Source organism: Leptothrix discophora, assembly GCF_030705305.1.
Classification (GTDB): Bacteria; Pseudomonadota; Gammaproteobacteria; order Burkholderiales; family Burkholderiaceae_C; genus Sphaerotilus; species Sphaerotilus discophorus.
Genome location: NZ_JAUZEE010000003.1, coordinates 111,938 through 333,497, shown reverse-complemented (window position 1 = coordinate 333,497; position 221,560 = coordinate 111,938). Strand labels below are relative to the sequence as shown.

The window sequence follows — 221,560 nt, the reverse complement described above, 5'->3', positions numbered from 1 at the left end:
TGCCGCAACCGGGCCAGTGGTCCCTGGAGGTCCTGGCCCGGGCCGACGAGGCCGGCCGGCATGCCGCGCTGATCGAGGCCCTGCGGACCTGCAGCGCCGCCGCGCTGGCGCTGTCCAGCGAGATCAGCCAGCACCTGTTCTCGCACGTCGGCTCGGCCGACCGGGCGGTGTGGCAATGAACCGCCCCTTGTCCATCACCCCCCAGCCGGCGGTGGCCCGCACGCTGCGTGTCCACCACGAGACCCGCTACGACCACGACCTGCCGGTCGAGCTGGCCCACCACGTCGCCTACCTGCGCCCGCGTGACACCGATGTCCAGCGCGTGCGCGACTGGTCGCTGCACATCAGCCCCTGGCCCGACGGCGTCGATGCCCAGGCTGCCGCGCGGCTGGATCAGGAACTCGACGAGGCCGGCCAAGGCGTGCCGATGCAGGCCGACAGTGGCCTGGGCGAGGCGCTCGATCCGGCGCCGGGCGTGCAGCTCAGCGTCGATCCGTGGGGCAACTGGCGCGCGGTGTTCTCGCACGCGCGGGTGCATCGCCGGCTGGTCGTCGGCGCCCGCTTCATGGCCGACCTGTCGGCCCCGCCGGGGCTGCGCCCGCATGCCAGCCCGGCCTGGGAACGGGTCGCGCAACGCCTGCGCTACCAGCCTGGCCAGGCCTTCGACGAGGCGGTCGAGTTCATGCTGCCGTCCTGGTTCGCGCCGCGTGATCCGGCGCTGGCCCGGCTGGCTGGCGAGGTCTTCCTGCCGGGCACGCCCCTGCTGTCGGGCGCGCTGGCGCTGATGCACCTGGTCCATCGCCGCTTCGAGTACCGCCCGGCGGCGACCTCGGTGGCGACCCGCGCGACCGATGCGCTGGCCCAACGGCGCGGCGTCTGCCAGGACTTCGCCCACGTGATGATCGGTGCGATGCGCTCGATCGGCCTGGCCGCGCGCTACGTCAGCGGCTACCTGCTGACCCAGCCGCCGCCTGGCCAGCCCCGGCTGGTCGGCGCCGATGCCTCGCATGCCTGGGTGTCGGTCTGGTGCCCCGTGCATGGCTGGGTGGCACTGGACCCGACCAACGCGGTCACCGTCGGGCTGGACCACGTCACGCTGGCCTGGGGCCGTGACTACGGTGACGTCGCACCGCTGCGCGGCGTGATCCGCGGCGGCGGTGGCGCCGAGCCGCGGGTGTCGGTGACGGTGGAGCCGATCGAGGCCGCTGTGGTCGATCCCGATGCGGATGCCGATGACGACGACGACGGCGACGATGCGCCGCCGCCGGCCGGTCGCCTCAGCGCGTCGGCCTGACCGACTGCTGCACCTGCGAGGCACCGAACAGGATCTCGCGGGCGCGGTCGTCGGTGATCGGCTTGCGCTGGTCGGCCAGGACCTCGACCGCCCGCTGCACCGCCGGGCGCTTGCCGATCTCGTCGTACCAGCCCTTCAGGTGCGGGAAGTCGGACCAATCGATGCCCTGGTTCTTCCAGGACCGCAGCCAGGGCCAGATCGCCATGTCGGCGATCGAATACCCGGGCCCGCCGATGTAGGTCGACTTCGCCAGCCGCTTGTTCATCACGCCGTACAGGCGCTTCGCCTCGTTGGTGTAGCGCTCGATGGCGTAGGGCACCTTCTCGGGTGCGTAGATGCGGAAATGGTGCGCCTGCCCCAGCATCGGCCCGACGCCGCCCATCTGGAACATCAGCCACTGCAGCACCTCGTACTTGCCGGCCGTGCTGGCCGGCAGGAAGCGGCCGGTCTTGCCGGCGAGGTAGAGCAGGATGGCACCGGACTCGAACAGCGAGATCGCTTCGCCCTCGGGGCCGTCAGGGTCCGTGATCGCGGGGATCTTGTTGTTCGGGCTGATGGCGAGAAAATCCGCCGCGAACTGCTCGCCCTTGCCGATGTCCACCGCATGCACCCGGTAGGGCAGCCCGCACTCCTCCAGCATGATGTGCACCTTGTGACCGTTGGGCGTTGCCCACGAATACAGTTCAATCATGGTGTTCTCTGGTCGATAAGGAAGTGGGGAACCCACTTTATTCGATATCGCCATGTTCGAAGCCTTCTCACGCCTGCTGCGGGAATCCCGCCTGCGACCCTGGATCTCGCGCGACACGCGCCTGTTGCGCGACTGGGCGCGCGAGCGTGGCGCCCTCTACAAGGTGCCGCGCCAGGGCCATGGCTGCGTGATCGAGAACTGCAGCCGCCACTTCCCGGCCCGGCTCGAATGGGGCGACAGCCAGCGCGACTACATCCGTGGCGCCGAGTTGCGCCTGCGCCTGGAGCCCGGCCTGCCCGAATCCTTCGAGGTCCTGGTGATGACGCGCACTCTGGCCGAACGGCTGGAGCAGCAGGCCTTCAAGCAGCTCACGCGTGGCACCCAGACCGGCATCGACGCGACCATGCCCGAGGAGGCGCGCTGGCTGGCGATGTTCGAGCCGATCACGCTCGACGATGCCGAGTTTGGCCACCATTTCGTGCTGCTGGCCGCCTCCCGATCGGCCGCCCGTGCCTGGGTCGAGGGTGATCTGGCGGCGCGGCTGCTGCGGGCCCGCGACAAGTGGCTGGGTGCCGACACGGCCTTCGTGATGATGGCCCTGCGCGGCCGTCTGCTGCTGCGCTGCGAGGCCCGCAACCTCGACGAGTCGGTGCTCGACGGCCTGTGCCTGGTGGCCGAGAACGCCGCCAGCCATGCCCAGCAGGCGGCCCGCCGGGGCGGCCGGGTCGATCCGGCGACGCCCCGCCGCGGCGTGGTCGGCAACGCGCTGGGCGTGACCCACCTCCGCTCGCTGGACGAGCCGCTGCCGACCGGCGAGGTCACCGCGATGGTCCCGGACCCCGGTCCGCTGTCCAACCTGATGACGCCTACCGAACTGGGCGACGCCACCGGCATGGTCACCGGCGACACGCCCGGGCGCGAGCCGGACCGGCCGGGGCAGAAGACGCGGCGTTGACGGGTCGCCGATCAGCCGCCGAACGGCCGCCAATCGGTCGCCGACCGGCCGCCCCGCTCAGCGGTCCATGATGGCCGAGAGCTTCTCGCGCGACAGCACCACCAGCCGGGTCGGTTCGACCCGCAGCGCGCCCTCGCGCTCGAAGCCCTTGAGCTCCTGGTTGACGCGCTGGCGCGAGGCGCCGACCAGGTGCGCAAGGTCTTCCTGGGCCAGTTGCAGCCCGATGCGGATCTCGTCGCCCTCGACCTGGCCGTAGCTGCGCGCGAGCATCAGCACCTGTCGGGCCAGCCGGGCCGCCAGCGGGCGCGAGTTGATGTCCTCGAGGTTCGCGAACATCAGCCGCAGGCGTCGGCAGTTCAGCCGCAGCAGGGCCTCGTAGAGCTCGATGTGGCGCGACAGCAGGCCCTGGAACTCGGGCTTGCGCACCACCAGCAGCGTGGTCTCGCCATGCGTCACGGCATCGTGGGTGCGCGGCAGGCCGTCGAACAGCGCGATGTCGCCGAACCAGCTGCCCGGTTCGACATAGGTCAGGGTGATCTGCTTGCCGCCCAGCGAGACCATGCCGATGCGCACCGCGCCGCTGGCCACGCCCATCCACTCGTTGGGCTCGCCACCGCGGGTGGTGATCTGCATGCCGTCGCGGTAGCGGCGGATCGAGGCGTGGGCCAGGATGTCGTCGCGCAGCGGCGCGGACAGGCTGGCGAACCAGCGGCCCTCGTCGATCTGGCGGCGTTCTTCCGGGGTCAGGATCTGGCTGGTCATGGTGGAACTCCGGACCGCGCTCAGGTCAGCCGCTCGGCCAGCCGTGCCAGCGCGCGGTCCAGCGTCTCGTCGCGCTTGGCGAAGCAGAGCCGGGCGATCTGCTGGTTGAAGCCGTCCTGGTAGAAGGCGCTGAGCGGGATGGCGGCGACGCCGACCTCGGTGGTCAGCCAGCGGCAGAACGCGTTCTCGTCCAGCGCGGCGATCGGGCCGGGCAGGCCGCTGTAGTCGACGCTCTGGAAGTAGGTGCCCTCGCAGGGCAGCAGGCGCAGCGCGGTGCCGGCCAGGCCGGCGCGGAAGCGGTCGCGCTTGCGCTGGTAGAAGCCGGCCAGGTCGAGGTAGGGCCGCGGGTCGGCCATGTAGCGCGCCAGCGCGTGCTGCATCGGCGTGTTGACGGTGAAGACGTTGAACTGGTGGACCTTGCGGAACTCGGCCATCAGCGCGGCCGGCGCCGCCGCATAGGCGACCTTCCAGCCGGTCACGTGGTAGGTCTTGCCGAAGCTGGAGATCAGCACGCTGCGCGCGGCCAGCTCGGGGTGGCGCGCAACGCTCTGGTGCGCCACGCCGTCGTAGGCCATGTGCTCGTAGACCTCGTCGGCGATCAGCACGATCGGGGTGTCGCGCAGCAGCGCGGCGAGCTGGGCCATCTCGGCCTCGGTCCAGACCGTGCCGCTGGGGTTGTGCGGCGTGTTGACGATCAGGGCCCGGGTGCGCGGCGTGATCGCGGCGGCGATGCGCTCGAAGTCGGGCCGGAAGGTACCCGGCGTGAGCGGCACGCGCACGGTGCGTGCGCCGGCCATCTCGATGCTGGGTCCGTAGCTGTCGTAGGCCGGCTCCAGCACGATGACCTCGTCGCCCGGCTGCGTCAGGGCCAGCACGGCGGTCAGGATGGCCTGGGTCGCGCCGGCGGTGATGGTGATCTCGCTGCCCGGGTCGTAGGCGGTGCCGTAGAGCGTGGCGATCTTGGCGGCGACGGCCTCGCGCAGGGCCGGCAGGCCGGCCATCGGCGGGTACTGGTTGTGGCCGGCGTCGAGCGCGTCCTTGACCGCCTGCATCAGCGCCGGGTCGCCGTCGAAGTCGGGGAAGCCCTGGCCCAGGTTGACCGCGCCGGTCTCGCTGGCCAGCGCCGACATGACGGTGAAGATGGTGGTGCCGACGGCCGGCAGGCGGCTGGCGGGCTGGGCGAGGGCGGCGGGCAGGGCGAGGGTCATGGTCAGTCGTTGGGAAGGATCGATGCGGGGATCACATGGCGTCCGACGCGGCGTCGCCGCCGGTCGGGCCGTGCATCGCGCGCTCGATCAGCGCGCGGTTCAGGCGCTCGGACAGCAGCTCGGCGAAGGCGAAGACGAAATGGCGCAGGTAGGCGCCGCGCTTGAAGGCGATGCGCGCGACGTTGGCGCCGAACAGGTGGCCCAGCGGCATCGCGACCAGCTCGCCACCGGGGGCGCACATCGGGTCGTCGCGCACGGCCATCTCGGCGACGATGCCCACGCCCAGGCCGAGCCGGACGTAGGTCTTGATGACGTCCGAGTCGATCGCCTCGAGCGCGATCTGCGGCTTCAGGCCGCGCTGCTCGAAGGCCGCGTCGATGCGGCCACGGCCGGTGAAGGACGGGTGATAGGAGATCAGCGGGTGGCGCACCAGATGCTCCAGCCCGATGCGCTCAAGCTGGGTCAGCGGGTGGTCGGCCGGCATCACCGCGACGTGGCGCCATTCGTAGCAGGGCAGGGTGACGAGGTCGTCGTACTGCGTCAGGCGCTCGGTGGCCATGCCGATCTCGGCGGCGTCGTCCAGCACCATGCGCGCCACGTCGTCGGGCGTGCCCTGGTGCAGGCTGACGGCCACCTTGGGCCAGGCCGTGCGCAGCGCCGCGACCGGCGCGGGCAGCACGTAGCGGGCCTGCGTGTGGGTCGCCGCGATCGACAGCGTGCCGGCATCCTGGCGCGAGAAGTCCTCGCCGATGCGGCGCAGGTTGGCCAGCTCGCGCATGATGGCCTCGATCGATTGCAGCACCAGCTGGCCCGGCTCGGTCACCCGCTTCAGGCGCTTGCCGTGGCGCGCGAAGATGTCCACGCCGAGTTCTTCCTCCAGTTCGAGGATGGCCTTGGAGATGCCCGGCTGCGAGGTGTGCAACGCCTTGGCCGTTTCGGTCAGGTTGAGGTTGCGGCGCACCGCCTCCTGGACGAAACGGAACTGGTGCAGGTTCATGGCGCGGGCCTGTCCTGCGTGGCCAGTTCGAGCGCGGCCAGCGCGATCGCGCGGGTCACGACCTCGGTCTCGCCGATCGCCGGCGTGGTGCGCAGCGCCAGCCCGGGATGGGCCGCGCGCAGTTCCTCGATCAGCGCCGGCAGGTCACGCCGGACATGGCCGCCGGCGCCGAGGAACAGCGGCACCACGGTGATGTCGTCGCAGCCCTGCGCGCGCATCGTCGCGACCGCGTCCTTCAGGCCGGGCTGCATGAGTTCGAGGAAGGCCAGCGCGACGGCCTGTTGCGGCGCGGCCGCGCGCATCTGCGCGGCGATCGCCTCGAAGGGGCGGGCCCACGCGGGATCGCGGGCGCCGTGGGCAAACAGCAGGATGCCTTGCATCGTCGGGTCTCGAAGGAGCGGTGGGGCCGGCGGCCCGGAAGGCCGACGACCGGGGTTCATCGGTAGCGGACCAGCCAGCTGAAGGCGGCCATGGACAGCAGCAGGTAGATCGCGCTGGGTGCGCTGGCCGCGATCCACGGGGTCCAGTTGTTGAGCAGGCCCAGGTGGCCGCTGACGTTGTTGAGCAGCACGAAGCTGATGCCCAGCATGATGCCGCCGAAGACCATCAGGCCGATGCCGCCGCTGCGGCCATGCAGGTAGGCGAACGGCAGCGCCAGGCCCATCATCACCAGGCAGGCGAAGGGGTAGAGCGCCTTCTTCCAGAACTGGATCTCGTAGCGCTGCGCCGCCTGGTCATGGTCTTCCAGGTGGCTCATGTAGGTGTACAGCGCCATCGTCGTCATCGTGCGCAGCGGCAGCACGGCGGCGGCCACGACCGCGCGGGTCAGGCCGGAGTGCCAGATGAGCTCGTCGCGCACCTCGTCGTCGGCCAGCTTCGGCATGCGGTCGGCGGACCAGTGCGAGACCCGCACCTCGGACAAGGTCCAGTTGCCGTCCTCGTCGATGCGGGCCTCTTCGGCCTGGGTGCGCTGGCGCAGTTCGCCACGCGGTCCGAACTCGAAGATGCGGACCTGCTCGAGCGTGCCGTCGTCGCGGGCGGACAGGAAGTTGACGGTGTAGCGGTGCTCGCCGTCGGCGGTCATCGCGCTGTCCTTCAGCCAGGCACCGCCCTGGCCGACCGACAGCCGCCCCGACACGCTGGCCTGCAGCAGCGTCGCGCGTGTGTCGCACCAGGGCGCGACGAAGTCGCCGACCACGAAGGTCAGCGCCGCGAAGCACAGGCCCAGTCCGGCCAGGAGCTTGAGCGCCAGCCCGGGGCCGAGGCCGCCGGTGCGCAGGATGGTGAACTCCGACGAGTGCGCCAGTCGCGACAGCGCGTAGATCGCGCCGATCAGCACGGCGATCGGCGCCAGCTCGTAGACATGTCCCGGCACCTGCAGCAGGCAGCTCAGGCCCGCGTGCCACAGCGTGTAGCCATTGCGGCCGACCTGTTCGAGCTCGCCCATCAGGTCGATGAAGAAGAACAGGCCGAGGAAGGCCGCCATCACGAAGAGCGTGGCGCCGAGGATCTCGCGGTAGAGCAGGCGGCGGACGGTGCGCATGTCGGGACCTCCGTCTTCAGCGGCCACGCGTGGCGCGACCGCGCACGCGCCACCAGAACAGCGTCGCGGTGATCGTGGCCATGCCGCCATGCACCAGCAGCAGCGCGCCGGCCAGCGACAGCTTCCCGCTGCCGACCCAGGACTGGCTCAGGTTGACGACGTTGAAGTACACGATGAAGCCGAGCAGCGCCGACATCAGCGTCCAGGCGCTGCCGGTGCGCGCGCTGCCATTGGCCAGCGCGACCCCGAGGAAGACCAGGTTGACCCCGGCCAGCGCCATGCCGAAGCGCCAGGCCAGCTCGCCGAACGCACGCGGCTCGGCATCGCCGATCAGGTCGAGCGTGCTGCGGGCGGGCGGGCGCAGGCTGGCGTCCTGCTGGATCACGCGTTCCTCGATGCGGATGCTGTAGCTGTCGAAGCGGGAAATGGTGCGCGTGCTGCCCTGCAGGTCCAGGTCGGTGCGGGCACCGTCGCGCAGCACCAGCTCGCGCGCGCCGTCGCCGGTCAGCTCGATGCGACCGGCCAGTGCGCTGGTGACGGACTCGTGGTCCTTGCGCTGGTCGACGATGAAGATGTTGCGGCCGGTCGAGGCATCGGGCGACTGCTTGTCGATGAAGAAGACGCGCTGGCCGTTGCCGGAGATCTGGAACTGGCCCGGCGCCACGCGCGACAGGTCCGAGCGCTGCTCGTAGCGGGCGCGCAGTTCGAGGGCCTGGCGGTTCGCCCACGGCCAGGTCACCAGCAGCATCACCGCCACCATCGCCAGCACCGGCAGCGCGAAGCGCAGCACCGGTCGAAGGAAGCGCAACAGCGACACGCCGCTGGAGAACCAGACCGCCATCTCGCTGTCGCGGTAGAGCCGCGTCAGCGTCGAGACGATGGCCACGAACAGCGACAGGCAGAGGATGGTGGGCACGTGGCCCAGCCCGGTGTAGCCGAGCAGCAGCACGACGTCCTGCGGCGAGACCCGGCCGAGTGCGGCCTGGCCGAGCGTGCGGATCAGCATCATCGTCAGCACGATGGTCAGGATGACCGCGAGGGTGCCGCCGAAGCTGCGCGACAGCTCCTTGCGTAGGGTGGAATCGAATAACATCATTGCGTCTTGTGACTGCATGGAATTATGGACGTTCGAGCCCTGCCCCTCTCGCCCGAAGACTGGGCCGGACATGCCACCCCGGCGTGGCTGGTCGTCCTGCCTGCGGACCCCAAGACCTGGCGCGTGACCGGTGCCATCGCCGACCTCGCGCACGACGCCGTGCGCCACGGTGACCTCGAACTCAAGAACGCCAAGCTGCTCTACGTCCACCGGCCCGCCGGCCTCAAGGCGCAGCGGCTGGTGCTCGTGGTGGCCGATCTCGGCGCCAAGGCCTGGCGCGGCGCGGTGGCTGCGGGCCTCGCGGCGCTGAAGTCCAGCGGCGCGTCGGCCGTCGTGATCGGCTGGGCCGGGCCGGAAGCACTCGACGCCCAGCATGCCGAACTTGCGACGACGGCCTTCGCCGATGCGCTCTACACCTATCGCCACACCAAGCCCAGCGCACCGGCGGCGGCCGCGCTCGGTAAGCTCGCCCTCGCGCTGGACAAGACCGACAAGGCCCAGCTGGCCGAGGTCCGCGCGGGACTGGCCCGTGGCAAGGCCATCGCCGCGGGCGTGACGCTGGCGCGCGAGGTCGCCAACCGCCCTGGCAACCACTGCACGCCGACGCAGCTGGCCGCGCAGGCCCGCGCGCTGGCCGAGGAACACGGCCTGGGCATCGAGGTGCTCGACCGCAAGGCCATGGCACGGCTCGGCATGGGCGCGCTGCTGGCGGTGGCGCAGGGCTCCGACGAGCCGCCACAGTTCATCGTGCTGCGCTACGACGGTGCCGCCCGCAAGGCCGCGCCGATCGTGCTGGTCGGCAAGGGCATCACCTTCGACACCGGCGGCATCTCCATCAAGCCGGCGGCCGAGATGGACGAGATGAAGTTCGACATGGGCGGCGCCGCCAGCGTGCTCGGCACGATGCGTGCGGTGGCCGAGCTCAAGCCCAAGGTCAACCTGATCGGCGTCATCCCGACCTGCGAGAACATGCCCGACGGCCGCGCCGTCAAGCCGGGCGACGTGGTCACCAGCCTGTCGGGCCAGACCATCGAGATCCTCAACACCGACGCCGAAGGCCGCCTGATCCTGTGTGACGCGCTGACCTACGTCGAGCGCTTCAAGCCGGCCGCCGTGGTCGACATCGCGACGCTGACCGGCGCCTGCGTGATCGCGCTGGGCCATCAGCACAGCGGCCTGTTCAGTGCGGACGACGCGCTGGCCGAGAGCCTGCTCGGCGCGGGTCGTCGCAGCCTCGACAGCGCCTGGCGCATGCCGCTGGACGACGAGTACGCCGAAGGCCTCAAGAGCCACTTCGCCGACGTCGGCAACGTCGGCGGCCGGGCCGGCGGCGCGATCACGGCGGCGCTGTTCCTCAAGCGCTTCACCGCAGCCTACCGCTGGGCCCACCTGGACATCGCCGGCACGGCCTGGAAGAGCGGCGCGGCCAAGGGATCGACCGGTCGTCCGGTGCCGCTGCTGACCCACTTCGTGCTGGACCAGGCGGCGGGTTCGTCGCCGACCTCGGCCACCTGAGCGCCGGCCTGCACTTTCACCTCGCACCGCACCTTGACCTCATGGCCCTCGCAGCGGTTGCCTTCCACTTCAACGTGCCCGATCGGCGCGAGTACACCTGCCGTCTGCTGCGCAAGGCCTGGCGACAGGGCGCGCGGGTCGCGGTCACCGGTTCGTCCCACACGCTCGATGACCTCGACCGCTCGCTGTGGATCTTCGATGCGCTCGAGTTCGTGCCGCACTGGCGCGCTGCCAGCCCGGACCGTCTGCCCGCGCGCCTGCGCGAGCGCACGCCCATCGTGCTGCTGGATCAGCCCGGCCCGGAAGCCGGCCACGGCGTGCTGGTCAACCTGGGTCATGAGGTGCCCGAGCCGGCACCGCGCTTTGACCGTGTCATCGAGATCGTCGGCCTGGGCGACGAGGACCGTGCCCAGGCGCGTCTGCGCTGGCGCCACTACGCGCAGCTGGGCGTGACCATCGAGCGCCACGACGTGAAGTCGTCCTGACATGACCGCAGCCCTGCCGCCGCCGCCCAAACTGGTGCCCACGCTCACCGATGTGGTGGGCTTCTCGCTCGACGCCGAGACCGCGTCGGGCCAGGCGGTCGCCGTCGACGCGCCGGAGTCGTCGCCCCAGGCGCCACCGCGCAGCGCCGACGTGATGCAGCTGAGGCCGCTCCAGAATGCCGCGATGCCCGATGGCATCGATGAAAACGAGCTTGCGCAGCGCGTGCTCGCCGACGTCCAGCGCCAGATCGACCGCATGTTCGAGTACCGCATGCGCGAAAGCGTTGGCCCGGTCTTTGCGAGGTTGCTCGATGCCTTCCTGATCGAGACGCGCGAGGAACTCAACAAGACCTTGCACGACGTCGTGCGTCGCGCCGTCGCACAGGAACTGGCCCGTCACCGACCGCGCTGACACGCCATCCCGGCGGCGCGGCCGCAGCACCTCGATGGCCTTGTCATCTCAGTGTCTGCGCGTATTTCCCGGGCGCAACTGGTCCATTATCCTTACCGCTTCTATCAACGAGGGTTCACATGAATCGTTCCATTTTTGCTCTCTCCCTGGTCAGCGTTGCCATGCTCGCCGCCTGCGGCAAGAAGGAAGAAGCCGCTCCGGCAGCCGCCGCCGCTTCAGCAGCCCCGGCCGCCCCGGCCGCTGCCGTCGTCAAGATCGGCCACGTCGGCCCGACCAGTGGCGCGATCGCTCACCTCGGCAAGGACAACGAGAACGGCGCGCGCATGGCGATCGACGAACTCAATGCCAAGGGCGTGACGATTGGCGGCGCCAAGGTCACCTTCGAGCTGCTGGCCGAAGACGACGGCGCTGACCCGAAGCAAGGCACGGCAGCGGCCCAGAAGCTGGTCGACTCCAAGGTCGTCGGCGTGGTCGGCCACCTGAACTCGGGCACCTCGATCCCGGCCTCGAAGATCTACAGCGACGCCGGCATCCCGCAGGTCTCGCCCTCGGCCACCAACCCCAACTACACCCGTCAAGGCTTCAAGACCACCTTCCGCGTGGTCGCTGACGACGTGCACCTGGGTGGCACGCTCGGCAAGTACGCCATCGCCGAACTGAAGGGCAAGTCGATCGCCGTCATCGACGACCGCACGGCCTACGGGCAGGGCGTGGCCGACGGGTTCGAGAAGGGCGTTGCAGGCGCTGGCGGCAAGACCGTTGCCCGCGAGTTCACCAACGACAAGGCCACGGACTTCACCTCCATCCTGACCAAGATCAAGGCGTCCAAGCCGGACGTCGTCTTCTTCGGTGGCATGGACGCGGTGGCCGGTCCGATGATTCGCCAGATGAAGCAGCTGGGCATCAAGGCCAAGTTCATGGGCGGTGACGGCATCTGCACCGGCGAGCTGCCCAAGCTGTCCGGTGGCGCGATGGCCGACGGCCAGGTCGTGTGCGCGGAAGCCGGTGGCGTCGAAGGCGAGCAGAAGGTCGCTATGGACGACTTCAAGACCCGCTTCAAGGCCAAGTTCAACGCCGACGTGCAGATCTACGCCCCTTACGTCTACGACGCGACCAACGTGCTCGTGGCCGCGATGGTCAAGGCCGACTCGTCCGATCCGGCCAAGTACCTGCCGGTGCTGGCCCAGACGGCCGACTACAAGGGCGTGACCGGCGTCATCTCCTTCGACGAGAAGGGCGACATCAAGAACGGCGCGCTGACCCTGTACACCTACAAGGGCGGCGCCCGCGAACAGATCGCCGTCGTGCGCTGATCCAGCCCACCCGGTGTGACGCCGGCGCCGCAAGCCGCCGGCTCACCCGACCAGACGCCCGCCTCGCGCGGGCGTTTTCATGTTCTCTTCCGCTATACTTGCGGGCTTCGCGGAGAGGTGGATGAGCGGTTTAAGTCGCACGCCTGGAAAGCGTGTGTGGGTTAATCCCCACCGCGGGTTCGAATCCCGCCCTCTCCGCCAGCGATGACACGAAAAGCCCAAGTGATTGATCACTTGGGCATTTTTCATGGTCGGTCGCCCTGTTGTCCGAGCCGTGTGCGCCGGGCATGTGTGGTCGGTACCCGCCCCGAGTCATGTTTCATTAACTTGATGGATGTCAAAATTGACAAATGTCATTCATCACCTACCCCGTCGTCATCGACCTGCCCACCGACCAACATGGATGGGGCGTGGTCGTGCCCGATCTACCGGGCTGTTTTGCGGGGGGGGACTCGCTCGCCGAGGCCCTGGCTGCGGCGCGCAAGGCGGCGCGGCACTGGATCGAGACGGCGCGCGCCGATGGCCTGACGGTGCCGTCGCCCTCGTCGATCGAGGCGTTGCAGACGATGCCGGACTACCTCGGCTGGGTGGTGCGCACGATCGAGGTGGACACCTCGGCCTGAGCGGCGAACCGCTCGGCATTCGATCCGCCGGCGCGGGGTTCAGGACAGGCCGCGGTAGCGCCCCGGCTTGTGGTTCATCGCCAGCACCAGGTTGACCGCCACGGCGCCCAGCACCGACCAGGCGACCCGGGCGACATCGGTCGCGGCCAGCGCGCCTAGCACGATGCAGACGTCCACGCCCATCTGGAACTTGCCGGCGCGGACACCATGGCGCTCCTGCAGCCAGAGTGCCAGCACGCCGATGCCGCCGAGGCTGGCGCGGTGTCGGAACAGCACCAGCAGGGCGGTGCCCATCAGCACGCCGCCAGCGAGCGCCGCGTAGCCGGGTGCGACGCGGTCCAGTGCGATCCACTGCGGCGTGGCCTCGCTGAGCGCTGAGATCAGCGCGACCGCTGCCAGCGTGCGCAGCGCGAAGGCGCGGCCCAGGTGGCGCCAAGCCAGCCAGCCGAAGGGCAGGTTGATGATGAAGAACACCGCGCCGAGCGGCCAGCCGGTCCGGTAGTGCACCAGAAAGGCCAGGCCGGCCGTGCCGCCGGTGTAGAGGCCGACCTTCTGGAACAGGACCAGGCCCAGCGACATGAACAACGTGGCCGACAGCAGGGCCATGCCGTCTTCCAGCGGGCCGTGGCGCTGGTCCTCGTCGGCCAGTGCGGAGGGGTGGCTCATGCGTTGAGCCCCTGATCGCCCGCTTGCACCTCGACCCGCACCATCATCAGCCCGCGTAGGCTGTTGCAGACCGCGACGCACTCGGCCCGCAGCAGGTCGGCGCGCGTGATGTCGCGCTCGATCGGCGTGGGCGACAGCACGCAGCCGGGCTCGCCGGCCAGCACCGCCGCGCGCATCACGCCGGGCAGCAGCTGGCCGCGTGCCGGCGGGGTCAGCCACTGGCCGTTCAGGCGAATGAAGACGCTGCTGCGCGAGCCTTCGCTCAACCGACCGTCGGCGTCGAAGAACAGCAGGTCGAAGGCCCCGGCCAGCTCGGCCGTGTGCATGGCCGCGTCGTAGGCGCTGCGCCGTGAGGTCTTGTGGCCCAACAGCAGCGCTTCGGCGGGCGGGACCGGCTGATCGGTCAGCAGGACCCGCCGCGCGTTCGGCTTCAACGGCGCCAGCGCGCCGTGGCGAACGCTCAGGCTGCCGTCGGCCGACAGGTCGATGCGGACCCGATGCGGCGTGCGCGGCAGGGCCTGCAGCGTGGCGTGAAGCCGGGCGCGGACCGCCGTGTCGTCGAAGGTGTGGCCGAGTTGCGCGGCGCTGCGAGCCAGGCGCTCAAGGTGTGCGTCCAGCCGCAGCAGGCGACCGTCCTCGGCGCGCAGGGTCTCGAACAGCGTGAAGCCGGGGTCGTAGGCGGTCACGAAACGGGCCTTGAGCTGGACCTCCTCGGCCTCTGCGGTGGCGATGGAGTCCAGCACGATGCCCGCGCCGACGCCGAGCGTGGCCGGGCGGCGGCCGCCGTCGTCGGCCGACACCGGCGTGTCCAGCGTCAGCGTGCGGATGGCGACGTTCAGGCAGAAGGGACCGACCGCCAGGCCGCTGCCAGCCGGCGGCGCATCGACCCAGCCGATCGCGCCGCAGTAGAGGCCGCGCGGCTGCGGCTCGATGCGGGCGATCAGTTCCATCGTGTGGCGCTTGGGCGCACCGGTGATCGAGCCGCAGGGGAAGAGCGCGCGCAGCACGTCGGCCAGGCCGGTGGCGGGCGGCAGCTCGGCCTCGATGGTCGAGGTCATCTGCCAGACGGTGCGGTAGGGCTCGATCTCGAACAGCCGCGGCACCTTGACCGTGCCGGTGCGTGCGATGCGGCCGAGGTCGTTGCGCAGCAGGTCCACGATCATCAGGTTCTCGGCCCGGTTCTTCGGGTCGGACTGCAGCCGTTCGGGGCTCCAGGCATCGGCCAGCGGGTCGTCCTGCCGGGCGGCCGTGCCCTTCATCGGCTTGGTGGTCAGGATGCCGACAGGCCCGTGTTCATCGGCCTTCCCGCGCAGGTCATGGCGCACGAACAGCTCCGGCGAGCAGCTCAGCACCCAGCGGCCATCGGGCCGGTGGACCAGCGCGCCATAGGGCACCGGCTGGCGCTGGCGCAGGCGGCGGTAGAGCGCGCGCGGGTCGCCCCAGGCCTGGCCATGCAGGCGCACGGTGTGGTTGACCTGGTAGGTCTCGCCGGCGCGGATCCAGTCGTGGATGTGGCCGATCGCCGCGCTGTACGGCGCGCCGAAGGTGTGCTCGCCGTTCTCGCCCTGCCAGCGGCTGAAACCGGCCGGCAGGTCGGCCGCCTGTGTCGCCAGCCAGCGCGCGACGCCGTCGGCATCGAGCCGTTCGCAGCGATCGAACAGCAGCACGTTGAAGCTGCCGCCACGGGCCGGCGCCGCATGGGCCGAGTCGGCGAACTGCAGCCGCACGCCCCATTCGTAGTCGGCCAGCACGACCGCATGGGCGCCGGCGGCCAGTTCGCGCGCCAGCTCGGCGCAGACGGCGTCCAGCTCGGCCGGCTCGTGGCAGGCCAGCTCGCGGCGCAGCTGGGTGTACAGCCGGCTGGTCGGCGCGTCGGCCGTGGCATGGGCGTCGTCGAGCAGGACGAAGACGGGCAGGGCGACGACGGGCAAGGTCCTGGCGACGTCGGTGTTCATGCGATGCCCACCGCAATCGCGGCCTCGACCACCATCTGCACGCGCTGGCGGCCCTGGTATTCGTCGATGTTGAGGCGGTAGGCCAGCCGCACGCGGTTGGGCAGCGCGTCGGTGTGGCCGAACCAGATCGCGTCGCGCAGCGTGCCGGCGTGGCGAACGCTGAGCTTGAGGTGCTTCTCGCCGACCAGGCGCTGCTGGACCACGTCGACCTCGTCGGTGAACAGCGGCGCCTCGAAGGCCTGGCCCCAGACCTCGGCATCGAGCAGCCGCACCAGCGCCGGCTCGAAGGCGGCGGCATCCAGCGGGCCGTCGGTGGCCAGGCGGCGCTGCAGCGCGGCGGCGTCCAGCCATTCGGCGGCGACCTGCTGCAGCGCGGCCGCGAAGCGCTCGATGCCGTCGGCCGACAGCGTGCAGCCGGCGGCCATGGCATGGCCGCCGAACTTGCGCAGCAGCTCGGGCTCTCGCTTGGCGACCAGGTCCAGCGCATCGCGCAGGTGGAAGCCAGGGATGGAGCGGCCCGAGCCCTTGAGCAGCCCGTCGCCGCCGCGCGCGAAGACGAAGGTCGGGCGGTGCAGGCGTTCCTTGAGCCGGCCGGCGACGATGCCGACCACGCCCTCGTGGAAGTCCTCGTCGAACAGCACGAGCGCGGGCGGTGCCTCGCCGCGCGGCATCAGGCGTTCGAGCAGCCGTTCGGCCTGGTCCTTCATGCCCGACTCGACCTCGCGGCGCTCGCGGTTGATCGCGTCCAGCGCCTGCGCCAGCTCGGCCGCACGGCGCGGCTCATCGCACAGCAGGCAGGCGATGCCCAGGCTCATGTCGGCCAGCCGACCGGCCGCGTTCAGGCGCGGGCCGAGCGCGAAGCCGAAGTCTGCCGCGCTGGCCCGCGACGGGTCACGCCCGGCCGCCGCGAACAGCGCCGCGACGCCGGCCTGCATGCGCCCGGCGCGGATGCGCTTGAGGCCTTGCGCGACCAGCCGGCGGTTGTTCGCATCGAGCCGGACCACGTCGGCGACGGTGCCCAGCGCGACCAGGTCCAGCAGCGCGTCCAGGCGCGGCTGGCTGGCGGCGTCGAAGGCGCCGCGGTGGCGCAGCTCGGCGCGGGTCGCCAGCAGCACGTAGAACATCACGCCGACACCGGCGATGGCCTTGCTCGCGAAGCCGCAGCCGGGCTGGTTCGGGTTGACGATCACGTCGGCCTCGGGCAACACGACCCCGCCGCTGGCATCGCAGGCCGGCAGGTGGTGGTCGGTCACCAGCACGCGCAGGCCGCGCGAGCGTGCATGGGCCACGCCGGCCTGGCTGGCGATGCCGTTGTCGACGGTGATCAGCAGCTGCGGCCGGTCGGCCTCGGGGCGGTCCAGCGCCAGGTCGACGATGGTCGGCGTCAGGCCGTAGCCGTGCACCGCGCGGTCCGGGACGATCTGCTGCAGCGTGCCCGGTCGCGCGCCCAGCATGGCCAGGCCGCGCAGCGCGACCGCGCAGGCGGTGGCGCCGTCGCAGTCGTAGTCGGCCACGACGACCAGGCGCTGGCCGGCCTGCAGCGTGTCGGCCAGCAGCACGGCGGCCTCGCGCGCGCCGAGCAGCGCGTCGGGCGGCAGCAGGCGGGCCAGGCCGTCGTCCAGCTCGTCGGCGCTGCGGATGCCGCGGGCGGCGAACAGCCGCGCCAGCAGCGGGTGCACGCCAGCCTGTTCGAGCGCCCAGACGGCCCGCGGTGGCACGTCGCGGATGGCGATCTGCGGGTTGCTCATCACAGGTCCTTCAAGGTCTGGATGACCGCCAGCCCATCGGGCTTGGCGAGCCGTTCACGCAGCCCATGCCCCAGCCGCTGCCAGGCCCCGGCGCCGTCGAGCCGCCAGGTGCGCGCGCGGCGTTCGCCGCACAGGCTGACCGCGACGGGCTGGCCGTCCCGGGCCCGCGCCAGCAGCGCGGCCAGCGGGCCGGCGTCGAGCGCCTGCCAGGCGGCGACCCAGCCGGGCCAGTCGCCCGCCAGCAGGGTGGCGCGCAGGCGCTCGTCCAGCGTCACGCCGGGCAGGACGGCGCTGGCTTGCGCCGGGCCGCAGCCACTCAGCCAGAAGGAGTTGACGGTCCATTGCCGGGCCGCCTCGCGGGCCTCGTTGACCGGGTGTTCGTGCCACAGCATCTGGGCCTCGACCTGCAAGCGTCGGGCCCGACGGGCTTCGGGCGTCTTGCCCAGCCAGAGGTCCAGGCTGCGGCCGATGGCGCGGTCCGGCGAGGCCAGCGCCAGCGTCGCCAGGCTCGGGTGGCGCGCATACCAGCGCAGCGGCGCACCCCACAGCAGCTGCCAGCCCTCGGCCTCGAAGGACGGCCGCAGCCGCTCGAACAGCGTGCGTGACTCGGCCTCGGTCAAGGCCAGCTGGGCCGGGTCGATCAGGTTGACCGAGTCGCTGCCGACCTGCCAATGGACCGGCGTCACCAGGCCCCAGGGCAGCGGGTCACCGGGCACCACGTCCAGCCCGTCGGCGGCAGCGGCCTGCGCGGCCAGCGGCCACAGGCCGTCGCCGCCCTGCCAGCCGTGCAGGCGCGCGAGCAGGGTCTCGTGCGGTGCGCTGAGGGTGTATTCCTCGTCGCCGCGCTGGGCCTCGCCAAGGTGGCGGTCGGTGTCGTCGACCAGGCTCAGCCGGGCCAGCAGGCTTTGCAGCGTCGGCAGCCGCAGGGTGCCCAGGGCCGCCAGCGCGGCATCGGACAGGGCGCTCGCGTGGGGCAGGATCAGGTGAGGGGTCGGGTCGGCGTTCAAGGCGGGCAGGGGCGGCGGTCAGGGTTCGGGGAGCGGCGGGCGCTCGGGGATCGGGGCCGGGACAGGCAGGGTCCGGGCGGGCCGGATTATCGGCGTCGACCCGGTCGCGCCGTGCCCCTCGGGTAGCATCGCCGCCCCATGAACTGGCCCTATGAAATGCGCATCGGCTGGCGCTACACGCGCGCTGGCCGGGGCGGTCGCCGCAACGGCTTCATCTCCTTCATCTCGGGCGTGTCGATGCTGGGCATCGCGCTCGGCGTGGCCGCGCTGATCATCGTGCTGAGCGTGATGAACGGCTTCCAGAAGGAGGTCCGCGACCGCATGCTCAGCGTGGTCGCGCACGTCGAGGTCTACGGTGCCAGCGGCGCGGCGCTGGACGACTGGGCCGCGCTCGGCGAGCGTCTCAAGCAGAACCCGCAAGTCCAGGGCGTCGCGCCCTTCGTCGCCGCCCAGGCGCTCGTCGCGCGCGGCGAGGACATGCGCGGCGTGATGGTGCGCGGCATCGATCCCGCCTACGAGGCCGACGTGACGCCGCTGGGCGCGCAGCTCAAGGACGGCGTGCTCGCGCGACTCCAGGCCGGCGAATGGGGCGTCGTGCTGGGCAGCCAGCTGGCCCGCAGCCTGGGCGTGCAGGCGGGCGACTCGATCACGCTGGTGACCCCCAGCGGCCAGACCACGCCGGCCGGCGTCGTGCCGCGCCTCAAGCAGGTCCGCGTGGTCGGCGTGTTCAACGCCGGCCACTATGAATACGACAGCGGCCTGGCGTTGATGCACATCGACGACGCGGCCCGGCTGTTCCGCACCGGCGGCCCGCAGGGTGTGCAGCTGCGGCTGGCCGACCTGCACCAGGCCCGCGCGCTGGCCGCGCAGATCGGCACCGAGCTGGGCCTGGACTACATCGTCCGCGACTGGACCCACACCAACGCGACCTGGTTCGATGCGGTGCAGATCGAGAAACGCATGATGGGCATCATCCTGACGCTGATCGTCGCGGTGGCGGCCTTCAACCTCGTCTCGACGCTGGTGATGACGGTGACCGACAAGCGCGCCGACATCGCCATCCTGCGCACGCTGGGCGCGAGCCCGCGTTCGGTGATGGGGATCTTCATGGTGCAGGGTGCGACCTCGGGGGTGATCGGCACCTTCGGTGGCCTGGCACTGGGCCTGCTGGTGGCCTTCAACGTCGACGTGATCGTGCCGGCCATCGAGCACGCGCTGGGCGTGAGCTTCCTGCCCGGCAACATCTACCTGATCAGCCGCATGCCCAGCGACCCGCAGGGCGCGGACATCCTGCCCATCGTCGTGACCTCGCTGCTGCTGGCCTTCGTGGCCACGCTCTACCCGAGCTGGCGCGCCAGCCGCGTCAACCCGGCCGAGGCGCTGCGTTATGAATGACGTCGTCCACGAGACCCGCACGGAAGGCCCGGTGATCCGCGCCACCGGCCTGACCCGGCGCTACCACGAGGGCGGTGCCGACGGCCTGGACGTGACCGTGTTGCGCGGCATCGACCTGACCATCTCGCGCGGCGAGCTGGTGGCCATCGTCGGCGCGTCCGGCTCGGGCAAGAGCACGCTGCTGCACCTGATGGGCGGACTGGACGCGCCGACCAGCGGCAGCGTCGAGCTGCTGGGCCAGCGGCTGGACCGGCTGGATGCGGCCGAGCAGGGCCGCTGGCGCAACCGCCACCTCGGCTTCATCTACCAGTTCCACCACCTGCTGCCCGAGTTCAGCGCGATCGACAACGTCGCGATGCCGCTGCTGATCCGGCGCGCGCGCCCCGAAGCTGCGCGCGAGGCCGCCGCCCAGGTGCTGTCGGCCGTCGGCCTGGGCCCGCGCATGCAGCACCGGCCGGGCGAGCTGTCCGGCGGCGAACGCCAGCGTGTGGCCATCGCCCGCGCGCTGGTCACGCGCCCGGCCTGCGTGCTGGCCGACGAGCCCACAGGCAACCTCGACCGCGAGACCGCCGGCCATGTCTTCGACCTGATGCTGAACCTGGCCCGCAGCCAGGGCATCGCTTTCGTGCTCGTCACCCACGACCAGACCCTGGCCGCGCGCTGCGACCGCGTGCTGCGGCTGGACAAGGGCGCGATCGTCGCTTGATGCGCCGCGCGTCCGGCCTGCCGTGGACGCGCCTCACGCCGCGCAGCGCGCCGCCACCAGCGTTTCCAGGCACTGCTCGCGGATGCCGTAGAAGGCCTTGATCTCGGCGATCTGGGCGCGGATGCGGTCGGCGTGCGACGGGTCGATCCGTTCGCGCCGGACGGCCAGGATCATCTTGTTCTTGTTGGTGTGCTCCAGCGACACGAACTCGAAGACCTGGGTGTCGTAGCCGGCCGCGTCCAGCAGCAGCGCGCGCAGGCTGTCGGTGACCATCTCGGCTTCCAGGCCCAGGTGGACGCCGTGGCGCAGCAGCGCGCGCAGCGGGCCGGGCGGCTGGAGTTGGCCGCGCAGTTCCTTGTGGCAGCAGGGCGAGCACATGATGATCGACGCGCCGGCGCGCAGGCCCAGGTCGATGGCGTGGTCCGTGGCGATGTCGCAGGCGTGCAGCGCCACCATCACGTCGAGCTGCGGCGGGGTGTAGTGGCGCACGTCGCCGGCATCGAAGCGCAGGCCGTCGTGACCGTGGCGGCGCGCGCTGGCCTCGCACAGCGTCACCAGCTCCTGGCGCAGCTCGACGCCGGTGACCTCGGCGCGGCGGCCCTGGGCGGTCAGCCACTGGTGCATCGCGAAGGTCAGGTAGCCCTTGCCGCAGCCGAAGTCGATCACCCGCACCGGCTCGCCCGCCGCCACGCGCGCGGGCGTGGCCAGCGGCGAGCGGCCCAGCGCGTCCGCAAAGATCTCGGTGAACCGGTTGATCTGCTTCCACTTGCGCGCCATCGACGGCACCAGCCGGGCGTCGGCGCTGGCCAGGCCGAGGTCGAGCCAGGCCGGCTGGGCCAGGTCGAGCAGGCGGTGCTTGGTGCGGTTGTGGTCGTCGTCTGCGGCGGCCGCGGCCGCGTCCGGTGCCGCGTTTGGTGCCGCGTGTGGTGCCACGTCTGGTGCGGCATCGGACGCCGCATCGTTGGCCAGCTTGCGCTTGCCGACCTGCAGCCGGAACTTCCAGCCGCCGCCCTTGCGGCGTGCGCCGAACTGGATCTCGTGGCGGCGGGTGTCGAGGTGGGCATGCGCGAAGCCCGCGCCGTCCTGCGGGTCGAGCAGGCTGTCGATCAGCGCCAGGCCCTCGGCCGGCGCGAGGTTCTTGGTGATGTCGCGGGTCGCGTGTCGCCAGACGAGCTGCAGCGCCGGCTCGCCTCGCAGGCGCAGCGGGCGGACGATCAGGCGGTCCAGGTCGGACGGTTCGCCGTGGTGCTGGCTCAGGATCAGCCGCTGCAGCGGGTCGGCCGAGGCCTCGCCGTCCAGCGTGGCGGTGCGCAGCAGGCGCAGGAAACGGGCGCGGTCGTCCGGGGTCGGGGCGGTGGGCGACGCGGCGGGGATCAGGTTCGTGAACATGGCGCGATTGTCGGCGCAGCCCTTGTCCGGAACACGCCGGCCGCGCTATCTTGATGGGCTGCCCGGCCCGGCCAGAACGACAACAGGAGACCCGCCATGAATGCCCAACGCATCGAGCGCCTGCAGGCCATGCCCGTGTTCGGGGCGGTCAGCGCCCGTGCCCTCGACGACCTGCTGACGCCGCTGCGGGTGCGCCAGGTCCGTGCCGGTGGCGACTTCTTCCGCCAGGGCGATGACGCCTGCTCGATGTACGTGCTGGAGTCCGGCACGGTCGAGGTCCGCAAGCGCTGGCAGGGCCGTGACTACCGGCTGCGCACGCTGGGACCGGGCGACGTGTTCGGCGAGATGGCGCTGATGGACCCGTCGCCGCGCAACGCCTCGGTGCGGGCCGAGACCGACTGTTCGGCCATCGAGGTCTCGCCCGACGACCTGCTGCGGCTGTTCGAGCACGACCCCGAGCAGTTCGCGCTGATCCAGATGAACCTCGGCCGCGAGGTCTGCCGCCGCCTGCGGGCCACCGATGAGCTGCTGTTCCGCGCCACGGTGGGCGAGGGGCCGGCGACGGTCGACAGTGTCTTCCATGCGCTGTGAAGCGCAGGCTGGATCGGGCGTGGGGCCGCGCTGCCTGGCCGCGACAATCCGGCCGATGAACCTGCCCGATCCCCGGCACGCGCTGGCCGCCGCTGCCGTCTCGCTGTCCCTCCTGGCCGCTGGCCCGGCCGGGTCCGCGCCGCTGGCCACCTGCCACGTCACCTACGGCGGCGAGACCGTCGCGCATGCCGTGCCGGCGGTCGACGACCCGCATGCGGTGCCGGCGGTGGCGGTCGGCTCCTACTTCCTGATCCGCTTCGTGCTGCAGACCCGGCCGCGCGAGCTGGCGGCGTTCAAGGCCTATGTCTACGCCGACCGCAGCGACGCGCCGGTGCTGGTCCACCAGCTCGACGTGGCCTGGCCGCCGGCAGCGGTGCGCGCCGTGGCGGGTGGTACGGGGGGCGGCGCGGGGTGGGGCTTCACCGGCCTGAACCGCGTCTACGAGCCGACGCGCGATGGTGAGCTGCAGTACTGGTGCGGGAGGGAAGGCCGATGAACACGCGCATCCCGAGCGGCGTCCTGGCCCTGATCCTGGCCTGGGCGATGTCCTTCCCGGCGTTCGCGCAGTCCCCCGCGCCGGTCCGCTTGCTGTTCGTCGGCGACCTCATGCTCGACGACGGACCCGGCCGCACCATCGCCGCCGGCGGCGATCCGCTGGCGGCCTTCGATCCGTGGTTCGCCGCGGCGGACGCGCGCATCGGCAACCTCGAGCTGCCGGTGGCGACGACCGGCCAGCCGCTCGAGAACAAGATCTACACCTTCCGCGCCGACCCGGCCGCGATGCGGGTCCTGAAGGGCCGATTCGATGCGCTGGCGGTGTCGAACAACCATTCGGGCGACTACGGCCCCGCCGCCTTCCTGGAGACGCTCGAACACGTGCGGGCGGCCGGCATCACGCCCTTCGGTGGGGGTCGTGACCTGCACGAGGCGCACCGGCCGCTGTGGCTTGAACGCGGCGGCCTGCGCATCGCCGTGCTGGGCTACAACGAGTTCAAGCCGCGCCGCTTCGAGGCCGGCCCGAACTGGCCCGGCATCGCCTGGAGCGAGGACAGCCAGGTGGTGGCCGACATCCGGGCCGCCCGCCGTGCCGGCGCCGACCTGGTCATCCCCTTCATGCACTGGGGCTGGGAGCGCGAGCCGCAGCCCGATGAACGCCAGCGCGCGCTGGCCCGGCGGATGATCGATGCAGGCGCCGATGCCGTCGTCGGCGGCCATCCGCACGTCACCCAGGGCGCGGACATCTACCGCGGCAAGCCCATCGTCTGGAGCCTCGGCAACTTCGTGTTCGACGGCTTCGAGCTGCCGGCCGCCCGCGAGGGCTGGCTGCTCGAACTGCGGCTGGACCGGCGTGGCGTGCAGGCCTGGCACACCGTGCTGGCGCGCATGGACGAGGCCGGCACGCCGACGCCGGACCTGACGGTGGCGACGCCCTGCGGCCGGCGCGGCTGGCCCGGCGTGCGGCGCTGCATCGCCGGAAAACCACAGCGCTGACCGCGTGACAAGCCGCCGATCCCCCGCATCCGGGTGGGTCGCGGCCGGTGACATCGGTAAGGGCATGGAAGGAGTGTGTCGGACGTGGAAGATGCACGCTTTCTGACCCGGGACGGCCCGCAAGATCGGCGCCTCCGCAGACCTGGAAGCCGCCGATGCGTCCCGTCCCCTCCTGTTCACGTCCGACCGCGCGCCGCCTGGCGGCCGGTCTCGCGCTGGTCGGCGTCCTGCTGGGCAGCCTGACGGGCTGCGGCGGCGGATCGTCCGGCAGCACCGAGGCGCCGATCACGTCCGATGCCGAGGCCGTCCGGTTCCTGGACCAGGCGACCTTCGGCGCGACCGAGGCCGACATCGCCCATGTGCGCCGCATCGGCGCCGGGGCCTGGATCGACGAGCAGCTGGCGATGCCGGCCACCTCCGCCCGGGCCTTCTGGCAGGGCCTGCACGCGGCCAACCTGGCGCTGGACCCGACGGCGGTCAGCCGCAGCGAGGTCCAGTTCACCTTCTGGCGCAACGCCGTCACCGCGCCGGACCAGCTGCGCCAGCGGGTGGCCTGGGCCTTGTCGCAGATCTTTGTGGTCTCGGCGGCCGATTCCAACGTGGGCGAGCAGCCGCGCGGCGTCATGGCCTATCACGACCTGCTGGCCACGGCCGGCCTGGGGTCCTACCGCGAGCTGCTCAGGCAGGTCACGCTGAGCCCGGTGATGGGTGCCTACCTCTCGCACCTGCGCAACCAGAAGGACGATCCGGCGACCGGCCGGGTGCCCGACGAGAACTACGCCCGCGAGGTGATGCAGCTGTTCTCGATCGGCCTGGTCGAGCTCAACCCCGATGGCAGCCCGCGCCGCAACGGCAGCGCCGCGATCGAGACCTACGGCGCGGCCGACGTCAGCGGCCTGGCGCGCGTCTTCACCGGCTGGAGCCTGGCCTGTGGCGACCAGGCCAATGCCTGCTTCTTCGGCTGGAGCACGGCCAACGCGCCCGACCCGGACCGCTGGATCCAGCCGATGACGCCGTATGCACGGTTCCATTCGAGCGCGGAGAAGACCTTTCTCGGACTGAGCGTGGCCGACCAGGGCAGCAACCCCGATCCATCGGCCAGCCTGAACCGCGCGCTCGACCGGCTGGCCGGGCATCCCAACGTCGCGCCCTTCATCGGCCGCCAGCTGATCCAGCGGCTGGTGACCAGCCACCCCAGCCCCGCCTACGTGGCCCGCGTGTCGGGCGCCTTCCACGCCAGCGGCGGCCACCTCGGCGCGGTCGTGAAGGCCGTCCTGCTGGACCCGGAAGCGCGCCGCGCACCGGCCGCCGACGAGGTCGAACGCGGCCGCCTGCGCGAGCCGGTGCTGCGGTTGGCCCGGCTGCTGCGGACCTTCGGCGCACGCTCGGTCAGCGGCGCCTGGCGCATCGGCAACACGGACGATCCGGCGACCTCGCTGGGCCAGTCGCCCTGGCGCTCGCCGTCGGTCTTCAACTTCTACCGGCCGGGCTACGTGCCGCCCAACAGCCGCGCCGGCGCGCGCGGCCTGACCGTGCCGGAGATGCAGATCAGCCACGAGACCAGCGTCGCCGGCTATGCCAACCACCTGCGCAGCGTGCTGCAGAACAACGGCGTCGGTGACGTGCCGGCCGGCCAGACGCTGCGCGACGTGCAGCTCGGCCTGGAGACCGAGGTTGGCCGCGCCGAACAGCCGTCCGCCCTGGTCGGCTGGGTCGATACCCGGCTGTTCGGCGGCGCGATGCCGGCCGAGCTGCGCGAGGAGATCGTCGCGGCGGTGGCCAGCGTCAACGTCCCGGCCCTGACCGCCACCAACGCCGATGCACGCCAGAACGCGCTGCGCAACCGCCTGCGGCTGGCCATCTACCTGGCGATGGTCTCGCCCGAGTGGCTGGTGCAGGCCTGAGCCGGAGAACGACATGAACCGACACGACGATCCGCTGCGCGGCCTGGGCCCGCAAGCCCGCCGCACCTTCCTGCGACAGCTCGCCGCCCTGGGCGCGGGCGTGGCGCCCTCGGCGCTGCCGCTGGCGACGTTGCTGGCCGCCAGCTCGCAGGTCGCGGCCCAGACCGCCGGTGGCTACAAGGCGCTGGTGTGCGTCTTCCTGGCCGGGGGCAATGACAGCTTCAACACCGTGCTGGACACCCAGGCCGGCCCCTGGGCGGCCTACCAGCAGGTGCGCAACCAGGCGCCCGATAGCCTCGCGTTGATGCCGGTCGGCACGACCGCCGATAGGTCCGCGACGGCCAGCGTGCCGGCCCGCCTGGGCGGGGTGCGGCCGCTGGCGATCAGCGGGGCCAGCCTGGCGCTGCACCCCAGCCTCGTGAAGCTCGCGCAGATCCACGACACGCGGCGTCGGCTGGCCATCGTCGCCAACGTCGGACCGCTGGTGCGGCCGACCACCAAGGCGCAGTACGCCATGCCGACCCATGCGCGGCCGGCCAAGCTGTTCAGCCACAACGACCAGCAGAACTGGTGGCAGGCGCTGTCGCCCGAGGGCGCGCGCAGCGGCTGGGGCGGGCGCATCGCCGACGCCTTGATGGCCGGCAGCCCGCAGGCAACCTTCACGTCCGTGTCGATCAGCGGCGCGAGTGTCTGGCTGGCCGGTGAACAGGTCCGCCAGTACCAGCTCAGCAGCAATGGCGCGATCCGCATCGGTGGCAGCGGCAGCACGCTGTTCGGCTCGGCGGCGGCCCTGGGCACGATGAAGCGCGTCATGACCGGGACCCGCAGCGACGGCAGCCGGCGCGTGTCCGGCCTGCTGGCGCTGGACCATGCCGACGTGGTCGAGCGCTCGATCAACGCCGAGGCGACGCTCAGCGGCGCGCTGGCCCCGGCCGGCACGGCGCCCTGGGGCACGCCCGTCAGCGGCACCGCGACCTATGCGGCCGATGCCGACCCGCTGCTGCGCTGGACCCATCCACTGACCGGCGCGAGCGCGGCCAACGGCCTCGCGCGACAGCTTCAGATGGTCGCGCGCTGCGTGCAGGCCGCGCCGGCACTGGGCATCACGCGGCAGGTCTTCTTCGTCAACCTGGGCGGCTTCGACACCCACGACGGCCAGAACCGCCGACATGCCGAGTTGATGGCCCAGCTCGACCATGGCCTGGACTACTTCGACACCGTGCTGGCCGCGATGGGCCAGTCGGCCAACGTGACCACCTTCACCGCGTCCGACTTCGGTCGTGCCTGCACCAGCAACGGCGACGGCACCGACCACGGCTGGGGTGCGCACCATCTCGTCATGGGCGGGGCGGTGCGGGCCGGCCTGCATGGCCGCTGGCCGACGCTGGGGGTCAAGAACGTCGCCAACAACGACTTCGACAGCAGCCCCGACCAGCTGCGCAACGGCGCGCTCCTGCCGACCAGTTCGGTCGACCAGCTGGGCGCGACGCTGGCCACCTGGATGGGCGTCGGCGCGGGTGATCTTGCCGGCCTCTTCCCCAACCTCGGCAACTTCGACGCGACGGTGCGCAACCTCGGCTTCATGGCCTGAGCGGCCTGAATGGCCTGAATGGCCTGAATGGCGCCCAAGAAAAAAGGGCCTGCATCGCAGGCCCTTCGTGCCCATCGGCCTTCCCGGCCGACGGCGATGCCGTCGGGTTGGCTCAGGTCTTGGCGACCTTGCGCGACTCCAGCCGCTGCGCCAGCGCCTGCACCTGGCCCATCGCGACCAGGTGGGTGTGGATCAGCGCCATCATGCCGGTGCGGTGCAGGGCCAGCACCTCGGCGTCGGGCAGCTTGTTGAGCTTGTCCTCGTCGACCATGAAGAAGCCGGTCGCGTTGACCTTGTCGCCATCGGGCAGGTCGCCCTTGATCTCGGCGCCGCGCAGCAGTTCGAGCTCGACCAGGCGGGCACAGAACACCTCGGTGCGCTGCTGTTCCAGCTCGTAGCGATCGAGGAAACGCATGATCTGCTGCAGGTAGTCGGTGGGTTCGCCCTCGGCGGTGATCAGCAGCTCGCCTTCGCTGTCGTTGAGGCCCTCGCAGGCCTCGTCGATCACCAGCGACAGCTGGTCGCCGCCGGACGGGGTGCGCACGTAGGCGAACGGGTAGCGGCGCAGCGTGGCCGGCACGAAGCGGCCATTCCAGCTGCCATCGGCCGACACCAGCAGGTTCTCGCGCTCGCGCAGGCCCATCAGCGCCATCGGCACGATCTTGGGCCGGTCGTTCTCGTCCTTGCCGACGTGCACGAAGCCGATCGGCATCTCGCGCGCGGCCTCGCCGAACTCGACGCCGGTCAGCGGCACCGCGTTGGCCTCGCGGGCGAAGGCCCAGTCGGTGATCGGGCGCACGCGCTTGCCGGCGTGACGCTTGCGGTCGACCAGCGCGATGCGCTGGGTGGCTTGGGCGGCCACCGGCGCGGCAGCGGCGGCGGCGGCGCCGTTCAATGAGTCAGTCAATCGTTCTCTCCATCGTCGTGTCGTCGACTGGCCAGCACCTTGTCCACCCGCTTGCCATCAAGGTCGACCACCTCGAACCGCCACTCGTCCCATTCGACGACATCGGTGGTCTGAGGCAGGCGACCCAGCAGCAGCATGATCATGCCGGCCAGGGTGTTGTAGCGCCCGCGGTCCTCGTCGGGCAGCTGCTTGAGTCCGAGGCGGTCCTTCAGCTCGGGCACCGGGATCAGGCCATCGACCAGCCAGGAGCCGTCCTCGCGTTGGACCGCCCAGGCGTCTTCAGCCTGAGCCGGGGTGAATTCTCCGGTGATCGCCTCCAGCACGTCGCGCAAAGTAATCACGCCTTGCACGACGCCGTACTCGTCGACCACGAAAACCATCTGCACTTCAGAACCCCTGAAGTGTTCGAGCAGCTCCATGCCCGAGAGCGTCTCGGGCACGAACACCGCCGGCTGCAGCGCGTCCAGCAGCGCCAGCTCCGCGCTCTGCGCCAGTTGCATCAGCAGCTGCTGCGACTTGACGACGCCCAGCACGTCGTCCAGGCCCCCCCGGCACACGGGGTAGCGCGAGTGGCCGTGTTCGGTCAGCACCGCGAGGATGGCCTCGCGCGGCGAGCCAACGTCGAGCCAGGCGATGTCGCCACGCGGGATCATCATGCTGCCGATCTGGCGATCGTCGAGCCGGAAGACGTTGCGCACCATCTGGTGCTCGTGGGCCTCGATGACACCGGCGTCCAGGCCTTCCTCCAGGCTGGCGGCGATCTCTTCCTCGGTCACGCCGCGGCTGCCGGTCTCGCGCACGCCGATCAGCTTCAGGATGGTCTGCGTGCAGGTCGACAGCAGCCGCACGAAGGGCCGTGCGCCGATCGACAGCCAGTTCATCGGCTGGGCGGTCAGGCGGGCGACGGTCTCGGGGTAGAGCTGGCCGACACGCTTGGGCACCAGCTCGCCGAAGATGATGGTCAGGAAGGTGATGATGACCACCACCAGGGCGGTGGCGCCGACATCGGCCACGCCGTGCGGAACGGTCTCGAAGGTCGTCGTGAGCCACTCGGCCAGCGGCGCCGAGAATGCGGCGTCGCCGACGATGCCGTTCAAGACGCCGATCGAGGTGATGCCGATCTGCACGGTCGACAGGAACTGCGTCGGGTTGTCGTGCAGCGCCAGGGCGGCTGCGGCACCCTTGTCCCCACCTTCGACCAGCACCTGCAGTCGCGCCTTGCGGCTGGTGGACAGGGCCATCTCCGACATGGCGAAGACGCCGTTCAGGAGGATCAGGAAGACCAGGAGTGCGAGATCCATGACGGGCACGAAGCAGCATTCGCGCCAGAGTTTCGAGAGCGTGGGAGCGTAGCAGAATCACCCCATGATCCACCTCGTCGGCGACCTCCAGGGCTGCTGCGACGCCTTCGAACGGCTGCTCGCGGACATCGGCTTTTCACCCTCCCGCGACCAGCTCTACGTGCTGGGCGACCTGGTCAATCGCGGACCCGAATCGCTGCGCACGCTCGAACGCCTGGCGAGCTTCGGCGCATCGGCCGTCTGCCTGCTCGGCAACCACGACCTGAACCTGCTGGCGGTCGACCAGGGCGTGCGCCGCGTGCACCGCAGCGACACGCTCGACGACATCCTCAGCAGCCCGCGCCGGCGCCACTGGATCGACTGGCTGCGCCACCAGCGCCTGGCGGTGCAGGCGCATGGCTGGCTGATGGTCCATGCCGGCGTCGTGCCGCAGTGGGATGCGGCGCAGACGCTGGCGCTGGCTGCCGAGGTCGAGCAGCTGCTGCAAGGCCCGTCGCTGGCCGGCTTCCTGCCCGTCATGCACGGCAACGCGCCCGATCGCTGGAGCGCGTCGCTCGAAGGGCCCGAACGCTGGCGCACGATCATCAACACGCTGACGCGGCTGCGCTTCTGCCGCGCCGACGGCACGATGGACTTCAAGCTCAAGGAAGGCGCTGACACCGCGCCCCCGGGTTTGATGCCTTGGTTCGACGTGCCGGGGCGCCGCAGTGCCGGCACGCCGATCGCCTTCGGCCACTGGTCGACGCTGGGCGAACTGGACCGCCCGGACCTGCTGGCGCTGGACACCGGCTGCGTCTGGGGCGGCCGCCTGAGCGCCGCCCGCATCGACGGCGGCCGCCGTGAACTCGTCAGCGTCGGCTGCGCCCAGGCCCAGGCACCGCTCTGAGTGGCGCGGTGTCCGCCAAGGGCCATGCCACAATCCGCGCTCTCAGGAAGCTTGGCAGAGTGGTCGATTGCACCGGTCTTGAAAACCGGCAACCCGCAAGGGTTCCAGGGTTCGAATCCCTGAGCTTCCGCCAGCGGTCGTGGTCGCCGATGCGCCTGACGAATCAGACCGCAGTCACCGTGGACTGCCACTGCTGGTGCGCCGCGCGCATGAGCCGGAGTTCGGCCTCGGCCAGGTGCAGGTCGGCTTGCGCGGCGGCGATCGCGAGCTTCAGCACCTTGTCCTGCAGGTCCGGCGAGTCGATCTCGGACAGCACCGACGCCAGCGTCGCCTCGTCCACGCTGCACATCAGCGAGCCGCTGCCGTAGGCGCTGGCGAGCAGGTCCTCGCAGAGCGTGTGCACGACCTGGTCGAAGCTGCCGTGAGCCAGTCCGAGCAGAGGCTCGATCCGATGGGTTCGCAGCGCGTCGATCTCGGCGCGGCCGACGTGGCCGTCCGAGATCAGCATCAGCGCGACGATGCGGGCGGCGGCTTCAGGGCTGTTGCGGGGATAGCTGCGCATGACGGATCTCCTGTGGTCTCGACGTGGACTGGAGGGCGAACCGTCCTCCAGGCACCGGAATGTGCCGTCGTCACGACTTCGGAAGAAGCGCATTCAAGATGAGTTCGACGCTGGAAAAACCTGCTGGTCGATGGCGCGGGCGACCCCATGTGCCGCGCTCGTTGTTGGGGCGCGCGAACCATGCCGCGCGGACCGTTTTCGGGGTTGGGTGTGCCCAGGCGGACGCGACGGAAGCGGTTCCTCGTGGGATGCTCAATGCATCACCCGCCCGAGCGGCGGGGTGTCCGCCGGGCCGATGACGCCGATGTCCGGCGCGGCCTGGAGGTTCCACCGTGCCATGGCCTGCAGCTTGTCCAGCAACTCGACCCAGCCGCGCAGGATGGTGTCGTTGATGCGCACGCTGACCTGGTGGCCCGAGGCGGTCTTGAACTCGACCTCGACGTGGTCGAGCGACTGGTGGAGGGTGAAGCCCGTGACCAGCACGGTCTCCTCACCCAGCGGCAGGTGGTCGCCGGGCATGAAGGCCTGGCTGAAGTCGGACTGCTGCGCGCTGGCCTGCTGCCGAAACTCGTGCATCGCCTGCGCCACTTCCTGCGGATGTTGCCGCGCCAGCAGCTCGATGCCCAGGCTCTGCGCCCCCGACAGAAAGCCCGCGACGATGTGCCGCGTCAGCCAGAAGCGGAACTCCTGGCCGTCGCGGGTGCTGATGCGCAGGCGGATGCGGTCCTCGGCGGTGTTCCATTCGGCGCTGAACTGGTGGAGGGACATGGGGAGCGCGGGGTCAGGGGGGGCAGGGGGTCAGGGGGTCAGGGGGTATTGCGGGTGAAGCGGATGTGGCCGTCGCAACCGGTCCGATGCACCTGGGTCAGCGGCAAGTTGCCGGTGTCGTCCATCGACAGGGTTGCCGTGAAGGTGTCCAGTCGAACATCTGAACTGTTCGAGAAGGCCCAATCGATCTGTGCATGCAGCACCTTCGTCTCGGGGTCGAACGTCCCATGAAGGTGGTAGGCCAGGGGCGTGCCGCTGTAGTCCATGGCCTGGTCCGTGACATTCACCAGGCTGTCCGAGTCCGCGTCCAGATCGACGTGGTTGCTGATGTTGTAGCTCTGACCGACGCAGGCCAGCTGCAGAGTCCACGCCGCCCGCTCCGGCGGCAGCGTCGAGACACAGACCGGGGCGCTCGGCGGCGACACGTTGCCCGCCGCATCGAAGGCGGTGATGACGTAGCAGTGGCTCGTGGACGGCTGCAGCTTGCCGATGTCCAGCGCCGTGTCGGTCAAGGTGCGAAGGCTGCGGCCCTCGGTGGACACGACGTAGCCGGCCACGCCGCTGTCGTCCGTGCTGGCTTGCCAGCTCAGGTGGATGGCGGTGGTGGAAATCGCCGACGCATGGATGTCGGACGGCGTGCTCGGCGCCATCCTGTCGTTGGCCGGCGTTGTCGCACAGACCCGGTCGCCGGGGACGGAACGGTTGCCGCTCAGGTCGATCGCGACGATGCGGTAGCAGTGTTCGCGGCCCGGCTCCAGCCTTGTGTCCTGGTAGCTCTTGTGGCCCGTCGTCGCCAGATCGAGGTCATCGCGCAGCACCTGATAGCCGCGCATGCCACCTTCGTCGGTCGACGCTTCCCACTTCAGCGAGATCGACCGGAGGCCCGACGCGACCACTGTCGTCGAACCGGGCTTGGTCGGCGGCTGGGTGTCGTGGCAAGCCGCGCCCTGCACGTCCGTGAGGTTCTTGATGAGCTGGTCAATCAGCGTCAGCTCGAACTTCGATTCGTACCAGTTCAGCACCTTGAAGTTGCCGCCGACCTTGGCCGCGATGCCCAGGTCGGCCCGGAACTTCGTGCACAGACCGGCCGTGCTGTCGGTGTTGATCTCGCCGGTGGCCCGCACGTAGGGGCCGACCTGGATGAAGGGACCGATGACGTCATAGACCGCGACGCCCATGTAGACGCTGATGCCCAGTTCGCCTTCGAACTTCAGCGCACCGACCGGCGCGAAGTGGCCGTCCAGCGATGTGGTCGAGACGCCATCCCAGCCGCTGCCCTTGCGGTAGTGCGCGCCGTAGCTGCCTTGCAGCGAGTAGCCGCTGGTGAAGTTGACCTGGACGCCACCCTTCGCATGGGCCGTCACGTAGGCCCTGACCGTGGGCACGAACACCACGGGAACCGGTCCGACCTGCAGGTAGATCGGGGTCAGCGTGAAGATGCCCAGGTCCACAGGCCATTCCCCGGCGGTGTCCTCAGGGTCAGGTCCCCTGATGAACGTGACGTCCGGGCGAACGGTCGGATTGATGATGAGCTTGGCTTCCTTCAGGCCGCCGAGCATGCGGAAGTCGAGGGCGACTTCCGGGTTCCACTCGATGCTGATTTTTCCTGTCAGGCGGGACGTGTTCGCCGCGTTGAGCGGCACATCGAGGTTGAACTCGCTGGTCGCCCCCAGCGGCCGGGCCCGGTTAGCGAGCGTCACGCCCGGGCCCAGGCTCTGCACCCTCGCGATGCCCGATCCGCCTGAGCCGGTGGTGGCTGCGCCGCCGACCAGCGTGCCGTCCAGCACGATGTCGCTGAGGCTGGCCTGCAGCGTGTCGAGCAGGTAGTTGCCGCCGGGCAGCACGATCTTCTTGAGCACACGGCGGGCGAATCCGTTGCCCCGGCCCGAGACGATCACCGCGCCGACATCGACGCTCGCCAGCTGCGTGGCCGCAGCGGTGAAGGTGAGCACGAGACGGGTGTCGCTGACCAAGGCATCGAGCGTGGCATCGGACAGCACGACCACGTCGGCGTGGACCTGTGGCGCCGTGGTGCGCACGAAGAACGGCTGTGCGGTGCGGCCTGTCGTCACGGTGACGGTGCAGCGGTCGTCCACCGTGCTGTCGCAGCCGGTCCAGTGATCCAGCACCCAGTCGGCGGCGGCCTGTGCCTTCAGCGTGACCTGCGAGCCGGCCGCGACCGAGGCGCTGCATCGGCCATCGGTGCAGACCAGGCGGGCCGAATCGGCGCTCACCGTTCCTTCGCCGAAAGGGCTGACCTGCAGGATGACCTGGGGGACCTGCGGGCTGGGGATGTCCGGGCCGCCCGTCGCGGGTGGCGTGGCCGTCGGGCTGTCGCCGGAGCCACATCCCGCCAGGGCCAGGACGATGCCGATCAGAAGGGTGGGGATGATGCGCAAGACGCGGGCTCCTCGTGGTGCGGGCCATCGACGTGCGGCGACGTCGGCCGCCGCACGCCGGTCAGCGTCAGAACCGGTACTGCGCCCCGAACGTCGTCGTGCTGCCGTAGCCCAGCAGGCCCAGGCGGGCTTCGAGCTTGAGGCGCGGGATCACCTCGTACTGCACGCCGACGCCGCCGATCAGCTCGGTGGTCGATGCCGATACGCTGGCCGTGTAGCCTGCGTAGGACGCGGTCGCGTCGGCCTTCAGGCTGCCGATGCCGGCATAGGCCGACACGGAGAACTGCGGCGTGAATGGGTGGCTGGCCACGGCCACGCCTTCGAAGGACGTCGCCTTGCTGGTCACGCCGTAGCTCGACGTGCTGGCCGACGCATAGCGGCCCTCGACGTTCAGGTCGCCAGGAAGATTCAGCTTGAACAGGCTGTTGAGGCTGCCCAGCTTGAGGCCGCCACCGACATAGAGGCCACCGCTGTAGCCCTCGAAGCTGGCGTAGCCCGCCGTGACGTAGGGGTCGCTCACCTGCTGTGCATGGACATCGGTGCCGAACAGGGCGCAGGCGGCGGACACGACCGCCACCGTGGTGGCAAGGTGGGCGAGCTGGCGCGTGATGGGCGTGGTGCGTGTGAAGCGCGAGATGCGCGAGATGGATGCGGACTGTCGGGTCATGCGGGATTTCCTCCTGACGGTGTGACGGATGGGATCGAAATCAGGCACGCGCCTGCACGTGCCGGAACGCTGTCCGATGCGCAGTGCGTGACCGTGATCGCGCACAGCACGATGACGAAGACTTCAGCGACGAGCACGAGGAACTGTCGGGGTGGCATGGGTCGTGGTCATCGTTCGAGGGCTGTCGAGATCGCGCGGTGCGCTGCGGCGATTGGAGAGGTCCGGCCGGGCCCCGCTTTTTTCAGTTCTTACAGATCGGACAGGTGCGCGCCATAGCCCTCGCGCAGCAGCTTCTCGTGCAGGCCGGGCTCGCGGGCGATCACCTCGCGCAGCCGTCGCGCGATCGCGTCCTGGCGGTGGCGGGGCAGGTGGGCCCGGGCATGGCGCCAGTGGCACAGCCAGGCCAGCGCGAGCTGGCGGGCGTCGCCGGTGTGGGCGATGCGCGCGACGGTGGTGACGTAGTAGGCCTCGTCGCGCGGGTGCAGATCGTCGATCACGGGCACACAGGGCGCATGCGGCGCGCGGGCTTCGAGCGCGCGCAGCTCGGTCTCGTTGTCGAGCCAGAACTCGGCGAGGTAGATGTATTCCCAGGCGTTGTCGCTGCCCACGCCGAGCTTGTCCATGGTGGCCAGCAGCAGCTGGTACCAGCCGATCACCTGGGTGGCCGTCGACCAGCCGGCCGCGCGCACGGTCTGCAGGTGCAGGCCGAGGTTGGCAGCGTAGGCATGCAGGCCGGCGTGGTCGCGCTGGTGCAGCGCATGGGCGATGGCGCCCTCCAGGTGCCGCAGCGCCAGGCGGTGCCAGCGCGGGTCGGCATGGCCCTCGGCCTCGCTGCGACGCCGGCACAGCAGCGCGCGCAGGTTGTGCCATTGGGCGAGCAGGTGGCGGTCGGCCTGGCGCACCAACGGCGGGGCCATGCAGCTGTGCCAGAGCCGTGCATGGTTGCCGCCTGGGTCGGCGTCGTAGTCGGTGCGGGCCAGCAGGAAGTGCATGTGCGCGGTGGCCGCGTCGTCCTGCCGACCGGGCAGGCGCAGCGCGGCGCGCAGGCATGCTCGGGCATCGTCGAAGCGGCCCAGGCGCTTGAGCGACTGGCTCGCGCGCATCGCGACGAGGGCGCGGCCGTCGTCGTTCAGCGGCAGCGCCTCGCAACCGGCGAGCATGTCCAGCGCGTCCTGGTTCTGGCCCCAGAGCTGGAAGGCGTCGAAGGAGATCAGGCAGCGCAGCAGCGCGAGCAGCGCGTCGGGATCGGGGTCGTCGCCGGCGATCAGGCGTTGCATCAACGCGGCCTCGGGACCGTCCGCGCCGTCACCGGCCAGGGCGGCGTCGGGCCAGGCCGCGCTGGTGTCGACGACGCGCAAGGCGCAGGGCCGCCGCCAGCGCAGTCGCCACGGCCCGACCGAGGCCTGACGCGGCGGATGCTCCAGCACCACCGGCTCGCCCGGCAGGCTCGCCAGGAAGCCCTGCACATCGCCCAGCAGCCGCAGCACGGCCACGGCGGCCAAGGGCTGGCGCTGGCCGCGCAGCGCCAGCCCGGCCTGCAGCGCCGACAGGCTCACCGACTGATCCACCTCGGCCTGTTGCCAGAGCATGGCCAGCATCGCCGCAACCCAGCGGCGACGCCAGGCGATCACCTGGCCGTCCGGCAGCACCGCACGGTTGCGCACCGGGTCCAGCGTCAGCACGTCGCCCGGCGTGGCGGGTTCTGGCGGCATCACGACGACATCACCACCACGTCACCCCGACATCACCACGGCGACGCCAGCACCAGCCGCAGCTGGCGCGGCGTGCCCTGGTAGACCTCGTCGACGCTCGCAGCGTGGGCGACGTGGTCGAGGTCGAACAGGTTGCGGATGGCCAGTGACCAGCGCCAGCGCTCGACCCGGCCGGACAGCCCCGCGTCGGTGATGACCGAGCCGGGCAGGCGCACGGTGTTGGCGGCATCGACGTAGGCGCTCGAACGGGCCACCCCTTGCACCCAGGCTTGCAACGGCGTTGCCGGCTCGGCTTGCAGACGGCCGAGGTCGCCCTGCAGCCGCAGCGCGGCGCTGCGTCGCGAGGTGTTGCCCGGCCAGTCGCGTTGCGTCGGGCTGACCGGCGTCAGGGTGCGGGCGCGCAGCAGGCCGAGCTGGCCCTGCAGCTGCCATGCGCCGCCCTGCCATGCGCCGCCCTGCCAGTCGGTGACGGCCTCGAAGCCGTCGACCCGACGCGCGCCGTCGGCGATGAACGCAGTGCGGTCGGCCGGATCGGGACGTGGCAGGCCGGACAGGTCGATGCGGAACAGCGCCAGCCGCAGCCATGGCGTGCCGGGCCGCATCGGGTCGATGGCGCCCGGGTGCAGCGCCAGCGCCAGTTCATGCTGGAGGCTGCGCTGCGGCGGCAGGAAGTCGCCCGATCGTGTCAGGCCGGCATTGAGTTCCAGCCCCTGGGAGCGGCTCGCCGACCACAGCCAGCCCGGCTGCGGCTGCGTGGCCACCGCCCATTCCTGCACCGTGTCGCGTCCCCGGCTGGTGGTGGCGAGGCCGATGCCGGCACGGCTGTCGTGGCGGACCTCGCGCAGGCCGGCCTGGAGCATCACGGCGTTCGACCAGCCCACCGACTGCCGCAACCAGCGGCTGCGCTCGTGGTCGTCCTGGCGCTTCAGGCGCGGGCCGAGCGTCAGGCGGGCCGGGTCGACCTGGCTGAAGTCCGGCTGCTGCGGGTCGATCTGGTAGCCGCCGATGTTCTGCACGCCGCTGAAGCGGGTCAGGCGGTGCGCGGTCTCGGTGCCGATGCGGCTGTCGAGCTGCCAGGCATCGCCTGTGCGTGTCAGTCGGCCTTCCAGCCGGCCGGCGCGCTGCAGGTGGTCGTCGTGCAGGCGGGTGTAGTAGCCGTCGAGCAGGCCGTCGCTGCGCTGGGCCCAGGCGCCGATCAGGGTCTCGTCGCGCAGGACGCGGGCGCGGCCCAGGTCCAGCCGCAGGCCGGCCTGCCACATGCTGTCCTGCGAGGTGCTGTCGTGCGAGGTGCTGTCCTGCCCGTCGCGGCCGAGCCAGCGGTCGACCTGCCAGTGCAAGGCCTGCCGCGTCGTGCGGCGGTCCGATCGCTGGTCGGGCGAGGCGTAGAGCTGGCCGTAGCGCACCGCGCCGGTCTGCGACATGACCGTGCCGAACAGGTAGGGCTGGTGGTTGTGCTGGACCTCGCTGTCGACGCGCAGCATGCCCAGGCCGTCGGCATCGGGGTCGTGCCAGGCCAGGCTGGCCAGCAGGTTGTCGCGCGCCAGCACCTGCCGGCCCGGATCGCTGCGGCCGTCCTGCGCCGCGACGATCAGGCGGGCCCGCCAGGACTCGGTCAGCGGCTGGTTGAGGTCCAGCACGCCGCGTCGCCAGGCCGATGAACCGCCTTGCAGCGACACCGTCCGGCGCGCCAGCGGCCCAGGCGTCGGCGCGGCCAGCGTGACGCTGCCGCCGGGGCTGCCCAGGCCACTGTCGACGCCCGAAGGTCCGCCCTGCACGCGCACGGCGGCGAGGGTCGACGGGTCGCGCGTGAACAGCCGCGTGACCTCCGGCAGGCCGTCGTATTGCAAGCGTGTGACGATGAAGCCGCGCAGGTTGAACTGGGTCGACAGGCCACCGTCGCTGACCACCGGCTGCAAGCCGGGCGCGCCGCGCAGCAGATCGGCCAGCCGGTCGGCCGTGGGCGATTCGGCCGGATCCAGCACGGTCGTTGCGCGGGCCGCCGTCGCGGGCGAGGCCCAGCCGGGCGGATCGATCGCCGCAGACGCGGCGCGCGACGCCGGGATCTCGACCCTGGGCAGTGTGGCGGTCGGCGCGGCGGGCAGCTCGTCGGCCGCGCATGCGGCCATCGACGCCCCGCCGACCAGACCGACCGCCACCTGCCAACGGCGGCGGTGCGTGCCGGGCCCCATCAGCCCATCACCGACGGGACCGTGACCGGCTGCGACACCAGCACCTGGTAGGCCTGGTTGTTGAGGTCCTTGCCGTTGAAGACCTGCAGGTCGCCGTAGGCGGTGCCGGACAGCGTGCCCGCTGCCGACCAGCCGCTGCCCGTGCCCTCCAGCAGGCTCAGCACGTCGCCGCTGTTGCCCAGCACGAGGAACTGGAGACGGGGGGTGGTGCTGGCGTCCGCGTCGCCGGTCAGGGCGAGCCAGACGTGGTCCGGGCCGGTGTCGTCGTGCGGGTCGATGGTGCGCGGCGTCGCGGTGTCGGGCATGGGATCTCCGGTTTCGGTGGGGCGTGCTGCCGCACCGGAATCGAGGGTCTGCCTGGCTGGCGGCATTCAATCGTGCGGGTCGACAACGACAAGCGGCCCGAAGGCCGGCGCGAAGGCTAGTGCGACCGCTGCAGCGAAGGAATCACCTAAATTTGTCAAACAGGCCGTGGCCTCAAAGCCAGCCGGCCTTCTTGAAGCGCCGGTAGAGCAAGCCGCAAACCGTCACGATCAGGCCGATCGCGGCCGGGTAGCCGTACTGCCATTTCAGCTCGGGCATGTGCTCGAAGTTCATGCCCCACACGCCGACAAAGGCGGTGGCGACCGCGAAGATGCCGGCCCATGCGGCCAGGCGCTTGCTGACGTCGGTGTCCTCGATGGTGACCATCGACAGGTTGACCTGGATGGCCGTGCCGATCGTCTCGCGCAGCGCATCCAGCGTCGAGTTGATGCGGGTGAGGTGGTCGTAGACGTCGCGGAAGTAGTCCTCGCTGGGCACGCAGACGCCCGGCACGCGTCCGCCATGCAGCTTGGCGGTGGCGTCCATCAGCGGCGCGACGGCGTGGCGCACGACCGTGAGGCGGCGCTTGAGGGCATACAGCAGCTGGATGTTCTCGCGTGCGGCACCGCGCTCGAAGATCTGGTCCTCGATGTGTTCCAGCTCGCTCTCCAGCGCATCGACGATCGGGAAGTAGCGGTCGACCACCGCGTCCATCAGCGCGTACAGCACGAAGCCGGAACCCTGCTTGAGGTGCTGCGGTTCGCGTTCGCAACGGGCCCGCACGCCCAGGAAGCCCTGCGTGCTGCGGTTGCGCACCGAGACGATGAAGTCCTGTCCGACGAAGACGGCGACCTCGCCCAGGTGCAGCTCGTCGGTCGGGGACATCTCGACCAGGTGCATCACCGTGAACAGCGTGTCGTCGTATTCCTCGATCTTGGGCCGCTGGTGACCGTGGCGGGCGTCCTCGACGGCCAGGTCATGCAGCTTGAAGATGCGCTGCAGGTCGTGCAGTTCGTCGTCGCTGGCGTCGCGCAGGGCCACCCAGACGAAGGTGCCGGGTTGACCCAGGTGGCCGCCGATGCGGTCCAGCGGGATGTCGGCCAGCTTGTGGCCGTCGCGGTAGGCGACGCAGTTGATGAGCATGGTGCGGGCTGGGTCCGGGGATGTCCCGACGATCTTCCCACGGCCCGCGCAGCGGCCGGTTTCAGCGGATCGACAAGGCGCGCGCGGCCTCGGCCAGGCGCAGCCGCGTCTGCACGATGTCCGGGCCGGGATGGCGGTCGATGCGGCGGATGAAGGGGCAGGTCAGCACCGCGATCGCGTGGCCGTCCGGGCCCAGCACCGGCATCGACAGGTCGGTGATGCCGAAGGTCTGCTGGCTCTCGCCCTGCCAGCCGCCGTCGACGCGGACCTGCGCCAGCGCGGCGGCCAGGTCGGCCTCGGACATCGGCACCTCGCCTTCGAGTGCCTCGTGCGAGGCCAGCATCTCGGCCCGCCGCCGGTCGTCCTGGTAGGCCAGCAGCACGTGTCCCGAGCCGGTGTCGAGCAGGCTGACGCGCGCGCCCAGCCGCAGCGAGAAGCCGAGCTTGTGCGGGCTGCTGACCTGCGCCACGACGGTCAGGTTGCCGCGGTCGTAGACGCCCAGGTGGCAGCTCTGCTCGACCGCCTGTGCGAACGCTTCCATCACCGGCACCGCCCGCGCGGCCAGCCGGTTGACCGGCGGGTGGCGGTGCGCCAGCACGAACAGCTTCAGGCTCAGCGCATAGCGGTCGCCCTCGGACGAGCGGCTGACATAGTCGCGTGCCACCAGGCGTTCGAGCATGCGGTAGATCTCGCTCGGGCTGCGGCCCATCGCCTTGACGATCTCGCCGCGCGTCAGGCCGGTGGGCTGCTCGCTCAGCAGTTCGAGGATGTCCAGGCCCTTGTCCAGCGCCGGGGCGCGATAGCGGTCCTGCTCCCGGTCCCGGTCCGGATCCGTCCGGGCAGGGTCCGCGCTTCGGGTAAGTCCTGGGCTGGTTTCGGGGTTCATCGCATGGCGAACGAGTTCATTGATGGATATTCTGTTCGCAGATGAATTAACTTCGCCACGGTTTCCGGCTCCTGACTTACCCCGACATGACCGCTCCCGCCGCCCCAGCCCAGCCTGTCGATCCGGTCCGACCGCCGCGCGTCGATGCCCACCAGCATCTCTGGCGGCTGGCGCGTGGCGACTACCGCTGGCTGCGTGCCGACGTGCCGGCGCTGGCGCCGATCCACCGCGACTTCGAGCCCGATGACCTGCTGCCGCTGCTGCAGGCTCACGGCGTGAGCCAGACCGTGCTGGTCCAGGCAGCCGACAGCGAGGCCGAAACCGAATACATGCTGCAGCTTGCCACGCTGCACGGCTGGATCGGTGGCGTCGTCGGCTGGGTCGACCTGAGCCGGCGCGAGTCGGTCCCGGCCCTGCGGCGCTGGGCCGGCCATCCGAAGTTCAAGGGCGTGCGGCCGATGCTGCAGGACCTGCCCGAGGCCGACTGGATCGCGCGCCTGCCGCACCCGGAGGTCATGGCCTGCATCGCCGACCTCGGCCTGCGTGTCGACGCGCTGGTGCAGCCCTGGCACCTGAGCCACCTGCTGCGCTTCCTGGACCGTCACCCGGACCTGCCCGTGGTGATCGACCATGCCGCCAAGCCCCAGCTGGCCTCGCGCGACGAGGCCGGCGGCTGGCACGCCGACTGGGCGCAGCCCTGGCGTGCCGGCATGACCGAGCTGGCGTCCCGGCCGGGCCTGCACTGCAAGGTCTCCGGCCTGCTGACCGAGGCGGACGGCGCAGCCCGTGCCGGTGGTGCCGCAGGTCGCCAGGCGCTGCAACCGGTCTGGCACCTGCTGCGGTCGACCTTCGGCCCGCAACGGCTGATCTGGGGCAGCGACTGGCCGGTGCTCAACCTGGCGGCCGACTACGCCGCATGGATCGCGCTGAGCGACGAACTGATGCAGGACCTGTCGCCCGAGGAGCAGCGCGCCATCCGGCACGACAACGCGGTGGCCTTCTACGGGCTGACCCTCTAGCCGACTAAATCAAGGCATTCGATCATTTCCCGGACATGAGCACAGCCGCACCTTCCACGCCCGCCCTGCGCGGCACGCCGATCGTCCAGATCACCGACTTGTGCAAGGCGTTTTCCGGCGTCAAGGCGCTGGACCGTGGGCGGTTCGAACTGCTCGGCGGCGAGGTCCACGCGCTGATGGGCGAGAACGGCGCGGGCAAGTCCACGCTGATGAAGGTGCTGGCCGGCGTCTACCAGAAGGATTCCGGCGAGGTGAGGATCGACGGCCAGCCGGTCGAGATCGCCGACCCGCGTGCCGCGCAGGCGCTGGGCATCGGCATCGTCCATCAGGAACTCAACCTGATGAACCACCTGAGCGCGGCTCACAACATCTTCGTCGGGCGCGAGCCGATGAAGCTTTTCGGCCTGGTGCTGGACGAGGATGCGATCAACGCGCAGGCGGCGGCGATCTTCGCGCGCATGCACCTGCACCTGGATCCGCGCACCGTCGTCGGCGAGCTGACCGTGGCCAAGCACCAGATGGTGGAGATCGCCAAGGCGCTGAGCTTCGACTCGCGCGTGCTGATCATGGACGAGCCGACCGCGGCGCTGAACGATGCCGAGATCGCCGAGCTGTTCCGCATCATCCGCGGCCTGAAGGCGCAGGGCGTGGGCATCGTCTACATCTCGCACAAGATGGACGAGCTCAAGCAGATCTCCGACCGCGTCACCGTCATGCGCGACGGCCAGTACATCGGCACGGTGCCCACCGCCGGCACGCCGATGGAGACGATCATCTCGATGATGGTGGGCCGCACGCTCGACACCGCCCACCGGGTCGTGCCCGACACCTCGGCCAACGAGGTGCTGCTCGACGTGCGGGGCATCAGCCGCGGCCACGCGATCAGGAACGCCAGCTTCACGCTGCGCCGTGGCGAGATCCTCGGCCTGGCCGGCCTCATGGGCGCGGGCCGCACCGAGCTGGCGCGCGCGGTCTTCGGCGCCGACCCGATCGACGCTGGCGAGGTCCATGTGCGTGGCCGCAAGGTGCAGATCCGCTCGCCACAGGACGCGGTGGCGCACGGCATCGGCTACCTGTCCGAGGACCGCAAGCGCTACGGCCTGGCCACCGGCCTGGACGTCGAGACCAATGTCGTGCTGGCCACGCTGGACCGCTTCAGCAGCGGCGGCTTCTGGCTCGACCAGAACGCCATCCACGCCACCGCTCGCGACTACGTGCAGCGCCTGGCGATCAAGACGCCCTCGGTCGAGCAGCAGGTGCGCCTGCTCTCGGGCGGCAACCAGCAGAAGATCGTGATCGCCAAATGGCTGCTGCGCGACTGCGACATCCTGTTCTTCGACGAGCCGACACGCGGCATCGACGTGGGCGCCAAGAGCGAGATCTACAAGCTGCTCGACGCGCTGGCCGCGCAGGGCAAGGCGATCGTGATGATCAGCAGCGAGCTGCCCGAGGTGCTGCGCATGAGCCACCGCGTGCTGGTGATGTGCGAAGGCCGCATCACCGGTGAGCTCGCCGCGGCCGAGGCCACACAGGAATCGATCATGCACCTGGCCACGCTGCGGCCCTCGTCGGTGGACCCGGCGGACAGCGTCGACGACCTGGCCGGCCAGCCCGCCTGACCGACACGGTCCGAACGACGCGCCGCCTTCTTCCCCCCGCCTCACCTTTCGACCCGCCCGCCATGACCACTCAAGCACAGCCAACGCCACCGATCGACGCCACCGGTCCGCGCCGAGGCCTGTTCCATCCGGCTGCGCGCCAGAAGCTGCTGGCCTTCGCCAGCCTCGTCGCGCTGATCGCGGTGTTCTGCGTGCTCAAGCCCGACGCCTTCATGACGATGGACAACTTCATCGGCATCCTGCAGGCGACCAACGTGATCGGCGTGCTGGCGGTGGCCTGCACCTTCGTCATCATCACCTCCGGCATCGACCTGTCGGTGGGCGTGCTGATGACCTTCACCGCCGTCATGGCCGGCGTGTTCATGACCAACTGGGGCTGGCCGATGATCATCGGCGTGCCCGCCACCATCGTGATGGGCGCGCTGGTGGGCGCCACCTCGGGCCTGGTCATCACCAAGCTCAAGGTCACGCCCTTCATTGCCACGCTGGGCATGATGATGCTGCTCAAGGGCGCCTCGTTGCTGATCACCGAGGCCCGGCCGATCTACTTCAGCGACGTCGAGGGCTTCGACGCGATCTCGCTGGGTTCGGTGGTCGAGAAGGTGCTGCCCTTCCTGCCCATCCCCAACGGGGCGCTGATCTTCCTGAGCGTGTGCGTGGTCAGCGTCATCATCCTCAACAAGACCAAGCTCGGCCGCTACACCTTCGCGCTCGGCAGCAACGAGGAAGCGGTGCGCCTGTCGGGCGTCAACGCCGACCGCTGGAAGGTCATCGTCTACACGCTCAGCGGCGCGATCTGCAGCATCTCCGGCCTGCTGGTGGCCTCGCGGCTGAACTCGGCCCAGCCGGCGCTCGGACAGGGCTACGAGCTCGATGCCATCGCGGCGGTCGTGATCGGCGGCACCTCGCTGGCCGGCGGAACCGGCACCATCCTCGGCACGGTGATCGGCGCCTTCATCATGAGCGTGCTCATCAACGGGCTGCGCATCATGTCGGTGGCGCAGGAATGGCAGATGGTGCTGACCGGCCTGATCATCATCCTGGCCGTCTACACCGACAACCTGCGCAACAAGCGCAAGTGATCCGGCAGGCCGCACCGTGCCGGCGGATGTGCGCCGGACGGTGGCCTGCGACGTTGAAGTGAACGGGGTTCTACACGCGGCTCGCCCCTCCATCCAAGCAGCCCGACAACAGGAGACATCCATGATCTGCAAGCGCAAACTTCTGGCCCTGACCGCCGCGATGACCTTGGCCGGCTTCGGCTCGGCCGCCCAGGCCCAGGAGGTCTACATCCCCCTGATCTCCAAGGGCTTCCAGCACCAGTTCTGGCAGGCCGTGCGCGCCGGCGCCGAGCAGGCGGCCAAGGACTTCAAGGTGAAGATCACCTACGAAGGCCCCGAGACCGAGCAGATGGTCGACAAGCAGATGGACATGCTCTCGGCCGCCCTGGCCAAGAAGCCCGCTGCCATCGGCTTCGCCGCCACCGACTCCAAGGCCGCCATCCCGCTGATGAAGAAGGCCCGCGAGATGAAGATCCCCGTGGTCGCCTTCGACTCGGGCGTGGACAGCGACGTGCCGGTGACCACCGCCGCGACGGACTCCAAGGCCTCGGCCGCGCTGGCTGCCGACAAGGTCGCCGCGATGATCGGCAGCGACGGCGAAGTCGCCGTGATCGCGCATGACCAGGTCTCCAGCACCGGCAAGGACCGCCGCGACGGCTTCGTCAACCAGATCAAGGCCAAGTACCCGAAGATCAAGATCGTCGACATCCAGTACGGCGGCGACCAGCTCAAGGCCAACGACATCTTCAAGACCATGGTCAAGGCCCACCCGAAGGTCAAGGCCATCTTCGCGACCAACGAAGGTGCCGCCATCGGTGCCGGTACGGCCAAGAAGGAGATCAAGTCGGCCGTGATCCTGGTGGGCTACGACTCGGGCAAGGGCCAGAAGGACATGATCATGGACGGCACCATCGCCGGCTCGATCACCCAGAACCCCGTGGGCATCGGCTACAAGGTCGTCGAGTACGGCCTGAAGGCGGCCAAGGGCGAGAAGGTGCCGAACCGCATCGACACCGGCTTCTACTGGTACGACAAGTCCAACATCGCCGACCCGAAGATCGCGGCCGTCCTGTACGACTGATCGATCCTGACCCAGGTGGGGTCCTGTCCTGCACGTCGTGCCGCCGGCTGACCACCGCGCGGGTGCAGGGTCGGGGACCGGGTGGGGGGCGGCGGGCTGAAGGGGCCTGCCGCCCAGCCTCCTGCGGTGGGTCGCCGCAGCCTCAGCCTCAGCCTTAGCCTCATCTCCGACCGACATGGACCTCCACCTCGCCGGCAAGCCGGTCATCGTGACCGGCGGCGGTTCCGGCATCGGCGCCGCGATCTCGCGTGCGCTGGCCCAGGAAGGCGCCATTCCCGTCATCTTCGGGCGCGCCCCGCTGTCGCCCGATTTCTCGGCCGAGCTGCAGGCCCTGCAGCCGGCCTGCAGCTTCCACCGCGTCGAACTCACCGACGAGGCCGCCTGCACGCAGGCCGTGGCCGATGCGGTGGCCCGCCACGGCGGCATCGCCGGGCTGGTCAACAACGCCGGCGTCAACGACCACGTCGACCTGGCGGCTGGCCGCGAGCCCTTCATGCGCTCGATCGAGCGCAACCTGACCCACGTCTACCTGATGGCCCACCTCTGCCTGCCGCACCTGCGCGCGGCGCGCGGGTCCATCGTCAACATCGGCTCCAAGACCTCGCTGACCGGCCAGGGCGACACCAGCGGCTACACCGCCGCCAAGGGCGCCATGCTCGGCCTGACGCGCGAATGGGCCGTGGCCCTGCGCGGCGACGGCATCCGTGCCAACGCGGTGGTGGTCGCCGAGGTGCTCACGCCGATGTACGAACGCGAGCTGGCCAAGATGCCCGACCCCGAGGCGGTGCGGCGGGCCATCGAGCGCCGCATCCCGCTGGGCCAGCGCTTCACGACCGCGCAGGAGATCGCCGACACGGTGGTCTTCCTGCTGTCGGACCGCTCGTCGCACACCACCGGTCAGTGGGTGGTCGTCGACGGCGGCTACACCCACCTGGACCGTGCGCTGGACGGTCCGGCCCAGCGCACCTGATCGTCCGCGCGGGCCGCTCGCGCACCGCCACGGACGGCACCTTCGAACGCATTCCTGCAGGAGTTTCGACATGACTGGACGACTGGCCGGCAAGACCGCGCTGCTCACCGCCGCAGGCCAGGGCATCGGCCACGCCACCGCTCGGGCCTTTGCCCGCGAGGGTGCCCAGGTGATCGCCACCGACATCAATGCCGAGCTGCTCGAACGCCTGGCGGTCGACGGCGGCGGCGCCATCCGCACCCAGGTGCTGGACGTGCGCGATGCCGAGGCCATCACCGCGCTGGCCTCCCGGGTCGGCCCCATCGACGTGCTGTTCAACGCCGCCGGCTACGTGCATGCCGGCAGCATCCTCGATTGCGACGAGGCCGCCTTCGACTTCTCCATCGACCTCAACGTGCGGGCCATGTACCGGATGATGCGAGCCCATGTGCCGGGGATGCTGGCGCAGGGCAGGGGCTCGATCATCAACGTGGCCTCGGTCGCGTCGAGCATCAAGGGCGCGCCGGGCCGCTTCGTCTACGGCGCGACCAAGGCGGCGGTGATCGGGATGACCAAGTCCGTCGCGGCCGACTACGTGGCCCGCGGCGTGCGGTGCAACGCGATCTGCCCCGGCACCGTCGAGTCGCCGTCCTTGCGCGAGCGCATCCGGTCCCAGGCCGCGGCCAGCGGCAAGTCCGAAGCCGAGGTCGAGGCGATGTTCGTCTCGCGCCAGCCCATGGGCCGGCTTGGCAGCGCCGAGGAAATCGCGATGCTGGCGGTCTACCTGGCCAGCGACGAGGCCGCCTTCACCACCGGCACCGTGCACGTCATCGACGGCGGCTGGTCCAATTGACGTCCGACCCATCCCGATCCAAGAGAACCGCGCCATGAAGCTGTTGCGACTGGGCCCCAAGGGCCATGAGAAACCCGCCATCCTCGACGCCGCCGGACGGCCGCGTGACCTGTCCGGCCTGCTGCACGACATCAGCGCCCGCACGCTGACGCCCGAAGGCCAGGCCGCCCTGCGTGCCGTCGACGTCGAGCGCCTGCCGCTGCTGGCGGCGAACCAGCGCATCGGCCTGCCGTGGACCGGCTGCGGCAAGTTCCTGTGCGTTGGCCTGAACTACGCCGACCATGCGGCCGAGTCCGGTGCGCAGGTGCCGGCCGAGCCGGTGCTGTTCACCAAGCACACCTGCACGATGGTCGGTGCCAACGACCCGGTCGTGCTGCCGCAGGGTTCGGTCAAGACCGACTGGGAGGTCGAGCTTGGCGTGGTGATCGGCAAGACCGCCCGCTACGTCGGTCAGGACGAGGCGCTGGCGCACGTGGCCGGCTACTGCGTCGTCAACGACGTGTCCGAGCGTGAGTACCAGCTTGAACGCAGCGGCACCTGGGACAAGGGCAAGGGCTGCGACACCTTCGGTCCGGTCGGCCCCTGGCTGGTCACGGCCGACGAGATCGCCGACCCGCAGCAGCTCGACATGTGGCTGGACGTCAGCGGCGTGCGCCGCCAGACCGGCAACACCCGCACGATGGTCTTCGGCGTGGCTCATCTGGTGAGCTACATCAGCCGCTTCATGACGCTCTACCCGGGCGACCTGATCACCACCGGCACGCCGCCGGGCGTGGGCATGGGCATCAAGCCGACCGCCGTCTACCTGAAGCCCGGCGACCGCATGCGCCTGGGCATCGCCGGCCTGGGCGAGCAGCACCAGTCGGTGCATGCCTGGGACCCGGCGCTGATCGACGGCTGAGCAGGAGCGCGCACATGAGTCACGACCCGAGCCGGACCGATCCGGCCATCCGCATCCATCCCGCCGATGACGTCGCCATCGCGCGCCGCCAGCTGCTGTCCGGCACCCGGCTGGAGAGCCTGGGCGTGACCGTGGCGGGCCTGGTCCCGCCGGGCCACAAGATCGCGCTGCGCGACCTGCCCGAAGGCACGCCGGTGCGGCGCTACAACCAGGTCATCGGCCACACCAGCGCGGCCGTGGCGGCCGGCCAGCATGTGCACAGCCACAACCTGCGCTATGCCGAGTTCGCCCGCAGCCACGAGGTCGGCGTCGATGCGCGCCATCCGGCCGCACCGGCCGAGCCGGCCACCTTCGAGGGCATCGTGCGGGCCGACGGCCGTGTCGCGACGCGCAACTACATCGGCATCCTGACCTCGGTGAACTGCTCGGCCACCGCCGCACGGGCGATTGCCGACCACTTCCGCCGCGACATCCACCCGCAGGCGCTGGCACCCTATCCGAACGTCGACGGCGTGGTCGCGCTGACCCACGGCGCGGGCTGCGCCACCGCCAGCGAGGGCGAGCCGATCACGGTGCTGCGGCGCACGCTGGGCGGCTACGCGCGGCATGCCAACTTCGCGGCGGTGCTGATCGTCGGCCTGGGCTGCGAGACCAACCAGATCCAGGGCCTCGTGGCCCAGGAGGCCCTGGAGGAGGGCACCCGGCTGGTGACCTTCACGATCCAGGACAGCGGCGGCACCGCCAGGACGGTGGCGCGCGGCATCGAGGCGGTCCAGCGCCTGCTGGCGGACGCCAACCGGGTGCAGCGCCAGACCGTGTCGGCCCGTCACCTGGTGGTCGGCCTGCAATGCGGCGGCTCGGACGGCTACTCCGGCATCAGCGCCAACCCGGCGCTGGGCGCGGCGGTCGATCGGCTGGTCGCGCACGGCGGCAGCGCCATCCTGTCGGAGACGCCCGAGATCTACGGCGGCGAGCACCTGCTCTTGCGCCGCGCGGTCTCGCAGGGCGTGGCCGACAAGCTGCTGGCGCGCATCCGCTGGTGGGAGGACTACACCGCGCGCAACCACATGCAGATGGACAACAACCCCTCGTCGGGCAACAAGGCGGGCGGGCTGACCACCATCCTCGAGAAATCGCTCGGTGCCATCGCCAAGAGCGGCACGACCGCGCTGGTCGACGTGCTCGAGTACGCCGAGCCGGTGCCGGCCGGCACGCACGGCCTGCTCTACATGGACACGCCGGGCTACGACCCGGTCTCCGCGACCGGCCAGGTCGCCGGCGGGGCCAACCTCATCTGCTTCACCACCGGCCGCGGCTCGGCCTACGGCTGCGCGCCGTCGCCGTCGCTGAAGCTGTCGACCAACACGGCCCTCTGGCAGCGTCAACAGGAAGACATCGACCTGGACTGCGGCCCCATCGTGGACGGCCTGGCCAGCATCGACGAGATCGGCGAACAGATCTTCCGGCAGATGCTGCGCACGGCCTCCGGCGAACGCACCGCCAGCGAACGGCATGGCTACGGGCAGAACGAGTTCGTGCCGTGGCAGCTCGGTGCGGTGATGTGACGGCCCCCGAGGGCAGGGCGGTCGGCGGGGCTCCCTAGAATCCCGCCCGTCCCGACCCCACTCGGCGCCTGCCCGCGCCAGCCCCCACCATGCAACTCACGCCCTCGGCCTTCAAGGCCTATGACATCCGCGGCATCGTCGGCCAGGCCCTCGACGAGACCTTTGCCGAGCACCTCGGTCGCGCCTTCGGCAGCGAGGCGCTCGCGGCCGGCGAGAAGGCGGTCGCGGTCGGGCGTGACGGGCGCCTGTCGGGGCCGGGGCTGGCCGCCGCGCTGATGCGCGGGCTGGCGTCGACCGGGCTGGACGTGGTCGACCTGGGCGCGGTCACCACACCGATGCTGTACTACGTCGCCGCGACCCGTGGCGCGCAGGGCTGCCGCAGCGGCATCCAGGTCACGGGCAGCCACAACCCGAAGGACTGGAACGGCTTCAAGATGGTGCTGGCCGGCGTGGCCATCCACGGCGAGACCATCCAGGGCCTGCGCCGGCGCATGGAAACCGAGGACTACGTGCAGGCGCCGGGCGGGCGCATCGCGGCCATGGACATCGTGCCGGAGTACGGCCACCGCATCACCAGCGACTGCCGCCTGGCACGGCCGATGAAGGTCGTCGTCGATTCGGGCAACGGCATTCCCGGCGCCTCGGCTCCCGGCATCCTGCGTGCGCTGGGCTGCGAGGTCATCGACCTGTACAGCCGCGTCGACGGCCATTTCCCCAACCACCATCCGGACCCGTCCAAGCTCGAGAACCTGGCCGACCTGGTCAAGGTCGTGCACGCGACCGAGGCCGAGCTGGGCCTGGCCTTCGACGGCGACGGCGACCGGCTCGGGCTGGTCACGCGCGACGGCGAGATCATCTTCCCGGACCGCCAGATGCTGCTGTTCGCCCGCGACATCCTGGCCCGCCAGCCGGGGGCGACCATCATCTTCGACGTCAAGTGCTCGCAGCGCCTGCCCGCCGGCATCCTCGACGCCGGTGGCGTGCCGATGATGTGGAAGACCGGCCACTCGCTGGTCAAGGCCCGCCTGCGCGAGACCGGCGCGCCACTGGCCGGCGAGATGAGCGGCCACATCTTCTTCGGCGAGCGCTGGTACGGCTTCGACGACGCGACCTACACCGCCGCGCGGCTGCTGGAGATCCTGTCTCGCTTCGACGATCCGAGCGCCGTCCTCAAGGTCCTGCCGACCAGCTACAGCACGCCCGAACTGAACGTCGCGGTGCCGGCCGGAAACCAGCACGAGATCGTCGAGCGCCTGATCGCCCAGGCCGACTTCCCCGGCGCCACGATCGGCACCATCGACGGCCTGCGCGGCGACTACCCGGACGGCTTCGGCCTGATCCGCGCATCCAACACGACGCCGGTGCTGGTGCTGCGCTTCGAGGGCCACACCGAGGCGGCGCTGCACCGCATCGAGGCCGACTTCATGGCCGCGCTGCGCCGCGTCATGCCCGAGGCGCAGGTCCAGCAGGCGGCGCATTGAGCCCTTCGTCGCCGGGGACGGCACCCGCCGTGACGCCGCTGCGCGCCGCGCTGGCCCGCAATGCCTACGCCACGCTGCTGCGGCTGCTGACGCCGCTGCTGGTCGCCCGCCTGTGCTGGCGTGCGCGGCGCGAACCGGCCTACGGCCTGGCGGTCGGCGAGCGCTTGGGCCTGGGCGACCGGACGCCGCCTGGCGCGCTCTGGCTGCATGCCGTCTCGCTGGGCGAGACGCGCGCGGCCGAGCCGCTGATCCAGGCCCTGCGTGCGGCCCGGCCGGGCCTGCGCCTGCTGCTGACCAGCGGCACGGCGACCGGCCGCGAGACCGCCGCGACGCTGCTGTGCGACGGCGACGCGCAGCGCTGGCTGCCCTTCGACACGCCCGGCGCGGTGCGGCGTTTCCTGCGCCGTCACCGGCCGGCCGTCGGTGTGCTGATGGAGACCGAGGTCTGGCCCGGCCTTCAGCATGCGGCCGCCCGGGCCGGCGTGCCGATGGTGATCGCCAACGCGCGGCTGTCGGACAAGAGCCTGCGCAAGGCCCTGCGACTGGATGCGCTGATGCGCCCGGCGGTTGGCACCGTGGCGCTGGCCTTGGCGCAGACCGAGGCCGATGCGCAGCGCCTGCGCGCGGCCGGCGCACCACAGGTGCGGGTCAGCGGCAACCTGAAGTTCGACCTGCGCCCGGACCCGGCCCTGCTGGCCCGTGGCGAGCGGTGGCGGCAGACCTCGGCCGGCCGGCCGGTCGTGCTGGCCGCGAGCTGGCGCGAGGGCGAGGACGCGCCCCTGCTGTCGGCCTGGATCGCGGCGATGGCGCGCTGGCCGGGTCGGCCCGGACAGCGCCCGCGCCTCTTGCTGGTGCCGCGCCACCCGCAGCGCTTCGACGAGGTCGCGGCGCTGGTGGTGGCTCAGGGACTGAGCCTGTCACGCCGCAGCGGCTGGGCCGACGGGCCGGGCGGCGAGGCGGTCGATGCCGACGTCTGGCTGGGTGACTCGATGCGCGAGATGGCGGCCTACTACGCGCTGGCCGACGTCGCGCTGCTGGGCGGCAGCTACGCGCCGCTGGGTGGCCAGAACCTGATCGAGGCGGCCGCCTGCGGCTGTCCGGTCGTGATGGGGCCGCACACCTTCAACTTCGCCGACGCGGCGCAGTGGGCGCAAGCGCAGGGCGCGGCCGTGCGGGTGGACGATCTGCCCTCGGGCGTGCAGGCCGCGCTGGACCTGTGCGCCCAGGCCGATCGTCATGCCGCGATGGTGGCCGCTGCGCGGGCCTACGCGGGCGCCCACCAGGGCGCCGCACAGCGCATGGCCGAGGCGATCCTGGCGGTCATGGATGGACGCTGACGGACGCTGACGGACAGGCACCCGGCAGCGCCCGAGCGCCTCACTTCGCCAGCAGCCCGTTGACCGTGTCGAGGTCCTGCGGGGCCAGCACGCCGGCCGCCTGGCGCAGGCGCAGGCCGTTGACCAGCACGTCGTAGCGGGCCTTGGCCAGGTCGCGCTGGGTCGAGAACAGCTGGGTCTGCGCGTTCAGCACGTCGAGGTTGACGCGCACGCCGACGCGGTAGCCGGTCTGGGTCGCCTCCAGTGCCAGCTTGGACGAGGACTCGGCCGCCTCCAGCGCGCTCACCTGGGCCTGGCCGGACTGCACGCCGAAGTAGACCTGGCGGGTCGCCTGGGCGACCGCGCGGCGGGCGTTGTCGAGGTCGTTGCGCGACTTCTCCTCCAGCGCCACGGCTTCCCTGACCTGGTTCTGCAGCGCGCCGCCGGTGTACAGCGGCAGCTTGAAGGTCAGGCCGACCTTGGCGTTCTTGGCGAAGCCGGTGCCGCCGGCCGAGTTGGCCGCCGCGCCGGAGTTGTGGGCGACGCCGGCCGTGCCTTCCAGGTCCAGCGTGGGACGTTCGCCGGCGTCGGTGCGGCGGGTCTCCAGCTGCGCGATCTCGTAGGCGGTGCGGGCCTTGCGCACGCTGGGCGCCTCGCCGGCCTTGCTGACCCAGGACTCGACCTCGTCACCCGCCAGCGTGGGCAGGGCAACCGGCTGCAGCAGCGGTGCGGGCTCGATGCCGGTCTTGCCGACCAGCTGGTCCAGCGCGATCTTCTTGCTGCGCAGGTCGTTGTCGGCCGCGATCTCCTGGGCGGTGGCCAGGTCGAAGCGGGCCTGGGCCTCTCGCGTGTCGGTGATGGTCGCGGTGCCGACCTCGAAGTTGCGCCGGGCCGAGGCCAGCTGCTCGCTGATGGCCTTCTTGTTGGCCTGCGCCGTGGCCAGCGTGTCGCGTGCGCCGAGCACGTCGAAATAGGCCTGGGTGACGCGCACGATCAGATCCTGCTCGGCGGTGGACAGGTCTGCCTCGATGAGGTCGAGCGACTTGCGCGCCTTGTCCACCGAGGCCGAGTTGGCCTGGTTCCACAGCGGCTGGACCGCGCTGATGCCGACGTTGGCGGTGTTCAGGCCGCGCATGCCGCTGACCGGGGTGTCGGTCTGGGTGCGCGAGACGCCGCTGCTCAGGCCGACCGTGGGACGCAGCAGCGACTCGGCCTGTTCGGCCCGGGCCCGGCTGGCCTGTGCCTGCGACAGCGCGGCCAGGTAGGACGCGTCGTAGCCACGCGCGATGTCGTAGAGCTCGCGCAGGTTCTCGGCCTGGGCCGGTGCGGCGAGCAGCCCGAGTCCCAGGCCATGCACGGCCGCCAGGATCAGCAGGGACAGGGGCTTGCGACGGAACGTGACGGTCATCGGGGGTCCTCGGGTGGGCCTCAGGGGAGTGGCGGGAGCGCCCGCGCCGGCGCTTCAGTAGCGCGGCACGGATGGGTCGATCAGGTGGGACCAGGCGTCGATCCCGCCCATGATGTTGAACACATGGGGGTAGCCCTGCCGGTCCAGGAACAGGGCCACCTGAAGGCTGCGCATGCCGTGGTGGCAGAGCACCAGCACCGGCTCGTCGGCCGGCAGTTCGGACAGGCGCTCGGGGATCTGCTGCATCGGGATGGCCCGCAAGTCCAGGTCGGGCTCGCGGATGCTGGCGGTCTCGCACTCCCAGGGCTCGCGCACGTCCAGCAACACCGGACGTCGGCCCTCGGCGCGCCATTGCGCGAGCTGGGAGCCGATCTGGGCGACGGTCAGTTGCTGCATGGCGTGCGCGGCTGGCCCCGGATCAGAAGCTGAAGCGGGTCGGCTCGCCGAAGCCATCCAGGCGCGGCGCGACGACGTCGAAGAGCGTCTCGGTGCGCCAGGTGGCGTCACCGCTGCGCACGATGCGCAGCGCCCGCATCATCGGCAGCTGGCCGACGATGCCGACCAGGCGGCCACCGACCTTGAGCTGCTGCAGCAGCGACGGCGGCACGTCGGCCACCGAGCCCGACAGCAGGATCGCGTCCCAGGGGCCCTGCACGGCGGCGGCATCGCTGCCATCGGCCTGGCGCACCTCGACGTTCATGATCTTGGCGCTGCGCAGGTTCTCGCGCGCCATCGCGACCAGCTCGGGCCGGTTCTCCAGCGCGACGACCTGCTGGGCCTTGTGCGACAGCAGCGCGGCCATGAAGCCACTGCCGGCGCCGATCTCGAGCACCTTCTCGTGGCGGTGCGGGGCCAGTTCCTGCAGCAGGCGGGCCTCGACGCGCGGGGCCAGCATCGCCTGGCCGGCGGGCAGCGGGACCTCGAGGTCCATGAAGGCCACCGTGCGATGGGCGGCGGGCACGAAGTCCTCGCGCTTGACCACGGCCAGCAGCGACAGCACCGAGCTGTCCAGCACGTCCCACGGACGGATCTGCTGCTCGATCATGTTGAAGCGGGCTTGTTCGACGTTCATGGTGTTCTGGCCTTCCGGTGTCGCGCGATTCGAGGGTGGCGCGCGGGGGTTGCGAGTAAACCCGCGATTTTAGGAGGCGGCCGTTGGCACGGCAGCGACGTCCGGTTGCATCTGTCGCAGACCCCGCAACAGCAGCTCGAAATGGGCCTTGATGAAGGTCAGCGGCTCGCCGATCGAGGCGGCAGCCTCGCAGGCGCCCAGCGAATGCCGGTGCACGCACAGCATGATCATCGGCAGCAGCAGCGAATGCACCGCCGCAGCCACGTCGACCTCGCGGAACTCGCCCCGGCCGATGCCGCGCCGGATCACCTGTTCCATCACGCGATGGCCGGGCTCGACCACCTCGCGGTTGTAGAACTCGGCGATCTCCGGGAAGTTGCGCACCTCCGTGATGATGAGCTTGAAGACGCCCGAGGCGTCGCTGCCGATCACGCCGGCCCACCAGGGCGCGACCACCTCGGTCAGCAGCTCGGCGGTGCTGCCGGTGTGCGCGGCGACGGTCTCGATCGCCTCGGCGATGGGCGTCGACAGCCGGCTGCGGATGACCTCCTTGAGCAGCTCTTCCTTGCTGGCGTAGTACAGGTAGAGCGTGCCCTTGGAGACACCGGCGCGGCGCGCGACCTCGTCGATGCGGGTGGCGGCGTAGCCCTTCTCGACGAAGAGCGACAGCGCGGCGTCGAGCAGCTCGTCCGGACGCTCGGCCTTGCGGCGCTGGTGCGACGGGGCGCTGGCGTCGGTGGATTCGACGTGTTCGACGGGTTCGAGGAGGGGCTGGATCACGGTCAGGCGGTCGGGCGGTCAGGCAAGCGCGTCAGCCGGTCATCGTTCCGGGGTGGGAAAGGACGTTAATGACTGACTGGTCAGTAATATAGGCATCGGAACCGAAGCGGTCAAGCCGGCTGGCCCTGGCGCGTGAACGGGGACCGCTTCAGCGCACGCCGCGCCGGCGGGCCATCTCGTCGCCCATGGCCTGCAGCGCGGCGGCATCCAGGCCGGGGCGGGTCAGCGGATAGGCCTCGTCTTCCTCGACCGCGATGTGGACCCGGTAGAGCGCCGCGAAGCCGGCGACGTCGTGCAGGCCCTGGGCCGGCGCATGGCCTTCGGTCAGCGTGACCAGCAGCGGGCGCAGCGCGCGCCATTGCTGGTCCATGCGGCGGTGCTCGCCGCGCAGGCGCTCGGCCAGCGCGGCATGGCCATGGGCTTCGAGGCGGGGCAGCACGTGGCGTTCCTCGTCCTCGTGGTGGTGTGGCGCGGCCAGGTCGAAGTAGCGCAACAGGTCCGCAGCGGCGGAGCGGGCGTTGGTGTCGGCGCCGTGGCGCGTGACGTGCTCGCTCAGGCGTTCGAGCAGGCCGAGCATGCGTTCGACCCGTTCGTGGCAGCTCGTGAGCATCTCGTAGGGGCTGTCGTAGCCGGCGGCGGGGCTGGGGTGCAGGCTGGCGGGCACGGTGCTCATCGGCGTTCTCCTGGCGGTCGAGCGTCCCTGGCGCGAGAGTCGCCGGGCGCTGCGTGCGTGACGGGGTCCGGATCGGACGGTACGCCCGTTTTCAGCCGGCGGACCGCCGCTTCATCAACGGCCGGACCCCAGGCAGGGTGGACGACTGCGCGAGGGTCGTGGCGACCGCCGTGTGACCGATGACATCGCGCAGCCAGCCGGCCGGGTCGTGCCGTCGCGCGACGGTGTACATCGTCACCAGCAGCGCCAGCGCCGCGATGCCGCACAGCGCCCGGGCCATCCAGCCGCGTCCCCGCTTGAGCGCGACGGTGCCCAGCACGATGTAGGCGACCAGCAGCAGCAGCTTGGCGCCCAGCCAGTGCTGCGCCAGCGGGTTCAGGCCCAGGCCGGTCCAGAGCGTGGCGCCGGCCAGCAGCAGCAGGCTGTCGATGACCATGCTGGTGTGCCGCCAGGTGGCCGCCATGGGCCAGCGGGCGCCGGCCAGGGTGGCCAGCCAGCGCAGCGCGAACAGGCTGCCGCTGGTCATGACCAGGCCGATGTGGGCGTGCCGGAGGCCGGGATAGGCCACGCCGAAGAGGTCGTGCAGGTTGGCCATCGCGTTCACTCGATCGGGGTCAGCTTGGCCACGCTCAGGGCCAGCCACTTGGCGCCGTGGCGGCCGAAGTTGACCTGCGCGCGGGCGTCCGCGCCGGTGCCTTCGAGGGTCAGGATGACGCCTTCGCCGAACTTGTTGTGGAACACGCTCTGGCCCTGGCGCAGGCCGTGGCCGTTGTCCTTGGCGGCCGACTGGCGCATCGCGGCGGGCACCGGCGCAGCCCAGGACGGCGGTGGCGCCGGCGGCGGGCTCCAGCCCGGGTTGCGGCCGGCGCCGACCATCGACCCCAGGCCGCTGCCGCGCTGCCAGGCCTGCTGGTAGCTGGTCTCGAAGCCGGAGCCGAAGCCCTGGTTCTTCGGGCTGATCCACTTCAGCGCGGCCTCGGGCAGCTCGTCGAGGAAGCGGCTCTTGATGTGGTATCGCGTCTGGCCGTGCAGCATGCGGGTCTGGCTGAAGCTCAGGTAGAGCCGCTGGCGCGCCCGCGTGATCGCCACGTACATCAGCCGGCGTTCCTCCTCCAGCCCGTCGGCCCCGTGGGCGCTGACGCTGGTCAGCGAGTTCTCGTGCGGGAACAGGCCTTCTTCCAGGCCGGTGATGAAGACGGCGTCGAACTCCAGGCCCTTGGCCGCATGCACCGTCATCAGCTGGACGGCGTCCTGGCCGGCCTGGGCCTGGTTGTCGCCAGCCTCCAGCGCGGCATGGGTCAGGAAGGCGGCCAGCGGCGACAGGATCTCGCCGGTCTCGGCATCGGGCAGCAGGTCGACCCGGGCGATCGCCTCGGGCTCGCCCGGCTGCGGCGCGGCGATGGTGCCGGGCGCGGTCTCGTCGACCGGCAGCGCGATGACGTCCTTGCCGAAGCCTTCCTGGGTCACGAAGGCCTCGGCGGCGGTCACCAGTTCTTCCAGGTTCTCGATCCGGTCCTGGCCTTCCTTCTCGGTCCGGTAGAAGGTGACCAGCCCGCTGGCGTCGAGCATGCGCTCGATGATCTCGCGCAGCGTCGCGCCGCGGGTGCGCTCGCGCAGATCGTCGATCAGGCGCTGGAAGCCGGCCAGCTTGGTGCCGGCTGCGCCGCCGACCGCGCCGACGCTCTGGTAGAGGCTGCGGCCGCTGCTGCGCGCGGCGTCCTGCAGCTGCTCGACGCTGCGCGCGCCGATGCCTCGGGCCGGGAAGTTGACGACGCGCAGGAAGCTGGTGTCGTCGTTGGCGTTCTCGATCAGCCGCAGGTAGGCCAGCGCGTGCTTGATCTCGGCCCGCTCGAAGAAGCGCAGGCCGCCGTAGACGCGGTAGGGCACGCCGGCGTTGAACAGCGCCGACTCAATCACCCGCGACTGCGCGTTGCTGCGGTAGAGCACCGCGATCTCGCTGCGCGCGGTGCCGCCGCGGTGCAGCTGCTGGGCCTCGTCGAGCAGCCACTGCGCTTCCGCATAGTCGCTGGTGGCCTCGTAGACGCGGATCGGCTCGCCCGGTCCGGCCTCGGTGTGCAGGTTCTTGCCCAGGCGGCGGCTGTTGTGGGCGATCAGCGCGTTGGCCGAATCGAGGATGTTGCCGAAGCTGCGGTAGTTGCGCTCCAGCTTGATCAGGTGGCGCACGCGGTACTCGCGCTCGAAGTCGCTCATGTTGCCGACCTGCGCGCCGCGGAAGGCGTAGATGCTCTGGTCATCGTCACCCACCGCGAACAGCGCCGCGCTGTGGGCGCCGTCGGGCGGTCCGGCCAGCATCTTCAGCCACAGGTACTGCAGCCGGTTGGTGTCCTGGAACTCGTCGACCAGGATGTGGCGGAAGCGGCGCTGGTAGTGCTCGCGGATCTCCGGGTGGTCGCGCAGCAGCTCGTAGCTGCGCAGCATCAGCTCGGCGAAGTCGACCACGCCCTCGCGCTGGCACTGGTCCTCGTAGGCCTGGTAGATCTCGACCAGCGTGCGGGCCTGGCCGTCGTGCTGCGGCAGGTCGTGCGGTCGCTTGCCTTCTTCCTTCGCGCCGGCGATGGCCCAGGTCATCTGCTTGGGCACGAAGCGCTCCTCGTCCAGGTTGAGCGCCTTGATGACGCGCTTGACCGCCGACAGCGTGTCGCCGCTGTCGAGGATCTGGAAGGTCTGCGGCAGGTTGGCGATCTTCCAGTGGGCCCGCAGGAAGCGGTTGCACAGGCCGTGGAAGGTGCCGATCCACATGCCGCGCACGTTGTAGGGCAGCAGGGTCGACAGCCGCGTGACCATCTCCTTGGCCGCCTTGTTGGTGAAGGTCACCGCCATCAGCCCGCCCGGACCGACCTGGCCGGTCTGCAGCAGCCAGGCGATGCGGGTGGTCAGCACGCGGGTCTTGCCGGAGCCGGCGCCGGCCAGGATCAGCGCCGGTTCGGCGGGCAGCGTGACCGCCGCGAGCTGCTCCGGGTTGAGGTTGGCGAGCAGGCTCGGGGGGACGCTGGGGTAGGACGGCTGACCATTCATCCGGGCATTCTATTTTTGTGGCCATACTGCACTGCAGCATCGCGCCCATCCTGGGTGCAGGAAGGTGCCGATGAACGTGTTCCGCAGCCCTGTCCGCCTCAGCCTCGCCCTGCAGGGCGGGGGCGCCCACGGCGCCTACACCTGGGGCGTGCTGGACGCCCTGCTGGCCGAACGGCGCTGGGCGATCGACGCCGTCAGCGGCACCAGCGCCGGGGCGCTCAACGCGATCGTGCTGGCCGACGGGCTGACCCGCAGCGGCGGCGATCCGGATGCCGCGCGCGAGGCGCTGGCGGCCTTCTGGCTCGAGGTCGGCACCGCCTTGCCCTTCGAGTGGTTCGCCGGCGGCGATCCGGACCAGCCCGGCCTCGCGCCGGTCGCCCGCGTCGCGTTGCAGTGGACCCAGCTGCTGTCGCCCTACCAGCTCAACCCGCTGGGCCTGAACCCGCTGCGCGAGCTGCTGCTGCGCTGCGTCGACTTCGAGCGCCTGCGCGCGGCCAGCCCGGTGCGGCTGCACATCGCCGCGACCTCCGCCCGCACCGGCGCGCTGCGGCTGTTCCGCGAGCATGAGCTGACGGTCGACATGGCGATGGCCTCGGCCTGCCTGCCGACGCTGCACCACGCGGTCGAGATCGACGGCGAAGCCTGGTGGGACGGCGGCTACAGCGCCAACCCGGCGCTGGCCCCGCTGGTCGAGCCGGCTGGCGACGGTGCGCAGGCCGACGACCTGCTGATCGTCATGCTCAGCCCGCTGGCCTATGCCGCGCCGGGCGCACACCCGCCGACCAGCGTGGCCGAGATCCGCGTGCGCGCCGCCGAGATCGCCTTCAACGCGACCTTCCGCTGCGAGGCCGCCCAGATCGGCCTGGCCTGCGATGCCGCCCGGCGCGAGAACTGGTTCGCCGCGCGCCTGTCCGGCGTCCGCCAGCAGCGCCTGCGCCGGCTGCGCTGGCACCTGATCGACGCCCAGGACGCGCTGGGCCACCTCGCCAGCGAGACCAAGCTGCTGGCGCATCGGCCGTTTCTGGAAAAACTGCGCGACCTGGGGCAGGCGAGGGCGCAGGTGTGGCTAGAGGGAGACGCGCCCCGAGTCGGCAAAACATCCACGGTTCAGCTGGCTAGCCTGTTCGCCTGAATCGGGGATGGGGGACATCCGGTCGCGTGGGTATTCTGGATTTCGTGTCCTTCCGATCGAATGCCGTGCCCTGCGGCACGGAGACTGGGGGACGCCAGCGCCCGCTGTCCGGCGCGTCCGACCTGCCCATCCGCCATGACGTCCTCGACCCTTGCCGCCGCCGCCAAGGCAGCCCCGAACGCCGCGCCCGACATCACCGCCACGGTGATCCAGGCCGATCAGGCGCTGCTGCTCAAGGCCTGGCAGACCCTGCGCGCACCGGGCCAGCCGGTCGATCCGTCCGCCTTCGAGGGCCACCGCTGGTCGGCCATGGCTGGCCACTGGCTGCTGCTGCGGCGGGAGGGCCCCGGCGACCTGCGCGTGCGTCGCCAGGGCCTCGTCCACCTGGCCCAGACGGAGCAGGACCTGGCCGGCAAGCTGCTGTCGAGCTGGCAGGGCGCCGAAGCCCTGCTGGCCGCGGCGATCGAGGTGCTCGACAGCCGCAGGCCGCGATGCCGCATCGACTGGGGCCAGTCCGGTCAGCCGGTGCTGAGCTGGCGCGAGCTGCTGCTGCCGCTCAAGGATGCACAAGGCCGTGACTGGCTGCTGATCGACCGCCGCGTCCACGAGTGGCGCCACCAGCACGTCGACCACGTGCTGCAGGCCAGCCCGACCGCGATGCTGGGCCTGCGGGCCCTGCTGGACGAGCGCCAGGTCGTGCGCGACTGGCGCATCACGCTGGCCAACCCGGCGCTGGGGCGCCTGCTGGGCGTCGACACCTCCGAGCTGGTCGGCCGCACCGTGGCCGGTGCGCTGGTGCTGTGGCCGCAGCTGGACCTGGCCGCCGATTGCGTCGCCGCGATGCACGGCGGCAGCGCCCGCGAGCTGCAGCGCGTGCTCAACGACGACAAGGCGGCACCGCGGCCGATCGCGGTCCATGTCGCGCCGCTGTCCGATGGCGTCGTGCTGAGCCTGACCGACCCGTCGGCCCAGCGTCCGCGCAGCGCCGGCGAACACCGTCTGGGCGGCACCGACGTCGGCACCGGCCTGACCGACCGGCAGGGCTTCGACGAGCGCCTGCGTGCCGAGGCACTGTGCGCGCGGCGGGCCGGCGACAACCTCAGCCTGGTGCTGGCCGAGATCGACCATTTCCCGGCCTACATGCAGGCCAAGGGCAGCCGGGCCGGCGAGACAGCGGTGCGCCGCATCGCCCGCCTGCTGGCCGGTGCCTGCGAACGCGAGAACGACCTGGTCGCGCGCATCGGCATCCAGTCCTACGCCATGCTGCTGCCGGCCACCGACCTGCGCGGCGCCAGCGAGGTGCTGGGTCGCCTGCGCCGGGCCCTGCAGCGTGCGGCGGCGACGTCCGGCGACGAGGCCGGCGGCCTGACGCTGAGCCTGGGCCTGGCCGGCTTCCGGCGCGACTTCGACGAGGTCGATCTGGTGGAGCGCGCCGAACAGGCGCTGATCGAGGCCCGCCTGTCGGGCGGCGATCGCCTCGTGGTCGACGTCAGCTCGCAGCCGGGCGCCTCGCTCGATGGCGACGATGACCCGGCCGGTGACGGCGGCACGCCCTCGTCGCTGGCCGGCATGGAAACACGGGACATGCTGGAGTGGACCGACTCGGCGCTCAGTGACCTGGGCGCGCTGGGCAACGAGGTGATGTCTCGCTTCACCATGACCGCCATGCTCGACGACCATGCGCCGACCATTCCCGACGACCTGCGCAGCGTGCGCCACCCGGACCCGATGCCGGGCGCGCGACGTGACCTGCCGCTGGACCTGTCGATGGACCTGCCGCGCAGCGGTGGCTGGGCCGGCGCGTCGCGTCATGGCCCGCGCCACCGCTGAAGGATCGTCCCGCACCCTCGCCGGGGCCTTGCCCGCCAGGCTCGCCGAGCGTGGGGGCGATGCGTAAAATCAGACACCGGGCCCAAATTCTGAGCCCGGTTGTCCGTGCCCTCCACCGCCCACGCTGGCGGCCTTCGGAGGGCCCGGCCCGGTCCCAGGTCAAGCGCTCGCAGCCTTGTGACGGCACTGCGACAACGCCGTTGCGATACCACGCCGCGCCCGATGCGCGATGACGACGCTCATCGCGAGCCCGAGGGTTCGGCGTGACCTGACGAGAGCCTTCTGCGATGGAAATCTTCGACTACGACAACGTCCTGCTGCTGCCGCGCCAATGCCGCGTGGAAAGCCGCAGCGAGTGCGATCCCTCGATCGAGTTCGGCGGCCGCCGCTTCAAGCTGCCGGTGGTGCCGGCCAACATGAAGACCGTGCTGGACGAGCGCATCGCGCGCTGGCTGGCCGACAACGGCTACTTCTACGTGATGCACCGCTTCGACCTCGACGCCGTCGCCTTCGCCCGCGACATGCGCGAGGCCGGCCTGTTCGTCTCGATCAGCTCGGGCGTCAAGGAGGCCGACTACGCGGTGATCGACCAGCTGGCCACCACCGGCGTCGGCGCCGACTACATCACCATCGACATCGCCCATGGCCATGCCGAGAGCGTGCGCCGCATGATCGGCCACATCAAGACCCGCCTGCCCGACACCTTCGTGATCGCCGGCAACGTCGGCACGCCCGAGGCGGTGATCGACCTGGAGGCCTGGGGAGCCGACGCGACCAAGGTCGGCATCGGGCCGGGCAAGGTCTGCATCACACGCCTGAAGACCGGCTTCGGCACCGGCGGCTGGCAGCTCAGTGCGCTGAAGTGGTGTGCCCGCGTGGCGACCAGGCCCATCATTGCCGACGGCGGCATCCGCCACCACGGCGACATCGCAAAGAGCGTGCGCTTCGGCGCGGCGATGGTGATGGTCGGCTCGCTGTTCGCCGGCCACGAGGAATCGCCCGGCTCGACCGTCGAGGTCGACGGCAAGCTCTACAAGGAGTACTACGGCTCGGCCAGCGACTTCAACAAGGGCGAATACAAGCACGTCGAGGGCAAGCGCATCCTCGAACCGGTCAAGGGCAAGCTGTCCGACACGCTGCGCGAGATGCAGGAGGACCTGCAAAGCTCGATCAGCTACGCCGGCGGCAAGGTCCTCGGTGACCTGCGACGCGTCAACTACGTCATCCTCGGCGGCGAGAACGCCGGCGAGCACCTTTTAATGTGACAGGTCGACCCCACCGGCCGCCGCAGGGCCGCCCCAAGGCGGCCGGTACCCCCGCGGGGGGTGGTTCCGGTAACCCGGAACCGGGGGCCCAAAATTAATAGGCGTTGCGGTCGAAGAAGGCGAGGAAGGCGGTTCTCACGATGATCCGCAGGTCCAGCGCCAGGCTCCAGTTGCGCAGGTATTCGAGGTCCAGGCGGACCCGCTCGGCCATCTTGTCGGTGGTGTCGGTCTCGCCGCGGCTGCCGTTGACCTGGGCCCAGCCGGTGATGCCCGGGCGGACCTTGTGGCGGACCATGTAGGCCTTGATCAGCTCGCGGTACTGCTGGTTGTGGGCCAGTGCGTGCGGGCGCGGTCCGACGATGCTCATGCGGCCCTGGAGCACGTTGATGAACTGCGGCAGCTCATCCAGAGAGGTGCGGCGCAGGAAACGGCCGAAGGGCGTGACGCGCACGTCGTCGCGGGTGGCCTGGCGCACCACCGCGCCGTTGTCCATCGTCGTCATCGAGCGGAACTTGTAGACCACGATCTCGCGGCCGTCCAGGCCGTGGCGGCGCTGCCGGAAGATCACCGGCCCCGGCGAACTCAGCTTGATGCCCAGCGCGATGGCCAGCATCAGCGGCGCGATCAGCGCCAGGATCAGCGTCGACAGCACCATGTCGCTGCCGCGCTTGAGCAGTGCGTTGGTGCCGATGAAGGGACTCTCAAGCAGGCCCACCACCGGCATGCCGTCGATGTTGCGCACGCGGCCCTGGATGACCTGCACGCGCATCACATCCGGCACGAAGTAGACCGTGCAGGCGGCGTCCTGCAGGGCGCTGACGAGCTGGGTGATGCGCGGCTGCGCGCCCAGCGGCAGGGTGATGTAGGCGTCCCGCACGCCGTGGCGGGCGATCACCTCGCGGATCTCGGCCAGCGTGCCCTTGATGTCCGCAGCGCGGGCACCGGGAACGCGGTCGAGCTCGCGGTCCTCCACGAACCCGACGAAGTCGTAGCCCACCGAGGCACGTTGCCGCAGCACCTCGGCCATGCGCTGACCGACCTCGCCCGCGCCGATCACCAGGGCGGCGCGCCGCAGCTGCGGGTTGCGGGCCATGTGGCGCAGCAGCGCGTGGCCGCTCAAGGCCAGGCCGAAATGCATCAGCGGCGCGGCCACCAGCCACGCGACCAGCACCTCGGGCGTGTAGAACTTGACCGAGTCGGTCGCGAAGCCGACCAGCCCCAGCACGCTGCAGACCACCAGCCAGGACGACACGATGCCGCCGAGCGCCACCTTGGGCGAGGCATGGAAGCGGTTGGTTCCGGGGAAGGTCAGCACCAGCACGCCCAGGCTGAGCAGCTGCGTGGCCCGGTCGATCGGTTCGTCGGCCAGCGTGGTGATCAGCAGCAGCGCCAGCACCGACAGCAGCGGTTCGGCGATGCCGGCGACGAAGCTGGTGATCGACTGCGGCGGAATCGGCGCGAAGCCATAGGGGCTGCTCGCGACCGCAGCGGGCTGGCGCGCGGGCGTCGTCGACTTCGGCTTCTGCCACTGGGAGACCTGGGCATTGCCCGGTTCCCTGTGGGCGTCACCGGCCGGCGCGTCGACCGAGGGGGCGGGATCGGCGCGGTGGTCCAGGTGCGCGGCGTCGCGCAGGGGCAGCGTGGCGGAGGGAGAGGGATTGCCTTGGGGCATGTGCCGCATTCTGTCGGGGCAGGCCCGGGTTTCTGTCGAGTCCAGCCGAGTTTGCCGGGCGATCGGAGAAAACTGCACGAAGCCCGCCACCACACGCACGCCAACTTGAGGGGTGGTCAAGCGTGTTTTCGTGGCTCGCCGACGAATCCTGAACCAGTCCTTGACATCCGCGGCGATCCGCGGCGGTCAGGTCAGCCCGCGCGGGGCGGACTCAGAGCACCCGGCCGAACCAGGCCACGCTCAAGCCGCAGGCCAGCAGCACCAGCAGGCCGGCCGCACCGGCCACCAGGGCGGTGACCTCGGTCTCCTTGCGCTCGAACACCAGCCGGCTGCTGAGGGTGTCGTAGACCTTCTTCAGGTCGGTCGCGCTGCCGGCGTAGAAGTATTCGGCCTGGGTCAGGTTGGCGACGTTCTTGAGCGTGGCCTCGTCCAGCCGCACCCGCATGCTCCAGCCCTCGAAGCCGATGATCTCGCCGCTGGTGGTGCCGAAGCCGACGGTGTAGACCTTCACGCCGCGGTCGGCCGCCATCTTGGCCGCGTCCATCGGGTCCATGCCGGTGGTGCGCTGGCCGTCGGTCAGCAGGATGATCGCCGCCGAGCCGTAGCTGCCCGGCGCGACCGGCTTGAAATCGTCCTGCGCCTGCCGTTCACTGCCCAGCGCCTTGGGCATGCGGCGCTCGCCGGTGACGTCGGCCAGATCGATGCCGGCCTCCGGGAACAGCGTGGCCAGGCCCAGGACGATGCCACTGCCGATGGCGGTGCCGCGCTGCAGCTGGAAGCGGTCGATCGCGGCGATGACGTCCTCGCGGCTGTGCGTGGGCGCTTGCACGACGGCGGCGGTGCCGGCAAAGCTGACGATGCCCACCCGGACATGGCGCGGCAGCTCCTGGACGAAGGCCTTCGCGGCGTTCTGCGAAGCGACCAGTCGGTTGGGCTCGACATCGGTCGCGCGCATGCTGCCGGACACGTCCATCGCCAGCAGCAGGGTCTGGTCACGCAGCGGCAGCGTCATCACCGCCACCGGACGGGCCAGGCCGAGCAGCAGCAGCAGCAGCGCCAGGCCGATGAGGATCGGCGGCACATGGCGTCGCCAGGCACCGCCAGAGCCGACCGCCTGCCGGATCAGGCCCAGGCTGGCGACCCGCACGACCTGGCGCTTGCGCCGGTGCAGCAACCACCAGTAGGCCAGCGCGATGAGCGGCCAGAGCAGCAGCAGCCACAGCATGTCCTGCCACAGGAAGCTCAGAGGCAGTTGCTGCAGCAGGGATTCGACGGACGGGTTCATCGCGACCTCGGGGCGTCAGGGTTGGGTACGGCGCGTGCGGCACCGCCAGCGAGCGAGGAACCGGCGGCGCCCTGGCGCTGGCGGACGCGGCGCAGGTCGAGGAAGCGGCGCAGGGCGTCGAGCAGCGGCTCGGCCGTGTCCAGCTCCAGCGTGTCGACGCCGGCGGCGGCCAGGCCCTGCCGCAGCGCAGCCTCGCGCTCGGCAGCCAGCGCGGCGTGGCGTGCGCGCAGGGCCGGGTCGTCGGTGTCGATCAGCAGTTCCTCGCCGCTCTCCGCATCGCGCAGCAGCACCAGGCCCATCGCCGGCAAGGCGTGCTCGGACGGATCGCCCAGCCGCACCGCGACCACGTCGTGGCGCAGCGCGAGCCGGCCCAGCGGGGCCTGCCAGCCGGGCTGGCTGATGAAGTCGGAGACGACCACCACGGTGGTGCGGCGGCGCAGGCGGTGTTCGGCGGCACCGAGCAGGTCGGCCAGCCGGGTCGACTCGGCCGCATCGACCGAGGCAGCCGGGGCCGCCTTGCCACGCCGGAACCAGCCGGCGGCGCGCGGGGCCGGCGCGACGGCCGCGGCCGGTTCGACCGAACGGGCCATGCGGGCGATCAGTTGCAGCACCTGGGTTCGACCGCCGCGGGCGGGCAGTTCCTCGGCGCGCTGGTCGGCCTGGCGGTAGATCTGCGCGCCGACCCGGTGGCCGGCGCGGGTGTAGAGCCGGGCCAGCAGCGCGACCAGTTCGGTGGCGACCTGCTGCTTGGTGCGCACGCCGCCGTCTTCCCCCGCCACGCCCGTGCGCAGCACCGAGCCCCAGTCGACCGAGGCGCTGAGGTCGAGCAGGAAGACCGCTGTCATGTCGCGGTCCTCCTGGAACTGGCGCACGTGCGGGATGTCGACCCGCGCGGTGACGTTCCAGTCGATGTGGCGCACGTCGTCGTGCGGCTGGTATTCGCGCAGGTCGGCCAGGTCCAGGCCGGCCCCGCGCATGAGCGTGCGGCAGTCGCCCTGCAGCAGGCCGTCGAGCCGGCGCAGCACGGTCCATTCGAGCCGCCGCAGCAGCGCATCGGCGGGGCCCAGGGCAAAGGCCCGGGCGCCGCCGGCGGCGGGCAGGGCGGCCGCCTCGTCGGCGGCGGCAGGCGCCGCTTCGAGCCGTCGACGCGGCCAGACCAGGCCGATCAGCCGTTCGCGCAGCCGCTGCCGGACCGGGTGCCGGCCGCTCATGGTCAGGCGCCCTCGGCGTGGGCCAGCGGCTTGGCCGGCGCCGGCAGGTGGTCAAGCATGCGGTGGATCAGGCCGTCGGCCGTCAGCCCTTCGGCCAGCGCCTCGTAGCTCAGGACCAGGCGATGCCGCAGCACGTCGGGCACCAGGTCGATCAGGTCCTCGGGCAGCGCGTAGCGGCGACCGCGCAGCATCGCCATCGCGCGGGCGCCCTCGACCAGGCCGATGGTGGCGCGCGGGCTGGCACCGAAGGCCAGCAGCGGCGCCAGGCTGGGCAGGCCGCCGCGCACCGGATCGCGCCCCAGCGAGACCAGCTTGACGGCGTACTGCACCAGCGACGGGTCGACGTAGACCGCCCGGCAGGCCTTCTGCAGCGCCGCCAGCTGGCCGGTGTCGGCGACGGCCGCCACCGCGATCGACGCGCCGGTGACGCGCTGGACGATCACGAACTCCTCTTCCTCGCTCGGGTAGCCGACCAGCACCTTCATCATGAAGCGGTCGACCTGGGCCTCGGGCAGCGGGTAGGTGCCCTCGGTCTCGATCGGGTTCTGGGTGGCCATCACCAGGAAGGGCTCGGGCACCTTGTGGCTGACGCCGGCGATGGTGACCTGGCGCTCCTGCATCACCTCCAGCAGCGCGCTCTGCACCTTGGCCGGCGCGCGGTTGATCTCGTCGGCCAGCAGCAGGTTGGTGAAGACGGGGCCCAGCGCGGTGCTGAACTCGCCGCTCTTCTGGCTGTAGATGCGCGTGCCGACCAGGTCAGCTGGCACCAGGTCGGGCGTGAACTGGATGCGCTTGAACTGGCCGTGCACCGCCTGCGCCAGCGTCTTGACCGTCAGCGTCTTGGCCAGGCCGGGCACGCCCTCGACCAGCAGGTGGCCCTGCGCCAGCATGGCCACCATCACGCGTTCGAGGAAGTTGTCCTGGCCGACGACCACCTTCTTGACCTCGTAGAGGATGCCCTCCATCAGCCCGGCGGGATCGTCCGGCGGGGCGACGGGCAAGGCGACTGCGGGGTCCTGCGGGTGATCGGTCATGGGCGTCCTCGTGTCGGGGTGGAGGTCAGGCGGATCAGAACGGCGGGAAGCCGACCGCGCCGGCCGCGCTCTCGATCGGCACGGCAAAGCCGATGCCGATGAAGGTGCGCGCCGAGGTCGGGTTGAGGATGGCGGTGACGATGCCCACCACCTCGCCCTGGGCATTGACCAGCGGCCCGCCCGAGTTGCCGGGATTGGCCGCGGCGTCGAACTGGATCAGTCGCCGCAGCGTCTGCTGGCCTTCCGGCGCGCGGAACTCGCGGTCCAGCCCGGAGACCACGCCGGACGACACGCTCGGGCCGATGCCAAAGGGATAGCCGACCGCCACGACCGTGTCGCCCAGGCCGAGGTCGGACGTGCCGCGCAGCGTGGCTGGCTGGAGGTCATCGGGCAGCTTCAGCGCCTTGAGCACGGCCAGGTCCTGGTGTGGCTGGGTGCTGACGATGCGGGCCTCCGCCTCCATGCCGTTCCAGAAGGTCACGGTCACGCGACTCGCGCCCTCGATGACGTGGTAGTTGGTCAGGATCAGGCCGCTCTCGACGATCACCACGCCGGTGCCGATGCCCCGGCGCGGGTGGCTGTCTTCCTCGTGCTCGTCGTCCCCGGTGGGCTTGGCGGCCTTGCCGGCCGGACGGTTCTTGCCGGCCGCGCCAGCCTTCTGGCGCGGAGCGCCGGCCGCCTTGGAGGACGGCAGCGATTCGTCGCGCTCGTCGGCCTGCGCGACCACCCGCACGACCGACGGCAGGATCTTGTCGGCCGCCTTGCGCGTGGCGGCCGGCAGCGGCTGGGTGTCGAGCGTCTGCAGCACCGCCCGGTCGATGTCTTCCTGGGTGATGACTGGCGGCGCATGGTGCAACTGCCATTGCCAGGCGCCGAGCAGCGCCAGCGCGAGCAGGCCCCAGGCCGTCCAGATCGCCGCTGGCGTGACCAGCCAGGTGCGCAGCCGCTGGCGCCGGGTCGGGCCGGACGACGGCGCGGGCGGTGCCGAGGCCGTCCCGGCCGGCTGCGGCCCGGCCCCTTGCGCGTGGGCCTCCTGGGCGGCGACCGATCCGGCCGCGCGGCTGTACCTGGGTCTGCGAGTCATCGACGCCCCTGCGCCAGCCGCCCCGGCCAGCATGGCTGCAAGTTAGCACGGCCCGCTTGGGCTTGCCAGCCTGGGTCCAACGGGGGCTTCGGCGGCATGATGTCGCGATGCCTGTCCCTGTCTCCGTCCCTCTCTCCGTCCCTGTCTCCGTCCTTGGATCCGAACCCCAATCCGAACCCGAACCCGCTCCGGCCTGGATCGACACGCATTGCCACCTCGACGCCGACGAGTTCGCGCCCGACCGCGACGCGGTCCGCGCGCGAGCCCGCGCCGCCGGCCTGGCCTGCCTGGTCATCCCGGCCGTCGCGACCCGCCACCTGGACGCCGTGCGCGAGCTGGCCCATCGGCACGGCGACGTCTATGCGCTGGGCCTGCACCCGCTCTACGTGGCCGACGAGCCGGCCGACGCGCTCGACCGGCTGGCGGCGGCGCTGCAGGCCTCGGCCGACGACCCGCAGCTGGTGGCCGTCGGCGAGATCGGCATCGACGGCTTCGTGCCCGGCCTGGACCTGGCGCTGCAGGAGCGCTTCTACGCCGCCCAGCTCGACCTGGCCGAGGCGGCTGGCCTGCCGGTCATCCTGCATGTGCGCCGCTCGGCGGATCTGCTGCTCAAGCACCTGCGCCGCCGGCCCGGCCTGCGCGGCGGCATCGCCCATGCGTTCAACGGCAGCGAACAGCAGGCGCAGGCCTTCGTCGACCTCGGCTTCCGGCTCGGCTTCGGCGGTGCGCTGACCTTCGAGCGGGCCTTGCAGATCCGCCGCCTGGCCACGTCCCTGCCGGCCGGCTCGCTGGTGCTGGAGACCGACGCGCCCGACATCCCGCCGCACTGGCTCTACCGCACGGCGGCCGAGCGCGCGACCGGCGCGAGCTCGCGCAACGAGCCGGCCGAACTGCCGCGCATCGCCGCCGAACTGGCGGGCCTGCGTGGGTTGTCGACGGCGGAACTGGCGGCCCTGTCGACCGCCAACGCGCGCGCGGCCCTGCCGCGCCTGGCGGCCTGGCTGGATCGCGATGGTTGAGCCGCGAAGGTTGAGCCGCGATGGTTAAGCCGCGAACCTCGCCGCCCACCCGCCTGCTGGGCCTGCCGCCGGTGGTCGACGCCGACACCCGCGTGCTGGTGCTGGGCAGCTTCCCAGGCGCGGCCTCGCTGGCCGCGCAGCAGTACTACGCCCATCCACGCAACCAGTTCTGGCCCATCCTCGGCGCCGTCTGGGGCGTCGACATGAAGGCGCTGGCCTACCCGCAGCGGCTGGCGCTGGCGCGTTCGCGCGGGCTGGGCATCTGGGATGTCCATGCCGCCTGCCGCCGCGAGGGCAGCCTGGACAGCGCGATCGAGGCGGCCGAGCCCAACGACCTGATCGGCCTGGCGCGCGGGCTGCCGCGGCTGGTGGCGCTGCTCCACAACGGCACGGAATCGGCCCGCTCGATGAGGGTCACGCGCACGCTGGGCCTGCCGGTGCACCGCCTGCCGTCGACCAGCCCGGCACACGCGAGCTGGTCTTTCGAGCGCAAGCTCGCCGCCTGGGCCGAGGTGCTGGCCCTTTACGATCCGGCCTGAACCGGCCCCGGCGCACAGCCCGTGGCCTTGCCGCACAAGGACACCGTGACCTCTTCCACCCGACGAGCCGCCCGAGCGGCCAGCGCAGCCCCCGAGACGTTCGACGAGCTCGATGCCACCGAGCCCACCGATGCCGACCGCGAGGCGGCCTACCTCGACGTCAGCGCCTCGGCACGGGTCGGCCGACGCCCGAAGCGCGAGCACAAGCCGCCCGAGGCCTCGGTCTCCGAGTTCGACGGCGTGCGCTACCTGCACCTGGGCCACACGCCCTGGGTCCAGGGCGCCATGCGGGTGCGCAAGCCGCGCGTGATCGAGCTGGAATACGTGCGCCGCATGATGGCCTGGCTGCTGCTGCACGACACCGAACGCTGGGGCAGCGGCCCGTCCGAGCTGCATGCCGCCCAGCTGGGTCTGGGCGCGGCCACGCTGACCCGCTACTGCCACGCCGAACTGGCGCTGCGCACCACGGCGGTCGAGCTGAACCCGCAGGTCATCGCGGCCTGTCGCCAGTGGTTCCGCCTGCCGGCCAACGACGATCGCCTGACGGTGGTCTACGGCGACGCCGGCGACTGGGTCCGCGACGCCGCCCATGCCGGCACGGTCGACGCGCTCTGCGTCGACCTCTACGACCACCAGGCCGCCGCGCCGGTGCTGGACGACGTCGACTTCTACGCCGCCTGCCATGCCTGCCTGGCACCGGGCGGCGTGCTGAGCGTGAACCTGTTCGGCCGCAGCTCGAAGTTCGCCCGCAGCGCCCGCCGCATCGAGGCCGTCTTCGCCGAAGGCGGTGGCAGCGTGCGCGTGGTCGCCGCGACCGACGAGGGCAACACCGTCGTGCTGGCGCTCAAGGGTGCCGATTGGCCCGATGCGGCCGTGCTGGCCGAGCGCGCCCGCGTCATCGAGGCCCGCACCGGCCTGGATGCGCCGCTGTGGACCCGGCTGCTGCGGCGCGTGCCGGCCGAGCGCGTCGCGAAGCCGTCCGCGCCTTCGGCAGGCAAGGCCGCAGCCCTGCCCACCGCGGCCACCGCCGCAGCCGCAGCCGCAGCGGACAAGAACTGATCACCGATCCCACCGACAGGAACGCGACGATGCCCAACTCCCGAGATGGCGGTTCCGGTTCTGGTTCCGGCTCCAGCCCCGAGGCCCGTGCGGCGGGCCGTCGCGTGCACCTGGCCTCGTCGAGCGACCCGGCGCGTCCAGCCGCGACGACGGCCACGACGACGGCCGCGACGACGGCCGCGAAGGCAGCCACGACGGCAGCCACGACGGCCGCCACGAGCCTGGCCGGCCCTGGCGGTGCGCTGACCTGGCGCCAGCTGGTGGGCTGGTTGCTGGAAGACGGCGTGATCGGCAGCGCCGATGCCGCCACGCTGGTCCAGCGCCTGGCCGGTGGCAGCAGCCTGCACCCGCTGGTCCGACTGGCCGGCGCGGGCCTGCGCCATCCCCGCAGCGACGAGTCGCTGGACGTCGAGGCGCTGACCCGCTGGCTGGCTCAGCGCGTGAGCCTGCCCTACCTGCGCATCGACCCGCTCAAGGTCGACGTCGCCCGCGTTACCGAGGTCATGTCGGCCGGCTATGCCGAGAAGCGCCGCATCCTGCCGGTCCAGGTCGGGCCGCTGGAGGTGACGGTGGCCACCTGCGAGCCGCTGCAACTGGACTGGGTGCCCGAGATCGCCGCCCACACCCGCAAGACCGTGCGGCTGGTGCTGGCCAATCCCGGCGACATCACCCGCTACACCAGCGACTTCTACAGCGTCGCGCGCTCGGTGCGCAATGCGCAGAAGAGTGGCGAGGCCAGCGCCATCGCCAACTTCGAGCAGCTGGTCGACATGGGCGCGGCCAAGCAGCTCGATGCCAACGACCAGGGCGTCGTGCAACTGGTCGACTGGCTCTGGAACTACGCCTTCGAGCAGCGCGCCTCGGACATCCACGTCGAGCCGCGCCGCGAGCAGGGCGTGATCCGGCTGCGCATCGACGGCGTGCTGCACACCGTCTATCACCTGCCGCAGACCGTGATGGCGGCGGTGACCGCGCGCATCAAGCTGCTCGGCCGCATGGACGTGGTCGAGCGCCGCCGCGCCCAGGACGGCCGCATCAAGACCCGCAGCCCGCGCGGCGAGGAGATCGAGATGCGCCTGTCGACCCTGCCGACCGCCTTCGGCGAGAAGCTGGTCATGCGCATCTTCGACCCCGAGACGGCGGTGCAGCCGGTCGAGGCGCTGGGCTTCAGTGCGCAGGACGCCGTGCGCTGGCAGCAACTGATCGGCCAACCGCACGGGATCATCCTGGTGACCGGCCCGACCGGCAGCGGCAAGACGACCACGCTCTACGCCACGCTCAAGGGCCTGGCGACCGACGAGGTCAATGTCTGCACGGTCGAGGACCCGATCGAGATGATCGAGTCGTCCTTCAACCAGACCCAGGTCCAGCCGGCGCTGGACCTCGATTTCGCGGCCTGCGTGCGCACGCTGATGCGGCAGGACCCGGACATCATCATGGTCGGCGAGATCCGCGACCTCGAGACCGCCGAGATGGCCGTGCAGGCCGCCCTCACCGGTCACCTGGTCTTCAGCACCCTGCACACCAACGACGCGGCCAGCGCCATCACCCGGCTGCTGGACCTGGGCGTGCCGGCCTACCTGCTCAACGCCACCGTGATCGGCGTGCTGGCGCAGCGGCTGGTGCGCCAGCTCTGCATCGCCTGCCGGCAGAGCGACACCGCCGTCACGCCCGCGCTGCTGCAGGCCGCCATGCCGGGGCTGACGGTGGGCGAGGAGGGCGCGCCGTTCCGGCCGCAGAAGCCGGTCGGCTGCGAGGCCTGCCGCCAGACCGGCTTCCGCGGCCGGCGCGGCCTGTTCGAGCTGATGCTGCTGTCGCCCGCGCTGCGCGCGGTCGTCCAGGACCAGCCCGACCTGACCCGCATCCGCCGCCAGTCCCTGCGCGAAGGCCTGATGCCGCTGCGCCTGGCCGGCCTGCGACAGGTGGCCGCCGGCCACACCACGGTCGAGGAAGTCCTGCGGGCGACGCCGGGCTGGGAGATTTGAAGCCCCTCGGCCGGCGGGTACGCCGGCCGATCCCCCGGGGGGATCCGGGCCGGCTTGGGGCGGCCCGGCGCTCGGCCCGAGAAGGCGTTCGCCCGTCGGCAAGCGGGTACGCCGGTCGATTCCCTGACTTTTTGCCCTGTTCCGGACTGCGGCGGGGAACGGTCTGCTAAGTGGAATCCACACCGGACGTTGCGGGGGCGCTTCCTAGAATCGCGCCGCAACAGGATTCCACCATCTAGAGGAGACTCGTTCATGCAGATCAAGAGCCAGAAGGACTTCTGGTCGGGGTTGATGTTCATCGTCGTGGGCATTGCGTTTGCCTGGGGCTCGCTGAACTACAGCTTCGGCAGTTCGGCCCGCCCCGGCCCCTGGGCCTGGCGACCGCTGATCATCATGGTCGTGGCCCTGGTGCTGTTCGGCCTGGCGCTGCCGCGCCTGGGTCTCCTGATCACGCTGCCGCTGCTGGTCTTCATCGTCTCGCTCGCCGGTGACGAGTTCCACTGGAAGGACGCGCTGCTGAACGCGACCATCCTGACCGGCATGTCGTGGGTCATCTTCGTCAAGGGCCTGAGCCTGACCATCCCGGTCTGGCCGACGGTCTTCGCCGCTGCGGCTGGCGCCTGAACACCAAGGAACCAGCCACCATGGAACTGCTCAACAACCTGGCGCTCGGCTTCGGCGTCGCCTTCACCTGGATCAACCTCGCCTACGCCTTCGGCGGTGCCCTGCTTGGCACCCTGATCGGCGTGCTGCCGGGCCTGGGGCCGGTCGCGACGATCGCGATGCTGCTGCCGTCGATCTATTCGCTCGACGCGACGCCCGCGCTGATCATGCTCGCCGGCATCTACTACGGCGCGCAGTACGGTGGCTCCACCACCGCCATCCTGATCAACGTGCCGGGCGAGGCTTCCTCGGTCGTCACCGCGCTGGACGGCTACCAGATGGCGCGCAAGGGCCGCGCCGGTGCCGCGCTGGCGGCTGCCGGCCTGGGCTCCTTCTTCGCCGGCTGCGTCGGCACGGTCATCATCGCGGCCTTCGCGCCGCCGCTGACCGAGCTGGCCTTCAAGTTCGGCCCGGCCGAGTACTTCAGCCTGATGGTGCTGGGCCTGATCGGCGCGGTCGTGCTGGCCTCGGGCTCGCTGCTCAAGGCCATCTCGATGATCATCCTGGGCCTGTTGCTGGGACAGATCAACACCGACGTGATCTCCGGCGTGCCGCGCTTCAGCTTCGACATCCCCGAGCTGACCGACGGCATCGGCTTCGTGACGATCGCGATGGGCGTGTTCGGCTTCGGCGAGATCATCGCCAACCTCGGCCGGCCGGCCGAACACCGCGAGGTCTTCACCAAGCACGTCACCGGCCTGTGGCCGACCAAGCAGGATTTCAGGGACGCGGCACCCGCCGTGCTCCGTGGCACCGCGCTGGGTTCGGTGCTGGGCGTGCTGCCCGGTGGCGGTGCGCTGCTGGCCGCGTTCGCGGCCTACACGCTGGAGAAGAAGTCGAAGGGTCGTCCCGGCGAGGTGCCGTTCGGCCAGGGCAACATCCGCGGCGTGGCGGGCCCCGAATCGGCCAACAACGCCGGTGCCCAGACCAGCTTCATCCCGATGCTGACGCTGGGCATCCCGCCCAATGCCGTGATGGCGTTGATGGTCGGCGCGATGACCATCAAGGGCATCCAGCCCGGTCCGCAGGTGATGACCAGCAACCCCGAGCTGTTCTGGGGCCTGATCGCCTCGATGTGGGTCGGCAACGCGATGCTGGTGATCCTCAACCTGCCGCTGATCGGCATCTGGATCAAGCTGCTGACGGTGCCCTACCGCTTCCTGTTCCCGGCCATCGTGGTGTTCTGCTCGATCGGTCTCTACACGCTCAACAACAACAACTTCGACGTCTTCATGGGCGCCATGTTCGCGCTGGTCGGCTACGTCTTCTTCAAGCTGGGATGCGAGCCGGCGCCGTTGCTGCTGGGCTTCATCCTCGGTCCGATGATGGAAGAGAACCTGCGCCGCGCGCTGCTGCTGTCGCGTGGCGACTGGGGAACCTTCCTGACCCGGCCGCTGTCGTCGGGCCTGCTGATCGCCGCCGCGCTGATGATCGTGGTGGTGATGCTGCCGTCGATCCGCGCCAAGCGCGAGGAAGCATTCCAGGACGAGGAGTGACGCGCCGCCGGGCACCAGCCGGTCTCCCCGGTCCCGCGCTCGGCAGAATCGCAGCCTGACCTTGGAGGGCCTCACCGGCGGTGAGGCCCTTCTTCGCTTTCTGGAGCCTGGCCCGATGACCGAAACGACCGCCGCACCGAGCTGGCTGGACCGCATGCCGCCGACGCTGCAGGCCCTGCGCATCCCCGTCTTCCGCATGCTGTGGCTGGCCTGGCTGGCGGCCAACGTGACGATGTGGATGAACGACGTCGCCGCCGCCTGGCTGATGACCCAGCTGACCGACAGCGCGGTGATGGTGGCGATGGTCTCGGCCGCGTCGACGCTGCCGGTCTTCCTGCTCGGGCTGCCCAGCGGTGCGCTGGCCGACATCGTCGATCGCCGGCGCTGGTTCGCGGCGACCCAGCTGTGGGTCGCCTGCGTGGCGGTGCTGCTGGCGATCCTGAGCCTGGCCGATGCGCTCGATGCGCAGCTGCTGCTGGCGCTGACCTTCGCCAACGGCATCGGCCTGGCCATGCGCTGGCCGGTGTTCGCCGCGATCGTGCCGGAGATCGTCCCGCGCGATCGGCTCTCGCCGGCCCTGGCGCTGCAGGCGCTGGCGATGAACATCTCGCGCGTGGTCGGGCCGGTCTTCGCCGGTGCCTTGCTGGCGGCGGCGGGCAGCGCCGCGGTCTTCGTGCTGAATGCGCTGCTGTCGCTGGTGGCCTTCGTGCAGGTGCTGCGCTGGCGCAGCCCGCCGCGCATCAGCGCCTTGCCGGGCGAACGCTTCGTCGGCGCGATGCGGGTCGGCCTCCAGCACGTCCGGCAGAGCCCGCGCATGAAGGCGGTGCTGGTGCGCGTCTTCCTGTTCTTCCTCCAGAGCACCGCGCTGACCGCGCTGCTGCCGCTGGTGGCGCGCCAGCTCGGTGGTGGGGCCGGGGCCTTCACGCTGCTGGTGTCGTCGATGGGCGTGGGCGCGGTGGCTGCCGCGCTGACCGTGCCGCAGCTGCGCGAGCGGGTCAGCCGCGACACGATCGCCAGCGTCGGCACGGTGATCGTCGCCGGCGTCACGGTGGTGGTGGCCTGGGCGCCGGCGCTGTGGGTGGCCTCGCTGGCGCTGGTCGTCGCCGGCGTGGCCTGGATCAGCACCGCCAACACCATGACCATGTCGGCCCAGATGGCGCTGCCGAACTGGGTCCGCGCCCGCGGCATGTCGGTCTACCAGATGGCGCTGATGGGCGGCTCGGCGGCCGGTGCGGCGCTGTGGGGCCAGGTGGCCGGCCGCTTCGACATCCGCACCGCGCTGATGACGGCGGCGGCCGCCGGCCTGATCGGCCTGCTGGCGACCCGTCGGCTGCGCCTGGGCGGCGCGCATGACGAGGACCTCAGCCCTGCGCCGGCCCAGCCCGTGCCGGTACCGGCGATCGACTTCGAGCCCGAGCAGGGGCCGGTCATGGTGACGGTCGAGTACCTGGTCGATCCGGCCCGAGCCGAGGACTTCCATGCCGTCATGCAGCTGACGCGGCTGGCCCGCCTGCGCCAGGGCGCGCTGTCCTGGGGCCTGTTCCGCGACACCGCGCAGCCGGGCCGCTACATCGAATACTTCCTCGACGAGACCTGGACCGAGCACCTGCGCCGCATGGAGCGCTTCACGGCCGCCGACATCGGCCTGCGCGAGCGGCGTCTGGCCTTCCACGTCGGTCCGGCGCAGCCTCGGGTGGCGCGCTATCTGGCCGAGGACCTGGGTCGCGTGAAGCTGGCCGGCGACGAGACCCGAAGCTGATGCAGGGATGGAACGGCCGGCAAAGATAATCCGCGCCGAGGAGGGTTCCCATGCACACGATGCACCCGTGGCGCGAGGCGCTGCACAACGAGGTTCACGCCCGGCCGCAGGAGCGCCTGCATGCGCCACTTGCGCTGACCCACATCGGCTGGGTCGGCCAGGAGATCAGCCAGGCCAGGGAACACCTCAACGAGCTGCTGCGCCGCCGCCACCTGCCGCAGGTCGGCGCCGATGCCAGCCACCTCAGCGCCGAGCTGGGTCCGCTGCGGCTGCGCTGGGAGCGCCACACCGAGTTCCACACCGCCACCTTCATCAAGCCGCTGAGCGAGATGCCCGGCGGCTTCGACCGCATCGCGCTGGCCGACGTGCCACACGACTGGCTGCATGCGCTGCCTGGCCAGTGGTTGATCGGCATGCACGTGCTGGTGCTGCCGCGTGCCGGCCTGGTGATCAACGACGACGGCGTGCCCGCGCTGGTGCGGGCCAGCCTGGCCGACGACACCCTGGTGGCCAGCCGCGTGATGGACGGCCAGGCCGAGATCTACACCGACTTCCACCTGCATGCCGACGGCTTCGCACGCTGGCTGGTGGTGGTCGACGGCATGAACCCGCGCCGACTGGGCCGGGCGGTGCAGCGCGCCATCGAGATCGAGACCTACCGGATGATGGCCCTGCTGGGCCTGCCGGCCGCACGCGAGGTCGGTGCCACGCTGACCAGCGCCGAGCGTGAGCTGGCCGAGATCGCCGAGGCGATCCGCACGGCCGATCGCACCTCGGAGCCCGAACTGCTGCGCCGCCTGAGCGAGCAGGCCGCCAAGGTCGAGGGCCTGTACGCCCGCACCCATTCGCGCTTCGCGGCGACGACGGCCTACTGGGACCTGGTCCAGCGCCGCATCGCCGAGTTGCGCGAGCAGCGCCTGTCGGGCCTGCAGACGCTGGGCGAGTTCATGGACCGGCGCCTGCTGCCGGCGATGCAGACCTGCGCGGCGGCGGCGCGCCGGCTGCAGGCGCTGTCCGAGCGCATCTCGCGCGCCAGCAACCTGCTGCGCACCCGCGTCGAGGTCGAGCAGCAGCGCAGCAGCCAGGCGCTGCTGGACGCGATGAACCGGCGCCAGGAAGCGCAGCTGCTGCTGCAGAGCGCGGTCGAGGGCCTGTCGGTGGCGGCGATCACGTACTACGGTGCCGGGCTGGTCGGCTATCTCGCCAAAGGGGCCAAGGTTGCCGGCTTGCCGGTCTCGCCGGACGTGGCGAGCGCGGCGGCCGTGCCCGTCATCGCGCTGGCGGTGTGGTGGGGCGTGCGTCGCCTGCACCACAAGATCATGTCGTCGGTGCAGGTCCGTTGAGTTCCCTTGAGGCCGGCAGGCCACAGCGAACGTCGGTGCGCGCGTCCGGAGCGTCGAGAATGGCGGGTTTGAGTCCACGACACCTCGCCCGCGAAGCGTCCAACGCCCACGCATGACCGCTGAATCCGACCGATTGACCTCCCAGCCTGAGCGGCTCTATGCCGTCGTGCCCTGCGCCGGCGTGGGCAGCCGGGCCGGTGTCGAAGGCCCCAAGCAATACCACCCGGTAGCCGGCCGGCCCGTGGTCGCCCACACGCTGGCGGCGCTGGCGGCGGTCCGACGGCTGCACGGCGTGATGGTCGTGCTCTCGCCGGACGATGACCGCTTCGAGGCGGTTGCCCCGGCGCACCCGCCCGGCTGGGCGGTCCGCACCGGCGGCGCCAGCCGCGCCGACAGCGTGGCAGCGGGCATCCGGGCCCTGCGCGAACGCGGTGCGGCGCCGAGCGACTGGGTGCTGGTCCACGACGCCGCGCGTTGCCTGATCCAGCCGGCCTGGGTCGACGCGCTGATCGACGCCTGCCTGCTCGATCCGGTCGGCGGCCTGCTGGCGCTGCCGGTGGCCGACACGCTCAAGCAGTCCGACGGCGGGCGGGCGGTCTCCACCGTCGACCGACAGGGCAAGTGGGCCGCGCAGACGCCGCAGATGTTCCGGCTCGGCGTGCTGGCCGACGCGCTCGATCACGTCGGCTCGGCGGTGACCGACGAGGCCAGCGCGATCGAGGCGGTCGGCCTCTCGCCGCGGCTGGTGCCGGGTCATTTCTGCAACTTCAAGGTGACCTGGCCCGGCGACTTTGCGCTGGCCGACCAGCTGCTGCCCAGCCTGGCGGGCCAGCACGGCGACATGTCGCGCTGAGATCGGAACGACGTTCGCGGCGCACCGGGACGGTGCGTTTGCGGCGTGCACGTGAAGGGCGCATGCGCATCGGGTGATAAGCCACCTTCGACCCCCCCTGTTTGAGGGTGGCATCACCAAGGGATGGCCCTAAAGTCTGGCCCGTCGGCTGCCAGATTTGTCACGTCTGGCGGTCGGATCGCTCGATCGGGCCCACGATGGGGGATCGGTCCTTTCCCTGCTTCACGGTTGTTTCGTCTTGAGAGATCGGTCGATTTCACCCATTCGGACGATTCGATTTGACATTTTTTGCAGCGTGAGCCGAGAAAGTCGTGTTCAATCTCACGACCGGTGGCGAAAGGTGCCGTTCAGTGGCGCAAGAAATGGGAACCGTTGCCATTCTCTGTTCAGGCCCGTGTGTTCATAATGCGGCGCAGGTCGAGTGAACGCCCGGTCCAGGTGCAGCGTTGTTGTCTCACCTGCCGCTTCCTGCTTCTGCCGCCGCTCGGCGGAGGCGATCGACACGTCAAGGGGTATTCGTGAAGGTCTTGATCACCGGTGTGGCCGGCTTCATCGGCATGCATGTCGCCAGTGCCTTGCTGGCGCATGGCGACGAGGTGGTCGGCGTTGACGCACTGGACGATCCCTTCGACGTCGCCTTGACCTATGCGCGGCTGGCCCGCATCCAGGCCCACCCCCGCTTCCGCTTCTCGCGGCTCGACATCTCCGACCGCCCTGCGGTCGACAACTGTTTCCACGCTGGCGGCTTCGATGCGGTCGTGCACCTGGCAACTCAGCAGGGCGGTGCCGAGCGTGACGGTGGCGGCCCGGCCCGGGTCCATCTTGCGGGCTTCGTGAACGTGCTTGAAGGCTGCCGCCAGCACGGCGTGCCGCACCTGGTCTACGCCAGCACGTCCGACATCAACTGCGAGCGCCGTGCGCGCGGCTCGACGCGTGTCGGCCGCCAAGACGACCTGCGCCATGACAAGCGCGCGGGCGAGACCCTGGCGCGTTCGTACAGCCGACTGCACGGCGTGGCGACCACCGGCCTGCGTTTCTTCACCGTCTACGGCCCCTGGGGCCGCCCGGACATCGGCTACCAGGGCCTGACCCGCGGCCTGCTGACCGGCGAGCCGCTGCCTGTCTACCCTCGCGAGGGCGAGATCGGTCATGGCCTGACCTACGTCGACGACATCGTCGAAGGCATCGAGCGTGCACTGCACAAGCCCAGCCCACCCGAGGCCGGCCTCCTGCCTGGCGAAGCGCCTTCGCGCGTGCTCAACATCGGCAGCCACGATCCCGTGCGCCTGCTGGACTTCATTGCCGCGCTCGAACTGGCGCTCGGTCGCGCCAGCGACATGAAGGTGATGCCGGTCACCGGCACCGAAGGCGGCGAAGCACGTTCGTCGACGGAGGAGAGGGTCGTGCATGCCGGTGACTTCCTCGGCGAACAGCGCGTCACGATGCCGTTGGCAGAAGGCGTGCAGCGCTTCGTGCACTGGTATCTCGCCTACCACGGCATGGACCCGGCACGCAGCACCTCCGCGCTGCGCCGCGCCGCCGTCTTCGAGGACCCGCTGGCGGTGCAGTGGTTGCCGCCGCGACAGCAGACGATGTCGTTGTCCCGCAGGGTCGAGGCGCAGGGCCTGCGCGTCCTCTGAGCCAAGCGCCGGCCTGACCGGACGGCCTCATCGGCCCCTGGCGTCCTTGCGTCCCTGCCTTTGACCTTGGTCGACAATTCCGACCATGACGAATCTACCAATGATCCGAGTGGGCGAAGGCTGGGACACCCACGCCCTGGTGCCCGGCCGCGAACTGTGGCTTGGCGGTGTGCGCATCCCGCATGACCGCGGCCTGCTGGGCCATTCCGATGCCGATGCGCTGCTGCATGCCATCACCGATGCCGTGCTCGGCGCGGCCGGGCTGGGCGACATCGGCAAGCATTTCCCCGACACCGATCCGCGCCTGGCGGGCGCCGCTTCACACCGCCTGCTCGGCGAGGCCATGGCCGCCGTGCGGGCGGCCGGCTGGCAGGTCGTCAACGTCGACAGCACCGTGATCGCGCAGGCGCCGCGCATGGCGCCGCACATCGGCGCGATGCGCGAGAGGATCGCGCAGGCACTGGGCGTCGAGCCGCAGCGGGTCAACGTCAAGGCCAAGACGGCCGAGCGCATGGGACCGGTCGGGCGCGGTGAGTCGATCGAGGCCCGCGCGGTCTGCCTGCTGGCGCAGGCTTGACGCCGGCGTTCAGCCGCCGATGTAGCTCATCTCGACGCGCTTGCGCGGGGCCTGGCCCGGTTCGGTCGGCAGGCGGGCTCGCAGTTCGGAGTAGCGGTCGCGACGAACCTGCCACAGTGCGCCGACCGAGTCGGCGATCGCCGCATCGTCCAGCCCGGCCGGATCGCGCAGCAGGCTGCGCAGGTCATGGCCCTGGCCGGCGAACAGGCACAGGTAGAGCTGGCCTTCGGTCGACAGCCGCAGCCGGTTGCAGTCGCCGCAGAAGGCCTGGGTGACGCTGGAGATGAAGCCGACCTCGCCGTGGCCGTCGTCGTAGCCCCAGCGCTCGGCGGTCTCGCCGACCTGGGCCGGCGACAGCGCGTGCAGCGGGTAGATCGCCGCGATGCGGTCGCGCAGCTCGGCCGAGGGCACGACCTCGGCCATGCGCCAGCCGTTGGTCGCGCCGACGTCCATGAACTCGATGAAGCGCAGCACGACCCGGCCACCGTGGTGTTCACGGAAATGCCGCGCCATCGGCAGCGCCTCCTGGTCGTTGGTGCCACGCTTGACGACCATGTTGACCTTGATCGGCCCGAGCCCGGCGGCCTCGGCGGCGGCGATGCCCTCCAGCACGTCGGCGACGGGGAAGTCGACGTCGTTCATGCGCCGGAAGATGGTGTCGTCCATCGCGTCCAGGCTGACCGTCACGCGCTGCAGTCCGGCGTCGCGCAGGCTGCGGGCCTTGCGCGCCAGCAGCGAGCCGTTGGTGGTCAGGGTCAGGTCGACCGGGCGGCCCTCGGGCGTGCGCAGCGCGGCGAGCATCTCGACCAGGCGTTCAAGGTTCTTGCGCAGCAGCGGCTCGCCGCCGGTCAGGCGGATCTTCTGAACGCCGTGGGCAACCAGGATGCGCGCCACGCGGGCCATTTCCTCGAAGCTGAGCAGCTGGCCTTGCGGCAGGAAGCGGTAGTCCTTGTCGAACACTTCCTTGGGCATGCAGTAACTGCAGCGGAAGTTGCAGCGGTCGGTGACCGAGATGCGCAGGTCACGCAGGGGCCGGCCGAGGCCGTCCAGCCAGGCCCCGCCGACCTGGGCTGGTGCGGCGCTCGGACGTGCCATGCGCAAGCCCGTGGTGGGCGTGGCGGCGACGGGCGTGATGGCGATGATGTTGCGCTCGGACATGCACGGATTGTGGCCGGCGAGGGGCTGCACCCGGCAGTCGGGGCTACCCCGGAGCCGGCGGCTTGCCGACGCCCAGCGGCCGCCTGCCGCTGATCCTTATTGGAGCTTCTCGCCGGCGATCTCGGCGCGCAGCGTGCTTGGGCCGGTGGCGTCGCCGCCCGAGGCCAGTGCGGCAGCCGCTGCGGCGTTGTTCTGCGCGGCGGCCGGGGCACGTCGTGCGCCGTTGAAGCGCTTGGTCCAGTACGCCTCGCGCATGTCCTCGACCCGCACCTTGCTGCCGGTCCGCGGCGCGTGGATGAACTTGCCGTCGCCGACATAGATGCCCACATGTGAGAAAGCGCTGCGCATGGTGTTGAAGAACACCAGGTCGCCGGGCCGCAGCTCTTCCTTGCGGATGGGCAGCAGACCCGGGCTCTGGGCCTGGTCACGCGAGCGACGGGGCAGGATCAGGCCGAGGCTGTTCTCGAACACATGGCGGGTGAATCCGCTGCAGTCGAAGCCGTTCTCGGTCGTGCCGCCGCGCTTGTAGGGCACGCCGAGAAATTGCATCGCCGAGACGACCAGGTCGGTGGCCACGCCGCGCATCTGCTGCATCAGCTGGCCGCTGCCTTCGCTGTTGGTCAGCACGCCGGAGTCCTGCAGGAAGCGGGCGACCGAGTCGGCGCCGCTGGTGGCCATCTGGGCGATCGGACCGTTCAGCGCAGCGGCCGTCGAGGCGCTGGCGTTGCTGCCACCCGGCAGGTCGGACGGTGCCGACCACGCGCCCACGGCAGCACCGACCAGAAGGCCAGCCACCAGGATGCGTCGGATGTTGCGGAAGTGAAACACTGTGTCGGACGTGAAAAAGCCTAGCGGAGCATAGGTACCGCCTGGTTCACTGTCAACCTTTTGGGGGGTGGAACGGCTGAGGGTCTTGACGAATTTGATGTGCGCGTGTTAGCAACTTTTTCGTGTGTCCGTTGCGGTGGTCATTCCACGGGCGGGAGCAGGCAGCCGGGTGGGCTGGTGCTGGCCTGAAACGACGACGGCGGACCCGTTGGGGCCCGCCGTCGTGGCGGTCGTGGGGCCTGCCAGGTGGCAGGGCAGGGTGCGCGTCAGACCGCGAAGTCTTCCAGCTTGCGACCGGCGTCCAGCGCGGCGGTCAGCCATCTCGGCTTCAGTCCGCGGCCCGACCAGGTGTCGCCCGTCGATGGGTCGCGGAACTTGGGTGCGACCTTGCGAACCGATGCATCGGCACTGCTGGCCCGGGGATTCCGGCCGACGGCGCGCGTCAGGTCGGCCACGGTAATCCCGTGTTCGGCCATCAGTCCCTTGATCTGGCCGATGACGCCATCGCGCTCGCCTTTCAAGGTATCTGCAATCTGCTGTTCGAGTTCCGCCTGCTGGCGCTCGATCGCCTCGCGCTGGGCGAGCAGTTCCTGATAGGTGGCCACGCCAGTCTCCCCGGTTGATGAATTCGCCGGGGATTCTAGGAATGGCCCTTCGGCGCTGTCCAGCGCGGCAGATGGCAATCGCGCTGTCGATTACTTGAAGCCGACCCGGTCAAGAATCTGCTGGACTTTCGCGCTGTTCTGGCCGACCACCGAGATCGGAATCAGTTCCTGATTGAAGGCTCCCAGCGTGGTCAGTGCCGGGTTGGCGGTCTTCACGCCGGCGACCGCCGGGTATTCGTTGTTGCCGTCGGCGAAGTAACGCTGGGCGTCGTCGCTCGACAGATATTCGAGGAACCTGATCGCCGCGTCGCGGTTGCGTGCATGGCGGGCCACGGCACCACCGGCGACGTTGACGTGGGCGCCCCAGGTCTTCTGGTTCGGGAAGATCACCCCGACCTGTTCCATCGTCTTGCGGTCGTCCGGATTGCTCGAACGCATCAGGCGGGCGACGTAGTACGTGTTGCTCAGCGTCACGCCGCATTCGCCGGTGGCAACGGCCTTGATCTGGTCGGTGTCACCGCCCTTGGGGTCGCGCGCCTGGTTGGCGACGATGCCCTTGAGCCAGGCTTCGGTCTTGGCCTCGCCGAGGTGTTCCAGATAGGCACCAAACAGCGACAGGTTATAGGGGTGCGAACCCGAGCGCGAGCAGAAACGGCCCTTGTTGACCGGGTCGGCCAGCTTTTCGTAGGTATCGACGTTTTCCGCCTTCACGTCGGCCTTGTTGTAGACGATGACGCGGGCACGGGTCGAGAAGCCGAACCATTGCGAACCCTCGCCGTTGTCCTTGCCGCGCAGTTGCGCCGGGATGCGCTGTTCCAGCACCGCCGACTTGACCGGCGAGAACAGGCCGTCGGTTTCTGCGCGCCACAGCCGTGCGGCGTCGACCAGCAGGACGACGTCGGCGGGACTGGCCGAACCTTCGGTCTTCAGGCGCTGCAGCAGTGCGGCGTCGTCCGTGTCGACCCGGTTGATGCGGATGCCGGTGGCCTTGGTGAAATTCGTGTAGAGCGCCTCATCGGTCTGGTAATGGCGCGCCGAATACAGGTTCAGGACCTTTTCCTGCGCCGTCGCGGCTGGCGCGGCAAGGCCGAGGCCCAGCGCGGCGGTGATCGAGGCCAGCAACAGTTTCGGAAAGGATGAGGCGGTCATGGTGAGGAGGCCTGGACGGCGCTTGCAGGTGGTTCGAAACCGGCGGCGCCGGTTGCCTGAGCTGCATCCTAGCAGCGAACGAGAACGATTCGCAATTGCAAGCAAAGCCTTCTGCAAGGACTCTTGGCCGACCGCGCGACGCGCTGCTCCGGTGCTGGACCCGATGAAGGGTCGATCAGAAAGCGGAAAGCGCCGCAGTTGCGGCGCTCTCGGGCGGTGCTGGTACAGCCGGCGTTCAGCCGGCCGGGGCGATCTCGGGCCCGATCAGGCCCGAGCGGACTCGTTCAGGCCGACGGCGGCACGTAGCCGGCCGGCTGGTCGGCGCCTTCGCCGAAGAAGTAGCGCTCCATCTGGCGCGCCAGGTACTGGCGGGCGCGGGCATCGGCCAGGTTCAGGCGGTTCTCGTTGACCAGCATGGTCTGGTGCTTGAGCCACTGCTGCCAGGCTTCCTTGCTGACGCCGTCATAGATGCGCTTGCCCAGCTCGCCGGGGTAGGGCGCGAAGTCGAGGCCGTCGCCTTCCTTCTTCAGCAGGACACATTGAACGGTACGGGCCATGGTGTTTCCTTTCGGGATGCGGGGGGCTTGATCGGTTGTTCGGTGGTTCGGGTCCAGGCGCGGCACCGCGCCTCAGACCAGCTTCTTGACCAGGACCTGCGAGCGCCGGTCCCAGTTGTACTTGCGCTTGCGGGCCTCGGGCAGCCAGTCGGGGTCGACTTGCACGAAGCCGCGCTTGATGAACCAGTGCATCGTGCGGGTGGTCAGCACGAAGATGCTGTCCAGGCCCTGCAGGCGGGCCCGCTGCTCGACGCGCTTGAGGATGCGTTCGCCGTCGCCCTGGCCCTGGACCTGGGGCGAGATGGTCAGCGCGGCCATCTCGGCGGTGCGCGACTCGGGGTAGGGGTAGAGCGCGGCGCAGCCGAAGATGATGCCGTCGTGCTCGATGACCGTGTAGAGCTGGATGTCGCGCTCGATCTCGGTGCGGCTGCGCTTGACCAGCGTGCCGTCGCGCTCGAAGGGCTCGATCAGCTGCAGCACGCCGCCGACGTCGTCGGACGTGGCCTCGCGCAGGCTCTCCAGCTTCTCGTCGACCACCATGGTGCCGATGCCGTCGTGCGTGAAGACCTCGCGCAGCAGCGCGCCGTCGACCGCGAAGGGCAGGATGTGCGAACGCTCGACGCCGCCCTCGCAGGCGCGGATGCAGTGCTGCAGGTAGAAGGCGGTGTCGGTTGGCTGGGTCGGGGCGGGCAGGGCCGCCAGCATGCGCTTGGCGTCGGCCAGCGCGAGTTCCGTGTCGATCGGGCTTTCCGGGTCGTCGCGGTCCTCGTGGATGCCGGGCACTTCGGTGATGAACAGCAGCTTGTCGGCCTGCAGTGCGATCGCGGTCTGCGTGGCGACGTCTTCCATCGTCAGGTTGAAGGCCTCGCCGGTGGGCGAGAAGCCGAACGGCGACAGCAGCACCAGCGCGCCGATGTCGATGGCGCGGCGGATGGAGGCGCCGTCGACCTTGCGGACCACGCCGCTGTGCATGAAGTCGACGCCGTCGACGATGCCGACCGGCCGCGCGGTCAGGAAGTTGCCCGAGACCACACGCACGGTCGCGTTGGCCATCGGCGTGTTGGGCAGGCCCTGCGAGAAGGCCGCCTCGATCTCGAAACGCAGCTGGCCGGCGGCTTCCTGGGCGCAGTCCAGCGCGACCGGATCGGTGATGCGCTTGCCATGGCTGAAGCGCGACGGATGGCCCTTGGCGTTGAGCTGCTCGGTGACCTGCGGACGGAAGCCGTGCACCAGCACGAGCTTGATGCCCATCGCGTGCAGGATGGACAGGTCCTGCGCGAAGGCGCTGAGCTTGCCCGCCGCGATCAGCTCGCCGGCCATGCCGATCACGAAGGTCTTGCCGTGGTACGCGTGGATGTACGGCGCGACCGAGCGGAACCACGGGACGAAGGTGTGCGGGAAGACGAGGCTCATGGGCTGCGGCGTGGGGTCGGTGGGTGTCGTCCGTCGAGACGGACGATTGTGCCGCAGGGGTGTCGCCCGGCCTGCCGTCGCCAGGCTCCCGGGGCCCTCACCCGGCTTGACGCTGACCGGTGTGCCGCGCAGCATCGGCGACATCCTGAGGAGAACACGATGGACCCGATGAAGACCCACGGCGCGTTCAGCTGGTGCGAGCTGATGACACCGAATCCGAAGGCTGCCGCCGACTTCTATCACCAGCTCTTCGGCTGGAGCCTCCAGACGCTGGACATGCCCGGCGGCCCGTACCACGTGGTCAAGGTCGGCGACACCTCGGTCGCCGGGATCATGGCGATGCCGGCCGATGCCTCGCCGATGATGCCGCCGCACTGGGGCTGCTACATCACCGTCGACAACGCCGACGAGAGCGCCGCCGAGGCCCAGGCGCTGGGTGCCAAGGTGATCGTCGCGCCGACCGACGTGCCCGGCGTCGGCCGCTTCGCGGTGCTGCAGGACCCGCAGGGTGCGGTCTTCAGCATCATCGACTACATCGACGACTGATCGGGCCCGCGCAGGGCGCACGTGGATAATCCGCGCCCCGTGAACCGACCCAATCCAGACGTCCCCGAAGTCCCCGCCGAGGCCGCCTCGCCGGCCGCAGACCGGCCCAGCGAACATGCGCCCGAACGTGCGCCCGGACGCGAGCCCGAACGCGCGCCCGGCCGTCGCGGTGGCCGCGGCGATGCGCGGGGTGGCGAACGCCGCCCCGCGACCCCCGTCCCGCCGATCACCTTCCCCGAGGCGCTGCCGGTCTCGGCCCGTCGCGAGGCCATCGAGGCCGCGCTGCGCGAGCACCAGGTCGTCATCGTCTGCGGCGAGACCGGCTCGGGCAAGACCACCCAGCTGCCCAAGATCGCGCTGGCGATGGGCCGCGGCCTGGGGGCCGGCGGCAACGGCCTGATCGGCCACACGCAGCCGCGCCGCATCGCCGCCAGCTCGGTGGCCAAGCGCATCGCCGACGAGCTGAAGTCGCCGCTGGGCGAGGTGGTCGGCTACAAGGTCCGCTTCCAGGACCGCCTGCAGCCCGGCGCCAGCGTCAAGCTGATGACCGACGGCATCCTGCTGGCCGAGACCCAGACCGATCCGCTGCTGCGGGCCTACGACACGCTGATCATCGACGAGGCCCACGAGCGCAGCCTCAACATCGACTTCCTGCTCGGCTACCTGCGCCAGATCCTGCCGCGCCGGCCCGACCTGAAGGTCATCGTGACCTCGGCGACGATCGACGCCGACCGCTTCGCCAACCACTTCGCCAGCAGCCACGCGGCCGCCGACGGCTCGGTCGAGAGCCGCCCCGCGCCGGTGCTGATGGTCAGCGGCCGGACCTTCCCGGTCGAGCAGCGCTGGCGGCCCTTCGAGGACGGCAAGGACTTCGACATCAACGACGCGATCGCCGATGGCGTCGATGAACTCTGGCGCGAGGGCTCGGGCGACATCCTCGTCTTCCTGCCCGGCGAACGCGAGATCCGCGAGGCGGCCGACCACCTGCGCAAGCACCTGAGCCACCAGCCGCTGCACCGCAACGCCGACATCCTGCCGCTGTTCGCGCGGCTGTCGCAGGCCGAGCAGGACCGTGTCTTCGAGACCGGCGGCGGACGCCGCATCGTGCTGGCGACCAACGTGGCCGAGACCTCGCTGACGGTGCCGGGCATCCGCTACGTGATCGACACCGGCCATGCCCGCGTCAAGCGCTACAGCTACCGCAACAAGGTCGAGCAGCTGCAGGTCGAGCCGATCAGCCAGGCGGCGGCCAACCAGCGCGCCGGCCGCTGCGGCCGCGTTGCCAACGGCATCTGCATCCGGCTCTACGACGAGAAGGACTTCAGCGGCCGGCCACGCTTCACCGACCCGGAGATCCTGCGCAGCTCGCTGGCCGGGGTGATCCTGCGCATGAAGGCGCTGAACCTCGGCCTGGTCGAGGACTTCCCCTTCCTGGAGGCGCCGCCGCGCAAGGCGATTGCCGACGGCTATGCGCTGCTCGGCGAACTCGGTGCGGTCGACGATGCCAACGAGCTGACCCGCATCGGCCGCGAACTTTCGCGCCTGCCGCTGGACCCGCGCGTGGGCCGCATGATCCTGGAGGCGCGCGACCGCCAGGCCCTGCACGAGGTGCTGATCATCGCCAGCGCGCTCAGCGTGCAGGACGTGCGCGACCGGCCGATGGAGGCGCAGCAGGCGGCCGACGAGAAGCACAGGAAGTTCGACGACGAGAAATCCGAGTTCATGGGCTACCTCAAGCTCTGGCACTGGATCGAGGAAGGGCGCGGGCAGCACGGCCATCCCGGCTCGGCGGGCCAGGCGCCGGCCCAGGTCGACACCCACAAGCTCAGCAACCGGCAGCAGGAACAGCGCCTGCGCGAGAGCTTCGTCAGCCCGCGTCGGGTGCGCGAATGGCGCGACATCCACAGCCAGCTGCACACCGTGGTGGCCGAGCACGGCTGGCGCGTGAACGGCGTGGCCGCGACCTACGAGCAGGTCCACCTGTCGATGCTGGCCGGCCTGCTCGGCAACATCGGCCTCAAGGCGGACGACGACGAGTGGTACCTCGGCGCGCGCGGCATCAAGTTCTGGCGCCACCCCGGCGCGCACCTGAGCAAGAAGCCCGGCCGCTGGCTGGTCGCGGCCGAGCTGGTCGACACGACGCGGCTGTTCGGCCGCGGGCTGGCGGCGATCGAGCCGCAGTGGATCCCCGGCATCGCCGGCCACCTGCTCAAGACCCAGCTGCTGGAGCCGCACTGGGAGAAGAAGGCCGCCGAGGTGATCGCGCTGGAGCGCGCGACGCTCTACGGCATCGTGGTCTACAGCAACCGGCGGGTGAACTACGGCAACGTCGACGCACCGGCCGCGCGCCAGATCTTCATCCGCGAGGCGCTGGCCAACGGCGAGTGGGACTGCAAGCTGCCCTTCCTGGCCCACAACCAGAAGATGATCCGCCAGGTCGAGGAGCTGGAGCACAAGTCGCGCCGCCAGGACGTGCTGGTCGACGATGAGCTGATCCACGCCTACTACGACGAGCACCTGCCGGCCGAGGTCTGCAGCGGCGCGAGCTTCGAGCGCTGGTACCGCGTGGCCAGCAAGGCCGAGCCGAAGCTGCTGCACCTCAGCCGCGACGAGCTGATGCGCCATGAGGCCGCCGGCATCACGACCGAGTCCTTCCCGCGCACCGTGCGGCTGGGCGGCATCGACTGCGCCGCGACCTACCTGCACCAGCCCGGCGACCCGAAGGACGGCATCACCGTGGCGGTGCCGATCTACGCGCTCAACCAGGTCAGCGAGGACCGTTGCGACTGGCTGGTGCCCGGCATGCTGGAGGCCAAGGTGCTGGCGCTGGTCAAGAGCCTGCACCAGCGGCCGCGTTCGCGCCTCATGCCGTTACAGGAATTCGTCGCCGAGTTCTGCGCCAGCCAACCCTTCGGCGACGGCCGGTTGCTCGACCTGCTGCTGGCCGCCGTGCGCGAGCGCAGCCAGATCGCCGTGCAGCGCAACGACTTCAAGCTGGACATGGTGGCCCCCCACCTGTTCATGAACTTCCGCATCGTCGACGAGCACGGGCGACAACTCGGCGCCGGCCGCAACCTGGCCACGCTCAAGGCCGAGCTGGGCACGCAGGCGCGTTCGGCCTTCCAGGCGCTGGCGACGCTCAAGCTGGCCTCGCAGGCCGAGCCGGCCCCGGCGGGCCAGGCTTCCAGGTCGACGCCGGCATCGACCGGACCTGGCGGAGCCCGGCGCGTGGCGGCCGCCGACGCCGCGCCGCCGACTTCCGCCTCACCGGCCGTCCCGGCCGTCCAGGCCAGCGCCAGCTACACCGCCTGGACCTTCGGCGAGCTGCCCGAGCTGATGGAGATCCGCAAGGCCGGCCAGACGCTGGTCGGCTTCCCGGCCCTGATCGACCGCGACACGCACGTCGAGATCGAGGTCTTCGACGAGCCCGATGCGGCCGCCGCGAAGCACCGCGCCGGCCTGCGCCGGCTGGTCGCGCTGGCGATCAAGGAACCGCTCAGGTACCTCGAGAAGAACATCCCCGACCTGCAGAAGATGGCCGTGGCCTACATGCCGCTGGGCACGCAGGAGGAGCTGCGCGCCCAGATCATCGACGTCGCGCTGGACCGGGCCTTCCTGTCCGACCCGCTGCCCACCGATGCGCAGGCCTTCGCCCGCCGCATCGAGGAAGGCCGATCGCGCCTGAACCTGATCGCCCAGGAGGTGGCCCGCAACGCCGGCGTCGTGCTGGTCGATTACGCCGCCGCGCAGCGCAAGCTCAAGGATGCGCGTGCGCCCAAGGAGGTCGGCGACGACATCACCGCGCAGCTGCAGCGCCTGATGCCCAAGCGCTTCGTGGTCACCACGCCCTGGGTCCAGCTGCAGCACCTGCCGCGCTACCTCAAGGCCATCACGCTGCGGCTGGACAAGCAGCGCGCCGACGCCGTGCGCGACGCCCAGCGCCTCGCCGAGCTGCGCCCGCTGGAACAGCGCTACGTGCGCCGGCTGGCCGACCTCAAGGGCAGCGCCGACGCGCGCATGGACGAGTACCGCTGGTTGCTCGAAGAGCTGCGCGTGAGCTTCTTTGCCCAGGAGCTGCGCACGCCGCAGCCGGTCAGCGTCAAGCGGCTGGACAAGGTCTGGAGCCAGATCGCCGGTTGATTGCCGGTTGATCGCCTGTTGTTCGCCTGTTGTTCGCTGGCCTGTCGCCGGCCGTCCCTCGACCCTGACGGGCTCGCAGGGCGCTCAACGGTCGGATGGCTGGACCGGCGCGCGGTCTGGGTCCAGGGGCAGGAACAGGCTGAAGGTGGTCCCCACGCCCACCTGGCTGTCGACCTCGATGACGCCCGCGTGGCTGCTGACGATGCCGTGTACCGCCGCCAGGCCCAGGCCGGTGCCTTCGCCGACCGGCTTGGTGGTGAAGAAGGGCTCGAAGATCTTGTCCAGCAGGTCGGGCGGGATGCCGCTGCCGGTGTCGCTGATGCGCAGCCGCAGGTGCGTGTCGGTCGACCCGGCTTGCGGGCGTCCGGCGCCACCGGGCTCGGCGTGGTCGGCGCTGATGCGCACCTGTCCCGCGCTGTCACCCATGGCCTGTGCGGCGTTGCGCACCAGGTTCAGCAGCACCTGTTCCATTTGCACCGGATCGATCTGGATCCTGCCGCCGTCCCGCACCTCGACCGTGAGGCCCTGCTGGCGTGGCATGGCCGCACGCAGCAGCGGCTCGGCCTGGCCGAGCCAGTCGGCCAGGTCGATCGGCTGCAGCGCGGGGGGCGTCTGGCGCGAGAAGTCGAGCATCTGCCGCACCAGTGCCGCGGCCTTGGCGCCGGCCTGCTGGATGCGCCCGAGGTTGCGGGCCTGGCGTGAGCCGGCGACGGCCTCGAGCTCGCACAGCTCGGTCAGGCCGATGATCGAGCCGAGCAGGTTGTTGAAGTCGTGCGCGATGCCGCCGGCCAGCGTGGCGACGGCGCGCAGCTTGTCGTTCTCGCGCAGGCTGTCCTCGATCTTCTGCTGGCGGTCGACGTCGCGGCCGATGCAGACGTGGCTCAGCAGCTCGCCGCGCCGGCCCAGGATCGGCGAGATCGACCAGTCCACCAGCAGGCTGCTGCCATCGCGCCGACGTTGCTGGGTGCGCCGGCGCTGCGTCTGCACGCCCTGTGGCGGCTCGGCCCAGGCGCCGGCGCCCTCGACCGCCTCGCGCCGGGTCCAGCCGGTCGAGCGGCAGAAGGCCGGGTTGACGTCGTCGCACTGGCCGTCGACGTCGAGCACCGCGATCAGGTCGTCGGTCTGCTCGAACATCGCCACCAGCGTCTCGTGCTCACGGCGCCAGCGCTGCTCGTGGTGGGCCTTGGTCGCCAGTTCATGCGGCAGCTGCAAGGCCAGCATGAGCGGCAGCGCCTCGCCACGCACCAGGGCCTCGCGGCCCCGCTGCGGCGCGCTGCCTTCGGGCGAGTCGCGCCAGCGCTGTGCCAGGTCGGCCTGGGCGCGCGCGTGCACCTCATGCATCTGGTCGACCGCGGGGCCATCGTCCAGCACGGACTTGCCCAGCTCGGTGGCCTCGATCAGCACGCCCTCCCGCACAAACGGATCGGGCGACAGCGCATAGCGGCTCAGCAGCGTGGTGTAGGGCACCAGCAGGCGTTCGACCCGGTCCATCAGGCGGCCACTCCGATCTGCACCACCATCACGCCGGCGTCGTCGCGCCCGGCGCGTGCGTGCTTCATCAGGTGCTGACACAGGATGGCAGGGTCGCGCTGCCACTCGGGCAGGCGCAGCGGCAGTCGCACGCGTTCGTCCAGGCCATCGGTGAACAGCAGCAGCCAGTCGCCGGCCTGCAGGGGATGTTCGGTCTCGACCACCTGCGTCGGCAAGCCGCCTCCGACGATGCCGTTCTGCGAGTTCAGCCGCACCAGGCCGCTGGCGCGCCAGTGCAGCAGCCGCGTGTTGCCCACGCCGGCATGGTGCAGGCGCTGGCCGTCGATGCGCAGCAGGCCGATTGCCGCGCCACGGGTGGCGAACAGCGCGCGGTCGAGCCGGACGAACAGCTCGGGCATCGGCAGCTCAGGCGCGGCGCCGATCGTCTGCAGCGCGACCTGTGCCGCCTGCGCGGCTTCGCGGCCGTGGCCCAGGCCGTCGATCACGGCAAGCAGGCCGTCGGCGCTGCCGCTGGCATCGAGGCCCGCTGTGCCGTCGGCCAGCCAGCAGCCCACGGCGTCGCCGCAGGGCTCGTCCGCCTTGAGGGCCTCCAGCAGATGGGCGCGCCGGGTGCTCAGACGGGGCGCGCTGCCGGTCAGCGACGGCGCAGCCATTTGTGCGTCACCACCTGCGTGCCGCTGCCCGGCTGGGAGCGGATGTCGAAGTCGTCCATCAGCCGCTCGACGCCGGGCAGGCCGCAACCCATGCCGCCGCCGGTGCTGTAGCCCTCGGTCATCGCCAGCGAGAGGTCGGGGATGCCGGGTCCGCGATCGTCGGCGCGCAGCTCGACACCACGGCGCAGGCCCGTCTCGAGCCAGCGCAGCCGGATCTGGCCGCCGTCCGGCGTGTGCATCCACAGGTTGTTGGCGAGCTCGGAGCTGGCCGTGGCGACGTGCGCGGCAAACACGCTGTCGTGGTTGTGCTCGCTGCAGAAGCGCATCACGCTGGCGATGACGTGCGCCACGTCGCCTTCATGGCCGACCGTCAGCGTCAGCTCGTCGCGCGTCGCCTGCTCGGCCGTCATGCCACACGGCCCGTGTTGCGCCGCGGCCGCACGATCTGCACGGTCACCACGGTGCCGGCCGGGGTGGACTCGATCTCGAAGACATCGACCAGGCGCTGCGTGCCGGGCAGCCCGGCGCCCATGCTGCCGGCGGTGGAGTAGCCGTCCTGCAGCGCCAGCGTCAGGTCGGAGATGCCTGGGCCGCTGTCGCGCACGCAGGCCTGCAGCCGCACCGTGCGGGCGTCGGACTGGTCGCTCAGTTCGCAGCGCCCCTGCACCGCGTAGCGCACCGCGTTGCGACCGAGTTCGGACACCGCCGTGGCGAAGCGGGTCTGGTCCATCACGCCCAGGCCGGCGGCCCGGGCCAGGTCGCGCGCGGCCAGGCGCGCACGCACGATGTCGTCGCTCGCCAGCAGCTCAAGCATCGCGGGCCGCCTGGTCCATCCGCTGCGCCAGGCGTCGCAACGCGCCTTCGAGCGTGAACGAGGTGGCCACGTCGACCAGCTTGCTGCCCATCTCGACCAGCGTCATGGCCACCGCCGGCTGCACGCCGCAGACGACCACCTCGGCACCGAGCAGGCGCAGCATGCGCGCGCTGTCGTTGAGGACACGGGCCATGAAGGAGTCGATCACGTCGAGCGCCGACACGTCGATGACCAGGCCACGTGCCTGCATCGCTGCGGCGCGCTCGGCAAGGTCGGACTGGAAGTCCATCACGTCCTCGTCGCTGATGTCGGCGGACAGCGCCACGATCAGCACGTCGGCGTTGAGCCGCAGGATGGGTACGCGCATGTCAGCTCGATGCGGCGTCGGTGATGCGCCGGCCGGTCATCGTCAGCGCCAGCGCCATGCCGGCTTTGAGCGAACCGCGGGTGGGCACGCTCGACAGGTCGATCGCGAGCTTGACCATGGTCTGCGCCGTGCTCGGGCTGATGCCGGTCAGGATCACGCGGGTGCCGAGCATCTCGGCCGCGGCGACGGTCTTGAGGATGTGCCGCGCGACGCTGGTGTCCATCACCGGCACGCCGGTCACGTCGATCAGCGTGACCTCGGCCTCGCTGCGGCCGATCGCCTCGAGCAGGCGCTCGGAGATCTGCTGCGCCCGCACCGAATCGACCACGCCCACCAGCGGCAGCAGCAGGATCGAGTCCCACAGCGTGATCACCGGCGTCGAGACCTCGCGCAGCGACTCGGTCTGGCGCTGGATGACGTCCTCGCGCGCGGCCATGAAGGCGCTCGCCAGCACCAGCACGCAGCGGTCCATCAGGCGTTCGATGCGCAGCGTGGCGGGCAGCAGCGACTCGCGCAGCGGCGCGTGGCCGTGCAGCGTGTCGATCAGCGCTTCCTTGCAGGTCTGCACGAACAGCAGCGATTCCTCGGGCGTGAAGCCGCGCGCGGCGCGCACCTGGCTGGCCATGCGCAGGGCGATGGCCAGCGGATGGCCGGTGTCGGTGCCGAAGCGGTCGTCGGGGTTGTCGAGCGCGGCGTCCAGGCCACCGAGCAGCCCGGCCATCTCGGCATCGAGCTCGGTCTCGGGCGTCAGGCCATGCAGGTGGTTGCCGCCGGTCTGGCGCAGGCGCTCGCGCCAGTTGCGGCTGATGTCGGCGGCACGGCTGCGCAGCATCTCGGCGAGCCGTGCGTCGATCGAGGACATGTTCATGTGGACGGGGACTCCAGGGCCGCCGCCACGGCCGCTTGCAGCGCCTGGCGGGTGAAGGGCTTGGCGAGCTGGCAGACAGCGCCCGCCAGCGCGGCGGTCTCGAGGTTGAACTGCGGCGACAGCACGCGTCGTCCACCCGAGATCGCGATGATAGGCAGCCTCGGGTGGTTGCGGCGCAGTTCGACGATCACGCGTGTGCCGTCCATGCCGGGCATCAACACATCGGTGATGACCAGGTCGAAGCCACGCCCGCCGCGGCCGGCGGACAGTCGCAGCGCGGTCTGGCCATCGGGTGCCTCGGTGACGTCGTGACGGTCCAGTTGCAGCATCTGCAGCACGGTGTCGCGCAGCAGGTCGTCGTCATCGATCAGCAGGATGTGGGCCATGGCCAGGGTGTCTTTCGGCTCGGTCAGAAAAGCTCGATGCGCGGACCGCTCGCGGCCGCTCCGGCGTGAGCGGGGTCATCGGGGTCGCGGTGGTCGGCTTCACCCGCCAGATAGTTGGGTGCCAGCTCGCGTGCCCGGGCGTCGACCTCGGCGGTGTCGCGTGCGCCGCTGCGCAGCCGGGTGATCAGGTCGGAGAGCACCTGGTGGCGGCTTTCCAGGGCCGGCTCGACGCGGTCGATGATCTGCTTGAACACGTCCTGGTACTGGCCGGCGTTCAGCATCTGGCCGATACCCTGGTCGAGCTCGTGGTTGTGCTGCGTGACCGCCGTCACCAGCATCTCGTAGAACTGGCGCATGTCGACGTAGCTCTCGTCGAGCTGGCGCGTCAGGTTGCCCAGACGTTCGGCCTCGGCCTCGTTGTGACGGGTGCGGGCGTTGAAGTCGCCACTGAAGCCGACCTCGACCGTCTTCACCAGCCGCGTGATGTCGTTGTTGATGCGGGCCGCCGACTCGTTGGACTGGGTGGCCAGCCGGCGCACCTCGCCGGCCAGCACCGCGAAGCCCCGGCCGGCCTCGCCGGCGCGGGCCGCCTCGATCGCGGCGTTGATCGCCAGGATCTCGGTCTGGCGCGCGATGGCGCGGATCGCGTCGGTCATGTCCGACAGGCCCTTGACCTCGGTGACCAGCTGGTGGAAATGCACCCGTTCCTGCGCGATCTGCGCCGGCAGCGTCTGCACGAAGGAGGCCAGCTCCTGGATGATGTGGCTGTTGCCTTCCATGCTGGCCTGCATCGCCTGGCTTTGCACGTGGGCGGTGTCGAGGTACTGCACCAGCTTGTGCGACAGGTCGTGCAGGTCCGACAGGCGGCCGACGAAGTCGACCGTGGCGGTCTCCGACAGCCCGACGGCACGGCCGAGCTGCGTCATCACCTGGCGGTCAAGCTCGCGCATGCCGGCCACCGCCTCGCACTCGGCCGACACACGTGGCTGCGGCGAGATCCAGTCGGCCAGCCGCTGGCGGGCATGCCAGATCCGGCCCCGCAGGGACGCCATCGCGGTCGGGCGCGTGGCCATCTCAGGCTCCCGGCAGCACTTGCTTGATCACCTTCAGCAGGTCGGCCCCGCCGATCGGCTTGACCAGCCAGCCCGAGGCGCCGAGCTTCTTGGCTTCGTCGCGCTTGGCCTGCTGGCTCTCGGTGGTCAGCGTCAGGATGGGCGTGAAGCGCAGGATCTTGCGGGCGTTGCGGATGAACTCGATCCCGTCCATCTTCGGCATGTTGATGTCGGTGATGATCAGGTCGGGCTTGAGGCCCTTGTTGATCTTGCCCATCGCCTGCTCGCCGTCGGCGGCGGTCTCGACCTTGAACCCCGAGATCTCGAGGGTGGTCTTGACGCTCATCACCATCGTGGCCGAGTCGTCAATCAGAAAGATGGTCTTCATGCGGGTTCCAGTCGGCCAGCGTCGGGCCGGGTTGAGACAGGATCGGTGCCGGCACGGCTGCGCCCTTGCACCTGACCTCCGTACGGTTCATCGGTCGGATGCCGACAAACCTGAGTCCGACCGGTGCCCGACCTTGAGCTGGGTCGTGCGGTCGTTCGATCGGTCATCTGCCTGCACGCCAGCCTGCACGCCGGCCAGCACGCCAGCCAGCAGCGCATCCGTCGGCGGCTTCACCAGACGCGGCCGCAGCGCCAGTAGCACCTGCAGCACGGCGGCGTGCAGGTGCTCGCACTTGCCCAGGTGTACCGCAGGGCTCGGCTGCTTCAGCAGCCATTGCGCCAGTGCCTCGGCGTCGTCGACCGCGACGTGGCCCTCGAGCGCGGCATGCTTCTTCAGGTAGCGGATCGTCATGGCAGCAATTCCTTCGGGTTCAGCACCATCAGCACGCCACCGTCGCCCATCAGCGCGGTGCCGGCAAAGCCGGTCAGCCCGGCCAGCACGCCCTCGAGCGGCTTGAGGATGATGTCGCTGGCGCCGTGGAACTGGTCGACCAGCAGGCCGACCGTCTCGGTGCCCAGGCGCAGCACCAGCACGGTGAACTCGCCGTCGTCGTTGAGGCGGGCCGGGGCGTCGAGCGCCAGCAGCTCGTTGAGCGCGCGCAGCGGCACGATGCGTCCGCGCAGCACCGTGGTGCGGGCCTGCTTGAACTGGTGGATGTCGTCGCCGTGCACCCGCACGGTCTCGACGATCAGGTCCATCGGTACGCCGAAGTGGCGCCCGGCGCTCTCGATCACCATCACGTTGGAGACGGCCATCGAGAGCGGCAGCGCCAGCCGGATCGTCGTGCCCTGGCCGAGCACGCTGTGCAGCTCGACCGAGCCGTTGATGCGTTCGACCGCGTTGCGCACCACGTCCATGCCGACGCCGCGGCCCGACAGGTCGGAGATCGCGTCGGCGGTCGAGAAGCCGGGCAGGAAGATCAGCTGGACCGAGTCGGCGTCGGACAGCGAGCCGGCCCGGTCGGCCGGGATCAGGCCGCGCTCGACCGCCTTGGCGCGCACGCGGGCCGGGTCCACGCCGGCGCCGTCGTCGCTGATCTCGATCAGCACGCGGTCGCTCTCCTGGTGGGCACGGATGCGTATCGTGCCCACCACCGGCTTGCCGGCGGCGCGGCGCACCTCGGGGCGCTCGATGCCGTGGTCCAGGCTGTTGCGCAGGATGTGGATCAGCGGGTCGGCCAGCGGCTCGATGACGTTCTTGTCGGCCTCGGTGTCCTCGCCCTCGATCACCAGGTTGACGTCCTTGCCGAGCTTCCTGGAGATGTCGCGGATCAGCCGGCCGAAGCGCTGGAACACCACGCCCACCGGCAGCATGCGCACCTGCATGATGGCGTGTTGCATGTCCTCGGCGATGCGGTTGATGACCGCGTACTGGGCCTTGATCTCGCGCGCCAGCTCCCGCTGGCCGAAGGCCTGCTCGGCGCGCTGGGCCAGGTAGGGCAGGCTGTTCTTGGCCACCACCATCTCGCCGATCAGGTCCATCAGCCGGTCGACCTTTTCCTGCGTGACCTTGAGCACACGCTGGGCGGGCGCGCCGTTCGCATCGTCGACGCGGCGCGGTGCGTCGGCGGTCGGCGCATCGGTGGTCGGCACTTCTTCCAGGCCGATCTCGGCCAGGCCGCCGTCGTGGCCGTTCCAGGCAGCCGCGGCGGCCGGCTCCATCGGCTCGACCGCTGCGGCGTCCGCTGCCCGTCCCAGTGGCTGCTGGCGGGCCCAGGCCAGCAGGCCGGCGGCCGAGACCGTGCCCGGCAGCGTGGCCAGGTCGGCCGCAGCGCGTCGCGCGTCGTCGTCGTCGACGCACGCCAGCAGGTGGCCGAGCGCCCGCCGCGCCGAGGCGATGCTGCCGGCGCCCAGGCCGCTGCGCCCCAGCAGCGCGAGCTGGTCGGCCCAGATCGCCTGGGCGCGCCGGCGCAGGGTCTGCCCGGCGCGCGATCCCGGCGCCGGTGCGGCCGTGTCGGGCTCGCCGGTGGTCGCCGTGTCGGGCTCGCCGGTCGTCACCGCGTCTGCCGCCGCGTCTGCCGCAGCGACGCTGGCATAGGCCACCTGCTCGGGCACGCAGCGGAAGTGTTCTTCCAGGTCGGCCTGCGGCGCGCTGCTGATCAGCACGATGTCGAGGTTGCACTGGTAGCAGTCCCAGCGCACCTGCTCGTCGCCGACCGGCCAGGGCTGCTGGCCCGCCACGTCGACGGCCAGCAGGCCGGGCGTGGTGCTGGCCAGGCGCCAGGGGTCCTCGCCCTTGAAGAAGCACTCGGGCTCGGGCACGTAGCGCAGCGCGGTTGCGCCGGCATGGGCCTGCCGCAGCGCAGGGTCCAGGCGCGCCAGCCAGTCGGGTGCGGCATGGGTGTTGGCCGGGGCAATGGCGACCGCGACGGCGGGTGCCAGATCCGGGGCGGGCATCGGCAGGGCAGCCGGCAAGGCACCCGGCAAGGCACCCGTCAAGGCAGACGGCAAGGCGGCCGGTTCCAGCAGCGCACGCAGCGCGGCGGCGTGGTGCTGCGAGCGGGCGTCGGCCGCGTCGGCGATGCGGCCGGTGCGCTCGATCTCGTCGATCAGCTCGGCGCTGTAGTCCATCGCGTCCAGCAGCGCATCGGCGATCCTGGCGCTGTGGGCCAGGCTGCGGTTGCGGATGCGGTCGAGCAGGTCCTCGCCCGCATGCACCACGCGTTCGAGCGGCTTGAACTCGAACAGCCCGCAGTTGCCCTTGAGCGTGTGGACGGAGCGGAACAGGTCGTTGAGCAGGTCGGTGTTGCCGGGATCGCGTTCGACCTCGAGCAGGCGCTTGCCGATCGATTCGAGGCAGTCGCGCGCCTCGAGGACGAACTGTTCCAGCAGGTCGGTCTGGTTCATGCGCTCGCTCCTTCGGCGGCGATCCGCGCGGCCGGGCGGTCGCCCAGCAGCAGCGCGGCCGACAGCACCAGTTCGGCCGGGCGGGCGGGCTTGACGAGGTAGCAGTTGGCGCCGGCGTCGAAGGCGCTGCTGGCGTCCTGGCGGCGCGCCTCGGTCGAGACCATCAACACTGGCGCCTGGTGGCGGGGATCGAGCTTGCGCAGCTCGCGCACGAAGCTGTAGCCGTCCATGCGCGGCATGTTGATGTCGACGACGTAGAGGTCGAAGGGCTGGGTGACGTCCTGCAGGTGCACCCGTTCGAGCGCCTCGACGCCATTGATCGCCTCGTCGGTGTGCCAGCCGGCATCGCCGAGGATCTTGCGGTGGTACATGCGGACCGTTGCGGCGTCGTCGACCACGAGGATGCGGCGCGGTTTCGGGGTCAGGCTCATGGTCAGGCCTCCAGCGGTTTTTGGTAGACCATCGCGTCGGCGAAGCGGCGCACGGTGTAGAGGGATGACATGCGGCTCATCGACTCGGAATGGCCCAGGCAGATGAAGCCGCCCGGGCTCATCGCGTCGTACAGCGCCTCGGCCGCGACGCGCCGCGACAGGTCGTCGAAATAGATCAGCAGGTTGCGGCAGAAGACGACGTCGATGTCGCGGAAGCGCCGCGTGTCGGCCGGCTCGGACAGGTTGACGCGGCTGAACTCGACCGAGTCGACCAGGTCGCGCGAGATGCGCCACTCGTGCGGGCCGTGCGGGGTGAAGTACTTGCGCAGGTAGGCCTGCGGCAGCTGCGCCACCGAACGGGCCGAGTAGCAGCCGCGCTGGGCCGAGGCGAGCACCTCGGTGTCGATGTCCGAGGACAGGATCTCGACCTCGTAGTCGTTGATCAGGGCCCAGCGCTCAAGCAGGTAGATCGCGATCGAGTAGGGCTCCTCGCCGGTCGACGAGGGGATGGACCAGATGCGGATGCGCGAGCCCGGCCGCTTGCGCCGCGCGACCTCGTTGAGGATGTCGTTGACCAGGCAGTCGAACTGGTAGGCCTCGCGGAAGAAGTAGGTCTCGTTGACCGTCATCGAGTTGATCAGGTGCTGCATCTCGGCACCGTCTGCCTCGAAGCGCAGCGCGACGAAGTAGGCGCGGAAGTTCTCCGCCCCGGTGGCCTCCATGCGCTCGATCAGGCGCTTGTCGACGAAGTAGCGCTTGCCGTCGTCGAAGTGGATGCCGGTCTTGCGGTAGAAGAACTCGGCGAACTTCTGGAAGTCGGCGTCGGTGATGGTGTGCCGTGCGGCCAGGCCGGGGGCTCTCATGTCGACTCGATCCGCTCGATCGCGAGGTCGACCGAAAAGCTGATGTAGGCGTCGGCGGCGAAGCGCTCGCGGGCCGCGCGCAGCGCCGGCAGGGTCCCGGCCGTGCCGACCTCGGCCGCGACCTCCAGGGCCGCGCCGACGACGTTGACCGCCTCGTCGTGCAGCAGCACCTGGGCCAGCCACTGCGGCACGTTCGGGTGGCGCAGGTCGCCCAGCAGGTTGACGCTGAAGATGCGCACGTCGCTGTCGGGGTCGCGCAGCAGCGCATCGACCTGCGGCGCGACGGCGTCGGGCAGGCCGGCCAGCACCTCGATCGCACCGTTGCGCAGTCCCGCGTCCTCGCTGCGCAGCAGCCTGACCATGCCCTGCACGATGGCCGCGCCGCCGATCTGGGTGGCGCTGTTGAACAGCGCGACCCGCACGCTGGCGTCCCCTTCCTCGGCCAGCCGGGCGCACACGGCGACGGCGGCGCGCGGCTCGCTGGCCAGGTCGCGCGCGGCCCAGCGGCGCACGCCGGGCTCGGGGTCACGCAGCTGGGCGACCAGGCCGTCGAAGTCGCGCCCGTAGTCGCGGGTCTCGACCTGGTGCAGTTCGGTCGCGGCGCCGGATTTTTTCAAGGGCATCGGTCGGTCCTCGGGGAGGGCGGTTGCAGGGGGCGGTGCAAGGTGTGGTGCAAGGTGTGGTACCGGGGACAGACGTGCGTCACGGCAGCCACAGGCGCAGCTGGGAGGCGATGCTGGTGCAGGGCAGCACCAGCGTCGCGGCACGGCGTTCGATCAGTTCTTGCGGCATGCCGAAGACCACCGCGGTGTCGGCCGATTCGGCGATCGTGCGGCCGCCCTGGGCGTGCAGGCGGGCCATCGCGATGGCGCCGTCGTTGCCCATGCCGGTCAGCATCACGCCGACCAGCTTGTGCGCCGGCAGGTGCTGCATCGCGCTGTCGACCAGGATCTCGACCGAGGGATGCCACAGCACGCCGGGCGTCTCGGGTCGTGGCGCGGCGTGCAGCACACCGACGCGGTCGGTGACGGTCAGGTCGGTGCCGCCGCGGCCGATGTAGACATGGCCGGGCGACAGCGCCATCGGGGCGTTGACCTCGACCACGTTCAGCGCGCAGAGGCTGTCCATGCGCCGGGCAAAGGTGTCGGTGAAGTTGGCCGGCATGTGCTGGGCGACCAGCACCGGCCACGGGAAGTTCGCGGGCAGCCTGGGCAGGATGTCTTCGAGCGTGCGCGGCCCGCCGGTGGACACGCCCACCAGCACCAGGCCGGGCACCTGTCCGGCCCGTGGCGACGCCGCCGGCATGGCACTGCCACGCGGCAGCGGGCCGGCGGGACCGGCCTTCGCGGGCTGCGGGGCCGGCGTGGTCGATCCCGGCCGGGTCGGTGCCACCGGCTTGGCTGCGGCGCGTGCGGCCGGTCGCGGGCCGAGCCGCGCGCGGGCGGCCGAGGCCAACTTGTCGAGCAGCAGGGCGCGGATGTCGTTGACGTGCAGCGAGATCGTGCCGCCGGGCTTGGGGATGAAGTCGACCGCGCCGAGTGCCAGCGCCTCGAAGGTGGCGAGCGCGCCGCGCTCGGTCAGCGAGGACACCATCACCACCGGCGTGGGCCGGGCGGCCATGATCAGCGACAGCGCGGTCAGGCCGTCCATCTCGGGCATGTTGATGTCGAGGGTGACGACGTCGGGCGTCCAGCGCACCACCTCCTCGACCGCCTCGGTGCCGTTGCGGGCGGTGCGCACGTCGTAGCCGCCCTCGGTGAGCACGCCACCCAGCAGCTTGCGCATCAGCGCCGAGTCGTCGACGACCAGGACGCGCTTCATGTCAGTTCGAGCCGATCATGGGGTTGCGATGGCGCATGGCTCAGGCGGCGCGTGCGACGGTGCGGTCGTCGTGGCTGCGGGCGGCGGCCGGCGTTGTCACTGACGGGGTGGCGAGCTGCTGCGCCATCGCCTGCATCTCGCTGCCGTGCAGCAGGTGCGCGGGCTCGATCAGCATGACCATGCGCTTGCTGCCCGCGAGGTTGGCGACCCGGCCGATCAGCTGGCTCTGCTCGGTCGACAGGGTCGGTGCCGGCACGATCTGGCCGCGCGGGATGCGCAGCACCTCGGCCACTGAGTCGACGATGAAGCCGGTGCGCATGCCGCCGATCAGGTAGACCATGATGCGCTGCTGGTCGTTGCGCTCGATGGTCGGCAGGCCCAGGCGGCTGCGCTGGTCGATCACCGGCAGCACGGTGCCGCGCAGGTTGATCACGCCCTCGACGAAGGCCGGCGTGCGCGGCACGCGGGTCAGGGCCTCGGGCACGCGCACGATCTCCTGCACGCTCATGATCGGCACGCCGAACTCCTCGGCACCGAGGCGGAAGATCACCACCTGGGTGTCGTCGTCGGCGCTGTCGGCGCGGTCGTCGGCATCGCTGTGCAGGCCGTTCTGCAGGCTGTTCTGGCGGGTGCGGTCTTGGCGCATGGCGCTGTTGTCCTCGGTCGGAAGTTGGCTGCTGGCATCGAGCGCCCGCTCGATCGCGGGCATGCGCAGCAGGCGGTCGGTGGCGATGATCGACACCAGGCGCTTGCCACCGTCGAGGCGGCAGATGGACGAGAACTCGTCCAGGTCCTGCTGGGCCGACAGCAGGCCCGGCATCGGCTCGGCCTGGGCGCGCGGCACGCTCAGCACCTCCTTGACCGAGTCGGTCACCAGGCCGACGCTGAGGCCGCCGGGCAGCGAGGTCACGACGATGCGGTGCTGCTCGGCAGCGTCCAGCGTCGGCAGGCCGAACAGCGCGCGCAGGCTGACCAGCGGCAGCAGCCGCTCGCGCAGCGAGATCACGCCCAGCACGTGGTGGGGCGTGTTCGGCAAGGCGTTGATGCGTTCGGGCAGCTGCACGATCTCCTGCACCTCGGCGATGTCGAGCGCGTACTCCTGGTGGGCGACCGAGAACGACACCAGGCGCAGCTCGTCGCTGGCGACGTCGTCGTCCTGCGCGTCAGCCTCGGCCAGGCCGGCCGGGTTGCCGATGCTGCTGGCGGCGCGCTCGGCGCCGCGCAGCGCGCCGATGCCGCTGAACTGGCCTTCGATCAGGCGCTCGAAGTCGATCGACAGCAGCATGTCGTGGCCGCCATCGGACCGGGCGCGCTTGATCACGCCGGTCAGGTAGTCGGCGCTGACGATGCTCTGGATCGCGTCGGCCGGCTCCATCTCGCCGGCCTCGATCGTGACGACGCTGGCGACGCGGTCGACCACGAAGCCCAGCGCCTGGCCGAGGTTGATGACCAGCGCGCGCGTCGCGTCGTCGTGCTCGCGCTCGTCGCAGCCGAACAGGCGCCTCAGGTTGATGATGGGCAGCACCCGGCCACGCAGGTTGGCCAGGCCGTCGAGCGTGCGCGGCGCCAGCGGCAGGTGGGCGACGGCCGGCACGCGGATGATTTCCTGCACCGGCGCCATCGGCACCGCGAACATCTCGCCGGCGACCGAGAAGGTCACGAACTGCCGGTTCTGGCTGGCGGCATCGCTGCCGTCGTCACTGCCGTCATCGAGCGCGTCCAGATCGTCGCGGGCATCGCGAGGGGCGGCATCAAGGTCACCGGGCGCGGGATGGCCGCGCAGGGCGGCCTCTGCGTGATCGTCACGCAGGGCAAGGGCTGTGCGCATCGCACACCTCCTGGGTAGGCTGACTTCGGGGGTGGGGAAGGGCGGCGCTCAGGCGCTCTGCAGCTCGTCGGCGAGCGAGGCGATTTCCTCGATCGCGGCCGACAGTTCCTCGGCCCCCTGCGACTGCTGCCTGGCAGCGGCCGCGGCCTGTTCGGCGGCCTTCTCGGCCTGGGCGGCGGCGGCCGAGACCTGCTCGACACCGACCTTCACCTGGGTCACCGCGGTGGCGATTTCCTGGGCGGCGGCCACCGCTTCCTGGTTGCCCTTCTGGATCTCGGCCACGTCGCCCTCGATCCGGTTCAGGCTCATCGTGATGACCTTGGCTTTCTCGACCTCGGTCAGTGCCGAGGTGACGATGCCATTCAGGTCCCGACCGACCAGGCCGATCTGGTCCTGGATGGACTTGACCATGTCCTTGATGCGGTCGGCGTTCTCGGCCGAGTCATGCGCCAGGTTGCGGATGTCGGTGGCCACCACGACGAAGCCCTTGCCGTATTCGCCGGCGCGGGCTGCCTCGATGCTGCCGTTGACCGCCAGCATGTTGGTCTGGATCGAGACCTGGGTGATGGCGTCCACGATCTTGTCGATCTTGCGCGAGACCAGTTCCAGGTCCTTGACCTGGGCGATGCTGCTCTCGGTCGTGCCGACGTTGTTCGAGATGCCGCTGATCAGGCTGTCGATGTTCTTCTTGTTGTCGCCCAGCAGCGTGCGGATCGCGCCGGCACGGTCGTTGGCGACGCTGGCACGGGTCTCGGCGATCTGCGCACCCTTCTCGATCTGGGTCACCGCAGCGGCCGACTCGGCGCTGGCGACGGCCTGGGTCTGCGCACCCTTGCGGATCTGGTCGAGCGCCACCATGATCTGCGCGGCCGAGCGGTTGATCTCCTGCACCGCGCTGGAGAGCTCCTCGGCGGCGCTGGCGACCTCTTCGGCGCTCTTGGCGATGTCGGTCGAGTTCTTCAGCTCGTCGGCGATCTCTGACAGGCCGGCGGCCGTCTGTTCGCACTGCGACAGGGCGGTGGTCTGCTCGGTGACGGTCTTGTTGGCCTCCTCGCAGGCCGAGGACTGCTCGTTGGCGGCCGAGGCGATCTGCTCGGCGCCCTTGAGGGCCTGCTGCGCGGCGACGTTGCTCTGGCTGGCGGCGGTGGCGATCTCGCCCGAACCGGCGGCGATCTCGGCGGCGTCCTGGCGGATCTGCTCCAGCTGCTTGAGGATGACCGAGCTCTTCTCGACCTCGCCGCGGACCGTCTCGGCACTCAGGTTGATGCCCTCGGCGATGGTCTTGACCTCGCCCTGGATCTGGCCGACGAGTTCCTGGATCTGCCTGGCGCTCTTCTCGCTGGTCTCGGCCAGCGTGCGAACCTCGTCGGCGACCACCGCGAAGCCCTTGCCGTGCTTGCCGGCGCGGGCGGCCTCGATGGCGGCGTTCAGCGCGAGCAGGTTGGTCTGGTCGGCGATGCGCGCGACCGCCTTGACGATCTCGCCGATGTTGGCGGCCTGGCGCTCCAGCTCGGCCACCATCTTGACCGACTCGGCCTGGCGCTGGGCGGCGGTGGCGACGTTGTTGACGGTCGACTCGACCTGGCCGTTGATCTCCGCGGCCAGCGTCTGCATGCCTTCGGCGGTGCGCTGGGCCTGGGTCACGGCGGCCATCTGGCGCGTGATCGAGGCCGACACCTGGGTGATGGCCGCCAGCGACTCCTGTGCCGCGCCGGAGGCCTCTTCGGCGCCGGTGGCGATCTGGGTGGCGGCGCGCTTGAGCTCCTCGGCGGCCGAAGCGGCCTCGTTGATGCCTGCTGCCAGCTGGCTCGACGCCGAGGCCACGCGCTCGGAGGCCTGCTGCTGCTTGGCCAGCGTGCGGGCGCGCCTGCGCTGGGCGTCTGCGTCACGGGCCACCGCCTTCGGAATGCCCGCTGCCATGGCATGAAGGGCGGTATCGGATTCCTTGGACGCGAAGCTGGTTTTGCGGACGAGGGACATGGGCAGGCTCCAAAAGGGCAGTGTGTGAGGGCTTCGGCCGGTCGCCACGCTGGCAACCGGTCCACCTCCGCGACCGAACCAGGCCTGACCACCACCGAGGTGCCCTGTTGCCCGCCCGTGCATGCACAGCCGCCTGCCTGTCGTCAGGGCTTGCGGTTCGTGTCAGGGAGTGCATGCATTCGACACCCCCATACCGGCAGGGGATTGCCGGAAAAGGCTGTGTCGAATTCCCCAATTCATTTGCCCGACACGTGTCGGGCCGTTGCCGGCCCGTGCCGCCCGGCCCGCTCTGGCATGTCTCTCGCTCAGTTGATCCGTATCAAGCGGCGCATCGGGCTCAGGCGGTATCGCCGCTGGCCCGGTTCTTCAGGAAGACTTCCGGGTCGGGCGCAAAGGCCGCGTACAGCGGCAACAGCGCGCCGCCCATCGCGCGGGCATCCGAGCCGATGGTGCCGGCGCGCACGCTGGGGCGGCTGATGCCTTCCCAGTTGTGCATGTCCAGCGCTTCTTCCAGGTGGGCAATCAGGCGCGACAGCAGCTCGCGGCCGAACACGCCGTCGACCACCACGTCGTCGAGGTCGAGCAGGCAGGTCGCGTTGACCGTGGCCAGCGCCATGGCCTGGGCCGCGTTGCGCAGCCAGACCCGCGTGTAGCTGGCCCAGGGCGGTTCCAGTGCGCGGCCGTCGACGGCGGCCTGCGGGTCCAGGCCGGCCGCTGCGTAGAGCTGCTGCAGGTTGAACAGCGAGGCCGCGCTCAGCACCTGCGGCGGCACCCCGGCCGGTCCGCCAGCCGCATGCAGCGGCATCGAGCCGACCGCACCGGCGTTGCCGCGTGCGCCGTTGTAGAGCTGGCTGTCGATCACCAGCCCGCCGCCGACGAAGGTGTCGACGAACAGGTAGAGGAAGCTGTGCATCGAGCGGCCGCGGCCGGAGACCAGCTCGGCCACGCAGGCGGCCGAGGTGTCCTTGATGACGTGGACCGGCAGGTCGGTCATCTCGCCGACGCGCTGGGCCAGGTCGATCTCGTTCCAGCGGCTGGCCTGGTCATCGCCGACACCCAGCAGCGCCTGCCAGCTGCCCAGCGACAGCGGCGTCGCGATGCCGATGCCCGCGAGCCGCTCGGCACCGGTGCCGAGGCTGGCCACCGACTGTTCGAGCAGCCGTCGCAGGTCGCCGAACAGGGTCAGCGGATCGGGGAAGTCATAGGCGACGCTGGAGCGTTCGCGCACCGAACCGGTGAAGTCGATCACCAGCACGTCCATGCTGCGCCGGCCGATCTTCACGCCGATGGCATAGGCCCCGTCGGGGTTCAGCGCGATCGGCACCGAAGGCTGGCCGATGCGCCCGCGCAGCGGCTGGCGCTTGACCAGCAGGCCGTCCTCCAGCAGCGCGTTGACGATCAGCGAGACGGTCTGCGTGCTCAGGTGCGTCAGCCGCGCCAGGTCGGCCTTGGGCAGGTCGCCATGCAGGCGGATGGCCTGCAGCACGACGCGCTCGTTGTATTGCCGCATGCCGGCATGGTTGGAGCCGCGCGGGCGCAGCTGCGATGCGGCTTCGGCGGGACGCGATGCGGCCTCGGCCGGACGGCCGTCACCCCCCCGCGGTGCCGCTGGCGAGCCGGCGGGCGCCGGGCTGGGACTGGGATCGATGGTGTCGTAGGCCACGGCGGCAGGGCAGCGTTGTCCCGCAGGACAGTTGGGGAGGGTCAGGTGATCACGCGGTCACGGTTCCAGTGCCTCGCCGATCACGCCCTTCTTGAGGATCACGTTGCCGTAGGGCTGCAGGTCACTGGTCAGCACGATCGCGTAGGCGGTGCGGACGCGATCGTAGAAGGCGAACCGTTCGATCGCCTGACACTGCCCCGGCCGGGCATGGCCGTTCTCGTCCAGCCACTGCACCACGTCACGCTGCAGGCGGCTGCGGTAGCCCTCGGGCTGGCCGCTGACGTGCATGTAGGCGACCGGTTGCTCGACCGCCACGTCCAGCGGCAGCAGGCCCATGACGGCCTGCACGGTGCGCAGGATGCCCGCGCCCGGCAGGTGCACCAGCGGCTTGCGCACGCCGTCCGGGCCGATCGCCAGGCTGGCGGCGGTGAAGTTGGCGTCGGCAATGACGATCTCGTCGCCATGGCCCATGTCGGCCAGGACCTTGAGCAGGTCGGGGCTGATGAGCGGATCGATGCCCTTGAGCATGGGGGACTCCTTGTGGCGGACAAGCCCCTGCCGTTGCGGGTCAGGGGCTTGCGATGGGTGGGCGGGCCGTGGGCCTCGTGGTGTCGACGCTCAGTGCGCCAGGCACTCCGCCGGGATCTGCTCCGGCGGCATCGCCCCGGTCATGACCGCGACGGTGTCGCTCATGCTGATCTTCTTCGGGTTCAGCACGGCGGCACGCTTGCCCAGGCGGGCGACATGGATGCGGTCGGCGATCTCGAAGACGTGCGGCATGTTGTGCGAGATCAGGATCACCGGCAGGCCCTTGTCGCGCACCCGGCGGATCAGTTCCAGCACCATGTTGCCTTCCTTGACGCCGAGCGCCGCGGTCGGCTCGTCGAGGATCACGACATGCTCGGCGAAGGCTGCCGCGCGGGCCACTGCGACACACTGCCGCTGGCCGCCCGACAGCGTTTCCACCGCCTGCGTCATCGAGCGGATGCCGACCTTCAGGTCGTTCATCCGGGCGATGCTCTGTTCGAGCATCTTCTTCTTGTCGATCATCCGCAGCACGCTGCCGGCGAAGCCGGGCCGGCGCAGCTCGCGACCGAGGAAGAGGTTCTCGGCGATCGTCATCGCCGGGGCCACCGCGAGGTCCTGGTAGACCGTCTCGATGCCGACGCGGCGGGCGTCGATCGGGCTCTTGAAGTGGATGGTCTTGCCGTCCAGCTCGATCGAGCCTTCGTCGGGGATCGTCGCGCCCGACAGGCACTTGATCAGCGAGGACTTGCCCGCGCCGTTGTCGCCGATGACCGCGAGGATCTCGCCGGCCCGCAGCTCGAAGTCCGCGCCGTCCAGGGCCGTGACCTGGCCATAGCGCTTGATCAGGCCGGTGGCCTTCATCACGATGTTGGCTTGTGCGCTCATGTCAGCGGCCTCCCTTGCGAGACATCTGATCCGTGGCCACGGCCAGGATCACCAGAACACCGGTCACCAGGATCTGGTAGACCGAGGAGACGCCCATCAGCGTCAGGCCGTTTCGGAACACGCCGACGATCAGTGCGCCGACCAGCGTGCCCAGCAGGATGCCGCGACCGCCGAACAGGCTGGTGCCGCCCAGCACCACGGCGGTGATGGCGTCGAGGTTCTCGGTCTGACCGGCGTTCGGGTCACCGGCACCGGTGCGGGCCACCGCCAGCATCGAGGCGATGCCGTAGAACACGCCGGCCAGGGCGTAGACGGTCAGCAGCACGCGCTCGGTCGGAATGCCGGTCAGGCGCGTCGCCTCGGGGTTGTTGCCCACTGCGTAGACGTGGCGGCCGGGCGCGGTCTCGCGCAGCCACAGCCAGGTCGCGACATAGAGCGCCAGCATCAGCACCGCACCGAAGGCCACGCGCGCGCCGCCCAGGTTGAAGGTCTCGCCGAGCAGGTTCATGCCGTCGGGGATGTTGGTGATGGTCTGCGCACGGGAGTAGAGCTGCGTGATCGCGAAGGCGATGTTCAGCGTGCCGAGCGTGACGATGAAGGGCGGCAGCTTGATGCGGGTGACCAGCAGGCCGTTGATCAGGCCGAACAGCGTGGTCACGGCGATGCCGCAGAGGATGGCCACCGGTGCGCTCAGGCCGTAGTCGGCGGCGACCTTGGTCATCACGATCGAGCCCAGCGCCATGACCATGCCGCAGGACAGGTCGATGCCGGCGGTCAGGATGATCAGCGTCTGGCCGATGGCGATGGTGCCCACCACCATCACCTGCTGGAGGATCAGCGAGAAGTTCTGCAGCGTGAGGAAGCGCTCATGCTGGAAGGAGAAGAAGGCACAGGCCAGGATCAGCGCGATGGCTGGGCCCAGTGTCCCGATCGGGGGGAGCTTGGCTTTGAGCGAATTCATGGAATGGGCTCGCTGGTGGTGTGCCTCGAACGAACGGTCGATGCGGCCGTCGTCATGCACGATCAGAAAAGAAAGCCCCGTGTCCACGGGGCTTTCAGGTCAGGAGGGCGTCGCCGGGACGCGCCCCTGGATGCTTCAGGTCCCGAGGGCTCGGGACCCGCGCCGCATCAGTCGCCCCAGCACTGGCCGCGGGCGGTCTTGGTGTCGATGCTCTTGACGCCGGCAACCGCCTTGGCAGCGACCAGGTCCACGCCGGTGTCGGTGTAGCCAGCCTGACGCTTGCCGTCCTTGGCGTACTTGACGCCGGCGGCCACGCCCATCGCGGCCATCTTCAGCGGGTACTGCATCGACGTCGCGGCGATCACGCCCTTCTCGACGTTGCCCACGCCGTTCGAGCACATGCCGTCCACGCCCAGGATGACGACGTCCTTTTCCTTGCCGGCGGCCTTCAGCGCCTTGTAGGCACCGGCGGCAGCGGGTTCGTTGATCGCGTAGACGACGTTGATCTTGTCGTTCTTCTGCAGGCAGTTCTCCATGCCGGTCTGGCCCTTGGCGGCGTCGCCGAAGGAGTCGGCCATGCAGACCACTTCAGCCGGCTGGGCCAGCTCGTTGCTCTCGGCGGGCAGGGTCTTCAGGCCGTAGCCGGCCAGGAAACCGTTGTGGCGCTGCGCGCCGACCGGGTGGCCGGGGAACAGGTCCAGCGTGGCGATGACGGGCTTCTTGCCGCCCAGCACGGTCTTGGCGTAGGCGCCGATCAGCTCGCCGGCCTTGTAGTTGTTGGTGGCGAACAGCGCGTCGGCTTCCGGCACGGGGCTGTCGAGGGCGATGACCTGCACGCCCTGGGCCTTGATCTTCTTGATGGTCGGGACGATCGCGTCACCCGACGAGGTGATCAGGATGGTCTTGGCGCCGGCGGCGACCATGTTTTCCATCGCGGTGATCTGGCCGGCGGTGTCGCCGTCCTGCTTGCCGGCGGCCGACAGCAGCTTGGCGCCCAGCTTCTTGGCTTCGGCTTCCGCGCCTTCCTTCATCTTCACGAAGAACGGGTTGGTCTCGGTCTTGGTGATCAGGCCGATGACCGGCTGGTTCTGGGCCGAAGCGGTGCCGGCGACGAGGACGGCGGCGGCGAGGATGGAAAGACGCTTCATGTTGTCTCCTGGGACGGGTTCGAAGGGGGTTGGACCGGGTGGGCATCTGGAGCGACCGTGCTCCAGAACGCAGAACGAATCTTAGTCGCCACGCTTCTTAAATCAAGGTGTTTGATTTAGTGGTTTCCCTGAGTACGGCAGCGCCGACACAGTGCGACGATCCACGCCACCCAGGGTTCTCCCAGGGTCTGGCGGGCGTGAATCTTGTTTAGCAGCGCCCTAAATCCATTGTGTTGATCATTTCCCAGAGGTTGCCCACCATGTCTGATCGTCTGCCCATCGTCGTCGTCGGCGAGTCGCTGCTGGATGTCTTCGACGACGGTGCGACGCCGACCGGCCTGCACCTGGATGCGGTCGTCGGCGGCTCGCCGCTGAACGTCGCGATGGGCCTGGCGCGCATGGCGCAGCCGGTCTCTTTCTTCGGCGCGATCTCCAGCGACTTCCTCGGCGCGCGCATCGAACGCACGATCCGCGAGGAGCAGATCGGCATGGACACGCTGGTCCAATGCGACGCCCCGACCACGTTGAGCCTGGTCGGCGTCGACAGCGAGGGCGTGCCGAGCTACCGCTTCTACGGCCACGGCGGCGCGGACCGGCAGCTGCTGCCCGAGCACTTCGACCGCCTGCCGGCGCAGGCTGCGGCCTATCACACCGGCTCGTATGGCTGCGCGGTCGAGCCGATCGGCAGCACCATCCGCGCGCTCTATGAGCAGCGCCGTCATGCCAGCGTGATGTCCTATGACCCGAACGTGCGCCTGAACGTGCAGCCGGACCTGGGCGCGTGGAAGGAACTGGTCGAGTGGATGTCGCACCGCGTCCACCTGCTCAAGCTCAGCGACGAGGACTTCGAGCGCCTCTACCCGCACCAGAGCCCGGCCGAGCTGGCACGCGGCTGGCTCGCCAACGGCGTGCACCTGGTCATGATGACCCGCGGCGGCGAGGGCGCACTGGCCTGGACCCGCGACGGCGAGGTCTCGGTTCCGGCGCCGAAGGTCAAGGTCCAGGACACCGTCGGCGCCGGCGACACCTTCCAGGCCGCCACGCTGGTCGCGCTGGCCGAGATCGGCCGCCTGACGCCCGAAGGCCTGGCCGGCATCACGCTGGACGAGGTCCGCCGCGTCGCCGATTTCGCCGCCCAGGCCGCCGCCATCACCTGCACCCGCCGCGGTCCGGACCTGCCCCGCCGCAGCGAATTGCGCGCCACCGTCTGACGTCAGCGCCGGGGCACGTCGCCACCCGGCTACACTCGCGGGCTTCGGGGCGTGGCGCAGCTTGGTAGCGCGGCTGGTTTGGGACCAGTAGGTCGCACGTTCGAATCGTGTCGCCCCGACCAATCAAATCAACGGGTTACGTCTTTTTGACGTAGCCCGTTGTGCTTTCTGCCTTCTCAGAAGTCTGCAACGACGACCTCTTTTCGCTGGTGTCGTGTGCTGGCAGGACTGGAGGAGGTCGGCAGTCGGAAGGCGCCTCGCCAGGTTCTGCAGGCGTGGTGGGTGCAGTGGGTGGAGGCCGGACGGTTCGTCGGCCACGACGCCGGAGTGGTGACATGGCGCGGCGCTCGAAGACCCAGACGCTGGTCCTGTGGGCCAACGGCATCCGTGTCGGACGCTGGACCGTGACGGCCCGCGGCGACATGGCGCTCCAGTACGACGCCGCCTGGCGCGCCTCGGCCTTGGGGCGGCCCTTGTCGCTGTCCTTGCCTTCGGGCTGGGCAACGACGTCCTCAAGGGGCCAGCGGTCGAGCATGACTTCGACAACCTGCTGCCGGACCGCCCGGCCATGCGCCGGCGGGTCCAGGAGGACTTCTGCCAGGCCACCGGCACGTCGCCGCTGGTGAAGCACGAGGCCGAAGGAGGACCGGGTCTGGCGGACCTGTTCACGCTGCTGCAGCAGTCGGTCGACGCGCCGCAGGACCTGCGCACGCTGATGGCCTCGCAGCTGCTCTTCTGGATGCTGCGTGCCCCGGACGGTCACGCCAAGAACTTCAGCATCCACCTGCTGCCCGGCGGCCGCTACCGGCGCACGCCGCTGTACGACGTCATGTCGGCCTACGCGGTGATGGGACATGGCCCAAACCAGTGGTCGCTCCGCGACCTCAAGATGGCGATGGCCCTGGTGGGCAAGAACCGCCACGTCGAGGCGGCGTTCATCCAGCGACGCCACTTCAACCGCACCGCCAGGCGTTTCGGCTATGGCGAGAGTGCCGAGCCCTTGATCCAGTAACTCATCGCGCGAACGCCGGCCGTCATCGACCAGGTGCAGCAGGCGCTGCCCACGGGCTTCTCGCAGGAGGTGGCCGACCAGGTGCCGGGAGGGCTGTCGAGGTCGGCTCAGGCGCTCGACAGCATGCCTTCATGCTGAGGACTGGGGGCCAACAGTCGACGTCTGACGCAAGGTTCCAGCACTCAGCGGATGGAACAGGAAGGACGACGGGTCGACTCACGTGTGCTCCCGACCTCGACCCCTTAGACTCGATCGCGGATCAGTTCAGCTGCACTGATCGCTGTCGGCATCGTTTTGCAGCCGGAACGAATCATGGCGGCCCACATCGACGAAGAGATCACCTTCCGCAAACTGGAGACGCTGCTGGTCTTCATGGAGGTCGGCAGCCTCGGGCGAGCAGCCGAGAGGCTGGGCACCAGCCCGGTGAGCGTGCACCGGGCGCTCCATTCGCTCGAAGCGGGCGTGCGGTGCACGCTGTTTCGCCAAGAGGGCCGCAACCTGCTGCCCAACGACGCCGCACAGGCCCTGGCGGACGTGGCACGCGAGGTGCTGCGCCAGATGGCCGAAGGCATCCGCTCGACGCGGGAGGTGGCAGGCTATGCCGCCGACCGCATCCGCATCGGCTCGCTGTATTCCTTGACCAGCGGCACGGTGCCCGCCCTGATCATGGGCTTGAAGCTGCGCAAGCCCGACGTCCAGACCGAGCTCGTGCTCGGCTCGAATGCCGACCTGCTGCTCAAGCTGCGCGACGGTGCGGTCGACGCCGCGCTGATGGGCGCACCGGAAGCCGCAACCGACATCGAGTCACAGGCGCTGTTCGAGGACGAGATCTTCTTCGCCACGCGGGCCGGCTCCAGTTTCGATGGGCAGGCCGAAGTCGATCTGGCCCAGTGCAGCGACGAACGCTTCGTCCGGCTGACCGAGGGCTTCGTCACCACGGGGCGCTTCGTCGACGCGTTTCGTGCCGCCGGCTTCGCGCCGAACGTGGTGATGACGACGGGCGACATCTTCTCGCTGATGAACCTGGTCGGCGGCGGCATCGGGTGCACCTTGCTGCCGGGTCGCATCCGCCCCGTGTTGCCGGGCGAGGTCCGCCTGATTCCGCTGCAGCCGCGCTTTCGCATGCCGCACAAGATCGTCGTGGCGTTCCTGCGCACCCGCGAGCGCGATCCGAACCTGCTGTCCTTGCTGGCAGCGTGTCGCGGCTACGCCTCACAACTCCCGTCGACCCCTGGCAGCGACCCTCGGCGCGGTTGATCCTGGGGGCACGATCGTTCCGCTGTACGTAACGATCGGCGATCCAGGTTGATTGATGGTGCAGGGGACGGGCCGATAAGGTGTGGCCTGACCTCAGCACGACAACAACCCGGAGACATCGATGAGCCTGCACCCCTTCCACGCGCGCCGCAACGCGATGCTGACCCTGGCCGCAGCCAGCCTTCTGGCGCCCGCCGTCGTGTGGGGGCAGGCCGACTGGCCCAGCAAGCCGATCACGGTGGTCGTGCCCTTTCCGGCCGGCGGCGGCACCGATGCGTTTGCCAGGCCCTTGTCGGCGCAGCTGGCACGACAGCTCGGGCACCAGGTGATCATCGACAACAAGGGTGGTGCAGGGGGCAATCTTGGCGCCGGCGTGGCTGCACGTGCCGCGCCTGACGGCTACACCTGGTTCATGGGCGCGGTGCATCACGCGATCGCGCCGTCGGTGTACCCGAAGCTCGACTACAACCTGGCCAACGACTTCGTCCCGGTGGCCATGATCGCGAGCGTGCCGCAGGTGATCGTGGTCAATCCGCAGCGCATCGCCGCGAACGATCTCAAGGGCCTGATCGCCTATCTGAAGGCCAACCCGGGCAAGGTGAGCTATGGGTCGGCCGGCAATGGCTCATCCCACCACCTCGCGGGCGAGCTGTTCAAGCTGCAGACGCAGACCTTCATCACCCACATCCCGTACCGTGGCGCCGGGCCCGCCCTGCAGGACCTGATGGGCGGCCAGGTCGACGTGATGTTCGACGGCCTTGGCTCCTCGGCCAACCACATCAAGGGCGGGCGCCTGAAGGCGATCGCGGTCGCAGGGGACAAGCGGGCACCGGGCTTCGCCGATCTTCCGACCGCTGCCGAAGCTGGTCTGCCGGCCTACAAGGTCGCGACCTGGTACGGGCTGTGGGCGCCCAAGGGCACGCCGGCGCCGGTGGTCGAGCGCATGGGCATCGAGCTGCGCAACGCGCTGGCGTCCAAGGAGATCGTGGCCGCCTGGGCCGCGATCGGCGCGGAACCCCCGACGCTTGCCGGCAAGGCCTTCGGCGACTTCGTCACCGCCGAGACCCGACGCTGGGCCGACGTGGTCAAGACCGGCAACATCAAGGCTGACTGAGCGCTTCCATGCACAAAGACCGCTGGAACCGGCTCGCGCGCAACCGCGACGATCGCCTGGCACGCGCAGCCGGCCGGCTCGGCGCGCGCGCGGGGCAACGACACGTCGCGCATGCCGACGCGGTGGCGCTGCTTGAGGCCGTGCTCGAGCCGGGTGACCGCGTCTGCCTGGAGGGCAACAACCAGAAGCAGGCCGACTTCCTCGCCAAGGCGCTGCTGCAGGTCGACCCGGCGCGGGTGCACGACCTGCACATGGTCCAGTCGGTGCTGGCATTGCCCGAGCACCTGGACATCTTCGAACGAGGCATCGCGTCGAAGCTCGACTTCTCGTTCTCCGGCCCGCAGGGCGCCCGACTGGCGCAACTGGTGTCCCAGGGACACATCGCGATCGGCGCGATCCACACCTACCTCGAACTCTTCGCACGCTACTTCGTCGACCTGACGCCGCGGGTGGCGCTGGTGGTGGCCGCCAGTGCCGATGCCGCCGGCAACCTCTACACCGGCCCCAACACCGAGGACACGCCCGCGATCGTCGAGGCCACGGCCTTTCGTCGCGGCATCGTGATCGCGCAGGTGAACGAGGTGGTCGACGTGCTGCCTCGCGTCGACATCCCGGCCGACTGGGTCGATTTCGTGATCGCCTCGCCGCGACCGCACTTCATCGAGCCGCTGTTCACGCGCGACCCGGCGCAGATCAGCGAGATTCAGGTGCTGATGGCCATGATGGCCATCAAGGGCATCTACGCCGAATACGGCGTGCAGCGGCTGAACCACGGCATCGGTTTCGACACCGCAGCCATCGAACTGCTGCTGCCCACCTACGCGGACTCGCTCGGCCTGAAGGGCAGGATCTGCCAGCACTGGGCGCTGAACCCGCACCCGGCGCTGATCCCCGCGATCGAGGCGGGCTGGGTCGAATCGGTGCACTCCTTCGGATCCGAGCTTGGCATGGAGAACTACATCCGTGCCCGTCCCGACGTGTTCTTCACCGGCCGCGACGGATCGATGCGCAGCAACCGCGCCTTCTGCCAAGCGGCCGGGCACTACGCCTGCGACCTGTTCATCGGCTCGACACTGCAGATGGACCTGCAGGGCAACAGCTCGACCGCGACGATGGACCGCATCGCCGGCTTCGGCGGCGCACCCAACATGGGTGCCGATGCGCGCGGCCGCCGCCACGCCAGCCCCGCCTGGCTGATGGCGGGCGAAGAGGCGCGACGTGGCCGCAGCGGTGCAGCCGCCACGCCACGCGGGCAGAAGCTGGTGGTGCAGATCGTCGAGACCTTCCGCGAGCACATGCAGCCGGCCTTCGTCGAGCGCCTGGATGCCTGGACGCTGCAGGAACGCGCCGGCCTCGCCCTGCCGCCCATCATGGTCTACGGCGACGACGTGACCCACGTGCTGACCGAGGAAGGCATCGCCAACCTGCTGCTGTGCCGATCCGACGAAGAACGCGAGCAGGCCATCCGCGGCGTGGCCGGCTACACCGCCGTGGGCCAGGCGCGGGACCACCGCCTGGTGGAGAACCTGCGTGACCGCGGCGTGATCCGGCGCCCGCAAGACCTGGGCATCGACCCCCGCCAGGCCACACGCCAGCTGCTTGCAGCACGTTCGATGCGCGACCTGGTGCGCGCGTCGGGCGGCTTGTACGCACCCCCGAAACGCTTTCGCAACTGGTGAACCGACGATGAGTGATCCATCTCCCGGCATCGAGGTGCGCGACTACCGCCTGGCCGGCGCGCGTGCCGCCGGACCGTTCACGCCGGTGCTCGTCGGCGTGGTCGGTTCGGGCAACCTCGAGATCCTGGTCGAGCCCATCGAGAGCGCGCTGTGCGAAGTCCACGTCGAAACATCGGCGCGCGGCTTCGGCGCGATCTGGGACGCGGTGGTGAGCGACTTCCACCGCCGGCACCCGCTGAGCGGCCTGCGGGTGTCGGTGCATGACATGGGCGCGACACCGGCGGTCGTCAGCCTGCGTCTGGACCAGGCCATCGCGGAGCTGTCATGAGCACCGCCGTGAGCCTCAGCTATTCGGAATGCTCGGCACGCGAGCGCCTGGCGGGCCTGCTGGACCCCGGCAGCTTCCACGAGTGGCTGCCGCCTGCCGAGCGCGTGATGAGCCCGCACCTGGCGCAGCTGGGTGTGCCCTGCGCCTTCGACGACGGCGTGGCCATCGGTCGCGCCATGCTGGACGGCCACGCGGTGTTCGTCGCGGCACAGGAAGGCGCTTTCATGGGCGGCGGTGTCGGCGAGGTGCACGGCGCCAAGCTGGTGGGCCTGCTGCAGCGCGCGCTGCGCGAGCGTCCGCAGGCGGTGCTGCTGCTGGCGGAATCGGGTGGCGTGCGCCTGCACGAGGCCAACGCCGGCTTGATCGCGGTGTCGGAAGTGATGCGCGCGGTGCTCGACGTGCGTGCGGCGGGCATCCCCGTCGTCGTGCTGATCGGCGGCGCGAACGGTTGCTTCGGCGGCATGGGCATCGTCGCACGCTGCGCCGACCGGATCGTGATGAGCGACGTTGGACGGCTGGCCATGTCGGGCCCGGAGGTGATCGAGGCCTCGCATGGCGTCGACGAATTCGACTCACGCGATCGGGCGCTGGTCTGGCGCACCACCGGCGGCAAGCACCGCTGGCTGACGGGCGACTGTGATGCGCTGGTCGAGGACGACGTCGCAGCCTTTCGTGCGGCCGCGATCGCGGCGTTGGGTCCGTCCAGACCGGTCACGCTGTCGCAGCTGGAAGCGGAGCACGCGATGCTGGCCGCGCGCCTGCAGCTTCTCGACGCGCCGCTGGACGGCGACGAGGCCGTTGCCCTGTGGTCTCGCCTGGGCGTGCCCGACGCCGCGCGCATCGTCGACCTGGACGTGGGCGAGGTGCGCGTTCGGCGCCCGCTACGAGGAGCACCGTGATGGACTGGCGTCAACTCTCGGCCGGCCTGTTCGGCGCGGACCACGCCATCGAGCAGGACGGCCATCTGCTGCGCGGCAGCGCCACGTTCGACGGCCGAACCCTGGCGGTGGTCGGCACCACCGACCACGCACCGATCGGCGTGCATCTCGCGCTGGCGCAGGCCCGCGTCGTGCTGGACACGGTGGCGCAACATCCGGGACGCGCGATCCTGCTGTTGATCGATACGCAGGGGCAGCAACTTCGGCGACGCGACGAACTGCTGGGCATCAACCGCGCCATGGCGCATCTGGGGATGACCATCGACCTGGCGCGGCGAGCCGGACATCGCGTGCTCGGTCTGGTGTACGACCAGGCGCTGTCCGGTGGTTTCATCACCTCAGGGCTCATCGCCGATGCCTGCGACGCGCTGCCCGAAGCCGAGATCCGGGTCATGCGCATCCCGGCCATGGCGCGCGTGACCAAGCTGCCCGAATCGATGCTGACGGCGCTGTCGCAATCCAACCCCGTCTTCGCACCGGGCGTGGACAACTATGTCGCGATGGGCGGCGTGCGGGCGCTGTGGCGGGGCGACGTGCGCGTCGCGCTGCGCGACGCGCTCGCCGAAGCGCCGGTGGCTGACCGGCGCGCGGCCGACGGCAAGGTACGAGGCGGCCGACGTCTGGCGGCCGACGTCGTTCAACAGGTGCTTGACGCGCCCTGAGCGTGATGACCATGCCGCCGCTGCACCGCCACCAACTGGTTCACCTGGCCACCGAGGGCTGGCAGCGCCTCGCAGCGCAGGACTGGGACGACGACGGGGCGCGTGCCTGCATCGACCACTGGGCCGCCGCGCGACTGCCGCTGGTGGTGACGCGTCAGTGCCCGGAAGACCCGGATGGGCTCTCGCTCGGCCTGCCAGCACCGCTGCGCTGGCAGCGCCGGCGCCTGGCGTTGCGCGCCGACTGGCAGCATGTCCTGGGGTTCGACGAGTTCCCGGGCGTGCAGGACCTCGGTCCGCTTCTGCCCCGCAGCGGTCGCGCCACCTGGCAACGCCTGGTCTCGGCGCTCACGGGGCTCGATGCGTCCGCGCGGGTCTACGGCAGCCATGGCTGGCAGTTGCTGACCGGCTTGCCCTACCTGCGCGACGGCTCCGACATCGACCTGTCCCTTGCCGTTCTCGATGCCCACCACGCCGACGCCGTGGCTGCGGTGCTGGCAGGCTTCTGTCCGATCTTGCCGCGCCGGCTCGACGGCGAACTGCAGTTCCCCGATGGGCGTGCCTATGCCTGGCGCGAGTGGCAGGCGTGGCGTGCGGGCCGCAGCCGCGCGATCCTGTGCAAGACGTTGACGGCCGTGTCGCTCGAGTGGCGGGACCGGGTCGACCGCGTCGACCCATCGCGCGGTGTGCTGGCGACCGTGGCGGCGCCGCGATGAACGCCGTCCAGCCCCTGCGTGGCCCTGCATCGACGCCGGCAACGGCTGCACCGCAGTCTCTGGGCCGAGCAGCGACGCTGGCGTTGTACGACGAACTGGCCCTGTCGCCCAAGCCCGGACTCGTGACGCTCAGCGACCGCGGCAGCCACGAGGACATGGACGCCCAAACCTTCATGCGCAGCCTGCTCGCCCTGCGCGGCTACTTCCCGCGCATCGCCGAACTCGGTGCGGCGGCCGCGCCTTTTGACGCCCTCGAGCGCTGCGGCCTCGAGGCCGAGGCGCGGATGGCCCGCGCCACGGGCGGCATCAACACCCACCGCGGCGCGATCTTCACGCTCGGGCTGCTGTGTGCGGCGGCCGGCGCCCTGGGCAACAGCGGGCACGCGTTGGATGCCAGCGGGCTGCGCGCCGAACTGGTCGAGCGGTGGGGCGGCGCACTGCACCTGCGGGCGCAGAAGGTGTCCGTGCTGCCGGGTGGCCGCGCCGCGTGGCGCCACGGCCTTCGCAGCGCCTCGGCCGAAGCGGCGCTCGGCTTCCCGGTGCTGTTCGAGGTGGCGCTGCCGTCGCTCGCGTCGGCGCTGCGGCGCGGTTTGGCGTGGCACGTGGCGCGTCTGGACACGCTCTTCCACGTCATCGCCGTGCTCGACGATGCCAACCTGGCCCACCGCGGCGGGCTCGAAGGACTGCGTTTCGCGCAAGCCGAGGCACGCCGATTCCTCGCCGACGGCGGCGCCGCGGCGCCGGATGGGCTGGCGCGGGCAGAGGCGATCGGCCGCGCCTTCGTCTCCCGGCGCCTGTCACCGGGCGGTGCCGCCGACATGCTGGCCGCGGCCTGCTGGATGCAGCGCATCGGCGCACTGGGCGTCCACATCGGCCAGGCGACATGAGTCTGGGCCTGATGTTTGCGGGGCAAGGCACGCAGCACCCGAACATGCTGCCTTGGCTCGATGAAGCCGACCCGCTCGTGCAGCGCACCCTCGCCATGCTGGGCATCACCGACTGGCGCCTGTCCCTGGGCGACGCGGACTGGGCCGTCGGCAACCGCCAAGCGCAGGTCCTGCTCACCGGCCTGGATCTGGCCGCCTGGAACCAACTCGCGGCGCGGCTTCCCGCACCGGCAGCGATCGCCGGCTACAGCGTCGGCGAACTCGCCGCCTTCAGTGCGGCGGGCGTCTTCGATGCAACCACCGCGCTGGACCTGGCCGTCCTGCGCGCCCAGGCCATGGACCTTTGCGCCAGGCAAGCGCCAGGCGGCCTGCTGTCGGTGAGTGGCCTGAGCCGATCGGTCGTCGATGCCTTGTGCGAGGGGGCCGGTGTCGGCGTGGCGATCGACATCGACGAGGAAACACGCGTCGTGGGTGGACCTGCGGACCGACTCGGCGCGCTGGCGAGCCGCGCCAGCGACCTCGGCGCCAAGGTCGGGCGGCTGGGCGTGTCGGTCGCGTCGCACACGCCGTCGATGCAGCCTGCGGCCGAGGCCTTTGCGGCGGAGCTGGCGCGCGTCAAGCGCCACGCGCCCCGGCTGCCGCTGTTCAGCAATGCCACCGGTGGTCGCATCAACGACGGGGCCCAGGCCACGCGTGTGTTGGCGCAGCAGATCGCACGGACGGTGCGCTGGTCCGACGTGCTCGAAGCGATGCACGCGCGCCGGCCCGCCTGTGTGCTCGAGATCGGACCGGGCAGCGCGCTGGCATCCATGTGGAACCGACGCTTTCCGGATGTGCCCGCGCGCGCCGCAGATGAATTCCGCAGCAGCGATGCGCTGGTCCGGTGGGTGGACCGCCACATGCCTTGATGACCGGGCCGCCGCTCGGCACGCGGCTTGCTGCCGCGGTGCGGCATGTCCGCCGCCGACCTCGCCGACCGTCACTCGCTGCTGCTCGACAGCCTGGGCGAGGGCATCTTCGGCATCGACCTGGACGGTCGCTGCACCTTCGTCAACCCGGCCGCCTTGCGTTTGCTGGGCCACCGCACCGGCGCGGTGCTCGGCCGCAACATGCACGAGCTGGTCCACCACACACATGCCGACGGTCGCCACTATCCCGAGTGCGACTGCCCGATCTTCAAGGCCTTCCGCCTCGGTGCGCCTTGCCGCATCGACGACGAGGTGCTCTGGCGGGCCGACGGCACCGCCTTTCACGCCGAGTACGCCAGCCACCCGATCCTCGACCAGGGTCGGGTGGTGGGGGCCGTGGTCAGCTTCGTCGACATCGGTGAGCGCAAACGCGCCGAGGCGCTGCTGCGGCAGACCAACGACGCGCTCGAACAACGTGTGGCCGAACGCACCGCGCAGCTGAGCTCGGCCCTGACGCGCCTGCGCGACCGCGCGCACCATGCCGAGGCGGTGCGCGAGCAGGAACGCACGCGCATCGCGCGCGAGATCCACGACGAGCTCGGCTCGTTGCTGGTCGCGCTGAAGATGGACACCGACTGGCTGGCGCGCCGCCTGCCCGCAACCGGCGAGCAACCAGCCCTGCAGGCCAAGTGCCTGGGCATGGGTCGCATGATCGACACGGCCGTGGACAACCTCGGCCGCATCATCACCGACCTGCGCCCCAGCATCCTCGATCACCAGGGCCTGTGGGCGGCACTGGAGTGGCAGGCGCAGGAGTTCATCGAGAGCAGCGAACTGCGCGTCGAGCTGCAGGTGCACGTGGCGGCCGGTGTGCCGCCACCGCAGGGCGGGCGGGCAATCGCGGTGTTCCGCATCTTCCAGGAGATCCTGAGCAACGTCGCCCGCCATGCGCAGGCGCGCCAGGTCGCGATCCGCATCGCGGTCGACGACCCACCGGGGCCGGTGCTCTACCTGGACGTGCGCGACGACGGCGTGGGGGCCAGCGCCGAGCGACTGGGTGCGCCGCGAAGCTATGGCGTGATGGGCATGCACGAACGGGCCGCTCCCTTCGGTGGACGCGTCACGATCGACAGCGCGCCGGGGCAGGGCACGCGGGTGCGGCTGGTGATGCCCCTGGAGGCTGAGGGCGGGATCGCGCCGGGTGATCGCCTGCGTCCAGACACCGACGTGGGGTCGACATGATCCGGGTGCTGATCTGCGACGACCACATGATCGTGCGCCAGGGCATCCGGCAGTCTCTGGGCGAGGCAGCGGAGATCGCCGTCGTGGCCGAGGCGGGCGACGGCCCGGCCGCCGTGCAGGCGCTGCGCCAGGGCGGCATCGACGTGCTGCTGCTGGACATCTCGCTGCCCGGCCGCGACGGCCTCGACGTGTTGCGCCAGGTGCGCGAGGAGTTCCCGCGCCTGCCGGTGCTGATGCTCAGCACCTACCCCGACCGCCAGTACGCGGTGCGCAGCCTCAAGCTCGGCGCCAGCGGCTACCTCAACAAGAGCGCCGACTCGGGCGAGATCACCGCCGCCGTGCGCCGCGTGGCCGGCGGCCAGCGATTCGTGACGGCCTCGGTGGCCGAGCTGCTGGCGCATGCGCTGGGCGCACCGGCCGACGACGAGACGCCGTTGCACCAGCTGCTGTCGCACCGCGAGCACCAGGTCTTCGAGCGCCTGGCCAGCGGCGAGAGCGTGGGCGAGATCGCGGCGGCGCTGAGCCTGTCGTCCAACACCGTCAGCACCTACCGCGCCCGCATCCTGGAGAAGACCGGTGCGCGCAACGACGTCGAGCTGGCCCTGTACGCCGTGCGTCGGCAGCAACTGCCGCTCTGAGGCGGCCCGCCGAGCCATCCATGTAGGGCTGGCCCTACAGCAGAACGCCGTCGGCATCGATGTTGCAAACGGCCTGACCCGACCAGACTGCCGGCTCACGCAGCCCTCTGGAACCCTTCGCAAGAAAGCCCGACATGAGCGACTACTTCGACCCCTTCGATGCCGATCGCCCGCTGCGCATGGCCTGCAGCTGCGGCCGACACGCGTCCGATGCCGAACATGCCACGGCCATCCTGCGCGAGCGCAGCGAGAGCACCGACTTCGAGGCGTATTCCAACGAGTTCGTGCAGGCCTCGCTGATGAAGGCGCTTTTCCCGCAGGACGCGCTGCGCCGCAACTTCCTGCGCGCGGTCGGGCGCAGCACCGCGATGGCCGCGATCGGCAGCGTGCTGCCGATGGCCAGCCTGCAGGCCATGGCGCAGGAGAAGGGGGCGCTGGAGAAGAAGGACCTGAAGATCGGATTCATCCCCATCACCTGCGCGACGCCGCTGATCATGGCGCACCCGCTGGGCTTCTACCGCAACCAGGGCCTGAACGTCGAGGTCGTCAAGACCGCCGGATGGGCGCTGATCCGCGACAAGATGCTCAACAAGGAATACGACGCCACCCACTTCCTGAGCCCGATGCCGCTGGCCATCAGCATGGGGGCCGGCAGCAACGCGGTGCCCATGAACGTGGCCACGATCCAGAACACCAATGGCCAGGCGATCACGCTGCACGTCAAGCACAAGGACAAGCGCGACCCGAAGGACTGGAAGGGCTTCAAGTTCGCTGTGCCCTTCGAGTACAGCATGCACAACTTCCTGCTGCGCTACTACGTGGCCGAGCATGGACTGAACCCCGACACCGACATCCAGATCCGCGTCGTGCCGCCGCCGGAGATGGTGGCGAACCTGCGCGCGGGCAACATCGATGGCTACCTCGGTCCCGACCCGTTCAACCAGCGCGCGGTCTTCGAGGAGGTCGGCTTCCTGCACCTGCTGACCAAGGACCTCTGGAACGGGCACCCCTGCTGCGCCTTCGGCACCAGCACCGAGTTCATCCAGAAGAACCCCAACACCTTCGCCGCGCTCTACCGCGCCGTGCTGACCGCCGCGGCGATGGCGCGCAAGGCCGAGAACCGCGAACTCATCGCCAAGGTCATCTCGCCGGCGGCCTACCTGAACCAGCCGGAGACCGTGGTGTCGCAGGTCCTCACCGGCAAGTTCGCCGACGGCCTGGGCAACGTGAAGATCGTGCCCGACCGCGCCGACTTCGACCCCATTCCCTGGCAGAGCATGGCCGTGTGGATCCTCACGCAGATGAAGCGCTGGGGCTATGTGAAGGGCTCGGTCAACTACCGGCAGCTCGCCGAGCAGGTCTTCCTGCTGACCGACGCGAAGAAGACCATGCGCTCGCTCGGCATGACACCGCCCGAGGGTGCGTACCCGCAGTTCACGGTCATGGGCAAGGTCTTCGACCCTGCCAAGCCTAAGGACTACGTCAACAGCTTCGCCATCAGCAAGGTGTCCTGACATGACGGCGTTGCGGACCCAGGGCGCGCGGGCCGCGCTGCTGTCGCTGCTTCTGCTGGCCCTGGTGCTGGGCATCTGGCACCTGGCCACCCGCGGCGGGCCGGCGGCCGGCGTCGTCGCGCTCACGCCCGAACAGATCGAGTACGCCAAGCTGATGGGCAAGGACCCGTCGGGCGGCGGCGGTGCGGCTCAGAAGTCGGGCTTCCCGACGCTGGCGCAGATGGCCACGGCCATCGCCACCCAGCTGGCCAGCCCCTTCCACGACAACGGCCCCAACGACAAGGGCATCGGCCTGCAACTGGGCCACTCGCTCGGGCGCGTGGCACTGGGCTTCCTGAGCGCGGCCGTGGTGGCGATCCCGCTCGGTTTCCTGATCGGCATGAGCCCCCTGGTCTACCGAGCGCTCGACCCCTTCATCCAGGTGCTCAAGCCCATCTCGCCGCTGGCGTGGATGCCGCTGGCGCTCTACACGATCAAGGACAGCAGCCTCTCCGGCATCTTCGTGATCTTCATCTGCTCGGTCTGGCCGATGCTGATCAACACCGCCTTCGGCGTCGCAGGCGTGCGCCGCGACTGGCTCAACGTGGCCCGCACGCTGGAGGTCACGCCGCTGCGCAAGGCTTTCGAGGTCATCCTCCCGGCCGCCGCGCCCACCATCCTGACGGGCATGCGCATCAGCATGAGCATCGCCTGGCTGGTGATCGTGGCCGCCGAGATGCTGGTGGGCGGCACCGGCATCGGCTACTTCGTCTGGAACGAGTGGAACAACTTGAGCCTGCCCAACGTCATCTTCGCGATCCTGGTCATCGGCATCGTCGGCATGGTGCTCGACCTGATGTTCTCGCGGCTGCAGAAGTGGGTGACCTATGTCGACTGACGGTCGCCCCTTCCTCACCGTCGAAGGCCTGGCCAAGCGCTACCCAGGTGCGGCCGAGCCGGTCTTCGACGGCGTCAACTTTGGCATCGAGCGTGGCGAGTTCGTGTGCATCGTCGGCCACAGCGGCTGCGGCAAGACCACCATCCTGAACGTGCTGGCCGGACTCGAACAGGCCAGCGAGGGCTATGTCTTCATGGACGGCCGTGAGGTGGCCGGCCCCAGCCTGGAGCGTGGCGTGGTCTTCCAGGGACATGCGCTGATGCCCTGGCTCAGCGTGCGCCGCAACATCGCCTTCGCGGTGCGCAGCAAGTGGCCCGACTGGCGCGCTGCCGAGGTCGACGCACAGGTCGAACGCTTCGTGGCGATGGTGGGCCTGAGCGGCGCCATCGACAAGAGGCCGCACCAGCTGTCCGGCGGCATGAAGCAGCGCGTGGGCATCGCGCGCGCCTTCGCCATCCAGCCCAAGATGCTGCTGCTTGATGAGCCTTTCGGCGCGCTCGACGCGCTGACGCGGGGCACGATCCAGGACGAGCTGCTGAAGATCTGCGCCGAGACGAAGCAGACCGTCTTCATGATCACGCACGACGTCGACGAGGCCATCCTGCTGGCCGACCGCATCCTGCTCATGAGCAATGGCCCGCAAGCGCGCGTGGCCGAGATCGTGAATAACACGATGCCGCGCCATGTCGACGGAGGTCGGCAGCGCGCCACGCTGCACAAGGACCCGCAGCACTACCGCATCCGCAATCACCTGGTCGACTTCCTGGTGGAGCGGTCCAAGGACCTGTCGCACGGCCGCGCGCCGGCCGTGCCCCCCGAGGTCAGCCCCGGCCTGCCGGAGCCCGAATCCATTCAACCCGCCCCCTTGAGGAGAATCGCATGAGCCGCATGGACGTCACCGAGAAGATCGTCGCCACCAAGGTCGCCAAGGGCCTGAAGTGGGCCGATGTCGCCGCACAGATCGGCCTGAGCAAGGAGTGGGTCACCGCAGGCTGCCTGGGCCAGATGCAGTTCGACGACGGCCAGGCCGCCACGCTGGCGAAGATCTTTGACCTGACCGAGGCCGAGACGCAGTGGCTCAAGGTCGTGCCCTACAAGGGCAGTCTGCCGACCCAGGTGCCCACCGACCCGCTGATCTACCGCTTCTACGAACTGGTCAGCGTCTACGGCACGACCTTCAAGGAACTGATCCACGAGGAGTTCGGCGACGGCATCATGAGCGCCATCGACTTCAAGATGGACCTGCAGCGCGAGGCCAACCCCAACGGCGATCGCGTGTCCATCGTGATGAGCGGCAAGTTCCTGCCCTACAAGACCTACTGACGCCCGCACGCTCCGCCAATCTGCCACGGGACGTGCCACGGGACGTCCCCCGACGTTCCGTCCCGCCGAACCCCGGAGCCCTGGTTCGCTGACGCGACCGGGGCTTCCTGTTCATTGGGGGCTCAGCGCTGGCTGGACCATGGCGAACGCAAGAGGGCGCTGCAAGACCTCACGGCCCGCGCCATCCTGATGCAGCACAAGACGCAGCGGCCCGCCCCGTTCGAGATCAGCCCGACAACGAGAGCCGCCGTCCGGGCGTGGATCGAGCTGGACGGATTCAAGGCCGACGGCGACCTGTACCCGAGTCGGATCCGGAAGTCGCTGCATCTTGGCACTCGACAGGACGCGCGGATCCTCGGTGGCCGGGTCCACGCTCTTGGCTTGGACCCGGCCGGCGCACCAATAACCTGCGGACGGTGCAACGGCTGGGTGGTCACTCCAAGTTGGCGTCAACCGTGTGCTGCCTGGGCATCGATGTCGAGGACGCTCTCGACATCTTGGCGCAGGCGGAGACCTGAATTCGCCTCGACCGTGCGCCGCGCGCTTCTCCACGTGGCGCCGCTGTCGGTCGTGAACGGCAGCTTCCTGGCGGAGCGCCGAGCTGACGGAGCTGGCCATGCGCCGACGGTCGCGACAGGCAGCTCGCTGGCATCCCGAAGCAATCGCAGACCTATCACCCGAATGAGGCTCTGCAGAGGTAGGCGGCCACAGGCAGGCGGCACGTAGAGCAATCGAGGCTCGACGCGCGGCTTGAGACTGTCCGAGGTCAGCACCTCGGGACCCTCGCCTGTAGGCCCTGCGGCTACGGCCTAGGGTTAGCGCGGTGTCGGGATAGTGCGCTTGACACGCCCTGCTGGCTGGTGGGGCAATCAAACCACGCCGGGGCAGTTCTCCGTGCACCTTTTGCCGGAGTGATGCATGCGCGGTCGTCTATCTTTCCTAGTTCTGTGGGCTGCAAGCTTGGTGGCGTGCGTCAGTCCACCCACCGAAAAGCCGGTCGTGGGCCGCATTTCGGCGTTGCCTGCCATCCAGCATCCGGCCGATAACCCCACGTCGCCGGCCAAGGTGGCGCTCGGCGCGCAACTCTTCATGGACAAGCGGCTCTCGGGCAGCGGCAACACCAACTGCCAGAGCTGCCATTACCGCCAGCTGGGCTGGACCGACGCCAATGTGCTTTCCAAGCGCGACAACGGCGACCTCAATACGCGCCACACGCCGTCGCTGTACAACGTGGGCCACCAAAGCATCTGGTATTGGGACGGCCGCGCAGCCTCCATGGAAGCGCAGACGCTTGCCGCCTGGCGCAACCAGATGAGTGTCGACCCGGCAGTCGCCGCGGCACGCATCAACGCCGTACCGGCCTACGCCAGCCAGTTCCAGGCCGTGTATGGCGCCCCGGCCAGCCCGGACACGATCGTCAAGTCGCTGACCGCCTACCTGCGCACCAAGAACAGCGAGAACGCACCCTGGGACCGTTACGAAATGGGAGATGTGAACGCCGTGTCGCAAGAAGCAGTCGAGGGTTGGGCACTTTTTTCGGGCAAGGGCGGCTGCACTGCCTGCCACGCGCCGCCCTTCTATGGCAACAGCACCTTCTTCAACATCGGCCTGGAACACGGCAAGGCCAAGCCCGATGTGGGTCGCTTCAATGTGACCAAGAACGAGGCCGACCGCGGCGCCTTCAAGACGCCTTCTCTGCGTTCGGTGGCGCTGGGCGCGCCGTATTTCCACGATGGCCAGACTGCCACGCTGAAGGAGGCTGTGCGCTACATGGCCAGCGGCGGCAAGCCCGACCCCAACCGCAGCCCGTTGCTGCAGCCGCGCAACCTGAGCGAAGCCGAGATTGACAAGATCGTGGCCTTCCTGACCAGCCTGACCAGCACCGAGCCTTGGGTCGCCGCAGAGGTGCCTTGATCCGCGCGGTGACGGCCCTTGGCGCTACCGGTGCTTGCGGCCTTCGCTGCCGGCTCTCACTTCAACGACCCGATCAGTCCTGGCGTCATTCAGCAGCCATGGAATTCGTCCGGCTGCGTCCACAACCGCCCCACTTTGCCGTCAGACCTCGCGAAACACGCACTCGACGCCTTCCTGCGCCCGCCGGGGTTTCCAGCGAATGGCTTGTACTTACGGCCCCTCGGGTCTTGACCTTGGAGGGTCTCAAGCCGCGCGCTGCGACTCAATCGTCCCGTGTTCCGCCTGGCTGTGTGTGCCGACAGCGACGGAACGACCTTCGAGGGCTTCGGTGCCTCTGCGACCGGCCGCTTCGTGGCGGCGAGTTCCGGGCCGCGGATGTCCGATCAGGGTCGAGAGCGCCACTCCAATGGTCGAGAAAGCAGCCGCCCGGGGCGTCGTCACGTCATACCCAGCCTTGACGCCAGAGGCTCGTGTCGGTCAGCTCGCGCCAGTGCAGCAGATACACCTGCTTGGAGTGCACGGCTTCCAGTTCGACTTGCTCGACACGCATCGATGGCGGCACGGGCTCGATGACCCGCGTGACCACGAAGTGCTTCTCGCGATTCCGCGGGTTCACCGCCGTCCACTTCGTCAGCAGGAGCTTCTTCGGGCTCAGCGGGTTCTTGTTCACGCGGGGATCGGGAGCTGACGTTGGCCCCTGGGGTTCAGAGCTTGTTTTCATGGAGCCTCATGGTGCGGCACAGGCCAACCGATCGGCTGCTCTGCGCCAGACGGCCGGCCTTCATGCAACGCATCTTCGCGTCGGCCAACGACTGCGTGAGGCCGGTCAGCGGGAGTTTGCCCTGGGTGCCCGACCGTCCTAGAAAGGTAAGGCTTGAACGCTGCAATCCGGCCGCCCCGGCATTCACATCGAACCGTGTCGCCCCGACCCTCTGAAGAGGCGCCAGCACGGGAACTTGTCCACCGTGGGCGGCAGGTCCAGTGGCTGCTCTCAGGTGTCGCCACCGACCACCGGCAGGCCTTCGGCGCGCCAGCGCAGCAGGCCACCGCCGAGGTTGGCCACCTGGGGGAAGCCGGCCTTGGCCAGCAGCACGCTGGCCTGGGCCGAACGGGTGCCAGAGCGGCACACGGTGACGACCGGGCGGTCCTTCTCGAGCTCGCCCAGGCGCGTCGCGAGTTCCGACAGCGGCAGCAGCCGCGCGCCATCGATGTGACCGAGGGCATCGTGGAACTCCGCCGCCTCGCGCACGTCCAGGAGCTGGATCGGGTCGGATGACGTGGTGGCGAGCTGTTCCTGCAGCGCCAGTGGCGCGATCTCCCAGATGCCGCCGAAGCTGCAGGTCACCGGTGCCCAGTCCGGATCGGCGGGCATGCCTTCCCCGTGGGCGGGGCGGCCGCACTGCAGGTTGGCCGGCACGGCGATGTCCATCAGCTTGGGGTGCGGCAGGCCCAGGTGGTTCATGTAGCCGGTGAAGTCGCCGACGTTCGCGTCACCGCCCAGGCGCGGGTTGTGGCGACGTTCCTCGGCCACGCTGGTGACGGTCAGGCCGCGGTAGTCGTGGCCGGGGTAGAGCAGGCAGGTCGGCGGCAGCGACAGGATCCTTTCCCGCACCGACCGGAACAGCGTGGCCGGGCTGCCTTGCTGGAAATCGGTTCGACCGCAGCCCCGTATCAGCAGCGCGTCGCCCGTGAAGGCCATCGACTGGTCGTCCAGCACGTAGCTCAGGCAGCCGGCCGTGTGACCCGGCGTGGCGCGCACCTCGACGTGGCGAGGACCGAAGCTCACGCGATCGCCATCGCGCAGCAGCAGGTCGGCGTGTGCCGCACCGCTCGCCTCGGACACGGCGATCCGGCTGCCCAGCCGCTGCTGCAGCAACCAGGCACCGGTGACATGGTCGGCATGGACATGCGTGTCCAGCGTGGCCACCAGGCGCAGGCCCAGTTCACGCAGCAGGGCCGTGTCACGGCGCAGGTGTTCGAACACCGGGTCGATCAACAGCGCCTCGCCGCTGTCCGGGTCGGCGAGCAGGTAGGTGTAGGTCGACGAAGCGGCGTCGAACAGTTGCCGGAAGATCAGCATGGAGAGGTCCCGGTTCAGGGTCGGGTCAGCCAGCCCGAGAGGTAGCGGTCGTGCAGGGCCATGCCCGCCAGCATCGCCACGACGAAGAGGCCGGCCTCGCGCAGTCCGCTGCCGAGCGCGACCAGGGCCGGACCGGGACAGAAGCCGCCGATGCCCCAGCCGATGCCGAACAGCACGCCCCCCAGCAGCAGGCGGCGGTCGATCACGGTGTTGGTCGGGATCTCGAACAGATCGCCGCTCCAGGAGGTGCGGCGATGGCGCGCTGCGGCAAAGGCGAACACGCCGATCAGGATCGCGCCGCCCATCACGAAGGCGAGGCTGGGGTCCCAGGGGCCGATCAGGTCGAGGAAGCCCTTGACCTTGGCGGGATCGGTCATGCCGCCGGCGATCAGGCCAAGGCCGAAGACCAGGCCGCTGAGGAGGGCGAAGAAGGCGCTCATGGTGGGTCGATCAAGTGGTTGTCACGTGTCGGGCGTTCACGCCAGGTGACGCATCAGTGCGACGGTGACGAAGCCCGCGCCCATGAACGCCAGCACGTTGGCCAGCGAGCGCAGGGAAAAGCGGCTCAGCCCGCACACGCCATGGCCGCTGGTGCAGCCGTTGCCCATGCGCACGCCCAGGCCGACCAACAGGCCCGCGGCGATCAGGCCGAACGGGCCGACGTCGAGCGTGACCGTCGGCAGCGGAGCGGCCAGGCGCCAGACCCACGGGGCGACCAGCAGGCCCGCGATGAACAGCAGGCGGGTGCGCTCGGGGGCCATCGCACGGCCGGCCATCAGCGCACGCAAGGGGCTGGCGACGATTCCGGCGATGCCGGCCACGCGGCCGTTGCCCAGCAGGAACAGCGCCGAGGCCAGGCCGATCAGCAGGCCGCCGGCCAGCGAGCTCCAAGGGGTGAAGGTGTTCCAGGCGATGGTCATGATTCAGCGGTTCGGCAAGTCCGGGGTGAAGATGAGGGTGTCGTCAGCGATTTGACAGCGGGACCAGCCGATCTGCGCGGGCGATCGCTTGACGGCGGTCAAGCTCGATCGCGACCTGCGTGGCCAGCTTGCCGAAACGCTCTGCGGCCGTCGTGAAGACGCGATCGCGGGTGCGGCGGCCTGCATCCATGCGGTGCTCCTGATGGTCCGGGACATCGGTACGCCAGTCTATTCGGATGCAATGATATGTTCAGGCCAGCGCAAGCGCGTTGGTAGGTCCATCTCGCAGCGCATCAGCTGGCGCAGGCGATCGTGTCGCCGGGCGCCGACTGCCTCGACAGCATCCCCGACAGCTCCGCCACATCGGGCCATGCCTCGGCCCTGCGGTCGCCGTGCGGGTCGATCACCTGCCCGATGGACACGGCCATCCAGGTCATGCGTGGGCCGTCCGGCAGAAGCAATAGACGAACTTCTGCACGGTGCCGAATGGCGTGTGATGAACATCTTCTTCGTGGCTCAGCAGCGTGAACGGCGCACCGAACTCGGCGTGCAGCGCATCCGGGCTGTAGCGCACCACGGGCAGGCCACTGCACTGGCTCGGGCCGTCTTCGGCGAAGGACGCGACGATCACATGTCCGCCAGGCTTGACCGCCTGCCTCACCTGCCGCACGTACGCCTGCCGGTCCGTTTCGGTGGTCAGGAAATGGAACACCGCGCGGTCATGCCAGAGGTCGTACACCTGCCGTGGAAGTTCGACCTGGGTGATGTCGGCTTCGATCCAGCGCACCAACGATGCGCGCGCCCCCAGGCGCTTCCCCGCGGCCGCCAATGCCGAAGCGGACAGGTCCAGCACGCTCAGGTCCTGGTAGCCCGCCTCCAGCAAGTCGTCGACCAGTGTCGAGGCCCCGCCACCGACATCGATCAACGCTCCCGACCGTGGCATGGCGCTGGCACCGATCAGGCGCAGCGATGTGTCGGCGTGCGGCTGGAACCAGCTGACCGCCTCGGCGGCCTTGTGGGTGTAGACACGTTCCCAGTGATCCTTGTTGGTCATCTTGGCACTCCGTTGAGGCTGGGCCGATTCGGCAGGGGCGGGTGTGGGTGGGGTGCGACCTGCAGTCGAAATCAGAACTCGAGGGCGTCGGCGATGGCCTGGATGCCAGCGATCGCGCATGCGTCGTCGGCCTCACCGCCCGGAGCGCCAGAGACGCCGATCCCGCCCAGCAGACTGCCGCCGCCTTCGATGACCTGACCGCCGCCGATGGCCAGCACCTTCGGGACGGCACGGATGCCGCTCATCGGCTTGCCGGCCTGGGTCTCGGTCGCGAGCGCGGCGCTGGGGATGCGGAAGCTCGCGGCTGTCCACGCCTTCTGTGCGGCAGCATCAACGGTGTGTGCGCCGGCGTAGCGGTCCCGCAGCAGCACCTGCAGCTGACCGCCGCGGTCCACGACCGCGACCGCGACCTGGTAGCCCGCCTTGCGACAGCTGGTCATCGCCGCTTGCGCGGCGCTCAGCGCGGTCTCAGGGGTCAGCAGCCGTACGGTGTGGGTGGCAGGAGGTGCTTCAGTTCCAGTCGCTGCAGCGGCGCGGGCGACCTGTGGCAGGACGGACAGCACGGTGAATCCGGCCAGCAGCAGGAGGACGACACGGCGGTGGTGGTGGTGGTGGCAGTGACGGTGGTGATGCATCTTCATCATTCGTTGGCCAGACCATGGTATCCAAGGGTGCGAATATAAGGCGGTAGCGATATAGTGTTCTTCATGAGAACCCTAGCCTTGGCCTCGCGCATGGCCGTGATGCCCATCGATCGAGCGGGCACGCGCCATCCCCAGGCCGAAGCCTGTGCGCGTTGTGCGGTGCGCAGCCAGTCGTTGTTCGGCGCCCTGGATGAAGCCGGCCTTGACCGCATCCATACGCGCATCGAAGGCCTGGACATGGCGCCGGACGAGACGCTCTACGCGCGGGGTGGCGACGGATCGGCGCTGTACACGATCCGGACGGGGGTGGTTCGCTTTGAACGCTCAACGGCACGCGGTGACCGGCGCATCGTTCGGCTGGCAGGCCGGGGCGACCTGATCGGGCTTGAGGCACTGCTGCAGCGTCCCCACGCCGACGATGCCATCGCCTGCACGCCGCTGCAGCTCTGCCGCATTCCGCGCGTCCTGCTCGATGAACTCGGTCAGGACGAAGCGGCGCTGACGCGTGCGCTGATGCAGCGCTGGCAGGACGCGCTCGACCAGTCCGAGGCCTGGGTCGCCGACCTCGCCACCGGCCCGGCACGTCGGCGCGTGCTGCGCCTGCTGCTCAGGCTCACCGAACTGACCGAGCCCGGTCAGCCGATCTGGTTGCCACGCCGTGAGGACATCGGGGCGATGCTCGACATGGCGATCGAGTCCGCCAGCCGATTCGTCAGCCAGTTGCGTCGCGAAGGCCTGTTGTCGATCACCGGCCCGCGCAGCGCCCGCGTCGACCGTGTCGCCTTGCTGCAGGCGATCGAGGCACAGGACCGCTCGTGAGCACGTGGCGCACGGTCGACCTGCACGTGGGGCTGCCCTGCGTCAGTCCAGCCCCAGCGCCTTGAGCCTTCGGTACAGCGTGCGTTCGCTCATTCCAAGATGCGCCGCAAGCTCACGTCGCGAGCCACCGAACGTCTGCAGCAGCGCGCGCAACTCGGCGGATTCGCGCTCGGCACGGCCCAGGCGCGTGGAAGCGGGCCGATCGGAGGTGGCGATGGCTGGCCCGCCGGCGGGGGCCGGGGACGTCGCTGGATGAACCGACAGGCGCCGTTCGCGGCCCAACGTGTCCGGCAGGTGATCGGCGCGCACGATGCCGTCATCGGCGTAGAGCCGGGCGCGTTCGAGCACGTTGCGCAGCTCGCGGATGTTGCCCGGCCAGTCGTGTGCCTGCAGCCGTTCGACCGCCGCTGCGTCCACCGACATCGGCTGGCGCAGCTGGCCACGCGCGGCGGCGGTGCCTCGGCGCAGGATCGAGTCGATCAGCACGGGGATGTCGTCACGCCGCTCGCGCAACGGCGGCAACGTGATCGGGAAGGCGCTGATGCGGTAGTACAGGTCCTGGCGGAAGCCGCCGTCCGTCACCATCTGCGCCAGGGGCTTGTGCGTGGCGGCGACGAGCCGGAAGTCCGCCTGCTGGGTCTCGACGCTGCCCACGCGCCGGAAGGTGCCCGTCTCGATCAGCCGCAGCAGCTTGACCTGCATCGGCAGGGGCACGTCGCCGATCTCGTCAAGGAACAAGGTGCCGCCGTCGGCCGTCTCGACCAGGCCCTTCTTGCGCATGGTCGCGCCGGTGAACGCGCCACGCTCGTAGCCGAACAGTTCGCTCTCGAACAGCGTGTCGGTCAGCCCCGAGCAGTCGACGACCACGAAGGGCCCGCCCGCGCGTGGGCTGGCCTCGTGGACCGCACGCGCGAACAGTTCCTTGCCGGTGCCGGACTCGCCGAGCAGCAACACCGGCAGCGACGATGCGCCGACACGCTGCACCGCTTCCAGCGCCGCGTTGAAGGCGGCCGAGCGCCCGACCAGGCCCTCGGCGCTGGGTCGTGCGGAGGCGCTGCGCACCGTCACCAGCCGCTCGACGTAGGCCACGACCTGGCGGTCGACATCGAGGATGGGGCGCAACTCGACGTCGACATGCTCCGGACCGCGTGGCGTGTGGTGGATGTGGAGCACGCGGTCCGGCGCCTTCATGTCGTGCGCCTTCTTCATCGGGCAATGCTCGCCGGCAAGATCGCAGGGCTGCTCGTAGTGGTGCGACACGCGGTAGCACTTCTGGCCGACGTCGGGCCTGCCGGCCGTGCCGAACTGGCGCTGGTAGGCGGTGTTGGCCGCGAGGATGTTGTAGGCCGGGTCCAGCACGATCATCGGCTGGGCCTCGTGGTCGAGGAAGGAGATCAGCGCCTGCACCTGCGGCGCGTCGCGGGGATCGGCGGGGCTTCCGGGGGGGCGTGCGGGGGGGTGTGCGGCTGTGTGTGCGGGGGGGCGTGCGGGCGGGGTGTCCATCGTCACACTCTACTGCCAATAACTGCCAGTGTGCTGCCAATCTGGCAGTGTCTTGGCGTGAATGTTGGCGGTGATCCGGTGGGGCGGTTCATGGCCGTTGTACCGGACCTGGCCGTTTTCCCCATTGAATCAGGCACTTGGCGCGTCGCCGCGCGTTGCTCGCCAGCTGGCACGTGTCTTGAGATAGGTCAGGTGCGAGCCTGCGCGTACGCGGCCGGCCCGGCGCACCCGAACCGAAAGCCCGAACCAGAAGCCCGAACCGAAAGCCCGAACCCATGTCCGATGCCACCCCCTCCGCCCTGCACGTCGAAGGCTTCTTCGACCCCGCCACCTGGACCGTCAGCTACATCGTGCTCGACACGACCACGCGCCAGTGCGCGCTGGTCGACAGCGTGCTGGACTACGACCCGAAGTCCGGCCGGACCCGGCACACCAGCGCCGACCGCCTGATCGCTCGCGTGCGTGAACTCGGTGCGACCGTCCAGTGGATTCTCGAGACCCACGTTCACGCCGATCACCTCTCGGCCGCGGCCTACCTGAAGCAGCAGCTCGGGGGCCGGCTCGGCATCGGCAGCCAGATCACGGCGGTGCAGAAGGTGTTCGGCACCTTGTTCAACGCAGGTGCCAGCTTCGCGCACGACGGTCGCCAGTTCGATCACCTGTTCGCCGACGACGAGGCCTTCCAGATCGGCAGCCTGAGCGCACGGGCGATGCACACGCCCGGCCACACCCCCGCCTGCATGACCTACGTGGTCAGCAGCGGTGCCGGCGCCCAGGCCAACATCGCGGCCTTCGTGGGCGACACGCTGTTCATGCCCGACTACGGCACCGCGCGCTGCGACTTCCCCGGTGGCGACGCGCGCACCCTGTACCGCTCGATCAACCGGGTGCTGAGCCTGCCGGCCCACACACGCCTCTACATGTGCCACGACTACCTGCCGGGTGGCCGCGAGGTGCAGTTCGTCAGCACCGTGGCCGACGAGCGCGAGCACAACATCCACGTCCGCAACGGCATCAGCGAAGACGCCTTCGTGGCGATGCGCCATGCACGCGATGCGACGCTGGACATGCCTGTGCTGATCCTGCCGTCGGTGCAGGTCAACATGCGTGCGGGCGAGCTGCCCGAGCCCGAGGCCAATGGCCAGCGCTACCTGAAGATCCCGTTGAACGCGGTCTGAGCACGAACGTTTCCCGGCCTGCGATGCCTTGCGCAGCCTGATCCCCCCTACAACACGACGAGACAAGACCATGGACATCCGCACCCTCAGCCCCGATCTCTCGGTGGTCGCCCAGATCGGCCGGGCCGACCTCGCGGCCATCGCCGCCGCCGGCTACCGTTCGGTGATCTGCAACCGCCCGGACGGCGAGGCCCCGGACCAGCCCGGCTATGCCGAGATCGAACAGGCTGCCAGCCAGGCCGGATTGCAGGCGCGCTACCTGCCGGCCGAATCCGGCAAGGTCTCGGACGAGCAGGGCCGCGCGTTTGGCCTGCTGATGGCCGAACTGCCCAAGCCGGTGCTGGCCTACTGCCGCACCGGCATGCGCTCGACCACGATGTGGGCGCTGGCGCAGGCCGCGAGCCTGCCGCTGCCGCAGATCATCGAGCGATCCGCCAAGGCAGGCTTCGACCTGAAGGGCGTGGTGCGGCGCATCGTCAACGGCGGCAAGACGCCCGTCGAGGTGGCGGACGCGACGCACGAGATCGTCATCATCGGTGGCGGGGCGGCCGGCATCGCGGTGGCGGCCAGCCTGCTGCAGCGCAGCCCCGGCCTGGACGTGGCGATCATCGATCCGGCCGACATCCACTACTACCAGCCCGGCTGGACGCTCGTGGGTGCCGGCGTCTTCGAGCCGGGGCAGACCGCCCGCACGATGGCCTCGGTGCTGCCGCGTGGCGTGACGTGGATCAAGTCGGCCGTCGCCGCATTCGAGCCGGAGCGCCACGCGGTGATCCTCGACGGCTGCCGTGTCGTCAAGTACAGCCAGCTGGTGGTCTGCCCCGGACTCAAGCTCGACTGGAACGGCATCGAGGGCCTGGCCGACACGCTCGGCCGCCACGGCGTGACCAGCAACTACCGCTACGACCTCGCGCCCTACACCTGGCACCTGGTCCAGCAGCTCAAGCGCGGCAAGGCGATCTTCAGCCAGCCGCCGATGCCGATCAAGTGCGCCGGTGCGCCGCAGAAGGCGATGTACCTGTCGGCCGATCACTGGCGCCGCAGTGGCGTGCTGGATGCCATCGACATCGAGTTCTGCAATGCAGGGGCGGTGCTGTTCGGCGTGGCCGACTACGTTCCCGCGCTGATGGCCTACGTCAAGGAATACGGCATTGCCCTGAACTTCGGCGAGACGCTGGTGTCGGTGGATGGTCCGGGCAAGACCGCCGTGTTCAGCAAGAACCTCGCCGACGGCACGCAGGCGCGGGTCACGCGCGGGTTCGACATGCTGCATGCGGTCCCGCCGCAGAAGGCGCCTGACTTCATCCGCGTCAGCCCGCTGGCCGACGCCGCAGGCTGGGTCGACATCGACCCCGGCACGATGCGCCACAAGACCTTCCCGAACGTGTTCGCCCTGGGCGATGTCGGCAACACCCCCAATGCCAAGACCGCTGCGGCCGCACGCAAGCAGGCGCCGGTCGTGGCGCACAACGTGCTGGCCACGCGGGGCGCGTTGCAGGGCGAGGTGAAGTACGACGGCTATGGCTCCTGTCCGCTGACGGTCGAGCGCGGCAAGATCGTGCTGGCCGAGTTCACCTACGGCGGCAAGGTGGCACCCAGCTTCCCGAAGTGGCTCATCGATGGCACCCGGCCGTCGACGCTGGCCTGGTGGCTCAAGGAACGCATCCTGCCGCCGCTCTACTGGGAGGGCATGCTCAAGGGTCGTGAGTGGCTGGCCCAGCCGGAGCAGGTGGGCTGATGGCTGCCGGGCCGACACCGACGGCACCGGTCGCCGCGTCGCGCTGGCAACGCTGGCTGCCGTCCGTGCCCTTGCTCGACTGGGGTCGGCGCTACGACCGTTCCACCTTCGGCAGCGACCTCGTGGCCGCACTGATCGTCACGGTCATGCTGATCCCCCAGAGCCTGGCCTACGCGCTGCTCGCGGGCCTGCCCGCCGAGGTCGGCCTCTATGCCAGCGTCGCACCGCTGCTGCTGTACGCGGTGCTGGGCAGCAGCCGGGTGCTGGCGGTCGGACCGGTGGCGGTGGTGTCGCTGATGACGGCGGCCGCGATCGGACAACTCGGCCAGCACGCGGCGCCCGGCACGCCGGCGTACTGGGCCAGCGCGATCACGCTCGCCTTCCTGTCCGGCGCGATGCTGCTGGCGATGGGGCTGATGCGCCTGGGCTTCCTGGCCAACTTCCTCAGCCATCCGGTGATCTCGGGCTTCATCTCCGCATCGGGTCTGCTGATCACGGCCAGCCAGATCAAGACGCTGATGGGCGTGAAGGCCGAGGGCCACAACCTGATCGACCTGCTCGGGGCCTTGATCCAGCAGCTGCCGAACACGAACACGCTGACGCTCGTGATCGGTGTCGCCGCCACCGCCTTCCTCTTCTGGGTGCGCAAGGGCCTCAAGCCGCTGCTGCTGCGCCTGGGCCTGTCCGCGCGCATCGCCGACGTCATCGCCAAGACCGGCCCGGTGGCGGCGATCGCGGTGACGACGCTGCTGGCCTGGGCACTCGACTGGCAAGGCCAGGGTGTCCGGCTGGTCGGCGCGATCCCGCAAGGCTTGCCGCCGCTGACCGCGCCCATCTGGGATCTGGCGCTGTGGCGCGAACTGGCGATGCCGGCGCTGCTGATCAGCGTGGTGGGTTTCGTCGAGTCGGTGTCGGTCGGCCAGACGCTGGCGGCCAAGCGCCGGCAGCGCATCGAGCCGGACCAGGAACTGGTCGCGCTGGGTGCCGCCAACCTGTCGGCCGCGTTCAGCGGTGGCTTCCCCGTCACCGGTGGCTTCGCACGCTCGGTGGTCAACTTCGATGCGGGCGCCCAGACGCCGGCGGCTGGCGTGTACACCGCGATCGGCATCACGCTGGCCTCGCTGATGCTGACCCCCGCCCTGTACTACCTGCCGCAGGCCACGCTGGCGGCGACGATCGTGGTGGCGGTGATGTCGCTGGTCGACCTCGACATCCTGCGTCGCACCTGGTCGTACTCGAAGGCAGATTTCGCCGCCGTGGCGGCCACGCTGCTGGCCACGCTCGGCGCGGGCGTCGAGAACGGCCTGGTGGTCGGCGTGGGCGTGTCGCTCGCGCTGCACCTGCTGCGCACCAGCCGGCCCCACATCGCCGAGGTCGGCCTGGTGGCGGGCACCGAGCACTTCCGCAACGTCCACCGCCATGCCGTGCGCACCCACGCCAGCCTGATCAGCCTGCGTGTGGACGAGAGCCTCTACTTCGCCAATGCGCGCACGCTGGAAGACCGCGTCAATGCCGCCGTGGCGGCGCAGCCCGAACTGCGCCACGTCGTGCTGCAGTGCTCGGCGATCAACGACATCGATGCCAGCGCGCTCGAAAGCCTCGAGACCATCGAGCAACGCCTGCGCGATGCCGGCGTGAGCCTGCACCTGTCGGAGGTCAAGGGCCCGGTGATGGACCGCCTGCAGGGCACCGACTTCCTGAAACACCTCGGCGGGCAGGTGTTCCTGACGCACTACCAGGCCATCGAGACCCTGACGCCCGACGTGCTGTGAGCGGCCGCGGCCAGCCGCTTCGCGTTCCTGGCCGCGCACGGCGACGTGCTGGCCGCCGATGGTCGAACCGTCCTGTCGGCGGGGATCGCGGCCTTCGGTCGACAGCGCTGCGGGTGAGCCTGGCGCCCCCGCCACGGGTGGCCTGAGCGGACGGCGCGCCGCGGAACCGCTCACGCCCCCGCGCGCAGCTCCCGCACGCCGCGTCCGAGCTTGCGTCGCAGCAGGGCGCGCAGGGTCACGCCGTCCGAATAGCCGATCTGTGCGGCGATCTGGTCGATGCTCCCGGTGCCGGTGCGCAGCAGGTGCACCGCACGCTCGACCCGCAGGTCCTGGAAATACGACAGCGGCGACTTGCCCAGCACGCCTTGCAGGCGTCGCGCCAGGGTGCGTTCGCTGGTGCCCGCCGCGACGGCCGCCTCGGCCAGCGAGAAGCCGCAGGCGCCGTGCGCGAGCCGCTGCCGGGCCCAGCCCTCGAAGCGTTCGACCACCGGGTCGGCGTGGGCGAGGTGGTCCGGGATCACGAACGCCGCTTGCGAGCCGCGGGCCTCGACCAGCAGGTAGCGCGCGGCTTGCGCGGCCAGCGTCGGGCTGCTGCTGCGCACGATCCCCAGCGCCAGATCGAGGTGGGCCAGGGCGGCACCGGCCGTGGTGAAGCCGGCCGAGGTCACGAGCATGCGGGCGTCGTCCAGCAGGACCTGCGGGTAGCGCTGCCGGAACATCGGCGCGAGCCACCAGGACGTCGTCGCGCGCTGACCGTCCAGCAAGGCGCTCTCCGCCAGGAGGAAGGTGCCGGTGCAGGCGGCGCCGATGACGGCGCCAGCGCCGGACCAGCGCCGCAACGCCGAAAGGGCGTCGGCCACGTCCGCACCGGCCAGGCGGGCTGCGAGCGTGTCGGGCATGTTCTCGCCGAGTGCCGGCACGAGCACGACGTCGGGTTGCGGCAGACCCTGCACCGGCAGCACCGGGACCACCAGCCCCTGCGCGGTCCGAACGCGGCGTCTGACGCCGACCAGGCTCACCTCGATGGGTGCCGGCTGCGGGTCCAGCGAACCCGCCAGCTGGCCGGCCGTGCTCAGCGTGCTGGTGAGGGCCGCCAGGCCCAGGTCGAAGACGCCGTCGAGGACGAGGATGTGCAGTCGCATGGCGGGAATGATATCAATGTTGTCTTTCTTGCCACTCGTTAAGGTGGCCGTCGCGACCTATGCTGCGCCCGCATCGACGCCGTCGCCATCGCCGTCGCCGTCGTCGATGCCAGGGCGACAGCTGGGACGACACGTCTTCCCAAGCCGACTGTCAACCTGCCTTTCAACCCGCTACACCACCACCCCAGGAACATTCATGAAACTGATGGACTACGGACGCCAGCCGATCGACTTCAACCAGCCTGCCGCGACGACGGCCCGGACCGACAGCGGCTTCTCGCGCCGCGGCTTCGTGATGACGTCGCTGGCCTCGGGCTTTGCCGTCGCGTCCAACCCCGTGCTGGCGCAGGCCATCACCACCGACACCAAGGGACTGGTCGCCGGGGAGGTCAGCGTCAAGGTGGCCGACGGCAAGATCCCGGCCTACCGGGCGATGCCGGCCGGCCCTGGCAAGTTTCCGGTGATGCTCGTGGTGCAGGAGATCTTCGGCGTGCACGAGCACATCAAGGACATGTGCCGCCGCTACGCCAAGATGGGTTACTACGCCATCGCGCCAGAGATGTTCGCCCGTCAGGGCGACGTGTCGACGATGACCGACATCCCCGCCATCCTGTCCCAGGTGGTGTCCAAGGTGCCCGATGCGCAGGTCTGCGCCGACCTCGACGCGACGCTGGCCCACGCCCGCGCCAGCGGTCACGCCGATGCGAAGCGTGTCGGCCTGGTCGGATATTGCTGGGGTGGCCGCACCGCCTGGGTCTACGCCCGCCACAACGGCAGCCTGAACGCGGCCGTGGCGTACTACGGCCTGCTCGAAGGCCTGAAGACGCCGGACCTGCGCCCGCAGGACCCGATCGATTTCGGCGGCGACATCCAGGTGCCGGTGCTGGGCCTGTATTCGGGCATCGACGCCTTCGTCAAGCAGGAGACCATCGCCAGGATGCGCGGCCTGCTCAACAAGGGCGGCAGCGGTTCGGAGATCGTGGTGTTCCCGAACGTCGACCACGGCTTCAATGCCGACTACCGGCCCAGCTACGACAAGGCCGCCGCTACCTACGCGCAGAAACTCGCCAGCGACTGGTTCAAGAAGCACCGCGTCTGAGTCTGAAACCGGCCCGCCCGGCCACGGCCGCTTCAGGCGACGCGGTCCGTGCGATGGAGCCTGCCGCGCGGGTGCGCCGGGATCGCGCGGCAGGTGTGGGGCAGGTGTGGGGCAGGGGGCCGTCGCGGCGCCGGTTTTTGCCTCATCCTGGCTTCAGGTATCTGAAGAAAATCTTCATTAGAGAATCTGATCCTGCATCGGTCGCTCGGTTTCTCGTCGGGCCATGGACCCTCTGTCGATCTGACCTCCGGTGTTGAATTGGGTCAATTGACGCAACTTTCAGCGAGCTGTTTCCCAAAGTTCCCTCCCTCGAAGCCTTGAATCTGGATGATCCGTGCGTTTTTACGCATCGAGCTGTGTGAAATGACGCGACATGCCCCAGGTGGGTTCGCCTGTGTGGGTGCTCGATGAATAAGAATTACTTAACTAAAGGACGCGCCGAAAGAAGACGGTGCGCCATTCGAGGGCCGGGTCGGAGGGAACACGATGAAGCGCTTTCAACGAGGGGGCGTGCGCTGGCGGCGCGCGCTGGGGATGGTGGTCGCGGCCAGTCTGGTCGGGACGGCCTTCTATGCCGCCGCGCGCGGCGGTGGCCGCAATGCGGCCGGCCTGGATGAACTGGGGCCGGACCTGTTCGTGCCCGACAGCACCGGGCTGCCGGCCAACCTGCAGCCCGACTTCGAGTCGACGGCGGTGATCGCCGGCGACGGCTCGCTGGGCACGACCTCGGACGGCCGGACGATCTCGTTCGGCTCGACCTCGATGTCGTCGGACGGCAACCTCGTCTTCGAGCTCAAGGGTGTCCGCAGCGGCGGCATGTCCCAGGGTGGACGCGCGCTGATCCCTGGCATCGACGTGCCGCTCGGACCGGACCTGCTGCCGCCGATGCTGTCGCTCAAGTCGGTGCCGGTGCCGCCGTCGCCCGGGCTGCAGAACTACATCCGCGACAAGGCCGCCGCGATCCAGCTGGGCAAGGCGCTGTTCTGGGATGCCCAGGTCGGCAGCGACGGCCAGGCCTGCGCAAGCTGCCATTTCGCGGCGGGCGCCGACAGCCGCATGAAGAACCAGATCAGTCCCGGCCTGAAGGGCGGCGACCATGCCTTCGACCGCATGCCCACCGGCCGTGGCGGTCCGAACTACCTGCTCAAGCCGGCCGACTTCCCGCTGTTCCGGCTGGCCGACCCGCTCGACCGCGGCTCGGACATCCTGTTCGAGACCAACGACGTGGTGTCCTCGCAAGGCACCTTCTCGGGCATGTTCCGGCGGCTGGACGGCCGGGGCGGCGAGGACTGCGACCTGCGCCCGCTCGACGAGTTCAACGTGGGCGGCGTGCTGACGCGCGTGGTGGAACCGCGCAACTCGCCGACCGTGGTGAACGCGGCCTTCTACGACCGCAACTTCTGGGACGGCCGGGCCAACAACACCTTCAACGGCGTCAGCCCTTTCGGTGCCCGCGACCACGATGCGCGCGTGCTGGAGCTCCTGCCCGACGGCACGACGGTCTGGACCACGGTCCGGCTGGAGAACGCCAGCCTGGCCTCGCAGGCGGTTGGCCCGGCGCTGTCGGACTTCGAGATGTCCTGCGGTGCCAAGTCCTTCAAGAACCTGGGCCGCAAGATGCTGCAGCGCCGTCCGCTGGCGGGCCAGCAGGTCCATGCGCAGGACAGCGTGCTCGCGTCCTTGCGCGGCGCCGCCGGTGATGGCTTGAAGACGACCTATCCGGAACTCATCCGCAAGGCCTTCCAGCCGGCCTGGTGGCAGGCCCGGGGCACCTTCGGCGGCTACAGCCAGATGGAGAACAACTTCTCGCTGTTCTGGGGCCTGGCGATCATGGTCTACGAGCAGACGCTGGTGTCCGACGAGGCACCGTTCGACCGCTTCGTCGGTTCGCCCGGCGTGCCGGCCAACGTCCAGGCACTGAGCCCGGAGCTGATCCGGGGCCTGCAGGTCTTCCGCGGCAAGGGCCTGTGCGTGTCCTGCCACAAGGGCGCCGAGTTCACCGGCGCGGCCACCAACCTGCAGACCAGCCTGGGCGAGTCCAACGTGGTCGAGCACATGTTCACCGGCGACCGCCAGCTGGGCCTCTACGACAGCGGCTTCTACAACATCGGCGTGCGACCGACCGCGGAAGACCTGGGCGTGGGCGCGACCGACCCGTGGGGCGCGCCGCTGTCGCTGTCGCGTGGCTGGATCAGCTGGCTGCAGGGCAACGACCAGGTCGATGACACGCTGTGGATCGATCCCTGCCTGTTCAACGTGCAGGTCGACGTGCGCGACTGCTTCACGCCGCCGGACCCGTACAACACGCGGGTCTCGGTCGACGGAGCCTTCAAGACGCCGACGCTGCGCAACGTCGCGCTGACCGGGCCCTACTTCCACAACGGCAGCCGGCTGACGCTGGAACAGGTGGTCGAGTTCTACAACCGCGGCGGCGACCGGCGCGGCCCGGACGAGGCCAACTCCAGCGGCCGGGTCACGCCGGAGGTGCAGGACGGCGGGGCGACCAACGTGCATCCCGCCATCCACGACCTCCAGCTGACCACGCAGGAACAGGCCGACCTGGTGGCCTTCCTGCGCCACGGCCTGACCGACCCACGGGTGGCCTGCGAGCGCGCGCCCTTCGACCATCCGGAACTGCGGCTGTTCAACGGCCAGGCCGGCAATGCCGTCAAGGTGACCGGCGCACCGGGCGGCAAGGCCCGCGACGACACGTTCTTGCTGCCCGCCGTCGGCGCGGCCGGCCGGGCGCTCGGCAACTGCCTGCGCAACGACGACGGCAGCCTGGTGCACGGCACCGAGCCGCCGGTCGTCGCCACGCCAACGCCAACGCCGACCCTGCCCAAGCCCAAGCCCAGGATCTGAGCCGACATCGTCGACGACCGCCCGCCAGACCCGCATCCGATGACCTTCACACCGGGCGCCGCGCACCCCTTGCGTCGCCGCCCGTCCGTGACCCGAACGATCCAGAAGGACGACGCCATGAACCGTCTTGCCCCGACGCGCGATGCCGCGCCACGACCCTCCGGCTGGCTGACCGGCCTGGCCCTTGCCGCTGCCTCGGCCACGCTCCTGCTCGGCCTGCACGGCGGCGCGCTGGCCGCCAAGGCGCCGCCCGGTGTCTTCCCGCCGGCACCGGTCGCCGCCGCACCGGCGGTGCCGCTGCAGTTCGACATCGTCGGCTTCATCCAGGAAGCCTCGCTCGACACCGCCAGCACGATCTGCAACGCCAGCCACCCGCTGCTGCGCGGCGGCCTGCTGAAGGTCAACGGCCGCGAGATCGTCGTGCCCTGCAACACGATCCTGCAGATGCCGGCCACCTCGCTGACCTGGGCCGAGCTGTTCGACCCCAGCCTGGTCGATGCCAGCGGCGGCACGTCCGGCACGCCGGTCACGCGCCTGGCGCTGGCCGACGCGATCACCGCGCCGGTCACCGGCAGCGCCTACCCGTACAACGGCGTGCTGCCGTCCTACGAGGTGAGGGTGCAGGGCAACGTGGTCAAGGGCCGCTACATCGCCGGCCTGATCTTCATCTCGCAGCAGTCGCTCAACGCCGGCTTCGGCGTCATCAACTGCATCGACTACGCCAACGGCGAGTTGCATGTCGGCGGCGCGGCCGGTGTCTGCGCCAGTTCCGACACCCGGGTGCGCATCAACGACCCGGTCGGCCGCTTCGGCCAGTCGCATGGCAAGCCCGGCAGCACGGCCGACCTGAAGGAAGCTGGCTACGACCGCCGCCTGACCGCCGACACCGACAACCCGACCATCAAGGCCGAGACCGGCTACCCGATGTGCCTGCCGCGCAAGAACCCGTTCGGCAAGGTCGCGGACGATCCGGTCCACAACGGCTTCGACCCGCTGTGCCCGCAGGGCAACCGCCCGCGTGCGCCGTACTGCACCTCGCTGGGTGACCCGTTCCCGAACTTCGCGCAGCCGGCCACCGGCCAGTACTGCCACACCTGGACCATGGATCCGCCGGATTGCGCGACCTGCACGACCGATCCGACCCAGCAGGCGCCGTTCGTGATCGGCGACCCGATCGACTACGCCGGCACGCTCAAGGTCGACGCGACCGGCCCCTACCTCTCGGCCCACACGATCACGGCCCACCTGGGCATCTACACCACGCCGGGCACGCGGCCGTCCTACGTCGCGCTGGAGGAGACGCTGCAGGGCACTGGCTCGTTGCCGATCGCCAACCTGCCGCAGGAATCGACCTCGCGGGTCAAGATCGAGGGCATGGTCAGCGACCCGTCGATGATGGTCGACCTGTACGCGGTGGACGTCGACCCGGTCACCGGCACGACCTCCGAGCGCCTGCTCGGCACCGCGAACCCGTCGGGCCCGCCGGTCGTCGGCCGCTTCCGCTTCAAGCCCAATGCCGGCGCCTACCTGCCGGCCACCCGTGAGCTGCGCGCGGTCAGCCGCAGCATGTGCGGCGACAACGCCATCGTCTGCGCCATGCCCGGCACCAGCCAGCCCTTCTGGTCCAACGTGGCCCAGCCGCTGGCGTTCGCCAACGGCCTGATCGCCGGCCAGTACCGCGCGCCGGACTTCGACTTCATCTTCGCCGAGCCCACCGTGGTGGGCGACCCGATGGTGCCGGCGAACTTCCAGGACCTGCCCTTCCTCTATTGCGGCTCCGGCCCGCTGGGCACGATGACCGTCAATGGCACCGGCCCGGTGGTCGGCCAGCTCGACCCGGCGCCGTGGGACACGCCGATGATCGACCCGGTCTTCCGCAGCACGCTGTGCCCGACCGCCCGCAGCGTCGGCTCGCTGCCGCCGCCGCCGCGTCGCCAGCTGTTCGACACCGTCACCATCGTCACGGCCAATTACGACAACAAGGCGCTCAAGGGCAAGTTGAGCGTGGTGGCGACCGACTCGCTGCCGTCCAACACCAACGGCCTGCAGCTCTACATCCAGGTCAGCGGCCTGGCCTTCGACCCGAACACCGGCCTGGGCACGGTGGTGAGCCTCTCCAGCGTGCCGCAGCCGATGTCGCTGGTGCGCAATGTGGCCGGCTCGCCGGCGGTCTGCCCGAGCGCCTCGCCGTGCTGGGTCTACGACGCCACCGGGGTGATCAACAACCCGGCCGACCCCGGCTTCTTCGCCGCGCCGATCAGCATCACGGTCACCTCGAACATGGGCGCCCGCGCCACGATCGACTCGACCCGCATCACGGTGCGCTGATCGGGGTCGGGCCGCAGCGTCGCGGCGACCGTGTCGAGCCGGGATAATCACGCCCCGCCTCCCACACACGGCGCCGCGACGCACGGCGTTCGACCGAGATGAACCCGACCCCTCCGAACCTGCCGACCCGCCTCGTGGCGGCCGACCTCTGGGCCGACGTGCAGGCCGTGCGCACGCACGCGCCGCTGGTCCACAGCATCACCAACTTCGTGGTGATGAACTTCAACGCCAACGTGCTGCTGGCGCTCGGCGCGGCGCCCGTGATGGCCCATGCCCACGAGGAAGTCGCCGACATGGCCGGCATCGCGCAGGCCCTGGTGCTCAACATCGGCACGCTCGAGCCGGCCTGGATCGAGGCCATGCGCATCGCCCAGGCGCGCGCCCACCAGCGCGGCATCCCCGTCGTGCTGGACCCGGTCGGCGCGGGGGCCACGGCCTACCGCAACCAGGCGCTGGCCGGCCTGATCGACACCCATGCACCGACCATCCTGCGCGGCAACGGCTCGGAGGTCATGAGCGTGGCCGGCCTGGCCGCCGCAACCCGTGGCGTCGACAGCTCGGCCTCGTCGGACGACGCGGTCGGCGCGGCCCGGGCCTTCGCACGCCGCACCGGCGCGGTGGTCTGTGTCAGCGGCGAGGTCGACCATGTCGTTGACCGCGACGGCCGCTGGTCCCGCCTGTCCAACGGCCATCCGTGGATGACCCGCATCACCGGCGTGGGCTGCTCGGCCACCGCGATGGTCGGCGCCTTCGCCGCCGTCCAGCCCGATGCCTGGCGCGCGACCACCGCCGCGATGGCCTTCATGGGCGTGGTCGGCGAATGGGCCGCCGAGCGGGCCCAGGCCGCTGGTGGTGGCGTCGGCCGCATGCAGGTGGAACTGCTCGACGGCCTGCACCTGGTCGACGAGGCGACCTTCCTGCAGCGCCTGCGGCTGGACGTCGCGGCCTGAGCGCGGTGTCCGCTTTCCGACCTGGCCGGCGCGCGACGCGCTGGCAGCCGTCGCAGGCCCTGTGCCTGGTCACCGATGCGGCGCTGTGCGGCCCGCGCGGCGTGCTGGCGGTGGTCGACGCGGCGGTGCGCGGTGGCGTGGGCATGGTGCAGCTGCGCGAGAAGTCGCTCGACAGCCGCGACTTCCTCGAACGTGCCCGCGCGCTCAAGTCGCTGCTGGCCGGCACCGGCGTGCCGCTGCTGATCAACGACCGGCTCGACATCGCGCTGCTGTGCGGTGCGGACGGCGTGCACGTCGGCCAGCGCGACGTGTCGGTCGATGACGTGCGGCGCTGGCTGCCCGGTGCCATCGTCGGCCTGTCGATCGAGTCCGTCGCGCAGCTTGCAGTCCTGCCGGACGACGTCGACTACCTGGGCGCCAGCCCCGTCTTCGCCACCTCGACCAAGGCCGATGCCGCGCCCGCGCTGGGCCTGCACGGCCTGGCCGCGCTGCGGGCGGCCACCGACCTGCCGCTGGTGGCCATCGGCGGCATCCAGGCCGGCAATGCCGCCGAGGTGCTGCGCCACGGCGCGGACGGCCTGGCCGTGGTCAGCGCGATCTGCGCCGCCGACGATCCGCAGGCCGCCGCCGCGCGCCTGCATGCCTTTCTGCCCGCTGGACGAGAACCCCGATGAACACGAACGAAACCCCGGACGGCCTGCCCGTCGCCCGTCACCGCTACGCCCGCGTCCTGAGCATCGCCGGCTCCGACAGCGGCGGTGGTGCCGGCATCCAGGCCGACCTCAAGACCATGGCCGCGCTGGGCTGCTACGGCATGACCGCGATCACCGCCATCACCGCGCAGAACACGGTCGGCGTGCGCGCCATCCATGCCTTGCCGCCGGACGTGCTGGCCGCGCAGATCGACGCGGTGGTCGAGGACATCGGCGTCGATGCGGTCAAGATCGGCATGCTGCATGACCCGGCCGTGGTGCAGGTCGTCGCCGACGCGATCCGCCGCCACGGCCTGGGCCGCGTCGTGCTGGACCCGGTGATGGTGGCCACCAGCGGCGACCGCCTGATCGCCGAGGCGACCGTGGCGGTGCTGGTGCGCGAGCTGTTCCCGCTGGTCAGCGTGATCACGCCCAACCTGGACGAGGCGGAGCTGCTGCTGGGCCGTCGCATCGACGGCCTGGACGCGCTCGAGGATGCCGCCCGTGCCCTGCTGGCGCTGGGCGCACCGGCGGTGCTGCTCAAGGGCGGTCACCTGCCGGGCGACGTGGTGGAGGACCTGCTGCTGACCGGCCCGGCCGACCGAACGCCGCTGCGCCTGCGCAGCCCGCGCATCGCCAGCCGCAACGTCCACGGCACCGGCTGCACGCTGTCCAGCGCCATCGCCTGCCACCTGGCGCTGGGCCTGGATCTGCCACAGGCCGTGCAATCCGCACGGGCCTACATCCTCGATGCCATCGCCGAGGGCGCGAGCGTGTCCACCGGATCGGGCCACGGGCCGCTGAACCATGGTCACGCCCCCCGGGCAACGGTGCGTCTGCCGCTCGTCAAGGAATGAATCAGGCGGGCGTGACACGATCGCGCCCCCCGACATGAAGCCCTGGATGACGCCTGTGAACCCGACGATCCGCCGCCGTGACGGCCTGGGCCTGGCCACCGCCTGGCTCGCCGCGCCGGCCACCGCCCAAGCCGCCACCCATGCCGCCACCACCGATGCCGGCCCGGCCTCGGTCCACGTCGAGGACCTGACCTGGACCGAGCTGCGCGAGCGCATCGACGCCGGCTCGACCACGCTGCTGATCCCGGTCGGCGGCATCGAGCAGAGCGGTCCGCACCTGACGCTGGGCAAGCACAACGCCCGCGTGCGTGCGCTGGCCGGCCAGATCGCGCAGGCGCTCGGCCGCACGCTGGTCGCGCCGGTGCTGGCCCATGTGCCCGAAGGCGCGATCGACCCGCCGACCCAGCACATGCGCTACGCCGGCACGCTGTCCATCCCGGTCGCTGCCTTCGAGGCGGTGCTCGAAGGCACCGTGCGCAGCTACGCCCGCCACGGCCTGCGCCACCTGGTGCTGCTGGGCGACCATGGTGGCTACCAGGCCAGTCTGCAGGCGGTGGCCACGCGGCTGTCCAGGCCGCCGGCCACGGGGCTGTCGGGCGCGCGCGTGCTGGCGCTGACGGCGTATTACCGCGCCACCCAGACCGCCTACGTCGAGGCGCTGAAGGCCCGCGGCCACCGGCCAGCCGAGATCGGCGAGCACGCCGGCCTGGCCGACACCGCGCTGTCGCTGGCGCTCGATCCGGCCTCGGTCCGCCAGGGCCGCCTGGCCCAGGTCCGGCCCGATGCCGACGGTGTCAGCGGCGACCCGCGCGCGGCCACCGCCGAGCTGGGCCGCCTGGGCGTGCAGGCGCAGGTCGAGGCCTCGCTGGCGGCGCTGCGCCGCTTCGTGGCCGGCGGCTGAGGGCGTCTTCCGATCGCCGCACCGGTTGCTGGCGCCCGCATCGAACCTGTCTTCCCCACCGTTCCCGTTCCCGGATCACACGATGTCTGCTGTTTCCCTGAAGTTCCCCGTGACCTTGACCGCCCTGAGCACCCTGACCGCCTTCACGCTCGCCAGCCTGCTGGCCGGCTGCGGGCGATCGGCCGACAGCGCCGCCTCCGGTGCGGCCAAGACCCCGGCCTCATCGGTGACGACCGCAACGGTGACGGCTGCATCGGCGATGTCCGCCGCTGCGTCCGCCCCCGCCGCGCTGCCCGGCGTGCCCGTGCTGCCCGATCCGGCCAACCTCTACGCCGGCACCGCCGCCGACCGGATGGACCCGGCGCTCAAGGACCTGCCCGCGCGCATCTACGTGCCCAACCTGCGCGGCAACGATGTCAGCGTGATCGACCCGGAGACGATGAAGGTGGTAGACCGCTACCGCGTCGGCCTGGCGCCGCAGCACGTCGTGCCGTCCTGGGACCTGCGCACGCTCTGGGTCGCCAACAACGCCGAGCGTACCGATGCGGGCAGCCTGACGCCGGTCGATCCGGCCACCGGCAAGCCGGGCCAGACGATCCCGGTGGACGATCCGTACAACCTGTACTTCTCGCCCGACGGCCGCTCGGCCATCGTGGTCGCCGAGGCGCGTCGCCGGCTCGACTTCCGTGATCCGCAGACGATGGCGATGCAGTACGCGATCGACACGCCGGACTGCGGCGGCATCAACCATGCCGACTTCGCCGCCGACGGCCGCACGGCCTGGTTCACCTGCGAGTTCAACGGCAGCATCGCCCGCATCGACCTGGTCGAGCGCAAGGTGACGGCCATGCTCAAGCTGAAGATGCCGGAGCTGCGATACAAGGAGGGCGCCTCGTTCAAGGACGCGCCGCCGGACGACATCTGCACAAGCACGCGCAGCATGCCGCAGGACATCCGCCTGTCGCCGGACGGCTCGAAGCTCTACGTCGCCGACATGGATGCCGACGGCGTCCACGTGGTGGACGTGGCGAGCTTCACCGAGGTGGGCTTCATCTCGACCGGCATCGGCGCGCACGGCCTCTACCCGAGCCGTGACGGCCGCCAGCTCTACGTCGCCAACCGCGGCACCCACAAGATCCACGGCCCGCGCAAGGGCCCCGGCAGCGTCACGGTGATCGATTTCGCCAAGGGCGAGGTGGTGCGCCGCTGGCCCATCCCGGGCGGTGGCAGCCCGGACATGGGCAACGTCAGCGCCGACGGCCGCTGGCTCTGGCTGGCCGGGCGCTACGACGACGAGGTCTACCGCATCGACACCGGCAGCGGCGAGGTCGCCAAGGTCAAGGTCGGCCTGGAGCCGCACGGCCTGACGATCTGGCCGCAGCCGGGGCGCTACTCACTCGGCCACACCGGCAACCTGCGCTGATCCGGCATCGGCGCGCAGGCGCAGCAGGGCGCCCAGGCCCAGCGTCACGACCAGGCTCGGGATCGCCGAGCCGAGGTCCGGGAAGGCCATCGGGCTGAGGTGGAAGGTGGCGATGCCGACCAGCCAGACGAGGGCCGGACCCCAGGCGATCGCCGCGTCATGGCCACGCGTCTGGCCGCTGAGCTGCGAGATCACGACACCGAACAGCGGCACGAAGATCGAGCTGAGCATCAGCAGGAAGGGCTCCAGGCTGTGCATGGGCAGGACCATCGCCGCCGCGGTGGACGCCAGCGCCATCACCATGCCCCAGCCGGCCAGGCTGCGGCGCGGCGACAGGAAGTTCAGCGACACCGCGCCGGAGTGCACGTCGCCGTAGGCGTTGTCCATCTCGTCGACCAGGATCAGGCCGAGCGCGATCAGGCCGCCCTGGGCCAGCAGCAGCGTGGTCACCAGGTCGGCGCCCGGCTGTGCGACGCTGACCACCAGCACGCCCAGCCCATAGCACCAGGTGTTGGCCAGCGCGTAGCCCAGCCAGGTGCCGCGCCGCGTGCTGCTGCCGGCCTTGCCGTGGCGGGCGTAGTCGGCCACCAGCGGCAGCCAGGACACCGGCATCGCCATGACCAGGTCGACCGCCGCGATGGTGCTCATGCCACCACTGCCGGGGCGGTTCCAGAAGGCCTCGAAGCCCTGCGTCTGCGCCAGGCCGATGAACTGCCAGCTCAGCCACAGCAGCGAGGCGATCACCAGCGGCAGGCCGAAACGGCCGATGAAGCGGCGCACCAGCGTCAGCATCGAGCCGCGCGCCAGCGCGAGCAGCACGCCGCCCCACAGCAGCGTGGCCGCGTAGGGCACCCAGGCGGCCTCGAAGCCGCTGATCTGCTTGACGATGGCGGCGCTGCCGTCGCGCATCACGACCAGCTCGAAGGCGGTCCAGCCGAGCAGCTGCACGATGTTGAGCACCACCGGCAGGCGGGCGAAGTTCCGGCCCAGCGTGATCGACATCAGACCGGCGCTGGACAGCCCGCGCTCGCAGGCGATCTGGGCGGTCCAGGCCAGCAGGCCGGCCCCGACGATGCTGCCGACCACGATGGCCAGCAGCGCCGCCTGCGTGCCCATCGCGGGCACCAGGTAGGCGCCGACCTGCATGACCAGCAGGCCCACGCCGAGGCTGAACCAGAGGGCGGCGTGGTCGCGCAGCCCGAAGACGCGCGGCAAGCTGCCGGCGGTCGAGGAAGAAGACGAAGAAGAGTCGTGTTGGATGTCGGCCATCGTGTTCACCCGTGTGCGAGTGTTGGTTGAGCGATGGCAGGTCAGCGGCAACAGGGTCGGCCACGCCGCGAGGGCAGGGGATGCCAGCGGGGCGGGCCGATCCTGTTCCATGCTTCCCTGCGCGAGGATTACCTCGTGACCCGGACGGGTCATGACACCGGGGTGTCATCAGGTTCAAAGGGACTTTCTCAGCCGCCACCGGTCCGGCAAGGACCGGGGCAGCACCCCCAGCAAAGAACGAGGCCGCGACTGTAGCGCAACCGTCGGGCCGTCCGTGACGCTTCGGCGACGGGTGTGCAGACGAAAAAAAACCGCCCGGCGGTGAGGCCGGGCGGCAGAGATCGAAAGCCCGCGCCACCAGCCCTCACGGAGGCTGGGGCGCGTCGGGTCGGTCAGCGCGTGACGCTGCCAGCGGCCGAAGGAGGCGACTCGATGCCCGTGTTCACCGAGCCGGTCGTGGCGATCACCCGGAAGCGGTAGGTGATGTTGGCCGTGTTCACCGGCAGACGGGTCGTTGCCTGCGCTGCCTGGCGACCGACGATGGTGGCCGGCGCGACGGTGGTCGCGTTCACCCAGTTGCCGGTGTCCGCGCAGGGCTCGGTCGCGGTGACGGTGCAGCGCTGGATCCGGTAACCGCCGATGGCGGCATTGACAACCGGGGGCGTCCAACGCACCGTGATCAGCGACTGCTGGGCGGCCGTGCCCGTCGTCGGACGCGTCACGTTGCCGATCGTCGGCGCGGGGATGCCACCCGCCACACCGTAGGCCGTGATGCCCGCGGACGTCGCTGCGTTCACCAGCGTCTGGACGCGGTACTGGTACAGCGAACCGGCGGTGGCTGCGCTGTCCTGGTAGGTCAGCACGTTGGCGCCGACTTCACCCAGGTTGGTGTACGCCGCGGGCACGGTGACAGCACCTGCCGCCGTGAACGTGACGTTGCGGCTGGCGATCCGGTAGCCGGTTTCGCCCGTCTGCGTATCGACCCAGTTCAGGACGTTCGGCGACGCGTTGGTCGCGCTCACGCTGGTCGGGTTGGCGATCGGCACCGTCGCGTTCACCGTGCTCGCGAGCTGGTTGCGCCAACGGAACGCTGCCACCTGGTACGTGTAGGACGTGCCCGGGACGGCGGTCAGGTCCGTGTAGCTGGTCGCATTGGCCGGCCGGGTGGCGATCGTCACGAAGTTCGTGCAGCCCGTGGCCGGTGCAACGTAGGTGCAGCGGCGGATGACGTAACGGCTTTCGTTGGTCGCCCGGTCACCCCAGCTCAGGGCGACCTGCGTGCCCGTCGCGGTGGCGCCCATGCCGTTGGGCGCCTGACCTGCGATGGCCGTGGTCGCCAGGGCGGTGTTCGTCGCGATCGCGGTCGAGGCAGCGTAGGTGCTGGCATCCGCGTTGCGCAGCGTGCGGACCTCGTAGCTGTAGGTCGTGTTGATCGCACGACCACCGTCCACGAAGGACGTCACGTTGGCGGCGGTGGTGCCGATCAGCGTGCGCGCACCGTTGGTGCCGATCTTGCGGTAGACCTCGTAGCCGGTCTCGTCGGTGGCGTTGTCGGTCCAGCTGACGTTGATCGAGGTGACCTCGGTCTCCGACAGCGTCGGTGCCGACACGGTCGGGGCGACCGGCGGTGCGATCGTCGTCACGGAGACCTGGTTGCTGGCCACCGATTCGCCGGTGATGTTGAAGGCCACGACCTCGAACACGTAGGCGGTCTGGCTGTTCAGGCCCGTCAGCACGACGCTGCTGGTCGTCGACGTGGTGAGCGCCGTGCGGGTGCCGGGGCTGACCTGGTAGATGCGGAAGCCGGTCTCGTTGTTCGAGGCATCCACCCAGCTCAGCTTGACCGACGAGGAACCGATCTCGCTGGCCGTCAGCGTCTTCGGCGCGTCCGGCGCGACGGCGGCGGTGATGCGCACCTGGGCCGTGCTGCTGCCACCCTTGGCCGAATCGACGGTCACCTTGCCCGGGGGCGCGGTGGTCACGAGCGTGAAGACGCCCGTGGCCGGCACCGGACCGAGGCCGCGCACGGTCAGCGCCGGCTTCTCCAGCTGGTCGCCGGAAACGGCGGCCACCGACAGCGTGCTGGTCGACGGGTCGAAGTCGGCGGAGGCGATGTCCACGAAGTCCACCAGGACGGGGATCTCGGCCGTGGGATCGAACTTCAGCTTGGGGGTGCCGTTCGCGTTGAGGACCGGTTGGCCGTTCGCGTCCAGCAGCGGCGTGACCGTGTCGGCGGCCGTCACGGTCAGTGCGCGCGGCAGCGTGGCAGCGTTCGCGACGGCGACCGTCGTCGAGTTGATGCCGTCGGCCGTGGTGGCGTTCAGTGCCGTCGGGGTGCTGCGGTCGAGCGTGACCGTGCCGGCGACAAAACCGGTCGCGGTCGCGGTGCTCGGGCCATCGGCAACGGTGACCGTGGCGGTCGGCAGCGACGACGCGAACACCTCAAGACGACCCGCGGCACTGCGCGAGTACGTCAGGCGCGACGAATTCATCGGCGTCTGCACGGCGCCGTCGAAGAACTTGCCCTGAACCGCGAACTGGTTGGTCGAGATCTCGGTCGAGCCGTTGCTGAAGATGATCGGCGTCTCGCCGTCCGGACCCACGCCAGTCAGCGTCACCACGTTGCCGCAGGGGCCGCCGGTGACGGTGTTCAGGACGTTGATGTCTCCGGCGTAGCCAGCCGGTGCGCCTGCCTGGATCAGGAAGGGGCCGACCGGGCCGACGATGTCGCGCTGGTTGGGCGCGAAGCCACGATCGACCGTGTTGGCGACGTCGCGGTTGCCGGTGGCGCCGACGACCGTGAAGCGCTCCTGGCCGAACGGATGGCTCAGGGTGTAGGTGCCGTCGAACGGTGCGTCAAAGACCCAGCGCAGGCGCAGGAAGGGCAGTTGCGAGCCATTGATCGGCTCGTCGTTCGGGCCGGCCTGCAGGAACGCCGTCTCGGCGGCCATCACCAGCTTGAGGATGGGCGTCGTGGTGGCCGGATCGGTCAGGATCGCGTCCGCGCTCCAGTAGAACGCCTCGCCGCCCGAACGGATCTGGACCGAGAAGGGGTCGCTCGTGACGACCGGGTCGAAGAAGCAGACGGCGTCATCGAGGCATCGCTGCATCGAGTTGCCGGCGGAGTCGGTGACGTATTCCGGGAAGCCGTCGATCGGGTTCAGCGGGCCGGAGGCGACACGCCCTGCGTTCGTGGCCGAGCTCGAGCCCGCGTTGGTGATGACGCAGCTGTTGGCTTGCGCGCTGGCGGTCGCGGCGTACAGCTCGAGTGCTGCGGCGACGAGGGTGACGATGAGTTTGCGTTGCATGTTGTTGGCTCCCGATCAGTTGAGGACGGTCACGGGCTTGGTGGCTGCACCGCCGCCAGTGGGCGAGACAACCGTGACCGTGGCAGGCAGGCCGCTGGTCGGCACGGTGACGCTGCCGGTGGTGCCGAGGGGGGCATTGAAGTTGGCCAGCACCAGGTCGGTGAGCTGGTCGTCGCTGGACGTGGCTTCGACGGTGAGGGTGCAGGTCCGGGCCGGCGACACGCCGGTGCAGCTCGCGACGGCGCTGGTGATCGAGACGAGGTCACGCAGCGCAGCGGCTTGCGGGTTGCTGGTGGTCTGGCGGATCGTGTCGGTGGCGGTCACCAGGACCTGGCTCGGCAGGCTCACGGCGCTGACCGGAACGCTCGCGTAGTACCGATTGCCGTCCTTGGCGAGCGACGTCGTCGGTGCAGCCGCGTTGGGAACGGCGGCGATGACCTGCGCGGTACCGCTGGCGGAGCCTTCGGCCATCAGGTGCACGTCGGTCTTCGTGCCGGTGCGGGAGTAGTAGGCCTGTTCGATCGACAGCGGCGTGGCCGCCGCCGGCGTCAGCTTGCCGAACACGGTGAACTGCGTGTTGGTGAACACGTTTGAGCCGCCGTTGATGTCCAGCGGGGTCTGATCATCCGGACCGAAGGCCGTGACGCGAACCCAGTTCTCGCCGCAGGGGCTGCCCGTGACGGTGGTCGGCGTCAGGCCGTCACCGATGTAGACCGTCGGATCCACGCCGCCGCGGTTGGTGCCGATCAGGAACGGCGTCACCAGGCCAGCGTTGCTGCTGTTCGGGTTGAAGGTGATGTCGATCGGCTCGCTGATCTCGGAGCGGTTCTGGCCATTGCCCGGATCGAGCAGGGTGGTCACGTTGTAGCGCTTCTTGCCCCACGGGGTCTCGACGTAGTACACGCCCAGCTTGGCCACGTCGATGCGGGTGCGCAGACGCTGGAACTGGGTCTCGAAGCCGGGCGCGGGCGGGTCGCTCAGGAAGGCGGACTCCACACCCATCACGATCACCGCGCGCAGGGCCGCTGTGCCGGTGGCGTCGACGGTGTCGAACACGCTGTCGGCCAGGAACCAGAAGGCCTCGCCACCGCGCGAGAGCGACTGGGTGTAGGCATTGCTCAGGTCGACCGGGTCGTAGAAGCAGGGCGGCGGATTGCCCAGGCCGTCGACGCTGTCGGTGCAGATCTGCAGGCCAACACCGTTGGAGTCCACAACCCATTCCGAGAACGGGCCGGTCCAGGTGCCGGTGGCCGGTTGGGTGGCGATCGGACCGGCCGTGAACGGCTTGGCCATGTCGGCAGAACAAGCCAGGCTCCAAGGCGTCGCCAGTGCGCTGGCGGCAAGGATGGCTACCTGGGCCAGGATCTGTTTCTTCATCATCTTCATCGTCATCCCCCGTGAGGGTTGGTTGCGGTGGAACGCCTGGCCGCGAAACCTGGCGTCTCTCTCCTGTCGAAACTGCTGTCAAGGCCTTCACTTCGCACCGTCCCGGGGTTGGCCCCGGCACCCTGGATCGGGGTGGCTGCGGGCGCAGCGGAGGTCTGACATCGCCAGGAATACCGCAAGACTTAAGCCACTTTTCCTGAACAAGACATAACAAAACAAACAGATGCATCCTTGTGAAGAATTGCTCGTGTTCGACGTGTTGCCCCGTGTTGACGCCAGACGGTGCGGAGGCCAGCGATCGGTCAAACAGTGGGAAAGACACCCTGCTGTTTGGGCATTTGCTCCACACAAGGTGGTGGATTTGGCCCATCACTGGCTTGGGGCGACCCCTCATCTGGGTGAGGACTTCTTCATTTCCTGCGTCGAGTTGATACAACTCATTTTCAGAAGTCGCAGATCACCTGAGACATTCATGAGGCAGCATTAAGGCGAGCTAATGCCATTTCCCGGCCTTCCGGCCTTCCGGCCTTCCGGCCTTCCGGCCTTCCGGCGCTTCCGGGGCGAGCACCGGCGCACCTCCGGGCCGGTCCGGACCGGTCCGGACCGGTCCGGACCGCATGCCATAATTTTTCGCTTGTCCGATCCAGCCGCCACACGCCTTCCCAGGCGCTGCCGGCCAGCCGATCGGGCTGGCCTGCCAGCCACACTGCCCGTAGCTCAACTGGATAGAGCAGCTGCCTTCTAAGCAGCAGGTCGGGGGTTCGAGTCCCTCCGGGCAGGCCAATAAAATCAAGCACTTAGGCTGATTTGGGTCGTGGAATGTGTGGATTGCCTACCCACGCGCCTACCCGGTGGCCTACTGCAACATGTCATTTCGGTCGTCGCGACACCTCGGCACGATCGCGGGATGGCACAGGTTCGAGGCCCGGTTCCGGGCGTGTTTGTCTCGTCGGGGCGGTACTTCAAGATCAGGCGGTCCGGTGCCCGGAAGGTCTGGCATCCGCTGACACGGGTCGATGAGGGCCTGCCGGCGCTGCACCGTGCCCTGGCTGCGCTGCTGGACGTGCCGGCGGACCATGCGGACAGCGTGGTCCAGCTCGTGAAGCTGTGGGAGGGCGCGGAGCTGGCGCGCTATGCCCTCAAGACCCGGAAGGACGCGCAGCGGCTCAATGTGGCGATCCGGGCGGCGTTCGTGGAGTTCCGGGCCGGGCAGGTGACGCCGGCAGACGTCGCCGCCTACCTCGCGCCGCTGCGGCGCCAGCCTCGCAACCACAACGCCCATCGGGCCCAGCTCCGTGAGCTGATGCGCTACGCCGAGCTGCAGGGCTGGCGGCCTCCGGGCAGCAATCCGGTGCTGGCCGTGCGCACGATGGCGACGCCGGCGCGGACCCGCTACCTGAGCGACTCCGAGATCCGGCGGATCAAGGTCGGCGCGATGCGGGGCAAGGACGGGGCGCTGACCCGGTCCGGGCCAATGCTCTGCGCCCTGATCGACGTGCTGTACCTGACCGGCCAGCCGATCGGCGACGTGCTGGGCCTGGAGGTCGGCGACGTCGAGGTCGGCGCGAAGGTCGTGACGTTTCGTCGATCGAAGGTGGCGCACTCGACGGGCTCGGCGGTCTCGATCGAGATTTCGCCGCGTCTGCGGGCGGCGTTCGACCGCCTGTTGGCCGTCCGCGCCTCGGTCGGGCGCGAGCTGCTGCACCGTGCGCTGGTCGTGACCCAGGACGGGTCACCGGCCCGCTACGACGGCGTCAAGACGGCGTGGCAGCGGGCGCTGGAGCGGTCCGGCGTCCGCGACGCCCACATCCACGACCTCAAGGCGAAGGCGCTGACCGACACCGAGCGCCGTCGCGGGATGCGCGAGGCCCGCAAGATGGGCCAGCACTCGACCGAGAAGCAGACGGCCGCCTACGTGCGCGCCCGGTCTGCGGACGTGGTCCAGGCCACACGCTGATCAGCGGGCCTTCGGCAGCCGCAGCTGCGGCCGGGCGGGGTCAGGCTGGGCGCCACGACACACCGCCAGGTAGTGCTCGCGCTCCAGCACGACCGGGCCGGCCCGGCTGATGCGGGCGCGGAGGAAGCCACGCTGGTGCAGCTCGCGCAGCTGGTCGGTCGCGCGGCGGTAGCCGGTCAGCTGGTGCAGCTCGTCGGGCGTGAGGATCAGCGGCGGCGTGGTCATGGCCTGGCTCCCGCCGACATCAGCCGCATCCGCCCCTCACTCCACCTTGCCGCCTCCACCGCAGTCGCCCGGTCGACCAGGCGAGCCAGCTCGTCCATCACCTGCAGCCCGGCGCGGGCCGTCGCGTACTCGGCGCTGGTCAGCTCGATGCGGCCGGTGTGGCGGTAGCGGTCGAGGACGGCGGTGGTCAGCATCAGCTGCTCGGTCATCTCGGCCACGCCGGCACCCAGCAGGTCGGCCGCGCGTGACCAGGTCAGGGCGCATGCGACCCAGTCCTGCAGCGTCGTCTCGGTCGCGCGGCCGACGACCAGGTCGTCCAGATTGCAGGCGTGGACCAGGCCGAGGTCGACCAGCTGGTCGGCATCGAGCTTGGGGCGCAGGCCGCGAGGCGGCAGGGGCTGGATCGGGCGGCGAGGGCAGTGCTTGCGGGTCATGATGCTGCTCCTCGGGTGCATCCATGGGCTGCAAACAATGCTCGGTCTGGGTCCTGACCCTGGGCCCGGACCAAACCTCGTGTGCGCACCCAGAGCTGGGTGCTGGCCATCTCGGCGATGCGGTGCAGGTCGGCCACGCTGAGGCTGCTGTCGGCGTGGATGGCGCGGGCGATATCCTCGCCGCGCCCCTTGGGCAGTTGCTGCACGGTCAGCGCTACAGGCTGCGCAGCCGCGCTGGCCAGGGCCAGGGCGTCGGCGTGGGATGGCATTCCAACGACGGGCCTTCCGTGCGCGCGCATCAGCTCGCCGGCGAGGTCGATCCAGGTGCCCAGGTGTACGTCCTCGCCCAAGCTGACGGTGACGGGCGCATCGTTGCCGTGCTGTTCGGTCAGCCATCGGCGGCGCAGCGGCTCAGGTGCAGCCGCCGGCGCAGCCACAGTCGCCCCCGGCTGCGCCAGGAACACCCGGATCACCTTCAGGTGGAACGCCGCGCTGATCCAGGCCGCGTAGGCGATGACCAGTTCGCGACAGGCGTAGGTGCCGGGGGCTGTGCCGCCGTTGACCACGCGAAGAGCAGTGCGCGAATCCGCGCACTGGTTGTCCAGCTCGACGATCAGCGCCTTGGTTTCTTCGCGGCGCAGGAACTGCTGCGGGCGATCCTTCGGGAGGTTGCCAGCAGCGGCGTGCAAGTCGTTGAGGGAGAAAAGCCCGTCGAGTTGACGGACTTCGGCATCGCCCAAGGACAGGGCGGCAGATGTAATTGCCATGAATGGACTCGCAGACGGTTCAGTTTGAAAACTGCCGTCACGAGACCAATCGGGGCGGCAGCCCAGACGGGTTGGTCTACCGGGAACCGCGCGAGCGAACCGGCGGGCTTGCGCCCCCACGTCTGGGCCGCCATAGAAACTGGCGCCAGAAAGTGAAGAGCCGCAAACCTTGCGGGGTGCGGCTACAGCCGCGCGATTCGACGGGAGACCAATCCCGATCCCTGCATGGCAGGGACGGGAAGAATCTAGCACAGAGGCGCGAGTATCCTTGCAACACGATTTATTTCGATGTACATTTAAATCATGCGCACCGTGATCGAGACCCCGACGTTCCAGAAGCAGGCCGCCGAGTTGTGGTCTGCCGGCGAGCGTGAGGCGTTCATCGACTTCATCGACTTCATCGCCGAAAGCCCGGATGCTGGCGACGTGATCCCGGGTGCGGAAGGCGCGCGCAAGGTGCGCTGGGCGCGCCCCGGCATGGGCAAGCGCGGTGGGGCGCGGGTCATCTACTTCCACCTGGTGGGCGACGAGGTGGTGCTGCTGGTCATGGTCTACGCCAAGGCCGAGCGGGAGAACGTGTCGCCCAAGAGCATCAAGCGGAGCTGAGAGCATGAAGACGCTGAAGAACATGGATCTGGACAAGGTGGCCGCAGCCATCGAGGCAGACGCCGGACAGGCGCTGCCGGGGCTGCGCGAGGCGCTGGCCGAGGCGCAGGCCGGCGTGGCCGGTCGGGTGCACACGCCCGAGCAGATCGCGGCGCGGCGGCCGGGGCGGCCAGCCGGCAGCAAGGCGGCGGTGACCAAGCAGCCGGTGACGCTGCGCATGGACCCCGAAGCGCTGGCCCGCTGGCGCGCCAGCGGCAAGGGCTGGCAGACGCGCGCCGCGCAGGCACTGGAGAAGCAGGCGCCGTGAATCACAAGCGCGGGCGCCCCAAGCACCGCCTCGAAGGCTGGCACCGCGGATTGGGCAAGTTCCGGCATCACCACGCTGATCCACTCTCTGAACGACGGGATCGGGTACTTGTCGACGCGGCGGGTGTCGGCGCTCATCGCACGCTCCCCGTGATGTCGATGCAGCGGTGACGCGCTGCCGGCGTGTTGAGGTTCGCGGCGGCGCGGTGACAGGCTCCTCCCGTGAGGAATGAGCCAGCCGGCACCCATTCGTACTCGGTACGGATGCCGCCGACCGCCACGATCGTCCACAGGTAGAGGTAGACCGTGGCGGCGTTCATGCTGCGCTCCCAGTGGCCGCGCCGAACATGTCGATGGTCCGGTCGTCGACCAGCCGCACCTCGCACTCATCCAGCGTCATGCCCTCGTCCAGCGCCTGCACCAGCCAGCGGGGTTTCAGGCCACGGCCCGACCAGGTCTCGCCGGTGGTGGGGTGACGGTACTTGACCGGGTGGGCTTTCGTGGCCTGGGCCTGCTGGTCCTGCTCGACCTGCGCGGCGATGGCCAGCGGGTCGACGCCGTAGCGCTCGGCCAGTGCCTGGGCCTGGGCCAGGCGGAGATCGCACGGGGTGTGGGAGACCGGCAGGTCCTCCACGGCGATGATCACCAGCGCGGCCGCAAGGTCATCCGCGCTCATCTCGTCGATCAGCTGCACGTAGGTGTTGGTCGTGTCGGCATCGTCGTCCAGATCGGCGATGCGATCGGACAGGCCCAGCTCATCGGCGGCCTTCCCCAGGTTGCCCACCAGTTCGACCTCGCGGCGCAGCATCAGCCGCAGGTCATCGGGCGTGCGGGGCGTCGAGCGGACCTTGGCGATGATGGCGCCCTGCACGCGAGCCCAGTGCGCGATGAGTGCGGCTTGGATCGGCGTGCGCGACAGGTCGGTGTCCTCCTCGTCGTCGTCGGCATCGACTGTGGCGTCGGCGCCGGCCGCGTCGGTGTCGTCGTCATCGTCGGGCTTGGCGGTGCCGTAGATCTCGGGCCAGCGCGCGGCCTTCAGGCGCTCCAGGTCGTTGTCGCGGATGCACTCATCGGGATCGGTACCGTCTTCCGACAGCAGGAGGTAGATGGTCAGCGTCTCGCCGCGACTGCGGGCCTCGTCGACCAGGTCTTGGACGTGGACCGACCGGCCGCTGTCGTACCGGACGAAATCGCAGAGGTCGGTGTGGTCGTCCAGGGTGTCGATCACCCGACCCTCGCTGCGTGCCTGCTCGATGCGCTCGGCCATGGCCGCACGGGTGCGGGCTTCGTGGCAGGCGATGTCGGTGCAGACGTCTGCACCCAGCTCGGCGAGGGCTGGCTCGACGGTGCTGTTCCGTGGGCAGTTGGTGCAGGGGCCGTCGCAGTTCACGTAGTGCTCGGCCGGGTCGAAATCGGCTTCCGACAGGGCGCGCGTGAACCCGGACTTCAATGCCTCCTTCGCCTGGCGATGCGGCATCGCCACCGGTTGGCCAGGGCCGGGCCAAGTCTGCGGCATGACCACCCGCGACACCGCGCGCATCTGCAGCGCGGCCGGCACCCGCGAGATCAGCGTCGCGATCTCCGCGCCGATGCCGTGGACCTGGCACGCATCGCGCGCCTCCGGCGTCAGCGTGGCCAGCTTGAGCCGGTTGTAGATGGCCGTCCGGCTCTTGCCCGTTCGCCGCATCAGCGCCTCGATCGTCAGCCCGTGATCGGCCATGAGGCGGGCCAGCGCATCGGCTTCCTCGATGGGGTGGACGTCGGCGCGGGCCGCGTTCTCCGACAGCTGCGCGATGGCGACCTCGTCGTCGCTCATCTCGCGCACCAGGCAGTCGATCTCGTCCAGGCCGGCCAGCCGGGCGGCGCGGACGCGGCAGTGGCCGAAGACGATCTCGTGGCCGGTGCTGTGTCGCACCTCGCGCACGACGATGGGCTGCAGCAGCCCGTTGGCCTGGATGTTGTCGGCCAGCTCCTGCAGGTCCGGGTAGCTTCGGCGTGGGTTGCTCGGGCTGTCGATCAGCAGGCTCAGCGGCAGCCGCTGGAGGGTCTCGGTGGTCATGGGCTAAGGGGTCCTCGTGGTCAGAACGGGATGGACGAGTCGGGCGCGGTCCTGCGGGTGGCGGCGCGCTCGGGCAGGGTGGCGAGCTGGTCGGCGCTGAGCTGGGCCTCGGCCTCTTCCTGCGTCGCCCCGGCACGCAGCGCGAGGTAGTAGTCGCAGCGCGGGCCGTGGTGGCAGGCGCCGCCGGTGATGCGGTGCGGGAACCAGTAGCCGCCACAGTCGCACCGCTCGCGTGTGGCGCGCCAGGTGGAGACGTGGCGGGTGATCGGCCGGCACTTGATCTTGCGGTGGCTCATGCGGTGAGCTAGGCGATGCGCCAGACGCCGCAGCGGCCGGCCGGGTCGTCGTGCAGTCGGCGCACGACGAGGGTGCGATCCGCGTTGCGGCGGCGGTAGGCCGTCACCGCCTTGGCGAGTGCGCCCTTGTGCATGCCGTCGACCAGAAAGTGCTGTCCAACGTCGAGCTGAGCCAGCGTTTCGTCGTAGCGGCTGCCGGTCAGCCTGCCGCCGCGCCGCGCTGGCGGGCACGGTGTGCCGGAGCCGATCACGACGGTGCTCAGGTCAAGGTGCGGGAGCTTGCGTCGGGGGCCCTTCGCCTTCTGCGGCGTCACGCGCGGGGGCGGGGCCTGCCTTGCAGCAGGATGCGACTCCAGCATCGTCGACAGTGCAGGCCCAGCCTCATAGAGGCGCACGCCCAGCGGTCCGACCGTGTAGGTCAGCAGGCCGGCCTGCACGGCGTTGGCCAGCGAGCCGCTGATCGACGACTTGCTGGCCTTGAACTTCTCGGCCACGTCCTCGATGGTCAGCGCCTCTTCGGGATTGGCCAGGAAGAAAGCGCAGGTCGCGTAGGCCACGCCGCCCGGGTGGGGCATGTAGGGCGGCGGGGCGGTGGCGGTGGTCGTGCTCACGTCAGCCTGCCGCTTGAGCCACGCGCACCAGGTGCGGCTGCTGGGGGTGCTGCGTCACCACCCGCGTGTCGATCGCATACCGCAGCGCGATCTCGGCCATGTCGATGCAGGCGTCGGCGTGCTCGCGCGGGTCGAGCATCGGGCGCACGTCGATCCAGCGCATGCCGTCGACGTTGACCGTGTGACCGCCGCTCTCGATGTCGGCGATGACGGCGGCGGCGGCGATCTGCTGCGCCACCTCCAGGTGCTGCGCCGGGGTCAGCGGCGCGATGTGCAGGGGCAGGCTCATGACGGAGTCCTCGGTGTGTGGGTGATGGCAGGGGAGGGGAGGGCAATGGGCGCGGCGTCGGCGGCAGGCTCACGGTCTGAGCCACCCAGCGCACGCGGCGGCGGCAGGTCAAGCGGCACGATGTCGGTGACGCCGAGGACCGACACGTGCGCTCGCCCGCGCGGATCGGGGCCGCGGTCGAGCGCGTTGCCGTAGACGCGCACGCGGGTGCCGGCCGTCAGCAGCTCGGCCTTGGCCTTGCTGGCGTGCAGGTGCGCGTAGCTGTCGCCGGAGACGTGGCGCACGTGGATCGGCGGCAGGTCGCCGGGCTGCTCGATCGTGAGCAGGGTGACGGCGCGCGGCGTTGCGCCGTGCGGCTCGATCGACCAGCGCGCATCCCGCGTCAGCGTGCCGGTCAGCACGACGCTGATGCGGGCCGGCTCGGTCCACGGCGGCAGGTGCGCGGGGCGCAGCGAGGGCGGGCGCGCGGGCTGTTTGGGCGTCTGTGTGGCCGTGTGTGCAGGCGTCTGCACGGCGGCGGCGGACGGGGTCATCTGCAGCGCACTCATCGGCAGCGCGTTCATGGCGCAGCGTCCTGCGAGCGGCTGTCGACGAAGGGCAGGCGCACGCGGCGCGCCGGCCAGGCCATGTCGCGGTCACGCTGGATCGAGCCCCAGGCCAGCCGCCAGGCGGTGAGCACAGTGCGACCGCCTCGGCGGTGGAGGGCGTAGAGGCGCAGGAGGGTCATGGGTGGCTCCTCGTGGTGGGTCAGGCAGGGGCCAGCGCGACGAGGGCACCCTCGGGCGTCAGGCAGATCGAGGTGTCGGTGTCCGCGCTCATGGCGTGGAGCGCGTCCTGGAACATCTGGGCGCGGTCGTCGGCCCAGCTGGCCTCACGCTGCAGGTGTTCGGTCTCCTGCTGCAGCCGCTCGATCTCGGCCTGCTGCTCGGCGACGACGCGGCGCAGGTGCTCCAGCTCGGCGGCGTGGAGGCGGTGGACGAGGCGGCGGAAGGCGCGGTCCATGGGGTGACTCCGCTGCGCCACGGTCTCGGTGAGACGCGGGTGGTGCAGGCGATGAATTACACGATGTGTTTATGTTGTTGTCAACACGGCGTGTAATTTATGTGGAGACCGCGGCCGCGCGGCGGTCCCTGGCGCTACGGATTCCGGTCATTGCGGGCCGTTCGTGGCGCGGCAATCCTTCGCGCCTCAACAGGAGAGGGAGGGCGCAATGACGCACGAGGAAATGGGCGATGGAAGCGCGCAGCTGCAGCTGCGATCTGTGCAGACGTCTGGACGGGTGGCGTGATGGACGGGGTGCTCATCAGTGTCCTGGTGCTGGCCGCCATCGTCGCGGCGGTGGCTGCGTACTTGCTCCCGGCGCTCATCGCGTCATGGCGCGACCATCCTCAGGAGCGCCGGATCATGTGGATCAACCTGCTGGCGCGCTGGACCGGCTTCGGCTGGCTGGCAGCCGTGCTCTGGGCGGTGGCCTACTTCCCGCCACCCGTCCCACGGGTGCGGGGTGACCACACCGACGAGGAGATCCTCCAGCGCTCGCTGCGGGCGTGCCCGATGTGTCTGGAGGAGATCAAGGTCGAGGCGCGGCGGTGCAGGCACTGCGGGGCGGATGTCGGGCAGGTGTCCGCATGAGGGCAGATGGTGTCCGCACGTTGATCAGGTGCAGACGTCTGCACTTGCCCGGCGGTAATAAGTCCCGCCGATCGTGCTGCGCAGCGGATTGAAATGATCAAACCTGCCGAATACGATTCGGTTTTTGTTCAATGCTCGTCAGGGAGGCGACATGAATAGACCACCGAAGGGTGCATACCTGCGTTCTCGTTTGTTGGGGTGTGGCTCCTGACGGTTCCGGTGTTGGCATTGGTCGGATGCGCCGGAACGCCGATCGACTTCGATGCGGCTCGTCAAGTGAAAGAGGGCATGACGACGGCCGAGTTGCAGTCGTACATGGGGCGCCCGTACAGCGTTGTCAGCAGACAGGACAAAGAGGTATGGATCTGGTCGCGCGCCAACGGATTCACCGGTTCGCACAGCTCGATCTCGTTCATCGTCAAGGACGGCGTGGTCGTCGGAGTTCCGAAGATTCCGGACTCCTTCAAGTGACCTGTCGTGTGACTTGGCAGTCGAGGGCCTGACCGAGCGTCGCCCGACTCTCCTTGCGCTCCGGACGGGCTGATTGAAGTCTCCTGCCCGGGCGCCGCATGGAATTCCATGAGCCAGTACTCCTTCCTGCCTGAGCCAATCCAGCTCGTCGTTCCCAACTCGGTGAAGTCCGCAGACAGCCCTGGCATAGGTGTGGCTTACAGCGGGCAGCGCTATGTGCTCAAGGTGGGGTCTCCCATCCACCCGCTGCTGCCCGCCAGTGAGTGGTTGTGTTGCGGGCTGGCCAAGGCCTTGAGCCTCGCGGTCCCTCACGTTGAGGTCTGCATGATGCCGACGGGTGAGCTGGCTTTCGGCTCTCGGATGGAGGGCGGGATCGTCGCTTATGACTTCCTGCCTTTGGCTCGCCCAACGACGAGCAACCCATCAGTCGTCAGCGGAACCTACGTCCTCGACATGTTCACGGCGAACAACGACAGGCATGCGGGCAACTGGCTGGTCACGGACACCGGCGGCTCCCATGTGCTTCGGCCGATCGATTTTTCTCGCGCCATGTTCTTCCGCTACCCCCTCCCGACACCCCCGTTCGGGCAGTCTGACAACAGCGGTCAGTTCTACACGGTGGCCAAGCTCACGGGTACAGTCCAGCGTGCGGAGGCTCAGGCGACACATGCTCTTCTGAGCCAACTGCCCAAGAGCGTCTGGCGAGGCATCGTGTCGTCGGTCCCCGGGCATTGGATGCCGTCAGGCTTGGACACGGAATTGATCAACTGGTGGTGGTCTCCGCAGTGGAGGACACGCCTGAAGTGGATGGAAAGCCAGCTATGAGAACGATGCCTTTGCAGTTCTCCGTGGTTCGTTTCCAGCCGGACATGCAGAGACACGAGGTTGCCAACGTCGGCATCTTGCTGTTCGGTCCGGACGGACCGCAGATTCGCATTGCAGCCAACTTGACGAAGTTGTTGGCCTTGGACCCGAATCTTTCACTTCAAGAGGTTCACAACTCTGCTGCTGACCTGGTGCGCTTCCTGGGTCATTTGTGGCGTGGGGGGGCCGAACCGGCGCAGATGTGTGCAGCGGCAGGTTCCGGCTTGGCTGGACTGCTGCTGACGCCACCTGGTGTCATCTCGGCCGATGCGCATGATCTGGAGTCCGTCTTGGACGACCTTGAGCATCGATTGGTGTCCGCCCCTGCGAAAAGGCGCGCCATCAAGGAGTCCACCAATCGACTGAATACAGAATTGAAGACGCTGTTCCGGCAGGATGGAATCCTGGGGCGTGCGCCGGATGACATCAGCAACCACCTGGTGGTGCCGAACTTCCCGATCGATCCGGATACTGGCCTGTTCGCGGAGTTTGCGCTAAGAAACGGACGGCTTCACGTCACCGAGACGGTTGACTTCCGGGTCGGATCCAACAGCGAAAAGAAGCGTGAGGCCCAAGCCAAGACACTCCTGCTCGTGCAGGCGCTTGAAAAAGTTGGGCGGCAGGACTTGCAGCGGTATGTCGTGGTTTCCGGCGTGACGGACGCATGGGCACAGCCCAGCGTCACATTGCTGTCGCGTCATTCGGATCTTTTGGTCGTCCGAGAGAGTGCCGACGACTGGTCGAGTTACCTCGATCGCATCAAGAAGGCTGCAGCCCGCCCGCAAGCTCCATCAGTGTTTGCTTAGGACTTTTGAGCTGCATCGATATACGCCCGCTTTTGCGGGCGTTTTCATGTTCGGCATCAGCTTTTGAAACTCCGCGAAGGCGGTGGTTTCATCCAATGCACCGTCGCCAACCGCTTCGGTCCCCCCAGCGATCCACCCTTTTGGGTCAGTGACCGCGAGAAGTCGACGGTCAAGACTCGCCCCACGGGGTACGTGATCACGCGACCCGGCGGTTTCCGGCGCTGGATGCGGCGTCGGATGCTGGTGCGGGTGCGGCCTCCAGCAGCTCGGTGAGCGCCTGGCGCGCCCGCTGGCTGTCGGGTGCGCGGGCCAGCGTGAGCAGCCTTCCCTCCGCCTCGGCGCGCGACGCCTCGGGGAGTGAGTCGAGCAGATCGGCGAGGGTGGTGACGATGTCGGTCGGAGTGATCGGGCGTGGCAGCACATTGGCGCGACGGGCTTCGGTCTCTGTGTTCGAGGTCGCATTGCCCAGCAGCTCATCGACGCTTCGGCCGAGCGCGTGAGCGACGGCGACGTGCCAGTCGGCCGGCATGCCGCGCTTCTTCCAGTTCGTGACGTGTTGCGGGCTGACGCCGATCGCATCTGCGAACTTCGTTTGGTTCATCCCTTTGTCGGAAGCCCAACGCAAGGCGCGATCAATCGGGGACATATTCATGCGAGGACTTTAAACATTGCGTGAACCCTTGGGTTACACGATGCGTTGACTTATGTTGTAAACGCAGTGTGTAATAACGGGATGACCAACGCACTTCATCGGGCTATCGCCGCATGCGATGGCGCAGGCGCTCTTGCCTCCGCCATTGGGGTGTCCGTCCAGCGGCTGAGCAACTGGCGGACGCGCGGCATTCCGACCGACGTCTGTCCACTGATCGAGCGTGCTACCCGCGAGCGCGGGAAGCCCGTCCTCTGTGAGGAACTGCGGCCTGATGTGCTGTGGTCGGTGCTGCGGCAGGCGGGGCCGATGTCGGTGCCGACTGCCGCCGACCAGGTCGAGCGGAGGGCGGCATGAACTGGCCGACCGAGCCGCTGCGCCTGGTCGGGCAAGCCGGGCCGGCGCTGGAGCCGGTCAGGGCTTCAGGATCCGCTGCATCACCGAGTTGCCGAACCGCTCCAGATTCGCTGCCGTGCGCGCGGCGATCTCGTCCTGGAGTTCCCGCGCGGTGGGCTCTGCGACGGTGCTGGCCGTGCGCGTTCGCTCGATGGCCAAGGTCATGAAGGCCCGGAACTCCGCGGGCTTGCCGGCGAAGGCATTCCCGTACAGCTGTTCGAGCAGGAATCGCTGCGCAGTCAGCACGGCGCTGATGTCCAGGGGATCAAGTTCCATGGGTGCCCTCCCGAGCGGGTTGGTAGGTGTCGGAGCCGCCAGTTTGCACGGGCTGGGTGCCCGCCCTTTGCGGGTGCCTCCAGCGTGTTCATGGGCGCATCGTCGCCCCATGACGCGGCGAGCGCATCCACACCGTTCCACATCATTTGGAAGCGTTTGGAAAGCCTCCCCATGCCCATGCCTGAATCCCTGAACGACGCGCTGGTCGAGGCCGTGAAGGCCGTTGGCGGCAGCAAGGCCGCGGGCCTCGCGCTGTGGCCGGCCAAGGGCATGGAGGCCGCGCAGCGCCACCTGCTGGCCTGCCTCAATCCGGACCGGCCGGAGAAGCTGAGCCCTGACGAGGCCCTCCACATCGAGCGCCTGGCACGCCAGCGCGGCTGCCACGTGGTCGCCCAGTACCGCGCCGCCGAGCTGGGCTATGCGCCGCCGGTGCCGATCGATCCGGAGGACGAGCGCGCGCAGCTGCAGCGCGAGTACGTCGAGGCCGCGCGCGAGATGTCGCGCATGGCGCAGCGGATCGAGGCGCTGGCCCACGGCTCGCATCAACGGGGGCGCTCCGATGCGTGAGTACGGCAAGGTCTACGCCACGTTCTGGTCGAGCGACACAACCAGTACGCTGACCGACGACGGCAAGCTGCTGGCCCTCTACCTCATGACCTGCTCGCACAGCACGATCGCGGGGGTCTTCCGATTGCCTGACGGGTACGTTTCGGAAGACCTCGGATGGTCTTCCGAAAGAGTTGCGCAAGGGTTCGCCGAACTGTTCGCCAAGGGTTTCGCGAACCGTTGCGGAACCACGAAATGGGTCTGGATTTGCCGTCATCTGGAGTGGAACAAGCCCGAGAACCCGAACCAGCGCAAGTCGGCCGCAAAGATCGCCGCGTCCGTACCCGACGGATGTGCCTGGAAGCCCGTGTTCATCGAGGTTTGCGGGCCGTTGCTGGGTGTGGATAACTTCCCTTCCGTGAACCCTTCCGGAACCGTTCCGAAACCCTTGCTTAACCAGGAACAGGAACAGAAGCAGGAACAGAAGCAGGAGAGAGAGCAGGCAAGCGAGCGCGCGGCGCCACCGTCGACCGCGCCACCGTCGACCGCCCCGCCACCGGCCGTGGCAGCCGAACCCGCAGGGCCAGCAGGTCCCGCCACGCCTGCCGGCCTGGCCTGCCGGGCGATGCGGGCTGCCGGGCTGACGCGGGTCAATCCGTCCGATCCACGGCTGGTCGCGCTGCTGGAGCAGGGCGTGACGGTCGAGGAGCTGGCCGCTGTCGCGGCCGAGGCGGTCGAGCGAAAGCGCGAGTGGGCCTGGGTGCTCGCCACCGTCACCGGCCGACGACGAGACGCGGCCGAGGTCCAGCTTGCCCCGGTCGTGCCGCCCGCCGTCGAGCAGGCGGCGCGGCAGCAGGTCGTGCAGACGTCTGCATACCTCGACGAGCAGCGTGAGCACGCCGCAGCGGCGCGCTCACCGGAGTCGCAGGCTGCGGCCCGGCGGGCGGTGCAGCGCATGAAGGGAGGGCGGTCATGACGGTGCTGGTGACGCTGCCGGATGGCCGGGTGTTCGACGCTCGATCGGCCCTGCCGAGGATCTTCTCGGCGGTCCGACAGGCTCAGGTGGTGAGCCTGCGGAAGATGCGGTCGGCGGATGAGCGCAGGGCCTTCATCGAGCACGTCGAGCGGTCCGAAGGTCTTGAATGTGGGCGGGCTCTGCGGGCGGCGTATGTGGCCGATCGGGAGGCTCGGCGCGACCAGTCGCAGCAGGGAGGGCAAGGATGAAGATCACGATCGACGTGAAGGGACTGGACGAGGTTCGCGCCGCGCTGAAGGACCTGAGCCAGCGGCGCATCCACAACGCGGTGGCCACGGGCCTGACCCGCACGGCGTTGCAAGCCCGAGATGCGGTGCGCGATGAGCTGCGCAGCCGGCTTGATCGGCCGACGCCCTATGCGCTCAACGGCCTGTACGTCATCACCGCCACGGGTGATGCGGCCAAGGCTGGCATGGGCTCGCAGCCTGTGCCTGGCAGCAGCTACGCCACGCGCATCGTGCGGTCGCGGCACCTGGAAGCCGAGGTGGGCATCAAGGATGACTTGGCAACGACCGGGGGCGGCACGCCTGCCGAGCGCTTCTTGCGGCCGAACATCGACGGTGGTGCGCGTCGCATCAAGCGTGTCGAGCGGGCGCTGCAACTGTCTGGCCTGATGCCTGCCGGCTGGCAGACCACGGCAGGCACGGATGCGCGACTCGATGCCTACGGCAACGTGTCGCGGGGGCAGATCGTGCAGGTCCTGTCGCAGCTCCGGGTGACGCTGACGGCGGGGTACACCCGCAACATGGCGCTGCCGGACCGCACTGCCAAGGGCAGGATCATCGATGGCAGGTACTCGGGCCAGGTGCGTGCGGCAGTCAAGCGTGCGGGCGGGCGCTACTTCGTCGTCCCACCTGGTCAGCGCATGCCGCCGGGCGTGTACATGCGGGAGCACCACGCGTCGGGCCGCCCGCTGCAGGTGCTGCGCTTCGTGAAGTCGACGAGCTACAGGCCGATCGTGGATTTCAATGGCGTCGTCCTGCGCGTGGCCGACCAGCATCTGCGCGCCAACGTGCAGACCGCGCTGGCCGATCAGCTGGCGAACCTGCGGACGCGAGGGAGGGGCGTCTGATGGCGTGGAAGTCACATCGATCGAGCGGTCGCGCCGTCGTCGTCGCCTGCGCCCCGGCGGTCGGCCGCGGGTCCCTCCCGAGCCATCCCCATGCGGGTGATTCGAACCTCGTGGTTGTGCCAGTGGGGGGTGGGAGGATTTCCCCATGTCTGGCCCCATGCACCCAGGGATGGGGATGGGGGAGGGCTGCACGATGAGCGTCGAGCTGATCTCGCAGGCGGCGTACGCCCGGCGGCGCGGCGTGGACCCGACGACCGTGCGCGACGCGATCCGCGCCGGGCGGATCTCGCTCATCGACGGCCGCATCGACCCGGCCGTGGCCGACGTCCAGTGGGAGCGCAACACCCGCGCCCGTGTCCGTGCGACGACTGCGGTGATGCCGGCGCCGACACCGCCCCAGGCCGATGCTGCGCCGCTGCCACCGGAGTCCGACTACGCCGTCAGCCGCGCCCGCCGCGAGCGCGCTGCCGCCGAGCGCGAGGAGATCGCGCTCGAAGAAGACCGCAAGCGCCTGATCGACAAGCAGGCCGTGCTGACGACGATCTACACCGCCTTCCGCATGCTGCGCGACACCTGCCTGCCGCTGGGCCGCGAGGTCGCTGCGCGGGCGGCGGCCCTGTCGTCGGCAGCCGAGGTCCAGGCCCTGATCGACGAGGCCATGCGGGCCCGCTTCCGCCAGGCGCACGACAAGCTGCTGGCCGCAGCCGTGCGCGGCCTGGGTGGTGAGCCCGAGCCCGAGCTGCGCGACGAGGAGGACGCCGCCCATGATGCGTGACTGCGATCCCGACGTGCTCGATGCCGCCGCCCGCGCCGTGCTGCCCGACCCCGAGGCGCGGCTCGACGAATGGTCCGAGCAGAACGTCGTCGTCCCCAAGGGCGCGGCCTTCTCCGGCCCCTACCGCCTGGCGCACACGCCGCCGGCGCGTCGCCTGCTGCAGGTGCTCTCGCCGGTCGACCCGACCGCGCGCGTGGTCGCCCGCGTTGCCAGCCAGATGCTCAAGACCCAGGTCTTCATCTGCGCGGCGCTCGGCTGGATCGACACCGCGCCGGCCAACATCATCGCGCTGGAGCCCACCGACGGCCTGGCCAAGCGCCTGAGTGCGCGCTTCGCCAAGGCGGCCGATGCGTGCGAGCCCGTGCGTGCCAAGCTCGCCGCGCCGCGCAGCCGCGACAAGCGCAACACCATCGACGCGAAGGAGTTCGACGGCGGCACGCTCTACATCACCACCGCCGGCTCGGATGCCAACCTTGCGGAGATCCCCGCCCGCTACCTGTTCTGCGACGAGGTCTCGCGCGAGGGCTACAAGGTCAAGACCGGTGGCGAGGGCGACAAGATCAAGCTCGCCGAGGCCCGCCTGAGCACCTACGAAGGCATCAGCAAGGCCTACTTCGTCAGCTCCCCGACCGACACCGGCGACTGCGCCATCGATGCCCTGTTCCAGCAGGGCACCCAGGAGCACTACCACGTCCCGTGCCCGCACTGCGGCCACCTGCATGAGCTGCTTCAGGCCAACGCCCGCTACACCATCGCCGACGGCGGCCAGCGCGTCCTGCGGGCCTGGATGATCTGCCCGTCGTGCGGCAGCGAGATCGAGGAGCACGACAAGCTCAGCATGCTCCCCGACCAGGCCATGGGCGGCCGCGCCCGCTGGGTCGCCACCGCCGAGGGCGACGGCCAGACCGTCAGCGTCACCCTCAATGCGTTCTACGCCCCGCTCGGCTCCATCAGCTGGAAGACGCTGGCCAAGGAACACCACCAGGCGCGCATCGCCGAGGCGATCGGCAACGTCCAGCCCATGCGCGTCTACACCAACACCCGCCTGGCACTGACCTACGAACGCCAGGGCGACAGCGTCGCGCATGCCGAGCTGGTCCAGCGGGCCGGCGACTGGCCGCTGCGCACCGTGCTGCGCCAGATCCTCGTGCTGACCGCCGCCGTCGACGTCCAGCGCGGCGCCAACGCGCGGCTGGAGGTCTCCGTCTGGGGCTGGGGCCGGGGCGAGGAATCGCAGCTCGTGGACCGCCGCGTCATCTACGGCGACCCGGAGCTTGAGCACGGCCAGCCCGGCAGCCCGTGGACCGAACTGGACGCCTACCTCGCCCAGCCCATCCGCCACGCCAGCGGTGCCATGCTGCCGATCCGGGCCTGCGCCGTCGATTCCTCGGACGGCCACGTCACCCACACCGTCTACCGCTACTGCCGGACCCGGGCGAGCCGCCACGTGCTGGCCATCAAGGGCCGGCGCGAGCTCGACCGCGTGCTCGGCCGCCCGACCTGGCAGGACGTCGACTACCGCGGCACCCAGGTCAAGCGAGGCGTGCGGCTCTGGAAGGTCGGCACCGACATCGCCAAGGGGGCCATCTATGCCCGCCTGCGGCTGGTGCGCCAGGGCGCGGGCTATATCCACCTGTCGCGCCACATGCCGCCCGAAGCCTTCGAGCAGCTCACCGCCGAGCGCATGGTCACCACCCTGGTGCGCGGCCAGTCCCGCACCCGCTGGGTCAAGCGCGCGGGCGTGCCGAACGAGGAGCTGGACAAGGCCGTCTACGCGCTGGCCATGGCCCACTACATCGGCATCCCGTCCTGGGGCCCGGCCGACTGGGCGCGCGTCGAGCGCAAGCTCGCCGGCCAGGCGAGCGGCGAGACCGTGGACATGTTCGCGGCTGCCGAGCCGACGCCCGGCGATGACATGGACGATGCCGATGAAGCCGATGAAGCCGACCACGACAACCGCCCGCCGGCTGGCTCAGGCGATGAGCCAGCCGCAGATCGCCCCGCGCCTGACCGTGTGCAGACGCCTGCACCGGCCGGCCCGCAAGCGGTCACGCGGGCCGATGACCTCAGCGATGACCTCGCCGATGACCTTTCCATCACCGTCATCAGCTCCAGCCGGGGCCCGGCCACCACCGTGCCGGCCGACCCCGTGCTGGCCGAGATCCACCGCCTGCGCGCCATGCGCCGCTGAACCGCCGCTGCCCGACGACATGGACGCCCTCACCATCATCCTGCGCACCCTCCAGCGCGAGCTGGAGCGGCGCGCCTCGCCCATCGACGGCCTGGACGAGGCCATCGCCCAGACCGACCGCGCCGTGCGCGGCGCCATGGGCGGCGCCCTGCACCTCATCAGCCGCATCCCCGAGCCGACCAAGGCCGAACGCATCGCCCAGCTCGCGGCCACCCACACCACCCGCCAGATCGCCGAGCGGGTCGGCGTCAGCGACCGCCACGTGCGCCGGGTGATCTCGCGGCTGCGGCTGGGGCAGGGCGCGTCGTGATGTGTGGTCGTGACGTCGTGCCCGTGACGGCAGCCCTCGCGCCGTCCATGCCCCGCCGCCATCGCCTGCCGCGCCGCCTGGGCCAGGAAGCCGCTGCGGGTGGCGCCGTGGGCATGTCCGGCGTCGCCCTTGTGAACGTACACGGGGTAGAGCATGGTGGTCACGCCAGGTGGTCACGCCAGGTGGCGCGCGGCACGCGCACTCACCCGGCCGGGTGCGACTTGATCCACTCGCGCATGGCGTCGTTCACGCGCGTCTGCCAGCCCTTGCCGGTGGCCTTCAGGGCGGCCAGCACGTCGGCGTCGAAGCGGATGGTGGTGGGCTGCTTGAGCGGCGACTTCTGCGGGCCGCGCACACCGGCACGGCGGTTCATCTCCAGCAGGCCGGCGTACAGCTCGGGCGGCAGCACGTCCTTGGCAGGCTTGAACTCGGCCGTGTCAGCGGCCGTCAGTTCACGGACTTCGCCTTCGGCATCAGTGAGAGGGGGGCGCTTGCTCATGGTCTCTGACCTCGCGGGAGTTGGCCTTGCGAAAGCTGATGACGCGGACGCCACCAGCCACCGGGGTGAAGCACAGCACATGCAGGCGAGCGTCAAGCATGCCCAGCGCGACGAATCGCACCTCGGGGTAGGGCTTGCGCACGTCCTGCTGGATCGTGGCACCAGCGAAATCGAACTCGCCAGCCCGCTCGAACGACAGGCCGCGTTCGCGGATGTTGCGTTCGTTCTTGGCCGGGTCGAACTCGATTCGCATGCGCAGATTGTATTCACGATCGGTGCATCGAGCAAGCAAATTGTTAGTACGTTTGCGGCGGCATCCTCACCCGTGCTAGATTTCGCCCGTCCCTGCTCATCAGGGATCGGGATGGGGATCCCGGAAGCAATCTACGGCCAAAGGCCGCACCGTCGCACGTCGTGCGGCCTTTTCGTTCGAGCATCCGTTTTTGGCGGCTCGGCAGGGGGCCTCACGGCCCGCCGGTTTCCACTTCGTGGGTTGCCCGGTAATCCCCACCTGCCGGGCTGCCGCCTTGATGGGGATCGGGGTTGCAGCGCATCTTGACTGCAACCCATGGAGGCCCTCATGGCCGATCACCTCATTTCCATCACGTTCCACGGTGCGCCGATCTTGGCCATGCTCGTTAACGGCGTCCCGCACGTTTCCGTCCGCTCGATCTGCGAAGCCCTCGGGATCGACGCCGAAGCGCAGCGCCTGCGCATCAAGCGCCACAGTGTCCTCAGTTCAGTCGCCTGCGTAACGAAGGCACCTGCCGCCGACGGCAAGAGCTACGACACGCTCTGCCTCCCCCTCGACAAGCTCAACGGCTGGCTCTTCGGCATCAGCGCCGCGCGGGTGAGGCCGGAGCTTCGCGAGCGGCTGATCGCCTACCAGCGCGAGTGCTTCGACGTGCTGGCGCGGCACTTCGGTGCCGCGCAGCCCGGCGCGCTGATCCCCGCCGAGCCCCCGCGCCGGCGCTGGCTCACCGAACAGCACGGCCACGCCGCGCCCGTCACCGTCAGCCTGGGCGATGACGTCCAGGTGGGCACCTGGCTGGAACTGGCCGGCGTGCTGATCCACGCCGCCGGCCTGCCGGGCGACGGCACGCCATCCCATGCTGACGCCCTGGCCTTGGCCAGTGCCGCCACGCAGGTTGCGGCCCTGACCGCCCACACCCTGCCCAAGGGCCGCGGCGAGGACATCGCCCGCGCCATCCATGCCGACGCCAGCCTGAGCCTGGCCGACCTGCACCGCATCGCCGAGATGGCCAGCACCGAACTCTGGGTGCGCACCCGCCAGGCGGTCAGGGCCCGAGGGCAGGACGCGGATCGGGCCTGGGCGGCGTTGAAGGCGACGACGTGAGGGGTCGACTTCAACCGCCGGTGTGTCGCTCCTCGCGCAGCACCTCGCGCAGCGCTTCCTTCACGGCGTCGGCCTGGAGCCCGCGACGCAGGGCCTCGTTGATCAGCGTCTGGTATCCGCGTCCACCGGCCCGCGCCTTGTAGGCCTGCAGCACCGCATCGTCGATGTGGATGGTGATGCGTGTCTTGCCCACCGATACGCCGGGCAGCACCTGACCCATCGGACGCAGCTCGGCGACATCGGCGGCGCTCAGCTCGGGGCTGTCTTCATCCGGGGCATCGGCTTGCGCGGCCGCGTCCACCGCCGCCCAGTCGATCTTCGGCGCAGCCTCAGAGGCGGCCAGCTTCAAACTTCTCTTGCTCACGGGCGTTCGCCTTTCTGAAGGAAATGATGTGCGTGCGCTCACCCGATGGCAGGCAGAACACCACCACCATCAAGCGGCCCTCGATGGTGTTGTAGCCAATGAAGCGGCGCTCCGGATAGACCTTGCGGGTGTCCTCGCGCACCAGCAGGTCCGCATCGAACATCACCCGCGCCGCCAGCAGTGGCAGGCCCCGTTCACGGACGTTGGTCTCGTTCTTGGCCGCGTTGCAGGTGAAGTCCATCGCTTACATTGTGCATATTTTTATATGCATTGGCAACGTGAGCCGGCATCGACTGTCCCCCATCTTCGGACCTCCGCCCCTGTCCCATGTCCGCTGCGCCGGGCATCGTGCGGCGCTTGCTGACCACCGGAGCCCACCATGCAGATCACGATGCGCCGCGCCACGTTCGGGGCCCAAGGCGTCCTCTTGCCCGAAGGTCTCACGCACGACGTCGACGACGCGACCGCGCTGCGCTGGATCGGTGAGGGCGCGGCCGTTGCCGTTGGAGATGCCCGCGAGGCCACGCAGGGGACGAAGGCGGCGCCGTCGGGCCTTGGGGGCGTGACGGTCGGTGACATCGCCGATGCGGGCGCGGCGGGCCGATCCTTGTTGTCGGCCACCACGCAGACCGACGCCCGCATCGCCCTGGGCCTCAACCGCATCCCCGCATGGGCGTGGAACAACGCCTCCGAACTGCGCCTGTTCGGCGATAGCTTCACCCACGGTGCGGCGACGTCCGTCTACGCAGAACAGGGCTACGCGCAGCGTTTCGCGCGTCACATTGGCTTCACGCTGGGCGGCTCGCCGGCGGCCAAGAATCTGGCGGCGGACGGCCACGGCTGGCTGGCCGCCGCGATCCGCGCGACCGAGGCCAACGCGTTCACGGCAGGAGCGCCGAACGCCCGGTACGCGGCGACCTACTTGCTCGGCTACAACGACGTTCGCTTCATGGGCGGCGGCCCTGGCATGCAGGCCCTGGTCCGCAACTGCTTGCGGTTCCTCTTGTGCCAGCAGTGGGCCAAGACCGTCTATCCGGCCAACGCCATGACCGTGGGCGGCAGCGTGACGACCGGCAGCTACGCGGCCGGGGGCACGATCGGCCGATGGTCCCTCTCGAACAAGCTTTCAGGCGCTGCCGGCGGGTTTGGCATCGACCACGCCACGCTGACGGCCAGCGGCACGACCACGCTCACGCAGACGGGCATCGAGGCCGGCACCATCGCGGTCGTCGGCATTGGCTCCGGGCGCATCCTCGCAGCCGATGGTGGACCGGCCACGACGGGCAACTGGGCCGGCCTGCGCGACACGCTCGTGTCGATCGACGGTCGGAGCCTGACCACGCTCGTGAACGGCAGTGAGCAAGCAGGCACGGGCTACGCGATTGCAGGCTCGCTGACGAGTGCATCCGGTGGCGGCAGCGTGTCGGCATTCACTGAAAATTCCGCATCGCCGACCGTTGGCCTCTACTCGGCGCTCGACGCCAAGGCGCACACGGTCGTCCTGAGCAACGGGCTGCCGGCACCCGGCATCACCAGCTCATCCAATCGCAGCTGGTTCGCCGACTGCGTGATCGGCCTCGAAGCGCCGCAGAAGTGCGCCCCCGCCATCGTGGGCCTGACCCCGAAGACTGTCCTCTGGAACAACGGTGGTGCCAACTACAACTACGGCTCGGACGCGGAGGTCGATGCGCTTGATGCCGTGATCCAGTCGGTCGTCGCGGAGTTCCAGGCGCTCGGCTACCCGGTGGCCTGGGTGCCGACGATGGACCACTGGGACAACGTCGGCGCGATCCACACCGACAACATCCACCCGACGTATCTGGGGCACTCCCAGCTGCTGAACGCGTTCAAGTCGGCGCTGTGATGACCAACGCCTCGACCCCGCCCGTCTCCTGGCAGGCCATCCTCACCGACCTCGAAGCCGCCTACCAGGCCCACATCCAGTCCGGCCGCGCCACCGTGGGCAGCTACACCGTCGCGGGCCGGTCGATGACCTACCAGACCACCGCCGACCTCATCCGCGCCATCGACCACGCACGCCGCGAGGTCCAGCGCGAGAAGGCCGAGGCCGACCTCGCCGCTGGCCTGTCCACGCGGCGCGTGCTGCGCATCAGGATGTGACGATGCCAGCGTTGACATGCGCAGCCGTCTTCGGCAACACTCGGCTCGCCTCTCCTCATGAGGGGCCGGGTTTGGAAGCCCGAAGCACCCCTGTGGCGATAAGCCGCAGGCACCGCACAGGTTCTGCGGCTTTTTCGTTCGTGCCCCAGTTTTGGCGGCTCGATGGGAGGGCTCGCGCCCTGCCGGTTCCTGCAAGGGGTGCCCGGTCTTCCAACCCGTCGAGCCGCCGCCATCGGCTGAAGCGGACCCGCGTCACCCGCAACGACGGCTCCGAAAAGACCGTCGAACAGGTGCTGGTGACGCCCAAGCGCCCAGATGGCCCGGCAACAGGGTTGCACTGATCGGCCCCGCATGCATGGCTCACCGGCTGAGCCACACATGCAAAAGTTCGGACATCGGACCCTGTCCGATGTCCGCTTTCGCGGGTCACATGGCCACCCATGTCGACGCCGCCGCTGCTCCACCGCATCGCCAGCCGCCTGGGCTACACGCCCACGGTGGCGGTGGATGCGCGGGTCCGGGCCATCCGGGCATCGGCCGGCGCCGTCATCCGCCAGCAGCGCAGCTTCCTGGCTGCGCTGACCACGCCGGATGTCGCCAGCTGGTCGGCCGATGCCGAACACATCAACGTCGACACCGCCTCCGGCCTGGCCACCACCCGCGCCCGCAGCCGCGCCGCCGCACGCAACGACGGCACCGCGCGGCGCTTCCTGGGCATGGTCCACAGCAACGTCCTGGGCCCCTGGGGCGTGCGCTACCAGTCGCGGGTGCGCACCGGCGGCGGTGCGCTCAAGAGCGGCGTCAACGACCGGCTCGAAGCCGCCTGGGCCACCTGGGGCCGTGCAGGCGTCTGCGAGGTCACCGCCCGCCACGGCTGGCGCACCGTGCAGCGCCTGGTGCTGCGCCATGTGGCCGTCGACGGCGAGGTGCTGGTGCGCTTCCTGTCGGGTCGCGGCCCGCACCGGCTGCAGCTGCAGATCATCCGCGCCGATGCCATCGCCATCAGCCTGAACATGGACCTGCCGGGCGGACGCCGCATCCGCCAGGGCATCGAGCTCGATGCCGACGGCCGGGTGCTGGCCTGGCACCTGCGCACCGTCCAGCTGGTGGACCTGCACGGCGAGTCCTCCGCCGGCTACCCGGCCGGCCTGACCCGCCTGCCGGCCGACGAGGCGATCCACCTCATGCTGCCCGAGGAAGCCGACCAGCTGCGCGGCGTGCCCTGGATGGCCACCGCGCTCAAGAAGCTCCACCAGGTCGATGACTTCGCCCAGTCCGGCCTCAACAAGGCGCGCCAGAGCGCCCGACGCGGCGGCTGGTTCGAGGTCGCGCCCGATGCGCCCATGCCCCCCCCCATGCAGGACGGCACCGACGAGGACGGCACCGCCTTCGCCACCGTGCAGGACGGCGACTGGGAGACCCTGCCCGCCGGCCTCAAGGCCACGCCGTTCGAGAACGAGTACCCCAACATCGAGTACGGCGCCTTCGTGCGCGACTGCCTGCGCCAGGTCGCCAGCGCCCTGGGCACCGCCTACATCACGCTGGGCAACGACCTGTCGGACGTCAACTACTCGTCCGGCCAGCTCGGCCTGGAGGGCGAGCGCACCTTCTGGGCCGAGCTGCAGCAGTGGTTCATCGAGAGCTTCGTCCAGCCCGTGCACCGGCGCTGGTTGAGCCATGCGCTGCTGGCCGTGCCCGAGCTGGTCACGCTGCCCTTCGACCGCCTCGACCTCTACGCCCAGACCGCCCGCTGGCAGCCGCACCGCTGGCAGCCGCTGGACCCGCTCAAGACCATCGAGGCCCAGCGGGCCCGCATCGAGGCCCGGCTGACCAGCCCGCAGCGCGTCATCGCCGAGGCCGGCGACGACCCCGACGAGGTGCTGGCCGAGCTGATCGAGTGGCAGGCCAAGACCGAGCCGCTCGGGCCGATGGTCCACACGCCCGTCACCAGCACGGACCCGGTGGATGCCCCCAAGCCGTCCAAGCCGTCCAAGGCGCCCAGGAACTGACCATGACCGTGCCCATCGACCGCACCGCCATCCCCGACGACGTCCGCCAGGCCACCACCGGCATCCAGCGCCGCGCCTTCGCGCAGCAGCGTGCCCAGGTCGACGAGCAGGCCCGCACCGTCGACCTGTGCTTCGCCTCCGAGCTGCCCTATGACCGCTGGTTCGGCACCGAGATCCTCGACTGCACCGCCGCTGCCGTCGACCTGAGCCGCCTCAACGGCCGCCACCCGCTGCTGCTCAACCACCGCCCCGACCAGCAGATCGGCGTGGTCGAACGGGCCTGGATCGACACCGACCGGCGCGCCCGCGCCACCGTGCGCTTCTCGCGCAGCGCGCTGGGCGAGGAGGTCATGCGCGACGTCATCGACGGCATCCGCGAGCTGGTCAGCGTGGGCTACGCGATCGACGAGATGGTGCTCGAAGCCCGCACCGACACCGACGCCACCTACCGCGTCACCCGATGGACGCCCTACGAGGTGTCCCTCGTCAGCATCCCGGCCGATCCCACCGTGGGCATCGGCCGTTCCCTGGCCGCCCCGGCCGTCCCCGCTCAGAAGAAGGAGACCCCTGTGAGCGATGCCACCACCCTTGCCACCACCGTTCCCGTCACCCCTCCCGTCACCCCGCCCGCCGCCGCCCCCGCCGCGGTCGATGTGCGCGTCATCGAGACCGACGCCATCCGCCGCGAGCGCGAGCGCATCAGCGTCATCCGCGCCATGGGCAGCGCCCACAAGCTCGCCGATGAGGCCGACCGTGCCGTCAACGACGGCACCACGGTCGACGCCTTCCGCGCCGCCGTGCTGGATCGCCTGACCGTCTCCGGCAGCATCCGTCCGGCCGAAAAGCCCGAGCTGGGCCTCTCGCCCAAGGACCAGCGCGGCTACAGCATCACCCGCCTGATGCGCGCCATGCTCGACCCGCACGACAGCGACGCGCAGAAGGCCGCCGCCTTCGAGATCGAGTGCAGCGTGCAGGCCCGCAAGCTGCGCCCGCTCGACGAGCAGGGCCACCTGGCCGCGCAGCGCGGCAGCGGCTTCACCGTGCCGGTGGACATCCTGCAGGGCAACGTGGCCCACCAGGCCGATGCCGCGCGCGATGCCGTGCGGCTGCTGTCGCAGCGCCTGCAGCAGCGTGACCTCACCGTGGGCACGCCCACGGCCGGCGGCAACCTGGTCGCCACCGACCTGCTGGCCGGCAGCTTCATCGACCTGCTGCGCAACCGCATGGTCATCGCCGGCCTGGGCGCCACCGTGCTGGACGGCCTGAGCGGCAACATCGCCATCCCCTCGCAGACCGCCGGCGCGGCCACCTACTGGGTTGACGAGGGCGTGGCCGTCACCGAGTCCCAGGCCGCCTTCGGCCAGGTCACGATGACGCCGCGCACCGTGGGCATGTTCACCGACTACAGCCGCAAGACGCTGCTGCAGCCCTCCCTGAGCATCGAGGCCCTGGTGCGCGCCGACCTGGCCATGGGCATCGCCGTCGAGATCGACCGCGTCGCGCTGGCCGGCAGCGGCAGCGCGCCGCAGCCGCGCGGCGTGCTCAACACGGCCGGCATCGGCGCGGTCGCCATCGGTGCCAACGGCGGCGTGCCGACCTACGAGCACATGGTCGCGCTCGAAGAGGCCATCGCGCTGGCCAACGCCGACATCGGCTCCATGGCCTACGTCACCAACGCCAAGATGCGCGCCCGCCTGAAGCTCACCCAGGTCTTCGGCAGCACCAATGGCCAGGCGGTGTGGGCCGACAACAGCGTCAACGGCTACCCCGCCGCCGTCACGCAGAACTGCCCGGCCAACCTCACCAAGGGCACGGCGGTGGGCACCTGCTCGGCCATCGTCTTCGGCGCCTGGCGCGAGCTGCTGATGGGCTTCTGGTCCGGCCTGGACCTGGTGATCGACCCGATCACGCTGTCCACCTCCGGCGGCCGCCGAATCATCGCCCTGCAGGACATGGACATCGCCGTGCGCCGCCCGGCCAGCTTCGCGGCCGTGCTCGACGCCCTGCGCAGCTGAGGCCGCCGCGCCTCCCACCACCCTCACACACGGAGATCCACCGATGAAGGTCCTCATCACCGCCGACACCTTCGCCCCGTCCATGGACGGCCCGGTCCACCTGGCCGCCCACACCATCGCCGAGATGGAGGCCGACAGCGCCCGCAGCATCGTCAACGCGGCCAAGGGCCTCTACGTCGACGGCAAGGACGACCCCGGCAAGACCAAGCAGCACACCGCCAGCGCCGAGCTGATCCGGCTGGTCCGCGAGGCCCAGGCCGAGGCCCGGCGCGAGGCCCGCAAGGTGCCGGCCGGCACGTCCGAACCCGTCACCTGAGGCGCAGCGCACGCATGTTCACCGAGGACTTCCGCGCCGTCCTGGCCGACTTCGGCACCGCCGGCACGCTCGACGGCGTGGCCGTGACCGGCATCTTCGACCGGCCGCACGCCGTCGCGCCGTTCGACGGCTTCGGCGTCGCCTCCACCCGGCCGACCTACACGCTGCCGAGCGTGCAGACGCCTGCACAGCCTGTCGGCCTCGCGCTGGTGCTGCCCGACAGCGGCACCTGGCGCGTCGCCGAATGCCGGCTTGACGAGGTCGTCAGCGAAGGTGGCATGACCGTGCTGGAGCTGGAGCGGCCATGAGCGACACGGCCCCCGCCGCCACGCTGGCCCATGTCGCGCTGGTCAGCCACGTCGTCGCGCTGCTGCAGGCCGCCCCGCCGGTGGCTCAGCGCGTGAGCCGGCGCTTCGGCCGCCCGGTGCCCGAGGGCATCGCCGATGCCGTGGGTGTCGCCGTGGGCGACAGCGCCGGCAAGGCGCTGCTGTGCAGCGGCGCGCCGCTGGACTGGACCTGCCTGCTCGACCTGTCCTGCGCCGCGCGTGCGGACGCCGGCCAGGCGGCCGACGAGGCGGTGGGTGCGCTGGTCGTGCGCGTGCATCGGCGACTGCGCAGCGCCGAGTCGATCGCCGGCCTGCGCGCCGCCGGCTTCGAGCTGATGCCCGACCTGCGCCTGCGGCCCGACGACGACGACCTGGCCGAGCGCATCGGCGCGGTGAACCTTTCCCTGTCCGTGCGCTGGCGCGGCGCGGACGACGACCTGTCCTTCATCCAGACCTGAACGAGGAACGCCAGACCATGACCAAGACCCTTCCCAAGGCCGACCCCGCGCCCGACGCCGCGCCCGACAACTCGCCCGACAACTCGCCCGACACCACCCCCATCCCCGGCGGCGGCCGCTGGGCCTGGGACGACACCGCCGGTGCCTGGGTCAGCCGCGACAAGCCGGCCGATCCGGCCACCCCATCCACCCCGCAGCAGGAGCCGTAAGCCATGCCACGCTACGTCAAGAACATGGTCATCCTGGCCAAGCTCGAAGCCACCGCCGGCACCGATGCCGCACCCACCGGCGCGGCCGATGCCGTGCTGATCGCCGACAGCGTCACCATCACCCCGCTGGAGACCAAGCTGGTCGACCGCAAGCTCTACCTGCCCTACTTCGGCGGCAGCATGCAGCTGCTGGGCAGCTACAACGCCAAGATCGCCTTCTCCGTCGAGCTGGCCGGCAGTGGTGCGGCCGGCACCGCCCCGGCCTGGGGCGACCTGGTGATGGCCTGCGCCGCGTCGGAGGCCGTGCTGGCCACGCCGGCGCGGGTCGAGTACTCGCCGGCCAGCACCGGCCTGAAGACGCTCACCCTCTGCGGCCATGACGACGGCGTGCTGCACAAGCTCACCGGCGCCATGGGCACGTGCAAGCTCAGCGCCAAGGTTGGCGAGGTGCCGCGGCTGCAGTTCGAGTTCACCGGCGTCTACAACACCGCCACCGCCACGGCCAACCCGACGGCCACGCTGACAGCCTGGAAGGTGCCGCCGGTGGTCAACAAGGCCAGCGTGGTGGACATCACCCTGGGCTGCACCTACGCGGCGGGCGCGCTCACCGGCGGCACCCGGTTCAACTCCACCGGCATCGAGATCGACCTGGGCAACAAGCTCGCCTTCATGCAGTTCCTGTCCGAGGAGCGCGTGGACATCACCGACCGTGATTGCAGCGCCAAGTTCGAGCTGGAACTGACCGCCGCGCAGGAGGTCGCCGCGCTGGCCGACATCATCGCCAACACCACCACCAGCCTGGGCATCACGCTGGGCACGGCGGCCGGCAACAAGCACATCCTGCACGCGCCGCTGATCCAGCGCACCGGCATCACCAAGGCCGACAAGGACGGCGTGCGCCTGGTCGCCTTCGACGCCAAGCTGCTGCCCAGCAGCGGCAACGACGACCTGCGCATCGTCTCGCTCTGATCGACCTGATCGACCTGATCGACCTGATCGCCCTGATCGACCTGATCGCCCCACCCAAGGACCGGACCCATGAACGACACCACCCCGCACGCCACCCCCACGCCTGGCAAGTACCGCCTGGTCGTGGGCAACGTCATCGACGTGCCCGTCAAGGGCGTGCTCAAGGACGGCTCGCGCCACCTCACCTTCAACTTCAGCGTCCAGGCCCGTCGCCTGTCGCTCGAAGAGCTGCGCGACATCGCCACCGGCCGCGCCGACGGCCTGCTGCGTGACTTCCTGCTGGACAACATCCACGACTGGCGCGGCCAGCGCCTGGTGCTCGACGAGGCCGGCCAGCACGCGGCCTTCAGCCGCGAGGCGCTGGACTGCCTGCTCGACCTCGCCGGCATGGAGCAGAGCGTCTACGTCGCCTACATGCAGGCCCTGCAGATCGGCGAGACCGACGCGGGCCGGCGGGGAAACTGATCGAGGCCGCGCGGCGCTCGGCGCGCGGCGACTTCAACGCGGATGACGACGATGACGACGACGCCCTCACGCTGCAGCGCGATCCGGCTGGCTCACACGATGAGCCAGGTGGTGAGCGCTGTGGCGAAGCCCGTGACAACCCCATCACCCGCCTGCTGGCCCAGGCCGGCATTCGCGCGGTGGGCGAGGGCGGCCAGCCCTGCGCCATCGCCGAGCGCGAGCGCACGCCCTGGCACCTGTGGCCGGACAACGTGCGGGCGTGGGGCATCTGGTGCGCCGTGCAGACCCAGTGGCGCGTGGGCATGGCCGGTGCCACGGGGCTGGACTATGCGGGCGTCTGGCGCGTCATCGAATCGGCCGGCATCGCCCGGCGTCGGCGCGATGCGGTGTTCGAGAGCCTGCAGGCGATGGAGCGGGTGGCGCTGGAGGAATGGGCTCGCAAGGGGAGCCAGCGGGCACGGGGCTGATCAGGCCTCGCCGTTCTCGCGGCGATGCTTTTCGAGGAATGCACGCAGGAATGCGTCGCGCTCTTCCTGCTCCCTCTTCCGCGCGCTATCCCAGCGGATCGCGACCGTGCACAAGACCACCAACCCAAGCAGGATCAGCCAGCCGCCCAGGCCGCTGCCGAGCAGGGCCATCACCACGATGAAGGCGATGGCTGCGGCGAAGGGCGCCAAGGCTGAGTGTTCAAAGGTCCACATGCGTCCGATTTTATAGGTCTAGCAACATGGAAGACATCAAGTTCAGGCTGGCCGTCGATGCATCGGCTGCGGTGCAGGGCACGCAGCTCGCGACGGCGCAGCTGGCGCGCCTGGCGCTGAACGTGCAGCGCACGGGCGACGCGGCGCGGATCTTCGAGACCATGTCGGCGCAGCTGGCCAACATGGCCGCGCAGTCCGATCGCGCCGCCAAGGCGTCGGAGCGGCTCAACGGTGCGGTCAGCCGAGCCGGGCACTACGCCAGCGCCTTCGCCTTGTCGCCGCAAGTGGGCGGGATCTTGTCGGGCGTCGCGCAGCGCACGGACGAGTACGCCGCCCTCATCGGCAAGCTCGGGCTCGTGAGCCGTTCAACGGTGGAAGCCACGTCGACCCAGGCCAGGCTGTTCGCCGTTGCTCAGGAGACGCGCACGGGCCTGGCCAGCCTGGGCGACGTGTACTTCAAGCTGCGGCAAGGCACCGAGGCGCTGGGCATCAGCGAAGCCCGTCTGCTCGGCGTCACCCGCACCATGGGTCAGGCCATGACCCTGGCCGGCGGCAGTGCCGAATCCACCCAGGCGGCCTTGATGCAGTTCTCCCAGGGCCTGGCCAGCGGCACCTTGCGGGGCGAGGAACTCAACTCCGTCATGGAGCAGTTCCCGCCGCTCGCCCAGGCGCTGGCCGAGGGCATGGGCCGCAGCGTCGGTGAGCTGCGCAAGCTGGCCGAGGCGGGCACGTTGACGCCCGAGACCATCATCCGCGCGCTGGAGGCCAGCGCGGGTTCGGTGGATGCCGCATTCCGCAAGCTGCCGATGACCATCGGCCAGGCCAGCACGCTCATGTCCAACAGCCTGCTGCAGACACTGGGCGTGATGGACCAGGGCACGGGCTTGTCACGGGGGTTCGCCCAGGCCATTGCCACGCTGGCCGAACACATGAACCTGCTGGTCGGCGGTGCGGGCGTGGCGGCATCCGTCGCGCTCGCGAAAGTGGTCGCTGGCATCGAGGGTTCCGGCCGGGCGGCCCTGGCGCGGCGGGCCCAGATCCTGGCCGACCGAGTCGCTGAAGAGGCCAGCGCGCAGGCCACCTTGCGCCGCGCCGAGGCGGTGGCGATGCACACCGGCTTCGTCCTCGCGGACGCCCGCGCCACCCTGGCGCATGCCACCGGCCTGGGTGCTTCGGTGGTTGCCCAGAACGCGGCAATCGCGGCCACGCAGCGGCACTCTGCCGCCCTGGCGGCGCAGCTTGCGGCCCAGGCGGCGGTGACCACGGCGCAGATGAATGCCGCGAAGGCCGGCAGCCTGGCGACTGCGGCCAGCGGCATGCTGGGCGGCTCGCTCGGGACGGTCATCACCCTGGCGGGCGCGGCCGCCACAGCGTGGGCCATGTGGGGTGCCAGCACCACCAAGGGCGCTCAGGATGCGCAGGAGTCGGTGGCATGGACCACCCACCAGATCATCGCGGACCTGGATCGCCAGATCGCCAAGCTGCGCGAGCGCAACCGGCTGCGGACCGCCGCGCCCGACCTGAAGGCGGAAGGCCCCGGTGTCGACCAGCTCGCACGCCTGAAGACCGAGATCGACCGCCTGCAAAGACCTGACGTTGCCGCTGCCATGAGCTATGACGTCTGGGCCTTCAACCTCGCGAACCTCAAGCGTCAATACGAAGATCTGGCGGGTCGCGTTCGAGCCCTGAACGTCGAGCAGGAGCGATCCAAGGCCGTCGCGTTCGGATCGGTCCGCGACACCTGGCTTGCCAAGTACGCCACCGACGCCGAGAAGCTCCAGGCCGAGCTGAAGAAGGCCACCGACGAGTTCAAGGGCAACCTGCCCGAGGACATCGAGCGGCGCATCCGCTCGCACTTCGTCAAGCCCAGCGCGGACGACGCCCAGGCGCTGGCGCACTACCGCAATCTGGTCGGTGATCTGGCCAATGCCCAGGCCGGTCTCTCGGCCAGCTACAACGACGACCTGCGCCAACTGCACGCCGGCTGGAAGCTCTCCGGCGACGGAGTCGAGATCTACCGGCGTGCCGTCGATGCGCTGATCGCGCGTCAGCCCTTCATGGTCGAGCAAGGCCGTGCCGCCGCCGCCGCCCGTGAGAAGGAGGCCGCCGAGTACGCCAAGATCGTCCAGGCCACCGAGCAGAGCGCCGCCGCCGTGGCCCAGCGCGTGCAGGCCCTGCAGGACGAGGAGACCGCCGCCGCCCTGGCTGGCATGGCCGGCATGACCTTGGCCGATGCCATCGAGCAGGTCACCATCCAGCGTCTGCTGGAAGCCCGGGCGGCGGCCATGCTCGACCACGACCAGGAACGTGTGGACGCCATCAACCGCGAGATCGCCTCGCGCCGCGAGCTGGCCGGACTCATCAACCGCAAGAACGGGCGCGAGCAAGGCGCACGTGATGCCAAGGACGCCGGCGAGCGCCGCGACCGCATCGTCTCCGACTACCTCGGCACCAGCACCGGCCTGCAGATCGCCGACGGCTTCGACAAGGCCAGCCAGAGCCTGGCGGCCTTCACCGGCGCCTTCGCGGCCGTGGTCGACGAGCAGCAGCGCTACACCACCGCGCTGGCCCAGCAGGGCCTCACGTCGCAGCAGGTGGCCGCCATCGAGGCCCGACATGCCCAGGCCCGCATCGGCGGCTACGCGGCCATGCTCGGCGCGGCCAAGACCTTTGCCCGCGAGGGCTCCAAGGACTACGCCCGGCTCGAACGGGCCGAACGCGTCTTCCGCGCCTACCAGATGGCCGAGAGCCTGCGCACGGCTGCGGTGCAGCTCGGCCTGATCGGCACGGTCACCACCGCCAAGGTGGTCGGTGACACCGTCATGGCCGGCAGCGACACCGCGCGTGCCGGCGTCGAGCAGGGCAACAGCCTGGCGACCTCGGCCGTCAAGGGCGTCGAGGCCGTCGTCAACGCCATCCGGACCATGCCCTTCCCGCTCAACCTGGCCGCTGGCGTGGCCACCGGCGCGGCCATTGCCGCGCTGGGCGTGGCGATCTCGGGCGGTACGTCCTCCGGCAGCTTCGCGCCCACCAACACCGGCACCGGCACCGTGCTGGGCGAGCCGGGCAAGGCCAGCGAATCGATCGGCAACAGCATCGAAAGGCTGGCCGACATCGACACCCTGACCATGCGCTACAGCGCGCAGATGGCTGCCAGCCTGCGCAGCATCGAGGGCCGCATCGGCGGCGTGGCCAGCGTGCTGGCACGCACCGGCGGCGTGTCGGCGGCGGCTGCGGCGACCGGGGTGCAGGAAGGCTTCCGGAACAACGCCCTGCGCGGCCTCGAGCCCCTGCTGCGCAGCGGCGTCTTCGGCACCAGGACCTCGATCCAGGCCCAAGGCATCAGCGCCGGCCCGCAGTCCCTGGGCGACATCGAGGCGCGTGGACTCGATGCCAGTTACTTCTCCGACGTCGTGAAGAAGCGCAAGGCCTTCGCCATCACCTACAGCACCAGCCGCAACACCGTCACCACCGATGCCGCGCCCGAGGTCGAACGGCAGTTCTCGCTGGTCCTGGGCCAGATGGCCGACAGCGTGCGCGCCGCCGCCGGCCCGCTGGCCGGCGAGTTCGGCCAGGGTCTGGACGACGTCAAGGCGCGGCTGAACGCGCACGTCGTCGACCTCGGCCGCATCGACCTCAAGGGCCTGAGCCAGGCGCAGCAGGTCGAGAAGCTCAACGCCGTCTTCAGCGCCGCGGCCGACCGCATGGCCCTTGCCGCGATGCCCGGCCTGGAGCGCTTCACCCAGGTGGGCGAGGGCTATTACGAGACCACCGTCCGCGTGGGCACCGAGCTGGAGTCCGCCCGCGTCTCGCTGCAGGGCCTGGGCCTCGGCGCCGGCCGGCTCGCGGACCTGGACGTGGGCGACCAGGACGTCAGCCAGGCGCTGGTCCGTCGCGCCCTGCTGGGCCGTGACGCCACCCGCCAGCTGGGCGACGGCGTGGCCGACATGGTCCGCAACTTCCAGGGCAGCGACACCGAGCTGATCGACACCTGGCTCACCCTCGACGACACCCGCACCCGCATGAGGCAGCTCGGCCTTGATGCCGGCGCGCTCGGCCCGGACCTGCTGGCCGGCGCCGGCGGCCTGGACAAGTTCGCCGGCAGCCTGGCTGACTTCGAGGACCGCTTCATCCCCGCCGGCCAGCGCGTGCGCAACCAGGGCCAGCGCCTGGCGCAGCAGTTCACCGACCTGGGCCTGGCCATGCCCGCCACCGCCGCCGGCTACAGCGCCTTGCTGCGCGGCATCGACACCAGCAACCAGGCCGGCAAGACCCTGCTGGGCAACCTCAGCGGCCTGGGCAAGGGCTTCGGCGACCTGCTGGACGCCGTCAAGGGCCTGGCCAGCGGCCTGACCGACGAGATCGAGCGCATCCAGGGGCTCCAGGTCGGGGACGGCACCACCGCCGGCACGCTGGCGGCCGCCCAGGCCCGCTTCACCGTCGCCAGCGCGGCCGCGCGGGCCGGTGACCAGGCGGCACTGGAGTCCTTGCCCACGCTCAGCCAGGGCCTGCTGCAACTGGCCGACGAGCGCGCGGGCAGCCGCATCGAGCTGGCTCGCCTGCGCGCGTCGACGCTCGCGAGCCTGACCGCCACCCGCGAGGCGATCCAGGCGGCCGGGCTGGGCCTGGCAGGCGGCTTTCCAGGCGACTCGGCAGGTCCGACCGCCCACACCGCCGCGACGGCGACTGCCGGCACGAGCCCTTCGTCACCAGCGCCTGTGGCTGCGCTGCCGGTCGTGCAGCCCACCGCCGTGCCCATGCCGGCGTCGGCCCCTGCTTCAGCCGATCCTTCGGGCCATGCGGCCTGGCTGGCCGAACTGGCCGCGCTGCGGGCGGATGTCGTCCGACTCGGCACGGAACTCGCCGGCCTGCGCCAGGACCAGGGCGTGCAGGCGTCCGCACTGGTGCTCGCCACGCAGTCCACCGCCCGCGCGCTCGACCGCGTCATGCCCGATGGCGATGCGCTCACCGTCCGGGTGGTGACGTGACGACCTTCATCCGCCCGATCGACATCACCAGCGACGTGCTCGCAGACAGCACGGTGGGCGAGGTCTGGCCTGAGTGGAGCGCCGGCGGCTTCGCGTCGTGGGTGAACTACGCGGCCGGCACGCGGGTCTTGCGCACCGGCACGCGCCGCGTCTACGAATGCATCGTCGACGTGGCGAGTGCGACCCCGCCGGAAGACGATGCGGCCCATTGGCTGGACATCGGTCCTGCCAACCGATGGGCGGCCTTCGACCGGTCCGTCGGCACGCTCACCACGGCCGTCGGTGGCATGACCTTCGACTTCCTGCCGCCGGCCTGCGACAGCATCGCGCTGCTGGACCTGCAGGCCGCCCGCGTCGAGGTCGACGTCTACACCGATGCCAGCGCCGGGGAACTTGCCTACGGCCGCGCCATCGACCTTGCCGACCGGGCCGGCGTCTCGTCCTGGTACGACTACCTCGCGGTGCCGATCGACCTGCAGAGCACGGTCGTCCTGACCGACCTGCCGCCCCTGCATGGCGGCAGGGTCACGGTGCGCATCACCGCCGTGTCGGCCACGTCCATCGCGGTGGGCACCTGCGTGCTGGGCACGGCGGTCGCGCTGGGCGACACCCGCACCGGCGCGTCCCTGGGCATCGTCGACTACTCGCGCAAGAAGACCGACGACTACGGCGTCACCGACATCGTCGAGCGACCCTGGTCGGGCCGCATCACCGTGCCCGTCTCCATGCGGCGCGAGCAGGTCGATGCCGTCTCCCGCGCACTGAGCCTCATCCGCGCGAAGCCGGTCGTCTGGCTGATCGCCGACGACATCGACGCCTCCGTGATCTACGGCTTCTGGACCGACTGGTCCATCACCCTGAGCTACCCGACGCACGCCGAGGCGTCGATCACCATCCAAGGACTTGCCTGACATGCCGATCACCGCACTCCCGGCGGCACCCAGCCGCACCGACCCCGCGAACTTCTCGGCCCGCGCCGACGCCTTGTTCAAGGCCCTGCCGGCCTTCGTCAACCAGGCCAACGCGCTGGAATCCAGCCTCACGGCGAGCGTGCATGTCGGGACGGCGACCGTCGACAGCGTGACGATCGGCACGGGCATCAAGAGCCTCGCCGCGAGCACGGGAAAATCATGGGCCGTGGGCGCCTGGCTCTACATCGCCAGCACGGCGACGCCAGCGAACTACATGATCGGGCAGGTGCGGGGGTACAACGCCGTCACGGGTTCGCTGAGTGTCAACGTCACCGCGACAGGCGGAGAGGGCACGTTCTCGAGTTATTCAATCGGCCTGACGATGCCGCCGGCACTGACCGCAACGACTCAGTCGGAATCGAACTACTCCGATTCACTGGCCACAACGAAGTTTGCGCGAAACATTTCTCGCGGCTTTCTTGGCGAATTGATGCCGCAGACCTCACGCAACATGTCGACGAGTGAGGCCGGGTACCTCTGCTGGTGCGATACAGCAGGTATCACGCTCAATCTGCCGAGCTGCGCGACGCTGATGTCGGGAGGAACATTTACGTTCCTGAACACCAGCAGCGGCAAGATCACCATCAAGAGCGTGGACCCTGATGATCTGTTCTGGACTTGCGGGATCGGCTCCGCCGCCTCGGTCGCCCTGAATCCCGGTGATTCGGCTGAGATCATGGGTACGGGAGTGTCCTCGTACATCGTGTCCGGCGGATCATTGCTGGCGCAGCGATCCAGGACACTGGCGACGTCGATCTTTCCGCCCGGAGCCATCATGCACTTCGGTCATGCAGCCGCTCCGTCGGGATGGCTCAAGGCCAACGGCGCGGCGGTATCGCGCACGACGTATGCCGACCTATTCGCATCGATCAGCACGACATTCGGTGCGGGAGACGGCAGCACGACCTTTACCCTGCCCGATTTGCGTGGCGAGTTTCTGCGGGGGTGGGACGACGGGCGCAGTGTGGATGCTGGACGCGTGCGGGGATCTTTTCAGTTGTATGAGATTCAATCGCACGCACACAACATCCTGACCAATGACCAGGAGATGGGTACCGGCCGTGTCACTGTCGGCGGCGCACCGGCGGCAACGACAGCGTGGACAGAGGCAACCGGCGGAAATGAAACGCGGCCCCGCAACGTGGCGCTCTTGGCCTGCATCAAGTACTGACCGGGAGTCACCATGAAAGTCGTCTACCAAACCAACGCTGCGGGCCAGTACACCGGACCGATCCAGGCCGATGAATCGCCGCTGGAGCCCGGTGTCTGGCTCATTCCGGCCGGCTGCGTGGAAGACGCGCCGCCGCCGCTCGGCGACCACGAGATCGCGCGATGGGACGGCACGTCCTGGCAGGTCGAGACGCTGCCCATGGCCGATCCCGTCGAGCCTCACGCTTCGACGCTGGCCGAGATCCTCGCTCAGGCCGAGGCCGCGATCGACCGCTGGATCAACGACCAGGCCCGCACGCTGGGCTACGACTCGATCGTCACCGCCGTGAGCTACGCCGACGAGCCGGCTGTGCCGCGCTACCAGGCCGAGGGCCGGGCGCTGAGGGCGTGGCGGTCCCGCGTCTATGCGGCCGCCTACGAGATCCGCGCCACCGTCGTGGCGGGCTCGCGCGAGATGCCGGCCAGCATCGAGGCGCTGATCGCGGAGCTGCCCGCCTTCGTGATGCCCGAGGAGGCCGCATGACCGATGCCACCCAAGCCCTCACGCTCGAACAGCGGCTCGACCGCCTGGAGCAGCTGCACGCCAGCAGCGCGGCGGATACCGCCGAGATCCGGTCCATCCTGGAAGCCGCCCGCGGCTTCTTCCGCGTCACCGGCTGGATCGGCCGACTCGTCACCGTCGTCGGCAAGCTCGCGGCGGCGGGCATGGCGATCTGGGCGGTGATCTACGCGCTGACGCACGGCGGGCGACCGCCGGCCGGGCACTGACACAGGAGACGACGATGCTCGAACTGATCAGCCTGATGCTGGGCGGCCTGCTGCGCCTGGCGCCGGAGTTCCTCAAGCGCCTGCAGGCCCGCGACGACCATGCCCACGAGCTGGAGATGACCCGCCTGCAGCTCCAGATCGACCAGGCGCGGGCCACGCAGCAGATCGACCTGGTGCATGCCCAGGGCGCGGTCGCGGCCGACTCCGGCGAGCTGGCCGCGCTGGCCGAGGCGCTGCGCCTGGAGGGCGGCAAGGGCGGCGGCTGGTCCGACCGCCTGAGCCGGTCGGTGCGGCCGGTGCTGACCTACTGGTGGTGCATCGTGCTCTACACCCTCGCGAAGGCCGTCACGATCATGCTGGCCTGGCAGTCCGGTGCCGGCATGGCCGGCATCGCGCCGCTGCTGGTCACCGAGTTCGACCGCGCGGTCATCGGGTCGATCATGGCCTTCTGGTTCGTCGACCGCTCGCTGCGCCGTGGCCGGCTCTGACCTGGCGCCGGCCAGCGTGCCCGGCGCGCTGCTGGCCCTGATCCGCCGCTTCGAGGGCTGCCGCCTGGTGGCCTACACGTGCCCCGCCGGCATCTGGACCTGCGGCTGGGGCAGCACGGGCCCGGACGTCGGCCCCGGCACCGTCTGGACCCAGGCACAGGCCGATGCCCGGCTGCTGGCCGATGCAGGCGTCTGCACGACGGGCACGACCCGCCTGTGCCCCGGCCTGAGCGGCGACCCGCTCGCGGCGATCGCCGACTTTGCCTACAACCTCGGCCTGACCCGCCTGGCCGGCTCGACGCTGCGGCGCCGGCTGCGCGAAGGCGACATGGCCGGTGCGGCCGATGAGCTGCGCAAGTGGGTCAGGGGAGGGGGCAGGGTGCTGCCGGGGCTGGTGAGGCGGCGGGAAGCGGAGGCGGTGTTGCTGAACCGAGGTCTTCCGGGGCGAGGCGTCCCTCCGTTTGACGATTGACTTGCGCTGACCGCATGGACACGATCGGCAGCCAGAGGCTCAAGGAGGTCGACGATGCGTGCAACCGTGCTGGTGTTTGCCGTCATGTTCATGGTCTCGCCCTGGGCGGGTGCGCAGTCGCTGCCCGGACGCTTCAACGCGGAGCGGCTTCCTCCGGACAGCCCGATCCATCTGCACAAGGGCATGCTTGACCGGCGACCTGAGTTGGTCCCCGCGAGCAAGAACGAGCAACTGCTCATGCGCGGCAATCTCACCGAGGACAAGGCAGCCCAATGCCGTGTCGAGGGCGGCATTCTCCAGAAGCAGTATGAGTCGCTCCAGGAGTTGACGGCACTGCTGGAAAGGAAGCTGGAGCTGTTGGAGGACGGCTCCAAGACGGCCAAGAAACCATCCAAGAAGAAGGCTGCCGCCCCTTCCGCGAAATCCTCGGATGCCGCAGAGGATGAACCTGCGGTCCCTGCCAGCGGTCCGCTGGGTGGGATCGGCCTGTCGGACTGCAACAAGGTCGATGACCTGAAACTCAAGATCAAGAATCAGACGGCGCTGAACAATCTGCTCGAAGAGAAGGCGCAGGTTCTCCAACTGTCCAGTTCGAGCGGGAGCAAATAGCCATGGCCGAAAGCCTTGCAGAGATCGACGCCAGGATCGCCGCGCAGAAGAAGGTGGTCGAGTCGTCGACGACGGTCCAGCAGGCGGTCGATCCGTCGCAGGTCCAGGGCCGTGCCTACAAGCCGACCTGGTGGACCGCCGAAAGCGCCATGACGATGAGTTCCGTCGTCCTGATCTTCGGCGTCTTCGTGCTGCTGCTGGTCACCTACCTGATCCGCATCGGCAAGAGTTCCGAGTCGGTGCTGCGGATCTTCGGCACCGTGCTCATCGTCATCGTCTCGGTCTTCCTGATCGTGGCCGGCTACGACAACAACCAGATCGCTCCGGTGATGGGCCTGCTCGGAACGATCGCCGGGTATCTGCTGGGCAAGGAGACGAGCAAGCCCGCATCGCAGGATGGCCCGGCCAAGGGCAAGTCGGACCCCGCATAGCCCGCAGAGGCGCTGCTGCGCCGCCACTTTTCACCTACCCGTCGCCGAATTCATGCGATGACGACGCATCCTGCTGAATCGTGCGTGGGTAGGTGATTCGCACGTAAGGCATTGATGAAAAAGGAATCCATCACCGCCTTCTAAGCAGCAGGTCGGGGGTTCGAGTCCCTCCGGGCAGGCCAATCCCCGATGACGGCGATGGCTCCCGCAACCTTCACAGGTCGATCACCAGCCGGGCCGTCTTCGCGCGCGAGCAGCAGGGCAGGAACTGGTCGTTGGCGGCCTGTTCGTCGGGCTCCAGGTACTGGTCGCGGTGGTCCGGGATGCCCGCGAGCACCGGCGTCAGGCAGGTGCCGCAGATGCCCTGTTCGCAGGAACTGGGCAGGTCGCAGCCAGCCGCGTGCAGGGCCTGCAGGACGGTCTGGTGGGCTGCGATGGTGATGACGCGGCCGGAGCGGGCCAGTTCGACCTCGAAGCTGCCGGCCGCCGCGTCGGTCACGACCGGGGTGGCGGTGAACGATTCGACGTGGACCTGCGCCTCGGCCCAGCCGGCCGCCGTCGCGGCGGCTCGGGTGGCCGCCAGCAGGCCGGCCGGGCCGCAGACGTAGAGGTGATCGCCGGGGCGCACGTCGGCCAGCAGCGCTGCCAGATCGAGCCGCTGCTCGGCCGGGCCGTCGTCCAGGTGCAGGCTGATGCGGTCGGCCCAGGGCGCGGCGGCCAGTTCGTCGCGGAAGGCCATGCGCGCGGCCGAGCGTGCCGTGTAGTGCAGCCGGAAGTCGGCGCCGGCCCGGTGCAGCGCATGGGCCATCGCCAGGATGGGCGTGATGCCGATGCCGCCGGCCAGCAGCCGGTGACGTCCGGCGGCCAGCGGCTCGGCCAGCGCGAACAGGTTGCGCGGCGGGCTGATCTGGAGGATGTCGCCCTCGGCGATGCGCCCGTGCATCGCCGCCGAGCCGCCGCGCGAGGCCGGCTCGCGCAGCACGCCCAGCCGGTAGCGGCCGGTCTCGGCCGGGTCATGGCACAGCGAGTAGGGCCGCGTCAGGCCGTCGCCCAGGTGGACGTCGACATGCGCGCCAGCGCTGGCCGCGGGCAGGGCGCCGCCGTCGGCCGCGACCAGCTCGAAGCCGCAGATGTCCTCGGCCAGCACGGTCTTGCGGGCCACGCGCACCGCGATCGTCGCGGCGCGGAAAGAAGAGGCCGTCATCGCGTCAGGCTCCGGACGGGGTGGGCGATCGGGTCGCGTCGGCCGCTGACGCACCTGCAGCCGCCGCCGCCGCCGCCGCCGCCTGTTCCTCGGCCACGCGCCGGGCGATCACCTTGCGGGCATGCACGCCGCCGGCGTCGATGTTCAGCCGCAGCAGGTCCCGGTCGGGCCACCTCAGCAGGTTGGCCTGCTGGCGTTCGAGCATCTGCAGGTCCTCGCCGAAGATCTTGCGCTGGCCTTCGCGGATCTGGGCGGTCAGGGCCTCGTCCTCGGGCCGGAAGTTGCGGGCCATGCCCCAGAAGTACCAGATGCTGGTGTCGGTCTCCGGCGTGATGAAGTCGACCACGATGGCCGAGGCGCGCTGGTCGCGCGGCGCGTTGCGGCCGCCCCGGCCGGCCAGGGCCACGCCGACCTCGATCATCACGTGGCTGGGCGGGCTGTAGTGGCAGACCTGCCAGCGGTCGACCGGCTGGCTGTCGTCCAGGCCGTGCGCGCGCATCGCCATGCGCCAGAACGGCGGCGCCTGGATGCCGTCCATGAAGCGGGAGGTGGTGGCGGTGTCGCCGTCGACGCTGGTCTTGCAGGGCGTCTCGTCGATCTCGGGCTGGCCGATGCTGCCCTGGTGGACGTAGGTCTCGTGCGTCAGGTCCATCAGGTTGTCGATCATGAGGCGGTGGTCGCAGGCGACGTGGTACAGGCCGCCGCCGAAACACCACTCGGGGTCGCTGGCCCAGGCCAGGTCGGGGATCAGCGCCGCGTCGGCCTGGCTGGCGTCGCCGGGCCAGACCCAGATGAAGCCGTGGCGCTCGACCGCCGGGAAGGCGCGGATGGCCGGGAAACCGCGCACCCGCTGGCCCGGCATCGCGACGGTGCGGCCGTCGCAGCCCATCTCCAGGCCGTGGTAGCCGCAGCTCAGGCGGCCTTCGCAGACGCGGCCCAGCGACAGCGGCGCCCCCCGGTGCGGGCACCAGTCCTCCAGCGCCACCGGCTGGCCCTGCGGCCCGCGGTAGAACACGATGCGTTCTCCGCAGATCATCCGGCCGAGCGGCTGGCCATCGATCTCGTCAGGACTGGCCGCGACGTACCAGGCGTTCTTGATGTGCATGCATGTCTCCTGCGTGGTGGATGGATCCGGCTGGACCTGCTGGACCTGCTGGACCGGCCATGCCGGCGCCTCCGCGCAGGCCGGCCCAGGGGCGGATCAACCGATCGTTCGCCCGAAGAACCGCAGCGTGCGGTCCCAGGCCATCTGCGCCCAGGCCGGGTCGTACTGGACCTGCGGGATGCGGTTCGGGCCGACGGCGGTCTCGTTGGCGAAGCCGTGCTGGGCGAGGTAGTGGTGGAACTCGAAGGCGACGCCGGCCTCGCGCAGCTTGGCCTCGAAGGGCGGCAGGGTGTCGGGCGCGAAGAACTGGTCCTGCGTGGCCCAGTGGCCCAGCACCGGCACCTTGATCTTCGTGGCGTCGACGTATTCCAGCGGCGGCTGGCCATACCAGATCGCGCCGGCATCGATCTCGGGCACGAAGCACAGCGACAGCACGGTCAACGCGCCGCCCATGCAGAAGCCGGTCACGCCGACCTGGCGGCCGCTGGCCTTGAGGTGCTGAACGGCGCCGCGGATGTCCTGCGAGGCGGCGTCGCCGAAGTTCAGGCCGTCCATCAGGTGGTGGGCCTCCTCGGCCTCGACGGTGGACTTGCCGCGGTACAGGTCCGGCACCAGCGCGACGTAGCCGGCGGCGGCCAGGCGGTCGGCCACGCCGCGGATCTGGTCGTTCAGGCCCCACCATTCCTGGATCACGACCACGGCGGGCGTGGCGGCGCTGGCGCCGGCGGGTTCGGCCAAGTAGCCCGAGACGCTCTGGCCGTCGGGTCGCTGGAAGGTGATGGTCTGTCCCATGGATGCTCCTGTCGTGGGTCGGCTGCGGGTCGGCCTGGGTTGTAGCGCAAGCCCATGAGCGGCGCTTTCGGGGTTTCCGGAAGTCCTCGCGACGACCTGTCGCGCTGCGTCTACGATCCGCGACTTCGCGCAGCCGGCTCCGGTCCGCGCCTTCTGGAGCACCCCCTTGTTCGCCTTTTTCGAGCGCCTGGTCGATCCCTACCCGGATACGCGGCCGGTCCCGCCGCCGACCTCCTTCCTCGGCTTCATCTGGTCCAGCACCGAGGGCACCCGCCGCTTCGTGCTGGGGATGACCGTCTGCACCGCGCTGATCGGCGCCTTCGAGGCACTGCTGTTCGGCATGCTCGGCCGGGTGGTCGACTGGCTCGGTGCCGTCCCGCCTGACCAGTTATGGACCCAGGCGCGCGGCGAGCTGCTGCTGCTGCTGGCGGTGATCGTCGCCAGCCCGCTGGTGGTCGGCCTGCAGACGCTGTTCAAGCACCAGACGCTGTCGGGCAACTTCCCGATGCGGCTGCGCTGGAACTTCCACCGCCTGATGCTGGGCCAGAGCATGGCCTTCTACTCGGACGAGTTCGCCGGCCGGGTCGCGACCAAGGTGATGCAATCCTCGCTGGCGGTGCGCGACGTGGTGCTGATCGTCACCGACATCCTCGTCTTCGTGACGATCTACTTCGTCACGATGGCGCTGCTGGTCGGCGGCTTCCACCCGGTCATGCTGCTGCCCTTCGCCGGCTGGCTGCTGACCTACGGCCTGGCGGTGAAGTTCTTCGTGCCACGCCTGGCCCGGGTGTCGAAGAACCAGGCCGACGCGCGCTCGCTGATGACCGGGCGCATCACCGACGCCTACACCAACATCACCACCGTCAAGCTGTTCTCGCATGCCCAGCGCGAGGCCGGCTACGCCCGCTCGGCGATGCAGGAGTTCATGCAGACGGTGCACGCGCAGATGCGGCTGGTCAGCGGCTTCGAGGTCGGCATCCACACACTGAGCATGCTGTTCATCCTGTCGACCACCGCCGCCGCGCTGTGGCTGTGGACGCAGGGCCAGGTCGGCATCGGCGCGGTCGCCGCCGCCACCGCGATGGCGCTGCGCCTGAACGGCATGTCGCACTGGGTGATGTGGGAAGTGGCCTCGCTGTTCGAGCACATCGGCACGGTGCAGGACGGCATCGCCACGCTGACCCGTCCGAACGCGGTGCTGGACCGGCCCGACGCCCGGCCGCTGGACGTGCCGCGCGGCGAGATCCGCTTCGAGGCGGTCGAGTTCGGCTACGGCAGCTCGCCCTCGCTGCTGCAGGGCCTGGACCTGCACATCCGGCCGGGCGAGAAGATCGGCCTGGTCGGGCGCTCGGGCGCCGGCAAGTCGACCATCGTCAACCTGCTGCTGCGCTTCCACGACCTGCGTGGCGGGCGCATCCTGATCGACGGCCAGGACATCGCCGGCGTGGCGCAGGACAGCCTGCGCGAGCACATCGGCATGGTCACGCAGGACACCTCGCTGCTGCACCGCTCGGTGCGCGACAACATCCTCTACGGGCGCCCGGATGCGGGCGATGTCGAGATGGTGTCGGCGGCCAGGCGCGCGCAGGCCGACGAGTTCATCGCCAGCCTGACCGACCCGAAGGGCCGGCGCGGCTACGACGCCCATGTCGGCGAGCGTGGCGTCAAGCTGTCGGGCGGCCAGCGCCAGCGCATCGCGATCGCTCGGGTGATGCTCAAGGACGCGCCGATCCTGCTGCTCGACGAGGCGACCAGCGCGCTGGACTCCGAGGTCGAGGCGGCCATCCAGACCACGCTCTACCAGCTGATGGAGGGCAAGACGGTGGTGGCCATTGCGCACCGCCTGTCGACCATCGCGGCGATGGACCGGCTGATCGTGCTCGACAAGGGGCGCATCGTGGAGGAGGGCAGCCACCACGAGCTGCTCGCGCGCGGCGGCATCTACGCCCGGCTGTGGTCGCACCAGAGCGGCGGCTTCCTGGCGCCGGACGTCGACGAGGAACCCGTCGAGCCGGCCTTGCCGAGCCTGGCAGCGCCGGTCAGCTGAACGACCGGTACAGGCTTCCGGCTTGACGGGGCTCAGGTCCGGGCAAAGCGTCACGGACCGCGGCGAGCTTGCCGGATTGGGGCCGGGAGACCCCTCGTTTCCGGGTTTTGCCGGCGACGGTGCGGCGGCACGATGGGTCATCGAACCTTCACGTCCAGCCGTTTCCTGGTCAGTCCCGCAAGCCAGTCCGGAGGTCCTCAGCATGAGCCACGCCACCCGCGACGCCGCCGTCGGCGCCCATTACGAGATCCGCTTCCAGTCGCTGTACGACAGCGGTCGCGGCCTGAGCTTTCCCTGCGACGCGCAGGGCCGCGTCGGCGAGGAGCACCTCAGCGAGCGCGCCCGGCTGGCCTACCGCCGGGCCCAGTCGCTGGTCGGCCGCGAGTACGCGACGCCGGCGGTCCAGCTCAGCGACCTGCACTGATCCCCGAGGGCGAATCCCCGCCACGGGCGAGGGACAAGACCCGGCCTTGGTCGACCGCAGCGGCTGCGCGGACAATCACGGGTTGCCTTTCGCCTGATCGACGCCCGTGACCGACTCCGCCCTCCAGAACGCCCCGACCGCCACGCCCTTGGCCAACCCCACGGCCATCCCGCGCGCGCCGTCCGGCCCCGCCGCGATGCCGGTGGCCAAGCCGCTGACGGCCTGGCGGCCCTACTGGGCCAAGCGTTTCGGCATCGCGCCCTTCCTGCCGATGAACCGCGCCGAGATGGACGCGCTGGGCTGGGATTCCTGCGACGTCATCGTCGTCACCGGCGACGCCTACGTCGACCACCCGAGCTTCGGCATGGCCGTGATCGGACGGGTGCTGGAGGCGCAGGGCTTCCGCGTCGGCATCATTGCCCAGCCCGACTGGCAGAGCGCGGACCCGTTCAAGGCACTGGGCAAGCCCAACCTGTTCTGGGGCGTCACGGCCGGCAACATGGATTCGATGATCAACCGGTACACGGCCGACCGGAAGATCCGCAGCGACGACGCCTACACGCCCGGCAACGTCGGCGGCAAGCGGCCCGACCGGGCCTCGCTGGTCTACGCCCAGCGCTGCAAGGAAGCCTATCCCGTGGTGCCCATCGTGATGGGCGGCATCGAGGCCAGCCTGCGCCGCATCGCCCACTACGACTACTGGCAGGACAAGGTCCGCCGCTCGATGGTGGTCGACGCCAAGTGCGACCTGCTGCTGTACGGCAACGCCGAGCGCGCCATCGTCGAGATCGCCCACCGCCTGGCCGCCGGCGAGCCGGTGCGCCGCATCACCGACGTGCGCGGCACCGCCTTCGTGCGCCGCAGCGACGACCCGGACGCCGCTGGCTGGTTCGAGCTGGACTCGACCGACGTCGACCAGCCCGGCCGCATCGACAGCCACATCAACCCCTACCAGACCACCGCCGAGCAGGCCGCCGCGCAGGGCAGCACCTGCGCGAAGGAAGACGGCGAGGCGCAAGCGGATGCCGTCGCCGCACCGGCGAACGCGTCCGCGCCCGCGCAGGGCGAGGTCCGCCCGATCACCTTCATCCCCGGACCGCGCGCCTCGGCGGTGCTGACCGGCCGCATCTCGATGCCGCCGCGCGAGCGCACCGTCATCCGCCTGCCGGCCTACGAGCAGGTCAAGAGCGACCCGGTCCTGTATGCCCACGCCAACCGCGTGCTGCACCTGGAAACCAACCCTGGCAACGCCCGCGCGCTGGTGCAGCGCCACGGCGACGGCCCGACCGCGCGCGACGTCTGGATCAACCCGCCGCCGATCCCGCTGAGCACCGCCGAGATGGACTGGGTCTTCGGCCTGACCTACGCCCGCAGCCCGCACCCGGCCTATGCCGACGAGCACGGCGGCCACGACGGCGCGACCAAGATCCCGGCCTGGGAAATGATCCGCTTCAGCGTGAACATCATGCGCGGCTGCTTCGGCGGCTGCACCTTCTGCTCGATCACCGAGCACGAGGGCCGCATCATCCAGAGCCGCAGCGAGGACTCGGTGATCCGCGAGATCGAGGAGATCCGCGACAAGGTCAAGGGCTTCACCGGCGTCATCTCCGACCTCGGCGGGCCGACCGCCAACATGTACCGCATCGGCTGCAAGAGCCCGGCCATCGAGGCGGCCTGCCGCAAGCCGAGCTGCGTCTATCCGGGCATCTGCCCCAACCTCGACACCGACCACGGTCCGCTGGTGCAGATCTACCGGCGCGCCCGCGCGCTGCGCGGCATCAAGAAGATCCTGATCGGCTCGGGCCTGCGCTACGACCTGGCGGTGCGCTCGCCCGAGTACATCAAGGAACTCGTGCAGCACCACGTCGGCGGCTACCTGAAGATCGCCCCGGAGCACACCGAGGAAGGTCCGCTGTCGAAGATGATGAAGCCGGGCATCGGCAGCTACGACCGTTTCAAGCAGCTGTTCGACAAGTACAGCGCCGAGGCCGGCAAGCAGCAGTTCCTGATCCCGTACTTCATCGCCGCCCACCCCGGCACCACCGACGAGGACATGATGAACCTCGCGCTGTGGCTCAAGCAGAACGGCTTCCGCGCCGACCAGGTGCAGACCTTCTACCCGAGCCCGATGGCCACGGCGACGACCATGTACCACTCCGGCCTGAACCCGCTCAAGGGCATCAGCCGGGTCGCCGGCAAGGGCGAGAAGGTCGACGTGGTGCGCGGCGAACGCCGGCGTCGCCTGCACAAGGCCTTCCTGCGATACCACGATGCCAACAACTGGCCGCTGCTGCGCGAGGCGCTGCAGGAGATGGGCCGGGCCGACCTGATCGGCAACGGCAAGCACCACCTGATCCCGACCTGGCAGCCGGCCACCGGCGGCGGCTACCAGAGCCCGCGCCGCAAGAACTCGACCCCGCCGGGCGCGGCCTCCAAGGTCATCGTGCCGCAGGCGCGTGGTGCGGGGCAAGGCGGTGCGCCGGTCGGCAAGCCGGCGCAGGCCAAGGCCGCCCCGGTCAAGGCGGTTCAGGCCAAGGCCGGTCCGGTGCGCGGTCGCCTCCTGACCCAGCACACCGGCCTGCCGCCGCGCGAGACCGGCGGCGCGCGCAGGAAGGGTCGCTGACGCCGCTGACGCCGGTGACGCCTTGGAGGTGTGCGGATCACGCCCCGCGCCGGCTGCGTCTGCCGGACGACTTTTTCCAGCGGTAACGTCACCGTGGCGACCTGCGTGGCACCGTTCTCGACCGGGCCGTCGCGCTTGACCCCACGCCCGGATCGGGGCTGACGGCCCGGGTCCGGCTTGGGCACACTGGCGGCCGACCGACCCCCGCGCCCCGATGTTCGACACCATGTCTCCCGTCTCGTCCCACCTCGCCTCCGCCCAGGAGGTGCTCGATTTCTGGTTCGGCTCGCCCGATTCGCCGTCGCATGGCCGGACCCGTGTCGAGTGGTTCCGCAAGGATCCGGCCTTCGACGCGCTGATCGCCGAGCGTTTCGGCGCGCTGGTGCAGGCGGCCCTGGCCGGCGGGCTGCTGGACTGGGAACGCACCGAGTCCGGCGATGCCCGCCCGGCGCTGGCCTTGCTGATCGTGCTGGACCAGTTCCCGCGCAACCTCTATCGCGGTGATGCGCGTGCCTTCGACGGCGATGCCCGTGCGCTGGACATCGCCGGTCGGCTGGTCGGTGCCGGCCTGGACCGCGCCCTGCTGGGCGTCGAGCGCCAGTTCGTCTACCTGCCCTTCGAGCACGCCGAATCGCTGGTGGCCCAGCGCTGCGCGATGGCGCTGTTCACGCAGCTGGCGCGCGACGAGCCGGCACTCGCCGGCCTGGTCGACTGGGCCCGTCGGCACCACGACATCGTCGCCCGCTTTGGCCGCTTCCCGCACCGCAACGCCGTGCTGGGCCGGCAGAGCACGGCCGAGGAACTCGAGTTCCTCCAGCAGCCGGGTTCGGGCTTCTGAGGCAACTGCCGAGCGTCCGAGTCGACGTCGTTCAGCGCGGGATCTGCGAGGGATCGAGCGCCGGCGCCTCGCGCAGCACGCAGCGCCGGGCCTGGCAGCTGGCGCCGGGGTCGGCCAGGACGTTGCAGGTCGACATGCGGCCGCTGGCACGGTGTTCGGCCTCGCGGGCCTGGGCATGTTCCCGCGCCAGTGCGGCCAGGGCGTCCTGCCGGGCCGGGGTCGTGACCGTGCGGGTCGACCACGGCAGGAAGGCTTCCGGGCCACCGCAGGCCTTCTGGCCGATCGGCAGGGTGCGGCAGTCGCTGTCCTGCTGGCAGCTGGGCGTGCCGATGGCCTGCTCGATGCGCGGCAGCAGCGACGCCGCCCGGTCGGCGCTGCGCACCGGCGCGCTGGCGCAGGCACCCAGCAGCAGGGCGAGGGCGCCGATCAGGCCGCCTTGGCGGACCACGGGGTGTCGAAGGGGGTTCGTCATGCCGGCACTGTAGCGAGCCGACCCGCGACGACAATCCCGCCTCGCCTCAGATGAATCCGAACGTTTCCCGATGAGACTGCTGCTCGCCCCGATGGAGGGCCTCCTGGATGCGCCGCTGCGCGACGTGCTGACCCGCGTCGGCGGGGTCGACCGCTGCGTTTCCGAATTCATCCGCGTGACCGGCACGCTGCTGCCCGAGCGGGCCTTCCTGCGGGTGGTGCCCGAACTCGCCAACGGCAGCCGGACGACCGCCGGCGTGCCGGTGCGGCCGCAGCTGCTCGGTTCGGACGCCGCCTGCCTGGCCGACAACGCCGGTCGGCTGGCCGAGATGGGCGCCGAGGGTGTCGACCTGAACTTCGGCTGCCCGGCGGCGGTCGTCAACCGCCACGGCGGCGGTGCCGCCTTGCTGCAGGACCCCGAACAGCTCGCCCCGCTGGTGGCCGCCGTGCGGCGCGCGGTGCCGGCCCACCTGCCGGTGTCGGCCAAGATGCGCCTGGGCTATGCCGACGACCGCCTGGCGCTGGACTGCGCCCGGGCGCTGGTCGCGGGCGGCGCCAGCGAACTGGTCGTGCATGGCCGCACCAAGGCGCAGGGCTACCGGCCACCGGCCTGGTGGGACCGCATCGCCGAGGTGCGCGAGGCGGTCGCCGTGCCGGTGGTCGCCAACGGCGAGATCTGGAACGTCGACGACGCCCTGCGCTGCCAGCGCGAAAGCGGCTGCGCCGACCTGATGCTCGGCCGCGGCATCGTCGCCGACCCGGGCCTGGCCTGGGCGGTGCGGGCGGCGGTCGCGCCCGCATGGCACGCCTCGGCCGGCCAGCCCGCCGGCTGCGACTGGGCCACGCTGGAGCCACTGATCGGTGTCCATTGGCAACTGACCGAACCGCGCGTCGCGCCGCGTCACCGGGCCGGCCGGCTCAAGCAGTGGCTCAACCTGCTGCGCCGCGTCCACCCCGAGGCGCAGGCGGCCTTCGACGAGCTGCGCACCGTCACCGACCCCCGCGCGATCGAGCCCATCCTGCGGCGCGGCTGGCTCGGAACCGCCGGCGCCGTCGGCCCGGTCGGCGAGATCCCGTCACCGCCCGTTGCAGGCCCGCAGGAACCCGTTGCCCGGTCGACCGGTCACAACCCGACACCGCGGCAGCCGGTCGACTGCCTTGACGCTGCCTGAGCGGCCTGCCGATGATCCCGTCCCCTGAAAGAAGCCCTGCCGTGATGAACCTCCAGCTGCGATCGACCCCGTCCCGAACGAACGTCTCCGCCCCGCACCGGCGTGGCCGGCATGCACGGGCCACGCTGGCCGCGCTCGCCTGTCTGGCCGGACTGGGCCTGGCCGCGCCGGCCTGGAGCCAGTCCGCCGCAGGCTCGGACAGCGCTTCCAGCGGCCCTGGCATCGGCATTGGCGAGAAGGCCCGCGAGGCCGGCGGTGCCATCGCCCGCGACGCCAAGACCGCCGGCAAGGCCGTGGCCGAGGGCGCCAAGGGCGTCGGCGGTGCCGCAGCCTCCGCCGCCAAGGAGGCCTGGGGCCTGGCCAAGGACGGCGCGAAGGCCGTCGGATCGGCAGCCAGCTCGGGCTACCGGGCGGCCAAGAAGGAGATCGTCGGCAGCGGTGACGGTGCCGGCAGCAGCGGCGGCCAGGCGCCCGCACCGGTCGAGGACCGCAGCAAGCCGCGCTGATCGGGCCACCGGAACGCGGGGACCGGTCGGCCACACCGGTCCGGCCCCGTGTTTACCCTCGTACACTCCGCCGCTTCTGCAGCAGCGCCGTTGTTGCAACCGTCTCAGCCTGGCATCCCGCCGGCATCGGTCGCCAGCCGCCCGCGTCATGTCACTCAGCAGTACCCCGAGCCCGTCGGTCGCGGCGCCTTCCGCTCGACCGGCGCCTTGTGCCACCGCCCTGCCGTCGACCCTGATCGACACCGCCAAGGCGCTGGCCTCCCAGCTGATCGTTGCCCATCACCTCGTCATCTACGGCCCGATGAGCCGTCAGGTGCAGCCGCTCGCGCCCGACCTGTGGGCCTGGCTGGCCGATCCGGCGCGGCTGGCGGTGCAGGTCTTCCTGGTGATCGCCGGCTACCTGGCGGCGCGCTCGCTGATGCCCACGCCTGGCGCGGCCGGTCGGGTGCGCGCCCAGGCGCTGCCGCGCGTGCTGTGGCAGCGGGTGCTGCGGCTCGCGCCGGTCTACTGGCTGGCCATCGCGCTGGTGCTGGTGACCGCCGCCGTCGCGCGGGTGTGGTTCGATGACCCGGACACGCCGCCGCTGCCGCACGCCGTCCAGCTGATCGCCAACCTGCTGTTCCTGCAGGACGTGACCGGGCATGAGGCCCTGTCGGCCGGCCTCTGGTATGTGGCCATCGACCTGCAGCTCTATGGCGGACTGGCGCTGTTCGGCGCCGCCACCGCGCTGCTGGGCCGGGTTTCCGAACGCAGCCGGGCGCTGCTGGTGGTTTGCACGATGTCGGCGCTGGTGGCCGCCTCGCTCTACGGCTTCAACCGACTGCAGGGCTGGGATGCGTGGGCGCCGTACTTCTTCGGCGCCTACGGCCTGGGCGTGCTGGCGCACTGGCTGGGCCGCATGAGCCAGCCGACCTGGCGCGGCCTGGGCGTCGCGGCGCTGTGCGTGCTGGTCGCGGGCGCGCTGGCGGTGGACTTCCGCTCGCGCATCGCGCTGGCCGGCACCGTCGCGGTGCTGCTGGTGGTCAGCCCGGCCTGGTTGTCGTGGCTGGGCCTGGACCGCCAGCCGGTCCGCGCGTTGACCGCCTGGCTGGCGCGGCTGTCGTATGCGGTCTTCCTGCTGCACTACCCGCTCAGCCTGGCCGTGGCGGCCCTGGTGACGACGCTGGCGCCCGACTCGCTGGAGGTCAACCTGCTCGGCCTGATCGCCACCTGGGCCCTGACGCTGGCCTGCGCACACGCGCTCGAACGCCAGATCGGCCTGTGGCAGCGGCGCTGGCGCGAACGTCGCGCCGAGGCCGCCCGCGGCGCCCTGCCGGTCGCTGGCTGAGATGGATCCTCGGCCAGCGGCTCAGCTGGCCGGCTGGCGCAGCAGCACGTCCAGCGTGTCCACCAGCTCGGCCCAGTCGGCATCGCGGGCCTGCTCGCCACACAGGAACTCGGCCTGCGACGCGTTCCAGAACGGCGCCTCGCCCAGCGTCACATGACCCGGCAAGGGCGCGTGGCGGGCGATGAAGGCGTCGATCGAGGCGGCGTCTTCGGGCAGGCCCAGCTGCGCGAACAGCTGACCCAGGGTGTGGTGGTGCGCTTCCATGCGGAGGTCCTCCTGTGCGGGTAGTCGCGCATGGTTGCCACCGCCCGGCAAGGGCGGCAAGGACCGGTGGCTTAACCCTGCCCGTGGTCGGGTCTGTGGCGGCCTGTCGACTCAGGCGGCGCGTGCCAGCGCAGCCGCCAGGTCGGCCCTCAACTGGCGCAGTGCGGCCAGCTCGGCTTCCGGGGCGGCCAGCGCCGACCACAGCAGGTCGACCAGCTGCGCGGCGGCCCGGTCGATGTCGGGCGTGCGGCCCTGGGCGATGACCTCCCACAGCAGGTGCTCCATCGGACCGAGCACCAGCGCGCGCAGCGTGCGCAACGGCATGTCGGCGCGGACCTCGCCGCTGACCTGGCCGCGCGCCAGCAGGTCCATCAGCGGCGCGGTGTAGCGGCGCTGCAGCGGCAGGAAGCTGTCGGCCAGCTCCTGGCCCGGTCCGCCCTTCGAGCGGCCTTCGGACAGCACCAGCGCGCACAGCCCCGTGCCCTGCACCAGAAACAGGTGCAGGTGGGTGCGGATCAGGAAATGCAGCTGCACGCGGATCGGCTCGTCGCGCGGCAGGCCGGTTTCCATCGCCGCGATGATCTCGTCGTACCAGTCGCTGATGACGCGCACGCACAGCTCGCGCTTGCCGCGGAAGTAGGTGAAGACGGTGGCCTCGCTGATGCCCAGGCGCTGCGCGATCTCGGTGGTCGTGGCGCGCTCGTAGCCCTTCTCGGCGAAGACCTCGCGGCCCACGCGGAGGATGTCGCGGATGCGCTGCTCGCTCTTGGCGCTGGCCGGCGCACGACGGGTCGCACGCTGGGCGGTGGTGGGGCTGTCGTCCGGCATGAATTGAGTATCACTCAAAAATGCTTGTGCGGCATCCGTCCTGCTGCTAGATTGGCGACCGCTGCAGGCTCTTGGGTTGCGGCATCAGGGTTTGTATTGAGTCATGCTCAAGTTTGGCGATCACCGCCGCTGGCGCACAGGAGACACCGCATGTTCGAGTCCACGTTCCAGTTCAACCATGGCGAGGACATCGCCGCGCTGCGCGAGGCCGTGCGCGACTTCGCCCAGCACGAGCTGGCCCCGCGTGCCGCGCAGATCGACCGCGACAACCTGTTCCCGGCCGACATGTGGAAGAAGCTCGGCGACCTCGGCGTGCACGGCCTGACCGTGCCCGAGTCGCACGGCGGCACCGGCATGGGCTACCTGGCCCACATGGTTGCGATGGAGGAGATCAGCCGCGCCAGCGCCTCGGTCGGCCTGAGCTACGGCGCGCACAGCAACCTGTGCATCAACCAGATCAACCGCAACGGCACCGAGGACCAGAAGCGCCGCTACCTGCCAGGCCTGATCGCCGGCACCCAGGTCGGCGCGCTCGCCATGAGCGAGCCCGGCGCCGGCTCCGACGTCGTCAGCATGAAGCTGCGGGCCGAGCGCCGCGGCGACCGCTATGTGCTCAACGGCAGCAAGATGTGGATCACCAACGGCGGCGACGCCGACACGCTGGTGGTCTATGCCAAGACCGACCCGGAGATGGGCGCGCGCGGCATGACCGCCTTCCTGATCGAGAAGTCCTTTGCGGGCTTCAGCCGCGGCGAGCACCTCGACAAGCTCGGCATGCGCGGCTCCAACACCTACCCGCTGTTCTTCGACAACTGCGAGGTGCCGGTCGACAACGTGCTGGGCGGGGAGGGCAACGGCGCCAAGGTGCTGATGAGCGGCCTGGACTACGAGCGCGTCGTGCTCAGCGGCGGCCCGCTGGGCATCATGGCCGCCTGCCTCGACGTGGTCGTGCCCTTCGTGCATGAGCGCAAGCAGTTCGGCCAGAGCATCGGCGAGTTCCAGCTGATGCAGGGCAAGCTGGCCGACCTGTACAGCACCTACCAGGCCTGCCGCGCCTATGCCTACGCTGTGGCGCAGGCCTGCGACCGTGGCGACCATGCCCGCACGCTGCGCAAGGACGCCGCCGGCGTCATCCTCTACACCGCCGAGAAGGCGACCTGGATGGCCGGCGAGGCGATCCAGGCGCTCGGTGGCGTGGGCTACACCAACGAATACCCCACCGGCCGGCTCTGGCGCGATGCCAAGCTCTACGAGATCGGCGCGGGCACCAGCGAGATCCGCCGCATGCTGATCGGCCGCGAGCTGTTTGCCGAGACCTGCTGAGATGGCCACCCTCTTCAGCAAGCTCAACCCCCGCTCGGCCGAAGCGCAGGCCAATGCCGCCGCGATGCGTGCGCTGGTCGATGACCTGAACCGGCAGCTCGCGCGCATCGCGCTGGGCGGCGGCGAGGCCGCGCGGGCCAAGCACCTGGCCCGCGGCAAGCTGCTGCCGCGCGACCGCGTCGAGGGCCTGCTCGACCCGGACACGCCCTTCCTGGAGATCGCCCCGCTGGCCGCGATGGGCGTCTACGCCGAGAAGGACGGCTCGGACGCCGCGCCGGCGGCGGGCGTCATCGCCGGCATCGGCCGCGTCAGTGGCGTCGAATGCGTGATCGTCTGCAACGACGCCACCGTCAAGGGCGGCACCTACTACCCGCTGACGGTCAAGAAGCACCTGCGGGCGCAGGAGATCGCGCAGCAGAACCGCCTGCCCTGCATCTACCTGGTCGACTCCGGCGGGGCCAACCTGCCCAACCAGGACGATGTCTTCCCGGACCGCGACCACTTCGGCCGCATCTTCTACAACCAGGCCAACCTGAGCGCCCAGGGCGTGCCGCAGGTGGCCGTGGTGATGGGTTCCTGCACGGCAGGCGGTGCCTACGTGCCGGCGATGAGCGACGAGACCATCATCGTCAAGAACCAGGGCACGATCTTCCTGGGCGGTCCGCCGCTGGTGAAGGCCGCCACCGGCGAGGTCGTCAGCGCCGAGGACCTGGGCGGCGGCGACGTCCACACCCGCCTGTCCGGCGTGGCCGACCACCTGGCCGACAACGACCTGCACGCACTGGCGCTGGCCCGCCAGATCGTCGCCAACCTGAACTGGCGCAAGGACATCGCGCTGCGCACCGTGCCGCCGCGGGCGCCGAAACACGATCCGGCCGAGCTGCTGGCGGTCATCCCGACCGACACCCGCAAGCCCTTCGACGTGCGCGAGATCATCGCCCGCATCGTCGATGCGAGCGAGTTCGACGAGTTCAAGGCCCGCTACGGCAGCACCCTGGTCTGCGGCTTCGCCCACATCGAGGGCATGCCGGTGGGCATCGTCGCCAACAACGGCATCCTGTTCACCGAGAGCGCCAACAAGGGCGCCCACTTCATCGAACTGTGCTGCCAGCGCAAGGTGCCGCTGGTCTTCCTGCAGAACATCACCGGCTTCATGGTCGGCCAGAAGGTCGAGAACGAGGGCATCGCCCGAGCCGGCGCCAAGATGGTGACGGCGGTGGCCTGCGCGAACGTGCCCAAGTTCACCGTGATCATCGGCGGCAGCTTCGGGGCCGGGAACTACGGCATGTGCGGCCGGGCCTACAGCCCGCGCTTCCTGTGGATGTGGCCGAACGCGCGCATCAGCGTGATGGGCGGCGAGCAGGCCGCCAGCGTGCTGGCCACCGTCAAGCGCGACGGCATCGAGGCCAAGGGCGGCAGCTGGTCGGCGGCGGAGGAAGAGGCCTTCAAGTCCCCGATCCGCCAGCAGTACGAGGTCCAGGGCCATCCCTACTACGCCAGCGCCCGCCTGTGGGACGACGGCGTGATCGACCCGGCCGATACCCGCCGCGTGCTGGCGCTGGGCCTGTCGGCCAGCCTGAACGCGCCGATCCCGGAGGCGAGGTTCGGCGTGTTCCGGATGTGATGTGTATGATTTCATTTTTTCATACACAAAGAGGGCAACAGCCATGCGGACCAACATCGTGATCGACGACCAGCTCATGGCCGACGTGATGGCCAGCGGCGACTACAAGACCAAGAAGGAAGCCGTCGAGGAGGGCCTGCGCCTGCTCAAGCGCAAGAAGGCGTATGCGGCCTTGCTGGCGGCCCGTGGCACCCTCTTCTGGGACGATTCCGACGAGGCCTGGGCACGTGCGCAGGCGGAGCAGCCTCTCGCGCCCGAGGCCGTGCAGGAAGTGGCTGCGCCGTACACGGTGACGCCGCCCGCCAGGAGCACCCCGCGGCGTGCCCGGAGTCGGTGAACATGATCCTGGTCGACGCCAGCGTCCTGATCGATCACTTCCGGGGCACTGCCAACCGGCAGTCCGACCAGTTTGGGCGCTGGCTCGCCGGCCTGGACGGTGCACCGGACCTCGGCGTGGCGGACCTGGTGGTGTTCGAGGTGGTGCGCGGCTTCCCCACCGTCCAGGCACAGATCCGGGCCCGTGACCTGTTGTTGGCCCTGGAAGTCGTGGACATCGGCGGACTGGACAACGCGCTGCACGCGGCTGCGCTGTACCAGCGCTTGCGCAGGTCGGGCCGCACCGTGCGCAGCCCCGTCGACGTGCTGCTGGCGAGCTACTGCATCACCCAGGGCCATACGTTGCTGCACCGTGACGCGGATTTCGATGCCCTCAAGACATTGGGCGGACTCGACACATGGCCGCACTGAACCCGCTAGGCCAGCCTGCGCCTGGGGCCGGTTTCGTCCATTCGTGGCACCAGGAGGACACCTGTCCATGACCACCACCCTCGACATCCGCCGCCCCCGCCCCCACGTCGCCGAGGTCTGGCTCAACCGCCCGGAGGTCCGCAACGCCTTCAACGACGCGGTGATCGCCGAACTGGACGCCGCCTTCGCCGGCTTCGCCGCCGAGGTCGAGCAGGGCGGTGACCTGCGCGCCGTCGTCCTGGCCGGCCACGGCAAGGCCTTCTGCGCCGGTGCCGACCTGAACTGGATGCGGGCCATGGCCGACTACAGCTGGGACCAGAACCGTGCCGACGCGCAGGCCCTGGCCGACATGCTGTGGACGATCCACCGCTGCCCCGTGCCGGTGGTCGGCTGCATCCACGGCGACTGCTATGCCGGCGGCGTCGGCCTGGCCGCCGTCTGCGACATCGCGGTGGCGGCCGAGACGGTCGGCTTCTGCCTGAGCGAGGCGAAGCTCGGCCTGCTGCCCGCCACCATCGGCCCCTACGTCGTGCAGGCCATCGGCGTGAGGTCGGCGCAGCGCTACTTCACGACCGCCGAACGCTTCGACGCCGCCGAGGCCCGCCGCATCGGCCTGGTCCACGAGACCTGCGCGGCCGATGCGCTCGATGCCCGCGTGCAGGCCCTGCTCGACGCGCTGGTGGCCAACGGCCCGGCGGCGGTGCGCGCCTGCAAGCGGCTGGTGCAGGACCTCGCCGGCCAGCCCCTCACCGCGGAGCTGCGCGCCGACACCGCCCGCCGCATCGCCGACATCCGCGGCAGCGCCGAGGGCAAGGAGGGCGTCTCGGCCTTCCTCGGCAAGCGCAGCCCCGGCTGGCTCAGCGCCTGAGCCACCCCCCGAGCCAGCCCCTGAGCCAGCCCCGAACGACCCCGATCGCACCGCATCCTGGAGACACCATGTTCAAGAAGATCCTGATCGCCAACCGGGGCGAGATCGCCTGCCGTGTCGCGACCACCGCGCGCCGCCTGGGCGTGCAGACCGTCGCGGTGTACTCCGACGCCGATGCGCAGGCCGCCCACGTCCGGGCCTGCGACGAGGCGGTCCACATCGGCGG

The 221,560-nt window shown here is 70.2% G+C and carries 221 protein-coding genes, 4 tRNA genes and 1 pseudogene (2 of these 226 cut by a window edge); 125 read left to right on the top strand and 101 right to left on the bottom strand.

The genetic code is table 11. The features are described from left to right. Together Q8X39_RS07790 and Q8X39_RS07785 are read left to right on the top strand one after the other, a co-directional pair. Positions 1-179, top strand: the final stretch of a protein-coding gene (locus tag Q8X39_RS07790; RefSeq protein ID WP_305749082.1) for a circularly permuted type 2 ATP-grasp protein. 2,671 nt of this gene lie to the left of the window's left edge; the window shows 179 of its 2,850 coding nt (coding positions 2,672-2,850); its start codon lies off the left edge, out of view; it ends in the stop codon at positions 177-179. Between the two features lie 8 nt (positions 180-187). After that, positions 188-1,294 carry a transglutaminase family protein gene (locus Q8X39_RS07785; RefSeq protein WP_305749081.1) on the top strand — a complete coding sequence of 369 codons (1,107 nt, stop codon included), beginning with the start codon at positions 188-190 and terminating at the stop codon, positions 1,292-1,294. Here the strand turns inward: Q8X39_RS07785 and Q8X39_RS07780 are convergent. After that, positions 1,278-1,985: a glutathione S-transferase N-terminal domain-containing protein gene (locus tag Q8X39_RS07780; RefSeq protein WP_305749080.1), complete on the bottom strand. Its 708-nt coding sequence runs from the start codon at positions 1,983-1,985 to the stop codon at positions 1,278-1,280. The genes Q8X39_RS07785 and Q8X39_RS07780 overlap by 17 nt on opposite strands. Positions 1,986-2,037: 52 nt before the next feature. On the opposite strand from Q8X39_RS07780, the gene Q8X39_RS07775 reads away from it, so the two are divergent. Next, positions 2,038-2,940 carry a hypothetical protein gene (locus Q8X39_RS07775; protein WP_305749079.1) on the top strand — a complete coding sequence of 301 codons (903 nt, stop codon included), beginning with the start codon at positions 2,038-2,040 and terminating at the stop codon, positions 2,938-2,940. A gap of 57 nt (positions 2,941-2,997) precedes the next feature. Here the strand turns inward: Q8X39_RS07775 and Q8X39_RS07770 are convergent, their stop codons facing one another. Genes Q8X39_RS07770 through lptF form a run of 6 tightly spaced genes read right to left on the bottom strand, consistent with a single transcriptional unit; the run spans position 2,998 to position 8,543 of the window. Continuing rightward, a complete protein-coding gene (locus Q8X39_RS07770; protein ID WP_305749078.1) occupies positions 2,998-3,702 on the bottom strand; it encodes a Crp/Fnr family transcriptional regulator in 705 nt (234 codons plus the stop codon). A gap of 20 nt (positions 3,703-3,722) precedes the next feature. Then, on the bottom strand, positions 3,723-4,910 hold the full coding sequence (locus tag Q8X39_RS07765; RefSeq protein ID WP_305749077.1) for a pyridoxal phosphate-dependent aminotransferase: 1,188 nt from the start codon (positions 4,908-4,910) through the stop codon (positions 3,723-3,725). Positions 4,911-4,941: 31 nt separating this feature from the next. Then, positions 4,942-5,907 carry a CysB family HTH-type transcriptional regulator gene (locus Q8X39_RS07760; protein WP_305749076.1) on the bottom strand — a complete coding sequence of 322 codons (966 nt, stop codon included), beginning with the start codon at positions 5,905-5,907 and terminating at the stop codon, positions 4,942-4,944. Then, positions 5,904-6,287 (bottom strand): sirohydrochlorin chelatase, encoded by a 384-nt coding sequence (locus Q8X39_RS07755; RefSeq protein WP_305749075.1) that lies wholly within the window; start codon positions 6,285-6,287, stop codon positions 5,904-5,906. The genes Q8X39_RS07760 and Q8X39_RS07755 overlap by 4 nt, the downstream gene beginning before the upstream one ends. A gap of 56 nt (positions 6,288-6,343) precedes the next feature. Then, complete coding sequence (lptG, locus tag Q8X39_RS07750; RefSeq protein WP_305749074.1) at positions 6,344-7,450, bottom strand: LPS export ABC transporter permease LptG; 1,107 nt, start codon at positions 7,448-7,450, stop codon at positions 6,344-6,346. A 16-nt stretch (positions 7,451-7,466) separates the two neighbouring features. Further along, positions 7,467-8,543, bottom strand: coding sequence for an LPS export ABC transporter permease LptF (gene lptF / locus Q8X39_RS07745; protein ID WP_305749073.1), 1,077 nt, complete (start codon positions 8,541-8,543; stop codon positions 7,467-7,469). 27 nt (positions 8,544-8,570) lie between these two features. On the opposite strand from lptF, the gene Q8X39_RS07740 reads away from it, so the two are divergent. The 6 genes from Q8X39_RS07740 to Q8X39_RS07715 all read left to right on the top strand — a co-directional run bounded on the left by Q8X39_RS07740 (position 8,571) and on the right by Q8X39_RS07715 (position 12,894). Further along, positions 8,571-10,061: a leucyl aminopeptidase gene (locus Q8X39_RS07740; protein ID WP_305749072.1), complete on the top strand. Its 1,491-nt coding sequence runs from the start codon at positions 8,571-8,573 to the stop codon at positions 10,059-10,061. Positions 10,062-10,102: 41 nt separating this feature from the next. Continuing rightward, positions 10,103-10,546 carry a DNA polymerase III subunit chi gene (locus Q8X39_RS07735; protein ID WP_305749071.1) on the top strand — a complete coding sequence of 148 codons (444 nt, stop codon included), beginning with the start codon at positions 10,103-10,105 and terminating at the stop codon, positions 10,544-10,546. Position 10,547: 1 nt separating this feature from the next. Continuing rightward, positions 10,548-10,958 (top strand): hypothetical protein, encoded by a 411-nt coding sequence (locus tag Q8X39_RS07730; RefSeq protein WP_305749070.1) that lies wholly within the window; start codon positions 10,548-10,550, stop codon positions 10,956-10,958. Positions 10,959-11,077: 119 nt separating this feature from the next. Beyond that, positions 11,078-12,271 carry a branched-chain amino acid ABC transporter substrate-binding protein gene (locus Q8X39_RS07725; protein WP_305749069.1) on the top strand — a complete coding sequence of 398 codons (1,194 nt, stop codon included), beginning with the start codon at positions 11,078-11,080 and terminating at the stop codon, positions 12,269-12,271. Between the two features lie 111 nt (positions 12,272-12,382). Further along, positions 12,383-12,472, top strand: a tRNA-Ser gene (locus tag Q8X39_RS07720). 149 nt (positions 12,473-12,621) lie between these two features. Further along, complete coding sequence (locus Q8X39_RS07715; protein WP_305749068.1) at positions 12,622-12,894, top strand: type II toxin-antitoxin system HicB family antitoxin; 273 nt, start codon at positions 12,622-12,624, stop codon at positions 12,892-12,894. 39 nt (positions 12,895-12,933) lie between these two features. Here the strand turns inward: Q8X39_RS07715 and Q8X39_RS07710 are convergent, their stop codons facing one another. The 4 genes from Q8X39_RS07710 to Q8X39_RS07695 are packed head-to-tail and all read right to left on the bottom strand — an operon-like array spanning position 12,934 to position 18,270. Next, complete coding sequence (locus Q8X39_RS07710; protein ID WP_305749067.1) at positions 12,934-13,560, bottom strand: YitT family protein; 627 nt, start codon at positions 13,558-13,560, stop codon at positions 12,934-12,936. After that, a complete protein-coding gene (locus Q8X39_RS07705) occupies positions 13,557-15,515 on the bottom strand; it encodes a bifunctional chorismate-binding protein/class IV aminotransferase (RefSeq protein ID WP_305749066.1) in 1,959 nt (652 codons plus the stop codon). The genes Q8X39_RS07710 and Q8X39_RS07705 overlap by 4 nt, the downstream gene beginning before the upstream one ends. Beyond that, positions 15,512-17,263: a single-stranded-DNA-specific exonuclease RecJ gene (gene recJ / locus Q8X39_RS07700; protein WP_305749065.1), complete on the bottom strand. Its 1,752-nt coding sequence runs from the start codon at positions 17,261-17,263 to the stop codon at positions 15,512-15,514. Before recJ ends, Q8X39_RS07705 begins: the two co-directional genes overlap by 4 nt. After that, the gene (locus Q8X39_RS07695; RefSeq protein ID WP_305749064.1) at positions 17,263-18,270 is read right to left on the bottom strand and encodes a hypothetical protein; all 1,008 of its coding nucleotides are present in this window, start codon (positions 18,268-18,270) and stop codon (positions 17,263-17,265) included. The genes recJ and Q8X39_RS07695 overlap by 1 nt, the downstream gene beginning before the upstream one ends. Before the next feature lie 138 nt (positions 18,271-18,408). Here Q8X39_RS07695 and Q8X39_RS07690 point away from each other — a divergent pair, with 138 nt between their 5' ends. Together Q8X39_RS07690 and lolD are read left to right on the top strand one after the other, a co-directional pair. Continuing rightward, positions 18,409-19,665: a lipoprotein-releasing ABC transporter permease subunit gene (locus Q8X39_RS07690; protein WP_305749063.1), complete on the top strand. Its 1,257-nt coding sequence runs from the start codon at positions 18,409-18,411 to the stop codon at positions 19,663-19,665. Then, entirely contained in the window at positions 19,658-20,371 is a 714-nt protein-coding gene (gene lolD, locus Q8X39_RS07685) for a lipoprotein-releasing ABC transporter ATP-binding protein LolD (RefSeq protein ID WP_305749062.1), read from the top strand. Before Q8X39_RS07690 ends, lolD begins: the two co-directional genes overlap by 8 nt. 33 nt (positions 20,372-20,404) lie before the next feature. Here the strand turns inward: lolD and Q8X39_RS07680 are convergent, their stop codons facing one another. After that, a complete protein-coding gene (locus Q8X39_RS07680) occupies positions 20,405-21,760 on the bottom strand; it encodes a class I SAM-dependent methyltransferase (RefSeq protein ID WP_305749061.1) in 1,356 nt (451 codons plus the stop codon). 96 nt (positions 21,761-21,856) lie between these two features. Here Q8X39_RS07680 and Q8X39_RS07675 point away from each other — a divergent pair, with 96 nt between their 5' ends. The 5 genes from Q8X39_RS07675 to Q8X39_RS07655 all read left to right on the top strand — a co-directional run bounded on the left by Q8X39_RS07675 (position 21,857) and on the right by Q8X39_RS07655 (position 27,337). Further along, positions 21,857-22,351, top strand: coding sequence for a Crp/Fnr family transcriptional regulator (locus Q8X39_RS07675; protein ID WP_305749060.1), 495 nt, complete (start codon positions 21,857-21,859; stop codon positions 22,349-22,351). Between the two features lie 55 nt (positions 22,352-22,406). Beyond that, positions 22,407-22,847, top strand: a complete 441-nt coding sequence (locus Q8X39_RS07670) for a hypothetical protein (RefSeq protein WP_305749059.1) — start codon at positions 22,407-22,409, stop codon at positions 22,845-22,847. Next, positions 22,844-23,842, top strand: coding sequence for a CapA family protein (locus Q8X39_RS07665; protein WP_305749058.1), 999 nt, complete (start codon positions 22,844-22,846; stop codon positions 23,840-23,842). Before Q8X39_RS07670 ends, Q8X39_RS07665 begins: the two co-directional genes overlap by 4 nt. A gap of 155 nt (positions 23,843-23,997) precedes the next feature. Beyond that, positions 23,998-25,746, top strand: a complete 1,749-nt coding sequence (locus Q8X39_RS07660) for a DUF1800 domain-containing protein (RefSeq protein ID WP_305749057.1) — start codon at positions 23,998-24,000, stop codon at positions 25,744-25,746. A 13-nt stretch (positions 25,747-25,759) separates the two neighbouring features. Continuing rightward, a complete protein-coding gene (locus Q8X39_RS07655; RefSeq protein ID WP_305749056.1) occupies positions 25,760-27,337 on the top strand; it encodes a DUF1501 domain-containing protein in 1,578 nt (525 codons plus the stop codon). Between the two features lie 112 nt (positions 27,338-27,449). Here Q8X39_RS07655 and Q8X39_RS07650 read toward each other — a convergent pair whose 3' ends face one another. Then, entirely contained in the window at positions 27,450-28,244 is a 795-nt protein-coding gene (locus Q8X39_RS07650; protein ID WP_305749055.1) for a SapC family protein, read from the bottom strand. Further along, the gene (locus Q8X39_RS07645) at positions 28,241-29,545 is read right to left on the bottom strand and encodes a hemolysin family protein (RefSeq protein WP_305749054.1); all 1,305 of its coding nucleotides are present in this window, start codon (positions 29,543-29,545) and stop codon (positions 28,241-28,243) included. The genes Q8X39_RS07650 and Q8X39_RS07645 overlap by 4 nt, the downstream gene beginning before the upstream one ends. A gap of 64 nt (positions 29,546-29,609) precedes the next feature. On the opposite strand from Q8X39_RS07645, the gene Q8X39_RS07640 reads away from it, so the two are divergent. Continuing rightward, on the top strand, positions 29,610-30,431 hold the full coding sequence (locus Q8X39_RS07640; protein ID WP_305749053.1) for a symmetrical bis(5'-nucleosyl)-tetraphosphatase: 822 nt from the start codon (positions 29,610-29,612) through the stop codon (positions 30,429-30,431). 45 nt (positions 30,432-30,476) lie between these two features. After that, a tRNA-Ser gene (locus tag Q8X39_RS07635) sits at positions 30,477-30,564 on the top strand. A gap of 30 nt (positions 30,565-30,594) precedes the next feature. Here the strand turns inward: Q8X39_RS07635 and Q8X39_RS07630 are convergent. From Q8X39_RS07630 to Q8X39_RS07590, 9 genes are all read right to left on the bottom strand, one after another. Continuing rightward, a complete protein-coding gene (locus Q8X39_RS07630; protein ID WP_305749052.1) occupies positions 30,595-30,993 on the bottom strand; it encodes a tellurite resistance TerB family protein in 399 nt (132 codons plus the stop codon). A 252-nt stretch (positions 30,994-31,245) separates the two neighbouring features. Then, positions 31,246-31,761, bottom strand: a complete 516-nt coding sequence (locus Q8X39_RS07625) for a hypothetical protein (protein WP_305749051.1) — start codon at positions 31,759-31,761, stop codon at positions 31,246-31,248. Positions 31,762-31,799: 38 nt separating this feature from the next. After that, positions 31,800-34,160 (bottom strand): fibronectin type III domain-containing protein, encoded by a 2,361-nt coding sequence (locus tag Q8X39_RS07620; protein ID WP_305749050.1) that lies wholly within the window; start codon positions 34,158-34,160, stop codon positions 31,800-31,802. A 67-nt stretch (positions 34,161-34,227) separates the two neighbouring features. Then, positions 34,228-34,827, bottom strand: a complete 600-nt coding sequence (locus tag Q8X39_RS07615; RefSeq protein WP_305749049.1) for an outer membrane beta-barrel protein — start codon at positions 34,825-34,827, stop codon at positions 34,228-34,230. A gap of 248 nt (positions 34,828-35,075) precedes the next feature. After that, the gene (locus tag Q8X39_RS07610; RefSeq protein WP_305749048.1) at positions 35,076-36,539 is read right to left on the bottom strand and encodes a hypothetical protein; all 1,464 of its coding nucleotides are present in this window, start codon (positions 36,537-36,539) and stop codon (positions 35,076-35,078) included. Between the two features lie 32 nt (positions 36,540-36,571). Further along, positions 36,572-38,665, bottom strand: a complete 2,094-nt coding sequence (locus Q8X39_RS07605) for a TonB-dependent receptor plug domain-containing protein (protein ID WP_305749047.1) — start codon at positions 38,663-38,665, stop codon at positions 36,572-36,574. Between the two features lie 62 nt (positions 38,666-38,727). After that, a complete protein-coding gene (locus tag Q8X39_RS07600; protein WP_305749046.1) occupies positions 38,728-39,033 on the bottom strand; it encodes a hypothetical protein in 306 nt (101 codons plus the stop codon). A 172-nt stretch (positions 39,034-39,205) separates the two neighbouring features. Further along, a complete protein-coding gene (corA, locus tag Q8X39_RS07595; RefSeq protein WP_305749045.1) occupies positions 39,206-40,174 on the bottom strand; it encodes a magnesium/cobalt transporter CorA in 969 nt (322 codons plus the stop codon). A 61-nt stretch (positions 40,175-40,235) separates the two neighbouring features. Further along, a complete protein-coding gene (locus Q8X39_RS07590; RefSeq protein WP_305749044.1) occupies positions 40,236-41,060 on the bottom strand; it encodes an IclR family transcriptional regulator in 825 nt (274 codons plus the stop codon). Between the two features lie 86 nt (positions 41,061-41,146). Between Q8X39_RS07590 and Q8X39_RS07585 the strand changes: the two genes are divergently transcribed. The 10 genes from Q8X39_RS07585 (at position 41,147) to Q8X39_RS07540 (ending at position 52,926) form a co-directional block, all read left to right on the top strand. Further along, on the top strand, positions 41,147-42,079 hold the full coding sequence (locus tag Q8X39_RS07585; protein ID WP_305749043.1) for an amidohydrolase family protein: 933 nt from the start codon (positions 41,147-41,149) through the stop codon (positions 42,077-42,079). 35 nt (positions 42,080-42,114) lie between these two features. After that, positions 42,115-43,698 (top strand): sugar ABC transporter ATP-binding protein, encoded by a 1,584-nt coding sequence (locus Q8X39_RS07580; RefSeq protein WP_305749042.1) that lies wholly within the window; start codon positions 42,115-42,117, stop codon positions 43,696-43,698. A 62-nt stretch (positions 43,699-43,760) separates the two neighbouring features. Continuing rightward, positions 43,761-44,780, top strand: a complete 1,020-nt coding sequence (locus Q8X39_RS07575; protein WP_305749041.1) for an ABC transporter permease — start codon at positions 43,761-43,763, stop codon at positions 44,778-44,780. A gap of 121 nt (positions 44,781-44,901) precedes the next feature. Further along, positions 44,902-45,840 (top strand): ABC transporter substrate-binding protein, encoded by a 939-nt coding sequence (locus tag Q8X39_RS07570; RefSeq protein ID WP_407067979.1) that lies wholly within the window; start codon positions 44,902-44,904, stop codon positions 45,838-45,840. Between the two features lie 175 nt (positions 45,841-46,015). Then, positions 46,016-46,810 carry an SDR family oxidoreductase gene (locus Q8X39_RS07565; RefSeq protein ID WP_305749040.1) on the top strand — a complete coding sequence of 265 codons (795 nt, stop codon included), beginning with the start codon at positions 46,016-46,018 and terminating at the stop codon, positions 46,808-46,810. Positions 46,811-46,880: 70 nt separating this feature from the next. Next, positions 46,881-47,642: an SDR family oxidoreductase gene (locus Q8X39_RS07560; protein ID WP_305749039.1), complete on the top strand. Its 762-nt coding sequence runs from the start codon at positions 46,881-46,883 to the stop codon at positions 47,640-47,642. A gap of 34 nt (positions 47,643-47,676) precedes the next feature. Continuing rightward, a complete protein-coding gene (locus Q8X39_RS07555) occupies positions 47,677-48,543 on the top strand; it encodes a fumarylacetoacetate hydrolase family protein (RefSeq protein WP_305749038.1) in 867 nt (288 codons plus the stop codon). Positions 48,544-48,557: 14 nt separating this feature from the next. Next, the gene (locus Q8X39_RS07550) at positions 48,558-50,108 is read left to right on the top strand and encodes a UxaA family hydrolase (protein ID WP_305749037.1); all 1,551 of its coding nucleotides are present in this window, start codon (positions 48,558-48,560) and stop codon (positions 50,106-50,108) included. Positions 50,109-50,197: 89 nt separating this feature from the next. Further along, positions 50,198-51,589, top strand: coding sequence for a phosphomannomutase/phosphoglucomutase (locus Q8X39_RS07545; protein ID WP_305749036.1), 1,392 nt, complete (start codon positions 50,198-50,200; stop codon positions 51,587-51,589). Between the two features lie 38 nt (positions 51,590-51,627). Then, positions 51,628-52,926 (top strand): 3-deoxy-D-manno-octulosonic acid transferase, encoded by a 1,299-nt coding sequence (locus Q8X39_RS07540; protein WP_407067988.1) that lies wholly within the window; start codon positions 51,628-51,630, stop codon positions 52,924-52,926. A gap of 40 nt (positions 52,927-52,966) precedes the next feature. On the opposite strand, the gene Q8X39_RS07535 is transcribed toward Q8X39_RS07540, so the two are convergent. The 7 genes from Q8X39_RS07535 to Q8X39_RS07505 form a co-directional block, all read right to left on the bottom strand. After that, entirely contained in the window at positions 52,967-54,313 is a 1,347-nt protein-coding gene (locus Q8X39_RS07535; protein WP_305749034.1) for a TolC family outer membrane protein, read from the bottom strand. 54 nt (positions 54,314-54,367) lie between these two features. Continuing rightward, the gene (locus Q8X39_RS07530) at positions 54,368-54,709 is read right to left on the bottom strand and encodes a rhodanese-like domain-containing protein (protein ID WP_305749033.1); all 342 of its coding nucleotides are present in this window, start codon (positions 54,707-54,709) and stop codon (positions 54,368-54,370) included. A 22-nt stretch (positions 54,710-54,731) separates the two neighbouring features. After that, positions 54,732-55,385, bottom strand: a complete 654-nt coding sequence (locus tag Q8X39_RS07525) for a protein-L-isoaspartate O-methyltransferase family protein (RefSeq protein WP_305749032.1) — start codon at positions 55,383-55,385, stop codon at positions 54,732-54,734. Positions 55,386-55,454: 69 nt separating this feature from the next. Continuing rightward, positions 55,455-56,165 carry a TetR/AcrR family transcriptional regulator gene (locus tag Q8X39_RS07520; RefSeq protein WP_305749031.1) on the bottom strand — a complete coding sequence of 237 codons (711 nt, stop codon included), beginning with the start codon at positions 56,163-56,165 and terminating at the stop codon, positions 55,455-55,457. Positions 56,166-56,313: 148 nt separating this feature from the next. After that, positions 56,314-56,838 carry a hemerythrin domain-containing protein gene (locus tag Q8X39_RS07515; protein WP_305749030.1) on the bottom strand — a complete coding sequence of 175 codons (525 nt, stop codon included), beginning with the start codon at positions 56,836-56,838 and terminating at the stop codon, positions 56,314-56,316. 91 nt (positions 56,839-56,929) lie between these two features. Then, positions 56,930-57,433 (bottom strand): SirB2 family protein, encoded by a 504-nt coding sequence (locus tag Q8X39_RS07510; RefSeq protein ID WP_305749029.1) that lies wholly within the window; start codon positions 57,431-57,433, stop codon positions 56,930-56,932. Between the two features lie 5 nt (positions 57,434-57,438). Beyond that, positions 57,439-59,874, bottom strand: coding sequence for a UvrD-helicase domain-containing protein (locus tag Q8X39_RS07505; RefSeq protein ID WP_305749028.1), 2,436 nt, complete (start codon positions 59,872-59,874; stop codon positions 57,439-57,441). Positions 59,875-59,944: 70 nt separating this feature from the next. Here Q8X39_RS07505 and Q8X39_RS07500 point away from each other — a divergent pair, with 70 nt between their 5' ends. The 3 genes from Q8X39_RS07500 to Q8X39_RS07490 all read left to right on the top strand — a co-directional run bounded on the left by Q8X39_RS07500 (position 59,945) and on the right by Q8X39_RS07490 (position 64,101). Next, the gene (locus Q8X39_RS07500; protein ID WP_305749027.1) at positions 59,945-61,006 is read left to right on the top strand and encodes a patatin-like phospholipase family protein; all 1,062 of its coding nucleotides are present in this window, start codon (positions 59,945-59,947) and stop codon (positions 61,004-61,006) included. A gap of 135 nt (positions 61,007-61,141) precedes the next feature. Then, positions 61,142-62,836, top strand: coding sequence for a GGDEF domain-containing protein (locus Q8X39_RS07495; RefSeq protein ID WP_305749026.1), 1,695 nt, complete (start codon positions 61,142-61,144; stop codon positions 62,834-62,836). A gap of 287 nt (positions 62,837-63,123) precedes the next feature. Continuing rightward, positions 63,124-64,101: a GMP reductase gene (locus tag Q8X39_RS07490; RefSeq protein WP_305749025.1), complete on the top strand. Its 978-nt coding sequence runs from the start codon at positions 63,124-63,126 to the stop codon at positions 64,099-64,101. A 94-nt stretch (positions 64,102-64,195) separates the two neighbouring features. On the opposite strand, the gene Q8X39_RS07485 is transcribed toward Q8X39_RS07490, so the two are convergent. From Q8X39_RS07485 to Q8X39_RS07465, 5 genes are all read right to left on the bottom strand, one after another. Continuing rightward, a complete protein-coding gene (locus Q8X39_RS07485) occupies positions 64,196-65,773 on the bottom strand; it encodes an undecaprenyl-phosphate glucose phosphotransferase (RefSeq protein WP_305749024.1) in 1,578 nt (525 codons plus the stop codon). Between the two features lie 211 nt (positions 65,774-65,984). Then, complete coding sequence (locus Q8X39_RS07480; RefSeq protein WP_305749023.1) at positions 65,985-67,058, bottom strand: VWA domain-containing protein; 1,074 nt, start codon at positions 67,056-67,058, stop codon at positions 65,985-65,987. Further along, positions 67,055-68,269 (bottom strand): DUF58 domain-containing protein, encoded by a 1,215-nt coding sequence (locus tag Q8X39_RS07475; protein WP_305749022.1) that lies wholly within the window; start codon positions 68,267-68,269, stop codon positions 67,055-67,057. The genes Q8X39_RS07480 and Q8X39_RS07475 overlap by 4 nt, the downstream gene beginning before the upstream one ends. Positions 68,270-68,271: 2 nt before the next feature. Continuing rightward, positions 68,272-69,303: an AAA family ATPase gene (locus tag Q8X39_RS07470; RefSeq protein WP_407067978.1), complete on the bottom strand. Its 1,032-nt coding sequence runs from the start codon at positions 69,301-69,303 to the stop codon at positions 68,272-68,274. A 34-nt stretch (positions 69,304-69,337) separates the two neighbouring features. After that, positions 69,338-70,387, bottom strand: a complete 1,050-nt coding sequence (locus Q8X39_RS07465) for a S1C family serine protease (RefSeq protein WP_305749021.1) — start codon at positions 70,385-70,387, stop codon at positions 69,338-69,340. A 107-nt stretch (positions 70,388-70,494) separates the two neighbouring features. Here Q8X39_RS07465 and Q8X39_RS07460 point away from each other — a divergent pair, with 107 nt between their 5' ends. The 9 genes from Q8X39_RS07460 (at position 70,495) to ispD (ending at position 81,103) form a co-directional block, all read left to right on the top strand. Continuing rightward, the gene (locus tag Q8X39_RS07460; RefSeq protein ID WP_305749020.1) at positions 70,495-71,406 is read left to right on the top strand and encodes a TatD family hydrolase; all 912 of its coding nucleotides are present in this window, start codon (positions 70,495-70,497) and stop codon (positions 71,404-71,406) included. A 20-nt stretch (positions 71,407-71,426) separates the two neighbouring features. Next, complete coding sequence (locus Q8X39_RS07455; RefSeq protein WP_305749019.1) at positions 71,427-71,945, top strand: DNA-deoxyinosine glycosylase; 519 nt, start codon at positions 71,427-71,429, stop codon at positions 71,943-71,945. A 45-nt stretch (positions 71,946-71,990) separates the two neighbouring features. Then, complete coding sequence (locus tag Q8X39_RS07450; protein WP_369538098.1) at positions 71,991-73,004, top strand: spermine/spermidine synthase domain-containing protein; 1,014 nt, start codon at positions 71,991-71,993, stop codon at positions 73,002-73,004. Between the two features lie 29 nt (positions 73,005-73,033). After that, positions 73,034-74,989 (top strand): GspE/PulE family protein, encoded by a 1,956-nt coding sequence (locus tag Q8X39_RS07445; protein ID WP_305749018.1) that lies wholly within the window; start codon positions 73,034-73,036, stop codon positions 74,987-74,989. Positions 74,990-75,241: 252 nt separating this feature from the next. Then, entirely contained in the window at positions 75,242-75,613 is a 372-nt protein-coding gene (locus Q8X39_RS07440) for a tripartite tricarboxylate transporter TctB family protein (RefSeq protein ID WP_305749017.1), read from the top strand. Between the two features lie 20 nt (positions 75,614-75,633). Further along, positions 75,634-77,148, top strand: a complete 1,515-nt coding sequence (locus Q8X39_RS07435) for a tripartite tricarboxylate transporter permease (RefSeq protein WP_305749016.1) — start codon at positions 75,634-75,636, stop codon at positions 77,146-77,148. A gap of 115 nt (positions 77,149-77,263) precedes the next feature. After that, on the top strand, positions 77,264-78,907 hold the full coding sequence (locus Q8X39_RS07430) for an MFS transporter (protein ID WP_407067977.1): 1,644 nt from the start codon (positions 77,264-77,266) through the stop codon (positions 78,905-78,907). A gap of 50 nt (positions 78,908-78,957) precedes the next feature. Further along, positions 78,958-80,250 (top strand): DUF3422 family protein, encoded by a 1,293-nt coding sequence (locus Q8X39_RS07425; RefSeq protein ID WP_305749015.1) that lies wholly within the window; start codon positions 78,958-78,960, stop codon positions 80,248-80,250. Between the two features lie 112 nt (positions 80,251-80,362). Beyond that, positions 80,363-81,103 (top strand): 2-C-methyl-D-erythritol 4-phosphate cytidylyltransferase, encoded by a 741-nt coding sequence (gene ispD, locus Q8X39_RS07420; protein WP_305749014.1) that lies wholly within the window; start codon positions 80,363-80,365, stop codon positions 81,101-81,103. A 321-nt stretch (positions 81,104-81,424) separates the two neighbouring features. On the opposite strand, the gene Q8X39_RS07415 is transcribed toward ispD, so the two are convergent. Further along, positions 81,425-81,607 carry a hypothetical protein gene (locus Q8X39_RS07415; protein WP_305749013.1) on the bottom strand — a complete coding sequence of 61 codons (183 nt, stop codon included), beginning with the start codon at positions 81,605-81,607 and terminating at the stop codon, positions 81,425-81,427. 14 nt (positions 81,608-81,621) lie between these two features. On the opposite strand from Q8X39_RS07415, the gene Q8X39_RS07410 reads away from it, so the two are divergent. Together Q8X39_RS07410 and ispF are read left to right on the top strand one after the other, a co-directional pair. Next, entirely contained in the window at positions 81,622-82,743 is a 1,122-nt protein-coding gene (locus Q8X39_RS07410) for an NAD-dependent epimerase/dehydratase family protein (protein ID WP_305749012.1), read from the top strand. 85 nt (positions 82,744-82,828) lie between these two features. Further along, complete coding sequence (ispF, locus tag Q8X39_RS07405; RefSeq protein ID WP_305749011.1) at positions 82,829-83,320, top strand: 2-C-methyl-D-erythritol 2,4-cyclodiphosphate synthase; 492 nt, start codon at positions 82,829-82,831, stop codon at positions 83,318-83,320. A 9-nt stretch (positions 83,321-83,329) separates the two neighbouring features. Here the strand turns inward: ispF and moaA are convergent, their stop codons facing one another. The 6 genes from moaA to argA form a co-directional block, all read right to left on the bottom strand. Beyond that, complete coding sequence (gene moaA, locus Q8X39_RS07400; protein ID WP_407067976.1) at positions 83,330-84,478, bottom strand: GTP 3',8-cyclase MoaA; 1,149 nt, start codon at positions 84,476-84,478, stop codon at positions 83,330-83,332. Between the two features lie 96 nt (positions 84,479-84,574). Next, the gene (locus Q8X39_RS07395; protein WP_305749010.1) at positions 84,575-85,273 is read right to left on the bottom strand and encodes a C40 family peptidase; all 699 of its coding nucleotides are present in this window, start codon (positions 85,271-85,273) and stop codon (positions 84,575-84,577) included. Positions 85,274-85,572: 299 nt separating this feature from the next. Then, on the bottom strand, positions 85,573-85,911 hold the full coding sequence (locus Q8X39_RS07390; protein ID WP_305749009.1) for an H-NS histone family protein: 339 nt from the start codon (positions 85,909-85,911) through the stop codon (positions 85,573-85,575). 90 nt (positions 85,912-86,001) lie between these two features. Beyond that, positions 86,002-87,060, bottom strand: a complete 1,059-nt coding sequence (locus tag Q8X39_RS07385) for an extracellular solute-binding protein (RefSeq protein ID WP_305749290.1) — start codon at positions 87,058-87,060, stop codon at positions 86,002-86,004. Positions 87,061-87,344: 284 nt separating this feature from the next. Then, positions 87,345-87,617 (bottom strand): oxidative damage protection protein, encoded by a 273-nt coding sequence (locus Q8X39_RS07380; RefSeq protein WP_305749008.1) that lies wholly within the window; start codon positions 87,615-87,617, stop codon positions 87,345-87,347. A 72-nt stretch (positions 87,618-87,689) separates the two neighbouring features. Continuing rightward, the gene (gene argA / locus Q8X39_RS07375) at positions 87,690-89,030 is read right to left on the bottom strand and encodes an amino-acid N-acetyltransferase (protein WP_305749007.1); all 1,341 of its coding nucleotides are present in this window, start codon (positions 89,028-89,030) and stop codon (positions 87,690-87,692) included. Between the two features lie 159 nt (positions 89,031-89,189). Between argA and Q8X39_RS07370 the strand changes: the two genes are divergently transcribed. Both Q8X39_RS07370 and hrpA read left to right on the top strand, forming a co-directional pair. Further along, positions 89,190-89,576: a VOC family protein gene (locus Q8X39_RS07370; protein WP_305749006.1), complete on the top strand. Its 387-nt coding sequence runs from the start codon at positions 89,190-89,192 to the stop codon at positions 89,574-89,576. Between the two features lie 21 nt (positions 89,577-89,597). Next, positions 89,598-93,716: an ATP-dependent RNA helicase HrpA gene (gene hrpA / locus Q8X39_RS07365; RefSeq protein ID WP_407067975.1), complete on the top strand. Its 4,119-nt coding sequence runs from the start codon at positions 89,598-89,600 to the stop codon at positions 93,714-93,716. A gap of 84 nt (positions 93,717-93,800) precedes the next feature. Here the strand turns inward: hrpA and Q8X39_RS07360 are convergent, their stop codons facing one another. The 22 genes from Q8X39_RS07360 to Q8X39_RS07255 form a co-directional block, all read right to left on the bottom strand. Then, positions 93,801-95,207, bottom strand: coding sequence for a two-component system sensor histidine kinase NtrB (locus Q8X39_RS07360; protein WP_305749005.1), 1,407 nt, complete (start codon positions 95,205-95,207; stop codon positions 93,801-93,803). Continuing rightward, positions 95,207-95,860, bottom strand: a complete 654-nt coding sequence (locus tag Q8X39_RS07355; protein WP_305749004.1) for a SpoIIE family protein phosphatase — start codon at positions 95,858-95,860, stop codon at positions 95,207-95,209. Before Q8X39_RS07355 ends, Q8X39_RS07360 begins: the two co-directional genes overlap by 1 nt. Further along, a complete protein-coding gene (locus Q8X39_RS07350; protein ID WP_305749003.1) occupies positions 95,842-96,270 on the bottom strand; it encodes an ATP-binding protein in 429 nt (142 codons plus the stop codon). Before Q8X39_RS07350 ends, Q8X39_RS07355 begins: the two co-directional genes overlap by 19 nt. Beyond that, positions 96,267-96,674, bottom strand: a complete 408-nt coding sequence (locus Q8X39_RS07345; protein ID WP_305749002.1) for an ATP-binding protein — start codon at positions 96,672-96,674, stop codon at positions 96,267-96,269. Before Q8X39_RS07345 ends, Q8X39_RS07350 begins: the two co-directional genes overlap by 4 nt. After that, the gene (locus tag Q8X39_RS07340; protein ID WP_305749001.1) at positions 96,667-97,041 is read right to left on the bottom strand and encodes an STAS domain-containing protein; all 375 of its coding nucleotides are present in this window, start codon (positions 97,039-97,041) and stop codon (positions 96,667-96,669) included. The genes Q8X39_RS07345 and Q8X39_RS07340 overlap by 8 nt, the downstream gene beginning before the upstream one ends. Before the next feature lies 1 nt (position 97,042). Beyond that, on the bottom strand, positions 97,043-97,909 hold the full coding sequence (locus tag Q8X39_RS07335) for an STAS domain-containing protein (protein ID WP_305749000.1): 867 nt from the start codon (positions 97,907-97,909) through the stop codon (positions 97,043-97,045). Beyond that, positions 97,906-98,295 carry a response regulator gene (locus Q8X39_RS07330; RefSeq protein WP_305748999.1) on the bottom strand — a complete coding sequence of 130 codons (390 nt, stop codon included), beginning with the start codon at positions 98,293-98,295 and terminating at the stop codon, positions 97,906-97,908. Before Q8X39_RS07330 ends, Q8X39_RS07335 begins: the two co-directional genes overlap by 4 nt. Before the next feature lie 23 nt (positions 98,296-98,318). Then, the gene (locus Q8X39_RS07325) at positions 98,319-99,368 is read right to left on the bottom strand and encodes a methyl-accepting chemotaxis protein (protein ID WP_305748998.1); all 1,050 of its coding nucleotides are present in this window, start codon (positions 99,366-99,368) and stop codon (positions 98,319-98,321) included. Between the two features lies 1 nt (position 99,369). Beyond that, positions 99,370-99,735, bottom strand: coding sequence for a response regulator (locus Q8X39_RS07320; protein ID WP_305748997.1), 366 nt, complete (start codon positions 99,733-99,735; stop codon positions 99,370-99,372). A gap of 87 nt (positions 99,736-99,822) precedes the next feature. Next, positions 99,823-100,146: a hypothetical protein gene (locus tag Q8X39_RS07315; protein ID WP_305748996.1), complete on the bottom strand. Its 324-nt coding sequence runs from the start codon at positions 100,144-100,146 to the stop codon at positions 99,823-99,825. Continuing rightward, the gene (locus Q8X39_RS07310; RefSeq protein WP_305748995.1) at positions 100,143-102,641 is read right to left on the bottom strand and encodes a chemotaxis protein CheA; all 2,499 of its coding nucleotides are present in this window, start codon (positions 102,639-102,641) and stop codon (positions 100,143-100,145) included. The genes Q8X39_RS07315 and Q8X39_RS07310 overlap by 4 nt, the downstream gene beginning before the upstream one ends. Continuing rightward, positions 102,638-103,072, bottom strand: a complete 435-nt coding sequence (locus tag Q8X39_RS07305; protein ID WP_305748994.1) for a response regulator — start codon at positions 103,070-103,072, stop codon at positions 102,638-102,640. The genes Q8X39_RS07310 and Q8X39_RS07305 overlap by 4 nt, the downstream gene beginning before the upstream one ends. A gap of 2 nt (positions 103,073-103,074) precedes the next feature. Next, positions 103,075-103,935, bottom strand: a complete 861-nt coding sequence (locus Q8X39_RS07300; protein WP_305748993.1) for a CheR family methyltransferase — start codon at positions 103,933-103,935, stop codon at positions 103,075-103,077. Further along, a complete protein-coding gene (locus tag Q8X39_RS07295; protein ID WP_305748992.1) occupies positions 103,932-104,558 on the bottom strand; it encodes a HEAT repeat domain-containing protein in 627 nt (208 codons plus the stop codon). Before Q8X39_RS07295 ends, Q8X39_RS07300 begins: the two co-directional genes overlap by 4 nt. 79 nt (positions 104,559-104,637) lie before the next feature. Then, positions 104,638-105,756 carry a chemotaxis-specific protein-glutamate methyltransferase CheB gene (cheB, locus tag Q8X39_RS07290; protein WP_305748991.1) on the bottom strand — a complete coding sequence of 373 codons (1,119 nt, stop codon included), beginning with the start codon at positions 105,754-105,756 and terminating at the stop codon, positions 104,638-104,640. 40 nt (positions 105,757-105,796) lie between these two features. Continuing rightward, positions 105,797-107,584 carry a chemotaxis protein CheW gene (locus Q8X39_RS07285; protein ID WP_305748990.1) on the bottom strand — a complete coding sequence of 596 codons (1,788 nt, stop codon included), beginning with the start codon at positions 107,582-107,584 and terminating at the stop codon, positions 105,797-105,799. A 48-nt stretch (positions 107,585-107,632) separates the two neighbouring features. Continuing rightward, the gene (locus Q8X39_RS07280) at positions 107,633-109,564 is read right to left on the bottom strand and encodes a methyl-accepting chemotaxis protein (protein ID WP_305748989.1); all 1,932 of its coding nucleotides are present in this window, start codon (positions 109,562-109,564) and stop codon (positions 107,633-107,635) included. Between the two features lie 337 nt (positions 109,565-109,901). Next, entirely contained in the window at positions 109,902-111,227 is a 1,326-nt protein-coding gene (locus Q8X39_RS07275) for an ROK family transcriptional regulator (RefSeq protein ID WP_305748988.1), read from the bottom strand. 57 nt (positions 111,228-111,284) lie between these two features. Continuing rightward, positions 111,285-111,755: an RbsD/FucU family protein gene (locus Q8X39_RS07270; RefSeq protein ID WP_305748987.1), complete on the bottom strand. Its 471-nt coding sequence runs from the start codon at positions 111,753-111,755 to the stop codon at positions 111,285-111,287. Positions 111,756-111,845: 90 nt separating this feature from the next. Beyond that, positions 111,846-112,640 (bottom strand): ATP-binding cassette domain-containing protein, encoded by a 795-nt coding sequence (locus tag Q8X39_RS07265; RefSeq protein ID WP_305748986.1) that lies wholly within the window; start codon positions 112,638-112,640, stop codon positions 111,846-111,848. 1 nt (position 112,641) lies between these two features. Further along, the gene (locus Q8X39_RS07260) at positions 112,642-113,601 is read right to left on the bottom strand and encodes an ABC transporter permease (RefSeq protein WP_305748985.1); all 960 of its coding nucleotides are present in this window, start codon (positions 113,599-113,601) and stop codon (positions 112,642-112,644) included. Between the two features lie 167 nt (positions 113,602-113,768). Then, the gene (locus Q8X39_RS07255; RefSeq protein ID WP_305748984.1) at positions 113,769-114,749 is read right to left on the bottom strand and encodes a substrate-binding domain-containing protein; all 981 of its coding nucleotides are present in this window, start codon (positions 114,747-114,749) and stop codon (positions 113,769-113,771) included. 260 nt (positions 114,750-115,009) lie between these two features. On the opposite strand from Q8X39_RS07255, the gene Q8X39_RS07250 reads away from it, so the two are divergent. From Q8X39_RS07250 to Q8X39_RS07155, 19 genes and pseudogenes are all read left to right on the top strand, one after another. Continuing rightward, positions 115,010-115,960 (top strand): carbohydrate kinase family protein, encoded by a 951-nt coding sequence (locus Q8X39_RS07250; protein ID WP_305748983.1) that lies wholly within the window; start codon positions 115,010-115,012, stop codon positions 115,958-115,960. Between the two features lie 45 nt (positions 115,961-116,005). Beyond that, positions 116,006-116,082, top strand: a tRNA-Pro gene (locus Q8X39_RS07245). Positions 116,083-116,295: 213 nt separating this feature from the next. Then, positions 116,296-117,110, top strand: a pseudogene (locus Q8X39_RS07240) (HipA domain-containing protein). A 174-nt stretch (positions 117,111-117,284) separates the two neighbouring features. Beyond that, positions 117,285-118,229: a LysR substrate-binding domain-containing protein gene (locus Q8X39_RS07235; protein ID WP_305748982.1), complete on the top strand. Its 945-nt coding sequence runs from the start codon at positions 117,285-117,287 to the stop codon at positions 118,227-118,229. 121 nt (positions 118,230-118,350) lie between these two features. Next, positions 118,351-119,343 carry a Bug family tripartite tricarboxylate transporter substrate binding protein gene (locus Q8X39_RS07230; RefSeq protein WP_407067974.1) on the top strand — a complete coding sequence of 331 codons (993 nt, stop codon included), beginning with the start codon at positions 118,351-118,353 and terminating at the stop codon, positions 119,341-119,343. Positions 119,344-119,351: 8 nt separating this feature from the next. Beyond that, entirely contained in the window at positions 119,352-121,022 is a 1,671-nt protein-coding gene (mdcA, locus tag Q8X39_RS07225) for a malonate decarboxylase subunit alpha (protein WP_305748981.1), read from the top strand. 7 nt (positions 121,023-121,029) lie between these two features. Next, entirely contained in the window at positions 121,030-121,350 is a 321-nt protein-coding gene (gene mdcC / locus Q8X39_RS07220) for a malonate decarboxylase acyl carrier protein (protein ID WP_305748980.1), read from the top strand. Beyond that, positions 121,347-122,249, top strand: a complete 903-nt coding sequence (locus tag Q8X39_RS07215) for a biotin-independent malonate decarboxylase subunit beta (protein WP_305748979.1) — start codon at positions 121,347-121,349, stop codon at positions 122,247-122,249. Before mdcC ends, Q8X39_RS07215 begins: the two co-directional genes overlap by 4 nt. After that, positions 122,249-122,950, top strand: coding sequence for a biotin-independent malonate decarboxylase subunit gamma (locus tag Q8X39_RS07210; protein ID WP_305748978.1), 702 nt, complete (start codon positions 122,249-122,251; stop codon positions 122,948-122,950). Before Q8X39_RS07215 ends, Q8X39_RS07210 begins: the two co-directional genes overlap by 1 nt. 5 nt (positions 122,951-122,955) lie before the next feature. After that, the gene (gene mdcG / locus Q8X39_RS07205) at positions 122,956-123,663 is read left to right on the top strand and encodes a malonate decarboxylase holo-[acyl-carrier-protein] synthase (RefSeq protein ID WP_305748977.1); all 708 of its coding nucleotides are present in this window, start codon (positions 122,956-122,958) and stop codon (positions 123,661-123,663) included. Beyond that, entirely contained in the window at positions 123,660-124,550 is an 891-nt protein-coding gene (mdcB, locus tag Q8X39_RS07200; RefSeq protein WP_305748976.1) for a triphosphoribosyl-dephospho-CoA synthase MdcB, read from the top strand. The genes mdcG and mdcB overlap by 4 nt, the downstream gene beginning before the upstream one ends. Further along, positions 124,547-125,458, top strand: a complete 912-nt coding sequence (locus Q8X39_RS07195; protein WP_305748975.1) for an acyltransferase domain-containing protein — start codon at positions 124,547-124,549, stop codon at positions 125,456-125,458. Before mdcB ends, Q8X39_RS07195 begins: the two co-directional genes overlap by 4 nt. Positions 125,459-125,503: 45 nt before the next feature. Then, positions 125,504-126,700, top strand: coding sequence for a sensor histidine kinase (locus tag Q8X39_RS07190; RefSeq protein ID WP_305748974.1), 1,197 nt, complete (start codon positions 125,504-125,506; stop codon positions 126,698-126,700). After that, positions 126,697-127,338 (top strand): response regulator, encoded by a 642-nt coding sequence (locus Q8X39_RS07185; RefSeq protein WP_305748973.1) that lies wholly within the window; start codon positions 126,697-126,699, stop codon positions 127,336-127,338. Before Q8X39_RS07190 ends, Q8X39_RS07185 begins: the two co-directional genes overlap by 4 nt. 134 nt (positions 127,339-127,472) lie before the next feature. Continuing rightward, a complete protein-coding gene (locus Q8X39_RS07180; RefSeq protein WP_305748972.1) occupies positions 127,473-128,852 on the top strand; it encodes a CmpA/NrtA family ABC transporter substrate-binding protein in 1,380 nt (459 codons plus the stop codon). A gap of 1 nt (position 128,853) precedes the next feature. Further along, entirely contained in the window at positions 128,854-129,729 is an 876-nt protein-coding gene (gene ntrB / locus Q8X39_RS07175) for a nitrate ABC transporter permease (protein ID WP_305748971.1), read from the top strand. Then, positions 129,719-130,612, top strand: coding sequence for an ABC transporter ATP-binding protein (locus Q8X39_RS07170; RefSeq protein ID WP_305748970.1), 894 nt, complete (start codon positions 129,719-129,721; stop codon positions 130,610-130,612). Before ntrB ends, Q8X39_RS07170 begins: the two co-directional genes overlap by 11 nt. Then, positions 130,609-131,052 carry a cyanase gene (gene cynS / locus Q8X39_RS07165; protein ID WP_305748969.1) on the top strand — a complete coding sequence of 148 codons (444 nt, stop codon included), beginning with the start codon at positions 130,609-130,611 and terminating at the stop codon, positions 131,050-131,052. Before Q8X39_RS07170 ends, cynS begins: the two co-directional genes overlap by 4 nt. Before the next feature lie 999 nt (positions 131,053-132,051). After that, entirely contained in the window at positions 132,052-132,966 is a 915-nt protein-coding gene (locus Q8X39_RS07155) for a cytochrome-c peroxidase (protein WP_305748968.1), read from the top strand. A 442-nt stretch (positions 132,967-133,408) separates the two neighbouring features. Here the strand turns inward: Q8X39_RS07155 and Q8X39_RS07150 are convergent, their stop codons facing one another. The 8 genes from Q8X39_RS07150 to Q8X39_RS07115 all read right to left on the bottom strand — a co-directional run bounded on the left by Q8X39_RS07150 (position 133,409) and on the right by Q8X39_RS07115 (position 137,661). Continuing rightward, positions 133,409-133,636 (bottom strand): TIGR02450 family Trp-rich protein, encoded by a 228-nt coding sequence (locus tag Q8X39_RS07150; protein WP_305748967.1) that lies wholly within the window; start codon positions 133,634-133,636, stop codon positions 133,409-133,411. Positions 133,637-133,957: 321 nt separating this feature from the next. Next, the gene (locus Q8X39_RS07145) at positions 133,958-135,043 is read right to left on the bottom strand and encodes an MBL fold metallo-hydrolase (RefSeq protein WP_305749287.1); all 1,086 of its coding nucleotides are present in this window, start codon (positions 135,041-135,043) and stop codon (positions 133,958-133,960) included. A gap of 17 nt (positions 135,044-135,060) precedes the next feature. Beyond that, positions 135,061-135,486: a DUF6691 family protein gene (locus Q8X39_RS07140; RefSeq protein ID WP_305748966.1), complete on the bottom strand. Its 426-nt coding sequence runs from the start codon at positions 135,484-135,486 to the stop codon at positions 135,061-135,063. Positions 135,487-135,522: 36 nt separating this feature from the next. Next, positions 135,523-135,966: a YeeE/YedE family protein gene (locus Q8X39_RS07135; RefSeq protein WP_305748965.1), complete on the bottom strand. Its 444-nt coding sequence runs from the start codon at positions 135,964-135,966 to the stop codon at positions 135,523-135,525. Positions 135,967-136,009: 43 nt separating this feature from the next. After that, entirely contained in the window at positions 136,010-136,156 is a 147-nt protein-coding gene (locus Q8X39_RS07130; protein WP_305748964.1) for a hypothetical protein, read from the bottom strand. 103 nt (positions 136,157-136,259) lie between these two features. Next, complete coding sequence (locus Q8X39_RS07125; protein ID WP_305748963.1) at positions 136,260-136,403, bottom strand: hypothetical protein; 144 nt, start codon at positions 136,401-136,403, stop codon at positions 136,260-136,262. Further along, positions 136,400-137,020, bottom strand: coding sequence for a class I SAM-dependent methyltransferase (locus tag Q8X39_RS07120; protein WP_305748962.1), 621 nt, complete (start codon positions 137,018-137,020; stop codon positions 136,400-136,402). Before Q8X39_RS07120 ends, Q8X39_RS07125 begins: the two co-directional genes overlap by 4 nt. Positions 137,021-137,091: 71 nt before the next feature. Then, the gene (locus tag Q8X39_RS07115) at positions 137,092-137,661 is read right to left on the bottom strand and encodes a GlcG/HbpS family heme-binding protein (protein ID WP_305748961.1); all 570 of its coding nucleotides are present in this window, start codon (positions 137,659-137,661) and stop codon (positions 137,092-137,094) included. A gap of 93 nt (positions 137,662-137,754) precedes the next feature. Here Q8X39_RS07115 and Q8X39_RS07110 point away from each other — a divergent pair, with 93 nt between their 5' ends. Beyond that, positions 137,755-138,483: a Crp/Fnr family transcriptional regulator gene (locus Q8X39_RS07110; protein WP_305748960.1), complete on the top strand. Its 729-nt coding sequence runs from the start codon at positions 137,755-137,757 to the stop codon at positions 138,481-138,483. A 42-nt stretch (positions 138,484-138,525) separates the two neighbouring features. Here the strand turns inward: Q8X39_RS07110 and Q8X39_RS07105 are convergent, their stop codons facing one another. After that, a complete protein-coding gene (locus Q8X39_RS07105; RefSeq protein ID WP_305748959.1) occupies positions 138,526-139,986 on the bottom strand; it encodes a sigma-54 interaction domain-containing protein in 1,461 nt (486 codons plus the stop codon). Between the two features lie 275 nt (positions 139,987-140,261). Here Q8X39_RS07105 and Q8X39_RS07100 point away from each other — a divergent pair, with 275 nt between their 5' ends. The 3 genes from Q8X39_RS07100 to Q8X39_RS07090 all read left to right on the top strand — a co-directional run bounded on the left by Q8X39_RS07100 (position 140,262) and on the right by Q8X39_RS07090 (position 144,674). Continuing rightward, positions 140,262-141,164 (top strand): MBL fold metallo-hydrolase, encoded by a 903-nt coding sequence (locus tag Q8X39_RS07100; protein ID WP_305748958.1) that lies wholly within the window; start codon positions 140,262-140,264, stop codon positions 141,162-141,164. A gap of 70 nt (positions 141,165-141,234) precedes the next feature. Continuing rightward, entirely contained in the window at positions 141,235-142,902 is a 1,668-nt protein-coding gene (locus Q8X39_RS07095; protein WP_305748957.1) for a bifunctional protein tyrosine phosphatase family protein/NAD(P)/FAD-dependent oxidoreductase, read from the top strand. Further along, a complete protein-coding gene (locus Q8X39_RS07090) occupies positions 142,902-144,674 on the top strand; it encodes a SulP family inorganic anion transporter (protein ID WP_305748956.1) in 1,773 nt (590 codons plus the stop codon). The genes Q8X39_RS07095 and Q8X39_RS07090 overlap by 1 nt, the downstream gene beginning before the upstream one ends. A gap of 170 nt (positions 144,675-144,844) precedes the next feature. On the opposite strand, the gene Q8X39_RS07085 is transcribed toward Q8X39_RS07090, so the two are convergent. Beyond that, positions 144,845-145,816, bottom strand: a complete 972-nt coding sequence (locus Q8X39_RS07085) for a GlxA family transcriptional regulator (protein WP_305748955.1) — start codon at positions 145,814-145,816, stop codon at positions 144,845-144,847. A gap of 196 nt (positions 145,817-146,012) precedes the next feature. On the opposite strand from Q8X39_RS07085, the gene Q8X39_RS07080 reads away from it, so the two are divergent. The 8 genes from Q8X39_RS07080 to Q8X39_RS07045 all read left to right on the top strand — a co-directional run bounded on the left by Q8X39_RS07080 (position 146,013) and on the right by Q8X39_RS07045 (position 156,928). Then, positions 146,013-146,915 (top strand): dienelactone hydrolase family protein, encoded by a 903-nt coding sequence (locus tag Q8X39_RS07080; RefSeq protein WP_369538097.1) that lies wholly within the window; start codon positions 146,013-146,015, stop codon positions 146,913-146,915. Positions 146,916-147,401: 486 nt separating this feature from the next. After that, positions 147,402-149,777, top strand: a complete 2,376-nt coding sequence (locus Q8X39_RS07075) for a cytochrome-c peroxidase (protein WP_305748954.1) — start codon at positions 147,402-147,404, stop codon at positions 149,775-149,777. A gap of 117 nt (positions 149,778-149,894) precedes the next feature. Beyond that, positions 149,895-152,105, top strand: a complete 2,211-nt coding sequence (locus Q8X39_RS07070; protein WP_305748953.1) for a hypothetical protein — start codon at positions 149,895-149,897, stop codon at positions 152,103-152,105. 98 nt (positions 152,106-152,203) lie between these two features. Further along, a complete protein-coding gene (gene thiM / locus Q8X39_RS07065) occupies positions 152,204-153,055 on the top strand; it encodes a hydroxyethylthiazole kinase (protein WP_305748952.1) in 852 nt (283 codons plus the stop codon). A 5-nt stretch (positions 153,056-153,060) separates the two neighbouring features. Continuing rightward, entirely contained in the window at positions 153,061-153,729 is a 669-nt protein-coding gene (gene thiE, locus Q8X39_RS07060; RefSeq protein ID WP_305748951.1) for a thiamine phosphate synthase, read from the top strand. Then, a complete protein-coding gene (gene thiD, locus Q8X39_RS07055) occupies positions 153,726-154,604 on the top strand; it encodes a bifunctional hydroxymethylpyrimidine kinase/phosphomethylpyrimidine kinase (protein ID WP_305748950.1) in 879 nt (292 codons plus the stop codon). The genes thiE and thiD overlap by 4 nt, the downstream gene beginning before the upstream one ends. Before the next feature lie 55 nt (positions 154,605-154,659). After that, the gene (locus Q8X39_RS07050; RefSeq protein ID WP_305748949.1) at positions 154,660-155,505 is read left to right on the top strand and encodes a creatininase family protein; all 846 of its coding nucleotides are present in this window, start codon (positions 154,660-154,662) and stop codon (positions 155,503-155,505) included. Between the two features lie 82 nt (positions 155,506-155,587). Then, positions 155,588-156,928 (top strand): YncE family protein, encoded by a 1,341-nt coding sequence (locus tag Q8X39_RS07045; RefSeq protein ID WP_455363815.1) that lies wholly within the window; start codon positions 155,588-155,590, stop codon positions 156,926-156,928. On the opposite strand, the gene Q8X39_RS07040 is transcribed toward Q8X39_RS07045, so the two are convergent. From Q8X39_RS07040 to Q8X39_RS07030, 3 genes are all read right to left on the bottom strand, one after another. Continuing rightward, complete coding sequence (locus Q8X39_RS07040; RefSeq protein WP_305748948.1) at positions 156,899-158,197, bottom strand: purine-cytosine permease family protein; 1,299 nt, start codon at positions 158,195-158,197, stop codon at positions 156,899-156,901. The genes Q8X39_RS07045 and Q8X39_RS07040 overlap by 30 nt on opposite strands. A gap of 392 nt (positions 158,198-158,589) precedes the next feature. Further along, entirely contained in the window at positions 158,590-161,505 is a 2,916-nt protein-coding gene (locus Q8X39_RS07035; protein WP_305748947.1) for a fibronectin type III domain-containing protein, read from the bottom strand. 15 nt (positions 161,506-161,520) lie between these two features. Next, entirely contained in the window at positions 161,521-162,882 is a 1,362-nt protein-coding gene (locus Q8X39_RS07030) for a hypothetical protein (RefSeq protein WP_305748946.1), read from the bottom strand. Between the two features lie 715 nt (positions 162,883-163,597). On the opposite strand from Q8X39_RS07030, the gene Q8X39_RS07025 reads away from it, so the two are divergent. Both Q8X39_RS07025 and Q8X39_RS07020 read left to right on the top strand, forming a co-directional pair. Continuing rightward, a tRNA-Arg gene (locus Q8X39_RS07025) sits at positions 163,598-163,674 on the top strand. A gap of 124 nt (positions 163,675-163,798) precedes the next feature. Continuing rightward, a complete protein-coding gene (locus tag Q8X39_RS07020) occupies positions 163,799-164,848 on the top strand; it encodes a tyrosine-type recombinase/integrase (protein ID WP_305748945.1) in 1,050 nt (349 codons plus the stop codon). On the opposite strand, the gene Q8X39_RS07015 is transcribed toward Q8X39_RS07020, so the two are convergent. The 3 genes from Q8X39_RS07015 to Q8X39_RS07005 are packed head-to-tail and all read right to left on the bottom strand — an operon-like array spanning position 164,849 to position 166,247. Continuing rightward, the gene (locus Q8X39_RS07015) at positions 164,849-165,073 is read right to left on the bottom strand and encodes a DUF4224 domain-containing protein (RefSeq protein WP_305748944.1); all 225 of its coding nucleotides are present in this window, start codon (positions 165,071-165,073) and stop codon (positions 164,849-164,851) included. It abuts the gene before it with no gap. After that, positions 165,070-165,507 (bottom strand): hypothetical protein, encoded by a 438-nt coding sequence (locus Q8X39_RS07010; RefSeq protein ID WP_305748943.1) that lies wholly within the window; start codon positions 165,505-165,507, stop codon positions 165,070-165,072. The genes Q8X39_RS07015 and Q8X39_RS07010 overlap by 4 nt, the downstream gene beginning before the upstream one ends. Next, positions 165,504-166,247, bottom strand: coding sequence for a KilA-N domain-containing protein (locus Q8X39_RS07005; protein ID WP_305748942.1), 744 nt, complete (start codon positions 166,245-166,247; stop codon positions 165,504-165,506). The genes Q8X39_RS07010 and Q8X39_RS07005 overlap by 4 nt, the downstream gene beginning before the upstream one ends. A gap of 330 nt (positions 166,248-166,577) precedes the next feature. On the opposite strand from Q8X39_RS07005, the gene Q8X39_RS07000 reads away from it, so the two are divergent. Both Q8X39_RS07000 and Q8X39_RS06995 read left to right on the top strand, forming a co-directional pair. Beyond that, positions 166,578-166,880, top strand: coding sequence for a type II toxin-antitoxin system RelE/ParE family toxin (locus tag Q8X39_RS07000; protein ID WP_305748941.1), 303 nt, complete (start codon positions 166,578-166,580; stop codon positions 166,878-166,880). 4 nt (positions 166,881-166,884) lie between these two features. Further along, complete coding sequence (locus Q8X39_RS06995) at positions 166,885-167,187, top strand: BrnA antitoxin family protein (protein WP_305748940.1); 303 nt, start codon at positions 166,885-166,887, stop codon at positions 167,185-167,187. Between the two features lie 133 nt (positions 167,188-167,320). On the opposite strand, the gene Q8X39_RS06990 is transcribed toward Q8X39_RS06995, so the two are convergent. Genes Q8X39_RS06990 through Q8X39_RS06955 form a run of 8 tightly spaced genes read right to left on the bottom strand, consistent with a single transcriptional unit; the run spans position 167,321 to position 171,443 of the window. Next, complete coding sequence (locus Q8X39_RS06990; RefSeq protein ID WP_305748939.1) at positions 167,321-167,506, bottom strand: hypothetical protein; 186 nt, start codon at positions 167,504-167,506, stop codon at positions 167,321-167,323. Beyond that, positions 167,503-169,245 (bottom strand): ParB/RepB/Spo0J family partition protein, encoded by a 1,743-nt coding sequence (locus tag Q8X39_RS06985; protein ID WP_305748938.1) that lies wholly within the window; start codon positions 169,243-169,245, stop codon positions 167,503-167,505. Before Q8X39_RS06985 ends, Q8X39_RS06990 begins: the two co-directional genes overlap by 4 nt. A 20-nt stretch (positions 169,246-169,265) precedes the next feature. Beyond that, a complete protein-coding gene (locus Q8X39_RS06980) occupies positions 169,266-169,541 on the bottom strand; it encodes a hypothetical protein (protein ID WP_305748937.1) in 276 nt (91 codons plus the stop codon). Positions 169,542-169,549: 8 nt separating this feature from the next. After that, the gene (locus Q8X39_RS06975; protein WP_305748936.1) at positions 169,550-170,152 is read right to left on the bottom strand and encodes a hypothetical protein; all 603 of its coding nucleotides are present in this window, start codon (positions 170,150-170,152) and stop codon (positions 169,550-169,552) included. A 1-nt stretch (position 170,153) separates the two neighbouring features. Further along, positions 170,154-170,441: a hypothetical protein gene (locus tag Q8X39_RS06970; protein ID WP_305748935.1), complete on the bottom strand. Its 288-nt coding sequence runs from the start codon at positions 170,439-170,441 to the stop codon at positions 170,154-170,156. Continuing rightward, positions 170,438-171,004, bottom strand: coding sequence for a hypothetical protein (locus tag Q8X39_RS06965; protein WP_305748934.1), 567 nt, complete (start codon positions 171,002-171,004; stop codon positions 170,438-170,440). Before Q8X39_RS06965 ends, Q8X39_RS06970 begins: the two co-directional genes overlap by 4 nt. Next, positions 171,001-171,168, bottom strand: coding sequence for a hypothetical protein (locus Q8X39_RS06960; RefSeq protein ID WP_305748933.1), 168 nt, complete (start codon positions 171,166-171,168; stop codon positions 171,001-171,003). The genes Q8X39_RS06965 and Q8X39_RS06960 overlap by 4 nt, the downstream gene beginning before the upstream one ends. 20 nt (positions 171,169-171,188) lie before the next feature. After that, the gene (locus Q8X39_RS06955) at positions 171,189-171,443 is read right to left on the bottom strand and encodes a hypothetical protein (protein WP_305748932.1); all 255 of its coding nucleotides are present in this window, start codon (positions 171,441-171,443) and stop codon (positions 171,189-171,191) included. A gap of 285 nt (positions 171,444-171,728) precedes the next feature. On the opposite strand from Q8X39_RS06955, the gene Q8X39_RS06950 reads away from it, so the two are divergent. From Q8X39_RS06950 to Q8X39_RS06935, 4 genes are all read left to right on the top strand, one after another. After that, positions 171,729-172,073, top strand: coding sequence for a superinfection immunity protein (locus Q8X39_RS06950; protein ID WP_305748931.1), 345 nt, complete (start codon positions 171,729-171,731; stop codon positions 172,071-172,073). Positions 172,074-172,295: 222 nt separating this feature from the next. Next, positions 172,296-172,544: a hypothetical protein gene (locus Q8X39_RS06945; RefSeq protein ID WP_305748930.1), complete on the top strand. Its 249-nt coding sequence runs from the start codon at positions 172,296-172,298 to the stop codon at positions 172,542-172,544. Between the two features lie 108 nt (positions 172,545-172,652). Beyond that, positions 172,653-173,369: a protein kinase family protein gene (locus Q8X39_RS06940; protein WP_305748929.1), complete on the top strand. Its 717-nt coding sequence runs from the start codon at positions 172,653-172,655 to the stop codon at positions 173,367-173,369. Positions 173,370-173,374: 5 nt separating this feature from the next. Beyond that, positions 173,375-174,214 (top strand): DUF3037 domain-containing protein, encoded by an 840-nt coding sequence (locus Q8X39_RS06935; protein WP_305748928.1) that lies wholly within the window; start codon positions 173,375-173,377, stop codon positions 174,212-174,214. Positions 174,215-174,410: 196 nt separating this feature from the next. Here the strand turns inward: Q8X39_RS06935 and Q8X39_RS06930 are convergent, their stop codons facing one another. Then, entirely contained in the window at positions 174,411-174,815 is a 405-nt protein-coding gene (locus tag Q8X39_RS06930) for a helix-turn-helix domain-containing protein (protein ID WP_305748927.1), read from the bottom strand. Between the two features lie 132 nt (positions 174,816-174,947). Here Q8X39_RS06930 and Q8X39_RS06925 point away from each other — a divergent pair, with 132 nt between their 5' ends. Continuing rightward, the gene (locus Q8X39_RS06925) at positions 174,948-175,220 is read left to right on the top strand and encodes a YdaS family helix-turn-helix protein (protein ID WP_305748926.1); all 273 of its coding nucleotides are present in this window, start codon (positions 174,948-174,950) and stop codon (positions 175,218-175,220) included. 57 nt (positions 175,221-175,277) lie between these two features. Here Q8X39_RS06925 and Q8X39_RS06920 read toward each other — a convergent pair whose 3' ends face one another. After that, on the bottom strand, positions 175,278-175,535 hold the full coding sequence (locus Q8X39_RS06920) for a hypothetical protein (RefSeq protein ID WP_305748925.1): 258 nt from the start codon (positions 175,533-175,535) through the stop codon (positions 175,278-175,280). A 171-nt stretch (positions 175,536-175,706) separates the two neighbouring features. Here Q8X39_RS06920 and Q8X39_RS06915 point away from each other — a divergent pair, with 171 nt between their 5' ends. The 7 genes from Q8X39_RS06915 (at position 175,707) to Q8X39_RS06885 (ending at position 181,465) form a co-directional block, all read left to right on the top strand. Continuing rightward, positions 175,707-176,102, top strand: a complete 396-nt coding sequence (locus Q8X39_RS06915; protein ID WP_305748924.1) for a hypothetical protein — start codon at positions 175,707-175,709, stop codon at positions 176,100-176,102. After that, the gene (locus Q8X39_RS06910) at positions 176,095-177,057 is read left to right on the top strand and encodes a hypothetical protein (RefSeq protein ID WP_305748923.1); all 963 of its coding nucleotides are present in this window, start codon (positions 176,095-176,097) and stop codon (positions 177,055-177,057) included. Before Q8X39_RS06915 ends, Q8X39_RS06910 begins: the two co-directional genes overlap by 8 nt. Further along, complete coding sequence (locus Q8X39_RS06905; protein ID WP_305748922.1) at positions 177,054-177,305, top strand: hypothetical protein; 252 nt, start codon at positions 177,054-177,056, stop codon at positions 177,303-177,305. The genes Q8X39_RS06910 and Q8X39_RS06905 overlap by 4 nt, the downstream gene beginning before the upstream one ends. After that, positions 177,302-178,189 carry a hypothetical protein gene (locus Q8X39_RS06900; RefSeq protein WP_305748921.1) on the top strand — a complete coding sequence of 296 codons (888 nt, stop codon included), beginning with the start codon at positions 177,302-177,304 and terminating at the stop codon, positions 178,187-178,189. The genes Q8X39_RS06905 and Q8X39_RS06900 overlap by 4 nt, the downstream gene beginning before the upstream one ends. A 193-nt stretch (positions 178,190-178,382) precedes the next feature. Further along, on the top strand, positions 178,383-178,964 hold the full coding sequence (locus Q8X39_RS06895; RefSeq protein ID WP_305748920.1) for a hypothetical protein: 582 nt from the start codon (positions 178,383-178,385) through the stop codon (positions 178,962-178,964). Beyond that, the gene (locus Q8X39_RS06890; RefSeq protein ID WP_305748919.1) at positions 178,954-181,155 is read left to right on the top strand and encodes a phage terminase large subunit family protein; all 2,202 of its coding nucleotides are present in this window, start codon (positions 178,954-178,956) and stop codon (positions 181,153-181,155) included. The genes Q8X39_RS06895 and Q8X39_RS06890 overlap by 11 nt, the downstream gene beginning before the upstream one ends. Before the next feature lie 19 nt (positions 181,156-181,174). After that, positions 181,175-181,465 carry a helix-turn-helix domain-containing protein gene (locus Q8X39_RS06885; protein ID WP_305748918.1) on the top strand — a complete coding sequence of 97 codons (291 nt, stop codon included), beginning with the start codon at positions 181,175-181,177 and terminating at the stop codon, positions 181,463-181,465. Between the two features lie 202 nt (positions 181,466-181,667). Here the strand turns inward: Q8X39_RS06885 and Q8X39_RS06880 are convergent, their stop codons facing one another. Continuing rightward, positions 181,668-181,964: a BrnA antitoxin family protein gene (locus Q8X39_RS06880; RefSeq protein WP_305748917.1), complete on the bottom strand. Its 297-nt coding sequence runs from the start codon at positions 181,962-181,964 to the stop codon at positions 181,668-181,670. Next, complete coding sequence (locus Q8X39_RS06875; protein WP_305748916.1) at positions 181,939-182,217, bottom strand: BrnT family toxin; 279 nt, start codon at positions 182,215-182,217, stop codon at positions 181,939-181,941. Before Q8X39_RS06875 ends, Q8X39_RS06880 begins: the two co-directional genes overlap by 26 nt. Positions 182,218-182,544: 327 nt before the next feature. Here Q8X39_RS06875 and Q8X39_RS06870 point away from each other — a divergent pair, with 327 nt between their 5' ends. Then, positions 182,545-183,321, top strand: coding sequence for a phage antirepressor N-terminal domain-containing protein (locus Q8X39_RS06870; RefSeq protein WP_305748915.1), 777 nt, complete (start codon positions 182,545-182,547; stop codon positions 183,319-183,321). Between the two features lie 10 nt (positions 183,322-183,331). Here Q8X39_RS06870 and Q8X39_RS06865 read toward each other — a convergent pair whose 3' ends face one another. Then, entirely contained in the window at positions 183,332-183,670 is a 339-nt protein-coding gene (locus Q8X39_RS06865) for a BrnA antitoxin family protein (RefSeq protein WP_305748914.1), read from the bottom strand. Then, positions 183,651-183,926, bottom strand: a complete 276-nt coding sequence (locus Q8X39_RS06860; RefSeq protein WP_305748913.1) for a BrnT family toxin — start codon at positions 183,924-183,926, stop codon at positions 183,651-183,653. The genes Q8X39_RS06865 and Q8X39_RS06860 overlap by 20 nt, the downstream gene beginning before the upstream one ends. A 138-nt stretch (positions 183,927-184,064) precedes the next feature. Here Q8X39_RS06860 and Q8X39_RS06855 point away from each other — a divergent pair, with 138 nt between their 5' ends. The 11 genes from Q8X39_RS06855 to Q8X39_RS06805 all read left to right on the top strand — a co-directional run bounded on the left by Q8X39_RS06855 (position 184,065) and on the right by Q8X39_RS06805 (position 193,040). Next, the gene (locus tag Q8X39_RS06855) at positions 184,065-185,549 is read left to right on the top strand and encodes a hypothetical protein (RefSeq protein ID WP_305748912.1); all 1,485 of its coding nucleotides are present in this window, start codon (positions 184,065-184,067) and stop codon (positions 185,547-185,549) included. After that, entirely contained in the window at positions 185,549-185,806 is a 258-nt protein-coding gene (locus Q8X39_RS06850) for a hypothetical protein (RefSeq protein ID WP_305748911.1), read from the top strand. The genes Q8X39_RS06855 and Q8X39_RS06850 overlap by 1 nt, the downstream gene beginning before the upstream one ends. Positions 185,807-186,246: 440 nt before the next feature. After that, the gene (locus Q8X39_RS06845) at positions 186,247-187,815 is read left to right on the top strand and encodes a phage portal protein (protein WP_305748910.1); all 1,569 of its coding nucleotides are present in this window, start codon (positions 186,247-186,249) and stop codon (positions 187,813-187,815) included. Between the two features lie 2 nt (positions 187,816-187,817). After that, positions 187,818-189,830, top strand: coding sequence for a phage major capsid protein (locus Q8X39_RS06840; RefSeq protein WP_305748909.1), 2,013 nt, complete (start codon positions 187,818-187,820; stop codon positions 189,828-189,830). A gap of 43 nt (positions 189,831-189,873) precedes the next feature. Continuing rightward, positions 189,874-190,146 carry a hypothetical protein gene (locus tag Q8X39_RS06835; protein ID WP_305748908.1) on the top strand — a complete coding sequence of 91 codons (273 nt, stop codon included), beginning with the start codon at positions 189,874-189,876 and terminating at the stop codon, positions 190,144-190,146. Between the two features lie 14 nt (positions 190,147-190,160). Then, positions 190,161-190,454: a head-tail joining protein gene (locus tag Q8X39_RS06830; protein WP_305748907.1), complete on the top strand. Its 294-nt coding sequence runs from the start codon at positions 190,161-190,163 to the stop codon at positions 190,452-190,454. Next, positions 190,451-190,930, top strand: a complete 480-nt coding sequence (locus tag Q8X39_RS06825) for a hypothetical protein (RefSeq protein ID WP_305748906.1) — start codon at positions 190,451-190,453, stop codon at positions 190,928-190,930. Before Q8X39_RS06830 ends, Q8X39_RS06825 begins: the two co-directional genes overlap by 4 nt. Positions 190,931-190,947: 17 nt before the next feature. Then, on the top strand, positions 190,948-191,139 hold the full coding sequence (locus tag Q8X39_RS06820) for a hypothetical protein (RefSeq protein WP_305748905.1): 192 nt from the start codon (positions 190,948-190,950) through the stop codon (positions 191,137-191,139). Positions 191,140-191,142: 3 nt separating this feature from the next. Continuing rightward, the gene (locus Q8X39_RS06815; RefSeq protein ID WP_305748904.1) at positions 191,143-192,108 is read left to right on the top strand and encodes a phage tail tube protein; all 966 of its coding nucleotides are present in this window, start codon (positions 191,143-191,145) and stop codon (positions 192,106-192,108) included. A 69-nt stretch (positions 192,109-192,177) separates the two neighbouring features. Continuing rightward, positions 192,178-192,573: a hypothetical protein gene (locus tag Q8X39_RS06810; RefSeq protein WP_305748903.1), complete on the top strand. Its 396-nt coding sequence runs from the start codon at positions 192,178-192,180 to the stop codon at positions 192,571-192,573. 179 nt (positions 192,574-192,752) lie between these two features. Further along, positions 192,753-193,040 (top strand): DUF1799 domain-containing protein, encoded by a 288-nt coding sequence (locus Q8X39_RS06805; protein WP_305748902.1) that lies wholly within the window; start codon positions 192,753-192,755, stop codon positions 193,038-193,040. Here the strand turns inward: Q8X39_RS06805 and Q8X39_RS06800 are convergent, their stop codons facing one another. Further along, positions 193,041-193,274 (bottom strand): hypothetical protein, encoded by a 234-nt coding sequence (locus Q8X39_RS06800; protein WP_305748901.1) that lies wholly within the window; start codon positions 193,272-193,274, stop codon positions 193,041-193,043. It abuts the gene before it with no gap. Positions 193,275-193,300: 26 nt separating this feature from the next. Here Q8X39_RS06800 and Q8X39_RS06795 point away from each other — a divergent pair, with 26 nt between their 5' ends. From Q8X39_RS06795 to Q8X39_RS06755, 9 genes are read left to right on the top strand one after another with little or no spacing between them, the layout of a single operon-like run. Next, positions 193,301-198,262: a tape measure protein gene (locus Q8X39_RS06795; protein ID WP_305748900.1), complete on the top strand. Its 4,962-nt coding sequence runs from the start codon at positions 193,301-193,303 to the stop codon at positions 198,260-198,262. Then, complete coding sequence (locus Q8X39_RS06790; RefSeq protein ID WP_305748899.1) at positions 198,259-199,173, top strand: hypothetical protein; 915 nt, start codon at positions 198,259-198,261, stop codon at positions 199,171-199,173. The genes Q8X39_RS06795 and Q8X39_RS06790 overlap by 4 nt, the downstream gene beginning before the upstream one ends. Before the next feature lies 1 nt (position 199,174). Continuing rightward, positions 199,175-200,404: a phage tail protein gene (locus Q8X39_RS06785; protein WP_305748898.1), complete on the top strand. Its 1,230-nt coding sequence runs from the start codon at positions 199,175-199,177 to the stop codon at positions 200,402-200,404. A gap of 12 nt (positions 200,405-200,416) precedes the next feature. Beyond that, entirely contained in the window at positions 200,417-200,926 is a 510-nt protein-coding gene (locus Q8X39_RS06780) for a hypothetical protein (protein WP_305748897.1), read from the top strand. Beyond that, positions 200,923-201,171, top strand: a complete 249-nt coding sequence (locus tag Q8X39_RS06775; RefSeq protein WP_305748896.1) for a hypothetical protein — start codon at positions 200,923-200,925, stop codon at positions 201,169-201,171. The genes Q8X39_RS06780 and Q8X39_RS06775 overlap by 4 nt, the downstream gene beginning before the upstream one ends. A 14-nt stretch (positions 201,172-201,185) precedes the next feature. Next, positions 201,186-201,659: a hypothetical protein gene (locus tag Q8X39_RS06770; protein WP_305748895.1), complete on the top strand. Its 474-nt coding sequence runs from the start codon at positions 201,186-201,188 to the stop codon at positions 201,657-201,659. Next, positions 201,646-202,131, top strand: a complete 486-nt coding sequence (locus tag Q8X39_RS06765) for a lysozyme (RefSeq protein WP_305748894.1) — start codon at positions 201,646-201,648, stop codon at positions 202,129-202,131. Before Q8X39_RS06770 ends, Q8X39_RS06765 begins: the two co-directional genes overlap by 14 nt. Before the next feature lie 54 nt (positions 202,132-202,185). Next, entirely contained in the window at positions 202,186-202,740 is a 555-nt protein-coding gene (locus Q8X39_RS06760) for a hypothetical protein (RefSeq protein ID WP_305748893.1), read from the top strand. 2 nt (positions 202,741-202,742) lie between these two features. Then, entirely contained in the window at positions 202,743-203,171 is a 429-nt protein-coding gene (locus Q8X39_RS06755) for a hypothetical protein (RefSeq protein ID WP_305748892.1), read from the top strand. A 214-nt stretch (positions 203,172-203,385) separates the two neighbouring features. On the opposite strand, the gene Q8X39_RS06750 is transcribed toward Q8X39_RS06755, so the two are convergent. The 3 genes from Q8X39_RS06750 to Q8X39_RS06740 all read right to left on the bottom strand — a co-directional run bounded on the left by Q8X39_RS06750 (position 203,386) and on the right by Q8X39_RS06740 (position 206,272). Then, positions 203,386-204,375 (bottom strand): PDR/VanB family oxidoreductase, encoded by a 990-nt coding sequence (locus Q8X39_RS06750; protein WP_305748891.1) that lies wholly within the window; start codon positions 204,373-204,375, stop codon positions 203,386-203,388. A gap of 4 nt (positions 204,376-204,379) precedes the next feature. Then, positions 204,380-205,480 (bottom strand): aromatic ring-hydroxylating oxygenase subunit alpha, encoded by a 1,101-nt coding sequence (locus Q8X39_RS06745; RefSeq protein ID WP_305748890.1) that lies wholly within the window; start codon positions 205,478-205,480, stop codon positions 204,380-204,382. A gap of 96 nt (positions 205,481-205,576) precedes the next feature. Further along, positions 205,577-206,272, bottom strand: a complete 696-nt coding sequence (locus tag Q8X39_RS06740; RefSeq protein ID WP_305748889.1) for a dienelactone hydrolase family protein — start codon at positions 206,270-206,272, stop codon at positions 205,577-205,579. Between the two features lie 166 nt (positions 206,273-206,438). On the opposite strand from Q8X39_RS06740, the gene Q8X39_RS06735 reads away from it, so the two are divergent. The 4 genes from Q8X39_RS06735 (at position 206,439) to Q8X39_RS06720 (ending at position 212,204) form a co-directional block, all read left to right on the top strand. Continuing rightward, positions 206,439-208,319, top strand: a complete 1,881-nt coding sequence (locus tag Q8X39_RS06735) for an ABC transporter ATP-binding protein (protein ID WP_305748888.1) — start codon at positions 206,439-206,441, stop codon at positions 208,317-208,319. 202 nt (positions 208,320-208,521) lie between these two features. Further along, the gene (locus Q8X39_RS06730) at positions 208,522-208,743 is read left to right on the top strand and encodes a hypothetical protein (protein WP_305748887.1); all 222 of its coding nucleotides are present in this window, start codon (positions 208,522-208,524) and stop codon (positions 208,741-208,743) included. Between the two features lie 196 nt (positions 208,744-208,939). Further along, positions 208,940-211,366, top strand: coding sequence for a YgiQ family radical SAM protein (locus Q8X39_RS06725; protein WP_305749284.1), 2,427 nt, complete (start codon positions 208,940-208,942; stop codon positions 211,364-211,366). A gap of 214 nt (positions 211,367-211,580) precedes the next feature. Continuing rightward, positions 211,581-212,204 (top strand): DUF924 family protein, encoded by a 624-nt coding sequence (locus Q8X39_RS06720; protein WP_305748886.1) that lies wholly within the window; start codon positions 211,581-211,583, stop codon positions 212,202-212,204. Between the two features lie 31 nt (positions 212,205-212,235). Here the strand turns inward: Q8X39_RS06720 and Q8X39_RS06715 are convergent, their stop codons facing one another. Then, positions 212,236-212,652, bottom strand: a complete 417-nt coding sequence (locus Q8X39_RS06715; RefSeq protein ID WP_305748885.1) for a hypothetical protein — start codon at positions 212,650-212,652, stop codon at positions 212,236-212,238. A gap of 94 nt (positions 212,653-212,746) precedes the next feature. Here Q8X39_RS06715 and Q8X39_RS06710 point away from each other — a divergent pair, with 94 nt between their 5' ends. The 3 genes from Q8X39_RS06710 (at position 212,747) to Q8X39_RS06700 (ending at position 215,680) form a co-directional block, all read left to right on the top strand. Further along, complete coding sequence (locus tag Q8X39_RS06710) at positions 212,747-213,847, top strand: tRNA dihydrouridine synthase (RefSeq protein WP_305748884.1); 1,101 nt, start codon at positions 212,747-212,749, stop codon at positions 213,845-213,847. 44 nt (positions 213,848-213,891) lie between these two features. After that, complete coding sequence (locus Q8X39_RS06705; RefSeq protein WP_305748883.1) at positions 213,892-214,353, top strand: hypothetical protein; 462 nt, start codon at positions 213,892-213,894, stop codon at positions 214,351-214,353. A gap of 148 nt (positions 214,354-214,501) precedes the next feature. Next, positions 214,502-215,680, top strand: a complete 1,179-nt coding sequence (locus Q8X39_RS06700) for an acyltransferase family protein (RefSeq protein WP_305748882.1) — start codon at positions 214,502-214,504, stop codon at positions 215,678-215,680. A gap of 21 nt (positions 215,681-215,701) precedes the next feature. Here the strand turns inward: Q8X39_RS06700 and Q8X39_RS06695 are convergent, their stop codons facing one another. Both Q8X39_RS06695 and Q8X39_RS06690 read right to left on the bottom strand, forming a co-directional pair. Next, a complete protein-coding gene (locus tag Q8X39_RS06695; protein ID WP_305748881.1) occupies positions 215,702-215,944 on the bottom strand; it encodes a DUF2789 domain-containing protein in 243 nt (80 codons plus the stop codon). A 111-nt stretch (positions 215,945-216,055) separates the two neighbouring features. After that, complete coding sequence (locus tag Q8X39_RS06690; protein WP_305748880.1) at positions 216,056-216,772, bottom strand: TetR/AcrR family transcriptional regulator; 717 nt, start codon at positions 216,770-216,772, stop codon at positions 216,056-216,058. Positions 216,773-216,922: 150 nt separating this feature from the next. Here Q8X39_RS06690 and Q8X39_RS06685 point away from each other — a divergent pair, with 150 nt between their 5' ends. From Q8X39_RS06685 to Q8X39_RS06660, 6 genes are all read left to right on the top strand, one after another. Next, a complete protein-coding gene (locus tag Q8X39_RS06685; RefSeq protein ID WP_305748879.1) occupies positions 216,923-218,095 on the top strand; it encodes an isovaleryl-CoA dehydrogenase in 1,173 nt (390 codons plus the stop codon). A gap of 1 nt (position 218,096) precedes the next feature. Further along, on the top strand, positions 218,097-219,719 hold the full coding sequence (locus Q8X39_RS06680) for a carboxyl transferase domain-containing protein (protein WP_305748878.1): 1,623 nt from the start codon (positions 218,097-218,099) through the stop codon (positions 219,717-219,719). Positions 219,720-219,762: 43 nt separating this feature from the next. Then, the gene (locus Q8X39_RS06675; protein ID WP_305748877.1) at positions 219,763-220,056 is read left to right on the top strand and encodes a type II toxin-antitoxin system VapB family antitoxin; all 294 of its coding nucleotides are present in this window, start codon (positions 219,763-219,765) and stop codon (positions 220,054-220,056) included. A gap of 2 nt (positions 220,057-220,058) precedes the next feature. Beyond that, on the top strand, positions 220,059-220,466 hold the full coding sequence (gene vapC, locus Q8X39_RS06670) for a type II toxin-antitoxin system VapC family toxin (RefSeq protein ID WP_305748876.1): 408 nt from the start codon (positions 220,059-220,061) through the stop codon (positions 220,464-220,466). Positions 220,467-220,533: 67 nt separating this feature from the next. Further along, positions 220,534-221,334: an enoyl-CoA hydratase/isomerase family protein gene (locus Q8X39_RS06665; RefSeq protein WP_305748875.1), complete on the top strand. Its 801-nt coding sequence runs from the start codon at positions 220,534-220,536 to the stop codon at positions 221,332-221,334. 68 nt (positions 221,335-221,402) lie between these two features. Beyond that, positions 221,403-221,560 carry the 5' end (the start) of an acetyl/propionyl/methylcrotonyl-CoA carboxylase subunit alpha gene (locus Q8X39_RS06660; RefSeq protein ID WP_305748874.1) on the top strand. The gene runs 1,867 nt beyond the window's last position, so only the first 158 of its 2,025 coding nucleotides appear in the window; it begins with the start codon at positions 221,403-221,405; its stop codon lies beyond the right edge, outside the window.

What these genes read in the sequence shown, in the direction of transcription:
- Q8X39_RS07010 (WP_305748943.1), bottom strand. Translation starts at nt 165,507, where the DNA reads ATGACCCGCAAGCACTGCCCTCGCCGCCCGATCCAGCCCCTGCCGCCT.
- Q8X39_RS06700 (WP_305748882.1), top strand. Translation starts at nt 214,502, where the DNA reads ATGTCACTCAGCAGTACCCCGAGCCCGTCGGTCGCGGCGCCTTCCGCT.
- Q8X39_RS06890 (WP_305748919.1), top strand. Translation starts at nt 178,954, where the DNA reads ATGATGCGTGACTGCGATCCCGACGTGCTCGATGCCGCCGCCCGCGCC.
- Q8X39_RS07655 (WP_305749056.1), top strand. Translation starts at nt 25,760, where the DNA reads ATGAACCGACACGACGATCCGCTGCGCGGCCTGGGCCCGCAAGCCCGC.
- Q8X39_RS07015 (WP_305748944.1), bottom strand. Translation starts at nt 165,073, where the DNA reads ATGACCACGCCGCCGCTGATCCTCACGCCCGACGAGCTGCACCAGCTG.
- Q8X39_RS07455 (WP_305749019.1), top strand. Translation starts at nt 71,427, where the DNA reads ATGGTTAAGCCGCGAACCTCGCCGCCCACCCGCCTGCTGGGCCTGCCG.
- Q8X39_RS07715 (WP_305749068.1), top strand. Translation starts at nt 12,622, where the DNA reads ATGTCATTCATCACCTACCCCGTCGTCATCGACCTGCCCACCGACCAA.
- Q8X39_RS07270 (WP_305748987.1), bottom strand. Translation starts at nt 111,755, where the DNA reads ATGCTCAAGGGCATCGATCCGCTCATCAGCCCCGACCTGCTCAAGGTC.
- Q8X39_RS06740 (WP_305748889.1), bottom strand. Translation starts at nt 206,272, where the DNA reads ATGGGACAGACCATCACCTTCCAGCGACCCGACGGCCAGAGCGTCTCG.
- Q8X39_RS07040 (WP_305748948.1), bottom strand. Translation starts at nt 158,197, where the DNA reads ATGGCCGACATCCAACACGACTCTTCTTCGTCTTCTTCCTCGACCGCC.
- Q8X39_RS06875 (WP_305748916.1), bottom strand. Translation starts at nt 182,217, where the DNA reads ATGCGAATCGAGTTCGACCCGGCCAAGAACGAACGCAACATCCGCGAA.
- Q8X39_RS07775 (WP_305749079.1), top strand. Translation starts at nt 2,038, where the DNA reads ATGTTCGAAGCCTTCTCACGCCTGCTGCGGGAATCCCGCCTGCGACCC.
- Q8X39_RS07665 (WP_305749058.1), top strand. Translation starts at nt 22,844, where the DNA reads ATGAACACGCGCATCCCGAGCGGCGTCCTGGCCCTGATCCTGGCCTGG.
- Q8X39_RS06955 (WP_305748932.1), bottom strand. Translation starts at nt 171,443, where the DNA reads ATGGACCGCGCCTTCCGCCGCCTCGTCCACCGCCTCCACGCCGCCGAG.
- mdcG (WP_305748977.1), top strand. Translation starts at nt 122,956, where the DNA reads ATGACCATGCCGCCGCTGCACCGCCACCAACTGGTTCACCTGGCCACC.
- Q8X39_RS06880 (WP_305748917.1), bottom strand. Translation starts at nt 181,964, where the DNA reads ATGAGCAAGCGCCCCCCTCTCACTGATGCCGAAGGCGAAGTCCGTGAA.
- Q8X39_RS07630 (WP_305749052.1), bottom strand. Translation starts at nt 30,993, where the DNA reads ATGCGCAGCTATCCCCGCAACAGCCCTGAAGCCGCCGCCCGCATCGTC.
- moaA (WP_407067976.1), bottom strand. Translation starts at nt 84,478, where the DNA reads ATGTCCGAGCGCAACATCATCGCCATCACGCCCGTCGCCGCCACGCCC.
- Q8X39_RS07545 (WP_305749036.1), top strand. Translation starts at nt 50,198, where the DNA reads ATGCAACTCACGCCCTCGGCCTTCAAGGCCTATGACATCCGCGGCATC.
- Q8X39_RS07000 (WP_305748941.1), top strand. Translation starts at nt 166,578, where the DNA reads ATGCGCACCGTGATCGAGACCCCGACGTTCCAGAAGCAGGCCGCCGAG.
- Q8X39_RS07345 (WP_305749002.1), bottom strand. Translation starts at nt 96,674, where the DNA reads ATGCTTGAGCTGCTGGCGAGCGACGACATCGTGCGTGCGCGCCTGGCC.
- Q8X39_RS07045 (WP_455363815.1), top strand. Translation starts at nt 155,588, where the DNA reads ATGTCTGCTGTTTCCCTGAAGTTCCCCGTGACCTTGACCGCCCTGAGC.
- Q8X39_RS07430 (WP_407067977.1), top strand. Translation starts at nt 77,264, where the DNA reads ATGACCGAAACGACCGCCGCACCGAGCTGGCTGGACCGCATGCCGCCG.
- lptF (WP_305749073.1), bottom strand. Translation starts at nt 8,543, where the DNA reads ATGTTATTCGATTCCACCCTACGCAAGGAGCTGTCGCGCAGCTTCGGC.
- Q8X39_RS07590 (WP_305749044.1), bottom strand. Translation starts at nt 41,060, where the DNA reads ATGAACCCCGAAACCAGCCCAGGACTTACCCGAAGCGCGGACCCTGCC.
- Q8X39_RS07605 (WP_305749047.1), bottom strand. Translation starts at nt 38,665, where the DNA reads ATGGCCGCATGCGCGGCCGACGAGCTGCCCGCCGCGCCGACCGCCACA.
- Q8X39_RS06895 (WP_305748920.1), top strand. Translation starts at nt 178,383, where the DNA reads ATGAGCGTCGAGCTGATCTCGCAGGCGGCGTACGCCCGGCGGCGCGGC.
- Q8X39_RS07260 (WP_305748985.1), bottom strand. Translation starts at nt 113,601, where the DNA reads ATGAATTCGCTCAAAGCCAAGCTCCCCCCGATCGGGACACTGGGCCCA.
- Q8X39_RS06710 (WP_305748884.1), top strand. Translation starts at nt 212,747, where the DNA reads ATGAGACTGCTGCTCGCCCCGATGGAGGGCCTCCTGGATGCGCCGCTG.
- Q8X39_RS07705 (WP_305749066.1), bottom strand. Translation starts at nt 15,515, where the DNA reads ATGAACACCGACGTCGCCAGGACCTTGCCCGTCGTCGCCCTGCCCGTC.
- corA (WP_305749045.1), bottom strand. Translation starts at nt 40,174, where the DNA reads ATGCTCATCAACTGCGTCGCCTACCGCGACGGCCACAAGCTGGCCGAC.
- Q8X39_RS07070 (WP_305748953.1), top strand. Translation starts at nt 149,895, where the DNA reads ATGAACCGTCTTGCCCCGACGCGCGATGCCGCGCCACGACCCTCCGGC.
- Q8X39_RS07075 (WP_305748954.1), top strand. Translation starts at nt 147,402, where the DNA reads ATGAAGCGCTTTCAACGAGGGGGCGTGCGCTGGCGGCGCGCGCTGGGG.
- Q8X39_RS07485 (WP_305749024.1), bottom strand. Translation starts at nt 65,773, where the DNA reads ATGCCCCAAGGCAATCCCTCTCCCTCCGCCACGCTGCCCCTGCGCGAC.
- Q8X39_RS06970 (WP_305748935.1), bottom strand. Translation starts at nt 170,441, where the DNA reads ATGAGCCTGCCCCTGCACATCGCGCCGCTGACCCCGGCGCAGCACCTG.
- Q8X39_RS07110 (WP_305748960.1), top strand. Translation starts at nt 137,755, where the DNA reads ATGGCCGTGATGCCCATCGATCGAGCGGGCACGCGCCATCCCCAGGCC.
- Q8X39_RS07285 (WP_305748990.1), bottom strand. Translation starts at nt 107,584, where the DNA reads ATGCGCACAGCCCTTGCCCTGCGTGACGATCACGCAGAGGCCGCCCTG.
- Q8X39_RS07445 (WP_305749018.1), top strand. Translation starts at nt 73,034, where the DNA reads ATGCCCAACTCCCGAGATGGCGGTTCCGGTTCTGGTTCCGGCTCCAGC.
- Q8X39_RS07030 (WP_305748946.1), bottom strand. Translation starts at nt 162,882, where the DNA reads ATGAAGAAACAGATCCTGGCCCAGGTAGCCATCCTTGCCGCCAGCGCA.
- Q8X39_RS07180 (WP_305748972.1), top strand. Translation starts at nt 127,473, where the DNA reads ATGAGCGACTACTTCGACCCCTTCGATGCCGATCGCCCGCTGCGCATG.
- cynS (WP_305748969.1), top strand. Translation starts at nt 130,609, where the DNA reads ATGAGCCGCATGGACGTCACCGAGAAGATCGTCGCCACCAAGGTCGCC.
- Q8X39_RS07250 (WP_305748983.1), top strand. Translation starts at nt 115,010, where the DNA reads ATGTCTGATCGTCTGCCCATCGTCGTCGTCGGCGAGTCGCTGCTGGAT.
- Q8X39_RS07560 (WP_305749039.1), top strand. Translation starts at nt 46,881, where the DNA reads ATGACTGGACGACTGGCCGGCAAGACCGCGCTGCTCACCGCCGCAGGC.
- Q8X39_RS07325 (WP_305748998.1), bottom strand. Translation starts at nt 99,368, where the DNA reads ATGGCCACGCGCCCGACCGCGATGGCGTCCCTGCGGGGCCGGATCTGG.
- lptG (WP_305749074.1), bottom strand. Translation starts at nt 7,450, where the DNA reads ATGCGCACCGTCCGCCGCCTGCTCTACCGCGAGATCCTCGGCGCCACG.
- Q8X39_RS07780 (WP_305749080.1), bottom strand. Translation starts at nt 1,985, where the DNA reads ATGATTGAACTGTATTCGTGGGCAACGCCCAACGGTCACAAGGTGCAC.
- Q8X39_RS07335 (WP_305749000.1), bottom strand. Translation starts at nt 97,909, where the DNA reads ATGAACATGTCCTCGATCGACGCACGGCTCGCCGAGATGCTGCGCAGC.
- Q8X39_RS07090 (WP_305748956.1), top strand. Translation starts at nt 142,902, where the DNA reads ATGGCTGCCGGGCCGACACCGACGGCACCGGTCGCCGCGTCGCGCTGG.
- Q8X39_RS06990 (WP_305748939.1), bottom strand. Translation starts at nt 167,506, where the DNA reads ATGAACGCCGCCACGGTCTACCTCTACCTGTGGACGATCGTGGCGGTC.
- Q8X39_RS06960 (WP_305748933.1), bottom strand. Translation starts at nt 171,168, where the DNA reads ATGACCCTCCTGCGCCTCTACGCCCTCCACCGCCGAGGCGGTCGCACT.
- Q8X39_RS07735 (WP_305749071.1), top strand. Translation starts at nt 10,103, where the DNA reads ATGGCCCTCGCAGCGGTTGCCTTCCACTTCAACGTGCCCGATCGGCGC.
- Q8X39_RS07440 (WP_305749017.1), top strand. Translation starts at nt 75,242, where the DNA reads ATGCAGATCAAGAGCCAGAAGGACTTCTGGTCGGGGTTGATGTTCATC.
- Q8X39_RS07080 (WP_369538097.1), top strand. Translation starts at nt 146,013, where the DNA reads ATGAAACTGATGGACTACGGACGCCAGCCGATCGACTTCAACCAGCCT.
- Q8X39_RS07675 (WP_305749060.1), top strand. Translation starts at nt 21,857, where the DNA reads ATGAATGCCCAACGCATCGAGCGCCTGCAGGCCATGCCCGTGTTCGGG.
- Q8X39_RS06720 (WP_305748886.1), top strand. Translation starts at nt 211,581, where the DNA reads ATGTTCGACACCATGTCTCCCGTCTCGTCCCACCTCGCCTCCGCCCAG.
- Q8X39_RS07505 (WP_305749028.1), bottom strand. Translation starts at nt 59,874, where the DNA reads ATGAATGGTCAGCCGTCCTACCCCAGCGTCCCCCCGAGCCTGCTCGCC.
- ispF (WP_305749011.1), top strand. Translation starts at nt 82,829, where the DNA reads ATGACGAATCTACCAATGATCCGAGTGGGCGAAGGCTGGGACACCCAC.
- Q8X39_RS06855 (WP_305748912.1), top strand. Translation starts at nt 184,065, where the DNA reads ATGCAGATCACGATGCGCCGCGCCACGTTCGGGGCCCAAGGCGTCCTC.
- Q8X39_RS07210 (WP_305748978.1), top strand. Translation starts at nt 122,249, where the DNA reads ATGGACTGGCGTCAACTCTCGGCCGGCCTGTTCGGCGCGGACCACGCC.
- Q8X39_RS07385 (WP_305749290.1), bottom strand. Translation starts at nt 87,060, where the DNA reads ATGACCGCCTCATCCTTTCCGAAACTGTTGCTGGCCTCGATCACCGCC.
- Q8X39_RS07570 (WP_407067979.1), top strand. Translation starts at nt 44,902, where the DNA reads ATGATCTGCAAGCGCAAACTTCTGGCCCTGACCGCCGCGATGACCTTG.
- Q8X39_RS07690 (WP_305749063.1), top strand. Translation starts at nt 18,409, where the DNA reads ATGAACTGGCCCTATGAAATGCGCATCGGCTGGCGCTACACGCGCGCT.
- Q8X39_RS07265 (WP_305748986.1), bottom strand. Translation starts at nt 112,640, where the DNA reads ATGAGCGCACAAGCCAACATCGTGATGAAGGCCACCGGCCTGATCAAG.
- Q8X39_RS06900 (WP_305748921.1), top strand. Translation starts at nt 177,302, where the DNA reads ATGAAGATCACGATCGACGTGAAGGGACTGGACGAGGTTCGCGCCGCG.
- Q8X39_RS07135 (WP_305748965.1), bottom strand. Translation starts at nt 135,966, where the DNA reads ATGACCATCGCCTGGAACACCTTCACCCCTTGGAGCTCGCTGGCCGGC.
- Q8X39_RS06690 (WP_305748880.1), bottom strand. Translation starts at nt 216,772, where the DNA reads ATGCCGGACGACAGCCCCACCACCGCCCAGCGTGCGACCCGTCGTGCG.
- Q8X39_RS07495 (WP_305749026.1), top strand. Translation starts at nt 61,142, where the DNA reads ATGACGTCCTCGACCCTTGCCGCCGCCGCCAAGGCAGCCCCGAACGCC.
- Q8X39_RS06950 (WP_305748931.1), top strand. Translation starts at nt 171,729, where the DNA reads ATGGACGGGGTGCTCATCAGTGTCCTGGTGCTGGCCGCCATCGTCGCG.
- Q8X39_RS06885 (WP_305748918.1), top strand. Translation starts at nt 181,175, where the DNA reads ATGGACGCCCTCACCATCATCCTGCGCACCCTCCAGCGCGAGCTGGAG.
- Q8X39_RS07615 (WP_305749049.1), bottom strand. Translation starts at nt 34,827, where the DNA reads ATGACCCGACAGTCCGCATCCATCTCGCGCATCTCGCGCTTCACACGC.
- Q8X39_RS06925 (WP_305748926.1), top strand. Translation starts at nt 174,948, where the DNA reads ATGACCAACGCACTTCATCGGGCTATCGCCGCATGCGATGGCGCAGGC.
- Q8X39_RS07215 (WP_305748979.1), top strand. Translation starts at nt 121,347, where the DNA reads ATGAGCACCGCCGTGAGCCTCAGCTATTCGGAATGCTCGGCACGCGAG.
- Q8X39_RS07140 (WP_305748966.1), bottom strand. Translation starts at nt 135,486, where the DNA reads ATGAGCGCCTTCTTCGCCCTCCTCAGCGGCCTGGTCTTCGGCCTTGGC.
- Q8X39_RS07480 (WP_305749023.1), bottom strand. Translation starts at nt 67,058, where the DNA reads ATGAACCCGTCCGTCGAATCCCTGCTGCAGCAACTGCCTCTGAGCTTC.
- Q8X39_RS06800 (WP_305748901.1), bottom strand. Translation starts at nt 193,274, where the DNA reads ATGTGGACCTTTGAACACTCAGCCTTGGCGCCCTTCGCCGCAGCCATC.
- Q8X39_RS06785 (WP_305748898.1), top strand. Translation starts at nt 199,175, where the DNA reads ATGCCGATCACCGCACTCCCGGCGGCACCCAGCCGCACCGACCCCGCG.
- Q8X39_RS07490 (WP_305749025.1), top strand. Translation starts at nt 63,124, where the DNA reads ATGGAAATCTTCGACTACGACAACGTCCTGCTGCTGCCGCGCCAATGC.
- Q8X39_RS06760 (WP_305748893.1), top strand. Translation starts at nt 202,186, where the DNA reads ATGCGTGCAACCGTGCTGGTGTTTGCCGTCATGTTCATGGTCTCGCCC.
- Q8X39_RS07755 (WP_305749075.1), bottom strand. Translation starts at nt 6,287, where the DNA reads ATGCAAGGCATCCTGCTGTTTGCCCACGGCGCCCGCGATCCCGCGTGG.
- Q8X39_RS07185 (WP_305748973.1), top strand. Translation starts at nt 126,697, where the DNA reads ATGATCCGGGTGCTGATCTGCGACGACCACATGATCGTGCGCCAGGGC.
- Q8X39_RS07525 (WP_305749032.1), bottom strand. Translation starts at nt 55,385, where the DNA reads ATGAACGTCGAACAAGCCCGCTTCAACATGATCGAGCAGCAGATCCGT.
- recJ (WP_305749065.1), bottom strand. Translation starts at nt 17,263, where the DNA reads ATGAGCAACCCGCAGATCGCCATCCGCGACGTGCCACCGCGGGCCGTC.
- Q8X39_RS07340 (WP_305749001.1), bottom strand. Translation starts at nt 97,041, where the DNA reads ATGCGCGTACCCATCCTGCGGCTCAACGCCGACGTGCTGATCGTGGCG.
- Q8X39_RS07710 (WP_305749067.1), bottom strand. Translation starts at nt 13,560, where the DNA reads ATGAGCCACCCCTCCGCACTGGCCGACGAGGACCAGCGCCACGGCCCG.
- Q8X39_RS07280 (WP_305748989.1), bottom strand. Translation starts at nt 109,564, where the DNA reads ATGTCCCTCGTCCGCAAAACCAGCTTCGCGTCCAAGGAATCCGATACC.
- Q8X39_RS07130 (WP_305748964.1), bottom strand. Translation starts at nt 136,156, where the DNA reads ATGGATGCAGGCCGCCGCACCCGCGATCGCGTCTTCACGACGGCCGCA.
- Q8X39_RS06820 (WP_305748905.1), top strand. Translation starts at nt 190,948, where the DNA reads ATGACCAAGACCCTTCCCAAGGCCGACCCCGCGCCCGACGCCGCGCCC.
- Q8X39_RS07640 (WP_305749053.1), top strand. Translation starts at nt 29,610, where the DNA reads ATGATCCACCTCGTCGGCGACCTCCAGGGCTGCTGCGACGCCTTCGAA.
- Q8X39_RS07195 (WP_305748975.1), top strand. Translation starts at nt 124,547, where the DNA reads ATGAGTCTGGGCCTGATGTTTGCGGGGCAAGGCACGCAGCACCCGAAC.
- Q8X39_RS06755 (WP_305748892.1), top strand. Translation starts at nt 202,743, where the DNA reads ATGGCCGAAAGCCTTGCAGAGATCGACGCCAGGATCGCCGCGCAGAAG.
- Q8X39_RS07085 (WP_305748955.1), bottom strand. Translation starts at nt 145,816, where the DNA reads ATGCGACTGCACATCCTCGTCCTCGACGGCGTCTTCGACCTGGGCCTG.
- Q8X39_RS06815 (WP_305748904.1), top strand. Translation starts at nt 191,143, where the DNA reads ATGCCACGCTACGTCAAGAACATGGTCATCCTGGCCAAGCTCGAAGCC.
- Q8X39_RS06995 (WP_305748940.1), top strand. Translation starts at nt 166,885, where the DNA reads ATGAAGACGCTGAAGAACATGGATCTGGACAAGGTGGCCGCAGCCATC.
- Q8X39_RS07550 (WP_305749037.1), top strand. Translation starts at nt 48,558, where the DNA reads ATGAGTCACGACCCGAGCCGGACCGATCCGGCCATCCGCATCCATCCC.
- thiM (WP_305748952.1), top strand. Translation starts at nt 152,204, where the DNA reads ATGAACCCGACCCCTCCGAACCTGCCGACCCGCCTCGTGGCGGCCGAC.
- Q8X39_RS06675 (WP_305748877.1), top strand. Translation starts at nt 219,763, where the DNA reads ATGCGGACCAACATCGTGATCGACGACCAGCTCATGGCCGACGTGATG.
- lolD (WP_305749062.1), top strand. Translation starts at nt 19,658, where the DNA reads ATGAATGACGTCGTCCACGAGACCCGCACGGAAGGCCCGGTGATCCGC.
- Q8X39_RS06770 (WP_305748895.1), top strand. Translation starts at nt 201,186, where the DNA reads ATGCTCGAACTGATCAGCCTGATGCTGGGCGGCCTGCTGCGCCTGGCG.
- Q8X39_RS07465 (WP_305749021.1), bottom strand. Translation starts at nt 70,387, where the DNA reads ATGACTCGCAGACCCAGGTACAGCCGCGCGGCCGGATCGGTCGCCGCC.
- Q8X39_RS07660 (WP_305749057.1), top strand. Translation starts at nt 23,998, where the DNA reads ATGCGTCCCGTCCCCTCCTGTTCACGTCCGACCGCGCGCCGCCTGGCG.
- Q8X39_RS06665 (WP_305748875.1), top strand. Translation starts at nt 220,534, where the DNA reads ATGACCACCACCCTCGACATCCGCCGCCCCCGCCCCCACGTCGCCGAG.
- Q8X39_RS06685 (WP_305748879.1), top strand. Translation starts at nt 216,923, where the DNA reads ATGTTCGAGTCCACGTTCCAGTTCAACCATGGCGAGGACATCGCCGCG.
- Q8X39_RS07610 (WP_305749048.1), bottom strand. Translation starts at nt 36,539, where the DNA reads ATGCCGCCAGAACCCGCCACGCCGGGCGACGTGCTGACGCTGGACCCG.
- Q8X39_RS06840 (WP_305748909.1), top strand. Translation starts at nt 187,818, where the DNA reads ATGACCGTGCCCATCGACCGCACCGCCATCCCCGACGACGTCCGCCAG.
- Q8X39_RS07020 (WP_305748945.1), top strand. Translation starts at nt 163,799, where the DNA reads ATGGCACAGGTTCGAGGCCCGGTTCCGGGCGTGTTTGTCTCGTCGGGG.
- Q8X39_RS06870 (WP_305748915.1), top strand. Translation starts at nt 182,545, where the DNA reads ATGGCCGATCACCTCATTTCCATCACGTTCCACGGTGCGCCGATCTTG.
- Q8X39_RS06980 (WP_305748937.1), bottom strand. Translation starts at nt 169,541, where the DNA reads ATGAGCCACCGCAAGATCAAGTGCCGGCCGATCACCCGCCACGTCTCC.
- Q8X39_RS07235 (WP_305748982.1), top strand. Translation starts at nt 117,285, where the DNA reads ATGGCGGCCCACATCGACGAAGAGATCACCTTCCGCAAACTGGAGACG.
- Q8X39_RS06920 (WP_305748925.1), bottom strand. Translation starts at nt 175,535, where the DNA reads ATGGAACTTGATCCCCTGGACATCAGCGCCGTGCTGACTGCGCAGCGA.
- Q8X39_RS06845 (WP_305748910.1), top strand. Translation starts at nt 186,247, where the DNA reads ATGTCGACGCCGCCGCTGCTCCACCGCATCGCCAGCCGCCTGGGCTAC.
- Q8X39_RS06830 (WP_305748907.1), top strand. Translation starts at nt 190,161, where the DNA reads ATGTTCACCGAGGACTTCCGCGCCGTCCTGGCCGACTTCGGCACCGCC.
- Q8X39_RS07500 (WP_305749027.1), top strand. Translation starts at nt 59,945, where the DNA reads ATGAACGTGTTCCGCAGCCCTGTCCGCCTCAGCCTCGCCCTGCAGGGC.
- Q8X39_RS06795 (WP_305748900.1), top strand. Translation starts at nt 193,301, where the DNA reads ATGGAAGACATCAAGTTCAGGCTGGCCGTCGATGCATCGGCTGCGGTG.
- Q8X39_RS07515 (WP_305749030.1), bottom strand. Translation starts at nt 56,838, where the DNA reads ATGAGCACCGTGCCCGCCAGCCTGCACCCCAGCCCCGCCGCCGGCTAC.
- Q8X39_RS06695 (WP_305748881.1), bottom strand. Translation starts at nt 215,944, where the DNA reads ATGGAAGCGCACCACCACACCCTGGGTCAGCTGTTCGCGCAGCTGGGC.
- Q8X39_RS07120 (WP_305748962.1), bottom strand. Translation starts at nt 137,020, where the DNA reads ATGACCAACAAGGATCACTGGGAACGTGTCTACACCCACAAGGCCGCC.
- ntrB (WP_305748971.1), top strand. Translation starts at nt 128,854, where the DNA reads ATGACGGCGTTGCGGACCCAGGGCGCGCGGGCCGCGCTGCTGTCGCTG.
- Q8X39_RS07305 (WP_305748994.1), bottom strand. Translation starts at nt 103,072, where the DNA reads ATGAGCCTGACCCCGAAACCGCGCCGCATCCTCGTGGTCGACGACGCC.
- Q8X39_RS07380 (WP_305749008.1), bottom strand. Translation starts at nt 87,617, where the DNA reads ATGGCCCGTACCGTTCAATGTGTCCTGCTGAAGAAGGAAGGCGACGGC.
- Q8X39_RS06915 (WP_305748924.1), top strand. Translation starts at nt 175,707, where the DNA reads ATGCCCATGCCTGAATCCCTGAACGACGCGCTGGTCGAGGCCGTGAAG.
- Q8X39_RS06860 (WP_305748913.1), bottom strand. Translation starts at nt 183,926, where the DNA reads ATGGACTTCACCTGCAACGCGGCCAAGAACGAGACCAACGTCCGTGAA.
- Q8X39_RS07370 (WP_305749006.1), top strand. Translation starts at nt 89,190, where the DNA reads ATGGACCCGATGAAGACCCACGGCGCGTTCAGCTGGTGCGAGCTGATG.
- Q8X39_RS06775 (WP_305748896.1), top strand. Translation starts at nt 200,923, where the DNA reads ATGACCGATGCCACCCAAGCCCTCACGCTCGAACAGCGGCTCGACCGC.
- Q8X39_RS07255 (WP_305748984.1), bottom strand. Translation starts at nt 114,749, where the DNA reads ATGAAGCGTCTTTCCATCCTCGCCGCCGCCGTCCTCGTCGCCGGCACC.
- Q8X39_RS07580 (WP_305749042.1), top strand. Translation starts at nt 42,115, where the DNA reads ATGAGCACAGCCGCACCTTCCACGCCCGCCCTGCGCGGCACGCCGATC.
- Q8X39_RS07740 (WP_305749072.1), top strand. Translation starts at nt 8,571, where the DNA reads ATGGACGTTCGAGCCCTGCCCCTCTCGCCCGAAGACTGGGCCGGACAT.
- Q8X39_RS07530 (WP_305749033.1), bottom strand. Translation starts at nt 54,709, where the DNA reads ATGCAGCAACTGACCGTCGCCCAGATCGGCTCCCAGCTCGCGCAATGG.
- vapC (WP_305748876.1), top strand. Translation starts at nt 220,059, where the DNA reads ATGATCCTGGTCGACGCCAGCGTCCTGATCGATCACTTCCGGGGCACT.
- Q8X39_RS07475 (WP_305749022.1), bottom strand. Translation starts at nt 68,269, where the DNA reads ATGAGCGGCCGGCACCCGGTCCGGCAGCGGCTGCGCGAACGGCTGATC.
- ispD (WP_305749014.1), top strand. Translation starts at nt 80,363, where the DNA reads ATGACCGCTGAATCCGACCGATTGACCTCCCAGCCTGAGCGGCTCTAT.
- Q8X39_RS07470 (WP_407067978.1), bottom strand. Translation starts at nt 69,303, where the DNA reads ATGACCGATCACCCGCAGGACCCCGCAGTCGCCTTGCCCGTCGCCCCG.
- Q8X39_RS06965 (WP_305748934.1), bottom strand. Translation starts at nt 171,004, where the DNA reads ATGAACGCGCTGCCGATGAGTGCGCTGCAGATGACCCCGTCCGCCGCC.
- Q8X39_RS07320 (WP_305748997.1), bottom strand. Translation starts at nt 99,735, where the DNA reads ATGAAGACCATCTTTCTGATTGACGACTCGGCCACGATGGTGATGAGC.
- Q8X39_RS07510 (WP_305749029.1), bottom strand. Translation starts at nt 57,433, where the DNA reads ATGGCCAACCTGCACGACCTCTTCGGCGTGGCCTATCCCGGCCTCCGG.
- Q8X39_RS07575 (WP_305749041.1), top strand. Translation starts at nt 43,761, where the DNA reads ATGACCACTCAAGCACAGCCAACGCCACCGATCGACGCCACCGGTCCG.
- thiD (WP_305748950.1), top strand. Translation starts at nt 153,726, where the DNA reads ATGAACACGAACGAAACCCCGGACGGCCTGCCCGTCGCCCGTCACCGC.
- Q8X39_RS07035 (WP_305748947.1), bottom strand. Translation starts at nt 161,505, where the DNA reads ATGCAACGCAAACTCATCGTCACCCTCGTCGCCGCAGCACTCGAGCTG.
- Q8X39_RS06680 (WP_305748878.1), top strand. Translation starts at nt 218,097, where the DNA reads ATGGCCACCCTCTTCAGCAAGCTCAACCCCCGCTCGGCCGAAGCGCAG.
- Q8X39_RS06750 (WP_305748891.1), bottom strand. Translation starts at nt 204,375, where the DNA reads ATGACGGCCTCTTCTTTCCGCGCCGCGACGATCGCGGTGCGCGTGGCC.
- Q8X39_RS07565 (WP_305749040.1), top strand. Translation starts at nt 46,016, where the DNA reads ATGGACCTCCACCTCGCCGGCAAGCCGGTCATCGTGACCGGCGGCGGT.
- Q8X39_RS07670 (WP_305749059.1), top strand. Translation starts at nt 22,407, where the DNA reads ATGAACCTGCCCGATCCCCGGCACGCGCTGGCCGCCGCTGCCGTCTCG.
- Q8X39_RS07765 (WP_305749077.1), bottom strand. Translation starts at nt 4,910, where the DNA reads ATGACCCTCGCCCTGCCCGCCGCCCTCGCCCAGCCCGCCAGCCGCCTG.
- Q8X39_RS07625 (WP_305749051.1), bottom strand. Translation starts at nt 31,761, where the DNA reads ATGTCCCTCCACCAGTTCAGCGCCGAATGGAACACCGCCGAGGACCGC.
- Q8X39_RS07460 (WP_305749020.1), top strand. Translation starts at nt 70,495, where the DNA reads ATGCCTGTCCCTGTCTCCGTCCCTCTCTCCGTCCCTGTCTCCGTCCTT.
- cheB (WP_305748991.1), bottom strand. Translation starts at nt 105,756, where the DNA reads ATGAAGCGCGTCCTGGTCGTCGACGACTCGGCGCTGATGCGCAAGCTG.
- Q8X39_RS06905 (WP_305748922.1), top strand. Translation starts at nt 177,054, where the DNA reads ATGACGGTGCTGGTGACGCTGCCGGATGGCCGGGTGTTCGACGCTCGA.
- Q8X39_RS06730 (WP_305748887.1), top strand. Translation starts at nt 208,522, where the DNA reads ATGAGCCACGCCACCCGCGACGCCGCCGTCGGCGCCCATTACGAGATC.
- Q8X39_RS07310 (WP_305748995.1), bottom strand. Translation starts at nt 102,641, where the DNA reads ATGAACCAGACCGACCTGCTGGAACAGTTCGTCCTCGAGGCGCGCGAC.
- Q8X39_RS07230 (WP_407067974.1), top strand. Translation starts at nt 118,351, where the DNA reads ATGAGCCTGCACCCCTTCCACGCGCGCCGCAACGCGATGCTGACCCTG.
- Q8X39_RS07600 (WP_305749046.1), bottom strand. Translation starts at nt 39,033, where the DNA reads ATGCCCGACACCGCGACGCCGCGCACCATCGACCCGCACGACGACACC.
- Q8X39_RS06985 (WP_305748938.1), bottom strand. Translation starts at nt 169,245, where the DNA reads ATGACCACCGAGACCCTCCAGCGGCTGCCGCTGAGCCTGCTGATCGAC.
- Q8X39_RS07115 (WP_305748961.1), bottom strand. Translation starts at nt 137,661, where the DNA reads ATGAAGATGCATCACCACCGTCACTGCCACCACCACCACCACCGCCGT.
- Q8X39_RS06705 (WP_305748883.1), top strand. Translation starts at nt 213,892, where the DNA reads ATGAACCTCCAGCTGCGATCGACCCCGTCCCGAACGAACGTCTCCGCC.
- Q8X39_RS07100 (WP_305748958.1), top strand. Translation starts at nt 140,262, where the DNA reads ATGTCCGATGCCACCCCCTCCGCCCTGCACGTCGAAGGCTTCTTCGAC.
- Q8X39_RS07425 (WP_305749015.1), top strand. Translation starts at nt 78,958, where the DNA reads ATGCACACGATGCACCCGTGGCGCGAGGCGCTGCACAACGAGGTTCAC.
- Q8X39_RS07190 (WP_305748974.1), top strand. Translation starts at nt 125,504, where the DNA reads ATGTCCGCCGCCGACCTCGCCGACCGTCACTCGCTGCTGCTCGACAGC.
- Q8X39_RS07535 (WP_305749034.1), bottom strand. Translation starts at nt 54,313, where the DNA reads ATGACCGTCACGTTCCGTCGCAAGCCCCTGTCCCTGCTGATCCTGGCG.
- Q8X39_RS06745 (WP_305748890.1), bottom strand. Translation starts at nt 205,480, where the DNA reads ATGCACATCAAGAACGCCTGGTACGTCGCGGCCAGTCCTGACGAGATC.
- Q8X39_RS07730 (WP_305749070.1), top strand. Translation starts at nt 10,548, where the DNA reads ATGACCGCAGCCCTGCCGCCGCCGCCCAAACTGGTGCCCACGCTCACC.
- Q8X39_RS06780 (WP_305748897.1), top strand. Translation starts at nt 200,417, where the DNA reads ATGAAAGTCGTCTACCAAACCAACGCTGCGGGCCAGTACACCGGACCG.
- Q8X39_RS07330 (WP_305748999.1), bottom strand. Translation starts at nt 98,295, where the DNA reads ATGGCCCACATCCTGCTGATCGATGACGACGACCTGCTGCGCGACACC.
- Q8X39_RS07725 (WP_305749069.1), top strand. Translation starts at nt 11,078, where the DNA reads ATGAATCGTTCCATTTTTGCTCTCTCCCTGGTCAGCGTTGCCATGCTC.
- Q8X39_RS07170 (WP_305748970.1), top strand. Translation starts at nt 129,719, where the DNA reads ATGTCGACTGACGGTCGCCCCTTCCTCACCGTCGAAGGCCTGGCCAAG.
- Q8X39_RS07350 (WP_305749003.1), bottom strand. Translation starts at nt 96,270, where the DNA reads ATGACGGCCGAGCAGGCGACGCGCGACGAGCTGACGCTGACGGTCGGC.
- mdcC (WP_305748980.1), top strand. Translation starts at nt 121,030, where the DNA reads ATGAGTGATCCATCTCCCGGCATCGAGGTGCGCGACTACCGCCTGGCC.
- Q8X39_RS06825 (WP_305748906.1), top strand. Translation starts at nt 190,451, where the DNA reads ATGAGCGACACGGCCCCCGCCGCCACGCTGGCCCATGTCGCGCTGGTC.
- Q8X39_RS07105 (WP_305748959.1), bottom strand. Translation starts at nt 139,986, where the DNA reads ATGGACACCCCGCCCGCACGCCCCCCCGCACACACAGCCGCACACCCC.
- Q8X39_RS07680 (WP_305749061.1), bottom strand. Translation starts at nt 21,760, where the DNA reads ATGTTCACGAACCTGATCCCCGCCGCGTCGCCCACCGCCCCGACCCCG.
- Q8X39_RS06910 (WP_305748923.1), top strand. Translation starts at nt 176,095, where the DNA reads ATGCGTGAGTACGGCAAGGTCTACGCCACGTTCTGGTCGAGCGACACA.
- mdcB (WP_305748976.1), top strand. Translation starts at nt 123,660, where the DNA reads ATGAACGCCGTCCAGCCCCTGCGTGGCCCTGCATCGACGCCGGCAACG.
- Q8X39_RS07295 (WP_305748992.1), bottom strand. Translation starts at nt 104,558, where the DNA reads ATGCCCTTGAAAAAATCCGGCGCCGCGACCGAACTGCACCAGGTCGAG.
- Q8X39_RS06935 (WP_305748928.1), top strand. Translation starts at nt 173,375, where the DNA reads ATGCCTTTGCAGTTCTCCGTGGTTCGTTTCCAGCCGGACATGCAGAGA.
- Q8X39_RS06725 (WP_305749284.1), top strand. Translation starts at nt 208,940, where the DNA reads ATGCCGGTGGCCAAGCCGCTGACGGCCTGGCGGCCCTACTGGGCCAAG.
- Q8X39_RS07585 (WP_305749043.1), top strand. Translation starts at nt 41,147, where the DNA reads ATGACCGCTCCCGCCGCCCCAGCCCAGCCTGTCGATCCGGTCCGACCG.
- Q8X39_RS06835 (WP_305748908.1), top strand. Translation starts at nt 189,874, where the DNA reads ATGAAGGTCCTCATCACCGCCGACACCTTCGCCCCGTCCATGGACGGC.
- Q8X39_RS07645 (WP_305749054.1), bottom strand. Translation starts at nt 29,545, where the DNA reads ATGGATCTCGCACTCCTGGTCTTCCTGATCCTCCTGAACGGCGTCTTC.
- Q8X39_RS07355 (WP_305749004.1), bottom strand. Translation starts at nt 95,860, where the DNA reads ATGGCTGCGCCGTCGCTGACCGGCAGCGCGCCCCGTCTGAGCACCCGG.
- Q8X39_RS07435 (WP_305749016.1), top strand. Translation starts at nt 75,634, where the DNA reads ATGGAACTGCTCAACAACCTGGCGCTCGGCTTCGGCGTCGCCTTCACC.
- argA (WP_305749007.1), bottom strand. Translation starts at nt 89,030, where the DNA reads ATGAGCCTCGTCTTCCCGCACACCTTCGTCCCGTGGTTCCGCTCGGTC.
- Q8X39_RS07125 (WP_305748963.1), bottom strand. Translation starts at nt 136,403, where the DNA reads ATGACCTGGATGGCCGTGTCCATCGGGCAGGTGATCGACCCGCACGGC.
- Q8X39_RS07760 (WP_305749076.1), bottom strand. Translation starts at nt 5,907, where the DNA reads ATGAACCTGCACCAGTTCCGTTTCGTCCAGGAGGCGGTGCGCCGCAAC.
- Q8X39_RS07315 (WP_305748996.1), bottom strand. Translation starts at nt 100,146, where the DNA reads ATGACGATCCGCTACCTGAAGAAGCATGCCGCGCTCGAGGGCCACGTC.
- Q8X39_RS06930 (WP_305748927.1), bottom strand. Translation starts at nt 174,815, where the DNA reads ATGAACCAAACGAAGTTCGCAGATGCGATCGGCGTCAGCCCGCAACAC.
- Q8X39_RS07555 (WP_305749038.1), top strand. Translation starts at nt 47,677, where the DNA reads ATGAAGCTGTTGCGACTGGGCCCCAAGGGCCATGAGAAACCCGCCATC.
- Q8X39_RS07360 (WP_305749005.1), bottom strand. Translation starts at nt 95,207, where the DNA reads ATGGACCGGGTCGAACGCCTGCTGGTGCCCTACACCACGCTGCTGAGC.
- Q8X39_RS07300 (WP_305748993.1), bottom strand. Translation starts at nt 103,935, where the DNA reads ATGAGAGCCCCCGGCCTGGCCGCACGGCACACCATCACCGACGCCGAC.
- Q8X39_RS07770 (WP_305749078.1), bottom strand. Translation starts at nt 3,702, where the DNA reads ATGACCAGCCAGATCCTGACCCCGGAAGAACGCCGCCAGATCGACGAG.
- mdcA (WP_305748981.1), top strand. Translation starts at nt 119,352, where the DNA reads ATGCACAAAGACCGCTGGAACCGGCTCGCGCGCAACCGCGACGATCGC.
- Q8X39_RS06850 (WP_305748911.1), top strand. Translation starts at nt 185,549, where the DNA reads ATGACCAACGCCTCGACCCCGCCCGTCTCCTGGCAGGCCATCCTCACC.
- Q8X39_RS06940 (WP_305748929.1), top strand. Translation starts at nt 172,653, where the DNA reads ATGAGCCAGTACTCCTTCCTGCCTGAGCCAATCCAGCTCGTCGTTCCC.
- Q8X39_RS06810 (WP_305748903.1), top strand. Translation starts at nt 192,178, where the DNA reads ATGAACGACACCACCCCGCACGCCACCCCCACGCCTGGCAAGTACCGC.
- Q8X39_RS07095 (WP_305748957.1), top strand. Translation starts at nt 141,235, where the DNA reads ATGGACATCCGCACCCTCAGCCCCGATCTCTCGGTGGTCGCCCAGATC.